Origin of the sequence: Dyadobacter sediminis, from assembly GCF_005860765.1 — a bacterium.
GTDB classification, from domain to species: domain Bacteria; phylum Bacteroidota; class Bacteroidia; order Cytophagales; family Spirosomataceae; genus Dyadobacter; species Dyadobacter sediminis.
The window spans coordinates 461,371-692,056 of sequence record NZ_VCEI01000025.1 but is presented as its reverse complement, the minus strand read 5'-3'; the positions used below and the strand labels follow the sequence as shown (position 1 = coordinate 692,056).

The following is a 230,686-nucleotide window of genomic DNA, read 5'->3' as shown; positions in this document are numbered from 1 at the left end:
GCCAGTCCGGCTTTTTTGAGCACGGTTCCGGGAAGATTGTAGCCCAGCGTAATGTTTTTAAGACGCACATAGGAAGCATCCTCCACAAAGCGCGATGAGAAGACGTTGTCGTTGGCCGTAGCCAGAGCACGGGCGTATTTGTTGCTGCGGTTCTCGGGTGTCCACCGGCCCAGACCGGCTTCGGCAAGTACGTTTTGCTTGCCATTCACATTGGCCAGGTCACCCCGGTTCTGGTTTACCATCTCGTTTCCCTGTGACCCCTGAAAGAAAACAGATAATGTGACTCCTTTGTAGGTGACCGTGTTGTTTAAACCCCAGGTAAAATCGGGTTGTGCCGAGCCGATGATGGTACGGTCAAAATCATTGATTATGCCGTCAGGCGTTCCGGCCGGGCCGCTGATATCCTTGTATTTACGATCACCCGCTGATGGCGTTTGTCCTGCAATGGCCGGACTGTTTTTGGCTTCTTCGTCTGTTTGGTAAATTCCATCGAACACATAGCCGAAGAAAGTACCGATCGGCTCGCCTTCACGGAGAATATTGCCGCCTACGCCCAGGTTTACATCTTCCTTGCGTGCCAGATTGGTGATTTTATTACGGTTTACAGAAACATTCAGCGACGTATTCCACTGTACTTTCCCGTCCAGGTTCACCGAGTTGACGGCCACATCGATACCGCGGTTGCGTACGTTGCCGATGTTCAGCAAAGTATTGTCAAAACCGCTGGTGTACGGAATGGGCGTATCCAGAAGCAGGTCTATCGTATTTTTGTTATATGCCTCGAACGTGAAATCAAGTCTGCCTTTGAACACCGACAGATCGATCGCTGCATTCAGCTGGTCGGTAGTTTCCCATTTCAGTTCCCGGTTGGGATAGGAAACCGGTTCGCGGCCACGGATTATTTCCTGACCGGTTGTCGAGAAAACCCCCTGCCCGATCGCGCCGATCAGTGCCAGCGAACGGTACGGCTGAATGGACTGATTACCCGTACGGCCATAGCTCGCGCGGAATTTCAGGTCCTGAATAAAACGGACCGGTTTCATGAAGTTTTCCTCAGTCACCTTCCAGGCAAATGCCGCTGACGGGAAGAAACCGAACTTGCGGCCTTCGGAGAATTTGGATGAACCGTCACTGCGGCCCGTCAGCGTAAAGAGGTACTTGTTTTTCAATGTATAATTAATTCTTCCGAAATAGGAAAGCATGCTCCATTGCAGCTCTCCGTTTGAGGTAGTTTGCGGGTTTTCGGCCGAGCCGATATCATGCCAGCCGGTACGCGAATCGGGGAAGCCGAACGCGTAGGCATTGACAGATTCATTGCGGAACTTCTGTGTTTCCAGCCCCAGCAGCACATTAAAGTTGTTGTCTTTGTTGATCTGCCTGGTGTAATTGAAAGTGTTGGTATTCAGCCACGTCAGCGCCTGCAAGGTGGTCACCGACGCCTCTCCTTTACTGTTTTCTGTTCTTTTCAAAAAGTTGGGGCCGAACGTGTTGGATTTGGTATTCAAAACATCTATCCCGAAACTCGACCGGAATGAAAGCCCTTTGGCGATCTGGTACTCGGCAAAGACAGAACCCAGCATTCTTGAAGTCGTCGTAATCGCCTGGTATTCCTTGGCCTCGGCAACGGGGTTGGCGATCGCATCCCGGCGGTCGTGCTGGAATGTATAGCCGCCCGGCCTTGATGGATCGTAAACAGGCAGAATCGGGTTGAACATCAATGCGTTGGTCACTACGCCCTGAACCACATTTCCCGGACCTGTCAGAACACCGTTTGTCGACATGCGGTTGTAAGACACATTGGCTCCCACTTTCAGGCGCTTGCTTACATCGGTATCCAGGTTCAGCTTGAATGAGTAGCGGCCAAAATCGGAACCGGTCACGATACCATTCTGCTTGAAGTAACCACCGCCCAACGCGTAGCGCGTCTTTTCATTTCCTCCGGCAACGGATAGCTGGTAATTGGAAATCGATGCTTTGCGGAAAAGCTCGTTCTGCCAGTTGGTACCTTCGCCGTAACTTGCCGGGCTGGCATAAACAGGTGCCAGTTTCGCATTCACCTGCGCCTCGTTCACCAGCTCTGCGTATTGCGTTGCATTGAGCAAATCAAGTGTTTTGGTTACCTGCTGACTGCCGTAGTAAGTTTCGATATGGATGGAAGCCTTACCCGCCTTGCCTTTGCGCGTGGTGATCAGGATCACACCATTGGCAGCCCGCGAGCCGTAAATAGCAGTGGCAGAAGCATCTTTAAGCACTTCAATGGATTCAATATCACTGGGATTGATGGTCGACAAAGGGTTAATGGAAGGACCGCGGCCGCCGGCAGACATTTCATTGGTATTGTTGTTGATCAGCATGCCGTCGATCACATACAACGGCTCGCTGCTGGCACTCACGGAAGTGGTCCCGCGGATCCGAATGTTCGTTCCGCCTCCGGGAACTCCGTTGGATTGCACCACCTGCACCCCAGCGGCGCGCCCCTGCAAAGCCTGGTCAAAGGTGGCGACCGGCACTGCTTTCAGCTCCGTGGAGGAAATGGATGCGACCGAGCCGGTCAAATCCGACTTTTTTACGGTTCCATAACCCACAACGACCAGCTCGTCCAGGTTTTGCAGATCTTCCTGCATGGTTACGTCGATCTTCGACTTTCCGTCTACCGGTACTTCCGCAGGCGAATAGCCGATAAAGGAAAACAGCAGCACGTCATTTCTGCCCGTCACATTCAGCGAATACGTACCATCGGCATTGGTAACCGTTCCGGTGGAGGTGTTTTTTATGATGATGTTGACACCGGGCAAAGGCTCTCCCCGGGGATCTGTGACCTTCCCGGTCAGCTGCGACTGTGCTGCCGCTTTCACCCAAAACAGGATAAAAAAGACACAAAGTGGTAAAAAGCTTTTCATAAATACAGGGAATCAGGTTAGAAATAAAGCAGTCTTCAATACGCTAAATCGATTTATTGTACTAAGTAAATCGATTTAGCATAAATAGAAAAAATATTTATGGAAATATTTATATAAATTTGAAAGGTAGCCCTAATCTCCACTTCCAGGCCCTACTTGACCATAGGCCTGTGACCAGTGCCTTCGGGCGGGAAGCGAGCTTGGATGGTCTGCTGTAACGCTTGTAAAAGTACGGATGAAAACTATTCTCTGACGCTTTCGACCGTGTACACAAAGCTGTCTGCGCGATAGTATCCCAGGTTATATTCAATGGGTCTATTTCCCTGGTCAAAGACAAAGCGCTTTCTGAAGAGAATAGGACTTCCTGTTTCCACTTCCAGCTTGGCAGCGATGAATTTGTTAGCGGCAATTGCGCTAACTTCTTCTTTGGAAAGCGTCGCAATGACGTGATGGTCTTTTTCCAGAATGTCATAAAGCGGCCGCTTGAAATCCTCTTCGCCCGTCAGGCCGACCCTGGGATGAAAGTAGGAAATAAAGTATACAAACGGCCCGTCCATTTTTCCCCGGAGACGTTCCAGTTTCAGAATTTTTTTCCCGGGATCCATGTCAAAGAAAGCAGCTGTTTTCTCATCCGGAGTTACCCAGGTTATGTGCAGCTCAAAGTTTTTAACGTCGATACCACGCGCATTCATTTCCTGCGTAAAACTAAGCCAGTTTTTTGATTTAGAGCTGATAACAGGTTCTGCCACCTTCGTGCCGATTCCTTTTTTCCTGACCAGCAATCCCTCGTATACCAATTTGTTCAAAGCTTGCCGCAACGTCGATCGGGAAATGGCCAGCTGCTTGGCCAGATCCAGCTCATTCGGAAGAAATTTCCCGTTCAGATGCTCGGGATCACTGATCATCGTACGCAACAGGTTTTCTGCCTGAATGTGCAAAGGAACCGGGCTTTTATGATCAATACTGAGCTTCATAATAGACAAATTGAATAAATAAGGACAAAACTAGCAAATTCAGGTTCTTTAAAGCATTTGGACTTTCAAGGTCTGACATAAGCTTTCAGCGTCGCACACTGCATTCCGGCCGATTTGCCTGACGGCTTGATTGTATAAGCCGGTACATGGGCCGGGACAATGAAGGTTTCGGCATAGTGGATGACATACGGCTCAAACAGGTTATCCGGACTTTCTACGGTCACTTCCGCACCTTCCACAAGGTTGACCACATTGAGGTTTCCGTGTGTAAAATGAGTCACTTTGGTGTCAAACCAGTGTCTTCTGGTTTCAATAAACTGGGAATTGTGAAGCCCGGTTGATTCTTCTTTCACGTGGCTGTCCAGCGAAATAGCAGTTATATTGTTCACCAGGTGCTGCTTCACCCAATTCTCATCCCGACTGAAATCAATCACATTTTTACCATGCTCAATGTTGATCGGTCTCGGCTTTCCATCCAGCCCCAGCCGGCCCCAGTCCCACAATTTGAACGTGAAAATGTAAGGAGTAGCCGATATTTCCAGTACAACTGCATTCTTGCCGGAACAATGGATCGTTCCCGCCGGAATCAGGATGTGGTCATGCTTTTTGACCGGCAGTTTGTTTACGTATTTTTCAGCGTCAAAGCCGGTCATTTCCTGCTGCGCCTTTTCAAGATCGGCGATCATGGCGGCGGTGTCCACATCATTGTGCGTACCCAGATAGACGCATGCATCTTTCTCCGCTTCAAGAAAATAGTAACTTTCATCCTGCGTGTAGCTCATGCCGAACTGCTCCTGAATGTAGGTCCGCGTGGGATGTACCTGCAGGCTCAGGTTGCCACCTTCCATGGTATCCAGAAAATCAAAACGGATCGGAAATTCGGCTCCGAATGCGTTGAAAACGGCTTCGCCCAGCAGCTCCTTCGGCCGGGTCAGCACAAGATTGATAGCAGGAAGTTCAAAAAAGTGCTCGCCTATTTTAAACAGCAGGCTGTTTTCTTCGGGTACACAATCAAAACCCCAGGCATAATTGATTTCATCGCGATTCAGGTCGACGACTTCTTTGAGCCACTGCCCGCCCCAGGGTCCCGGATCAAAAAATGGCACTACCCTGAATGGCCGGCCAATGCTTTCGGTCAATCCTTTCTGGTACAGCTCCGCGCCCAGCATCTTAGGCTTATCGCTGTCATTGGCGTCTATAAAGTAGTCGATCTGGTCAAAATGGGCGAGCTTATGCCGGTCGAATACGCGCCAGTCCAGAAAATAGCCCTGCTTGTATTTCAATGCGAAACTCCCGTTCTGATTATCCACTCCAAAATTCCCTGCTTCGTTGCGTTTCATTCTTTTCTGAATTTCCCAACGCGCAAGGTCCGCGTAAATCAGGACATCGGCATCGGCAAAAAGAGCGGCACCTTCTCCGAAAATCACCACCGTTCCCGATTCCATTTCCTTAATCTGTTTTTTCGTTTGATCCAGACGGGATACATTGAAAAAATCAATCATTTCCAGATTGCTGATTTTGCCGAAAATCGGATCGTCCGTTACAAATGGAAATACCATATCCTGAATTTCAGAGGCACTTTTCAGGCATGATGCGGTTAGAAACAAAGCTGCAGTTTGCAGGTTTGCCTGGATTGCGCCGAGCATTTTTGCTGCATCCACACCTTGATAAAGGTCAATGCAAACAACCGTTTTGTTCTGATTCTTTGAATGTATAAAACGCTGTACTTCAGAAATTACAGACGTCCAGCCTGCGAAACACAGTTCTGACGACTGGCTGATTTCGATGTATGGAAACTTGTCGTAGCTTGACTGCATTGTCAATATTTTTTTTGTTTGAGTAATTCGTATACGCCCAATATTCCGGCGTGCTCCGGCTGCGAAGCCGTCACCAGCTCCACATCGGCGGAGCTGATCCAGGAATGCTTATCGAGCATTTGTCTGATGTAAGGCAAGATAATGGAGCTGCTTTTCATAATCCCTCCGCCAAAGATCACCTTTTCGGGATCGTACGCATGGACCAGATTGATGACGCACAGTGACCACACTTTCAGGCAGCGGTCGAGCAGCTTTTCTGCCAGTGCGTCTTTTTCCGCAGCCAGTTCAAAAAGGTTTTTGAAATCAATAAGTTCCAACTGCGCAAGTTTGCTGGTTTGGAACTCCGGAGATTGTGCAGCCATCTGCGTCAGCGCCCAGGTGGAACTTTCACTTTCCACACAACCGACATTGCCGCAATTACAGATCACTCCCTCGAAATGGATGGTCGAATGCCCGCCAAGATTTCCTCCTATAAAGTTTTTTCCCCGCAGCGGCGCTCCATTCACCAATACGCCGGTACCTACGCCGGTACCGAGCGTTACAAGTACCAGATCGGAGCTCCCCACACCCGCTCCATGTTTCCACTCACCGATTAATGCCGCACGGGCATCATTTTCGACGGCAACCGGAACACCAAAGTTAGTCAGTGCCCACTCATTAAGATCTACGTTTTCGGCACCGGGGTACTTTACATATTTTGACAAAATCCTGCCGGAATGAAAGTTTACAATACCGGGAAACGCAAAGCCGATGCCACTCAGTTTGTATGAACCCGCCGAAAGCAAACGCTTCATTTCAAATTTAATATCCGTTAATCTTTGTTCAAAAGTAAGCTCGGAAGCTGCTTCCATGTTGGCGTCGGCAATCCATTTTCCATCAGAGATCAAACCGATTTTTATCCGGGTTCCGCCAAAATCAACTCCTATGAATGTGTCTTGCATGGTGTGATGGCTTTTAGCTGTTAGCTGTTAGCCGGTAAGTTTTTAGCCTTGGTGTTTGCTGTTAAATAGTCCAATTTTCAGTTACCAGCTTTTTTCGATTTCTTCCAGTGTTCTGTTTTTGGTTTCCGGAATTTTTTTAATGGTAAAAATCCAGATCATGACCGCATTGACCATGAAGATCCAGAATGTCGTTGCGCCGCCAAATGTTTCCAGAAAATAGGGCGTCAGCTGCGTGATAGCCACCACACCGATCCATAATACCAGCGTTGCCAGTGACATGGCAATTCCCCGGATCTTGGTCGGAAATATTTCTGACATCAGAACCCACGGGATCGGTCCGAGTGAAACGGCAAAACTGGCGATGTAACCCAGGATAAAAATCAGCAGCCACGGTCCCTGATCAAAATGAAAATGGAAGCAGATACCCGTGGCAAAAAGGCATATAATCATTCCGGCTATGCCCCAGATCAGCAGGCTTCTTCTGCCGGCCCGGTCGATGAGCCAGATCGCCAGTAATGTAAAAAGCAGATTGACTACGCCAATAATGATGGTCTGGGTAAATGCCGATTCCGCACCGAAACCAATGCTTTTGAAAATCTCAGGCGCATAATAAATGACCGCATTAATGCCTGTAATCTGTGAAAACAACGCCAGCACTATACCGATCCAGAGCGGCTTGCGCAGCTTTTGTTCCATCAGGTCGCCCCAATTGCCTTTTTCGCTGCGCAGGCTATCCGTAATCTCCCCGAAAATTTCTTCGGAAACGACCTTTCCATTGATCCGTTCGAGAATTTTTCTGGCTGCCTCACCCTTCGACTGCGCCGCAAGCCACCGCGGACTTTCGGGCACAAAAAACAGCAACACAAAAAATACCGCCGCCGGAATCACTTCTGAACCCAGCATGTAACGCCAGCCGTATGCTACATTCCAGGCCTCGTCGCCAGCCTGGCTGATTTTGAGATTGATTACATAGATGATATTAATTCCCAGCACGATCGCCAGTTGATACAAGGTAACCAGCCGGCCCCGGATCTGCGATGGGGCGATTTCCGAAATGTACATCGGACAGAGCATGGAAGCGGCGCCCACACCGATCCCGCCCAGCAGCCGCATGATGATAAAACTGGTCAGATCGTCCACCACGGCCGAACCGTATGCGGGCAATGCAAAAAGTACCGCCGTACCGATCAGTACCGCTTTGCGGCCATACCGGTCACTGAGGTAACCGGCCGACATCGCACCAAGCACACAGCCCCAGATTGCACTGCTGGCAGCCCATCCCACCATAATAGGCGACAAATCAAACTTGACCTGAAGATACCCGATTGCCCCGGCAATCACAGCGGTATCATATCCGAACAGGAAACCGCCGAATGCGGCAACGCTGGTAATAAGGATGATGTAGGAGGATCTTTTTTGCGCAGGAACTGCGTCGCTTTGCTCGGTCATGATGCTCAGTGGCTTGTTTGGGAAGTTTGTTGATCGAATTTGACTCTCACAAACCTTGGACGGTATAAATCAGGCTTTTTGGGCAAAACTTCGAAAAACCTGAAGCTGTTGACATTATAAGAAATCAGCAATTCGCCCGGCGCTGATAACGCCGGATGCGCTTTGGCATTATAGGTGAACAAATCCGGGTCCTGAATGTCGTTTGTGGTTTTGTAAAGTACGATCCGCTCGCCAAACGGTCCGGCCGGCGAGGGTCCCACCTGCATGCATATTTCCGGCAAAAGACTGCCAAGCTGATAGACCAGTGCGTACTTTCCTGTTGCCAGCCTGCTTACACTCAGTTCATTGGAAACAGAGTCACTCACGGCTTCCGCTGATTTCACATCTTTTGTCCAGCCGTTCCCATTCCAGAATTCCCACCGGTCAAACAAAGCGATCTCAGCAGGATTTACCCGGGCGGCAACCAGTTTTTTGCTTTTCCCTTTTGTCCCGTAAACATACACAAAGCCGTCACCCTCAGCCTCTCCGGCCGATTTACTGTTGTTAAAAACCCCGGCCCCGAAGGAAATGGTTTCGTCTCCGTTTTTGTAATTATTGAACGGAAGCGTCATTTGCTGCTGATCTGCATAGGGAAACTGGTTGCCGGCCGGTATCCGGATCAGCATATTTCCCGTCTCTTTGAACGGAAATGGCGATTTGTCATGCGTATTGGTAATCTGATACGCAAAAATAAACAGGTCTTTATTCGCTTCGGGACTGGCAAATCCGTCTCCTAGCCAGAAATATGTATCCTTGTCCGGTTTGTTTGTTTTCGGGGTAAAAACGGCTTTGTAACTTCCTTTTTCACCCGCCATCCGGAAGGAAATACTGCTTGAATCGGGTGCTGCTCCTTTCAACAAGGCTACTGAATTGTTGACCATCACAAATCCGGGCTGCAGAGTGTCCCCGTGAATTTCGCCGATCATCGTATCACTGAACAGAAAAAGCAGGCTATCGTTTTTTTCGGAATCCTTTCCTGAAAGCGGCAGCGCAAAGATCCCGTCGCCGCCAAACCAGCCTGACTTTCTTAGAAACAGGCTGTTCCAGTCCTGCGCAGGTTCCGCTGTAAATTTCCGCTCATTGATCCCCGCTGTCTGTACATCCTTTTCCTTATCCGACGGACTGCCGCCGCAGGAAGCCAGCGCAAGCAGAAAAAGCAGCAGGACATAACTTTTTATGAAGTGAAATTTCATTTTCGGGTAAGGTAAAAGCATATCCAACAAATATGTACGTATGTATGAACATTTAAATGTATGGAATATACCATAAAACAAAAATAGTTTAGGTAAATTTTGCCCCGAACTCCGGCACCTTTGACCGGACGATGAAAAATACAAAAGCAACCTCCTAAGTTTATATAATGCATTCAAAAGTTCTGATCTTAAATCTAGCTGTATGAAAACCAGATTCAGTTTAATCCTTGCGATATTGGTCGTGCAATGGGCAGGTTTGCGCGTTACCGCTCAGGACCTTCTCCAATATGTGGATCCCGACATTGGCACCGCGCACAGCCGCTGGTTCTTTTACACCCCGGCAGCAGTTCCTTATGGGATGGCTAAGCTGGCACCATCCACAAACGGGCATTACGGCAACCCCTCGGGCTGGGAAGCGGTCGGGTACGATACGCGCCAGCATTCCATCGAGGGATTTGTGCATTTTCATGAATGGCAGATCGGCGGGGTAAGTTACATGCCTACAACGGGAATATTGAAAACCAGACCCGGCGAACTGGAAGGAACCAGTACAGGTTACCGCTCCGGATTTGACCGCAAAAATCAGGTTGCGCAGCCGGGCTACTATAAAGTGCTGCTGGACGATTACAACATTACTGCCGAGCTGACGGCTACCAAAAGAGTGGGATTTCAGCGTTATACCTTTCCTAAAAACGAACAGTCGCACATTATCCTGGACATTGGCAACAAGCAGGGCGAAAGTGACATCGTAACGGATGCAGGCATTAAAATGCTGGACGCAACGCATTTTGAAGGGTATGTGATCACTTATCCGAAGTACGTGAAAACCTATGATCCGGAAGGTAAGATTGCCATGTACTTCTATGGCGAGATCAGCAAAAAGCCGGCTACAGTCACTGCATTTACGGCCGACCAGGTGACGGAAAACCAGAAAAGTGCGAACGGCAAAGGTGCCGGCCTGGTGCTTAACTATCAAACCGCCGACCAGGAAACCATTGAGGTGAAAACCGGCTTGTCCTACACTTCCAATTCCAATGCAAAGCAAAACTTTTTGGCTGAGGCAAACGGATTGTCATTCGAAACGGCCAAAACCCGGGCACAAAAAACGTGGCAGGAACAGCTTGGCAAGCTGGTGGTGGAAGATTCCAGTGAACCTGATAAAATCAAGTTTTACACGGGCCTTTTTCATGCACTCCTCGGCAGAGGAATTGCCAGCGATGTGAATGGCGCCTATCCGAAACACGGCGGCAAAACGGGGCAGCTGCCGGTTCAGAAAGGCAAAGGTCCAAAAGCCGAATTCATCAATACGGATGCGATCTGGGGCGCTTTCTGGAATATTACGCAATTATGGTCGCTTTCGTACCCGGAATGGTACGGCAGCTTTGTGAACACCCATTTACAGATTTTCAAAGATAAAGGCTGGTTTGGTGACGGCATTGCAAACAGTGAATTTGTGTCCGGCGTAGGTACCAACTTTGTCGGCCTCGCCATAGCAGGCGCTTATAATGCGGGCATCCGCAACTATGATCCTGATCTGGCGTACAAAGCGGTAAAAGCAAACGAGCTGAATTACAAAAACCGTCCGGTTGGCTCGGGCAAACTGGATACGAAAGCGTTTGTTGATAACGGTTTTGTGCCTTTTCTGGAGCAGAAAGGCGCCGGCTTTGTCACGGATTCGACGGGCTCAAACTTTGCAGGCTCGCATACGCTGGAATACAGTTTCAGCGCATTTGCTGCTGCACAAATGGCGAAGGCAATGGGCAAAAACGAAGATTACAGCAAGCTGATCAGGTTATCAAACGGCTGGCAGCAAATTTTCAATCCGCAGAACAAGCTGATGCAGCCTAAAACCGCAGCCGGTCATTTTATTGACAAGTTCGACCCTTACCAGCCCTGGCGGGGTTTCCAGGAAGGCAACGCAGTGCAGTATACTTTTTACGTACCGCACAACCCGGCAGGATTGATTGAAGCAATCGGAAAAGATCATTTTAATAACCGGCTGGACAGTATTTTCACCGTTTCGGAAAAGCTAGGCTTCGGCGGAGGAAAAACGATCGATGCTTTTGCGGGCATCCAATCCATTTACAATCATGGAAATCAGCCCAACTTACACACCAGCTGGCTGTTCAACTTTTCCGGAAAACCATGGCTGACCCAGAAATGGACACGGGCTATCGGCAATGACTTTTATGGTACCGAACCGATTCACGGCTACGGCTACGGCCAGGACGAAGACCAGGGCCAGCTTGGTTCCTGGTATGTAATGAATGCACTGGGTTTGTTTGATGTAAAAGGCCTGACCGATCTCCGCCCGATCATTCAGCTGGGCAGCCCGTTATTTGAAAAAGTGACCATTACACTGGGTAACGGAAAAACGCTTGTTATTGAAACAAAAAACAACTCGAAGGACAATGTGTACATCCAATCCGCGACATGGAACGGAGCGGCACTCGACAACTGCTGGCTGTACCGGGATGAGTTGATGAAAGGGGGCAAGATGACGTTTGTCATGGGTGCAGAGCCTGCTACAAACTGGGGCACGAAAACGCCGCCGCCGTCAGCACAGTAAATCATTGGCTCCGGTGCAATGGATTATACCCCTCGCTGCACTTGCAGCTGCCAACCAGCTTCAGTAAACTTTTTGTAACCGCAGTATTTTAACTGACTTAAAAAAACCATTTTCATCAGACGCAATCCTGAAATTATTTTTCAATTCTGAAAAGCCCCATACAACCCTTTCATCTTTTGGCAGCCTCTTTGATCTGAATCCATTGGAATGCGATAGATGATACAACGACCGAGCTTATTTCAGGATGCCTTTACATGACCCTTCTGAAAGGGTCCTGTACACACACGTGCATAGCAAATTCATTCGCATTGCTGACCGGCAGTACCGTACAGGGAAGTAGCTCCGTAAAATTGCCCGTAGTTCTAAATGAAATCCTGAAACAGCCGGTATCAAGGAACCTTTTTCCAGAAATCAGGCAACCCTTGTCCCTGTTGATGCCGAGTTCGGCCATATGAGCCGCTTAACAAAGTTCTTAATATCCATTAGCCATGAAATCATGCCTTGCCACGCTTGCCATTTTATTTTCCAGTCCGTTTTCCAGTGCCCAGGATAGCATTCCGGTCCAATTTCATCAGGAAACCGACACGCTGGTCAAACAACGCTTTATCGACCGGTATGAAAATGTGTTTATGACCAAAGTACCCACAAGGCATATGTTCAAAGCAGCAGCGGTCGGCTCTGAAGTTCAGGGTGCCGGCATTAATCTGGGTTATGAATACAAGCTGATGCCAGCCGTATCTGTTGAAGCGTCCGTTTACGCGCAGCTCAGCCGGTTCAATAGCAGCCTGGCCAATGAATTTATTCATCTGGATACTAAACGAGTGGATATCTGGGGCAGTGCCAAACTACGGTGGTACTACCGTATGAACAAGAGGATAAAAAAGGGATTGAACGCAAATAATTTCAGCGGCGGCTATCTTGCTCTTGCGTATGAACAGCCATTACGCCGTGACAACGTTTTTGGAACTAAAAGAATTGGCGGATTCAGCCTTCTTTATGGTTTCCAGAGTCGTTTTTTTAACCATGGGTTTATTGATTTTGCACTGGGCATTTATTAAAAAGAAGTCAGTAAAAATTTCTTTCTGGATTATAGTCCAAGTTCTTTCGGTATCAATAATTTTGTTTTAGGCACTCAGGCACGGATCGGGATTGCACTGGGAGATTGGAAAAGAAGCCGGACCAGTCCGCTATGTGAGGTAATGATCTGCGATGAGCTGATCCAGGATCAGCTTAAAATTGAAATGCCCAGTATGGCAATCGGCTTTAAACAGCAGACATTCAATCCGGGTTTGGCTTACGAAATCAAACTGGCCAACAGCCCATTTTCGATCCAGGCCAATGCTGCGCTTTTTTACCGCAAAGACGCCATGTCGGGCGCTGGCCTTAAATTCCTTTCCACCGGAGCCGGACTCGAATTCCGGTACTATTACCTGCAGAAATTCATGATGAGGGTTGGCAAGGCAGGCGGCAATTTATCCGGCCTTTATGCCGGGGTCAAAGGAAGTTACGACATTACAACCGTGAAACGAAGGGATGGTTTACTGCGGTATCCAATCGTTACAAAAGCGCGAGATTTCAATACGGCACTGTCGCTTGGCTATCAGCAACGGCTCTTCAGAAGAATCTACATTGACGGGTCTGTGTTCTATAATAAAACATCCCCGACAGCTGAAAAATTTACGGTGTTCCCATTCCCTCTGAGCTATCGGACTTTTGGTATTTCCCGCAACTTTATATCTTCAAAAATGTCTATCGGTTTTACATTCTGACAGCATGAGCCCGGCTAAACCACAGCAATCAGGAATGGCCTGATAACCCTTTTGCTACTGCCGTGTACTATTTACGGCAAAGTAAAGGACAATCTTCTGAAAGCCACAAACCGGCTAGATCAGGAACAATCCATTCTAACACACGTAACAAAAAATCTGATTTGATTTCTCCGAAAATCTTCAGAAGAGTATGTACACGATTTGATTAATACCCGGAAAGTGCTTTCTGCTACCGGGTTAATTTGAAACTCTGGAAAACCCGGTAAGCCCCGTACCTGAAATTACATTGGCGCTGCGGCTGCGGAATGCTGTTCTGGATGGTTACAGCCGGAACAGCGTTCGGCGGGAATTGCGCAGAAGCATGAAGACCGGTGATGTACATTCCTTTTTTTCCAAATCTGCACTACGGGCCTTTTATTCTATTCTGACAAGCTGCCCCATTTTTTCACTGGTTTCAAGATCAAAACCTTCCGATCCGGAGATGGCGTAAGCTTCGTAAGTTCCATTTTCAACAACGGCTGGGATCGGAAAACTGAAAAATTGATTGATGTAGCACATGGAAGTGAAACGGGGCTTCTCTGTAGTCAGTATAAATTCTTTCCGGGTTTGCGCATTCACCAGCTTCATTCTGATCGTAGCGTTAGGATGGTTCTGGTAGTCGGCCGAGATGTACGCAATCAGGTTCTGCTTGCGGGAAAGTGTAGCGACCGGACTGAAATAGTAACAATCGCCCAAAGGCTTGAACTCGGATTCCTGCGACACATATACGAGAGCAGGCTGGTTTGCAGTGCGCTTTACATACAATTCAGGAAGAAAATCAAGCGGATAGTTCTGCGGCTCGTACTCCTTTCCATTTACAAACAATTTGGTGTTGTAATTTCCCGGTGTAATCTCGGCCGGTAATTTCAGGCTGAGCGAGTTATATCCTTTCCTGTCCAGCCTGTATTTTTTAACCGGAAAGAAGCCATTCGAAATTTCCACTTCGTAGGTGTTTTCAGGGTAAATATTATAGCCATTTACCATCAGTTCCGCACTACTGTCGCGCCTTGTCCCCCAAGGTCCATCTGACAGTTCCAGCTTGCCATATTTTACGCTGATCCGGTCGGGTGCCGTTATACTCATGCCGCCGCGATGGACAGTAGCCTGGTAATCTGCCGCCAATATAGTTCCGGGAACATTAAACAGGAGTTTGGACTCTCCGGGAGTATCACTGAAAATACTGGTTTGATCGAAACGGAGGGTATCTCCGGTTTCAAGGTTTTTCAACACCACTGAAACATGCTGGTTTTCCGGGTAACTTCTGGCTGTCCCGAAATTCTGCATGGTCAGCGCCAGTTCTGTATACCGGCTGATGAAGACTTCACTGACGCCTTCCGACTTGACTTTCCATGGTGCTGCGGGTTTTACATAAACCGGAAAATGGACCGGATCATGCGTACTGCTGGCAAAGGAAATGTACACATCCTGGCCCTCAAATGCAATGCCTTTGCTAAGATCGCTGATGAGCCTGAAATCTCCTTTAGGTTCAATAGAGACTCTCAGGTTACTGCCGGACGGATAATCCGCAGGTAGTGTAATCATGATCCTGTCGTTTTTCAGTACTATGTTCTCCTGACTTACACCTTCTATTTTAATGCTCCTGATTACAAGATCAGCAAAACTGAATACAGGAGCCGGTGTAAATTCTTCCTTGCACCCGAGCAGGGTAATCAGTACCAGAGTAAAAAGCTTTTTCATGGAATGGCTGTCAGATGGTGAAAATGCCGGAACATCCGTAACAATCGGTTTAAAGAATTTACCTGAAAAGTACGATAAGCAATATTTTACTTGGTAAAAAGCATAAACTGTTGTCCATGCTGATGGTTACTCCGTAAAGCCGGCACTCCGGAAAAGAAAGGGCAAAGTACATTTTCCCTGGCCTGTAAAACTTTTACAATCCGGCGCTTCCTCTTGTTCCCTGTTCTTTTGCTTCGTCTGAAATCTGTTGCCTGAAGAGGGAATCCGTAAATCTCAGCAACCGCCTTTATCCGGACAAGGATTTGCGGAAGAACTCACAGGCATATGATCGTTTTTCTCCGGTTTGGAACGGTCCGGTTCTGACGAGGAAAATCAGACTTTAAGAAAAATAGTTACCTGTTGGTTTGAAAAAACGGAGCGTACTTCAGGTGCGGCAAAGCTGTTCAGTGACAATGCATACGGCTGATTCATGAAAGCGTATCTGATTGTAACCAATATTTGGTCATCAACGGTTTATAGCTAAATTTTTTATTTTAGTCAGATTTCCCTTTTCATCATAAATATGTAAATTCATATAAAAAAGATAACTATGCAAATAACTCTACCTGTCAGAATGCCATGAAAGCCCTGCTGTCGTTGACTACCCTGTTTGTGTACGCAATGTGCCTTTTGAGAAAAAATTTAAATTAAAATTCACTTCTTAACCCCAGCAGCCGGAACTATCCAGCCGGGCTGGCCTGAACACCTGATCCGCTTGTGCTTAATGTTTTGATGAACAACAGCAATACCATGCAGCATTTTGCCTGATACCCGTTTGTTGATTTCCGGCACAGCGCCGGCAGCAGCAATCTTTTCCAGTCCATTTCCCCACGATACACCAACTTTAATTCACCTTTAAATCCCGAAAACCATGAACAAAATGGTACTCTTTCTGGCCTTTTCACTGATCAGTGCAGAGGCCCTGCTAGCCCAGGAAAGCGGGCTTGTAAAAGATATCAACGTGACTAGATCTGCCAACGGCTTTCTGATACAGGAATCCATCGCAGCAGGTAGTATGTTCTATATGATTGCCGATCATGGACCCGTAAAGCAGGGATTATGGAAAAGCGACGGCACAGCAAAGGGTACGGTGCTGGTCAAAGAGTTCCCGGGCGCCCGGTTTGTAGGCAACCTGAGCTCGTATAACGGTACCGTTTATTTCGTGGTGCTTCCTATCGTCGGAAGCTATGAGCTCAATTTATATAAAAGTGACGGAACCTCGGAAGGCACAGTCCTTTTTCATAATCTGACTTACATGCTGCCGGACAGGACTAACATGCCGTATGCAAATTTGAACGGTACCCTGTATTTTTCCGGTACAACAGGATTAAGGAAAACAGACGGGACTGCTTCCGGAACAGTGTTATTGAAAAGGTTCACATTTCATGAGAAGGAAGTACTGAAGGAAGCAGTTGAAGTGAATGGCACCGTATTTTTTACCACCGTCGAAGACGAAATTCATTACAGGCTCTACAAATCCAGCGGGACGGGAAGCGGGACTGTAGATCTCGGAGATAATCTCGCAGGTCCAGCCTGGACTTATTCGTCGCTTGTAACAATGGGCAGTGATGTATACTTCAGTGCTTCCAATGCCCGGGTAGCAGGCTTGTACAAGGTCAGCAATGCGACCGGAATTACACTGGTCAAAGCATTTTCGTCCGGTGTACAGAATCTTACCAGAATAGGAAACAGCTTGTATTTCACTGCCAGCGATAACGGAGATGGCAATGAGCTTTGGAAATCCGATGGCAGCACGGCCGGTACTGGCCTGGTCAAAGACATCCGTTCAGGCGCTTCTTCTTCCGATCCTTCCATGCTTACTGTAGTGGATGAACAACTTTACTTTGTCGCAAATGACGGAATCCATGGCCGTGAGCTTTGGAAAAGCGGCGGAACGGCTGCAACGACGGAGCTGGTCAGTGACATCAGACCTGGCATGGCAGATTCGGAGATCAGAGAACTTACCGCCGTTGGCAGCAAGGCCACCTTTGTTGCCCAGGACGGCTCAGGCGAAAAGCTATGGCAGATCAACGGCAATGTTTATGGTACCAGGGTACTCGCTGAACTGGCTGCTTCGCACCTTCTGAACGTCAATGGAACCCTGTACTTCAACGGCAACACAGGCCGTGGCCCGGAACTTTTCAAAAGCACCATGGTCACAGGCGGCACGCATGCCGTAACCGAGCTTGCCAGACCCGAATCCATGCCGCTTGGTTTTACCCAGGTCAACGGAGTTTCCTACTTCACTGCGGATGATGGCATCCATGGCCGCGAGCTCTGGAAAACGGATGGCAGCACCGCCGGTACCATACTGGTCAAAGATGTTGTAAACGGAGCGAACAGCTCCTATCCCGAGCAGATCACCGATGTAAACGGTACCGCTTACTTTATAACCGGAAAAGAATCCCAGGTGCACAGCTTGTGGAAAAGCAACGGAACCCCGGCAACAACCATCAAGGTCAAAGACTTTACCAAAGCCGACACGCTGCAAGGGTTAATCAATGTGAACGGCACATTGTTTTTCGGTGTAGTCAACGGAAGCGGCAGCATGCAGCTATGGAAAAGCAATGGCAGTGCAGCGGGCACACAGCTGATCAGGACCTTTGCACAAACGTCCACTTTTTTACCTGTAACCATGAAGGGCCGGTTATTTTTTGGTGCATACGACGGCATCAACAGTGTGGACTTGTGGAAAAGTGACGGCACAGCAGCAGGAACCGTGCTGGTGAAAGATCTGGCAGTCAGCCGGAGTAGAAACGATGTTGAAGGCCTGTATACTTCCATTACCGTAGCAGGTAACCTGGTTTATTACATCATTACAGATTTTGACGGACGCTTCGGGAGAAACCAACTGGTTAAAAGCGACGGCACTTCAGAAGGGACGACGGTCATCACCAGACTCACTTCTTCATTCTCCAAACTCACAACAGTAAACAATCTGGTCTTTTACCTGGCTTTTCACGGCGGGGATGATTACGATGGCGAAGCGTTATGGAGAACGGATGGTACAGAGCAGGGGACCTTTTCCGTAGCAGGTTTTCAATTTTACGATTACGACAGGATTAGCACCATTTTCACACATAATCTGCTGGCAGTGGACGGTAATTTCTATTGTGTACCAAAAAGGCAGGAACAGTTATGGAAAAGTGATGGCACGGTGAAAGGCACAAAGCAGGTGACGCACATCGGTACGCCCGAAAACGGGGCATTTATCCGGCTTACGGCTGCCATAGGAAACACCTTGTATTTCACCATTACGGATGAAAACCACAGGCTTAAACTATGGAAAACCCAGGGTACGGCCGAGTCCACCGGTCCGGCATATGATTTGAACCCGAATGGCTCTACCCTTTTCTACGAGATTGCTGCCCTCAACGACCAGCTTCTGGTATCCGCCGATAACGGCCGCTATGGTGCCGAGCTCTTTAAAGTTCAGCAGGCTCATACCGAAAATACCATGCGGATCAATGCAGGCGGAGCAGCCTTCACGGCTTCCGGTGAAAGGCAGTTCAGCGCCGACCAGTACTATGAAGGTATTGACCGTACCAGCTCGGTTGCGACCGGGGACATTCTCAATACGACCGATGATGTATTGTACCGTTCAGGCCGCTGCTCGCCATCATTCAGCTATACTATTCCGGTACCAGATGGCAGCATGAACGTCATCCTGCACTTTGCCGAAATCTGGTACGGCGTACCGGGCAAAGGTACAGGCGGAGCAGGCAAAAGACAATTTAATGTCACTGTGGAAGGCAGCCGCAAGCTGACCAACTTTGACATCTTTGCCGCTGCGGGCGGGGCCATGCGCGCTGTCCAGATACCCATTCCGGTCACCGTTACGGATGGCGTGCTCAACATTGACTTCACGAGCGGCGCAGCGGATATGCCCAGGGTGTCTGCAATTGAAATCGTCGCGACCAGCCTTGCTCTGAAACCGGTAGCGGATGCTTATGTACGCGATGGCAAAGATTACTACTGGATGCGGTATGGCTATACTTCCAGTCTGGAAATCAAAAACAATACCGACACTGATGATCTTTCAACCAAACGCTCCTCTTACCTTCGGTTCCAGCTGCCGCAAGCAGCCATCACCTCTGCCAGACTTCGGGTCTACGGTCATAATCAGGAAAACAGCAAGGAGATTTCGGTACATGCGTATGGAGTCGATGACAATAGCTGGGTTGAAGAATTTATTACCCGAAGAGATGCACCGGCAGCATCCACGCCGTCTCTGGGCTATGCAGTGGTCAATGCTGTTTACAAATACTATGAAGTAGATGTGTCGAGTTATGTAAAAGCGCGGCAGCAATTCGGTGAAACACAGGTGAGTTTTCTGTTGGCAGATCCGAATAACCGAAATACCCGAGTGGTTTTTAACAGTAAGGAAAACAGCGACAACCTTCCTCAGCTGATCGTTCAGACACCGTCCGGAAACAAGAACCCGGCCCGGTTAAACCAGGAAGCTGTTCCATCGGAAACCGTACAGGACGGGCAGGAATCAGCGGTTTACCCCAACCCGGTCAATGGTCGGTTTACAATAACCTTATCCAGCCGGCACAGCGAAGATGTTTCCTTTGATCTGCTGAATAGTACAGGCCAGAGCTACCCCGTAGCTCCACTTGAAAAAGCAAGAGCAGGCCAGAAAGCAGAGGCAGATATTTCCGGTCTGGCGCTAAATGCCGGCATGTACCTGTTGAAAATACATTCAGCAGCTGCAACGGAAACCATCAAACTGCTGGTGACGGAGTAAGACCGGTTCGCAGAAAAACTAGCCGTAAAATCAAAAACCGAAAGGCCGTTCATAGAAAGTGATGAACGGCTTTTTTTGTCCTGTTCCAGAAGAAATTTATCTGACGGAAGTTAATGGCTGCTCTTCGCTTATCGGTTAGTCTGTCATATCATTGACCTTTGAACAATTTCATGATCACTTTTCCTGATGTCGCTGACAGAATCTCGTGAAACCCAGGCAGATATGAATTACATCTTAACCTGGAAAGTAGCCGGGCTCAATGAACAAAAACACTTTTTTGAAAGTCCACTTCAGAAAGTTTTCAGAAGTGCTTGAAGGTACTCGTAACGGAATAACCAGGCCTTGCAAAGCAGAATAAACGGAAAACCCGCCTGTCCTGATAGAGAGGCGGGTTTTTGAGATGGACAGCATCCTTATGCATACGACACCTGTTTTTTTGACCAGTGCATGCACGAAATTCAGTTACAAAAGAATCAAGTTCACGTCCATAGTAGCTGAAAATTACATTAACTTTTAAGATTAAAATCTGTAAACCTTGTTCAGTAACATATACGTCTGTTCTTTACGAATCGAATCAATCAAAATGTTTTATGAAACCGTATCTTCTTTTAGCACTCTTTTCTATTCTGCCGGCATGCTGCTCCGCACAGATTTTTGTTGGTGATGTTGATATCAACCGTGCCGATAGTATTAAAATTGTCGAGGTATATATCAACCGGCGTGTGCTAAGGAATATGGTTAATGTCTATGTTGATTACGGGCAAAAAGATAATTTCAATGCACAAAGTCTTGGGTACCGAACGGATAATTTGATCATTATGCAGCCGGAAACAAAAAAGAAAATGGTTTTTAAATCCACAGCAGCAGTACTCAATTTCTTTGAGCGCAACCATTGGGAGTATCTGGACGGATTCGCCGAAAACGCTGCCGCTGATTCCGGCTATTATTATTATTTCAAAAAAAGGCAGTAACAACAATGCAAACATGACCCTTTCAGCATACAAACCTGGACTTTTCAACAAACCTGCGCCTGCTGGCCTGAGTTACCTTTGCGATGTAAATAATTAAGCAACTAAAAATTACAGGCAAAATGAAAAAGACCGTATTGGTAACAGGGGCTTCGGCAGGAATCGGAAAAGCAACGGCCATTTATCTCGCGCAAAATGGCTATCAGGTGTATGGTGCAGCGCGCAGGATCGACCAGATGCAAGACTTGAAAACGTACGGCATCAAACCCATCGTGCTTGATGTGACAAAAGAGGAAAGTATAACCGCATGCGTCAGTCAGATTTTCCGGGAAGAAGGAAGTATTGCCATTCTGGTAAACAATGCCGGCTTTGGAATGGAAGGCGCAATTGAAGATATACCGATGCAGGATGCTCGCTATCAACTGGAAGTAAACGTCTTTGGGGCGATGCGGCTGGCACAACTGGTTTTGCCGAAAATGCGGGAAAACGGCTACGGCAAGATTGTGAACATCTCGTCTGTGGGCGGCAAGATTGCATTTCCACTGGGCGGCTGGTACCATGCCAGCAAATTTGCACTGGAAGCATTGAGCGACAGCATGCGAAGTGAAGTAAAGCAGTTCGGCATTGACGTGATCGTTGTGGAACCCGGTGCCACCCGCTCCGAGTGGGGGAATGTGGCAACGGATCTTCTCATGAAAGTATCAGGACATACCGCTTACAAAGACCTGGCGGCCAAAACACACCAATTATTTACCCGGCTCAGCAAGCAGGTGGCCGAACCGGAAGTAATCGCCAGACTCGTCCGAAACGGAATAGAAGCAAAAAGTCCGAAAACGCGCTATACCACTTCGCAAATCGCCTCTTCGCTTTTGTTGTTTTTGAAAAGAGTTCTGTCCGACAAGCAAATGGATAAACTGATCCTCAGCCAGATAAAATAACCGAAATGGAATTGCCGTAATGGAATCGAACCAAATGGAAAATCTCGTTCTTCAGCATAATTTCCTGTATGCGCAAGGGCATCAAAAAACGCAAAGCAGTGAACATTACTTTCCTGACCATGCTCTGGGCATCATGCTGTCCGGCGAATCACACTATTTTTCGAATGAAGGAACATTTGTCATGAAAGAAGGCACGATCTGTTTGATGCGCCGGAATGAGCTGTTCAAAAAGCTGAAAAAAGCAGGCCCGAACGGGGAACCGCCTTCGTTGATCAGCCTGTTTCTGGACCAGAAAACATTACGCCGGTACGCAACCCAAAACGATGTTCCCAGGCAAAGTGCGTACAAGGGCAAGGCCATGACGGACCTGACCGGCAATGTGTTCCTGAAAGGATTTTTTGATTCCCTCCTGCCCTACATCGATCATCCGGAAAAGCTGACAGCCAAAATGGCGGAAATCAAAACCTGTGAAGCCATTGAGCTCTTGCTTCAAAGCGGCAATGTGTATCGAAATCTTTTATTTGATTTTCAGGAACCGCACAAGATCGACCTGGAAACGTACATGAACCACCATTTCAAGTATAACATCCCGCTGTCATCGTTTGCCAAACTTGCCGGACGCAGTCTGTCCACATTCAAACGGGATTTTACAAAGATCTTTGAAACAACGCCGGAAAAATGGCTGCAGCAAAAGCGTCTGGAGCAAGCGCATTACCTGATTTCTAAAAGAGCCATGCGGCCTTCGGAGGTTTATCTGGAAGTCGGCTTTGAAAACCTGTCGCACTTCTCGTTCGCTTTCAAGAAAACATTCGGCCTGACGCCATCCGAGCTGACGGAACAGCACAGGAGTACGAGCCTTTAGGAATACGGACCAGCCGATTTGGCAAGGTGCTGAAAACGGTTCAGGAACCGCAAACACAGATGCGGTTTGTCTTCTTCATCAGCTTGCTAAAAGTACAAATACGGCTTGTGCTTTGTTCTCTGGCTAGTTTATTGTTGCGGTGGCCGTTGGCACTGCAAACGCAGGAAAGAACAAGGTTTTGGAGGTATTTAAGGGCAAAAATGAGTATGAAAAATCATAAAAGTCCTTCGTACTGTATGCATTAACATGAAACAGGATGACGGAATACCAAACTCCCAAGGATCGAAAATACACCGAGACATTGATCCAGTCTGCTCCGAAAGAGGCAGCGGCATTTTTAAATCTGAAGCATACCGCTGAACGAAGTGACGGCGTCATTCCTGTCAAATACAGGGAACTTATTTCCGTAGCAGTGGCACTGACGACACAATGCTCCTATTGTATTGAAGCCCATATGAAAAATGCGGTGGAGGCGGGCGCTACCCGGGAAGAGATCGGAGAAACTGTGTTTATTGCGGCAGCGCTCCGCGCTGGTGGTGCCGTTGGAAACGGCCTCTTCGCCATGCGTATTTATGAAGAAGAAGCCGCTAAGAAAAGTTGATTTTTTTATACAGTCCGTCTGCAGCAGCGCATACCAAGAAATGGCTATGCCTGCGAGACCATATCCGTTGATATTTTTTTACGAAAACCTAACCAGGCGTTATCAGATGGAGATCACGCTTTGGCAAGTTCGAAATAAAAGGTGCTGCCCATGCCGATTTCACTGTTCACGCCGATGCGCCCGCCCTGCGCCTCAATAAACTCCTTGCTGATCGCAAGGCCGAGCCCTGTACCCGTTTTGGAACTGCCGGGCACCTGGAAGTAGCGGTCAAATATTTTGTTTCGGTAACGGCTGTCTATCCCTTTCCCTTCATCCTGCACGTGGAATTTTACGCCTTCTCCGGTACTCGTGAGCTGAATGTGGATTCTGCCTTCCTGCTGCGAGTAGCGCACTGCATTCGTCAGGAAATTGATCAGCACCCAGGCGGTTTTTTCCATGTCGGCTTTCACGTCGGCAAGCTGCTCGTCTGCATGTACAACCAGCTCGATCTGCTTTTGCTCGAGCGGTGTCCTCACCGCTTCAACGGCGTATTTCAGGATGGCGTACGGGCTGCTTGACTGGATATTCAACTGGATATTTCCCGTCTCTACCTGGGACATATTCAGCAGCTCGCCCGTGATTTTCAGCAACCGGTCACTGTCTTCTTTAATGCTTGACATCAACTGCTTTTGCTCCTCGTTCAAGTCTCCTGTCTGCCGGCTTTCCAGCAGCTGCAAGCTCATTTTAATGGAAGCAATCGGTGTTTTCAGCTCATGCGAAACGGTGGCGATGAAGTTGGTTTTGGCAAAATCAAGCTCCTTGAAAGGCGTGATGTTTTTTAAAAGGATCACCTGTCCAATACATTTTTTGAGCCGCTCGCCGGTTGGCACAATCATGATATCCACTATTTCTTTTTCAAAATAGCTTTCCTTGTCATCTGCATAGATTTTTAGCGATGGCGCAGCCGGATTGCCCATACTTCCATGCAGGCCCTCTTTTTCCCGGATCAATGCACGGATCAGATCATTCTGTTCGGCCAGCTCTGTGGCAGACTTGCCAAGCAGGTCGGTAGCCGCAATCCCCGAAATCTTGACAGCCTCTTCGTTGGCAAACAGTATCTTTTTATTTTCATCCAGCCCGATTACCGGCTCATGCATGTTATTGATCAGAGCTTCTATACGTTTTTTTTCAATCAGAATCTGCGACAGGTTGCTGTTGTTATACTCTTCGAGCTTCTCAGCCATGGTATTGAACGAGCTGGCCAGCTCGCCAAATTCGTCCTTCCCGGAAAAATGAAGCCGCTCGGCGTATTTTTTAGCTGCAATTGCCTGGATGCTTTCAGTCAGATCCCGGATCGGGTTGCCTATATTGCCCGGAAGATTGATCAGCAGCGTCAGTGCAATCAGAAAGCAGACAGTCCCCGTCAGCGCAATCCATATGAATGCAGACCGGACCGTAGCCAGCGCCTTGTCACTCTTGGCCCGGATCGCTTCCATGTTAATCCGCGTAAGCTCGGCCAGATCGTTCCGGATCAGAACCGGCAGTTGCGGGTTATCCGTATCTTTTTTCAGCGCATTGTAATGGCCTGCAATTTTACGCGTCACGGCTCCTTCTCCCGGCTCCGTCACATTCAGCTGCTGTTCTTTCAGGTTTCGCTCAAACCCCGTCCATGCTTTGGGTCCTGCGTGTATCTCATCCATGGCCAGAAACATGCTTCTGCTGTAATCCAGGGTCTTGTAGTTGTCCTGCAGGATGTTTTCCGTATCTTCCTTGAGCGCGTAAATGTAGCCGGCCGCAATCAGCGACAATGCAAGAATCATCAAAAAAAGAACCCCGAGTCCAAGCCGCAGTTTGGTTTTTATTTTCATAGAGCAAATCAGAATGGTTATGCTAGGACAAGATAACCAGGTCAATGTCCGAAGATGAAAGTTTTTTTAAAAGATTATTGAAAAGATTGGTGGCCAGGATGATCCTGATCAGGTTGATGTGAGGCTTTCCAAGACAGATGGTTGTAATTTCGCGCTGCTCGGCTACCTGGATGATTGCTTCCGAAATATTGGCATCCTGCACCCGGATGATTTCGGCACCCATTTCGGTGGCAAGTTTAAAGTTGTTGATCAGATGCCGCTGCTTGTCCAGAGCTATTTTGTCCTGTCTCTCATTCGGAGTCTGTACATAAAGCACAAACCATTTGCTGTTGTAATAGCTGGCCAGCCGCGCTGTTTTGCGGATCACATGCCGGGCCGTACTTTCATTGCTGCTGATGCAGGCCAGGAATTTCTCTCTTTTAGGCGCAACCAACTTGGGGATTTCCGTTTCGACTTTTCGTTCGACCTGACTGGCCACTTCTTTAAGGGCAAGTTCGCGGAGCTGCAGGATATGGTCGGGCTTGAAAAAATGGTTGAGTGCAGTCTGGATTTTGTCCGGTTTGTAGATTTTACCCTCTTTCAGCCGGGTAATCAGCTCATCGGCGGTCAGATCAATATTGACTACTTCATCGGCTGTGCCCAGCACACTGTCGGGAATCCGCTCTTTTACTTCCACACCGGTGATCCCTTTTACTTCCTCGTTCAGGGATTCAATGTGCTGGATGTTGACCGCGCTGATTACATTGATGCCCGCTTCCAGGATTTCGAGCACATCCTGCCAGCGCTTGTCGTTTTTGCTGCCTTCAATATTGGTATGCGCCAGTTCGTCCACGATCACGACCTCCGGCCTCAGGCTGATCACGGCCTGCATGTCCAGCTCATCCAGTTCTTTTCCCTTGTAAAAAAGCTTCCGGCGCGGTATAACAGGCAATCCTTCCAGTAAATCATGGGTCTCTTTCCGGTTATGGGTCTCAATGTACCCGATCTTGACATCAATCCCGTTGCGCAACAGTGCATGCGCTTCCTGCAGCATCCGGAAGGTTTTGCCTACGCCGGCGCTCATGCCGATATAGATCTTGAACTTTCCACGTCTGGATCTTTTGATCAGGTCCAGAAAATGCTGCGCACTCGGATTGGTTTCGGCCATCGGTTTGATTGGGGTTAAATAACATGGTCAGCCTTTGTAACACTGCTGCCCTGAACGGATTCAAACAGGGCCGCCGTACACAAGGAATGCCGGTCACCATAGAAATTGCCTGGCGACCGGCAAAAAAAATCAAAATGCAATGGATAGCGAAGAGGTCAAAAAGAAGTTGTCCTTTTGCGACAATCCTTTTGACAGGCTGTCATTTCTTTTGAAAAATATCCGGTCTTTACTGCCTAGATTTCGGGCTTCCACGCGCCAGAGCACACCCGGAAAAACAGCGTAATCCACGTTGGCAGAAATACCGAATGTTTTAAAGCCGTTCCGGGTGCCTGTGGCAATAATGACGCCGTTTTTATCCTGAAAGTATTCGCCCCGGGCTGCAAGATTTACTTTCGGAGATGCCGCGTAGCGAGCGATCAGCACGGGCACAAACCAGTTGTTATAATCGCTGCTGCCCTTTGCTTTCTGCTCTGTACCATAATCAAACCCGGCAGTTATCCCGAATTTTTCTGTCAGCTGGAAAATACCGTAGAAGTTTTGGTGATAACGCATTTGTCTTGCACTGTCAGGCTTGTCGGAGCCCATAAAGGTGCTGTAGTTCAAAGTTACATTTGTTGCCGGTTTGTAGGTAACCTGCGTTCCAAAGGCGGGTGTGGTATTTCCGTCCACCCGCTGGATCCGCTGCCAGCCATTCAGGTACAGGGCTGATAAATAGAGTTTTTCATCTCTGGTAGTAAAGCCAAGCTTCACGCCTGATTCAAAATAAGGCGTATTTTCAGCGACCAGACTTCTTGTCAGCGTCCAGTTCTCCTTTCCGATAGCACTTTCAAAACCGATATGCGAAGGCATGATCCCGGCATCGATCCAGAGATTGGCACTTTTGGAGATTTTGACACCTATACTGGCTTCGAAAACGTTTTTGAGCACGCCCGGCTCGGCCCCATAATTGGCATTAACATAGGTTCCTGCTGCAAGTGCCAGATTGGCCCTGACGTGGTTTGCAGTATAGTTTGCTTTGACAAACCCCAGGTTCAGGTTCACTTCCCCGGCCCGGTTGAAATTGTAAAGAAAGCCCGGCACGGTATTGTCCGACGGCCTGTTGAAATCGTAATTGTAGTATGCTTCCGCATAGCCGCTAATAGTCAGAGGGCGCTTCGTTTCAGTAGAATCCTGGGCCAGAGCCGGTTTCAACATCACGAATCCGAATGCAGCTAATAATAAAATTTTCATTGAAATGGTACTGTAAATGAATGTAGCGGCGCTTAAAAAATCCCCGGCCCCGCGTCGCTGCCTGTAGGTGCCGGGGGCAATGTTAAAGTTTTTCCAATGCCATGTTCAGACTGAGCACATGAACCTTTTCAGGCCCGAACAAGCCTGACAGCGGCTTTTCCGTATGAGCACTGACAAGCTGCATGATTTTTGCTTCGGATACCTTCCGTGCTGCTGCTATCCTTTTGACCTGCAACCATGCCGCCCTGGGAGAAATGTGGGGATCAAGACCGCTGCCGCTGGCCGTTACCAATTCGACTGGAATGTCTTTTTTGTCTGTACCCGGGTTATGTACCAGAAAAGTGTCGATCCTTGCCTGCACTATGGCCAGGTATTCCGGGTTGGAAGGTCCTTTATTGCTGCCTCCGCTTCCGGCTGCATTGTACTCCACCGCCGACGGACGGCTGTTGAAAAACCGGTCTTCGGTAAATTTCTGGCCAATGTTGGCATAGTAGCGTTTACCATTGGCTGTTACTATTTCACCATGTCCGCTGCCCGGGGCCAGCTGTGCAATTGCCCAAACAACGGCAGGATAAATTACACAGAAAAAGATCAGCGTTACAATGGTCAGTTTGATTGCAGGAAACAGGTTCGTTTTCATGTTTTCTCAGCTTTAATGTTTTTAAGTTAAATTCTAAATCCAGAAGCTCACCACCAGGTCGATAACTTTAATTCCGATGAATGGAACCAGTATGCCCCCCAAACCGTAAATAAACAGGTTTCTTCTCAGCAGCGCGCTGGCGCCGATGGGTTTGTAAGCTACGCCTTTCAGAGCAAGCGGGATCAAAAACGGGATGATGACTGCATTAAAGATCACAGCCGACAGGATCGCACTTTCAGGACTGTTGAGCCGCATGATGTTCAGTCCTTGCAGTGCGGGTATACTGGCGATGAACAGGGCCGGGATAATGGCAAAGTATTTGGCCACATCATTGGCAATCGAGAAGGTCGTCAGCGTTCCGCGTGTCATCAGGAGCTGCTTGCCGATTTCAACGATCTCGATCAGCTTGGTGGGATCATTGTCCAGATCGACCATGTTACCTGCTTCCTTGGCTGCCTGCGTTCCGCTGTTCATTGCAACACCCACATCCGCCTGGGCAAGCGCCGGCGCATCATTGGTACCATCTCCCATCATTGCTACGAGCTTACCGCCTTCCTGCTCCTTTTTGATGTAGTTCATTTTGTCTTCGGGCCTGGCTTCGGCAATAAAATCATCCACACCGGCCTTTTCTGCAATAAACCTGGCCGTAAGCGGATTATCGCCGGTCACCATAACAGTTTTGACCCCCATTCTGCGAAGCCGCCCGAATCGCTCGCTGATGCCCGGCTTGATGATATCCTGCAACTCGACAACGCCCAGTACACGCTCGTTTTCAGAAACCACCAGCGGAGTACCTCCGTTGTTTGAAATGGTTTTCACACGTTCTTCGATCTCGGGCGGAAACGGGTTTCCGGCATTGGTAACCAGACTTCGGATCGAATCAAATGCGCCTTTCCGGATGCGGGTAGCTTCAAAGTCGACGCCGGAGCTGCGTGTTTCGGCTGTGAACTTGATAAATTTCGGATTTGAAATCTGGTAAGTCGATGGCGTCGCATTGGCCAGTTCCAGAATTGATTTTCCTTCCGGCGTCTCGTCAGCAATGGAACTAAGTACGGCGGCTTTCACGAAATGGTTGTCCGGGATGCCTTTTGCTGCATGAAATTGCGTTGCCTTTCGGTTGCCAATGGTGATCGTACCTGTTTTGTCCAGTAAAAGCACATCAATATCCCCTGCCGTTTCAACCGCTTTCCCGGATTTGGTAATCACGTTGGCACGTAGCGCCCGGTCCATCCCTGCAATACCGATGGCGGAAAGCAGCCCGCCAATCGTTGTCGGGATCAGGCACACAAACAGTGAGATGAATGCAGCAATCGTAATAGGCGTACCGGAATAATCGGCAAAGGGTTTCAGCGTCACGCAGACAATCACAAATACCAGTGTAAATCCAGCCAAAAGGATCGTCAAAGCAATTTCGTTGGGTGTTTTCTGGCGACTGGCACCTTCCACCAGCGCGATCATCTTATCCAGAAAACTTTCGCCCGGCGCAGTGGTTACCATGACCTTGATCTTGTCGGAAAGCACCCGGGTACCACCTGTTACGCTGCTTTTATCGCCACCCGCTTCACGGATCACCGGAGCGGATTCACCCGTTATGGCACTTTCGTCGATAGTAGCCAGACCTTCAATGATCTCGCCATCCGTGGCGATGTTGTCGCCGGCCTCACAGATAAAAACATCTCCTTTTTTCATCTGGGCCGACATGACATTCCGGGTTGATACAGCAAACCCCGGCTTGTTGTCGGTCACCAGTTTGGCGGGCGTTTCTTCACGGGTTTTACGCAGGCTGTCGGCCTGGGCTTTTCCCCTTGCTTCGGCAATTGCTTCGGCAAAGTTGGCAAACAGCAAGGTTAGCAGAAGGATCAGAAAGATAACAAAGTTGTAGCCAAAACCGCCCTGGGACGTATTGCCTGACAAGATCCACAGACAGACCACAAACATGACAAATGTACCTATTTCGACGGTAAACATGACCGGATTACGAAACAGGATCCGGGGGCTTAATTTAACAAAAGACTGTTTGAGAGCCTGATTGACCAGATCCTTCTGGAATAAGGATGCATTTTGATTCTTCATTTTTTTGGAACTATTGGCCATTAGCCGTCAGCGCTTCGCTTTTTGGCTGCCGGCTGGAATTTGAATTATTCGGTTTGATTAACGTATGCTGAAATATTCGGCAATCGGGCCCAGCGTCAGCGATGGGAAGAACGACAACGCGGTAATGATCACGATCACCGCCATGACCATCATTCCAAAAGTAGCTGAATCCGTCCGTAGCGTACCTGCGCTTTCAGGAATGTACTTTTTGTCGGCTAAAAGCCCTGCAATCGCTATTGGTCCGATGATCGGGATAAACCGGGAAAGGAGCAGCACGAAGCCTGTGGTAATGTTCCACCAGGGATTATTGTCACCCAAACCCTCAAAACCGCTTCCATTATTGGCTGCCGATGAGGTGTACTCATAAAGCATTTCACTGAATCCATGAAAGCCGGGATTGTTCAGGCCGGCCGCTGTGATCTCCGGAAAAGCGGCTGCCAGCGCAGTGCCTGCCAGAATCAAAAGCGGGTGCAAAAGTGCCACGATCATGGCAATCTTCATCTCGCGGCCTTCAATCTTTTTACCCAGAAACTCAGGCGTACGTCCTACCATGAGGCCGCTGATGAAAACAGCGAGAATAATGAAGATAAAGAAGTTCAGGATTCCGACTCCGCAGCCGCCGTAAAAAGCGTTGGTCATCATCGAAAGCAGCTGCATCATTCCGGATAGCGGCATGGTGCTGTCGTGCATGGCATTGACCGATCCCGTCGAGATCACGGTGGTGGCTATACTCCAGAACCCGGAAGCTGCACTTCCAAATCGGACCTCCTTTCCTTCCATAGCACCTGCTCCCATATCAATGCCCATCCGTGCGATGGCCGGGTTACCCTGTACTTCCCAGACAATCGTCGGTACACAGAGCAGCAGAAAGCCAAGAGTCATCACGCCAAAAATCATCCGGGCCATTTTCTTTCTTTTCAGAAAGAAGCCAAGTGCAAAGATCATGGCCAGCGGGATAATCATCTGAGAAAGCATCTCGACCATGTTGGTCATGTAATTCGGGTTTTCCAGCGGATGTGCCGAGTTGGTACCATAGAACCCGCCTCCGTTGGTTCCCAAATGCTTGATGGCAACAAAGGCTGCTACCGGTCCGGTGGATACTCCGACCGTGTCGCCCTGCATGCTGATCATACTGCCTTTGCCTTCAAGAGTCATTGGCGTGCCGTTGAATGCCAGGATGCCGGCCACAACGATGGATACAGGCAATAAAATCCGCGTGCACGAGATCAGCATCAGGTTATAAAAGTTACCGAGCTTACCGGCCGCTTTCTGTTTTAAGGCAATGAATAAAACAACGGCTGCTGCCATCCCTGTTGCTGCGCTTACAAACTGCAGAAACATTAAAAAAAGCTGCGACAGATAGCTTATGCCGCTTTCTCCCGAATAATGCTGCAGGTTACAATTGACAACAAAGGATATACTGGTATTAAAGGCAAGATCAGCGGTTTGCCCCGGGTTACCGTCCGGATTCAGCGGCAGCCATCCCTGATTCATGAGTACAAACATACCCAGTAAAAACCAGACAAAGTTGATCGTCAGCATGGCGGACAGATGTTGTTTCCAGTTCATTTCGGCCTTTCGGTCAATACCGCTGATGCGGAAAAAGCTATTTTCAAGAGGATTGAATACGGGATCCAGCAGCGTCTTTTCGGATGCATAAACGCTGGCAATGTACTTACCGAACGGGACTGCCATCAGGATGGTCGTTGCATACACGGCAATGACGCCTAAAATTTCTGTGTTCATTTTTATTAAGAATTGATAGCGGACCTGTTAGAATTTCTCGGGTTTGATAAGCACGTAGCACATGTAAACAAACACGCCGATGGATATGATAAATAGTGCTGCCATGATTTCAGATCTTTTCAAAAAATGCAATGGATTGATAAAAAAGCGCGAAGCAGGCGCAGCCTGCGACAACTAAGAGGATTGTAAGCATGATATAAGTTAGTTAAGTAAGAACTGGGCAAGTCGGTTTTATCGACCGTGATCATCGGGTAAAAAGCAATAAGCACAGCAAAAGAATCCGTTTGTTTTGTGATGGCCGCCGGCTTTCTTTCTGATGGATTGATACGCTTCATTTGTTTTGACTTTTCCCTGATACAATCCAAAGGCATACCAAATCGGATTAAAATATTTCAACTTGCTGATCACTAACTATTTACTAATATTTATATATTTTCAAACAACTTTCGGCCTTATCATTTTGATAGGGTGCCTTATCAAAAAAGTAGTGTCTCCCGGCAGGCAGCCAGTCACTGACCGGATTTCTGAAGACCGTATTTCCCCTTTTCCGGTAAACGGTGGTTATTCCTGTTTCAGGTAACCGGCCGGTTTCCGCCTTGTCCCCATTGCATTAGTTGAATACTTTCCGGACATGCAGTTTTTCGGCGCCATCCATTGAAAAGCTGAAAGGTGCCGGCTGTTGAAGAAGCTGGATTCGGTTTAACAAAATGTAAAAATGGTTTCAAAAATCAGCCCGTCTGCCACAGAATGGCTGCTTTTTGTTTTAAACCTGTATTGGGAAAAATGATTACCACAGCAATATTTGTTAAATATTTTTTTACATTGTGTTTTCAATCTGACATTCTGACAAGAAGCCGCCTTCATCATTCTGACTGCATGGATGGCTTTTCCCGATCGGAATGAACTTCAATTTACATCCTGAATCTTAATGAAAAGAAGAGATTTTATGCAAATGGCCGGGCTCGGCACGGGCGCTTTGATGCTTGCCTCCGTTCCGGTGACCGGAAACCCTGTGAGCGCAGCACATTTGCTTGAACCGTGGATCGATGTCGCTGCCAAGAAAAAGTTTTCGGAAATTGCGCTGAATGCGGCCAGAAGCAAAGGCGCAACGTACACGGACGTCCGGATCGGGCGCTATTTGCAGCAATATCTTTTCACCCGCGAAAAGCAGGTCCAGAACATCGTGAATACGGAATCTTACGGCGTCGGCATTCGCGTGATTGCAAACGGAACCTGGGGTTTTGCGGCAACCAGCGATGTGACCGCGGAAGGCATTGCCAAATGTGCTGCAACGGCCGTTGAAATTGCCAAAGCAAATTCAAAATTCCAGAAAGAGCCGGTTGTACTGGCCGAGCAAAAAGGAGTTGGCGATAAAACCTGGAAAACGCCTGTAAAGAAAAATGCATTTGAAATTCCCATTCAGGAAAAAATAGACCTTTTAATGCATGTGAACGGAGAGGCGATGAAAAACGGCGCCGGCTTCGTCACATCCAATTTGTTTTTTGTAAACGAACAGAAATATTTTGCCTCATCCGACGGGTCCTTTATAGACCAGGACGTGCACCGGATCTGGCCTACATTCACGGTTACGGTAACGGACAAGGCTGCCGGCAAATTCAAGACGCGCGACGCCATCAGCTCGCCGATGGGCATGGGTTACGAATATCTGGACGGGCTGGCTTCCGAAAAAATTGCCGGCCCGAATGGTCTGGTTGGGTATCGGAACTCGTACGATATGGTGGAAGATGCCATTATGGCGGCAAAGCAGGCAAAGGAAAAAATGACGGCAAAATCGGTTCTGGCCGGCAAATATGACCTTGTTCTGGATCCGAATCACCTCGGACTGACCATCCATGAATCGGTCGGTCACCCTACGGAACTCGATCGCGTCCTGGGTTATGAGGCCAATTATGCCGGGACGAGCTTTGCAACTTTGGATAAGTGGGAATCGAAAAACTTTGCTTACGGAAGCAAGCTGGTGAACATTGTAGCGGATAAAACGCAGGCGAACACGCTTGGGGCCGTCGGGTATGACGACGAAGGCGTTCCCTGCAAGGAATGGGACATCATCAAAGACGGTGTTCTGGTCAATTATCAGGCGATCCGCGATCAGGCGAAGATCATTGGCGAAAAAGAATCGCATGGCTGCTGTTATGCGGACAACTGGAATTCGGTCCAGTTTCAGCGCATGCCCAATATTTCGTTAAAACCGGGCACCGAAAAACGCAGTGTGCTGGATATGATCAAAGGCGTTGAAAAAGGCATTTACATCATTGGCCGGGGCTCCTACTCGATTGATCAGCAGCGTTATAATTTCCAGTTCGGCGGTCAGGTCTTTTATGAGATCAAAAACGGAGAAATTGCGGGCATGCTGGACGATGTGGCGTATCAATCCAACACACAGGAATTCTGGAACTCGTGTTCACAGCTTTGTGACAAAGACGATTACCGCACATTCGGCTCGTTTTTCGATGGAAAAGGCCAGCCTGCGCAAGTGAGCGCGGTTTCTCACGGAAGCGCCACTTCCCGTTTCGACGGCGTCAATGTCATCAACACGGGACGCAAAATCTGATCAAAACGCAACTGGCAGTGGATTTTCTGCTAATCAGCCACATTTTTCAAAAGCAAATCATTTTCAAGAAATGGCCATTTTATCTAAGGAAGAAGCGAAAAAAATCATTGATAAAGTTCTGGCATTTTCAAAGGCCGACGAAATCAGCGTGGGTTTGGAAGGCAACCGGACCGGTAACATCCGTTATGCAAGGAATTCCGTTTCAACAAGCGGAGAAACGACCGATCTGTCCCTTTCGGTAACTTCGATTTTTGGTAAAAAATCCGGAACGTCCACGATCAACGAGTTCGACGACGCTTCTCTGGAAAAAACGGTTCGCAGAGCCGAAGAAATCGCCAAACTGGCTCCTGACAACCCTGAATATGTGCCCATGCTCGGGCCGCAACAGTATTCGGAAACCCATTCTTATGCCGAAGCGACCGCTGCGATCAACCCGGATTTCCGCGCAAAAGCAGCATTTGACAGCATTGATCCCTGCGCAAAGAAAAATCTGACAGCCGCAGGTTACATGGAAGACACCGCCGGGTTTTCGGCCATGGGGAACAACAAAGGTCTTTTTGGTTACAATAAAGCCACATCGGTTGACTTTTCGATCACTGTGCGCACGGCAGACGGCAAAGGTTCCGGTTATGCCGCACGCGATTACAATGATGCCTCCAGATTAAGCACCGCTTCCGCAACAGAAGTGGCCATGCAAAAAGCGCTTGCATCTGCTTCGGCAAAAGCTTTGGAACCGGGAAAATACACCGTAATCCTCGAACCAACGGCTGGTGTGGACCTTTTGCAAAATATGATGCGCAGCATGGACGCACGGAACGCAGACGAAGGACGGAGTTTTCTGGGTAAAAAAGGCGGCGGAACAAGGCTTGGTGAAAAGCTTTTTGACGAACGTGTAAACATTTATTCAGATCCGCAGAATAGTGAAATTCCCGGTTCGCCGTTCAGCGGAGACGGACGCCCGCAGGAAAAAGTGATGTGGGTTGAAAACGGCGTGGTGAAAAACATGTCCTATTCCCGTTTCTGGGCGCAGAAACAAGGCGTTAAGGCAATTCCGGCACCGTCCGGATTTATTTTCCAGGGCGGAACCGAGTCGCTGGCCGATCTGATCAGAGGAACAGAAAAAGGAATTCTGGTAACTCGACTTTGGTATATCCGCGCTGTGGACCCGCAAACATTGCTGTATACCGGACTCACGCGCGACGGCACTTTTTACATTGAAAACGGACAGATCAAATATCCGGTGAAAAATTTCCGGTTCAACGAAAGTCCGGTGATCATGCTCAATAACCTGGAAGCAATCGGCAAGCCGGTGCGTGCAGGCGGCAACCTCGTGCCACCGCTGAAAATCCGTGATTTTACCTTTACAAGCCTTTCGGATGCGGTTTAAATACGATTGCCGCTCAAACCGCGAAACAATCCTCCGGTAAAAAGCGCATTGATTCTGTGGGATTTTTCCGCTAGATTATACCGTATGCTTTTTAAAAAATAATAATTCGTCACGATTAGTAAACCTATATACTTTGAAACGCAGGGACTTTATACAACTGGCCGGACTCGGAACGGGAGCGTTCATGATGCCCGCCTTTGCAATGGGCAGGAATGTTTCACCCGAGGCATTTCTTGAAAAAAGCATCGATACAGCCGTCAAGAAAAGGCTTGCCGACGCCGCGCTGAATGCTGCAAAATCCAAAGGCGCTTCGTATGCCGACGTCCGGATCGGCCGCTACCTCAATCAGTTTGTGATTACACGCGAGGATAAGGTTCAGAATATTGTGAACACCGAATCCTATGGCGTGGGCGTGCGGGTCATTGCGAACGGCTGCTGGGGCTTTGCTGCGGTAGTGGATGTGCACAATGAAACGCAAATGGCAAAAGCCGCCGAAGATGCCGTAGCGATTGCAAAGGCAAATGCCCGGCTGATGAAAGAACCCGTTCAGTTAGCACCTCAAAAGGGTTTTGGCGAAGTAAGCTGGAAAGCACCGATCAGGAAAAATGCATTTGAAGTACCTATCAAAGAAAAGGTTGATTTGCTGCTTTCCGTAAATGATGCCGCATTGAAAAACGGTGCCAACTATGTTAATTCCGTACTTTTTCTGGTGAATGAACAAAAATATTTTGCTTCTACGGACGGCTCTTACATTGATCAGGACGTGCACCGCATCTGGCCGATTTTCAATATCACGGCTATTGACCCGAAAAGCGGCAAATTTGAAACCAGAAACGCATTAAGTGCCCCGATGGGCATGGGTTACGACTATTTGCAATCCAATCCTTCGGACAAAATCACCGGCATAACCACGCGTTACAACAAAGGGTATGACATGCTGGAAGACGCCACTGCGGCGGCAAAGCAAGCCAAAGAAAAGCTCACCGCAAAGTCCGTCGAAGCCGGAAAATACGACTTGATCCTGGATCCGTCGCACCTGTGGCTCACGATCCACGAGTCCGTTGGCCATCCGCTGGAACTGGATCGCGTGCTCGGATACGAGGCCAATTTTGCAGGAACTTCCTTTGCAACGTTGGACAAATGGCAATCCAAAAACTTCCAGTACGGCAGCAAACAAGTGAATTTGGTTGCTGACAAATTGCAGGAAGGATCACTCGGTGCAGTAGGCTGGGATGATGAAGGCGTTAATACAAAAAAATGGGATCTGGTGAAGGACGGCGTGTTGGTGAATTACCAGGCAATCCGCGATCAGGCGCATATCATTGGTGAAAAAGAGTCGCACGGCTGCTGCTATGCCGACAGCTGGTCATCGGTGCAATTCCAGCGAATGCCGAATGTTTCACTGGCTGCCGGGAAAACGCCTTTGTCTGTGGACGAGATGATCAAGGATGTCAAGAAAGGCATTTACATCATTGGCGACGGATCATTCTCCATTGACCAGCAGCGTTACAACTTTCAGTTTGGCGGACAGTTGTTTTACGAAATCAAAGACGGCAAGATCGCGGGAATGTTGAAAGACGTTGCCTATCAGTCCAATACACAGGAATTCTGGAATTCCTGCACACAGGTTTGTGATGAAAAGGATTATCGCCTCGGCGGTTCGTTCTTCGACGGAAAAGGCCAGCCATCCCAGTCCAGCGCCGTGTCGCACGGGAGTTCCACCACGCGTTTCAATGGCGTGAATGTCATCAACACAGCCCGCAAAATCTAATCCGATCAGCCATGTCAATCATACTATCTGAATCCGAAGCGAAAGCATTGTTGCAAAAAGTACTGGCTTACTCCAAAGCGGATGAATGCGAAATTACCCTTGTAGGCGAAGAGCGGGGAAACCTGCGTTATGCACGAAACGAAGTCTCGACAAGCGGATCGCTTGTTAACCAGAATTTATCCGTTCAATCCGCCTTTGGCAAAAAAGTGGGCGTTGCGACCATTGATGAATTTAGCGACGAATCATTGGAAAAAGTGGTGCGGCGTTCCGAAGAACTTGCCAAACTTGCTCCGGAAAACCCGGAATACGTAGGCGTTCTGGGTCCGCAGACGTATCTGAAATCATCCGGTTTCTTTGAATCCACCGCAGGCATTGATGCAGATAAGCGTGCGGATGCCGTTGCCAAAAGTCTGGAATTGTCACGCGGGAAAAACCTGACCGCCGCCGGTTTTCTGGATAATCAGAAAGGCTATACGGCCCTGATGAATTCCAAAGGTTTATTCGCTTACTATCCAAGCACGAGCGTCAATTTTTCACTTACCGTCCGCACGCCGGACGGAACCGGCTCCGGTTACATTGCACGAGGTTATAGTGATGTAAACAAGCTGGATACAGCCGCTGCAACAACAATAGCAATACAAAAAGCCATGGGTTCCATGAATGCAAAAGCACTGGAGCCCGGGAAATACACCGTAATTCTGGAGCCGACTGCGGCAGCGGTTTTGCTGGAAAATATCTATTTCAATTTCGACGCCAGAAGTGCAGATGAAGGTCGTTCCTTTCTGAGCAAACCCGGCGGGAAAACAAAACTGGGCGAGAAAATCGTGGACGAGCGCGTGAACATTTATTCGGACCCCACGCATCCCGACTTGCCCGCATCGCCGTGGTCGGGTGACGGTCAGCCTTTGCAGAAAACGAGCTGGATCGAAAAAGGCGTGGTCAAAAACATGATTTATTCGCGTTACTGGGCACAAAAGAACAATGTGAAGCCCGTTCCACAGCCCAGCAATGTCATTATGGAAGGCGGCACCGCGTCGATGGAAGAATTGATCAAATCTACAAAACAAGGGATTTTGGTCACCAAACTCTGGTATATCCGCGAAGTGGACCCGCAAACTTTGCTGCTCACCGGACTTACGCGCGACGGCACATTTTACATAGAAAACGGCGTCATCAAGCATCCCGTCAAAAATTTCCGTTTCAACGAAAGTCCGGTCATTATGCTGAACAATCTGGAAACACTGGGAAAATCGGAGCGGGTTGTCAGCACGGAATCGGACCGGAATTACCTGGTTCCGCCGATGAAAATCAGGGAATTTACATTTTCATCACTTTCCGACGCGGTTTGAAGCCTTTTTTCTTTACACGAATTCAGTACACGTCCGGAAATTGGGACACTGACCAGCGAATGCCGTCCAATTTGCTGCATTCGCTGGTTGAATACACCACCATTCCCATTGTTGAGCAAGAGAAAGTGGTGCAACTGAACAGCAATGAGATTTTCAAAAGCCCTTTTTGCTATCTGAGCGGGCACAAGCTCGTCGAGTTTTCCACGCAGGAACGGGATCATTTCAAACGGTATGTACAGAATGGCGGCTTCGTTTTTGTGGATGACTGCAACCATGATATCGACGGCCTTTTTGCCAAATCCTTTGAGCAGGAAATGGAGCGCACGTTCGGTCCGCGGGCTTTGCAGAAAATACCGAACAACCACCCGATTTATCACAGCTTTTTCAAATTTGAGGACGGCCCGCCCACAACCTCTTTCGAGCTGAATGGCTGGGGCGATGATCTTGTGCACGATTACCTGAAAGCCGTCACGATCAATGGCCGGATCGGTGTCCTTTACAGCAACAAGGATTACGGGTGTGAGTGGGATTACGATTTCAGGAACAAGCGTTTTCTGGCTGTTGACAATACGCGTTTTGGGGTAAATATTGTGGTTTATGCATTGAATGCGTGAGATGCTTATGAACGCAGCAACTTCAAAAATGACTCTGGACTTTTAACTTTTAACGAACAAAAACTGCATTCTGAGGTTTGGAAAAATTGGAATTAAGCCATTATAAAACGTTGGTAGCCAAGCTGCCGCTTCTTAAAAAGGAAATTGCCAAAGTGATTGTCGGGCAGCAGGAAGCGATTGACGAAATATTGATTTCGCTGCTGGCATCCGGCCATTGCCTGCTGGAAGGCGTGCCCGGTCTGGCCAAGACATTGATGGTGAAAACCATGTCGGAGGCATTGCATATGAGCTTCAAGCGAATCCAGTTTACACCCGATCTGATGCCCGGCGACATTGTAGGAACGGAGATTCTGGAAGAAGACCACGAAACGGGCAGGAAGTTTTTCAAATTCAATCAGGGGCCAATTTTTGCAAATGTGGTTCTGGCCGATGAGATCAACCGGACGCCGCCCAAGACGCAGGCCGCCTTACTGGAAGCCATGCAGGAAAAATCGGTCACGTACGGCGGAACGAATTACGAGCTGCCCGGCCCGTTTCTGATCATTGCCACACAAAATCCCATCGAACAGGCTGGAACATACCCATTGCCCGAAGCCCAGCTTGACCGGTTTTTGCTTTACATCAGGCTGAATTATCCCAGCGAGCAGGAAGAACTGGACGTATTGAAAGGCACAACCGGATCATTCAAAGCACACATTAACCGCGTTTTGGCAGACACTGAAATCATTGAATTGCAAAAGCTGACGAGGCAAGTGCACATCAGCGACGAGTTGCTTCAATGGATCAACAGATTAGTGCGCGCAACGCGGCCAGACGGAAGTCCATCCGATTTTGTAAAAGAATGGTGCGACTGGGGAGCAGGCCCGCGCGCAGGCCAGGCGCTTGTCTTATGCGCAAAAGCCCGCGCCGTTCTGCATGAGCGTTTTGCCGTCATTCCGGAAGATATTCAAACATTGGCTTATCCGGTAATCAGGCACCGGATTGCCATGAATTTCCGTGCCGAAGCCGAAAACATCAGCACGGATCAGGTGATTGGTCAGTTGTTACGGACGGTTAAGGGCTAATCCAAAGACCGCAAGAAACGTTGTAACAATTCCTGAATCGCAAAGCGATATAATATCGGTGGCACATAAAAAAATGATCGTTATAACGATACATGTCGAAGGCATGAAAAAGATGGTTTTTAATTTATAATATGACAAAAAGCACCGGCCTTTTAGCCTCTCAACTGATCAAGCTGAAAAACCTGCAGCTGACTGGCAAGCTGGTGAGCGAAGAGCTGATGTTGGGCATTCATGCCAGCAAGCGGTCGGGAATCGGTGTGGAATTTGAGCAATACCGGCATTATGAACCCGGTGATGATCCGAAACGCATTGACTGGAAACTCTTTGCGCGTACGGACAAACATCTGATCCGGGAATCGTCCACAGAAAGTGACAAACAAGTGCGGTTTGTTCTGGACCTTTCAGGGTCTATGAATTACAGTGAAAATGGCGTTTCGCGACTTCAGTATGCACAGATTTTGCTGGCTTCGCTGAGTTATCTCTCTTACATTCAGAATGACCAGATTAGTTTGTACACCTTGAAAAACAGCGCAATACAAACCATTTCGGCGACCGGAGCTGTTTCTTCCGGCAAGCAGGCGTTCCAGAAAATATTGGTTGGATTGGAAAAAACCGTTGCCGAAGGGCCGTGGCGACTTTCGGATGAGTCAGGTGTCGGGATCAGGTTTCCGGAATTGCAATCGAAGAAAAAGGAGCAGCTGGTTTTCGTCAGTGATTTTTTGCAGGCGCAGAATGAGTGGCTGGACCTGATCAGATCGCTTGCCAGTGCGCACCGTGAAATTGTGGTTTTTCAGATTCTCGGTGATCAGGAAATGGATTTTAATCTGGACGGATTTTACCGGTTCAAAGATCTGGAAACAGGAAAAGAAATCGAGTTGGACGCGGGTTCAGTTCGGGAAAAGTTTCGTGAATCAGCAGATTTGTATCTGCAGCAACTGAAAGAAGCATTGCAGATTCCACATGTACAGTTGATCCGTACGCGCATGAGTGATCCGATCGGAAAGGTATTGAAGACCTTTTTAACTAAAAGAAAAGGATAAATGGAATTTTTGAATCCAAATTTGTTATGGGGAATGCTGGCGGTAATCGGGCCGGTTATCATCCATTTCTGGTATCAAAAAAAGGGCAAAACGATTGCATGGGCGGCTTCGCAATGGCTTACGGAGAAAACATCTTTGCAGCACCGCGGGCTTCGTCTGGACGAGATTCCGTTGCTTTTGATCCGCTGTTTGCTGGTTGTGCTGTTGTCGCTGATTTTAAGCAAGCCCATCGTCAATTGGATGAAAAGTAATGAAGATCGGAAGCAGGTCCATTTGGTTCAAAGCAAGGCAAAAGTGGCCGGCAACTTCCGGTTCGAACTGGAAAATGCGATGAAAAAAGGAGAAGAAGTTTTCTGGATAGCGCCGGGGAACGTGAAAATGACAGATATAAATACAGTTCCCCAAAACAGCGGCGAGCTGCTTTTTTTGCAGCAGACTACAAACGGATTAACGGATAAGAAGGCCGATATACAGCTTTATATCAGCGACATACAGGATGTTAGCCAAATTCCAAAAATTTATATTCCAGGTTCCTATAAAATTCATAGCAGTACGGATTCGGTGCAAAAGCCGGAAAATCCGTTTGCCGGATTGCTGGAAAGAACCGGAAAAGATAGAATTCATGTATTGGCCAATTATAAAAATGCCGGCGAGCAGCTGACCGTTCAGGCCGGGCTTTTGGCTTTGGCGGAAGTGTATAAAATTCCGTTTACAATCGATCTGAAAAAGCAGCCTGAAGCGACCTACGACTGGATTCTGACGGATAAGGCCGTGGCTGAATACAATCCCAAAACGCTCTACGTGATTCCAGCAGGAAAAAGTACGGTTCATGCTGCCGCCAATGTTATCGAAGTACAGGATTCTTTGCGGCTTGCGACATCCGATGTCGTAAGAAACGGGCAATTGCCGGAATGGCTTGGAAATCGGATGATCGCCCATTTCAGGTTAGGCAAGCCTGAGAGCAAGCAAAGTAACAAGCAGTTAGCGGCTCATTTTGAATTGGCAAAGCCGGATAAAAATAAAGAAGAAAGTATTTTCAACCCGTTGATGATGTTCCTTTTTGTGCTGACGCTCCTGATTGAACGCTGGATCGCATTGCGCAAAACGATTCGTACAAACCATGCATGAACTTAGGAAACTGATCGGTTCGGTGACAAGCCAGCTTTACGCCAGCGCGCTTTTGCAGTGTGTGCTGCTGGCCGCTTCGGCTTATCTTTTTGTCTCTGCATTTACGGGTTCTGCGCACACGATCAGCGTGTTGTCAGGCGTTGCCGGTTTTGCAGCCGGCATCGGGTTGACGCGCGTATTTCAAAACAAAAAACGGACAGCTATATCGCTCATTCATCAATTCGTGGACGGCACGGAGCATAGTCTGCATTTGCTGGACAAGGCGGAGCTCAACCTGGCGGAACAACTGCAAATGGAGCGGATTGCAGGAAGGCAGTTTGATTTTCCCTTTTTGCAATTGTATCGCGGATCCGGCGCTTATGCTGGTTTATTGGTGTTTGCGGCGGCATTTCATTTTATTTACCCAACCCTTAATTTTGATAAAAAAGAGAAGAAAGTGAGCGTTAATGAGCACATTAAAACACAAAAGAAAAATTCGCTTGTGGCACCTGAATTTAATTCTGCCAGCGTCATAATCATTCCGCCTGCTTACACAAAACTGCCAAAGCGGGAGTCCGGTGACCTCAATGTGAGCACAATTTCCGGTTCGTCGCTGCAATGGAAAATTGCTTTTACACACGCTGAAAATCTTGAAGTCCGGTTAGCCAACAATCGCGGGGAAGAAATTGCATTCCGTAGAAAACAAGGTTCTTTCATCCATTCCGACCGGCTCACGGGCTCGGGTTTGTATGCCATTAAAGGCTATTGGAAAGATTCGCTTGTTTATCAATCGGAGTTTTATAGGCTGGAAGCCATTCCCGATCTCGCACCAAAAATAGAGCCTGCTTCCAAAGAGCTTTACAAATATCATTTTTTGAAAGACAAGAAAACCATTCGCATTTCGGCCAAAATTTCTGACGATTTTCTGGTGAAGCAAGCATTCATTGTAGCGACTCTGGCGAGAGGTTCCGGTGAAAATGTAAAGTTCCGCGAAGTGAAATTTCCTTTGGCGCCTTCGGATTTCAAACAGGCCCGTTTGCAAAAAGAGATTGACCTGAATGCGTTGAACTTTGCACCCGGCGATGAATTGTATTACTACTGGGCCGCGGTTGACAACAAAACCCCGCAAGCCAATTTCAGTAAATCGGATACGTACTTCCTCGTTTTTAAAGATACAGCACAGATTGAAGAAGCCGAACTGGCAACGATGGCGGTGAACATCATGCCGGAATATTTCCGGAGTCAGCGGCAGATTATTATCGATACGGAAAAGTTGATTACCCGGCGTAAGAAGCTGGCGAAGAAAGAATTTGCTTCGGTATCCAACGAAATCGGCTTTGATCAGAAAGTGCTCAGGCTGCGTTACGGACAGTATCTGGGCGAAGAATTTGAAACCAGCATTGGCGGTGGCGGGGCTCCGCCTCCGGGAACGGACGGCGGAAATATGCTCGATGCCTTCACGCACAAGTCGGACGGGGAAGGCGAAGCGGCCGAGCGGAGAGCATCGGAGCCGGCGCATCAGGACACGCATGAGCACGGAAATGAGCATAGCGACGCAGCTGAAAAAGATCCGATTGCTGCTTTGATGGAACAATATGTGCATGCGCACGACGATGCGGAGACGAATACTTTTTACGAGGAATCGACGCGCAGCTTGTTGAAAATGGCACTGGAACAAATGTGGCAATCCGAGCTGCATCTGCGCATGTATGAGCCTGAGAAAGCATTGCCCTTTGAGCATAAGGCACTTGAATACCTGAAATCTGCACAGCATAAGGCGCGCACGTATGTGAAGAAAAGCGGCTACGATCCGCCGCCCATCAAAGAAAAAGAAAAGCGGCTGAGCGGAGAACTGAAAGAAATCAGCAGCGATTTGAACAGTGTGAAATTCTTTGATGATAAAAGCACAGCGCAGCTGGCAGCCGAAATTTCCGGTTATCTGGAGATGAATATCCGTTCTGAAAAACAGCAGCTTCGCTTACAGCAAATCGGGGCGGCACTCAGCAACCGCCTCATCAGCAGCGGGCCTTTTAACGGTGGACTAAAGCATTGGGAAATAATCGGGGTGCTGCAAAAGCTCGTCAGCGGGAAACCGCTCGCCAGAAAAGAAATGCAGCATTTGAAATCGGATCTTGCCAGATATACGGATCGTTCCGAGCAAAGCAAACGCGGCTATTCAAGCGAAAAGAAACTGGAACAAGCGTTCTGGAAAAAAATGCAATGAACAAACCAAAAGCCGCCCCTTGAAAACCTGCGCATGATTGAATTTGATTTTAACTGGTCTGAACCGTTTAACCTGCTCCTGCTTGCATTCACCGCCGCGCTGCTTCCGTTGCAGTTGGGATTGCTGTTTCGTCAAAAGTCGAATATTCCGGGTCAAAGATTCCGGATCAAGACCGGCTTGAATGTGCTCCTGTGGCTCGTCGTCATGGCGTTTATTGTTCAGCCTTATATAAATGGAAAAGCAAAAACTTCGGTTGGCTTCGTTGCCGGGAAAGATTTGCCTCGTGCGGTTGCCAATGCGTTGCTGGACAGTTTATCCAAGTCGGGAAAAGTTGTTGCGGATGATCCGGAAGCAAGCATGCCCGATACATTGATTCTGGCAGGCCAGGATTTTGATTCAGCACTCTTTCCGAAAATCATGCAATCGCAGCAGCTGCCGGGTTTTATCCAATGGATTCCCTACTTCCAGAAAGATTTGCCTTACGATCTGCATTGGAAAGGACTGGTCCGGAATGGTGAAATGCAGGTTCTGCACGGGCGGATCGAGTCCACCCGAAAGCATTTTGTCAGGCTCAAATACGGCGGCCAAACGCTGGACAGTGTTTCGCTGAATGCCGGGAGCAATTATTTCAGGCTGCAGTTTCCAGGTTTTACTTTGGGAAGAACAGTTGTTGAACTGACGCTCAATGAAAAAGTTGCGGATACGCTGCATTATTTCTCCCGTTCTGCAGCGCCCATGACGGTGCAGTTTATTCTGGACAGTCCGGATTTTGAAAGCCGGGCTTTGGCAAACTGGTTGGGAAAGGCGGGTCATTCCGTGATTTACACGGCTACTTTGTCCAAAGACATCAAAAGCAAACTGACGATTAACAAAGGCAAGGAACCGGATGTAATCATTACGGATGCGGCAAACGCAAGCAATCCACTGGTTAAGAAGTCATTGCTGAACGGAAAAAGTATTTTGTTTCTTAATCTCACCAATCCGCTTCTCGAAGTTCCGGCCATCAATGCTGCATTGGGAAGCAGTTTCCAGGTGCGAAAATCTTCTTCTGAAGAATCCGTTGCAATTCACTCCGGGCTTACGGCATTACCTTATTCTTTTGTGCCATCCAACCGTTATTTTCAAGTTGCCGGTTATCCTTCCGCAGTTCAGAAAACTACGGGAAATGTTGGCGTAAGCCTTTTAAACGAGACTTTCCCCTTGCAATTAGCTGGCGACTCACTTGCATATCAGCAGATCTGGAACACACTTCTGGCACCGATCCGTCCTATACCAAAATCCGGTATCGAAATTACAGCTCCTGTTTTTCAGGGCCTGGGTTCGGAAATTGCTTTGAACAATTTTCCGGAAGCGGTCAGGATGCTTGGAATAGGCACAGACACGATCTTTCCGGTCGCTTCGGCATTGAACCCACAATCCGGAAATGCCATTTTCAAACCGGCTGAGTCCGGCTGGCTTGCTTTTGACGACTCACTTAAAACAGAACTATATGTAGAAAACCGGGCTGCTCAAGCTGGACATTACCATGCTGCGCTTGTCAGAGACTTTGTCAGATCCTACCCTGTTTACAGAGAAAAACTGGCTGATATCATGCCAGGAACGGCTGCAAAAACGAACGGAGTAAATCGTAAACTTTCGGACTGGATGTGGTTTGGCTGCATCATGTGCTGCTTGCTGGCCGTCTGGATGGAAAGTAAATGGTGATTACCGTAACCATCAGCTCTGGCCTTTACTTGATAAAGGCAAAATACTGCGTAATCCAGATTTAAAGCAGATCCCCGAACCGGCTGCGGCTGCGGCAATCCAGTAGTATGAAGCTTGATAAAAGGGCTCTTTATCCCAAGATTCCTTTTCTAATACCATTAAGTAACTAATGCTATGAAAGCTTCCGGAATACCCCTAACATTATAGATTGTAACTACGAATATACCTAACCAACTAGTTAAATGAAAAATACTCTACGTTTAAAACTGTTTGTAAAATCCCTGCTTGCATTGGTTGTCTTTGTACAGGCTAATGTTTATGCCCAGCCTGTCATTCAGTGGGACAAAACGATCGGAGGTACAAACAACGATGCTTTATCCCAGGTGCTGCAGACTGCTGATGGAGGTTATATCCTGGGAGGCAATTCCAATTCGGATGCAGGAGGCGACAAAACCGAAAATTACAGGGGCGGTTATGATCCGGACGGAAATCGAAATGGTGATTACTGGATTGTTAAAATAGCGGCGGATGGAACCAAACAGTGGGATAAGACTTTTGGTACCGTTCATGATGATCAATTAAACAGCATGCAGCAGACGGCAGATGGCGGCTATATCCTTGGTGGAAGTTCAAATTCCGATTACTGGATTATTAAGCTTGACGCTAACGGAACAAAACAGTGGGAAAAAACTTATGACAAAGGAAGTTCGGAAAAGTTGACTGTTGTAAGGCCAACGTATGATGGCGGATTTATTTTAGGAGGGTCTTCCAGAATACCGCCAAAGCCCAACGATTTTCCGCTTGCTGATGCAAGGTACGAATTCTGGATTGTTAAAATTACAGCGGATGGAACCAAACTCTGGGAAAAAGCACTTGCACAAACTTTCACTTTGACATGCCTGAACCTGACTGAAGACGGAGGTTATATTATGGGCGGCTATAGAGGTATTCAACAGAGTTCCGGAGGATATTACCTTGTCAAGCTTGCAGCAAATGGCACGCAACAATGGACCAGAACGGTTGAGGGAACAGGTTATGCTGAAATTCGCGATGTTCAGCAAACGCCGGACAGAGGATTTATCCTGGGTGGATGGTCAGACCAGGATGCAGGCGGAGACCAAAAAGAAGTTTCCCGTGGCGATTACTGGATTGTGAAACTAAATCCGGACAGAGATATAGAGTGGGAAAATGTAATTGCAGTACCCGAAGATGAAAACAGCAATGTAAGAGAAGAATTTCAAAAACTTGCACAATCACCGGATGGAGGTTATCTTCTCTTAGGCAATAGCCGGGAACCTGCAGGCGGTGACAAAACAGAAAACAGCATCAATGGCAGCTTTGACTTCTGGATTGTCAAGATTGACGCTGGCGGAAACGTACTTTGGGACAAAACCATTGGCGGCAGCGAAGGAGAATTTGCTGCTTCAATCTCAACTACTTTCGATGGCGGCTATATCCTCGGCAGCACGTCTAACTCCAATGCAGGCTATAATAAATCGGCAGATTCAAAAGGGGGCATTGATTACTGGATTGTAAAACTCGCCCCCGAAAGTTCTTCACTGCCATCAGCCCCGATCCGCATCAATGCAGGCGGGCAAGCCTTCACAACTGCAACCAAAAAACTATTCAGTGCAGATAAGTACTATTCCGGCATCAATCGTATCAGCTCTGTTGCCAGCGGCGATATCCTTAATACAAGCAATGACGTATTGTATCAATCCGCACGCTGTTCGCCTTCGTTCAGCTATAACGTTCCGGTTCCCAATGGCGAGGTAACCGTATACCTGCATTTTGCAGAAACCTACTTCGGGGCTCCGGGTAAAAAGGGCGGCAAAGGCAGCAGACAGTTTCACGTCAACATGGAAGGTGTCCGCAAGCTGACCAACTACGACATCTTCGACAAAGCCGGCAGAGCCATGCTCGCCACAGCAGAAATCTTCACTGTCAACGTCACAGACGGCATGCTCAACATTGACTTTCTGACCGGAGCTGCCGATCTTCCCCGAATTTCGGCCATCGAAGTACTGCCCATTCCGAAGCTGCGTACACAGACCTTTACTCCTGAGGCCGATGCCATGGTCCGGGGCGGAACTTACCAGGATCAAAATTTTGGTCTGGACCCGCTTATGGATGTTAAAAACGGACACATCGAACTTCAACGCAGAAGTTATTTACGTTTTGCCATTCCCGGTGTTCAGAATATCAAGTCTGCCAAACTACGTGTTTATGGGCATAATCATGAATCGTCCGTAGCATATGTGCTCGCTGCGGGGGGCGTACTGGATGATACATGGACTGAAACCGGTATTACTTACTCCAATGCACCCTCCATACTTAATGCTCCCAAAGAAGCGCGTACAAGTGTGAGAGGCGAATGGGCGTATGCAGAACTGGATGTTACCGAGTTTGTCAAAACACAGGCTGCAGGTGATCAGGTAGCGAGCTTTGCACTTAACGGTGCGGCTCAACGAATGGTTTTCCACACCAAAGAAAACCCGTCCGGCTTTGCGCCACAGCTGGTGATTGTGACGGATATTACAACCAACTCAGTTACCCGGCTAGGGAATGATAATCAGGAAGCATCAAAAACCAAAACAGGCCTCAGCTCAGTCATTTACCCCAACCCTGCCAAAGACCACATCATGCTGGAAGTATCTTCCGGCCACACAAGCGAAGTTGACTTAGAGCTGACAAACGTCGCAGGAAGCCAGTTCCAATTGCAGCGTCCCGTAATTGAAGACAACTCAACCAGACTGAAAGTAGGCCTGCCCGGCCAGTTGCCAGCGGGTATGTATCTTTTGAAAGTCCAGTCCAGCGAATTTTCAGAAGTACTTAAAGTGCTTGTAACGGAATAATCTGGTCTTAAAAAGCAGAGTAAACGAGAAAGCCGCTTGTCCTAACGGGCAGGCGGCTTTCTCGTTTACACGGGCATAATTAATATTATATTATGCGGATATTCATGTAATCTACAAATTGATAAAAAGCTTCATCAGGTGAGCGGAAGAATTTCAAATCTTGTGCGACTCAGACTTGACTCGGTACTACGCCATTTGGCGGCAAAACTGACATCTAGTATTTCCTAGAACCGAAATCATTTCCTTTATCAGGTACCTGGTTCAGCATGATGATGAGAAATCAAAAGGACAAGAATAAGGATCTCTGCCTTGCTGAAAGATTACTTATCCTAACAAACCAGACCGGCAAGGGCTGCACAACATACCGTCTGATTTCTTCTGATCATAAAATGTACAGCTTGCCAGAGACAGGTCACTTTCAGCATTATACCTTTAAGTAACAAATGCTATGAAAGCTTCCGGAATATCCTTAACATTATAGATTGTAACTACGAATATACCTAACCAACTATCTAATGAAAAATACTTTACGTGTTAAGCGTTTTATTAAGTCCCTGCTTGCCTTACTCGTCTTCGCTCAGGCAAGTGTTTACGCGCAGCCTGCTATTCAGTGGGATAAAACGATTGGGGGCCCAGGTATCGGAGTGCTTTTTACCAGCAAGCAAACTGCTGATGGCGGTTATATATTGGGTGGTATTGGATCCTCCGCAACAGGCTTTGATAAAACGGACCCCGGCTTTGGTGGAGGTGATTACTGGATTGTCAAGGTATCCGCTACCGGTGTGAAGGAATGGGACCGTGCTTACGGGGGCACGGGCAACGAATACCTGTACTCCGTGGATCTAACTGCCGACGGAGGCTACATTCTGGGGGGTAGTTCAAATTCAAATAAAGGCGGTGACAAGAGTGAAGATTATAGAGGCGGCGTTGTAGAAGGTGTGAGTAACAACGATTACTGGATCGTAAAAATAGCTGCTGACGGCACCAAGGAATGGGATAAGACTTTGGGAGGCTCAGGTATTGACGACGTACAATCAATAGTCCAAACCTCGGATGGCGGATATGTCATCGGAGGAGTATCTAATTCCGGAATTGGTGTTGATAAATCGCAGGCACAGATTGGACTTTATGATTTCTGGGTCGTTAAACTTGCAGCAAATGGAAGTAAGCAGTGGGATAAGACGCTAGGTAGAAACGATTTTGAAGAAAGCTGCGTGGTAAGGCAAACTGCTGATGGAGGCTATGTTTTAGGAGGTACATCGTTCAACCGGCAATCTGCTAATAACATAGATTACCTGGTAATCAGGCTTGCACCAAACGGCACTCCATTATGGCAAAAGGTTTTTGGTGGCACCGGTACGGAATATTTAACTTCACTGGAAGTTACCAAAGATGGAGGCTATATAGTTGGAGGCTACTCAGATACCAATGCCAATGGCGATAAAAGTGAAGGATCACAGCAGGTACCTAATTCATCCGGAGGATTCAGAGATTACTGGGTATTGAAGCTAACACAAGATGGATCAAAGGAATGGGACAGAACACTTGGAGGCAATAACGGCAGTAGCTTTCTGCATAGTTTATACCAGACCTCTGATGAGGGATACATACTTGGTGGATACTCGGAGGCTAATGCAGGTCGAAGTAAATCAGAAAAAAGCAAAGGCGGTAACGATTTTTGGGCAGTAAAGCTGGATGCAAATGGAAAAAAGAGTTGGGATAAAACCATTGGCGGTAATGCAAATGATCAAATAAGAAGTGTTTTACAAACAGCTGACGGCGGATACTTTCTGGCAGGTTTTTCGTATTCTAATTGGAGTGCTGATAAAACGGAAAACAAGAAAGGAGAAGCCGATTTCTGGGTTGTGAAACTTGCTCCCGAAAACCCAACACTTCCATCAACCCCGATCCGTATCAACGCAGGCGGGCCGGCTTTCACAACCGCCACAAAAAAGCTGTTTATAGCAGATAAATATTACGCCGGCATTGACCGTATCAGCTCCATTGCAACCGGCGATATTCCGAATACAACCAATGACATACTCTATCAATCCGCACGCTGCTCGCCTTCGTTCAGCTATAACATTCCGGTTCCCAATGGCGAGTTCAGCGTATACCTGCACTTCGCCGAAACGTACTTCGGGGCTCCGGGCAAAAAAGGCGGAAAAGGCAGCAGACAGTTTCACGTCAACATGGAAGGTGTCCGCAAGCTGACCAACTACGATATCTTCGCCAAAGCCGGCAGAGCCATGCTCGCCACAGCAGAAATCTTCACTGTCAACGTCACAGATGGCATGCTCAACATTGACTTTCTGACCGGAGCAGCGGATCTGCCCCGGGTTTCTGCCATCGAAGTATTGTCTTCCGGGCTGCGTACACAGACCTTTACTCCTGAGGCTGATGCCATGGTTCGGGGCGGCAGCTACCAGAACCAGAACTTCGGCTCAGACCCGTTTATGGATGTGAAGAACAAGGATGGTGAACTGTTGCGCAAAAGTTATCTGCGGTTTGCCATTCCCGGAGTTCAGAATATCAAGTCAGCCAAACTTCGTGTTTATGGGCATAATCATGAATCCTCGTTAGCGTATATGGTAGATGCAGGAGGTGTACTGGACGATACCTGGACTGAAAACGGTATTACCTTCTCGAACGCACCTGTCGAAATTAGTGATCCTCAGAAGGCGCGTGCACGCGTGAGAGGCGAATGGGCGTATGCAGAACTGGATGTCACGGAGTTTGTCAAAACACAAGCTGCGGGTGATCAGGTGGTGAGCTTTGCGCTTAAAGGCGCTTCTCAAAAAATGGTTTTTCACAGCAAAGAAAACCCGTCCGGCTTTGTGCCGCAGCTGGTGATTGTGACGGATAACACGGCCAATCAGGTTACGCGTTTGGGAAGCCAAAGTGAAGAAGCATCAGAAAGTAACACTGCTGCCAGCTCGGTGATTTACCCTAATCCTGCCAAAGACCACATCATGCTGGAAGTCTCTGCCGGCCACAAAAGCGAAGTTGACTTAGAGCTGACAAACGTCGCAGGAAGCCGGTTCCAATTGCAGCGTCCTGAGACCGAAAACAACTCAACCAGACTGAAAGTAGGCCTGCCCGGACAATTGCCAGCGGGTATGTATCTTTTGAAAGTACAGTCCAGGGAGTTTTCAGAAGTGCTTAAAGTGCTCGTGACGGAGTAGTCAGGCCTAAAAGCAGAATAACCGAGAAAGCCGCTGATCTTGTGCACTGCCCCAAAAAGTTGGACACTTCTTGGGACAGTGCACTTTTCGGGGCTTTTTTATTCTGGCTGGTGTCATGCCCTCTTTTGTACTTTCCAATTCAGTAAAGTCATCGTTCCGGATTATGGTCAATGCGAAATCCGGAATTGATTTTTGCCGAGACTTGATGATTTGCTTTGTCTGAATGCCTCGTCGGCTGGCTATTTTTTAAGAAAGTTGATCTGATTATCAAGGCGAGCTTTTGCTGCTCTCATTTTTGTTGCAGCAAGGTATATCTGATATTCCGAATGGCCACCGGCCCGTGGTCGCCCTGAAACATGAGCGGGCCTGTGGGACGCTCATCTTCAAATGCAGCCGATCGCGTAGGGCCGGTCACTTCCACATTCTCATGGATCACCACATCATTGAGCTGTACTTTGATGAATTTCGCATTCGCCGTTTTTTGGCCTTTTTTGTCAAACCGGGGAGACTGGAATACGATCTTGAAATGCTGCCACGTACCCGGCGCTTTGCAGGCATTTTGCGCAGGGACTTTGCCTTCGAAGCCTTTTTTGGAAACCCGGCTTTCGTTCCAGCGCTGATAAATTCCGCCGCAATCATAAAACGCCGGCGTCGCGACTCCCCAGCTGTCAAAAATCTGTACTTCGTAGCGTCCTTGCAGGTAAACACCTGAATTGGACTGTTTGGCAACGGCGAAGTCAAATTCCAGTTCAATATCGCCATGCTGCATCCTGGTAAACAAATGGCCGGTATCCGGCTTGACGGGCAAAGCGAGTACAATTCCTACGCCTGGCTCAAAGCGTTTTTCATCGGTATCCGGACTGAAAAAGACACTCTTGGCCAGTTTCCAGTTGCTTGTCGCAGGATCAAATTCGCCCAGGTTGTTCAGGGATACCGTGTGGAAACCGGCTTTCTTTTGCGCCGCACTTTCCAGAGAACAGAAAAGTACGACGCAAAACAGGCCTATACCGGATAATTTCATTTTCATCTTATACTTTATATTTTCTGTAAAGTTCTCCCCAGGGTTCGCGCATCACGCGGGAACGTAACTGATTCGCAGCGAAATTTTCTACAAACGTCTCTTTTTCAGGGTTCCATTTCAAATCCTGATTGAGCAGCAAGGCAATGTTCCCCAGATGAGCGATGGTGACGGACCGATGCCCGATCTCTGCCGGTGCAGCTGTGGGTTTTTTCGAGATTACACAGTCTATAAAGTTGCGGTAATGGTTGTCACTCTTATACAACCGGGTTTCCTGATCGCCGATTACAGTGGTGTCGATCTTCTCGGGCGTCACTTTGTAACTGCCCCTTGAAACCCAGATCTGCCCTTCCGAACCGTGAAACGTAATGCCGCGAGGTGCCTGCGCAGCATCCGATCCCACGATTAGCTGAACTCCGTTTTCGTAAATGCATTCAAAATAGAATTCCACCGCCGTATTCCAGACCGGATCTTTAGACCACTTCGCTCTGGCATTTTTTACTTCTACCGGGCCGGTATGGTCCGTACCAATTCCCCATTGGGCAATGTCCAGATGATGCGCGCCCCAGTCTGTGACCATCCCGCCCGAATAGTCCAGGTTCCATCTGAAATTGACATGCGTTCGCGCAGGACAGTACGGTGCTTCGGGTGCCGGGCCCAGCCAGGTCTGGTAGTCAAAATCCTTCGGAACAGCAGTTGGAGCCGTTAACTGGCCCGTTTTCCCAAAATCCGGCGTCCCGCCGGGCAGGCCGCAAACCACCTTTTCCAGCTTGCCGATCCTGCCGTTTCTCACCAGTTCGCAAGTCCGTAGAAATTCCGGTCCGGATCTTTGCTGGCTGCCCGTCTGAAATACGACCCCGTATTTTTTCACGGCATCGCTCATTGCCCTTCCTTCCGAAATGGTCAGCGATAATGGTTTTTGACAATACATATGTTTTCCGGCCTTGGCAGCCATCAGCACCGGTATCGAGTGCCAGTGGTCGGGCGTCAGCACCGCTACTGCGTCGATGTCTTTGCGATCGGTCACTTCCCTGAAATCGAGCGATCCTTTGGTTGCTTTGTAAGTCTTACCGTTTTCCCTGGTATAAAAATCATCGACCAGTTCCATGAGGTACTCGCGGCCACCCATTTTTCCATCCCAGTAGCCGGTGCTTTTCCTGTTGACGTCGCAAATGGTGGTGACCTGTACCCGCTTGTCCGGCAAAAAGCCTTTTACGTCATTTTCCGCCTGGTTCCCGGCTCCGATAAATGCCAGATTGATCCGGTCCGACGGATTGACAAAACCGTTTTTTCCAAGTGCCGAAGCGGGAATCAAGGTGGGGAATGCCATTGCCGAGGTAGCAGTACCGGCGGCGTTTCTGATAAATGCTCTTCTGTTCATATTCATCTGTTAAGTCGGATCCATGATCCCGCTGTATTCAAAAAAACCGTCAGTATCCGGGGTTCTGGCCACTTTTGAGCATTTCCGGATTACTATCCATTTCGGCAATCGGGATCGGCATCAGCAAATGCACCGCGACATCAAATCCCCAAAGCGTTTCATCGTATTGCGGCCCCATGCCGAAATCCGTTTTTTTCCAGCTTCCAAGATGAATGAATCCCGCCTTGTGCCAACGCTTCAGATCATTCCACCGAATGCCCTCTTCCCCTGCCAGCTCGCGCATCCGCTCGTCCATAATATGCTGCATCGTCACGGTCGACAGATTGGCCGGAACGGCAGCCGGCGTTCCGTTTGACGTCGATCTTCTTGCCCTTAACCGGATGTCGTTCACCTGTTCAAGCGCCTTGGTCAGCTGGTTTGTTTGTAGATAAGCCTCAGCCGCCAGTAATTTAACATCCGCCAGACGAAGAATACGTGTATTATTTATTGAATTGATGTTCGCAATCCCCGCATATTTACCCCTTTCGCCATTTATGTATTTCACCATTTGGTAGCCGCCATTGAATGAAAACGCCCCGCTTGTATCTTTTACAAAGGTTTCTGCGATCCTCGGATCACCTGCTTCAAACAAATTGACCAATTTCGAAGTCGGGCCGACGATGGTTCCCTGATTGGTAAAATTATTTTCAAAGTGTTTATAAAAAGCGCCCATCGTGCCCACAGCATCGGTAAAGTCATTGTCGAGCCAGGGGTTCTCGGCCGTTTTCAGACTCGCCTGGAATTCGAATAAGGATTCCTCATTGTTTTCAGAACGGTAATCAAAATTCTCTCCGAAATGGCTGGTCAGCTTTCTTGATCCGGAAATCCGTTCGAAGGCGGCGATTGCCTTTTGATAATCCTGCGCATTTTTTCCATTAAAACAGGCTTTGGTAACGTAGCATTTGACCAGTAATCCATTGGCGGCATCTTTCGTAACCCGGCCTGATTCGGTGAGCGGCCAGGTTGCAGGCAGCAGCTCGGCGGCACTTTCCAGATCGGCAATCGCGCGGTCAAGCATTTCTGTGCCCTGCGAAGGATTGTAATAGATACCGGATAAGCTCCGCACCCGCTCTGTGATCACCGGCGCTTTGCCCCACCAGCTCCATAGCTTGTAAAAACTCCATGACCGCAGAAAAAGCATTTCACCCTTGTTCTGATCGGCCATCGTTTTGTTTTTGTAAACACCGGTATTTTCGTCGATCACTTCCAGCATGGTGTTGGCCCGGGTATTCAGCTGATAAAGACGGTTCCAGATGAAGTTGACATCTGCATCAGAACCATTCAAACCCTTGAAATTGTCCATCTGCCTTGGATTATTCGACATCAGATCGTCGCCCGGCAATAACCAAAGCTTGTGGCTCGGGGTATTGGCATTGTATCCGTACAGGTCTGTTATCTTTGCATACACAGCCAGTACACCCCGCTGCATACGCTCCTCGTCGGAAAAGTACTCCGATTCCAGTTCTCTTGTTGGTTTCACATCCAGATTCCGGTCACAAGCACTGCACATGACCCATGCAATGATGACGGGTTTGATCAATCCAAAAGGTTTCATATACCGTTCGATTTTAGATTAAAATTTTGCACTCAGGCCGAAGTTGAACACCCGCGGCTCGGGATTGTCGTCATTCTCGGGATCAAGTCCGGTCCATTTGGTCAGAATAAATCCGTTATTGACACTGACATACAGCCGAAGCGAGCTCACGCTTTTTAACGGTGTCAAAAGGGTTTTCGGGAACGAATAACCCAACTGGGCATTTCCAAGTTTGAAATAGGCCGCACTTTCCACGTAATAGGATGAAACGCGCAGACTGCCGTTGGGATCATTCACAATTGCTCTGGCAATATCCGTATCAGGATTTTCAGGTGTCCATGCATTGAGGACGGCAACACTCCGGTTGTTACCCCGGGTTGCGGTACCTTCCATGGTTGCCCTCGCATAATTGTATTTTTTGACATCGCCCACACCCAGAAAAAATACGGAGAGGTCAACTCCCTTGTAATTCAGCCCGAGATTAAAACCGTAATAGTAACCCGGAATCGTTTTGCCCAAATACGTGCGGTCATACTGGTTAATCGTGCCGTCCGCTCCGGGTGTATAGAATTCGTAGCCTTTGCTGATGTCCGGTGCGCCATTGAGATCGTTGAAATAACGGTCGCCGGGCTGAAACGTTTGTGTAATGGTAATGTCTTTTGTCTTTCCGGTATATTGGTCTATTTCACTTTGATTTTGAAAAATTCCCGCTGCCTGATAGCCATAGATATAATTCATGGAATAGCCGGGTTCAATACGCATGTCACTGGCATTCAGAGGAATTCCTTTAAAGGTGCTTAGCACGCGGTTTTTGACCGTAGTCAGATTGGCTCCGACACTATATCCCAGATTTCCCGCTGCCCCGTTGTAATTGGCCGAAATCTCAAATCCGGAGTTTCTGACGGAAGCGATATTATCAACCGGGTTTTCCTTGCTTCCTACACTCGGGGGAATATTGGTTTCCTGAAGAATCCCGTCTGTTTTCTTGTCATAATATTCAGCAGAAAAGGAAAGCTTTCCCAGGATTTGGCCGTCAAAACCTACATTGGTGGTGATGATTTTCTCCCATCCGAGGTCCGCATTCGGGAAAGAAAACATGGCGGCTCCTACCCCGTAATTGCCCAGTCCGTTGCCGCCCGGGTTGGAGCCGAATGCATAGGTCGATCTTTTTTCCACCGGCGAGAGATAAGCCAGCGGACGGACTTCCTGATTACCCAGCTTGCCCCACCCCGCACGGAACTTGAGATCCGTCAGCCATTGGTTATTTTCCAGAAACGGCTCTGAAGTAATGCGCCAGGCAACGGAGGCCGACGGGAATGTTCCCCACCGGTTCTGGGGTGCAAAGCGGTTGCTTCCGTCTCTGCGAACCGTAGCGTCGACATAGTATTTGTTTTTGTAATTGTAGCTTACCCTTCCCAGCAAGCCCTGCAGCGCCCAGCGGAACAGCTCCGACTCCACCATGGTGTACTGGTTTTCACCCCCGAGCTTGAACAGGTGTTTTTCAATCGTCGACATGGATTCGGTGGAGGCGGTTACGTATCTGGCCGAGTACCGCTGGTCCATTCCATTTAAAAGCAGATCAAAATTATGGGCTCCAAACGCTTTGTGGTAGTTAACTGTCAGTTCTTTGATGAGGTTAAAATTAGTCGTATACCGCTCTTCGTAGGATCCCAGCGATTTGCCGCCGCCTTTATCGGTCGGACTTCCGGAATAGGTAAAGTATTGTCCCGTATAGTTGTTAAAAGAAAACCGGTCGTGCTTGTACCAGTCAATGCTGACAGAACCCTTGACAGATAATCCGGCAACAGGGGTAATTTCCACAAATGTATTGCCAAGATTCCGGATGGAATTGTAATCCTGTGTGTTGAACTGCGTTTGGGCAATGCTGTTGGCGCGGGTTCCTTCGCCATATAATTTGTCAGTAGACCATACGCCCTGTGCGTTGTACCCTTTTACTACCGGTGCAAAACCCCTCAGAATGGGCAGGCCGTTCGGATCATAAACGGGCTGCCAGGGTGGCGTCTCGGCTGCGCTGGTCAGTCCGCCTTGCAGATCGTCTTTTCCTTCCACGTAGGCCAGGCGGTAGTTAATGCCTGTTTTCAGCCAATCGTTGATCCGCGTATCCAGCTTGACATTGAAGGAATAACGATCCAGACGCTCGGCGATGAGCGTACCCTCTGTTGAGGTGTACCCGGCCGACGCATAATAATTGGTTGCCTGTGTTTTTCCCGATATTCGGACCGAGTAGTCCTGCGTCACAGCGTTTTTGTTGATGGTCGGCGTTTGCCAGTCGTAGGTATTCTGGGTATTGCCCAGGTATGCCGGACTTTGCGGATCGAACCACGCGTCCAACGCGAAGCTGGGGTTTGCGGCGTATGATTTTCTGTAAAAACGGGTATACGACTGCGTATCCATGACATCCCATTTCCTGACAACGTTCTGCACTCCGTAGCGCGTGTTTAATTCAATGACCGGTTTTTCTGTCTGGCCCCGTTTTGTCGTAATCAGGATTACGCCGTTTGCTGCCCGCACGCCATAGATCGCAGCGGCTGAGGCGTCCTTCAAAACCGAAATTGATTCAATGTCATTGGGATCGATCATGGTCATGATGTTGATAGGTCCGCGCACATCCCTGATCCGGGCATCCTGCCCCTCGATTCCGCCTCCCAGCTCCGTAATGGGTATGCCATCCACCACGTACAGCGGATCGGCAACGCCCCAGGTACCTACTCCCCTGATCCGTACTTTGGGCCGGGTCATGGGGCTGCCCGAATTTCCCGAAATGTGTACACCCGTCATCCGGCCCTGCATTGCCAGCTCCGGGGTCATGGAAACGCTTTTTGTTATTTCCTCGGATGCAATGGTCGAGATGGAAGTAGTGACGTCTCTTTTCTGGCGACTTCCATATCCTACTACGACCACCTCTTTCAGGCTCTTTTCGTCCACGGCCAACACCACTTCAATGGCACTTCTGTTCCCGATAACCAGTTCCTGGCTTATATATCCGACAAATGAAAATATGAGTGTGGCCTCATCGTCTGGAACATCGATGAAAAATTCCCCCTTTGAATCCGTTGACATTCCTTGCTGTGTGCCTTTGATGATGATATTCACGCCGGGCAGCCCTGCTCCATTCTTGTCCGTCACTTTTCCGGTCACACCTCTTGCTTTGATCTGGGGCACTTCCGGCTTTGGCGCATCTGCTGGTGACGGAAACGGGTTTTCGCCTGACAGGATAATGTAGTTGTTTTTCTTCTTTATATAACGCAATCCGAGCGGCTTCAGTAATTCAGTCAGACTGGCTTCCATGTTCTTTTGTGTTCGCAGCGCACTGGCGGGCACAAGGAGGTTCTGAAGACTTCTTTCTTCAAAAAGAATATCTACCTGGAACTGCTCTTTCAATCGGTCCAGCGCATGAATCAAACTGAACATGGGTGTCTGAATGGACTTCTGCGGCTTGATGTCCGATTGCGCCATCAGCTGTGCAAATACAGGGAGCTGTGCGAACAGCATCAGCAACATCAGGCACGGGGCCAGGCATCGACTACGAGGTATGCCAAGTAAAATGTACGTCATGATGAACAGGTTAAAGGATTAGGTTATGGAATTGGAATGGGTCATTTATCTGCGTATCTCTAAAACAACAGATACAAAAACGGAAAAGCACCCTAATTGAATTGAACCAATTTTTCACAAAAAAATACAAGTCGGACCAGCAGGGAATAATGACGCTGCCGTTGCCTGCTTTGTTCATCTTGAAAAAAACGCTACTCTGCACGTTGCAGAAGCGTGTAGCCGTCCGCTGTCTCTTTTAGTTCCAGTTTCATCATTTCGGATACGGCCTCCAGTAAATCCGCCGCTGTTTCGGCCTGGAAAGTTCCGGATACCGTCCGGGTCAGAAGTTCAGGCTGCTCAATACGAACGCTTATCCCGTATACGTCATTTAATTGTTCTGCCATTTCTTTCAAGGAGGTATTTTTAAAGAGAAACTTCCTGACATGCCTGTTTTGCTCAACCTGCTGCGGGAAAAACTTCTCTTTCTGTATTCTTTTTTCATCCGTAACGGTCACCAGATCGCCCGGCCGCAACATCAGCGGTTTTGCAGCCATCGGATTGGTCAGCCTGATACTTCCCGTCCTGAGTAAAACCCTGGTGGATTTTTGCCTGCTACGCACCATAAACTCGGTTCCAAGAACCTCGATGGCAGTTTGATCGGGCGTATACACGATAAAACGTTCGGCATTTGCAAGATGGGCCACCTTAAATTCCGCATCGCCTTCCAGCCATACATACCGGGTTGTTTCACCAAAACAGAAACGCGGATACTTCAGAGACGAACTGGCACCTAACAGTACCCTGGAACCATCATTCAGGTGTATGGAAAGCGTCTGTCCGTTCCGGCTTGTTGTTTGTTTGTAGTACCAAATGTCTTTTGCAAGCCACATTCCGGCTACCAGAACCACAGATGCTGCCACTGCCGACAGAAAAATTCCGGCCCGCCTCCAAACCGGTTGTGCGTTTTCATCAACCGGAACAGCCGCTGCCATTTCCTTGCGCTTGAGATCTAAAAAAGGCTTTGCATCCGCTTCGCGGACAAAAAGGGCAAAATCCGCACGGGCGTTTTCCAGATTTGCCTGAAACTGAGGAAACTGTCGTTCCCATTCATCCAGGTAAGTAAAATAAGCTTCTGCACCTTCTTTCGTTTGGAGCCAGCTTTCAATTTGTTGTCGCTCCATAAGCGTCGCCCGATGCACAAAATGGGCAAAGACCATTTCTCTGGTTATCTGAGGCTGAGATTTATTCATGACTTAAAGCTTTACGAAAAACGGTGAGGGCTTTTGTCAGGTGCGCCTCGATTGTTTTTAGTGAGATGTGTAGTTCGTTCGCAATTTCCTGGTTCTTGCGCCCTTCGAACCGGCTTAATAAAAAAACGCGGCGCACCGACGGACTTAAAGTACGAACGAGCCTGTCGATGCGTTCCGCCAGTTCATCAAACTGAATCTGGTCGGAAGGATGCGGCACCTGGGCCCGGATTTCCTCCGACATGTACTGCTCGACCGAAATCGTAGTCTTTGCCTCCCTTTGTAAATAAAGCAGGCAATTGCTGCGCACTGCCCGGTACAAATAAGCACGGTAGGAATAGTCGATCCGTTCAAAAATCCGCTTTTGCCAGAAAGTCTTGAACAGATCCGCTACGATATCCTCCGCTACTGCCCTGTCATACACGAATCGGGCTGCCTGGCTGCAAAGAGGCTGATAATACCGGCGAAAGAGCAGATCACACCCCTGGTAGGCATCGGTCGCGAAGGCTCGGCGGATCAGGATTTCGTCATCCGGTCTGATAACCCCGTCATGATCCAGCGATACAGCGGTCTGTGTTTTTTTGTCGTCTTCGTCAGAACTCGCGGAAATCATATCTTACATCGATTGCGTCAAGTTGTAGATACGCAAAACTTCCGATACCCTAATCCGACTTTGAAATTTTTTAGCCTTCCATTCCGTATGCTACCCAAATTGCTTGGCAGTCAATCCGGCTTTACATTATCCGCAGAATACTGCACGTTTCGAAATAGGCTTATCACCGGGAGTATCATCGTGAAGGAAGAGGTGAGTTCCTGTAATCCGCTTTCAGCCGTAGAAGTTTGTTTTCTTTTTCAAATACGAAAAGCCGTTTACCCAAGGCTTTCAGATAAGAAGCATTTGTTTTCAGCAGCATTCGCCGTGTTATTCCAAACTGGTCCTGTTACTCTGTTATCCATTTTATTGCAGCCGTTACTTTTTTGTCCTTCAGAATGTCATTAAAGTTATCTCCATCTTTGATCGGGATATCAGGTGTAACGCCATGGTTATAAACACGGCCCTTTCCATCCGAGTAATAGCCGGTTGAAATAAAAAGTACGATACCTTTCCCAACGTTGAGCCCACTCAGGGATGACGTGAATCCCTTTGTCGGTTCACCGAAAATTTTACTGTTGTTCAAGCCTCTGAGTGCAACGGCAACGGCCTCTCCGCTACTTGCGGTGACAGGTCCCGTCAGAATGGCGATCTTACCTGGTTTTAGCCGGGCATTGCATTTTATTCCTGACGATGTCTTTTGCTCCTGCTGTTCATAAAAGTCTCCGCCTTTCATAATCCAGCCGCCTGATTCTTTCCCGTCTTTATCTGTAAAGGAACCGATTTTCCCGTCACCAAACAGTTTATTCAAGCCACCAAGCATAGCAAACATGTTACCACCGTAATTCAGCCTTAAATCAACAATCCAGCTACTGACATTTTTATCCATGAGAACACAAACCTGCCTTTGGATTTCTTCGTTATACTTCTTATCCATACCGGGCTGCGAATCAACAAATTTTGGAATTCTCAGGTATGCAACGGAGTCACTGATCCGGACAGATACAATATCCTTGTCATTTCCATAAGCAGCCTGCCTTAATGCCGGACTTATATTTTTGAAGTCATCCGTTTCATAACCCATGCTCTTGCTGTTGAAAAATACAAATCCGTGTTTATCTCTCAGATTTTGAAGAATAAGTTGTAAAACAGGAATAAGCTGGTCTGCACTTGTAACATCCTCAGTCATCCGTAAAGCCATTTTGTTAAGCTTTACCCAATCTACGTCCTTTCTGTTCAGTGCATTTTGCTCGGCAATATGCAACGCATACTCTGCATACAGCTGGAATAACGTTCTTTCCGATTTATTCAGCGTTAACGGAAAGGTATGATCGCCCTGAATCCATTTGCCCGGAATCTGTCCATTGCCCATCCTTGCTTTATACTTTGCGGTCATCCCGTCGGAAAACTCCAGATACAAGCTGTCACCCCTGATCAGGCACTCCGATGCCGGTAATTCAAAAATGTGCTGCTGCGGTATTGAAACGTCACACTTTAATTTTCCAAAGAAAGGCTTTTCGAATCCAAAATGCAGAGTAACGTTCTGGCCAGGAGCACTTACCGTTCCCGCCCAGCGTTTTTGATACAAGTTCTCTTCTGTTTCTGTTATACAACCAGTCAGAAAAACGACGACTAAACACAAGAGAAAATTTTTGTTCATGAAAAATTGATCGTGAAGTAATGATCAATAATCACTATAAATTCTGGTTTTAACAACCTAAGTAAAAGTAAGTCCGCCCGGCCGGGTTCAGCCCGTTGTTATAACCAGGATTCGGGAAATATCCGCCGACAGCATTATTGTGAGACACCTTCTTTTTAGTTGGCTTTGCCATACTAAAAAAGAAGGTGTCAAATGCTGCTGCAACATGTGTTTCTTACGGCGCTCAACAGCGTCGTTCGTCTACACAATCAAGAGCGGGTTTGCAATACGGGATTCAAGTGACGAACTATGCTGTACTTCCATATTGGCATATTGAATGGCCACTTTCTGAGACATAGGCGACCTGTAAACACCAAACTTCCAGTAAGGTCCGGTTGCATCCGGATAGCCCAGTCCGATGTTGGCAATGTTGACCAGTTCTTTTCCGTCTTTCCACCATTGCAGTTGTCCTTTTGTGGGAGAGAAGCGGATACGCATGACATTTTTATGCCATATTCCGCGCGTAAACTGCGTAGTGCCTCTCAATACGGACTTCGGGCTTTTGGTATGCGGGTTCTCCGTTGTCGCACAGGTATAAACGTTGGCCGTGTCCAGGCCATCCAGCCTCAGCCCAAGTACAGGCGGCGAGCTGATGTCGCCCGGGTCTTCACTGGCATGAAACTGACCAATGTAGCAAAATTCGGAGGGTTCCAGGATCAGCGGCACACCGGGTTCGATTTTGATGGCAAATGAAACCCAGACATCTCTGTCGTAGGGCATCTGGTAATTTTTCAGATAAAACTCCGAACGCTCTCTGTACTGGTTGGTATAATCGCCTGTCCAGACTTCTTTTGCATTAACTTCCACACGGTAAAGCGGAGAGGTTTTATTAACGGCTTTCTGCAGGGACCATAATTTGTTAGGCGTTTGGGTGTTGTAGAGCTTGTCGAACATGGTCAGCATGGTTCCGCTGGCTCCCACCGAAACATACTCTTCCGGAAACAGCGTCAGTGCTGTTGCTTCATGCGCATTACTGATTTCACTGGTATCATAAAAACTGATCAGCTGGATTTCGTTTTCAGAAGGTGCCACTTCATAGTCGGCAGTTGTCTGTTTTGCCCAGTCGCCGCCGTTTGTCCTTTGTATAAAAACATCGAACGTACTTTCAGTGCTCGGTCTGGCAAGTCTGACAATGTCCGCCTTACGCGTAGCAGCACCTGCGCCGGTACGGATATAGCTGGTAGGCACTTCGCTTTTTTCCAGTTGTATGCCCCACACCAGCATTCCGCTTGATCCGTCCCCTGCATAGGATTGCTTGCCATTGCTTATTTCAGGCCCGATAACGGTGGAAGTTACCGATTTTGTGGCGATGAAAGTAGCAGAACATCTCAGCCAGCCATTCCCGGCCTGTTCAATGGCTGCGTTAATGAAGACATTGCTTTTGTTACCGACTATGCCCGTAGCGATATCAAAATGGATTGTCGAACCATTTACGTTGAAATAAGCCCATTTACGTTCCGCTGCTTTAAAGAACGCACTTAACGTATAGGTGCCGCCCGGGGCTGTGGCGATCGTGGGGTTCGGGACAATGTAATGGGATGAAGAACTGCTGCTTTCCCTGATCTTGAATCCATTGGTCTTGCCATCCGGTGATTTGGTACCGGTCGCTACAATGGTTGCATACTGCTTGCGCCATCCGGCTGCATCCAGCTGCTGCGAAAAAGGAACCAGGTTTGTGGACTCCGCTTCTATCAACGCACCGGCCAGCGCAGGAGAAGATCCTGCAAGACTGTAATTGTACCTTAAACCCATGTAAGCGGCATTCAGCGTAGGCGTATAAGCGGTCATTGTACTTCCCGGCTCCATTTGGGCTCCCCATGCATAGATGTATTTGTCCGGACTTCCCAGGTAGCTGGTCCTGTTGCTGTCATTGAGCAGATAAATATGAAAACCGGATGCAATACCAAGATCAGGCATGGCCGAAATCTGAAGTCTCCACCAGCCGTTTCCGCTATCTACCGCATTATAACTAACCAGATTAGAGCTTTTGGATATAAAGGTGCCCGTGGCAAGATTGAATTTTACTGTCGGATTGCCGCCTGTATAAGTGGTGGCATTGGAAAAGCTGAACTGAACCCGGCTGCATGTGCCGGCTTTCAGGTAAATGCTGACGGTCACCGGCTGTCCAAGCGGAACATTCAGGTTCCGTGAAATCCTGTGTTCCCCCGTTGCGGAAGTTTCCGATATCTTGTTTGCCGTAGGCGTTCCGTCGGCTGCCATTACTTCACTGGCCACAGAAGGTGTAACCCGTACATTGATCCAGGGATTATTGGCGCAGTTCTGACTTTGCGCCAGCCAGTTTATGCCGGATTGGGCAAAGTGCAGATAGCCGTCAGCGCCGTAATACGATGCTTCACTTTCTCTTGAAAATAAAATGCTGCTGTTGAATGCAGATGGCTCTTGCCTGAAATCGAAGGTTTGTGCAGGTGTTGGCATATTTGGATCAAGAATAGGATAATGTGCAGTAACGGGTATTTACCTTGATTACTATAATCATCCGGGTTAAACAGATTACCAAAATTAGGCAAGCACCTGAACCTGTAATATGACCTTTGTCAGTCTAAAAATTGATATCGATTGATATAAACGGATGTTATGCCAAGGACTTCTGCATAAAGCTGCCTTGTGAATCCGGCAGCAAGTGAAGTGTGGATGCATCCTGATCGATGTGAATAGTCAATGTCGTAAAGCCATCTTCGGCCATATACCTGATTTCACAGGAATGTGACGGTGTTTTAAGCTTTCCCTTTTTAATTGGCCGGGTTTACAATCTGTTTCATACCGTCCACACGAAATTTGTAACTGCCGTTTTTGCAGGACATTTCAACAGACTATGACCTTGTGCAGGAACCTGCAGGCTGTTGCCGGCTTGCAGGCATTTTGAATCCGGTTACGATTGTACCCAATCCTAAAGAAACTGTCTGGATGAAATTCCTGCGTTTAATGTCCACTTTATTTGTTTATACAAAATTGTTAAACAATCAGTAAAGGATCTGTAATTCTGGATTCAAGCGAAGTGTTGGATTGTACTTCCATGTTTGCATATTCTACCGCGACCGTCTGCGGCATGGGTGAACGATAGATTCCAAATTTCCAGTAAGGCCCGATTGCATCCGGATAGCCGATTCCGATTCCGGAAACATTTACGAGTTCCACGCCGTCTTTCCACCATTGAAACTGCCCGTCGGTCGGAGAAAAGCGGATACGCATGACATTTTTGTGCCATATTCCGCGGGTAAACTGGCTGCTTGCTCTCAGAAAAGCTTTCGGGCTTACCGTATGCGGCGTTACCGTGGTGGAGCATGTGAAGATTTTGAAGGTATCCAGCCCTTCCAGCCGAAAGCCCAGAACAGGCGGTGAACTGATATCGCCTTCGTCTTCGCTGGCATGAAACTGGCCAAGGTAACAGAAATCGGAAGGGTCCAGGGTCAGTGCTTCACCCGGCTCAATCTTGATGGCAAACGAAAGCCACACATCCTGATCATAAGGCATCTGCGCGTTTTTCATGTAAAATTCGGAACGCTCACGGTATTTGTTGGTATAATCGCCCGACCAGACTTCACCGGCATTCACCTGTGCACGGTAAAGCGGGCATGATTTGTTGATTGCCTTTTGCAGGGACCATTGCTTGTTTGGCGTCTGTGTCATATACGTCCTGTCGAACATGCTGAGCATGATGCCCGAATTACCGACAGAAACGAAGTTTTCGGGGAACAATGCTACGGCTATATCTTCATGCTCCGTACTGATCACATCGGAGTCATAGAAATGGATGATCTGGATCTCGTTTTCGGATTGTTCGAGCTGATAATTGGTACTGGTCTGTTTGATCCAGTTTCCGCCATTTATCCTTTGTGTAAAAACATCGGATGCAGTGCTGGTGGATGGCCTGTTCAAAACGACGATATCTGCATCCCGGGTTACTGCGTTGGCGTTGGTGCGGATGTAGCTGGTCATAGCCACTGCTTTTTCCAGCTGAATACCCCAGATCAGTGCACCGCTTGTGCCGTCGCCTGCATAGGATTGCTTGCCATTGCTTATTTCACAGCCGATTACCGTGGATGTACTGGATGAAGATGCAATGAAAGTGGCAGCACAACGAAACCAGCCGTTTCCTGCATTTTCAATGGCAGCATCAATAAAGATACTGCTTTTGTTTCCAATGGTTCCGTTTAATATATCGTAGTGGATCGTCAGTCCGCTTACATTGAAATAGGCCCATGTGCGTTCAGCTGCTTTAAAAAACGCACTGAAAGTATAGGTGTTTCCTGCTTCGGTGGCAAGGATCGGATTGGGTACAATGTAGTGCGCTGAACTTGCGGTGCTTTCCTTGATCTTGTAACCAAATGTCACACCGTCCGGCGATTTTATGTTAGTAAACGGTGTGCTGGCTGCCTGCTTGCGCCATGGCGAGCCTTCCAGCTTTTGGGAATAGGGCACCAGGTTGGTGCTTTCCGGTTCTACCAGGGCGCCGGCCAAAACGGGTGCCGCATCCGAAAGCCTGTAATTATAACGCAAACCCAGATACGGATTTTCATCTGTCGGCGTGTAGGCAGTCATATTCATGCCTGGTTCCACCTGAGCGCCCCATGCGTACATATAACTATTTACATTACCTTCATAGCTGATACTGCTGTTTTCATTGAGCATGTAAATGTGAAAACCGGTTGTGGAACCCAGATCGGGAACGGCTGTCAGCTGAACCCTCCACCAGCCATTACCGCTGCTTACCGCCTGATAACTGATCAGATTGGAACTTACGGCCATAAATGTTCCGGTGGCAAGATCAAGTTGTACCGTAGGATTGCCTCCCGTAAAAGAAGCTGATTCGCTGAAACTGACCTGTACTTTGCTGCGTGTTCCTTCTTTCAGGTATATGCTGACAGTAAGAGGCTGGCCCTGCGGAACCTGCATGCTGCGTGAAAGCCTGTGTTCACCAAGTGTATATTCTTCAGAAATCCTGCAGGCTGTGTCCGAACCATCCGGAGCTGTCATGGTGCTGGCGCTCGTTACAAATGCCATCACCTGAACCCAGGGGCTGACGGCCAGGTTCTGGCTCTGCGATAACCAGTTTCTTCCCGGCCGGGCAAAGTGCAGATACCCGTCCGAGCCGTAGTAAGAGGCTTCACATGCTCTGAAAAATGAGATGTTGTTATGATATTCCGAAGTCTCTGCTCTGAAATCAAAGGCTTGTACAGGTGCTAGCATTCTTGAATGGTTGTATTCCGGTAATTATTTAAAACAATCAGGACTGAACCCGATCAAGGTAAATATCCGACCTGGGTTGATCAGCAAAACTATACAGGCACCTGCACCTACAACATGACATTTGTCAGGATAGAAGTTGACATAAGTTGCGTTTTATGAATCTTAAAAGTTTAATAATGTCCAGAAAGACCCCTGAAAGGTCATCGGGATTGCTGATTTAGAAAAATACACCTTTGATTACGGGAAAATTTTTTGAGGCATGCTATGTAACCGGTATACAGTTTATGCATTAACGGCATGCGGATTGTTAAAAAATGCAAGCCGTACAAATCCGGCTGCAACTGCTTTGCGCGCAAAGATTTCACAAACATATAGCCTCAACGGTTAGCAGCCCGGCCAATGGATTGAATGATGCGCTCCTCGTGTGCATTCCATACCGGTTTCCACGGTTATGAGAGACTTTCAAACTGATTTTACATAGGAAAAGTGTGGAAATTATGCCCGGAAATCACAGGTACAATAATATACGTAAAGCATTTAGATTACAAGTCAGACCTCCTGATCCCATTGACCCAAATCAGCAAGTAAATGCAATTAGAAAGTAGCAGTGCAGCGTGCCTTTTTAACAATGAAGAAAATCCCCCGGCCATCTGTCAGGTCTGTGTGGTGGTGCCTGTCCGTAACGAAGCCGGATCTTTATACCAGACCCTGGAAGCGTTGCGCCGGCAGACAGATCAGCAGCAGCAGCCCCTTGACCCGGCCAGCTATGAAGTACTTGTTCTGGTAAACAACAGCACAGACCATTCTTTTCAGATCGCATCAGAATACGCCCGTGATTTTCCGGCTTTTAGATTGATTGTCGAGAACATTCACCTGCCCGCACATCAGGCGCATATCGGTACAGTCAGGCGTCTGCTGATGGACCGGGCATATACCCGGCTCATGCGCAGCAACAACCTCAACGGTATTATTGCCTCGACTGACGGGGATACGATTGTTGATCATCAGTGGGTTCACCACATTATAGCAGAAATTGCCTGTGGCAATGATGCGGTCGGCGGCAGGATACTGACCAGAAAAAAAGCAGGAAGTGCACGTTTATACCATCTCCGCGATGTGACTTACAGATGTCTGCTCTCGCAGGCGGAATCCATTCTGGATCCTCAGGTCCATAATCCCTTTCCATGTCATTTTCAATATTTTGGTGCAAATATGGCTGTGACCTGTAAAATGTACGAGCAGGCCGGAAGGCTCCCCATCCTGCCCTTTCTAGAGGATGCAGCATTTCACAAGGCTTTGCTGCACCAGGATGCACGGATCAGAAAAAGCTTTAAAGTAAAGGTATACACCTCGGCACGTACCAACGGACGTGTCTCTGTCGGCTTTTCAGAACAACTTAAAAAATGGAAAGAAGATCAAAAAAATGGTCAGGCCCAGCTCGTTGAAGCTGTTGCCCCTTTGCTTGTAATGTTTAATGCAAGAAGCCGGTTGCGAAGATGCTGGTATGAATATCACCAGAATCAAATCATCTTGTACAAGGAAATAGATGAGCTGGCCCATTCCCTGCAAGTACAACCCGCCGGGTTACAAAACAGCCTGATCCGTGCTACCTTGTTTGGCGAGTTGTGGGAATCTGTTGTACTTCTGGTTCAATCCGATGTAAACTACACAGTCCGCTTTCAGCCCATCCAGCAAGCGATCATGCAACTTCGGATGTTTGTAAAAAACCCAGGGCTTACCGTTTCTGAAACGAATCCAGACGGTATGTCTTTTCCCTTAGACTGAATAGTAATTCCAGCGGCTGACCAGGACCTGACAGCAGTTGAAAAGCTTCATGTACCTGGTCACCGGTTAATGGATAATCATCTACTTGCGGCGTCCAGTGCACGAGCAGCAACTGGCCGTATTGATCAAGATGCGCCAGGATCTGCCCTTGTAAAATTTCCAAATCAGTCATTGACAAATAATACCCTACCTCCGAGATCAGCACCAGATCGAACCGCTCATCGGGAAACTGCCCCGGAACGGCCATTTGCTGCACCTGGACATGGTTAAACCGTTCCAGCCGCCTGCGTGCCTTGACAAGCGGTGCCTTGGCTGCATCAATACTCAGCAGTCTCTGGCACCGGACTGCCAGCATCTCACTCAACACCCCGATGGAACAGCCAATTTCAAATGCATTCCGATAAGTAGCGCAGGTCAGTGCATCCATGGTTGTTTTGTACTTGTTGAATTCATATTCACTGGTTTCGAAATTCCAGGGATCCTCGTTGTTTTGGTAGACCTTGTCAAAGTAATCCTCGGTCAGGCTTTTTTTATGATCTGACATATCTGTTATTGCTATACGTTTCTATAAATACCTCAAAAGGTTTGTCAAAGTGAGACAGTACTGCTTCAGACAACATGAAACCTTGCGGGTCATCATCGATCAGCCGTGTGGTCTGGGAAACATGGGCTTTGATGGCCTGCCGCTTACGGGCTACTGCCGTTTTGATATCCACGGTCCATACTCTGCATTCAGCCGGTAAGGGTAAATCGCCCGAATCTGCCCGTTCCCAAAGCCATATGAAGTATTCCAGTTTTCTGACAGTCTGCTGTTGTAAAGTCCAGGCATGGTCCACAATCTGCCATGTTGCCCGGTGGTCAGGATGTGGATCGCGCCGCCATGGAACAAACAGCGTTTGCGGCTCAAACCGGCTGATTACCCCGCGTATCAGGTCTGCGGCCGCATCAAAACCCGGCATTTGCATGGCTGGTACTTGACTGTCCTTAAGGCGCAGAAAAGTGATGTGCTCGGCAGGTACACCCAGAATTTCCAGCGCCTTTCTTGATTCCTCTTCTCTGAGACTGATCCGCTTTGCCAGGGGGTATTTTTCAGAGTCTGGATGTGACATGCTGCCATCACTTACAAAAACGACATGGACGGGTGTTCCCAATTGTGTCAGCAGATAGATAATGCCACCACATCCCAGTGATTCGTCGTCCTGGTGCGGCGCAACAATCAGAGTCCTTCCCAACTGCTCAACTGACAACCTGGAAGCGTTTTCATACCATTCCGGTTTCTGCATCAGTCCCATAGTTTAGCTGCATGTTGCTGATCTAAAACATATTGACCTATGGCCATCATTGCTGCATCCGGTGCTGGCTGCCGCAGATAAGTGGTCAGGTCACGGTGCAGGCGTTCCAGCACATTCGGGCGCATGAGGCCCCGGGCTCCTACAGAACGTTCAGCCAGGTGCATGCAGCGCAGACAAATGTCTTCAATTACTGTACGGGCCATGTTCACATAAGCGAGTATTTTTGCGGTTGCATCAGGCTCGTCCAGCCATTGGTCCAGATTTTCTGCCGCCTGATTGATCCACAGGTTTCCAGTTTCCACAAGGTAAGTAATCTGGGCAATCCTTGTTCTTTGAAATGCATCCTCACCGCGGGCCATGCTTTGTAAAAACCGGTGTGTTTCTTCCAGGATAGCCTGTGCCCCGCCCAGCTGCACCGCGGCAAAACGAATGGCGCCGCTGCTGAAATAAGGTTGCCGGTAATAGGCATCCGGCTCTGCAAGCAAATCCGACTCATCGATTTCAACCCCGGTGAAGTCCATTCTGAAACTGGCCGATGCACGCATGCCAAGTGGCTGCCAGAAACTGCTGTCTGACCGGATCGGCTGTACATGTTCAGTCGGAACAACACACATCTGCCATCCGGATCTGCCGGCAGAAACCAGCTCTCCTGTAATTAATGGTCTGGTAATCCAGTCTGCTCCGGAGCAGAAGGTTTTAGAACCTTCCAGTCTGTAGCGGCCATTGCCCAGGTCATGGATCTTTATCCCGGCTTCATCCTGGGTGTTCCATACGCCAAACAAATGGGCATCCGCATCAGCAAACCAGCGTTGTTTCCGGGTACTGTCTCCGAACAAATGGATCAGGTACAATGCGTTGATATGTCCTTCATAGATACGTCCTGCCGGCAGACTGGCTTTCCCCACTTCTTTTAAAATTTGCAGCAGCCGGCCTGTGCGGCCATCCTGAAAAGATAAAGGCTGCCCGGGCAGTGTAACCGATAAAAGCCCGGCTTTTCTGAGCAACTTGAATTCTTCTACCGGGAAGCGTCCATCCTGATCAGAACCTGCTGCATGCAGGGAAATTTCGGCAAATAGTTCCTGTAAAGAGGACGGGTCTTGCAATAGGGAATAATTGTCTATATGGATCATTAATCAGATTTTAGTGGCAAGAGATGCACGGTTGCACACTTGCGTATATTCCTAATTAACAAAAGCATACCAGTACAGTCAGGACAACACTTGCACATGCCCCAGAATGGAAGTCTCTCTATTTGAACTTAAACTTTCCTGCAAAGGGAACAAATCCAAATTTCAGTCTCTGCAAAGGTTGGATCTTGTCAACTTTACGCTCGCAGATGTACGGAATGGAATCGGACCATTCCTGGGAATTTACCGGATATTGGCATTGCAACCTCTGCAGGCTTCAGTATATTTATTTGTAATGGTTTTCCCTTCCAAGAATTCGCAAATTGTCGGGCTTTGTTGATCTATGATCAGATAAGCCTTAATGTGTCATGAGTTCCAACTTTTGCTTGTCTTTTACAAGCTGCATACGCAACAGGGCTTAATCCACAGCCTGTACTGCAGCTTTTGTATATTACCCTTGCTTCTGATTCACTACTTCCAGTATCTGCCTTAATTTGGCAAAACGGGTATTGTCTGGTCTGTTATCAAAATAAATTACCAGTATTACAACGAAACATGATAAATATGGATCTATTCAAGAAACAGAGAACCATGAATAGATTGATACATTTCATCCTGCTCTTATTTGCTTTTACAAATTGCAAAAAAGACGAACGCGACCCGGTTGCTTTGCTCGCTTCTCTTACAGGTATCTGGCGACCAGTAGAACGCACCTCACCTGACTTTGTTACCGTAGCGGTGACCAACGCTGAACCGGATATCCTGGAATTCAGGTTTGATGGTGTCATACTAAACAGAAACGGATTCAGGTCTTGCTGCACTCCGAACTCGTATACGGTCAATGGCGTTTATTTGAATATCACACCTCCACTACCTGCAGAATTGGATCCTCTTTGTATTGCTGCCAGCTGTGTTTCCTGTCAGGATTTACATGTGATCCAGAACAAACCTGACGAACTCACCATGTACTGTAACGGAAATGCAACCAAATTCATCCGGGAAAAATGACATCAGATAAAAGCTTTGTATAAACCCGGCAATAGCTGGCATAACGGCGAATTTTACATCCGACTGTTGTTGTCAACAAAGTATGTATGTTCAGCTGATTATTGATCAAAATATTATAAAAGTCAAGAAGGATCCATACGGCGATGATAGTATAATCCGGCTACAGAGTTCTTCTTTACGGATAATCCAAGAACTATGCGTTGCTCGTTTTTGATTGGCTGGATAACCGTCGTGCTGTTTTTTGGTTTGTCCATGCTTGTTCATGGACAAACGACTGCCGTGTTAACCGGCTACGTAACGGATGCAACAACGGGAAAACCCATGCCTTTTGCCCATGTCTACGTAAATGGATCGACACAAAGTACAAGCACTGACGAGAAGGGTTATTATACCCTGACCGGCGTACCGCTTGGTACCGTTGAAATAGCCATTTCATATGTCGGCTATCAACCTGCTACCCGAAAAATCCGGTTTGAGAACGGCTCTCCGCAAAAAACGGATTTCGGGCTGAAAGAAAGTGAACAAATGCTAGATGCCATTACAGTACGTGGAAATTCAAAGCGTTCGGAACGCCAGTTGCGGCAGTTTAAAAAGCAACTTTTCGGCGAGCCTTTTGGCGGACAGTGCCTGCTGGTAAATAGTGAAGTTCTCAACTTCAAAGAAGATAAGGATCATCTGTATGCAACGGCGAACGAGCCTTTGATTATTGACAATCAGGCACTGGGTTACCGGATGATTTATGACTTGCAGCATTTCGATGCTTCCTCCGCAGGAAAAGTCTATTTTGCAGGCACTACCCGTTTTGAAGAATTACAACCTGACAATGAACGCCAGGCTACCCAATTCCGGCGTAATCGGCTTACTGCCTACAAAGGATCCACCCGGCATCTGATGGCCACGCTGACCGACAATACCTTTGAACAGGCTGGCTTTCTGGTTTACGAGGAAGACGCCACCAAGCCAATCTCTTCTGTAGGCCGGGCCATTACGCTTTCTGCTGCAATCAGCGATTACAAACACTTGGTCCCAATTAAAATTTCTGCGTTGATCCAGCCAGGCCGGTTACCGGCCGAGCGCCAGCTAGTATCAGCCAGGAAACTTGTTATCTTCTATACAAAGGCAACTTCGAACTTTTCGCCCTATCCGGATGCCCGTTATGCATACACCGAAATGAAACTGCCCAGCGGTCGTACACAAATGACTGTCAACGGAGTCATCACCATGCCGGAAGGGATGGAAACAAAAGGCTCTATGGGAAATGACCGGCTATCGACCATGCTGCCTGCCGACTGGAAACCGGAAGGGGATCAAAAAGAGCTGAATAAAGACAGTCCACTGGCTATACAGGGAAAACTTGCTTCTCCTGACACTTGCTCAGGACGTATTGATGCGGATTTCAGAAAAAGGTTCAGGCTGCTGTCACCCATCCTGTACGTGCACATGGACAAACCTCTTTATGCGACCGGGGACCGGATCTGGATGAGCATGTATTTACTTGATGCGGCGAATCACCAGCGACCGGCTGGCGAAACGGCCATGCATGTCGACCTGCTTACATCAACCGGAAAACTTGTGCAGCACCAGTGGATTCATATTGTTGATGGACGCGGTCAAGGTAATTTCCGGCTATCCGATACGCTTATAACCGGAACCTACCGCCTGCGTGCCTATACCGATGAAGACGAAGTACAGCGGCGTCCGGCATTTGAACGGAATGTTGTCATCCATAATCTTTTCCACAGCAGCTCATCAATCCACAATGATTCTGTTTCTCCTGAATTGGACATACAGATCCTGCCGGAAGGTGGCCGCTGGATTTTCGGTTTGCCTGCACGTTTGGGTGTAAAAATCACACAACCCAATGGCCATGGCTTGTTGGTGGAGGGACGCATTGTCGACGATTTGGGAGCTGAGGTCGTTCGCTTTAAAACCAGCCGGTACGGCATGACCAGTATAATAATGCAGCCGAAGATACAACGCACTTACTACGCCGAGGCAGTATATAACGGCAAATTGCAACTCATTCCTTTGCCCAGGCCCGAAACCGAAGGACTGTCGCTTTCAGCTGATGCGGTCAGTGATACGTCCCGACTGGTACTGACCATCAGGAATGTCAGGCAAGCCGGCACTGATTCTGCATATGTACTCATCCAGCAGCGCGGCCGGATAGTCGACCAACATAAAGTTTTTCTGCAAAATGGAATGGCAAAGGTAAGCTTGCCCATGTTCACAGGATTGCCGGGTCTCATGCAGATTACCCTTTACGATGCCCTGGCCAGACCGCAAGCTGAACGGTTGGTCTTTGTACCCGAGTTGATGGAGCCGGTGCATGTCATGCTGAAGTTTGACAAAGTCCAGTATCAACCCCGTGAACAGGTTTTGTTGAACGTTCATTTAAATGATACCGGATTGCCGGCAGTTGCAGCGTTGTCTGCATCGGTTACGGATGCCGAAAAAGTACCCGGTGACACTGCCGAGGCTACTTTGCAGTCACATTTGTTACTTACCGGAGAGTTACGGGGAATGATCGAAAACCCCAACCAGTATGTAGCAAACCATACGGTCGAAACCCGGCAGGCTCTGGACGATCTGTTACTTACACAGGGTTGGCGCCGGGTCAGCGGTTCGCCGGAATCGGACTCCCTTGGCGGTGTATCGCTCAAAGGCCGCATACTGAATGCGAAAAACCAACCTATTCCCGGAGCGAAAATTGTGCTGGCTTTGACGGCACTCGGACAATCGTTCGTAAGGTCAGCAGATGCTGATCATCAGGGGCAGTTTCGACTGGCGGGCATGGCCATTACGGATACCGTTCAACTGGTGGCACAACTTGCTGACAGTCATTCCAAACCATTTTCTACCAAAGAAGCCTTTCTGCTGCAGCAAGAACCAGGCAGGCTTTGGGAATCCGGCAGGCTAACTGTTTTACCGGACTGGCCGGCTTTACAGGCCCAGCTGGATGCTGCCCGGATGCGGCAGGAAGCAAACGCCGATTTGTACCGCGACAAAACAGCAAAAGAGTTAAACGAAGTAACTGTCCGGGCGCGAAAGAACAATGAAAGACCTCAGGATATACAAAGCCGCAGCTTGCACAACGATGCCGACGTCGTAATTACATTTGATTCGAAATCACCGGTTTATTCCAATCTCTATGAAATGATCCAGGGCCGGATTGCAGGCGTAACCGTTTCACGAACAGTACCACCGCCAAACGGACAGGTAACGCCGCCTGGCTACAAGGTAACCATACGAGGCATGAACAGCTTCAATAATGGTACACAGCCGCTGTATTTGATGGATGGCATCCCGGTTAAGGACCCTGACGGAACCGTTTTGATGAACTTCAACCCGGGAGATATAGAACGAATCGAAGTATTGAAAAATGCCGGTACAGTGGGTATATACGGTTTACAGGGAGGAAATGGCGTGATTGCTTTTTACTCCAAAGGCGCACGGTCCATGCAGGCAAACATAAAGTCCAGAGACGTTAGCATCCTGCTTCCATTTATCGGATACCCATCTGTGCAGCGCGAGTTCTATGTACCGGTATACCAGGCAGATGCAACTGCCGCCACCATGTCCGGTCCCGCCGATAACCGGGACGTACTTTACTGGAAACCCCTTATGCAAACAGACCGGCAGGGAAACAGCCAGCTCCGTTTTCCATTGTCGGATACGGTACGAACGCTGCGTATAATGATCCAGGGTATTACCGCCAATGGTCGTCCTGTACTGGGCGTTCAGATCATCCACGTTCAGTAATACAAAGGTGATTTCTCTGCAATGGGCAAGATGTCCTTGATCCGGAATTTTTAAAGCGATTTTTAATCCTGATCCGATTGGCAGATCAGAACTTTTGCCAAAGAAACAGGCACCGGACAAGAGTTAAAACCGGTTAATAAGTTTTTCAAAAACTTTGTGCTGGCAGCGGGCGTCTGGCGTAAGCATATTGGTTGTAAATTACAGCTAACTTACTTTAAACAGAATCTGACCTTAAAAAATGAACCCTGCTTTACGATCCCGACGCAACATCCTGTTCCTGTTTACGTATCTCCTCTTCACCTGCCTGAGTGCCTTTGCGCAGCCTGCAATCGAGTGGGATAAAATCTATGAACCTTACTATTCTTCGAAGGTATCAGTTGTACGTCCTACTTCGGATGGCGGTATCATCGCAGGACGCTCGGACTTTTCAGAAGGCTCGAATTACGTGATAGCCAAATTCGATGCAGCTGGTGTCAAAGAATGGGGTAAAATCTTTGCCGGCAACAAGCGTGACGATCTTACTGCGATCATTCAGACTACTGACGGAGGCTATTTGCTGGGAGGCTCTTCCAGATCCAATAAGTCGGCAGTCAAATCGCAGTCTCCTTACGGGTACCCGATGGACTACTGGATTATCAAAATCAATTCCAATGGTACCAAGCAATGGGACAAGACTTTCGGGGGAACACTCCTGGACGAGCTGACTACGCTGATACAAACCTCGGATGGCGGCTACCTGATTGGCGGATCATCGAGTTCAGACAGCAGCGATACCAAAACCGAGAACAGTATTTCGGGCATGGATTACTGGGTTGTCAAAATTACGTCAGACGGTACCCGGCAGTGGGATAAAACGATTGGCGGGTTGTTAGACGACAGATTGGCATTTATTGATCAGACACCAGCCGGTAACTATATTCTGGCCGGCTACTCGTCATCACCGGTCAGCGGGGATAAAACCGCGGCTTCAAAAGGTGCCGAAGATTTCTGGATTGTGCAACTATCCCAAACCGGCACCAAACAGTGGGACAAAACGATCGGCGGCAGCGGCAGCGACCTGTTGACGGCCATGATCCGCACTCGGGACGGTGGCTACCTGCTGGGAGGGTCTTCGGGTTCTACCGATGCCAGCGGCGATAAATCCGAAAACGGACAGGGGCTCAAAGATTTCTGGGTAATGAAAATGAATGCAAACTGGGACAAGCAGTGGGATAAAACATTTGGAGGCAAAAAAGACGACATCCCCAGATCGCTGGCACAAACCGCTGACGAGGCCTACATCATCGGCGGCGATTCCGAATCGGAAATCAGCGGCAACAAAACCGGCGTGCTGAAAGGCGACTCGGATTATTGGGTGATCAAACTGAATGCATCCGGGGCGAAGATCTGGGAAAAAACGGTTGGCGCAGCAGCGGGCTCGAAAAGCAGCCTTGTCAGTGTAGTTCCTGCCCCGGATGGGACAAACCTTTTATACGGAAGTTCTTATAGCCAGTATCCCGGTAATGATAAAACAAAGGGTTCGGTTGCGACCTTCTGGATCGTAAAACTGCTGGCCGAGTCCAATACCAAAGCGCTTTCATTTTCCGCCGGGACATTAAAATATGTAAACAGCGGAAGTACGACCACGCCAACCCAGTCATTAGGCCTTTCGGCAAATACGGGAACCCCTGTTGTAACCCTGACGAAATCACATGCCAACTGGCTGACGCTGCCAGCTGCCTCGCTGGGATCATTGCCTTTTGCAGTAAATCCGTCAGGTCTTTCTCCCAAGGTATATACCTCGGTAGTGGTAGCGACTGCGCCGGGATATGCACGTGCATTCACGAAAATCAACCTGCATGTCAATGATGTAACCACGCCTCCTACGCTCAATCCGATCGGATATCAGGAAGGAACCGCTGGTAAGACGATCACTTTTCAGGCTGCCGCCAAGATATCAATAGGGCAATCGGCGCGATTTTCGCTGATCGGTGCGCCGAAGGGCGCCACGATCGGCGCCTCAGACGGCGTGTTCAGCTGGGTACTTAATCAGGCGCCGGGTATCTACCAGTTTGTGGTCAGGGTAAGCGTTGCGAATTACCCGCAATTGTTTGACGAGGAAAAAATCACGGTGACAATTCTGAAAAACTACGAGCCGACGGTCATCAGGATCAATGCAGGAGGAGGCGATTACACGACTTCCGACGGGCGCGTTTTCGAGGCTGACAAATATTATGACGGGCTGGACAGGACCAGTTACGTCGCCGACGTGGATATTCTGAATACCGAAGACGATGAGCTATACCGGTCAGGAAGGAGTTCCGAATATTTCAATTACCATATTCCCGTTGCTTATGGAACGGTCAAGGTAACGCTTCATTTTGCCGAAACCTATTGGGGCGTTTACCCCGGACGAACCAGTGGAACAGGCCGGCGCCGTTTTGACGTTTATGCGGAAGACCAGCTGAAACTGGGCAATTACAGCATCATCGCCGAAGCAGGTGCCCCTTTGACAGCAATACAGGAAACCTTTGAAGTGGAAGTGAAAGACGGCGATCTTAACCTCGCGTTCCGGTCCATCACCCAAAACCGCGACCAGCCAAGATTAGCGGCCATTGAAGTGGAATTTACCAGTCCTTCGGCCACCGTGATACTCAATCCGGTTGCTGATTCCTACATTTCGTACGGAGCCAATGCAAATACAAATTATGGAACAGAACCCGAGCTGAATGTCAAACAAAGTGGCAATCTGGAGGAATCCCGGAATGCCTTTCTGAAATTTTCCCTGGCAAACTTCAAAGATGTTGCCAGTGCAAAGTTCCGCATATACGGGTATAATCAACAGGCGAAAACCAATGTGAAGCTGATTCTGGCAGGCCTGAACGACGACAACTGGACAGAAACCGGCATCACGGCCAACAATGCGCCTGCCTTTTCTGCTGCCGTGTTACTGGCACAGCTGAATGTAACCAGAACACCCGAGTATTTTGAAGTCGATATTACCGACTTTGCGAAGGTCCAGTTTGCAGGCGATAAAGTGCTCACCTTACGAATTCATGAGAGTTATGGAGGTAAGAGAATTGTATTAAACAGCCGGGAAAATGCGGTCAACCGACCCGAGCTGATCGTCACCACCAACGAACCCGTCCATGCTGCCACCAGGCTGATGGCAGAGGCAGAAAGTGAAGATCCGCAGCCCGATGGAGCAAGTTCCGTTATTTATCCGAATCCGGTACAAAACCGGTTTACGCTTCAAATTGGAAACCAGCATCGGGAAAACGCATCTTTGGAGCTCTTCAATGAAGCAGGGAATACTTATCCGATCAAAACGCCGCCAGCCCTGCGAGCAGGGTCAAAAACAGAAATCAACATCGCTGATCTGTCACTTACGACTGGTATTTACCTGTTAAAAGTCCAGTCCGTATCGAAGTCGGAGGTATTAAAAGTAGTTGTTACCCAACAGGACTAGATAAAGCAGGTTGCAAAAAAGCCGTTTTGGAAACTCCAAGACGGCTTTTTTTGTGAGAAGACAAGGCAAGTAGAATCCACGGAGGCATTGGCTGTATGGATTTCCTGGTCCAGAGGCGAACACGGCTCGTTTCAGGTTTGACTAGGCTACGGCGTTTTGGCGTCCGTAACGGTCAAGATTCCCTGCATAACCCGCCAGTGTCCGGGAAATGAGCAGATAAACGGATAGTCGCCTGGCCGGGCAGGCGCTTTGAATTCAAGCCGGAAGCTTTTTCCTGAGTTAACGAGCGGCGTTGCAAACAGTACGTCAGGCGTAGACGGGACAAAATTCTTTTCAAAACCATCTTTCAGACTCGCCATCGCATCCGCCGCCTCGCCCACTTTCCCGGTCGTTCCGGGTCTGACGATCACCACATTATGCGGCATCAAATCAGGGTTTTCAAAAACCAATGTTACCGCTCTACCCGCGGGAACCGTTAAAACTTTTTTGTCAAAGGCCATTTTCGCTTCAACCGCTACGAGCCTAATTTCAATGGTTCCCATCTTTTCCAGCAGAGAAAGCACTGCCTTTCTGTCTTTTTCCGGTATGCCATTTACCATGCTTTTCATGGTCGTAATGGCAGCGGCGAATGCGGGTGCGTTCTGAGTATTTTCAGAGATACTGTTTAACGACGCGATAAAATCCATTGTGCTCTGCGTTTTGGATTCGCTTTCCATCGTCATTTTCATTAATAATGGATAGCCGGTTGCTGGCATCTTCGGAGCGAGATCTTTTACTTTTTTATAAAACGAAGCTTTTAGATCCGCATTGGTTAACATGGATATTCCTGTCAGATAAGCCGCCAATTTCTCCGGAATGGCTTCTTGCAAAGATTCGTCCGACTGCTGGGCAGTGATCACGGCTGCAAAACCGGTCGCCTGCATCACTTGACTTGTATCCGCACGGATCAGTTTCGTCAATTCAGCCAGATGGAGTTTCAGCTCCGAAGGCTCAGAAGCCAACAAAAGTTTGATAAGTTCTTGCTGGCCAGAATTTTGCCGGGAAACACCTTGCCTGCTTTTTTCTTCTTCCCGAATCGCATTCAAAAGCACATTAACCTTCCCCGTTTTCTGCTTTTCCGCCAGGCTGCCCATGGCCTCCTGTTTTTCTGCAGCATGGATATCCGGCCGGGTCAGCAAGGCAGTCAGTACGTCAGGCGTTTGTGGTAAGGTGGCGAGTTCCTGTGCATTTGCCAGTTTCAACAGATACGGAATGGCTGATTTTTGATTTGTCCCGAAGCTTTTTCCCTGCTTCATTCCTGCCAGCCAGACGGGTTTTAAAAACCGGAATGTTTCGAGCACAGCATAATCCAAGTAATAATCGGTTGGATAATTAAAGATATCCGTAGCAGCCATCACGGCTTCTTCTGAACTGAAAAAACTCATACCTACAATGGCCTCCATCCTGACCCGCGCCGATTCATCATTGAGCCGGGCGCGCATCAGTTCCAGCGATCCGGGAATGCGGTCGCGCCAGTATAGCAGCAGTTTTGTGGCTGCGGCGCGTGCCTGAGGCTCCTTTGCGTTGAGTACTGTTTTCAGAAGGTTGGGTTCAACCACATTGAAATCCTGATAAAGCCACAAACCTTCCAGCAGATTATGCTCATATTGCGGATCACTTTCATCCAGGGCAGCGATCCACTTTCTGAGTTCAGGCATTACTTCCGCTGCTTTCTTTTCCCGGATCTGCGCCCGCGAACGATAGCGGAAACGGTCTTCGCAGGCCTTCAAGTTATTGAGTAACTCCGAAATGCTTTGTTTTGAAACGTCCGTTACTTTCAGCACTGGCTTGCCTTTGTAAGTGATCCGCCAAACGCGACCGTGCGATTTGTCGCGGGCAAGATCGCGCGGCGGATTTTCGCCATGCGAGATCAGCGGATTGTACCAGTCCACAATGTACAGGCTGCCATCCGGACCGAATTCTATGTCGATCGGATGGAAATTCGGATCTTCGGATTGCAGGATCGCTTCCACTTCCCGGCTGCCGATACCCGAGCCGCGCGGAATGATGCGGTGTTGCTTTGTTCCCTGAAAACCAATGTTATTGTTGACCAGAAAATTACCTTGAACTTCATCGGGAAATTGGCTGCTGGAAACGATCTCGATGCCCGCAGTGGGCCTTACACGCGTTTCCGTGAACATTTCAATGCGCGGATGCTTGTCGGGATAGGTGACATTGCCGGTCATGGGCGGGGCAAAATAATTGGAACCATCGGATGCGTCACCGATCAGATGCATGCCCCATTTATCAAAAACACTGCCCCACGGATTGTAATAAGGATAGGAAATGTAGTGCGTGAGTTTCGCCGTACGCGGCTCGTAGCGATAAGTTGCACCGGCATAGGAGCGGATCGGGCCATAAGGTGTTTCCACTTGTGAATTCAGGAATGTGCCTTCATTGAAATACAGTGCGCCATCCTGCCCGAATGTGAATGCATGCGTGGCGTGATGGCTGTCTTCAGAGCCGAAACCCGTCAAAACCACTTCGCGATGATCGGCCTTGTCGTCACCGTCGGTGTCTTTTAAAAACACAATATCCGGCTCCTGGGACACATAAACGCCGCCATCGCCAAATTCAAAGCCCAGTGGCAGATAAAGGTCGTCTGCAAAAACAGTGTGCTTGTCGGCCTTGCCATCTGCGTCGGTGTCTTCCAGGATCACGATTTTGTCATGAACCGGAATGCCGGGGAAATATTGCGGATACGTGGGCATTGTCGCAACCCAGAGCCTTCCGCGTGCATCAAAGTTCATGGCCACCGGTTTTTCAATCGGAAAATCCTTTTCCGAGGCAAAAAGATTGATCTCGTAACCTTCCGGCAGCTTGAATTGGTCGGTTGTTGCAGGCCACATTTTCTCATGCTGTGCATGCGCCGCTGCTTTCGCGGCTTCGCCTTGCCGTCCTGTCATCGGAATGTCGGGCATGAGCATGGGGTCAACCGGTTTTCCACGCCTGTCCACGATTTCAACCGCATTTTTATACGCTTCGGCATCATTGCTTTTGCCCATTTCCCAAATCACCGAATCCAGTGCAGCCGTCATCTGGTTAATTTTCCTGAGCTCCGGCGGAAATGCAATGACGCCAAACGGCTCCCTTCTGCGGCCATAAATGTATTCGCCATTCACTGCGCGCCAGCGGTAAAAGAAATGATCATCTTTCATTTTGATTACCGCCAGAAGTTTCCTGCTGTTTTCGGTGTTCAAATCGGGCATTTTTCCAAACCCCAACGATTGGCCCATCCATTCGGCAGCCAGCTTGTAACCGGCGCCAGTGAGATGGATGCCATTGATAGTCAGCTTCTCCTGCCCTTTCTGTTTCATCCTGGCCATTGACTTTGTGAAAAGATCGATGAAATAAAGCCCCTTTGTGGAAGCCGCTTTCTGCATGGCTTTGGTATACAATTCCAGATTTTTGTTGTGCTCCGCAGGATTTGGAAAATGAACGCCCCGTTCTTCGTGCGCGATCGGGGAAACAAGCACGAGCGAAGGCGCCGAGCGGCCGTTGTACCGGTTCCTTTGCAGGTTCCGGATGAATGCATGAAGGTCTTTTTCAAATTGCGGCAAGCCGGCGGCACCTTTAAACGATTCATTCATTCCAAAACAAAGGAAGATCATGTCTGCTTTCTGATCATATAAATCCTGATTCAAACCTTCGAAATTAAGCGCCACAGGCATAACGATGCGCTCGCCTTCATGCGTAAAGCCTTGAAATTTCACCTCTTTCTGACCTTCGGTCAGTCTTTTTGTTTTTTCTCCGAAACCTGGAAAATTCAGCGGCCGGGGCTGCAGACCCACTTCATCAGCACTCCATCCCATATTGCGCAGGGTAAGATGCTTGTCTGGAAAGTTTTTCTGAAGTAATGTTTCAAAATAACCGTAGTGGCGCATCCGGTCGGCAAAGGTGTTGCCGAGCAGGATAATATGGTCGCCGTTTTTCGGAACGAAACCGGAGTTAAGCGCTTGTCCGCTGACCGGTTTTGCAAAGGTGACCGACAAAATGATGGCCAGTAGAATAAGCTGAAATTTGGACTTCATAGGCAATGAGCTAAGTCAGTAAATGGCAGATTGTTAGCAGCCGGCATTTTATTTCAGGTCAGGATTCTTCTCGATCTCGCGCTGCGGAATGGGCATGAAATACTTTTCATCCTGAAAACATAAGGTACGCCGTCCAGCACTTGCGACGCTATTTTCCAGCATTTCAAATTCCGATAGCGCCTGCCTTCGAAGCTTCATTCCATAAAGCGTTCATGGCGGATTTTCTTACGCATTTGCACTTTCGAAAGTTCTGCCGTCAAGCTGGTAAGGAAATAGTCCGGCACACTGACGGATGTACACGCCTACCGCATCAGATAGATATTCACCGATTTTTTTACCTCTTCCAAAGTCCGATCCGGCGGCGTCAGACTTGCGGGAACAGGCTGACGGGAAAACGTCTGCAGATATAGAAGCCAGGCATCGCGCCACCAGATCGCTTCACGCCGCTGCACTTTCAACCGCCCCGCAACGTCGGCATACACCCTTGTGTCGAGATCGTTTCTGGCCAGCTCCCATTGCTGCTGCATCCATGATACCGAGTCCGCGCCTGAATACAAGCGATGACAAAGTTCGTCCCAGAGTGTGCGTCCGCTGCCCAGCTTTTTATTCCAGCTTACGTGGTGAAACCACAAGAGGTAAGGCAGCGGGGTTTTGTCAGGATCATTCCATTGCGCCTGCACCTGCGGACGGTACTGGGACAATGCATTGCTGCCCGAAGTTGTGCGGTCGAAGCCTAATCCGGCAGAGTCGGCGCGGTGATAGTACGTGGCCGTCCAGTCTGGGCGGGCACCGCGGCTTTGCCAGGGCTCGGGTGCGAAGTGCACACCCATCCAGGGTCGTGACAAGCCGAGGGGCGTGTTGTAACCGATGTAAATCTCGCGGGACCGGAGCATCATTTTTACAATGTGTTCTCTGGATTTAATCTGGCGTGTCAGCGTAAGCTGCGTCCATTCCGCAGCGATTTGTTCGGCACTGAGCTGGTGATCCCAGGCGAGCCGGCCAAATGCATACCAGTTGGCCTGCGCCAGCGGGTGACCGGTCCAGTTTCGGTCGCTGCCGGTGTTGGCTACGCCAGCTATTAACGTACGCTCATACCCGTGCAAACTACCGTCGATTACTTTGGCGACCGTCGATCCCTGCCCGTTCACCCAGGTATCTGATTCCAGACATTCCTTGAAAAGCGGTGCTTCGTACACGGCATGCGCAGCAAAACCAAGGTATTCCTGCGTAATCTGAAATTCCATCCCCAGCGGTGTTTTGGGCATGTTGCCGAATAAAGGTGAAAATGGCTCGCGAGGCTGAAAATCGATCGGGCCGTTTTTGACTTGTACGATTACCTTGGGATCAAACTGACCATCGAGCGGTACAAATTCCTCGTAAGCGGCCTTGAAACGATCTGCATCCGGATCAGCTTTGTATACAAATGCGCGCCAAACGACAATGCCGTCGTAGGGTTTCAATGCTGCGGCCAGCATATTGGCACCATCCGCATGCGTGCGGCCATAATCCTGCGGGCCGGGCTCTCCCTCTGAATTGGCTTTGACCAGAAAACCGCCAAAATCAGGAATGGTTTTATAAATCTCCGCCACCTTGTCCGCCCACCACGCACGCACGTTGGGATCGAGCGGATCGGAGCCTGCCAGTCCGCCAAGCGTTTTGGGCGCAGCAAAGTAAACCGACAAATACGTTTTAATCCCGTACTTCCGCAGCACATTGGCAATAGCCGCGACCTTGCCGATATATTCCTGCGACATAAAGCGTGCGCTGGCATTTACGTTGTTCAGCACTGTACCATTAATGCCCAGTGAAGCGTTGGCACGGGCGTAATCCTCATACCGCGGGTCCACACGCTCGGGCAGCTCATACCATTTCCAGATCGAACCGCCCGCATAACCGCGCTCGATGGTTCCGTCGGTATTATCCCAATGGTTGAGCATGCGGTAGCGAATCTTCGGAGTGCTGGAAATACGGAGGTTTTTTAACGGCTGCTGCATTTGCATATGCCTCAGCAACGCAAATGTGCCGTACAGAATGCCGCGCTCCGACTGCGCGCTGATCACAATGTTTCCGGATACCGGCTGGATCTGGTAACCTTCCTTCGCCGCGGAGTCGCCAGTGGCAGGTTTAAGCGAGAATACAACGCCGCCGGTGCGGCTTCCAGCCGTAGTTATAGCCGGGACCCTTTTACCAATCAGCTGTTTCAGCCCCGTTTGCAGCTCTTTCAACGCGCTGCCTGTGATTTCACCTTTTTCAGTGTTTGCTATAAACGAAGCATATTTCAGGTATTCCACTTTTATGGCGGCATTGGTCACCGGCTCGTATCGAAGCCACAACCGGTACCCATCATCGTCCTCAGGCGCGGTCGGGTTGCTCGCGAAGGTAGCCATGCAGGTTAGCTGGAAACTGAAAAGCGTCAGCAGTATTTTTTTAAACATCATTTCAGATTAATTATCATTCAAAAAATCGCCATCGGTCCGAAACGGCGAAGCGGGCAGACCGGCCGAATTATAAAAGTTGATCCCCTCCGGATTGTCCTGCCAGGCATAGCGCACGTATTTCGGACTTTTCACCGATTCGCCGGACAGCTCGATCCGGTCTTTGCCAATAATTCTTGTCTTTGCCCATACGAAATGTTTGTCCTCGCCAGCCACTGCAAACCAGCGCAAATCCTCTCCGTCGGCCGACTTTATCCCATCGGCTACATCACTGAATGTAAGTATGATTTTGTCGCCGTCAATGCTATGCGAGGTAAGTCTCGGACCGCTGTAAACTACACTTTTGTCATCATATGCCAGATTTCTGGCTGCAAGCGCAAGTCTTTTCCCGATGTCTTTTTTGTTCAGCGGATGAATGTCATTCCATTCGCCCAGGTCTATCGTAACGGCCACGGCCGTGTGCTTTAACGTGAGTGCCTTGTTCTGCGCCTCGCGGAGTACGGCCCAATCGCTTTCGACGGGACGGTAGCTGATATCCTGGAAATTGGGCAGCTGCACGACCAGAAACGGCAGGTTTTCGGACTTCCAAAGACTGCGCCAGTTCTGAATCAAAGCCGGCATAAAGCGGTTATAATCCTTTGCATTGCCTACATTGGATTCTCCCTGATACCACACAAATCCTTTCAGCTTCATCGGCAATGCAGGGGCAATCATGGCATTATACAAGGCAGCGGGCTGGTTCTGAGCAATCAGCGGCGCTGTTTTGTCCGGCATTTCCAGCGGCTCATCTACCCTGCCGACTTTATACTGCCAGGTTCCTTTCAGATCGATTTGCTCCTCACCCATTTGCATGAAATAAGGTTTATCAGTTACAAATCCGCCTTTGCCTGCCTGATTCGTTACCCGGATCACGAATGTATTTTTACCTGCTTTCAGAACTCCTTCCGGAATCTGATATCTGCGTGGCGGATACTGGTAAGTTGTCCCGCCGATCCTTTTTCCATTGACGTACATTTCATCTGCATCCACAATGCGTCCCATAAAGAGTTTGGCGGGATTTCCGGCCCAGTTCACAGGCACATCAAACTCCCTTCTGAACCAGACCACGCCGTCCAGTTCCTTCAATCCCTGATCTTCCCAATAACCGGGAATGTTGAAATTCCGCCAGCCTTTCGGTTTATAATCCGCACGCTCCCAATGTTCGGACAGTCCGGTATCGGTATTTTCCGGCATGGAAGATTTTGAAAGCACCGGTTTTGAAATGCGGGCATTTACATAGCTCGTATCTTTGTTTTGAATGATTACCTTTTGAATGTCACCGAAATTTCCATACCCCTGCTCACTGATCCAGGCCTCTATGGGCGTTCCTCCTACCGAGCTGTTGATAATGCCGACCGGAACGTGATATTGCTCGTACAAGTCCCGCGCAAAAAAATAGGAAACCGCGCCAAAGCTTAAAATGTCAGCCGTCGTGGCTGCTTTCCATTGTGATGGCGGCAAATCCTTTTCCGGACCGTTCAGATCCGTTCTGGCAGGAATAAAAAAGTTACGGATGTCGGGATAACGGGCCGATGCAATGTCCTCGGGAAACCGCTCCTTGACGCGCTCCATGTTGATCACCATATTGCTCTGCCCGCTGCACAGCCACACATCGCCGAATGCGATATTCCGGATCTGAACCCGATTTTTACCTTTGATAACCATGTCGAATCCTGTCCCGGCAGGCTGTGCGGGCAACTCCGTTTTCCAGCTGCCGTCTGCTTTGGCCACCGCATGGTAATTTTTGTTTTTGAATGTGACAGTTACCTTTTCTTTCGGAGCAGCCCAGCCCCAGATCGCTATCGGCTGGTCGCGCTGCAAGACCATATTATCCGAGACAAGCTTCGGCAAACGGACTTGGGCGAACAGCAAACCTGGCAGTAAAATCAGTCCGAGTATAATGCGTAAAATGCTCATCGATGCATGCGTTGTTATCATTATCTCCCTTTTTGTAAGCGGCAACACGGATTTATAATTTAAAAAAGAACCCGTCATTTCGAAATAACCGAAGTCCGCATAGCCGCCTGCCTCTTTGGCGGAGTAAATGAAAAGAACGGAACGGTTTCCCATAAATTACAGAATCGTGTAGGCCATTTTTAAAGGCGCGCCGACCGGTTTCCAGGCTTTTCCATTGATATTCTTGATTATAATAAGAGCGTAAGCCGCTTTCCCTGCCCGGATTCCAACAGATCCGCAATTTTTCTCCAAAATCCCAGATCCGCCAATTTTCTCTCGTTCCTAAAAGGCAGACGAGTCGCAGTTGGTTATTCGAGCGGCCCTATGAGTTCAACAAAAGTCCCGTCCGGATCCTGCACCAGCACAAAATGCGCATCCTTATTTAACGGCGTCGGCGTACTACCGAGGAAGGTCACGTTGCGCTGTTTCAGCCTTTCGATGATGCCTTTCAATGACTTTACCTGAATGGTAATGTACTGCACACCCGTATCGTCCTGGATAAACTTCGGTTTGGGATGAGCCGCTTTTCTGCCAAAACTCATCAGCTTCCAGTCACTGGCCTGCGGGCTGTTTTCCAGTTTGAGAATGTGGACCTGAACAGAATCACCGCCTGTCAAACCACCTCTTTTTCCAAATTCGGCACCTATTGTAAATTTCCCTGCCTGCACCATACCAATTCCATTGACATAAAAATCCAGTGAGCGTTCCATATCCGAAACAACCACGCCCATTCCGATTTGTTGACTTCTGAAATTCGATTGTGAGAAAGCCACACTACTCACCAACAGGCCGAACCCGATCATCAGGTTTTTAAACACATTCATTTGCATTGCATTTTATTTTAGTTATTTACTCAATAAAACAAAGAGGAAATTTAATGAGACATACTCTTGAACACCGGATCATTACCACTGTATCGGAGGTATTTGAATGACGCAGAATTATCCGCCTGCTCACCCGAAGAAGTGGCATACATGCCAAACAAACAGCCTATAAAACCGCCGGCAACCTGCGTACTCAGAAATTTTGCATCGACTTTATCTTTCAGCAATTCCCACTTGGAACCTGTTGAAAAATAAAAGCTGTATGCATCTCCTGCTGCCGTAATGCGCAACTTAACGGGCCTGGATTGATCCGAAAGCGGTAACTGGGCAAGCACTTCCATGGTTTTTGGATCTGCGCCGGCTTTATAAAGCTGAATGACCGGCTTGCCCTTTTCCATGGATTTGGCAAGGAAATAAAAATGAGATTCGTCTTGCAGAATGGTCAGTCCGGCTTTTTCCTTTTCCGATCTGGCAGAAAAAGCAATTTCCGTTTCAGCGGTGCAATACAGATGCTGCTGGCGCTTTCCGATAAAAGAAGGATTGCCTGTTTCCATTACCGTTTCCGGTTTCAGTTTCATGGTCAGACCTGAACTTCTGGACAATGAAAATGACGAACTATCGATCGTGCGCATGAACAAAAAAGACGGATCGAGGCTTTTTTCAAATGTCAGGGTATAATCAAAATTTCCCGCCTGTGGCAGCGCGTCTTTCTGCTTCGCTTCCGTGTAACGGGCTGTATATTCGTATTTGATTTCCTTGCTGCCGGGATTAATAACCGGCCAGTCGTTTTTCCATTCCACAGGCGCTATAAAGGTCTCGCGGCCAGTGTTATAATAATCCCCTTCATATGGACGGACCGCCAGAAAAATCGCATAAGTCTTCCCATCCGGACCATCCACAAATTGCGCGTGACCAGCGGAAGTAACCGGATTTTTCCGATCTTCCGGCAGTCCCATTTGCGTCAGGACCGGATTGTTTTCGTAAGGCACGAAAGGTCCCCAAACCGACTTGCTCCGGAACACCACCTCCGTGTGGTTCACCGACGTACCGCCTTCCGCTGCATAGAGATAGTACCAGCCATTTCTCTTCATGATATGCGGCGCTTCGATCCAGACGGGCTTTTTGCTCAGATCGACCCCGCCATTTACCAGCTGCTTTTCTTCGCCTACGACCTTTAAAGTTGCCGGGTCCAGTTCATATATACGAATGGTGCGGTGGCCGGAATAAAGCGGCTTCCGGTCAGGAGCATCGCTGTTGTAAACGATGTAAGCTTTGTTGTCATCATCGAAATACAACGAAGGATCAATGCCGCGTACCTGCGGAACACGCACCGGATTGCTCCACGGGCCTGCCGGGTTTTTGGCCGTTACAATAAAATTCCCGTCATGATCAATGTCCGTGCAGGTAACATAAAAGGTTCCGTTGTGGTAACTGATTGCGGGTGCAAACAAACCACGCGTTAACTTCTCTCCCATGAAATCCATCTGCGTGGCACGGTCGATCACATTGCTGATTTGTTTCCAGTTTTTCAAATCCTTGCTGTGAAAAACCGGAATGCCGGGGAAATACGAGAATGTGGAATTGACCAGATAATAATCGGTTCCGACCTGAACCACGCTCGGGTCAGGATAGAATCCGGTCAGAATCGGGTTGGTCAGAGTAATCATCTGCGCTGAGGCGAAAGAGCTGGCAAAAAGCCAAAATGCTGCGATAGCGGTGCATAAGGGATGCTTCATTCTTAGTTGCTAGAGTTCGTAATGATGAGTTGATGGTAAAACTTTTAAAAAAGCTTTGACTTCGCCCAGAATGACAAAAAAGTAACAAAAAGTAATAACAAACGCAAACTGTTGGCAAGTGGGCATGAGCCGGGAAAGTCTGTACAGCAAAATACTGGATACGAGCAGACAAACCTTGATTGAGTTTTTTGTGCGCCATTAAACTTGAAAAAGCGGCAATATTACTGGAAAACACTGATCTCGGCATTTCGCAGTTCTCCGGTATGACCAGTTGCTCGGGCGTTCTGCCGACCAGCTGACTGTAGAAAGCATTAGCCATGGTATAGGTCAGTTCAAACGCATCAATCAAGGCAATTGACACCGGTGATTCCTCGAAAAAGTCCAGTATCTGCTTTTGAGCCGCATCAATTTGGCTTTCCTGGCAGCATAAATTTTTATCAATCTGCTTTTCTGGACACCACTGAACCTTTCCCTTGCTGAAGGATTCCGGGTCAATGTCAGTTCGTATAAATAATGGCAACCCTTGTTCCAATGCTGACCGCTGCAAAATTTCTACTACTTTACCAGCAAGGATGGATTACACATCGGTATTAATCAACTTGTTCCGGATTGCCTGTTATACTGGAATACTGACAGGATCCAGGTTGGGAATGCAATCCAGCGTGCAAGCCTTATACTAACCGGCCCGAACTTATTTGTCATCAGCAACTATTCGGGCTTGTAAGTATCTCCAGAAACCGGACAGTTTAACGCTAAACAATTTCCATTTTCAAAAGAAACACAATACTATTCTCAAGGTATTTTGAAATTTTATTGTTTTGAAAAGCGGTTTATTGAATTTTATTAATATGTTTGCACAATAAATCTACTCCTCTAAAATAGATATTCTGCTGGTTTAACTAGCGATCAGCAACAGTTAAGTCATTCGTTTGCCGATGCTCCTGAATGATTAAATAGTTTGAAGTATCTGTTATCAACAAGTTACATACAATAAATTTTGCAGTAAATTTTCGAATTTGCTGTCAGGCTGTTTCCGTCTTTTCCGGTTCGGTACAACCTAAGTGATTACTGCACCAGACAGGATTATCTCCTTTCCTGCTTGCAGTAAACTCAAAAAATATTAAAAAAATCTTTTAACAGGACACGAGGTTAACCCGAAACGGAAACTTCTGTGTATCAGAAACTTTGTGCCTATTCAATAGATCTACAAGTCGATTTGCTGTTGTTCCGGCTAGCATGCATTATGCAAGTTCAATCATGTATTCAGAAAATTATGATTATTGAAGAAACATCTTCCCCACTAAGCGTATTTGACTTCAGAGTAATGCCGAAGTCTGCGAACACCAATCTTTCCGTCACCCGCAAAAGTGAAGCATCTTTTTTCGGACAGGATGGATACCTGCATTTCGCCCAGCCTGGACAGAACTGGCTTACTTACAGCGAAAATGCTACAAACAGCGCCTGGCTCAAGGTAGGAACCTCGGTCTCGATACCGGGCAGTATAACGGCCATTGATGGTTCAGAAACAGGCAATAAAATCATTGAGAGCAGTTCCTCAGGTGAACACCGTATTACCAGAGAGCTGAATGTCGCACGGAACGTACCCATAACGGTCAGTATTTACCTGAAAGCAGCTACCTGCAGCAGAGTACAGCTTAGCTTTTCAAACGGATCGTCTTTCAAAGGAGGCAACCCGGGTGTAAAATTCAACCTGTCCAACGGCACATTCATTTCTACAAGCTCAAATGTAACCAGTTATCAGGCAATCAATTGCGGAAATGGCTGGTGGAGGCTTAAACTCAGCGGCGTTCCGGACCTGGGCACACAATCCGGATTTCATCTATACATGCTCAATGACAGCAATAACACCAGCTATTCAGGCAGTACTTCCAAATTCCTGTATGCATGGGGTGCGCAGTTTGAACAAGGTACCAATTTATCTACATATACACCTACTACGGTAGCTCCTTACCTGGGGCTTAGATTTAATTATGACCTTGCCAGCTTGTCGCTGACAGGTGCTTTGATAGAACCTGCTACAACTAATTCAGTACGCTACTCCCAGGTATTTGACAACTCCTTCTGGCGGAAAGAGAATGCATCGGCAGTGCGTTCGGGCAGCCGCTCCCCGGATGGGAAAACCTATGCTTTCAAGATCAAAGAGAATTCTAACAGTTCTGTCCACTACATCGCCCCTGCGAGCAATTTGTCCACGAATACGGACAGCGTTTATACATTCAGTGCGTTTCTTAAATACTCTGAACGTAAATGGGCCTACTTCAACATCATCGGACACACGGTCCACTTTGATCTGGCAAACAGAGTAATAGGCAACCGGAGCGATGTCATCACTTCCGCATCTATTAAAAATGCCGGCAATGGATGGGTAAGATGTTCTGCCACTTTCAAAGCAAAATCCTCGGAAAGTTCTGTCAAAATAGGCACCGAGATTTCTAATGGCGCCACCTCTTACCGGGGCGATGGCAGCAGCGGTATACTGATCTGGGGCGCTCAGCTGGAAAAAGGAAGCCAGATGACTTCTTACATCCGCACCAACGGAAGCACAGTTACCCGCAGTGCGGATATTGTCACACTTGCCAAGCCTTCTTCCAGCTCGGAATGTGATATTTTAGTTCAGCGGAAAGATGGAAGGACCTGGGTTAATGATATCTCCGGAAGCTATCAGGTAGCCCCCTCAGGAACCGAAGTACAGTACGTCAACTTCTACGATAGCTCGGAAACAAGTACGGGCGATGGCGATGATCCTACTGCTGTCGAACAGCAACTGGATTATACCAGCATAGGCCCGACGGGAACGATGCTGGACATCCTTTCCAATTCCTACATGTCACAAACGCCAAGCAAATCCTGGTCACTGCAGAAGGCAACGAACACGAGAGCTCCAATCTATCGCATGCAGGTGAACGCCGGTGACAGGTGGTCGGGCGATGCAAACAACCAGAACAGAGAGCGTTCCGAATTTTATTCCAAAAACAACAACCTGCCCTTCAACAAGGATGTCTGGCTTTCTTTTTCCGTCAGGCTTGCGGAGGGTAGCTCGTTAAACCTTTCTTCCGGCGAATTTTGTTACCTTGGCCAGTTTCACGCCAGTGAAGATGACAGAGACATCAGTTCTGCGCCTGTTTTAGGCTTCAAACTGGAAGGTGACGACACCATATCCATCTGCACCTGTTCCACCACATCCAATCCACATACGGTAAGTCCGAAGGCGGTCGTCCGCGGAACTACCCGGTTCAATCGAGGTGTCTGGCAAAAGATCGTTGTACGCGTACGGTTTTCTCCTACAAACGGGCAACTTCAATGGTGGCAGAACGGCAAGCAGCTCCTGAATCTGTCCGGAATAGGAATCGGTTATCCGGATGCATCTGGTCCTTACTGGAAATTCGGCATTTACCGTTCACCGATGTCTTTTACAACAGCAGTAGAATACGCCAATATGGAGCTGGAACACGATTCATCGCTGTACTCCAGAGTTTCTAATCCATTATCGATTTTGTAGGAAAACGTTAATCTGAGAATTAAAATGCGTTTGACGTACAGAAGTGAAATTTGTTGCCGTTTTTGACTTTGCTTCATTCATGTTCTTGAAACGTAATTAGCTCAAATGGATTTCTGCCGCAGCATTATAAAGTTTGTTTCGAACGTTGGCTGAAATGATTCCTCAATCTCCGGTTTGAATTTGTTTCACTTACCATATTATGTGTGTTATGTAACTAACTATTATTTGGCGGGAAACCATTAGACGGTGCAAGCCTGTTTCGATTTGATATGTATGTTTAACAACTAAAACTTCATATCAAATCTTCCTTCCGTAATTTTCAGAATTGGATCACAGTCTTCGGAAACCGTCGATTTTATTAATGTAAATTCAAATGTTCCAGCAAGTATTCCCTTATCCATATCAAGCTTAGTAATTGTCAGGGTTCCCTTGCGTTTGTCTCTAATTTCATCATAATAACATCTTTTTATAACAGTCAAGGGAATGTTCTCGTCTTGAACCCTGATTGAATAAGCGCCTAAGGCCAGAGAGTCTTCATTATCAAAAGAGTATGTACCGGGTTTAGATAATTCTCCCAATGAAATATCGATATGTTCCACAGTTGCTACCTTCTCATTCCGGCTATTCCTAAACCAGTATTTTGCCTGGTAATGCTGGCAATCCTATCTTTGAAACAAAATACCAAGTATTCAGAGGTTGCGAAAGTACGTTAAGGATGATTTCATTTATTCGATCGAATTTTGCGGTTTATCGAATATCATAGATAAAAATCAAGAGACATCTTCTTGAATCAGGCTTTGAAGAAAACAAGTAATTAGTCATGCGAAGCGCTGACATGAGGTAAGGACGTTGTCATATATAGTGAATCAAAATTACAAGTCCGCATTTCAAAAAATCCCTTGAATTAATCGAAGGGGTATGACATACTGCTGTCACTTCACCAAAGGAGCTTTGTGGAAACAAAAACAAACCATGTTATCACAAGCAAAAATGGAAAAGAACACAATCGATCCCTGGGAATGGGGCAAGTACAGCAATTCAGTACAGGCAGTCGAAATCAAGCAACCGGCCGGAACACTTTATTGTTCCGGGCAAGTTGCCATAGCTGCCAATGGCCAGCCTGTTGCCGCTGATATGCTTACGCAGTTTGAGCTGACGATCCGGAACTTGGAGCATCTGATAAGCGAAGCTGGATACGAGCCTGGCGGTATTGTAAGATTAAATGTCTACACCACTTCCACACAAGAGTTTTTCACAAGCTGCGTGCAGACATATCAAAGCTGGATTGCAAAGCATGGCATCCAGCAAGCGACTACCTTGCTTGAAGTGAAGGGTTTGTTTGGCGGGCTTACCATCGAACTGGAAGCAACGGTGATAAAGTAGTTTATTTGTCTGAAAAGGATTGCAAAAGAGCCCGGCTCCGGGCTCTTTTGCATCGTTGTTTAATCAAAACTCAAATCCAAGATGGATTCAGAAGCGACCCGGCTGTCCCGACTTGTGGCCTTGCTTACACTACTACAAACAAAACGGAACGTAACCGCTACGGAGCTGGCAGTACGTTTTTCAGTGAGCACGCGTACCATTTACAGGGACATCAGGACCCTTGAAAGTGCAGGGATCCCGATCGTGACACAGGAAGGAAAAGGGTACGCAATGCTGGAAGGATACCGTCTGCCGCCTGTCATGTTCACACGTGAGGAAGCCATCGCATTGCTGACTGCTGAAAAACTGGCTTCAAGGCTCACCGATACAGCTACAGGCAAGCTGAGCGGCGCAGCCATGGACAAGGTTCGGGCAGCACTCAGGTATTCAGACCGCGACCATCTGGAAACCGTAGAACCTTACATCCATGTGATGGAGCCGCCGAGTGCATCCGAGCGGCCAGATACCTACCAGCAACTCGTTTCTGCTGTTACATCGCACCGTGTCGTACACATTCGTTATCAAGCCGCAGAATCAGGAGAAGCCACCATGCGCGAGATTGAGCCGATCGGCCTCTATCTAAGTGAGCACTGGCATGTAGTGGCATTTTGTCGCCTGCGGCAGGCATTCCGGAACTTTCGACTTGACCGTATCTGTAACTTGTCCGTATCCGGGGAATCGTTCCCTCCACGTCCGGAAACATTGCAGCAATACTGGGCCAACGAAGCCAAAAGCAGGAACCAGGAAAAGGTGGTGATCCATTTCAATTCTTCGAAGGTATCACCTGCCCGGGTTCAGCATCTTCATGATACCAAGCACAAATATGGATGGACGCATGAACAAACCCTGCCAGACGGAAGCCTGGAAATCTTGTTTTTAGTTGGATCACTTACTTATTTGTCCACCTGGTTGTTACCTTTTGCAGGCGCTGTTAAAATCATGGAGCCGGCTTCATTGACTGAACATCTATCCGGCCTTGCAAAGCAGGCATATGATTCATTTTATACCGGATAAATTGCAAGCCTCACGATCCATACCATTTTACCAAGGTCAAGCTGACCATCATCACTTATCCGAATTCATTTTGTCCGTATAACGCTATACAGTTGCCGCCGCGAAACATTGTCAAGCATAAGTCGGAGTCTTCATACAGACAGTCGTATAGCTGTGCACAAAATGCAATAGGACACGTTCAGAAATAACTTCCGTATTCTGGAACCAGCATGCTAAGATATGAATCGTTGAAACGTAAAGCCGGGTTGACGAATTTCCAGCTCGTTCTTGCTGGATGCGCTCTGCGCTTCTGACGCATAGGCAAACATCTTATGCTCATAATCTTCAATGGCAGCTTGTACGGATTGATAATTACCGCTGGTCAGATTATCTGCTAACAATAAAGCGTCCATCAAGCCGGTATTTACACCTTGGCCAGCAAAAGGCGGCATTAAATGCGCAGCATCGCCGATCAGCGTAATGGGTAAGGGCCGGTCTGCTTTCCAAGGATGATCAAAAGACAATTTTCGGGTTGGTAAACCAACAAAGAACGATGTGGCCTTGAATAATTCATGATAGCGCCGGTTCCAATCGGTAAATCTTTCGGAAAGGTAGGTGCGGATGCAAGCCGGACTTTCAAAATCAAGTCCATAGCCATTTGACCATTCTTCTGGTCTCCGGAATGTTATTCCGTAAGCCAACGCCCCGCCATTACTTGGGTTTGCTACCAGCAAGTTACCTTGATACGAACTCATCAATATATTGCCGCCACACAAGTGGTAAAAGGATGGGCATTTCCGTATCGGGTCATGCACTTCGCCCTGGATAATAAAGGTGCCGGTGTCTTCGACCTGTGCATCTGTCACGTAAGGTCTTACCCTGGACATCCCACCGTTTGCGCCGATTACCAGATCAGCGACATCATCTGGTTTTTCGTCGAAATACAGACGCCATCTTCCATTGTCCTGGGAAAGCCCTGTACATTTTCTGTCCCAAACCACAGTGTTGGCAGACAAGCTCTCCATTAGTAAAGACCGTAAATCATTTCTGCTGATTTCGGGTTGATCATACCGGTTTTCAGCGGCTGGCTTCTTAGAAAAAATCACATTACCGAGCTGATCGGCCAAGGTTCTTCCCATTGGTTTAGCCAGCGTAAAATAGCGGTCCAGTAAACCTGCTTTTTTCAAAGCGGCTTGCCCGGACTCTTTATGAAGGTCAAGGGTACCACCCCAGATTCTGGCCTGTGCATCTTTGTCCCGCTCGTAGACCTTTACATGAACTCCTTGCTGTTGTAATAAGCTGGCTAAGGTAAGACCTACGGGCCCAGCTCCAATGATGGCCACTTGTTTATTATGAAGGATCATGAGTTTGTGTTGTTTAACCTCAACGCAAACGTAATAAGTCCGTTATAGACTAAATAGCTATATTGGACGCAAAATCAGTCATAAAAGACATCATGGAGGAAAACAAACAATCAATGATACCTAAAGTGCTGATCGGGCTGGCTCATCAACTCGGGACAGAGGTGAAAAACGGGCGACTGGACATTCCGGAGCAATTCGGCAGTGGTTACTGCACCGGGTTCGTATTTAACGAGTTTATCCGGCTGATGATTTTCGATTACCAACTCCGGGAAGACATCGTCATCGACAATCCGGATGCAGCTATTGCGGAAAGAATGATCTTGTTTAAGTTTCAGCATGTCCTGACTAAATCAGTCCATGTACCACCGGATCAGCAAACCCCGTCCGTTTTGATTGTAACCAGTCGCCTGAACTCCAGCCTGGTTATTCCGATCCAACGCAGCCGGGCAATGATCAATATTGAAGTGGATGCCACATATCTGAAAGGACTCTTCCATTCATCTCAAAAATCACCGGTCTTGCAAGGCCTGCTGGAAAACACGCAGCCTTTGTTTTTTGAAGAAATGATCTTTCCTGCTTTGCAAACCATTGTTGATCAACTGGTAAGCGAAACGATTGATGACACATTCGCCTTGTTTTACCGGCGTGTAAAGTCCGAAGAACTGATTTGCCGATTGTTAATGGCCCTGGAAAAGCGGGATGAAAATCAGCTGTACGCATTGAATGGACAGGATATCCAGACCATTTACAGAATTAAGGGACAAATGCTGGAACACCTGGAAGTCCCGCCGGTGATCAGCGAATTAGCCAGAAGCGCCCGAATGAGTCCGACCAAGTTAAAAAGGTTGTTCAGACAAATATTTGGTAACAGCGTATTCAGCTACTATCAGGCGTTCCGCATCAATGAGGCGGCCCGTCTGTTGAAAGCAGAAGGGTTGTCAGTTTCGGAGGTAGGTTATCAACTCGGCTTTGCCAACCTGAGCCACTTTTCCAGAGTATTCGAAAAGCATATGGGTGTCAAGCCAAAGAAATTTTCAACTGCTCAAAGGTAATCATGCATCGCGACGCATGTATGTGTACAACGCAGCTTACAACAGTACACTTTAACGTAGTGCAAGATGGATTTACCTGATATAATCAGACTGTCAGACGATTAAGAATGTGGTTTTCACAAGGAACAGAAAGTACGTTTTGAGCACCGAATATTTCAACATCAAACTCTTATTCGCGCGTTGATCCGCAATTGTGCGTACTGCTCAATAAATGAGTCAATCCTGGACAGATCACGAAAGGAAGATCATCATTTACGCTGACATAATTCCTGCGGAAAAGGCAATTTCATACAATGTACTGAATTTGGCACCTTCTCAATTTCAGGGTAGGACCGCCAAACCTTAGTCGTAATCCTAGCCACATTTAACCAAATCACAGTGGCTCTGTTTTAATCCTAACCATTTTCTTATGAAAGAAAGATTATTTACCCGACGGCTTTTTCCTTTTTATAAGCTTTTCGGAATGGTACAGTTTATATCGGCCACATTCTTATACGGGGTTACATTTGACAGCCGCTTGCAGGCAGGCATAATATCAAAAATTGATCGAAATATTTCAGGAACTGTAAAAGATGACAAAGGAGAAGTACTCCCAGGCGTAAGCGTGGTGGTCAAAGGATCACAGAGCGGGACATCCACGAATGTGGACGGATCGTACCAACTAAGCATTCCGGATGGCGCAAACACCTTGATTTTCAGTTTTGTGGGCTATATTCCCCAGGAAATAGCAGTGACTGACCAGACTGTACTGGACGTTACTCTTCAAACTGATACAAAATCCCTGGAAGAGGTGGTTGTGGTGGGTTACGGCACGCAAAAAAGAGCGGATGTTACGGCAGCTATCTCTTCGGTTCCCATGAGTGAGGTCAAAGACATGCCGGTATCCAACGTTGCGACAGCACTCCAGGGTAAAATTCCAGGAGTAGTTATTCAGCAAAACAGTGGAACGCCCGGCAGTACGCCAGCAATCAAAGTACGTGGTTTTGGATCGATTAGTGCCGGAAATGCCCCATTGATCGTTGTAGATGGCAACATCGTCAATGCCAGTATTTTCAGTAATCTGAGCACCAATGATATCGAGAGCATTGATGTGTTGAAAGATGCATCTTCCACAGCCATTTATGGTTCAAAGGGTTCCAACGGTGTGATACTGGTTACAACCAAAAGGGGGAAAAGCGGAAAGCCAAGCGTAAATCTGGATGTTTTTACCGGTTTTCAGCAGGTAAGCAAAAAAATCGACCTGATCAATTCGCAGCAGTTTGCAGAGTTTGGTAAAGATGCTTCCAATAATGCTTATCTGGGTAACATTCCAGGTGCTAACATCACGGACCCGAACAGCGCCAGACCTACGGATTACTTGCGCTACCGCTACCCGAGAGGCGAGGTATTTGACTGGCTGGATTTTGATGATCCTGCCAAGGTTGCTGCCCTCCCCTATACCGATTATCAGGATAAGATTTTCAGGACGGCTAAAATGAACAGCTACCAGCTCTCTGCTTCCGGCGGAAGCGAAAAGGCGCGGTACAGCATCAGCGGCGGCTACCTGCAGCAGGACGGGATCATTCGCCGGTCTTCCCTGGACCGTTATACGTTACGCGCCAATGTGGAAGTTGATGTTTTGCCGATCCTTAAAATCGGATTGAACCTGAACCCTACTTACAGAATCCAGCAGGAAGTAAGAGATGCGGGCCACTGGGCGGACAACGCAGTGATTAATTCTGCTTTGTCGGTGATGCCTATGATACCGATCTATGCCGCAGATGGCTCCTACACGTCACAAGCGGCTTTTGCAGCGCCCTACAATTACCCGGGCATCACCAATCCGGTTGCCAATATCACCGAGTACAACAGCCAGTATTTAACGACCAATTTACTGGGCAACACGTATGCCGAGCTCAAAATCCTTAAAGACCTCAATTACCGTGTGTCAGGAAACATCAATTTCACTGGCAACCGGCGGAATGCATACCGTACTTCCAGGATGCCGCTCAACCAGATCCTGCCCCCTACGGTATCCACCGGAACAGCCTACTCCGATCAAAGTCTGAGCTGGCTTTTCAACCAAACGCTGAATTACAGCAAATCGCTGAACGATATCCATAATTTCGACATTCTGATCGGGATGGAATCCACCAAATTCCAATTTCAGGATAGCCAGGGAACCGGCAGCTCCTACCCCAACGACGTCGTGGAAACCCTGAACGGAAGTGCCAGTGGCACGACGACAACCGCTGTTTCTTCCAAACTGGAAAATGCCTCGGCCTCCTATTTTGCAAGGGCGAATTACAATTACAGGGGAAAATACCTGATTAATGTTTCTGTCCGCCGTGACGGTTCTTCCATCTTTGGGGCGGATAACCGCTGGGGAACATTTCCTGCAGGATCGCTGGGCTGGCGCATCAGTGAGGAGGGATTTATGAAAAGCATGGCAGCTGTAACCGAGGCCAAGTTGCGGGTAAGCTATGGCTTGGCCGGAAACAATGCGTTCACTAATAATTACCCTTATGTTGCTACGCTCAGATCGGATAATTACAGCTTTAACAACAATCTGGTAAATGGGCTGGCACCATCGTCTCTTGCCAACCCGCAACTTGGCTGGGAACGCAGCCAGCAGCTGGATGCCGGCATTGACCTGGGACTTTTCAGCAATCGTGTTTTCCTTATTGTTGATTATTACCAGCGTACGACCAAAGACCTGCTGCTTTCTGTGAATGTGCCAACCGTGACGGGTTTTAGCACCGCAGTAAAGAATATTGGTAAAATGCAGAATAAAGGATGGGAATTTGCAGTAACTACCCGGAACCTGACCAAAGCCCTGACCTGGAACACCAACCTGAACCTGTCTTTTAACCGCAACAAAGTTGTTGCACTGGGGCCAACCGGCGATCCGATCCGCAGTGGGAGCGGAATCGGCGAAACAAACATTACACAGATCGGCTCACCAATCGGCAGCTTTTACGGGTACAGACAACTGGGTGTTTTCAAAGATCAGGCCGACCTGGACAGCTATCCGCATGATCCTACCTCCAAGCCCGGAGACGTAAAATACGAAGATGTAAATGGTGACAATAAAATAGATGCCAATGACCGTACGATCATTGGGAACAACCAGCCGGACTTTATTTACGGAATGACAAATACATTGAGCTACAAAGGCTTTGACCTGAGTATTGCCATACAGGGATCCCAGGGAGGAGAAATCCTGAACCTGAGCCGGCGGTTTTTTGAAAACCTGGAAGGAAATGCCAATCAGCTGACCACGGTTCTGAACAGGTGGCGCTCACCGGCAGATCCGGGTGACGGTGTAACGCCCCGCGCCAATGCCCGTACAACCGGCAACAACAATGCTGTTTCAACTCGCTGGGTAGAAGACGGTTCTTACCTGCGAATCCAGAATGTCAGTCTGGGCTATCAGCTCCCGGCATCTTTGATCAATAAAGCCAGATTGTCACAGGTAAGGATCTACGCGTCGGCACAGAACCTGTTTACTTTTACCAAATACCTCAATTTCAATCCGGAGGTAAGCAATTATGAGGGCCCGCTCACCGGTGGGGTCGATTATGGTGTATATCCATTGGCCAAGACTTTTACAATCGGGATCAACATTGGCCTGTAAACAAAGCCCGGGCAACTATTTACAATTTTAAAGATAAATACCGCAATGAAAATCATTAAGCCATATACAGTTCTCTTAATTACTGTTTTACTTAGTTCCTGTAGCGAGGAGTTTCTGGATTTAAAACCGATTTCAACAGCAACCAGTGACATTTTTTATAAAACTGCTGATGATTTCAAAAATGCATTGAACGGAGGCTATGCAGGTCTGCAGGCAGGCGGACTGGCAGGAAACAGTTACGTTTTTGGAGAAATCGCCTCGGATAATACCGTTGCCGTTGCTTCCGGATCGGTTACGGATCAGGATGAATTTGACCGTTTTTATATTAAAACGACCAATCCGTTTATTGCCGGCCGCTGGAATGACGCTTACAATGTAATTGCACGCTACAATACCATTCTGGACAAAATCGGCGGAGTGACAATGGACGAAGCCCTCAAAACCAGATACATTGCCGAGACCAAATTCCTGCGGGCAGTAGTTTACTTTACGTTGGTACAAACTTTCGGGGATGTTCCGCTGATCCTCAAACCCGTGTCGACACCCGATGAAGGCTATTCTTTCGGACGCACTCCCAAAGCAGAGGTTTATGCACAGATTGAAAAAGACCTTACCGATGCTGAAAATGTCCTGCCGGTTACCTATGCTGCCGCTGACATTGGAAGAGCTACAAAAGGCGCCGCAAAAGCATACCTGGGCAAAGTATATTTAACTCAAAAGAAATATGCTGATGCTGCCGCCAAGCTTAAAGAAGTTGTTGACCTGGGTGTTTATGAATTGCTGCCCTCCTATGCAGATGTTTTCAAGGTTGCCAATAAAAACAACAAAGAATCCGTATTTGATATCCAGTATAAATCAGGCGGTGCCGGGGAGGGAAATGCATGGCCCAATTCCTTTGCGCCTCAGAATTCCGGCAATGCGGTGATCGCCTTTGGAGGTGACGGCAATAACCAGCCTACCAACGACATCATCAATGCGTATGAAGCCGGTGATCTGCGTAAAGAGGCCTCTGTTGCTACTTCTTATACCAACGCCGCGGGACAGGTTATTCCCGATAAGTTTATCAAAAAGTATTACGACGTTCCGGTTGCAAAAAATGACAATGGCAATAACATTCCGCTGATCCGTTATGCAGATGTTCTATTAATGTACGCCGAGGCTTTGAACGAAGTAGGTTATCAGGCTAACGCAGATGCATTCACGTACCTGAACATGGTCCGTACAAGAGCCGGCCTGGCAAAGAAAACGGCAGCAGATTTACCCACGCAGCAGGCTTTCCGCCTGGCGATCGAACAGGAAAGGCGCGTTGAACTGGCATTTGAAGGCCACCGCTGGTTCGACCTGGTTCGTACTGGCCGGGCAATCCCCGTATTAAACAGCAAAAAAGAGGAGATCAGGCTGGTTTCCGATCTGACAGAAAACAACCTCGTTTTTCCTGTTCCTCAAAGCCAGATTGATATCAACAAAGATAAGATTAAACAAAATCCCGGATATTAGTAGCAGATACCCAACCGGAATGGTGTAAGAAAATACAATACCTTTCCGGTTGGGTAAACCACGTGATTAAACAGGCATGCAGCATTTCTCTGACTATAATTTTCACAAAATATACCATGCTGGCTACTCACCTGCCTAAATTTGGTTCAATCCTATCTGTCTCCTTTTTACATCAACCGAGTTGCCGAATATCAGATATCAGCAAGTAAAATGCATGATGCTTTCGAACACTGATTCAAATGTCGCGTATCCGATTGGATGATCCCCGAACGACTAATTCAGTTTTAAGTATTTTCTGAGTTGGCATTGCAATCTCTGTTTCCGAATCCACCATTTGTAAAATCCATTCCGCAGTGGTTGTTCCCATTTCCAGGGTAGGCTGGCGGACTGTCGTTAGGCCAGGTCCGATATAAGCTGATTCCGGATTATCGCTAAACCCTACTACACCAAGCTCTTCGGGAATTCTGATGCCTTTTTCCATGGCCAATAACATGATTTCTATAGCCGCAGAATCATTGACGGCAAAGATTGCATCCGGCCGGTTTTCAAGTTCCAGTAAATATTTTCCGTAAATCCGGGCTTTCTGCTGAGAGAACATCCCTTGGATGATCATATTTTCCTCGATGCTCTTGCCATGCTTTTCCATTGCGGCCCTGTAGCCGCGCAAGCGTTCCCGGCTGACAAGCAACGTGAGCGGCCCTCCCAGATGAGCAATGCGTTCATAACCATTCAAAATCAAGTGTTCGACCGCCGAAAACGATGCGTCAAAATCATTGACTACTACTTTGGGAACTTCTACATGATCGCAAACCCGGTTAAAAAGAATCAGCGGGATCCCTCTTTTTTCAAAGACTTTCAGATGATCGAAATTATTGGTTTCCTGCGTCAGGGATATAAGCAAGCCATCAATCCGGTTTGCCAGCATGGCCTTCGTATTCGACACTTCTACCGGGTAGGATTCATTGGACTGCATAATGGTGAGATTGTAACCCGCCTCTGTCAGCACATGATGCGCTCCGATGATCACATTCGGAAAAAATGGATTATGAAACTCGGGCACGATCATTCCGATGGTGTTCGTCCTGCTTTTTACCAGATTATATGCCAGCTGATTGGGCTGGTAATCCATTTGAGAGGCCATGTTCAGTACAGCCTGCCGCGTTTCCGGACTAATATCTGCATGCCCGTGCAAAGCTCTGGAAACCGTTGAGTTTGATACGCCGATGGAACGGGCGATGTCAATAATCGTCGTTTGGTGCCGCCTTGCCTTTTTCCCGGGAACCGGACTTTCCGGATTGGCGAGTGTGAAAAAATAGTTACAATCCTTGCAAACATACCGCTGTTTATTGCGGACGTACCCGGCTTTCATGATCGATCCTACCTCGGAACATTTTGGACAGCTTATCATTGTACTTTTTTAATATTTATTACCTATTTTCAAAAACAGGATTACAAAACTAGCGATAATCAGGATAAAAATATTTTCATATTTAAAATAATCATAACCATATATCGGTAACGTATTCGCAAACGTTACCGATACTTTTTGTTTTAATTCTACACTTAATTGGCTTTATTCACCCTTGATAGCTTATCCCGGTACCTGTATCTTCAACATAGTTATCTGTTAAAGCAGCTAACCAGCCCATTTTTCAACTTTGGTTACTATTTGAAATCTAGGGCAAACATTAGAAAATATTGGTACTATTTCAATAACAAATCCTTTTACCCTTACTATTTATGCAAAAAAAAATACTCGGTTTATTTCTACTGATGTTCCTGCAGTGGAACTTGATAAATAAAGGTCTGGCGCAGAACAGCACGGTTACGGGCAAAGTTACAGACGAAAAAGGCGAAGGGATTCCCGGCGCAAGTGTTGCCGTGAAAGGAACCCAGCAAGGGACGCTTACGAATGTTGAAGGTGTTTATACACTGGAGGTTTCACCTTCCGCTACGCTGGTCATTTCGTTTGTAGGGTATTTACGCGAAGAAACCGGCATCAACAATCGCTCTGAGGTAAATGTTACATTGAAAGCAGATACCAAAGCGCTGGAAGAAGTGGTGGTGGTAGGTTACGGCACACAGCGGAAAATTGAGACGACCGGATCCATTGCTTCTGTAAAGTCAGATGAACTTACCCAGTTACCGATCACGAATGTGGCGCAGGGATTGCAATCGCGCGTTTCGGGTGTGCAGATCAGCCAGAACTCCGGCTCGCCGGGCGGTAACATCAGTGTCAGAATCCGGGGCACGAACTCCATCAACGGAAATGCGGAGCCTCTGTATGTAATCGATGGAATCCAGATCTCAAACAGCGGCGGAATCAATGACGTAAGCCCTCTTTCAACCATTAACCCCAATGATATTGAATCGGTAGAAGTATTGAAGGATGCCTCTGCTTCTGCCATTTACGGGGCACGGGCCGCCAATGGCGTGATCCTGATCACGACCAAACGCGGAAAGGCAGGCAAGACGAACGTGTCGCTGGAAAGCTATTACGGCGTGCAGCAGGTTACCAAAAAGCTGGACGTCCTGAATGCCGCCGAATTTGCCCAGCTTGAAAATGAAACCTTCAAAAACAACGCGTATCCGGATCCGGCCAGCCTTGGAGAAGGTGTGGACTGGCAGGACCTGATTTTCCAGAAAGCGCCGATCCAGAATCATCAGCTTACGATCAGCGGTGGTTCTGATAAAACGCAGCTTTCGCTCTCCGCCAATTACTTTGACCAGGATGGCGTGATCATTAATTCGGACTTCAAACGTTTTACATACCGCCTCAATATTGACCATACTATCAGCAAGCGGCTCCGGGTAGGCACGAGTGTAATGGGCAGCTTTTCCAATAACAACGGAATAGAAGCCGCAAGTACCACGATAGGCGATGCCGCAGTTGTTACCGGCAGTGTGCTGGGTGCGGCGATTGGCGCTCCGCCGACTTTGCAGCCTTATAAAGAAGACGGCTCCATTTTCCCGTTTGCAGAACAGGGCAACGGCCAGTACCGCGAGGTCATTAACCCGCTGAACTACACCTCCATCATGCGAAAACGGAATATCAAACGGGCGCTGATCAACCTTTACGGAGATTATACGATCCTGCCCGGCCTCACTTACCGTGCTTCCTTTAACGCAGACGTGGATTCCAGACTTTACGATACGTATCTGCCGATTTCGATCATTGCACTGAAAGACCGCAACGATAATTCGGGAACTGCCGCAAAATTCAATTCCAATTTCCTTGGCCTGCTGCATGAGAGTGTGCTTTCATACAGTACCAGAATTGCTGCCAATCATAGCTTGAAATTCACAGGTCTGTTCGCAACGCAGACGGAGAAATACAACAGCAATCAGATCAATGCAACGGGCTTCCCAAATGATGCGACCAGAAACGAAGCACTCCAGTTGGCATTGAACCGTACTATTTCGAGCAGCCGGAACATGCAGCGGCTTGACTCGTACATGGGCAGGATCAACTATGGTTTTAAAGACCGTTATTTTATTGATGTTACTGCCCGCGTCGATGGTTCGAGCAAGTTTGGGGCAAACCACAAGTATGGATTTTTTCCGGCCGTTTCGGCAGCATGGCGCATCATTGAAGAACCGTTTATGAAAGATGTATCGTGGCTGTCGGATATGAAAGTGCGTGGAAGTTACGGAATTACCGGAAATGCCGGCGGCATTGATCCTTATCAGTCTCTGGCAACGGTGGAATCGGGCGGCGGTTACAACATCAACCATACGTATTTCACAGCCATCCGTCCTTCGGGCATTTCAAACCCGGACCTTCGCTGGGAAAAGTCAACGCAGACCAACATCGGTATCGATGCCAGCTTGCTCAGTAACCGATTCTCATTGATTGTTGATTATTACATCAAAAAAACCGAAGATCTTCTGTATATCAAGACGCTGCCGCTTTCATCGGGTTACAGCAGCATAACCGGAAATTATGGTTCTCTTGAAAATAAAGGACTTGAAATCGCGGTCAATGCAAACCTGCTAAACGGCCCTTTGAAATGGAGCATCAATGGCAACCTTACGCTGAACCGCAACAAAGTACTTGATCTGGACGGAGGCACCACCAACGAAAGATTCATCACCAATTATACCATCCTTAAAGTCGGTGAGCCGCTTGGCGTTTTCAAAACGTATGTTTTCGACGGCATCAACCAGACCGGCGAAACGATTGTGCCGGGCTATGACGGAAGACTGGGCGGACACAAGGTTAAAGATATCAACAGCGATGGCGTCATCAACTCGGCTGATCAGGTGATTACCGGAAATCCCAATCCAAAGTTTATTTACGGTTTTTCTACCAATGTCACTTTTAAAAATTTTGACCTGAGCGCGTTTTTCTCGGGAACACAGGGCAACGACATTTACAACATCAGCAGGCTTTCGTTTGAAAATCCGCTGGGCCAGCGCAATCTGTTGCAAGGTGTTGAAAACCGCTGGACTCCGGAAAACCCGAGCAACCAATACGTAAGTCCTGCCGTTGCAGGCCGCCTTCCGATTTCGTCCTACGCGGTTGAAGACGGCTCCTATCTGCGCTTCAAGAACCTGATGCTCGGCTACACGCTTCCAACGATCAAAGGAATAAGCAGGCTGCGAATTTATGTAAGCGGCAATAACCTGTTTACGTTTACGAAATACTCCGGTTTTGATCCTGAGGTCAATACATATGCCGGTTCCAACACGACAATCGGCATTGACAACCTGGTTTATCCGCAGTCGAAATCATTTCTGGGAGGCATTCAGCTGACTTTCTAAATGCCCTAAACAATTTGAAACATGAAACTTCTGAAAAATACATTCAAGAAAATAATTCCGCTTGCGGCATTAACACTGGGACTGGGTTCCTGTCAGCTTGATGAAGAAATTTATTCTTCCATCTTTGTTGAATCTTTCTATAAAACAGCTTCGGATGCTGAAAAAGGCCTGCTGGCCGTATACGATGCGTTGGGCGGATTATACGGCGGTCCGGCAGCAACCATGGTGCCCGATTACAGCGCGGATCAGGTTTATCCGAGAGGTGTTGTAGGCCGCAATTCATTGACATTGTTTACAGTAGAGCCGACTTATACCGTTCAGAAAAGTGCCGGCCGGACAAACGAGTCGCCTCAGCAGCTCTGGATTTCCTCGTACAGCGGCATTGAAAAGGCCAACTGGATTATTGCCAAAGTTCCGGATGCGGCCATGGATGAAACGCGCAAGAAGCAGATCATCGGAGAAGCTTATTTTCTGAGGGCATTTTACCTGTGGACACTGGCAAAAAACTTTGGAGACGTGGTGATTAAAACCGAACCGAGTGTAACGGAAGCGAAAGCCTACTTCCCGAAAAGTCCGAAAGCGGATGTTTACAGGCAGATTTACAGCGATCTGGATGCAGCTTCACAGGCAGGATTGCCTTCCTATCCGGCCAATGAAAAAGGACGCCCGTCGAAAGAAGCCGTGGATGCGCTTTATGCCAAAGCCGCACTTTACAATGAAGACTGGGCCAAGGCACTGGAAAAAGCACAGGGCGTGATGGCATCCGGGAAGTATGCGCTCATGCCCAATGTGATGGATGTATACAGTTACCTGAAAGAAGATGAGGCACGCTTGGAAAATATCTGGGCCTTCGAGGCAGATCCCATTACGCCCGGCAACAGTCACCAGCTCGTGGGACTGACCGGCCCGGTTGGAAGCGCCGGCGTGGAATATGCCAAAACCTCGTACGGCTCCATGTTTGCGTTCATGTCATTTTTCAATTCCTTTGATCCCAAAGACAAGCGCAGACAATTGCTGGATACCACATTTCTTGACAAAGCGGGTAAATGGGTTCCGCAGAAAAGCATTACGCCCATTACAACGGACGCTGTTTTGATCAAAAAATACCAGGACCCGGTATCCAGCACCGGTTTGATCCCGAACATTCCTATTTTCCGGATGGCCGATATGTACCTCATTGCAGCAGAAGCGGAAGCACGTTTGAACGGTGCGTCTGCAAAAGCTTACGAGTACATCAATATCGTTCGCACAAGGGCAGGCCTTCCGGAGCTAACCAAAGGGCTGGGCAAAGATGCATTTCTGGATGCGGTGATCCAGGAACGTTCGTGGGAATTTTTTGCAGAAGGCGACCGCTGGTATGACCTCACCAGGACAAACAAATACCTTACCGTGATTCCCAAAGCCGTAAACTCGGTTTATCCCAGCCGTCCGGTTCAGGCCAAACACAAGTATTTTCCCATTCCGCAGGACGAGATCAATGCCAATCCGCAACTGGAACAAAATCCCGACTGGAAGTAGCCAGAACAAAAGCTGAAACTTAAAAGGTAGCCGTTGAAGTCGCTTCATGTATTTATCTTTTACACCGGTGAAGCGGGCAAACTGAATACGTATGTTACGGATGGAATTAAAGATCTGATTTTATGAAATGTTTTCTTACCCTGTTACTAAGCATTATTTTTCTGTCGAACGTTGCCGCACAGCGCCGCCCGTCCGCCCGCCTGATGAATGATCACATTCATGTAAGCTGGGCAAGCGCCAATAAACTGGATTGGAACGTGGATCAGCTTCAGGTAAAAAAAGACGGAAAGTGGATCAACGTGGCGGCTCCCTCCGGAGCCTATACGTTGCTTTTTAGCCAGACGAAACCTTCATCTGAACCCAGGGAAACCTTTGAAAAAAGTACGGGCGGCAAGTTTCCCGAAGATAATTATCACTATCAGGAGGCGCAATGGAAGGAAAGCACTAACGAAGTTTCCCTGAATACGGCCGGTACCGCATTTCATTTTTTTCCCTCGGCGGTTTTGATCAAAAAGAATGAGCTGGAATTCAAAAAGGAAACCGAGGCAGCAACGGTAATCGCCAACTGGAAACTGGATCCGAAATTCCCGACTGATATTCAGGTTACATTGACTTTAATCCCGAAAAAGAAAGGTTTTTTTTCACTGGCTACTCCTACCCTTGCCGCTGTCTCTCCTGAAAACATGGCCTGGGCTTCGGTTCCGGGCTATTTTCAGGGAAATTTTATGCAGGAAAATTTTGCACTGGCTTATGCGTACGGCCACGGCATTCCAAGTCGGCCGGTGATTTACAGAGAACGCTGCGCTTCTACACTGAGTCCGTTGATAAGTACGAAAACCGGTATTACGGTTTCGGTGATTCCTGAACCGGGGTTGGCGCGCGATCCGTGGGAATCGGATAAAATCACGCAGACGGACTGGCACCTGGGCTTGTCGCACATGAACCGGAAAGCGGAGCTTTCGCCTACGCTGTATTATCCGGTTTTGGGAGAAGAAAACTCGGAAAGGAACATCGGGGATAAAATCAGTTATTCGTTCCGTTACAGCCTTATTGCAGGCGACTGGTTTGCAGCAATCAAGCATGCGGCCTATGACATTTACAAGTTTAACGAAACACTTGCGCTGCGCCAGAGCAAGCAGTCATTGACGGACCGCATCGAAAAAATGCATCATTATCTGACCGATCCTAAAACTTCACTCTGGAACATGGAGGAGTTCAAGGGCAAGCAGATCGGCGCACAATCTTACCTCGGCGGCGTAGTGGGATCCAATAAGGATGCAATGAAAAATTCGGATTACGGCGCCATGTGGATGCTTGCAAACGCTACAAATGATCCTGAACTGACCCAAAAAGTGCTTCCGCCGGCAGAAAACTTCAAGCTTGTTCAGCAGCAGACTGAAAACGGCTTTTTTAAAGGAGCTGTGGAAGGACAGTATTATCTGGCAAAAAGCAAAAAGTTTGTTGAAGAATGGGGCGAGCTCGTCGAGCCGATCGCATTGACTTACTATGTGATGCTCGACATCGGCAACATGCTCTTGTTTGATCCGGCCAACATGGAATTGAAAGAACGCCTGAAACTCGGGGCTGAAAAATTGCTGAGCTGGCAAAATGCGGATGGAAGCTGGGCAGTGGCTTACGACCGCAAAACCGAGCAGGAACTATTCAGGGATATCAAAGATGTGCGTCCGACTTTTTACGGCATGATCGTCGCCTACCGGATGCTGAAAGACGAAAAATACCTGAAAGCTGCTCAGAAAGGAGCTGACTGGATGATTAAAAATGCCGTCGAAACCGGCGCTTTCCTTGGAGTTTGCGGCGATGCCCGTTATGCTCCGGACTTTGCTACGGGACAATCGGCTCAGGCGTTTCTGGATCTTTATGATTTAACAAAAGACAAAAAATACCAGGATGCAGCTATCACCTGTGCGAAAATCTACACGGCTTCCATCTACACGCATCCGATTGCAGATACGAAAGTCAAAAATGTGAATGGCACCGAAAGGCAGGACTGGGAAATCAGCCAGACGGGGCTCAGCTTCGAACACGGCGGCATTTTCGGCTCGGCCACGCGTCACGGGCCTATTCAGCTGGCGAGCCATGCGGGCATGTTCATCCGGATGTTTCAGCTAACGGGCGAGCCTGTGTTCGCCGATATGGCCCGTTCTGCCGCCATTGGCAGAGATGCATTTGTAGACAGCAAGACAAGCGTGGCTTCCTATTACTGGAACGCGATGAACAAAGGCGCCGGCCCTTATCCGCATCACGCCTGGTGGCAGGTCGGCTGGATCACAGATTATTTACTGGCCGAAGCCGAATTCAGATCCAATGGCAAAGTAACATTCCCGAGAGGATTTGTAACGCCAAAAGTCGGCCCGCACCAGACCTACGGATTTGCAGACGGAACCATTTACGGCCAAAAAGCAAAGCTGGTGATCAAGGAAGGTTTTGCATCGGGAAACCCGCCTGTAACAGACATGATCCTGGCAGAAAGTGCAGGCAGCAAAGAGGCTTTTGTAACAATCCTGAACAACCGGGTTCAGCCAACAGAAGGCAAAATCACCTTTGATCCCGAAAAATGGGCAGCAGGAAAAAAGATCAAATCCATCATCCATACAGAAACCGGCAAATCGCTTGCAAATGCTAATCAGCCGGTTTCTTTTCATTTGAAAGGATTTGGAATAGAAACCTACAAAATCATTTTCAACTGAAACGCAAAACAATCCAAAGCCAACAGCCAACAGCTAACAGCCTAACCCCGTATGAATACTACTGTTGATACCATTGTAATTGTTGTTTTTTCCGCTTTTGTACTGGCCATCGGGCTGCTTTTTGCCCGTACCGGACGAAACCTTAAGTCGTTTTTCGCAGGCGGCGAGGCCGTTCCGTGGTTTATCGGCGGGTTGTCTTTATTTATGAGTTTCTTTTCGGCCGGCACATTTGTGGCGTGGGGTTCCATTGCCTATAAGCATGGCTGGGTAGCCATTACGATTCAATGGACTATGTGCATCGGTGCGCTCGTCACGGGTCTGTATCTGGCTCCGCGCTGGAAGCGGACCGGCGCGCTTACCGCCGCCGAGTTCATTCGTGAAAGGCTGGGTTTGCCCGTTCAGAAAACGTACATTTTCATTTTTACGCTCGTTTCGGTTTTTATAAAAGGCTCGGTGCTTTATCCGGTTGCAAGATTGGTCAGCGCCTCGCTGGATTTGCCGCTTGTGCCCTGCACCATCGGATTGGGTTTGTTTATGATCGCCTACACGGCAGTTGGCGGACTTTGGGCTGTAATGGTCACAGACATACTGCAATTTGTGGTGCTGTGCGCAGCCGTTTTCATTTTATTACCGCTGTCATTCGACCGGGTTGGCGGCTGGAAAGGCTTCACGCAGAATGTTCCGGACGACTTTTTCAATCTGCTCAATGGGGAGTACACCTTTGGATTTGTGCTGGCTTTTATCATTTATCACATTTGTTACATTGGCGGAAACTGGACCATGGTGCAGCGTTACACCAGTGTCGACAGCGAAAAATCGGCAAAAAAAGTCGCTTACCTGTTTGCAGGATTGTATCTGATCAGTCCGGTGATCTGGATGTTTCCGCCGATGATCTATAAAGCCATCAATCCTGCACTGACCGGCCTTGATACGGAGAATGCTTACCTGATGATCTGCAAACTGGTGCTTCCTCCGGGTTTACTGGGCCTGATGCTGACAGGCATGTATTTTTCCACTTCTGCCAGTGCCAACACGGCGCTGAATGTTGTTTCGGCTGTTTTCACCAATGACATTTACAAAGGCATGATCAATCCGGCGGCTTCCGACAAGCAGTTGATTACAGTTGCGCGCACGTCATCCTGGTTTTTCGGCTTGGGAATGATCGGCATTGCATTAATGGTGCCGGCAGCAGGCGGGATTGTGGAAGTGGTGCTCAGCATTTCTGCCATTTCCGGCGGACCGTTGCTGGCTCCGCCACTCTGGGCATTGTTTTCCAAAAGGCTGAACAGTAAAGTAACGCTTTGGGTAACCTGCACCGGACTTGCCGTAAATCTGTTTTTTAAGGTATTAGCCCCGCTTTTGCTCGACTTCAAACTGTCCCGGGGAATGGAAACCATTGTGGGCGTTGGCCTTCCATTGCTGCTGCTGCTGGCTTATGAACTGTGGGCACGCTCCAAAGGAACTATTGCCGAGGAATATCAAGCTTATCTGATTTCCCGTGAACAAAAAAGAATAGATAATCTGATCGAAGCAAGCGTGGAAGAAGCAACAGAAATACGACGACAAAACCGTTTCGGGTTACGCGTGATTGCTGCTGCACTGCTGTTCACAGCCGTAATGCTTTATATCCTGAGCACTTTCGCAACTTCCGGTGCCATGGTAACGGCCATGATCGCGACCGTTGTCCTGATCGCAACCCTTATTCCCTATCATGCTTCCCGGAAGATCAAAGTAGAACCGGAAGTGATCAACGCCTGACAATTTTTCATTTGAGCCAAACATACATGAAACGAACTCCTTTATTCCTGATTTTTATTCTGACATTTTGCATCTCAAAACCTGCATCTTCCCAATACACCATCAAGCAGCCAAATGCCATTCCATTGCATGGAGAATGGTCATTTGCACTGGATCCTGCCGAGATGGGCATCACTGGACAGTGGTTTACGGATAAGGTTGCGCAAGGCAGCCGGTTTGACAAAGTAACCGTTCCGCATTGCTTTTCGGCAGATCCGCGCTATGGATTTTACACGGGAACGGTTTGGTACCGCAAACCTTTTTCCTGGAAAGTGACCAGTGGAAAGCGTGTGATCCTGCATTTTGATGCGGCTTATTATAAAACCCGCATTTGGCTCAACAATCAGAAAGTGGGTGATCACGAAGGCGGCTATACGCCGTTCAGTTTTGATGTTACGGACTTTCTGAAAGATGGCGATAACTTGCTGGCAGTTTCGGTGAACAACAATACATGGAAGCCTGGCACCATTCCCGGTGCAAAGGATAACAATGATGTCAATGATGCTTTCATGGGCTGGCTCAATTACGGCGGACTTGTACGTCCGGTTTACCTGACGATTGAACCCGAAGTTTATGCCGAAAACATCAAAATCGAAGCAACGCCTGATCTTGAAAAAGGAACAGCCGTTTTAAAGACCAGACTACGGATCCGAAATGCATCGAAACAAGCTTATTCCGCCAAATCCAGCTACATTGTTTTGTTTCAGAACAAACCGGTTTCTTTAAACTGGAAAAGCAAATCAGCAAGCATTCCGGCGGGGCAAACGGGTTTTCTGGAATCGGAAACCACGCTTTCTGCAGCGCAGGTGAAGCTCTGGAACCTGGATGATCCCAATCTGTATCAGTTGAAAGCTTCGGCAGGAACAGACACCATTGCATCCAGCTTTGGCATCAGAAAAATAGAGATCAGGAACACGCAGCTGCTTCTGAACGGAAAGTCGCTGAAACTGGCGGGCGGAAACCGGGTAGTGGATTATCCCGGCCTGGGTTCGCTCGAACCGGACTGGCTTGTAGAGAAAGATTTCAGGCTGATGAAAGAAGCCGGAATGGAATTTCAAAGGCTGACACATTACACACCTTCCGAGTATTTCTATGAACTGGCCGACCGGTACGGCATGCTGATCATCAGCGAAGCCGGCAACTGGCAGCTCACGCCAAACCAGATGGACAATGATTCGATGCGGACCAAATTCCGCTCGCAGTTCCGGGAAATGGCCGAACGTGACTGGAACCATCCAAGCATTATCGCGTACAGTGTAGGAAACGAATATCTATCCGAACAGCCTGCCGGTCAGCGCTGGACAAAAGACATGATCGCTTATGCACGCGAGCTGGATGCCACGCGGCTCTACACTTTTGCTACCATGCGCCTGAATATTTTACCCAAAAAGCCGGAAGACGAAGCAAGCCAGTATGTCGATTTTGTTTCGACCAACACCTACGGAAATCACGCAAAAGCGCTGGATCACATTCACGCACTGTATCCGGAAAAACCAATCCTGATCAGCGAATGGGGTATTCGAGCCGACAACAAATCAGAAAACTGGCTGGACAATACTGCCTTAAAAGCACATCATTTTGGCGAAAGTGAAATAAATCAGGCAAAGCACATTTCCGACATTGCAGCGGAGATCCGCAAACGGGATTACGTGATCGGGGCTTCCTGGTGGACCTACAATGATTATCAGAGCCGCTTTCACGGCACAAACCCCAATGGTTACCGGCCCTGGGGAATTGTGCGCCCGGACCGGGAGCTGCGGCCTGCCTACAAAACGCATCAGCATGAAATGGCTCCGGTGACGCTCGAAAAAGCAAGCTTTCAATCCGGCGAACAAGGCGAGCAGCAACTTACGATCCGTATTACCGCGCGAAAAGATTTTCCTTCTTATGCCATTAGCGGATATTATTTAATGGCCAATGGTAAAAAAATCCCGATTGCAAATCTGAATCCGGGGGAAAGCAAAGAGATAACCATTCCAGTTACAGGTTTTGATAAAAACCTTTCCATAAGCATTTACAAACCAACCGGATTTAAGATCGTTGACGAGATTCTAGAATTGAAGTAATCATGATAACAGAAAAATACACTTATAAAAGAACACCAAAAACCATTGCGCTTTCTGCTGATCTGGTTATCGTCGGCGGTGGGTTGACGGGAACGTGCTCGGCCATTACGGCCGCCAGAGCCGGGATGAAAGTAATTCTGGTGCAGGACCGGCCGGTTTTAGGCGGAAACTGTTCGAGCGAAGTCCGGTTATGGATTTTGGGAGCGACTTCGCACATGGGCAATAACAACCGCTGGGCACGTGAAAGCGGCGTGATCGATGAGATCATGCTGGAAAATATCTACCGCAATCCAGACGGAAATCCGCTGATTTTTGATACGGTATTACTGGAAAAAATGGTAGAGGAAAAGAACATTACGCTCTTGCTGAATACCAGCGTTTATGATCTGGACAAGAATCCTGCCGGCAGTCCGGACGAGGACATTATTACAGCGGTACATGCATTTTGCAGCCAGAACAGCACGCAATACAACTTGTCTGCTCCTCTTTTTTGTGATGCTTCCGGTGACGGCATTATTGGGTTTCTTTCGGGTGCAGCCTTTCGGATGGGCGCTGAATCGGCTGAAGAATTTGGGGAAAAATTTGCTCCGGAAAAATCGTACGGCGAGCTGCTGGGACATTCCATGTACTTCTACTCCAAAGACATAGGAAGACCCGTAAAGTTTGTGCCGCCCTCTTTTGCATTGCAGGACATCACCGAGATTCCGCGTTATAAAACCTTTAATCCAAAAGATTTCGGTTGCCGGCTATGGTGGCTGGAATATGGCGGAAGGCTTGATACCGTGCACGATACCGAGAAAATAAAATGGGAATTATGGAAAGTTGTTTACGGCGCCTGGAACTATATCAAAAATTCCGGCTCGTTTCCAGAGGCTGAAAACATGACACTCGAATGGGTGGGCACCATTCCCGGCAAGCGGGAAAGCCGCCGTTTTGAAGGCGACTACATGCTGAAGCAACAGGACATTGTAGAGCAAAGAACATTTGATGACACAGTGGCATTTGGCGGCTGGAGCATAGACCTGCATCCGGCAGATGGCGTTTACAGCGACCAGTCGGGTTGCAATCAGTGGCATAGCAAAGGCGTTTACCCGGTTCCTTACCGTTGTTATTACAGCAAAAACATCGGCAACCTCTTTATTGCAGGCCGCATTATCAGTGCTACGCACGTTGCCTTTGCATCCACCCGCGTAATGGCGACGTCTGCTGCCGGCGGGCAGGCTGTTGGCATCGCGGCTGCTTTATGCAAAAAATACAACTGTTCACCTCGCGAAGTGGGCCAATTGCATTTGCAGGAACTTCAACTGGAACTCTGGCGATCGGGACAATACCTGCCACAAACCGCTATTTCGGATCCAGAGAATCTGGTTAACCACGCTGTGCAGATCACGGCCTCGTCCACATTGCAATTGAAAGAGCTCGCACCTTCCGGTTTCTGGGCACCGATCAAAGATTCGGTGGCGCAAATGCTTCCTGTTACTCTGGGAAAAATGCCTGCCGTTTCATTTTGGATAGAAGCAGACAAGGAAACCGATTTCGAGGTGGAACTACGGAAAAGCAGCAAGTCGTTCAATCACACGCCGGATGTGATTCTGGAGAGAAAAAGCTTTCATCTGGCAAAAGGAAAACAGGAAATCACAGCGGCATGGGACGTAACTTTTGAGGAGCCCTGTTATGCTTTTGTCTGTTTTATGAAAAATGAAGATGTGAAGATTCAATACTCCGAAATACGGATTTCGGGCGTTGTTTCGCTTTTCAATGCGACCAATCCTGCCGTTTCAAATTACGGAAAACAGGAACCAACTGAGGATATTGGCGTGGATACATTTGAATTCTGGTGTCCGCAACGTCGTCCAGAAGGCCGCAATATAGCTATGAAACTGAGTGAGCCATTAGATGCTTTTACTGTAAGAAATCTTGTAAACAACTATCACCGGCCTGTTTCACAAACGAATGCGTGGGCTGCCGATCTGAGCGACCGTAATCCAATGCTCACCATCAGCTGGGCACAGCCTGAGCTTGTTTCCCGCATCGATCTGGTGTTTGATACCGATTACGATCATCCGATGGAAAACGTGATATATGTTCACCCGGAAACAGTTATGCCATTTTGTATAACGAATGTGGAAGTTACCAGCTCCAATGAACAGGTTATCGGAAGAATTATCGACAATCACCTGAGCCGAAGAACAATCTTGCTGGAAAAACCGATTTCAACCCAGCATTTAAAATTACGGCTTTCAGGATCAAATCCGAATGTTCCTGTATCGTTGATGGAAGTAAGGTGTTATCGTTAGAAGGAACTGTGTTTTGATTTTAACTCCTGAGGACTTTCCAAATTCCGGACAATCAAAGCTGGAAAATCAGGCTTTTGTTTTCTTCTTTTTTCACCTGCAATCCGACTTCATCCGGAGCCGTCCGCGGCTGCGGATGGATTTCCAAGTGAACTGTACGGACAGAAGCTGTTACACTCTTATCGCCAGCTTTTAATTTTTTCCTGTGCATCTTCCAAGGATAAGAACCAGTGTGCATTCAAACATCCATCCGTAAATTCTAACTTGGCCGGTTTCTTTAATCCTTTGCCGAATTGCTGTATCAGCACGTCGATGCGGTTTATAGTACGGGGCCGGCTGTGCTTCCGTGAATTTCATTGTTTTCATAAGCGATTTTCTGATGGTTAAGTGATCAAATCGCCTGATTTTCTCTAATCATGAATTGTCCGGCTTTACGGGGGAGGGTCAAACCCAGCCTAGAAAGTATTATTCAATCAAGAAGGACTAAGACAATAATTATTTTTATAAAATAGAACTTTTGCAAAATACCGGAAACATAAAAAATCTGTGATCCTGTTGTAGAATAGGTTTCAAAATAAATAATTTTAGTAAATTTAGTTCTACAATTCGTTTCATATGTTAAGAATACAATTCATCTGTGTATTTACATGGGTGTTCCTGTTGGGTTGCTCTGAAACCACCAAAAAACTGCCATATCGTAACGTGCAGATCATCAAGACTCAGGGAAAATACATCTTGTACAGAAACAACAAGCCTTTTGTTGTCCGTGGTGCCAGTGGTTCAACCAACCTTCGTTTGTTAAGTGAATCCGGTGGTAATACCATCCGGATCTGGGACACTACCCATCTGGGAACGATTCTGGATAGCGCACATGCCAACAAAATAGCAGTCATTATCGGCCTGCCTGTTTCCAACAGCAAAAATCAGGCATTATACGCTAACCCGGCAAGTGTTGCTGCACAGCATCAGTCCTTTAAAAGCTTGGTCGACCGGTATAAATCCCATCCGGCTATCTTGATGTGGTGTGTAGGCAATGAGCTTGACTTTTCCGACAATTGGTCAGATTACGCCTTTTACAAAGCGTTCAATGCACTTACGGACATGATCCACAGCCAGGATCCGGATCATCCGGTAACCACAACAGTGTTAAACTTTAACAAAAAGTATATTGCCAACCTGCTGTTACGCTGTGATATTGATCTTATTTCTTTTAACATTTTCAGCATGCTTCCTTTCATGCGGCAGGACTTGGAAAACTTTTCCTGGTTTTGGCATGGGCCGTTTATGGTTCTTGAATGGGGCATAGACGGCCCCTGGACGGGAACGGATCAAACCGCATGGTCGGCGTTTATTGAAGATTCCAGCTGGAAAAAAGCGCAGATTTACCTAAGTCGTTACCTAGCCAGTATGCCAGTTGAAAACAGCCGCTTTCTGGGATCATGCGTTTTCTTTTGGGGCTATAAACAGGAAACTACGCATACCTGGTTCAGTATTTTCGATCGGTACGGAGGCAAATCACAACCAATAAGCATCATGAAATACATCTGGACCGGCAAAAAGCCCGATGAAACCTATCCGGCAGTCAACTTTATGCTGGTTAACAACCAAGGTGCAAAAGACAATATCATCTTGAATGAAGGAGACAATGCAACAGCTGAAATTGTCCTGTTTAATAATAAAGACAGTATCAGAACGATCCAGTGGGAAATATACAAGGAAGATTGGTACAAGATAAATTATTATGAGAACAGTATGAATTTCCTGCATCCACTAAAAGGTCTTTTGCCTGAATCCCAAGGCTTAAAGGTAGGGTTTAAAACACCTGTTGAGGAAGGCCCCTACCGGATTTTTGCTACCGTTTATGATCACAAGGGCAATTTTTCAACATGTAATACGCCATTTTACGTACTGGGTCTAAATTGATCCTTGTTACGGTCAGCAATCCAAGTTACATCTGAACTTGACTTGCACCTTTACACCATCTCCTCTTTTAAGCCAGGAATATAAAGGCCCAAATGGTACCATTACCTTAAAACACATTCCCCGAGAATTCCTTTGTTTATCAGCTTCAACTATAAATTATAAAAGAGAATGTTGTGGCCAGCATTATGATACCCACTATTAATAACCCATTATTTCCCCGCGATGAGGAACTTCAACTTTGTTAATCAATAATCACCTTATGAAAAATAGCAAGATATTTTATTTGGCTGCTTTGCTGATCGGTACTGCCGTTATATGGATTGGCATAATTAAACCAAGGCTTTTTGTTAGCAATGCACATGTTGAAAAAGAAAACGAATACAAATGGAATGAACATGTTATCGGGGTATACGAGCGGGGACAAAAAACCGGCATTACAGAATTTGATTCCTTACAGCTCATTGCCATAAAACTGGACAAAAGCCCTGATCAAAACGGTTTTCAAGGTTTGTTACAGGATATAAACCCGAAGTATCCGGTATTGCTGACAATTGAAACGCTACCCTCCTCGGGCGACAATATTCTTGAGAATTGTATTAACGGAGAATACGATTCCAAGATCAAGGCATTATGCAATGCTATAAGTTCGAAAAACACGGTTTTTTATCTAAGGTGGAATCCGGAAATGGAAGTGCCTGTAACATTATATCCCTGGCAGTACCAGTCTTCTGAAACATACATCCAGGCTTTTCGTCATTTTACCGCACTATGCCGGTCAATAGCTCCTGAAATTAAGATAGTATGGGGAACGGCCGGATACCCGGGAGCTGATGAATACTGGCCGGGCAGGGATGTTGTGGACCTGATCAGTATTACATTAAACACCAAATCAGAGGGACTTACATCCGCTTACTCGCATGAGAAAGATATGACAGAAGTCATCAGGCGGAAAATACTTCGCATGAGGTTTATGAATAAACCGGTACTTGTTCTGCAAGCACCCGATGCTGAAACCGATCCGCTTCCTACAGGCAAGCTGGCAGCTTCTATCCGTGAGATAAAAGAAGAGGATTCAACCATTTATTCATTTATAAATACTGAGAATAACATTCGCCCATACATTCCTGCAACAGCCCGCATGCCGCTGATTGGTGTTTACGACCCTAAACTGTTGCTGGCCTTGTCCCCTTCCGTCGGTGTAGAGCACTTGTTTATAGACCTGAACAATTTCAGGGATGGTACATTCGAAAAGTTATTCAATGAAGTTATATCCCGAAAGCATGACGTAATTATCACCTTTGAACCATGGAAAGACGAAAAATATGATGAATCCGCCGTGTTGTCCAATACGATTCAGGGCGTTTATGACAATCAGTTCAGAGAATTATACCGTATCATTTCAAATGTGAAGCAAACCGTTTACCTGAGGTTTTTACATGAGATGGAAATTCCGATTCACCGCTATCCGTGGCAGAGCCAGGATCCGGTTTCTTACATTAAAGCTTTTCGTTACTTTATGAATTTCAATAAGATAAAGGCTGAAAATATCAAAAAGGTTTGGGGACCTGCAGGTGACCGCGGCTCCATGGAATGGTGGCCTGGCGATGATGTGGTCGATTATGTAAGTATGGCCATTTACGGATTACCGGATAAGAATATCACTGATCCCAACCAGCAGGAGCAGTTTGGCACCATCTACAAGAGGAAATACCATCGGATGCGCTTTACGAACAAACCGGTTTTTATAACGGAATTCGGAGTTACAGGGCCGGAGGAATTTCAAAAAAAATGGCTTGAAGATGCTGCCGCTGTTATTAACAGCCACAGGGAAATATATGGAATCAATTACTTTAATCTGGCAGATAATCCAAAAGTATGGGGTGACATTCCCACTCCGGTATGGAGTATCAGTAAAGAAACCTTTGACCATTTTGTGCTGATCCTATCGAAAAGAAAGTAACCATCAACTTTCCTGTACCATTGGGTTACGTTTTTAGTTTACGAATCCTTCATGATGATAGTTGAAAAATAACAATACAATGCATCACTATGATCTTCGTAGCAGAAGAGATGTACTGAAATAACTAAGCGATTCATAAATGACTTAGGATTCGACAGGTTGCGCAAGGGGCCCGACTCTTGATCAAATGCCGGGCGGCACCCTGCTGGTCATGTTGTTTGCTTTCTTATGGATCGGGTCACAGACCATTAAGGCAGCAAGAAGTACCCGGCGGCCGCAAAGCATCCTATTGGTACAGGCCAGGAAAAAGTCATCATGCGGACAAAAAACAGAACCGGCCAAAAAATACAATCCAGCTGCTTTCGCCTTTCCAGTCAGGTACTGGATTACCAATTTTGAACGTTCAGGCATTGTTCCATTTACCACATACAACTCTTATCCCATTGTTATTACCTGCTATAATACTGTTGCTCTACACGTTTTTGCAACATGATCCGCCTGTACAAAAGCTGCGTGTGATTCGATATCATAAGCTGCCGGCATTTTGGAGCGGCGACACGCTGCGTTTTTCGTCGGCTGATCTTCAAGTGTCTCTCATTGATGCGAAGGAGAAAGGAATTAAAGTAATGACTAAGGCCACAACGGGCAGCATACAGCAATTCAGTGAGCCGACAGTTAGCATGGAAAGTTGCCGGGATACTGCATTCGCTGCGGATCTCAATCACGACGGCCGGCTGGATTTCAAGATATTCTTTGACTTTCAAGGAGCGTCGCCGCTAGCGTCCAAAGTGAAACGAAAAATGTACTTGTTCAGCGAGCCCGATGGTTCGTATTCAAAAGTTTCCTTTTTTGATTTTTCCATGGAGCCTGAAACGGATTTCAACGCTGATCACCGGTATGAAATCGTAGCAAAAGATTTGATGCAATTCAAAAACCATAGCTACTGGAAATACGAAATTTTTGAATATTCTGGTAAAAAGCTGCGTAATGTGAGCCTGAGGCATGGCTATCCAAAGCTTGTCCCCTACCGCAACAAGCCTGCCCGTAAGCCGTTGTCTGACCTTGCAGATACAGACCGGCGCAAGCTGCTGTCGAAACAGCCCAGAGAATTTGATCAGCAGTAACAGGCAGCAATGCTTGTTTTCAATGCGTCACCCGGGCAGTTATCGCCTGCGAAACGGCCCGGGATATCGGTTTAATGCTCGTTTTACAAGGACTAATTCGAAAGCACTTTCTGCATCCGGAAATTTGTAATCCAGACCCCGCGTATGCAATTCCGGTTCTCAGCCGATACTGCAAAGCCCTGTCGTTCAAAGAATGGCCTTGCAGTCTTACTTACATCAGCGGTTAAGATTTCTGCACCCGTTTTAGCGGCCTTTTCTTCCAATCGGTCATAGATGGTCTGGGCGATGCCTTGACGGAGGTAATGCTTGCTGGTGAACATAAAATCAATGTAATCATTGTCTTTCAGCGAGCCAAAGCCGGCTTGATTTCCGTCCACTTCGGCAATGATAAAATATTGCGTATCGATAGCAGCCGCCCAGCGTTCCAGGTTTTCAGTGCCCTGCTTCCATGCATCGCGCTGCTCCGGATCATAGTCATGGGCGCAAGTGTGATCTATTGTTTCTTTATAAATGGCCTGCAGGCATTCCAGGTCAGTGCGCGTTGCCTGTCGCAATGTAATTGCTGTTAATTGGTCGCCGTTGTTCATACGCACGAAATAATCAATTTTCAAAATGAAATGAAAACACCAGGAGTGAAAATTGATTGCATCAGCGGCCGATTTCAAATTCATTTATAACCAAACGACCTTTTGCTCCGAAATGTGCGGCTGACCGATGATGTCGCTGTACAAAGCGGGCTTGCGGGCGTTGATATATCTGGCTCCTCCCGCGGCTTTCAGCTTTTCCGGCGTCAATGTGGCAATGGCAATGTCATTGTCAAGTTTGCGGCACTCTGCAATGATATCGCCAAACGGGTCCAGAATCATCGAACAGCCGTTTTTGAGCTGATCATCGTCCATACCGATCGGATTGGAAAACACGGCATAAACCGCATTGTCATAAGCCCGTGCAGGCAGCCATTTCATCAGCCAGCCACGTCCTTTAAGCCCGTCAAATTCCTGACGGAGTGTGGTCGGATCGTTTTGCCTGTTCAGCCACAGATCCGGATCAACAAAGCCGGCGCCGGGGCGGGATGAAGGGGTACACATGGTCACATGCGGCATAAAAATAATATCGGCACCAAGCAATTTGGTTGCCCTCACGTTTTCAATGACATTGTTATCGTAACAGATCAATATTCCACATTTCCAGCCCATCAAATCAAAAACCACATATTCGTTCCCGGGCGTCAGATGCGGGTTGATGAATGGATGAAGCTTGCGGAACCTGGCGACCAATCCGCGCTCATTGACGCAGACATAGGCTTTGTACATATTTCCGTGGGCGTCTTTTTCAAACAACCCTGCCAGGATTGTAATGTTGTTCGCCCGGGAAATCTCAGTTAGTCTGCCGATGCTGGGACCTTCCGGAATCAGTTCGGAAACTTCCAGCAGTTGTTCTCTGGATAAATTTCGAGCGAATGTGTAACCCGTCACCGAGCATTCGTGGAATGCAATTACCTGGGCGCCTTCCTTTGCTGCCTGGGCGGAAAGCGAATCGATCATTCCAAGGTTGTAACTTTTGTCCCCGCTGCGGTTCTCAAATTGTGCGGTGGCAACTTTCAGATTTTCCATACTTTCTTTAATTTTTTTGAATGGCTCAAAGCTAGCGGAATGCAAATTTTCTGGATTGTACAAATCCGACAATGGCCAGAAATCACAAAGAAATTTCCAGAAAGTTAGCGGCCAGTAAGTGCGGTTGTCCTAAATATTCGCCGGGCGTGATGCCGGAAATACTTCTCATGGTTCTGATCAGATGCGCCTGATCGTAAAAACCGGCATCGTATACCAGGCCGGTATAGTTCGAGGGGCGGTTTTGGCGAAGCAATCTTAGGAAATACTGGATCTTGGTAATGCCCGCAAAGCGCTTGGGTGAGTAGCCCACATGATCCTGAAAAATACGTTCCAACTTCCGTTCACTGATTTGCAGGGACGATAAAAGTACGTTTACCGGCAAGTCGCCATGATGTTGCTGGATCAACCGTACGGCATGAAAAGCATTGTTATTCGCTGGCTTGAAACCAGAAAGCTTTTGCAAGAGGAATTTTTCAACCACGGCGATTTTTGCATAACTGTCCTGAGCGAGGCGGATTTGCGCGGTAAGATCATTTGCTTCCTGATCATAGACCGCTTCCAGGTTGATTACCTGATCGATCAGGTGATTTGCCTGCACTTTCAGCATGGACGAAAGGGCGAAAGGGTGAAAAACGGCTACCAGCAAACCAATCCTTCCGGTGGCTTTCAAGTCCTGATAATGGTGAAACGATCCATATAAAAAGCTGGGAGGAAGAAAGTTGACCGATGTTTCATCTTGCCCCAAAAGAATAGGGTCTTTATAGTTGAAAACCATTCCCGTATTTCCGTCAGAAAACATCCTCAGGTTCCGGTTGGGGATCTCATCCATATCAATGACAAGGTAATGTTTGATGAGATGTGCCAGTGCGGCTGTGGGACAAAGTTGCATAATCAGTTCGTCTCAATTCATCAATTCAGAGGGCAATACTTACAATTCACCATTTTATTCAGGCATTTGGAATGTTTCGTGATTCCTGATCCTGATCTCATCGGCCACCTTTGTGCCACTGAAAACAAAATGGCGATGAGCGTTGCCCTACGGCATTTCGAATACAAGCTTACCAATAAATAAAGTAATTAGCCATGATTTTATGAAATGCAAATTTTTATGGTTCGTACTTTTTTGTACGGGCCCACAATTCCTCTATGCCCAATCCCTGCGGCTGGGATATTTTGGCGAAACGGTCTCCCATTACGGCCTTCGTGTGGCTTATGAAAAACCTGTAGCGGTTTCCGTATCCGCACGCCATGCAAAACGGATGCTTTACGGTTCGCTGGGGGTGGCCGGATACCAACATCCGCAGAATCACATCGGCCTGATCGTATCGCCCGAAATTGGTTTTCGGCGGACGGGAAAGAAAGGTGCGCTTTTTGAACTCTCACTTTCCCCGGCCTACTTCCGCTATTTCCTCGATGGTAAAACCTACGAAGCCACTACGGACGGTGATTTCGACCGGGTACGTTTTGCAGGCGGAAATGCATTTATGCCCACCCTATCGCTTGGTGTCGGCCATGATTTATCGGTCCGCAGAAAAGTGCCGCTAGCCTGGTACGTCAGACTGGATCTGATGCAGCAGCGGCCTTACAACACGTCTAACCTGATCCGCTTCGCCCTGGAAGCCGGCACATTAATTCCTCTGAAAAAACAATGAGACTGCTTACAAGACTATCGATGTTCTGCCTGCTCTTCGGGCTGATCTGCTGCAAAGAAAAAGATACGCAGCCGCGTGAGGACGCTACATTTTTCCTGCGGCACAAAGGCGCTGACATGCCGATCTGGGTCAAAGGAAACAGGCAGCCTGATAAGATCGTGCTTTTTGTCCATGGCGGCCCGGGCGATTGTGCGATGTGTTACCGGTATTACCTCAAAGACCTGGAAAGCGATGTGATGATGGCGTATTGGGACCAGCGTGTAGCCGGTGCATCTTCGGGCAAAGTCGATCCTGCGACACTGCGTTACGCGCAGTTTGAAGAAGATATGGAACTGGTCGTTAGCTTGTTGAAAAAGCAATATCCCGGCGCGCAGATATACCTGCTCGCACATAGCTTTGGTGTGGAGCTTGCCTGGCAATATCTGACGAAAGGGGACAATCAAAGGCACATTGCCGGCGCGATGATGGTCAATGGCATGTTCTCTTATTACCGCTGGCTCTACCAGGTGCGGGAATGGGCATTGAAACGGGCCAGGGAAAAAGGCAATAAAGAGGCCGAAGATTTTCTGACTGCAAATCCGGTCACGCCGCAAAACACCGGGACCGTAGATTGGGAAGGCATTTACCGCTGGATGCACAAACTGGACGGAAATCCCGTTTCGGTATATTCGGATAAAAAGTATGTGATCAATTACGCGTTAGGATCGCCAAATACGGCGCTTGCACAGTTTACCCACAGCAAAGCGTACGGCTACTACGGTGACATCGAAAGCCGAACATTTGAAAAGGGCAATCTGCTGCAACATGTGCGGATTCCGGTGGGCCTTTTCTGGGGTAAAAAAGACGGGATTGTGCCCTGTGAAATCGGACAGGAAAGTAAGGATTTACTTAAAAATGCCATCGTAACACAGGTTATATTTGAGCAATCCTGGCATGAGCCGTTTATTACGGAAACTGCTGAATTTGTAAATGCGGTGCGGACTTTTGTCGGGCAACAGTTATGATTACAGGGAATTTGAAATATTAAACATCGCATTGATGATGAAAACGATCGGGCTACTTGGCGGAATGAGCTGGGAATCAACAGCCACTTACTATAAATGGATCAACGAGATGATCCGCCGGCGGCTCGGCGGACTACACTCAGCAAAGCTGCTGCTTTATTCCTTTGACTTTGAAGAAATTGCCAGGCTGCAAACCAATGGTGACTGGCAACAAGCAGCAGAAATGCTTTCCGACGCGGCTTTGAAACTGGAAAATGCAGGCGCTGATGCATTGATGATTTGTACGAACACCATGCATCTGGTGTATGCCCGGGTAGCCGACGCGGTGAAAATACCCGTGATTCACATCGCTGATCCGACAGCCGCAGCCATACAGCAGTTAGAACTGAAAAAAGTAGGTATGCTGGCCACCCGCTTTACCATGGAGCAGGATTTTTATATCCGAAGATTCCGTGAGCAGCATCAGATTGAAGTCATCGTTCCGGGCCATGACGATCGACAGCTCGTTCATGATATTATTTATGATGAGCTATGTAAAGGCATCATAAATGATTCTTCGCGGCACCAGTATATTCATGTCATTCAAAATCTGATTGACTCCGGCGCCGGCGCGATTGTCCTCGGATGTACGGAAATCGGTATGCTGATCAACCAGACCGACGTTGCTGTTCCTGTTTTTGACACAACTTACCTGCATGCACAAGCAGCCGTGAAATTTTGTCTTAGCTGATTTTTAAAACTATTTGCCATGAAACTTGCGCTTTATCATGCCCCTTCTGCTGAGTGGCTGGGCACTTACTGCCTGTCAGCAAAATCAGTCAGAACCGCAGCCAGACCCCATAGTCCCAACGCAAAGGAGGCCGGCTGATATGGAGAAACCCTTTTGTGCGCCCATCAAAAAGACCAGGAAAATGAAAGCGGCTCGCCCCGCTTACAATGCCTGCATAACTGAAAAGAGGCTGCAACAAGCACTTATACATACAAATTTTTAAAGGTTATGAACACGCAGTATCAGATTATACCACTATCCAAAGAAGACTTTTCCGAAGTCACCTCTTTATGGGAAGCTTCGGTGCGCACCAGCCATCACTTTCTGTCAGAAGCTGACATACAATTTTACAAACCACTGGTTCTTAATGCGTACTTGCCCAGTCTTAGTCTTTTTGGGATTCGCCGTGCATCCGGCGAGATTTCAGGCTTTATCGGGGTTGCAGAAGGGAAGATTGAAATGCTTTTCGTGCGACCGGACGATTTTGGAAAAGGCATCGGCCAGGCATTGTGCCGATTCGCAGTTCAGCAGCTGCAGGCCTGGGAAGTTGATGTCAATGAGGACAATCAGGAAGCACTGAAATTTTATATAAAAACAGGATTTAAGGTTGTCGGCCGTTCACCGCTTGATTTCAGCGGAAAGCCGTTTCCCATATTGCATTTGAAAACAAACATCCGATGAGTTTTTATTTTTTAAACTTAGGGATATAATACCAGAACATATTCTATGAACAATCTCCTCATTTACACAGACATTGTGGCGACCTGATTTAATACCTACAAAGTTTAATTTCATTTCGCCCAGCCATGTATCATCAGGTTTGAAATTGTCGAATTCACCAAAATATAGCCTGATTTCACTCCTGAGCTTTCGAATTTCATATCGTATCCTGATGGATGAGACAATAAACGAATTTTGAATGTCCGAACCGTTCATACCTGCTTTCCAGGCAATTGTGCCCTGTATATTAAATGCTAACACGTCAACTTTTTCTGTTTCAGCATTTCGTATGGATTTTACTGCAAGGTCAATTTAAGATCATCATTTGACTCCTACCTCTGTTTTTTTTATATGAATTGATAAGAAGTTTCTCATGAAAATGTAAGCAGTAAATACCAGCTCTACCGCTGCGCTGGCCTTGGAAGATCGGCTTCACCAGCCGTTCACGAACTTCACAGCAATCTTCTACCCATTCCGATAGCTCACGACTTGATTTTGATTAATTTTGCTCAAATAAGATCATTTTTGATCAACATTAATAAGAGCGTTGAAATAATAATTAATCTTTTTAGCCATGAAAAAATTTGCATGTTTAGTTGTTGCCTTCTTGGCGTTGGTGGGTTGGTCACACGGCCAGGATTCCGTGCGATACCAGCTTCGCCTTTCGGTACCCGTCATTGATCTTCCCCAGAACACGGACCTCCCCTACCGCTATCCTTCGATGACCCAGGCACTGGAATTCTCTGCCGACTTCTATGAGCTTGGCTATATGGGCATCGATAAGCTTGGAAACGGGCTTTTTAAGCCAAAAAAGCAACCGTACACATCTGGCAGAAAGGTGTTAAATGCAGGATTCAAGTATCTGTTGAGTGCAGGGTTTGTTAAGTACGGAAGTGAGCTCCCTATTCCGCTGGGCGTTTGGGCGCATGAAGAATTCCACCGGTCGGTTCTGGGTATCAACAATATGGATTCCAAAAACGGGAACTGGTTTCTGCACCGATGGGACGGAACAGTGTATGGCATCAGTGATCAGGATCTGGCCTCACTTAAAAGCAGTAATCCTGATCAGCTTCTTTACGCGTATGTTGCAGGCGTACAGTCAGAAGTGCTGTTGAACAGAAAAATATCCGTTCAGGATTTTTACAAAAGAAGGACGTTATCAAAAAACGCGCTCATTCTGTACAATGCGTGGTATGTATGGGATTATTTCAAATTTTCAGCCAGTCCGATGACGGATTCAGTGAAAGTCTGGGGCGCAAAAAGTGAAAGTCCGGATCCTAAGCAGCGTGATTTTGCAGGTGCCGATCTCACCGCCTGGGCCTACGATATGTTCAGTCCTGAAAAGCCCTACACAGACAGGGATAAATTCCCTAATGGTGAGGGTGTCAACCGAAGGATCGGCTACTCGGACTTGTCCTTGGAGGCGCAGCGGTATTTGTTAAAACAAAAGAAGTTATCCCTGCTTAATTTCGTGAACCCGGCTATATTCTTCATCAACCGCATTCCCCTGGGCAGGCATTCCTCATTTAACTTTTTGATGCAATATACTCCTACGCACTTTGGAAATGATATTTCGTTAACCCTTCCGGTTCAATTTCGGAACAGAAATATTTTGTTTGGAATCCACAAATTCAGCAATTACAAATCCGAAGGTTACGGGCTTGATTTGGGTACTTATAACAAAGAAATCACAAAGCGCCTGGAAGCAGACCTGATCCTACGGATGTGGGACCAGCCAAAAGATTTCTTGTCTGATTCAAAAGTAACAGGCGGAGCGCTCCAAGTTGACGCCCGGTACCGGATCACAAGAAACGTAGCGCTTGCGGTTGGCCTAAGCGGCAAAACAAGCGGCTGGCAACTAGGTTCTGCCTACCTCAGATCAAATTTCTCATTTAGTTTCGGATTGAGCTGCAATTTATAGTAATGCATATAGCAGCTTCAAACATTAGCCACTGCCGAATGATTCAAACCAGTAATCCATAGTGATGCAGCAATACCAACTGGCTCAAATTAATGTGGCTAAAATGAAGGGAGTTGATATCTATGACCCTGTGATGAAAGAATTCGTAGATGCAAGACGTATGCTGGTTTAGGTGTATCTGAATTGCGGAAACTTCGGCAACTCGTGAAGGAAAACCAAAAATTAAAACAGCTGGTAGTCGATTCTTATTGACACAATTAGACCATTCACCTTCATAAAATTACAGCGTTAGTGCAAGGCTATTTCAGCGTAATACACTTTATATATTTCACATTGCAGCATACAAATGGAAACCTTTGCGCATAAGATGGACCATGGCTAACAGTATCTTGAATAAACTGATAAAAAATCCGGATCAATAAACCAGAGCGAGATAGTGCCCGTGATGACTTACGCAGGCCGGATTTTTTGAAGCATATGCCGGCAGTTCGCCAGAGTAATGAATAATTTCAATCCTGATTTTGGCCAGCTGATCTGACTGAAGGCCAGCAATTGTGTGAATATAGTTTTCAGTCATTTCAGTACAGGTATAAAATTTCAAATCATCAATCTGTACGGTCCCAAAAGTGTGCTCACCCAGTGTACAGCAAAGTTTTACCGGAGCAAAACTTCTGATCCCGGTCATGCGGGAATATATTTTATAGGCTGCTTCTTTCATCGTCCAGTATTTCCAAACCAGCAGAAAGGGGTTTTCACCGGAACGGATCTGTGTTTTTTCAGACGTTGTAAATAGTTTATCCAGAAACCCTTTTCTTTTCCAGTTGCTTTCGATTGAAGCACAGTAGAGATCGACTAGGTCATTGCCGATCATTTTTCGCTAAGCTTAGCCTCAATAACGGCTATGGAAGCTTTTACAGTAAGCATCTTTTCCATGGCATCGTTATCGATCACAATGTCGAATTCTTCTTCAACGTCGAGAATCACATCCACCAGATTTGCTGAATTTATTTTCAGGTCATTGATAAAGTCCGTTTCTTCATTAATGGAATTCAGCGCTTCCTTGTTTTGAGCATACGTACTTACAATAGCTTTAAGGCGGTTTATTAAATTTTCGTTAGGCATCAGATTCAGAGTATTTTTTTAAAACGATACAAGCATTGATATCACCAAAACCAAAGCTGGCTTTGATCAGAATTCGGGATTGCCGGTTCAGCGTTTCCCGCGGGATCTTTTCACTGTCCACCAACTTCAGGATTTCAGGATGCTGCACTTCACAATTAATATTTGGAAATATAAAATTGTTATGTAACTGCAAAACCGAAGCTACACACTCTATGCTTCCTGCCGCCGTCAGACAATGTCCTGTCATTCCCTTTAACGTATTAATGTACGGAAAATCCGTCCCAGATCTGTCCAGTGCCTCCACCCAGTTCTGGATTTCCGTAGCGTCCATAGCTGTTGCAGTAAGGTGTCCATTGATCAAATCCACCTCATTTGCCGTAACACCTGCATGAAGGAGTGCCTCCCGGATGCACCGTTGAACAGCTATGGAATTGGGAGCAGTCATAGAACCCTTGCCGCGCTGCCCGCCGGAATTTACATGGCCGCCCAGTACTTCTGCATAAATTCGAGCTCCTCTTGCCCTTGCGTGATCCAGTGATTCTACCACAAGCGCGCCGGCGCCGCTGCCGGGTACAAAACCGCTGGCATTGCTGCTCATTGGCCTGGATCCCTGTTCAGGCTCCTGGTTATATTTATACGTACACACTTTCATCGCATCAAATCCGCCCCAGATATAAGGACCGCTGTCACTGGTTGCGCCGGAAAGGACCACGCTGGCTTTTCCGCTGCGGATGCGTTCATAGGCCATCAACAGACTCTCGGTTCCTGTGCTGCATGCTGAGGAATTGGTAATAACCTGATTGCCCAGTCCAAGTTTGCCGGAAAGATATGCAGACACTCCACTATTCATGGTCTGGAGTACAACGGTACTTCCCAGTCGTCTGACATTCAGTGCATCGATGTCGTATATGGCTTCCCGAAACCTGTCGATTCCGGATGTTCCGGAGCCAAAAACCAGTCCGTAGTCCCAGAATGGCTCCTCATTGTCAGAAAGCGGCAATCCGGCATCTTTCCAGGAGTCCATTCCGGCAATTACACCGTACATGATACCTTTGCTGTTGAAATTACGGAGCTCCAGTGGACTGAAATACGGTGCAATGTCAGCTTCACCGAGCTGGGGCTTACCGGAAATCTGACATGAAAATTTCAGTTCTTCCAGTTCCCTGTCAAAGCGGATTCCTGACCGGCCTGCGCGCAGCGCCGATTCAAATGCTTCCAGTCCGACACCATTTGGCGCCACGACACCCAGTCCGGTAATGACAACTCTGTTATCCATTTAGCTTTAAAGTGACCATTCCAGAAAGTTTGCCATTGCATACGGTTTCTCCCGCAGCATTGGTCATGCTCACTGTACAATGTAGTTTTTTAAATCTAAAATACACCTTTTTAGAAACAACAGTTACTTTTTCGCCCGGGAAAACAGGTTTCAGGAAATCGATAGCTGCCGAAGTTAACACGACATGGCCAGTTTCCTGCTCTTCAACATTCCCCAAAAGATAAATTCCCAGACAAACCAGCCCGATTTGTGCCATTGTCTCGATCAGGATCACACCCGGCGTTACCGGTTTATCTTTGAAATGGCCTTTGTAAATTTCCAGTTCCGGGTTAAATGTATACGTTCCGTATGCTCCATTTTCATCAATTTCTACTAATTCGTCTACAAACAGGAACGGATAGGAATAAGGTAATGCTTCAAGTATTTCTTGTTTGTTCATATCAATGTATCTTTTCGCCTCCGTCCACCGGGATCACGGCACCGTTTATCCAGGCAGCTTCGTCTTTGCACAAAAGATAAACCACATCGGCAACATCTTGCGGCGTAGTCAGGCGCTTAAAGGGATTTCTTTCCTGTGTGTGCTTGATCAGCTCCTCATTCCCGGGAATTCTACGCAAAGACGGCGTATCGGTTACACCCGCCTGAATGCAGTTGGCACGGATTCCAAACGGTGCATATTCCAGCGCAATTTGCCGGCTGATTGCTTCAAGCGCCGCCTTTGCTGCAGACACGGCCCCGTAATACTGCCATGTGCGGGAAGAACCATCGCTCGTAAAGGAAATAACTCTGGAATCCTGCGCAAATAAACCTGCTTTATGAATATCGGCCACCCAGTCAACTAAACTAAAAGCCATATTCTGGAGCGTAATCGTCATGTCTTCGGAAGATAGGAATGGTTCCGTAACCATTGATTTCAGATTTCCTTTGGCAATGCTGTGCACAAGGCAACGCAGCTTTTCCTTTGTGCCAAGTCGTTCCCGGAGCGCCGACAAGACCGTAGCCCTGTTTTCTGACTTCACCACATCCAGATTAAATGTGATCAGTTCAGTGCCGGCGGCTTGTACTAACCTAAACTGCTGATCAAGTTCTGGAATGTCTGTTCTTGGATTCCGGTGTAAAATACAGATATGCATTCCTTTCTGCGCAAGTGTGCGTGCTGTCGCAAATCCAAGACCGCTGCTGCCGCCCAGAATCAATGCCCAATATCCTTTTCCTTCAAACTCTTTTACCATTTTAATAGGATCTGCCGAGCAGAAAACACCGGTCGAAATTTCATGTTAATTCCTTATTATTAATAAAGAATAAGACAATAATCATTCCATTACGGATGCAACAGATATGGTCTGGATCAATATTTATAGGATCTTGCACATATTCCTGTCTGTAATCTGACTTTTCAGCCGGTTTGATTTATTCCTGTTGAAGCAACAAAATAAACAGGAATGCCTAGAAAACCATTTTCATAAGCATCTTAAATGATCATCAATACAACCAAAAGAAGCGGTAAAGCAGAAATAATGGATGACTTCTCTATGAAAGGTGAAGTCCTGAAAGATGCGCTGGACAAGATTGCCCATATCAATCGACTTTTAGGTGGAAACAAAGTAACCTTGCAAGGTGTCAGGCTGTTAACAAAAAACCTGGACGCAAATCAAGTATTAACCGTTGCGGATTTTGGCTGCGGCAATGGGGACATGCTGAGGGCGCTTGCAGATTATGGTCAGAAACAAGGATTAAAAATGAAGCTGATTGGAATAGACGCTAATCAATTTACAGTTAATTACGCACGATCACTTTCCACAGGTTACGACAACATCAGTTATCAATGCACAGACATATTTTCAGAACATAGCCAGAAAAATAATTATGACATTATTCTTTGCACACTGACATTGCACCATTTTAACGATCATGACATTGATAAATTGATTTCCGATACTTTGTCAAAGGCAGGAATTGGATTTGTAGTGAATGATTTACACAGAAGTGCAATCGCTTACTATCTTTTCAAGGGACTTTGCCTGCTGTTTGGTTTGAACGAAATGTCTGAAAAAGATGGTTTAGTCTCTATATTGAGAGGATTTAAAAAAGAAGATCTTGAGCGTTTTTCAATGAAGTTCAAGTTTAAGAAATATAGCATCAAATGGAAGTGGGCATTTCGGTATCAATGGATCGTAAAGACAGTATGAGCGTAAAAGTCAAAGCAGTAAGCAAAGCAGTACCTGAATATTCAAAATCCACTCCGGAAATCATCAAGTTTCTCGATATTTGGCTGGCAGGAAAGGATGAGCGTTTTATCCGGAAGGTTAAAAAGATTTTTGAAAATGCTGCCGTAGACAAGCGCTATTCCATTATGTCTCCCGAAGAAGTTTTCACTTCGACATCATTTGAAGATAAAAATAACATCTACATTAAGGAAGGGATCAAGCTCGGGACTCAATGCCTCAGCAGCGCCTTGCAGAAAGCGGACTGGGAACCAAAAGATATTGATTATCTGATCACGGTGAGCTGTACGGGCATTATGATACCTTCTCTGGATGCTTTTCTGATCAATAAACTGGGGATGCGGCAGGATGTAGTTCGTTTGCCTGTTACCGAAATGGGCTGTGCGGCAGGCATATCGGGAATGATCTATGCAAAAAATTTCCTGAAATCAAATCCTGGTAAAAGAGCGGCCGTTGTCGCCGTTGAATCGCCAAGTGCAACCTTTCAGCTCAATGATTTTTCCATGGCAAACATTGTAAGTGCCGCCATTTTTGGAGACGGAGCTGCGTGCGTGCTGCTTTCTTCCTGTGAAGAAGACAAAGGTCCGGAGATAATTGACGAGGAAATGTATCATTTTTTCGATGCTGAACATATGATGGGCTTCAATTTGACCAATACAGGATTGCAGATGGTGCTGGATATTGAAGTTCCAAATACCATTGCGTCCCATTTTCCGGACATTATTCATCCGTTTCTGGCCAAAAACAATCTGGACATTTCCGATATTGATCACCTGATTTTTCATCCGGGAGGGAAAAAAATCATTCAGGTTGTAGAAGAATTGTTTGGTGAGTCGGGAAAAGACATAAACGAGACCAAGGAAGTATTGAAACAATATGGCAATATGTCCAGCGCCACTGTTTTGTATGTGCTTGAAAGATTCATGAATACGGCAAGAAAGAAGGGTGAAACAGGACTCATGTTAAGCTTCGGACCTGGTTTTTCAGCACAGAAAATTTTATTGCAATGGTAAATTCAGTCTTTAGATGAAGGTCAGAATAGATAAGAAATAGACTTCAGCAGGATATAATTGTCTGGTGCGGCTGATGGTCGAGTGCCATGGCAGTTGCTCATCAATATCATATCCTAAAAAGTAAAGAATATCCATTCGCATGAAGCAATGCTCAACAAGTTTCCTGTCCGAGGTAATATTTTCTAAATAACCTGTAAGCATTAGCTTAAACCGGGCCGCCAGGCGGAAAACAACTGGGTCGATGGACGGGTTTCTGTAGTTCCATACAATTTACAGGCATCATTATAAAAAGCCTTCAAATCAATTATTTCCATGAGCATCCGGTAAAAGTTATTCTTGGGAACACGGTCTGAAAGTTGGAAGCTGACGACAACTTTTCTGAGTAATTTTTCTTTCCTTGCATTCCTGAGGTTACTAAATTTTAATAGCATTTAGGAGTTTTATTCACTACTTCTAGTCAATATGTATAAATATTTTCATTGATGCCCAACTAAGGTTGGTTAGATCACTTGGATGCAAACTCTATCTATTAATTACATCCTGGCTGTTCCTTTCAAATTGTTCATCACCTGAGTACCGGCAAGATTCCACTTTAACGGATAGGAATGGCATACCTGTTAATTCATCTATATTGTTTGTGCCAGATTCTATGATAACTGACGGAGGGATAGTTCCCTCAAATTTAAACGAGGATCGGTATTTATACTCGGCAGTCCTTTCAGCTGCCAAACAACCAATTTTATTTAACTACTTTGTAAATGAAACAGTTACTACCTATTTACATTTTTTTACTCCACATTCCGAGTTCCTTCAAATTGCCTAGTTGTGCAACAGCTACGTACGTTTTTTGCGACAGGTAAAACTGAGATTATTCTTGAACGTGTCAGCATTTATTCTCATTGATCATAGTATTTTATTGAGTAGAATTACTTTTGTATTATATCTACATAATTGCATTTAAAATATCAGTCAGACTCAATGAAGTACATACGTCTATTTACCCTTTTCATAATCGTTAGTAGCTTTACCTCTTGCAAGAAGAAAAATGTTCCGGAACCTGAACCCGGTCTCATTGAAACTGTTTACGTGGGTTGTGATGACAGTAAGCTATACGCAATCAATGCTGTAACTGGCTTAAAAAGGTGGACTTTTGCAACAAGTGGCAGTATTTTTTCTAGCCCATCTGTAAATAACGGATTAGTATACGTAGGGAGTTCTGATCAGAAGTTGTATGCAGTAAACGCTACCACAGGAGTAAAAAAATGGGAGTTTGCTACGGATGGAAGTATCAGTTCCAGCCCATTTGTGGTGAATGGGGTGGTGTACATAGGAAGTATAGACCAAAAGCTATACGCACTGGATGCGGCTACAGGTGAAAAAAAATGGGAATTCATGGCAGATGGAAAAGTGGATTCTAGTCCAATGGTGGTGAATGGAGTGGTGTATTTTGGGAGTGAAGGTAAAAAGGTATATGCACTTGATGCTGTAACAGGCGCGAAAAACTGGGAGTTTGCGATGAGTGGTGTGAGTGCGGGCACCCTGTCCAGCCCTACATTTGCCAACGGGGTGGTATACGCATGTGACTTTAAAGGGACAATTTTTGCCATTGATGCAGCTACCGGATCCAAAAAATGGGAATTTAAAGCAGGCGCAACCATCGACTCGAGCCCGACAGTTGCAAATGGTGTGGTTTATATAACCAGCTTTGATTTTAAGTTATACGCTCTTGATGCGGTCATGGGAACAAAAAAATGGGAATTTGTTGTCGGCATTACAGGAATGTCCAGCCCTACGGTCAGCGATGGCATCGTATACGTAGGAAGTATCTTTGGAAGAATGTATGCAGTCGACGCAGTCACCGGCCTAAAAAAATGGCAATTTATTACGGATGACCATAATACCCCCGCCATGTACTCTAGCCTAACTGCCGCAGAAGGAAAAATATACGCCGGTACCGGTGAGAAAAAACTTTATTCACTTGATGCTGTTACTGGCGCCAGTAATTGGGTCTTTCAAACCGAGGGTGTGATTAGTTCCTCGCCCTGCGTGATAACGGCAAGCGGTAAGGTCTACCACTCCGGAGTAAGCGGCGCACAGGAATAATTTGATTTGAGCTATATAGAGCAATTACAATAAAAAATGATACCGAGGAATCGACTCAGATTGTTTCGATCCCCTATTATTCGGACTGTTTTGGCAAATCAGTTTAGAAGACTTTGCGTCTTATTTACCAATGCGAAGTTAGCCTTCGCTCCATGATTATCAAGGGCTTCGCAAGTTCCTCCTGCGTCGGAACCCTTGACAATCATTCCGCTGTCAGCTTGTTTTGCATGGTTCAAAATTGTTACGGCTATACATTTGAAAGATTTTTTTTTGCAAATTCCATATCCTGGTATCCGTGGGTCTAAGAAAACAATCCCCTTTACCTGTTCCGGATGCCGTGCTGTGAATACTCGGTTATAAAATACACCTAATGAATGCCTGACCAAAGAAATTTCGCATTTGGGTAGCCAAATCTTTCATCTCGTAATCTACTCACTTTTCAGCACCTTCGCCGGATTACCCCTGGCAGCTATCACTGTCTGGCTTCCAATCATTACGAAAGCGATGAACAGGACCACCAAAACTCCTGCCAACATTACACTAAGACTGATTGGAGCGTGATACGCAAAATTGGTCAGCACTATTTTATCAAAGAATAAATAGGTTGCAGGAAGTGCAAGCAGCGTGGCAATTACAAGCAGAAATAAAAATCCTTTGCTTAGCAAAAAGACCAGTCCGCCTTCACTCGCTCCAAGCACTTTTCGGATACTTATTTCCCTGAGCCGGGTTTCAGTTGTAAACACTACCATGCCGAACAAACCCATGGAAGCAATGCAAATGGCCAGAAAGGTAATGAACCCAATAACTTTGATCATCACTAAAAACTGACTATAAGCGAGCTCTATTTGCTCGGTATAGAATTTAGCATCCAAGGGATGAACCTTGTCAATCTTTCGCCAGGCATGTTCTATACGAGTACGGGTTTCACTCCAGTCCGCAGACTTAACGGCTACATTCAGGTAACCTCCGGTGGACTCGTCATCGTAGTAACGGAAAGCAGTAGGTTCAATTTCTTTTTCCACAGTCCCGTAATGAAAATCCTTCAGTACGCCTACAATGGTTAATTTTCTATCATCCATTTGCAACACTTCTCCCAATGCTTTTTGCGGATTTCGGTCTGCAATATTAAAACGTTTCAACACCTGTTCATTCACAATGATCTGTGTTTCATTTCCTTTTACCGGCTTTGTAGTAAAGTTTCCTCCGGCCAGGAACTTATGTCTGTGCATGGGAAGGTAATTTGCATCGACAGCATTCTGATAAAGTCTGGCCGAATCTCCGGGATCTTTATACTTCATCGATGTACCGTATAAACTGCCAAGGCTGGTAATCATGTTCGATCTGGCTATCATTCCAACTTCCGGGATTTCTGCCAGTTCTTTTTTCAATAGTTCGCTTTTGTTGCCCTGCATTTTAATGTTCAGAATATTTTCGGTATTAAAACCCAGATCAAAAGCCAGAAATCCTTTGTATTGATGATACCCGATCAGAGTGGCCGTAATAAACATGAGCGAAAAGGTATACTGGACTAATATCAAGACTTTACGCAAATTGACCTGGCGAAAAACTTTAAGTCCGGAAGCATCTTTCAGCACTTGTATTGCCTTCATGCGGGAAAAGAATATTGCGGGCAAAAAACCGGCAGAAATGCCTGTCACAACAGCCAGCATTATAAAATAAAGAACGATCCTGGGAGAAAGTTCAAGCGCTACCAGGTTTTCAGGGAATTGATCCAGTGACATAAATTGCTTGCGGAGCACCAGAAAAAGCGGAAAGGAAAATACCAGTGCCAAAAGTGCAATAATGACAGATTCTGTAACAAACTGGCCCAGAACATGACCTCTGAGCGCACCTACAATTTTGCGGATTCCTACTTCTTTCGAACGCCTCAGCGAACGTGCAATAGACAAATTGGTGTAATTAAAACACGCCGAAAGGATAACGACAAATGCAAGTCCGGCCAAAATCCATGCAACCGCTACTGAAAAACTGTGACCGATCTCATTGGAATAATGCTTCCCCAGCGTAATTGTTGAAATGGGCTGAATGGATAAACTGATCTTCCTGTTTTGCAATCCTTTGTTTTCACTTGCTGACAGCCGGTCCAGGTTTGTTTGCAAGGCTTTGGTGCTGCCATTTTCAGGCATCGTAAAATAAGCGTAGTTGGAATAAATATGGTCCCAGCTTTCCTTTTCACCTGTTACCAACCACTTTTCATTTTCCACACTGGCAAATGAAACCAGCGCTTCAAACCGCAGGTGCGAAAGATTTGGAATGTCTTTGATAATCCCTGTGACGGTATAATTCAGCGTATCAAACTGCACGGTTCTGCCCAATGCATCCGATTCTCCGAATAGTTTTTTAGCTGTTTTTTCAGTCAATACCAGGGAATAAGGTTCACGCAATGCGGTAGAAGAATCACCTTCCAGCATGGGAAAAGTAAAAACCCTGAAAAAAGAATCATCCGCCCACCAGGCAGAAACAGGCAGAACCGTTTCTTTACTGACCCTTGCGTCAGCGGAAAATCCGGGTCGTAGCAGTGTAATGTCCTCAAATCCTGTAAAAGACTCCTTGATTTTTTTGCCGGCTTTCAATGACATGGAGGCAAAATCCATAGAAGGCTGTCCATCGGCTTCGTTTTTGGTGACCACCCGGTAAATACGGTCTTTTTTCACATGAAAATGGTCGTAGGAAACAAGGTCCGTTAAAAACGCAATGACCAGAAGTCCTACGGACATGCTGATTGCCAAGCCAATAATATTGATAAAAGAAAATAGTTTGTTACGTACCAGACTGCGCCGGGAAGTTTTGAGATAGCTGCCGATCATCATGTAGTGTATAAACAGGTTGAGAAAATCAGGTTTTTTCACCGTGTACAATCTGAAAAATTTAAGAACATCGAGTATATAGATCAGGCGTGCATAGCTGGCACCTTTCGATTGCAAATTTCTCTCAAAGTATTCATTCAAATCTCCCTGAAGATCTTCCAGTATCCCGGGACGGCAATACCAGGCCAAGAAGTTCTCAGCCCAACGTGGCGGCTGTGCTTTTTCTTTACTGGTTTTAGTTGAAGCTGTTTTCATCAGGCAGGCTCAATATTAAATCCTGGAATAATTTTCCATAAACCATCACGTACTTCTTTCGACCGCATCAGCCCGATCTTGCCAGCCTGTGTCACTTCATAATACCGTTTGCGCTTACCGCCTCTTGCGCTTGTGGCCTCTCCCAGTCTGCTTTTAACAAGGCCTTTTTCTTCCAGCCGGTTTAGTACGGCATGCACCACACCAAGTTTGGAAACCCTGCCTGTATGCTTTTCCAGTTCATCGCAAATGGCAACACTATAGGCATCCTGCACCAATGCCGCAATGGTCAGCAACACCAGTTCTTCAAATTCTCCCAGATTTGTCCCTTTCATCAGGTCATTTTTTTGGGTAACAAATATTAACTATGTAAATGTATGTATTATAAATTTATTTATTCCTGTTTTGTATGTAAAACTATAAAAAGCTAAACTTATTACCGTTGTACTTAAAATAAGCTACGTATAAAATTTCAGGGTTATTTTAAAAGTCAGTTGCAATTCAGAGTTTAGATAAATAGCTCACTTTAAGCAATTTATAAAAAATGAGTGGATAACAATTTTTCCTGATAGCTTCCATCATGTTAATCAACTCCTGAACAAGCATGATGGAATAAGTTGAATGCCACAGAAAATTATAACAAGGAAAGACTATAACACACTTTTGATTAGCAGAGAATTTGAATCATTGAACTCATGCTTTCCATAATAAAGAAATCCCCGGAACAGGTTCACTAGGCTACTGATGGTGAGCTGAATTTGCAGAACGTGGCAGGTTTCAGCTGCTTCCAGTACTGGACATAGCACACCAGGATTTCACTGCGCTCGGGAAAAGGAAGCATAGAGTCTCCGGTTGTCGGAAACATCCGGAAGATGCCCGAGGGCAGGCCCGGGATATTGAACTTGGGCAGTTCGGCCAGATACTGCGGATCGGCATACCTCAAAAACGCAAGAAACCCGTTTAAATGCTTTAAACGGGTTTTTGAATGTTTTGACATCATATCCAGCAGAGAGAGGGAGTTAAAATCGCCTCCTATCCTAGTAAAATCAACAGCTTACAATATAATAAAAAACCTGCTCACCGAATTGCTCACCAGAATATTTAACTGAAATCAGATATAAATTTAACATTGAAACTTTAAAAAAAGTAATTTTAACTGCCCGCCTAATCGTTTAAAGTTAATATTAGCAGGGCGAAAAGTTTAACATCCGAAGTACATATTGTTATTGAATCAACTAGTTCTGAATTGTCTGTTACATTGGGATTCTTACACGATTAATGCTATTTTCCCTAAGCGATGGAAGTTTTGGAAATAGAGTCCTTCGGAAATCTCAATTACGAAAATCAATCAAAGTAACTCATGACAATGTATGGATTGAATGCCTTAAACGGTTTAGCCAATGCTTATTTACTTCTTCTTTATTGGGGATTTTCGGCTGGTCCCACAAATTACTTACCTTATGTAGTACTTACTGCCAGTCTGCTCTTGCACTTTGTTTGTACGGTGATTTCACTTTTTCGGCCAAAGATAAACGCATTGATCTCGACAGTATGTTCGTTAGTTATTTTGTTCTGGCAATCGCATCTTATAACAGATGCATTAAATGGCGGTAAAATTGGGATATTAATGTTTTTGCTTTTAGTGGGTTCGTGTTGGACGTTAATTTTTAAAGCAATCAAAATTTTAATAGATAAGGAAATTTCTTGGGCATCCCCTAATGTAAGCGTCAAAGAAAGATGGAAGCCTGTTTTTTTAATGTTACCATTCTCCGTGTTACTACTTTACCTTTTGTGATACTTGTCGAGCTCATTTTATTATGATCGGTGCTAATAAGTACAAAGTTGTGAAACAGCCACCTGTGTTTTGTTGAAAATCAAAAATCGGAGTTAAAAATCCCAATTAAACTTTACACAGCTTTTAGAATATTTTCTTCTTAATATTTCTCAGCCATACAACAGCTCCATCAACTTCCTTACTTCGGCAAACCTTGAACTGGCACAATATAACATGCAGATTGTAAATTTACGTATATAGCAATGCGTAAATTTTGCTATTGTATGGATCAGTTTTAGCATGCAAATTGCTTCTGATTACTACGGTATTTAATACATGAGAAAGCAGTCCTGTTTTCTTTCGGTATACTCGTCTTTTTACCATTAAATAGGAACGCTCTCAAAACCTGTCATAAAATTTGTTATTACATCAAAATGTATTTAATTTAAACGCATGCCATGACTGATAAACAATTAATTACTATTTAAAGTACTTAAATCTTTGTTTAAACAATTATGGCTGACCTCTTCCACAAAATCTATAAAGAATAAACTGATAATATCTTCAGTTTGGCATGCTTTCCCTGATTACTTACCTAAAATTAGAACTTACAGGTATGGACGATCAATCTTATTCTATACTCAATGAAAAAGTTGATAAACAGGTTTTATTAACTAAACGAAAGCAGGATGGGAAAATGTTGATTGCAAAAGTACTTAGACAAGAGTTTCCTGATGAAATTAAGTTGCATCAGCTTGAAAATGAGTACAAAATCACAAATTCCCTAGACACTACGTTTGTAAGAAAAGCAATCAGCCGGGAAATGATACAAAACCGGCATGCACTCATCCTGGAATATTTTGAAGGGACTACATTATTTGACGCATTTGTTGTCAGAAAACAGCCTCTGGAATCCTTTCTGAAAGTTGCCATGCAAATTACACAGGCGCTAGCCTATTTGCATCAACAAAAAATTATTCATAAAGACATTAACAGCTCGAACATTCTGGTAAACCTGTCAAAACCAGAGATCAAGATTATTGACTTTGAAATGAGTTCGCGTGCAGATTCAAAGAAAAGCTTTACCGGCAATGTTGAACTGCTTGAAGGGTCATTAGCCTACATGTCACCGGAGCAAACCGGAAGAATGAACCGGAAAGTGGATTATCGCTCGGATCTGTATTCTCTGGGAATCACTTTTTATGAATTGCTGACTGGCACACTTCCTTTTAGTTCTATGGATGCCCTGGAAATGGTTCATATGCACATAGCCAAGCGCCCTGTTTTGCCTCAAGAAATAAACCCCCTTGTTCCTACAGTAATTGGCAACATCGTGTTAAAGCTTTTAAGTAAAAATGCAGAAGACCGGTATCAGTCAGCACTAGGCGTTTATAAAGATCTGGAAAGATGTTTGCGTCACCTTTCCAGTCAGGGCGTAATTCCGGATTTTTCGATAGCAGCAGGTGATTTCTCGGGAGCTTTGCATTTATCACAAAAGCTATATGGCCGGGAGCAGGATGTAAATACCATAATCGACTCCTTTTCGAGAATCAGTAATGGAAATACAGAGATCATCCTTGTCGAAGGAAGTCCCGGAATAGGGAAATCGGCTCTTGTTCACGAATTGCATAGGCCGGTTACAGAAAAGCACGGATTTTTTATTGAAGGGAAATTTGAACAGTACCAAAGGAACATACCTTTTTTCGCTTTTATACAGGCTTTTGAGGAATTGGTGACCATGCTGCTGACCGAAAGTGAAAGCAAGCTGGCTTACTGGAAAAATAAAATACAGGAAGCAGTCGGATCATTAGGGAAAGTAATTACAGATCTTGTCCCTTCACTTGAATTGATTATAGATAAACAGGCTGATGTTCCCGAACTGGGTGCAACAGAGTCGCAGAACAGGTTGATTTATGTCATTCTGAACTTTATAAATGTATTTTGCAAACAGGATCATCCCTTTGTATTATTTATTGATGATCTTCAATGGGCAGACTCCGGCTCACTGCTGCTCTTGTCAAGGATGAGGAACAACCGGGAAAAAGGATTTTTCCTGTTAATCGGGGCATATCGTGACAACGAACTGCATTCGGCCCATCCACTGGTACATACGCTGGAAAGCATACGCAGTACCGAAATGATACAGACTACGATCAAACTGAAAAATCTGTCCCAGAAAGATATACTCTGTCTTATAACCGACACACTTAAGTCTGCTAACGAGGATATTGAAAAACTGGCCTTTTTAATCAGCAGTAAAACCCAGGGTAACCCCTTTTTTATCGGCCAGTTTTTGAAATTATTATATGAAGATGATTTGCTGAATTTTGACTTTGCTACAAGCCGTTGGAACTGGAACGAAAAAGCAACCCGGGAACTGGACAGTACAAACAACGTCATCGATCTTCTGGTATCAAGGATACAGAAACTGCCTGTTCCTGCCCGGGAAACCTTAATGTGTGCCGCATGTATTGGTACCAGATTTGATCTTGACACGCTGTCAGTGTTGCTGAACAAGTCAGCGGCAGAGGTAGGCAAGGACATTTTACCTTGCTTGCTGGATGGCCTTATTGTTGCAGCGGATCATGAACTTCTAATTTCTGATATATCCGATTATCATTTTTTACAGCAACTTAAACATTTGCGTTTTGTCCATGACAGGATTCAGCAGGCCGCCTACTCATTGATCGCTCAGGATCAGCGGGAGCAGGTTCATTTTGAAATCGGCAAATTGCTCTTAAAACACCTGGACAGTGAACAGCTTGATGAAAAGATCTTCGATGTCGTTTATCATTTAAACAAAGGAAATAAGCTAATTGAAAATGAGGATGAACGGATAAATTACGCTGTGCTTAACGCTCAGGCAGCTGCGAAAGCCAAAAAAAGTTCGGCATTTAAACCTGCTTTCGAATTTTATACCATTGCGATCAAGCTGGCAGGAAAAAACGACTGGGATACCAGCTATCAGCTGTTACTGGATTTATATACCGAGGGTGCAGAAACGGCTTACCTGATTGGCGAATTCGACACCATGAATGACTGGTTGTCACAGGTATTCCGACATGCCGCTTCAGTACTGGATACGGTCAAAGCCTATAATGTAAAAATTGATGCGGAAACTTCTGTAAATGAATTGCCCAAAGCACTTGAAACAGGACTGGAAATACTTGAGAAATTAGGCGTCAATTTCCCCAGAAACCCCAAGTTGCCATATATCTTTTACTCTCTTATTCTTACCCAGACCAAACTCAACAATCAAAAAATAGAAAAACTGATTGATCTCCAGACGATGACAAATGCGGAAAAACTGGAAGCAATGTTCATTTTACAGCGATTGATACCTGCTGCATTCATGTCCGGCAGCCAGCTCTTTCCTTTGATTGTTTTTAAAATGGTCCGGTTATCCCTTCAGTTTGGAAACTCGGAGCCTTCCGCTCTTGGCTATGCATCTTTTGCCATCACCCAGACCGGTATTTTGGGAAATTTCGAGATTGGAGCCCGGCTGGGAAAAGCAAGCCTGCAGGTACTTGACAAATTCTCTTCAGACAAATACAGGGTAAAGGTGTTATTTACCTTGAATAATTTTATCAGGCACTGGAAAGAGCATCTAAGGCTTACTGTCGATCCTTTGCTCGAATCATTTCAACTGGGCCTGAAGGTTGGCGACCTGGTTGGAGGAACCTGGTCTGCATATTACCGTTTGCTGAATATGTTTTTTTATGGAAAGGAATTGCCCTTATTGCAGGCAAAAGTGGTGAAATACAGCGGCATTTTCGAACAGTACAAGCAGGAAGCCGCGCTTAAGAGGACCAATATGTTGCATCAGGTAATCTTGAATCTGATGGGCAGGAATACAAGTACAATGCTGCTTACCGGCAGTATATATAATGAAAATGACATTCTCAGGATTATTGAAGAGGGAAATGATCAAACATCCGTTTTCTGCTTTTATCAGAATAAAGCATTTCTTTCCTATTTATTTGGTGATTATCTGGAAGCCAGGGAATTTTCGCAAAAAGCAATGCCCTTTATCTCCTCCGTCACGGGATTGCCCGAATTAACAACGTTTATCTTTTACGATACGCTGATCTCAATTTCGGCATACAATCTGTTGTCCTCTGCTGAACAAGGCGCCGCACTTTCCAGGATTAAAAAGAACAGAAACAAATTATCTAAGTGGGCCAAATCCGGAGCAGAAAATTACCTTCATAAATTATTGCTTGTTGATGCAGCATATTGCCTTTTAAAAAAAGAGGCACCTCACGCAAGTGTATTGTTTGACAAAGCAGGAATGACAGCGCGAAAAAATGAGTATATTCAGGAAGAAGCGCTGGTATATGAACGCGCCGGCGAGTTTTATTTTGAACAGGAAAACAGCAATCTGGGCGAATATTATCTTATAAAGTCCTATGATGCATACAGGCACTGGGGCGCTTCCGCCAAAATGCGTCAGCTTGAAAATAAATACCCGTTCATTCTCTTTACAGAGTCTCGCGAGACAGAGCTGGGCATCCAGTTTTCACATTCAGGAAAAACAGATAACCTGGACCTTGCATCTGTACTTAAAGCCTCTACGGCTATTTCCTCAGAAATCGTATTTGACAGATTCGTGGAAAAGTTAATGCGTATCGCTATAGAAAATGCCGGTGCACAGCGAGGTGTATTATTGCTTAATTATAGCGGTTCATTAAAAGCTGAAGTGGAAGGGCTGATTTACAACAATGAAATCATCTGTAAAAAGGCTGATAAGACAGAAACCGGTTTGTATCTTCCTCAATCTCTGGTGCAATATGTAAGCAGAAGCCGGGAAAGTATTGTGATTGAAGATATTTCATCTGATTCCCGGTTCTTGCATGATCCTGTCATTATAAAAAATAAAACCGGATCTGTCCTTTGCTTTCCGATTATCAATCTTGGAAACCTGATCGGGGTACTGTATCTGGAAAACAATCTGGTCAAAGGCGCATTTACTTCTTTGCGGATTGAGGTACTAAAACTTTTGTCCGGCCAGATGTCGGTTTCCATTCAGAATTCACTCCTTTTTGAGAACCTTGAAGAAAAAGTTAAAGAGAGAACAAAGGTAATTGCGGATCAAAAAGATGAGATTGAAAAAGAAAGGCAAAAGTCCGAAAATCTGCTGCTTGAAATTCTGCCTTTGAAGACGGCACAGGAATTAAAACTGTTTGGCCACGCTCAGCCCCGCCTGTATAATCAGGTGACTGTAATGTTTGCAGATTTTGTCGGTTTCTCTAAAATCAGTAAAACGATCAGTCCTGAGAAACTGGTAAAAGCAATAGATTATTACTACCGGAATTTTGATCGCATCATTCTGGAAAACAATCTGGAAAAGATCAAGACCATTGGGGACTGCTACATGTGTGCAGGCGGCTTACCCGAAGAAAATCATACACATGCCTATAACATGATCCAGGCAGCAAAGGCCATTCAGGAATTTGTCCGGAAAGAAAAGGCAGAAAGGCTGCTGACCAATGAACCTTTTTTTGAAAACAGGATTGGAATACATACCGGCCCGGTAGTAGCAGGAATTGTGGGCCTGAGAAAATTTGCATACGATGTATGGGGTGATACTGTAAATATTGCAGCAAGGCTTGAAGAAACTTCCCAGATCGGGCGCATCAATGTCTCTACTTCGACCTATGAACTCCTGAAAGCTGAATTTGTCTTTAATTACAGAGGGAAAATCGAAGTGAAAAACCTGGGTGAAATTGATATGTATTTCCTGGAAGATGCAATACCGGAAGTTTCAATGGCACTGTTAACTTAAACACTCGGTATGGATCAAGCATTGTTTGCCAAATTGGAAGATCAGGCCCGGTTAATCTGTATACCTGCCCAGGACTTCCCGGAAGAAAGATATAAGCTCCGGGAAGGCTTTTACAGGAAATTCGGATACTGCAAAAAAGGTACATTCGGGTATGGCAATTCAGAACTGGCATTTATCCGATGGGAAATCAAGCGCGGTGTTTTGAATCCGGTGTCGGATCCAGAACAACCTGGCAGTGCGTGGTGGCGGGCTATAAACGGACATTTTATATACCATGGGGTATTGGCGGAGCTTTTATATGAGAACAATGTAAAGCCACAGGAAGTCAAAACCGTATCTTCTTTATGGCTTGAATATATGTACAAGCCATCTGCTCAAGCCTGGTATGCGGCCCATAACGCATCAATAACCTGCGGTTATCTGCAATTCAGTGAACTGGCGGCAAAGGAATCTGTTTATGAACAGTCGTTTATCAAAGAGGTTCTGATCCGGTTGTATTATGCACAAGTGCTGATTATGGGCAAGTTCCTTGGCTCGGTAAAGGTCAAGAATATTTTTTCCAATTTTGCTCGCGTACTGGTCAAAGACATGATTCTTGATTTAGAAAAGATTGAAGAATTCCTGGCTGATCCGAAATATAACTCAGTGGACTTGCTGGTGCAGCTACCTGACTTTTATCCGGATCATTATCCGCTTTTCAAATCCGATATCGACAATATCTTATTTAAAAACAAAGACTCCTGTATCATGGATTGGATGGCCTGGTTCTTTGATGAAGATATGATAGGCTGGCATCTTACACCCGTTTTTGATTATGTATCACAATGGATTTTATTTCCGGAAGTGAAAAATATGATTGTTGATAACAAAGTAAACTATCCGCACGCAGGGAACCCTTATACAATTAACTGTTGCTGTTATGAATGAAAAGAAAAAAATCATCATTATGGGTGGCGGCCCAAGTGCATTGGCTGCGGCTTACGAATTAACGGATTACACCGGATGGCAGGACAAATACCAGATTTCCCTGTATCAGCTTGGCTGGCGGCTGGGTGGGAAAACAGCAACCGGCAGAGGTGTAAACAACAGGATTGAAGAAAGAGGGATCCATATTTTTCAGGGATGGTACGATAATGCATTCAGGCTTATCAAGGATGTTTACAGAATACAAAAAGAAAAAGGGCTGGCTCCAGATAGTCCCTTGCAAAGTTGGACAGATGCATTTCAGCCGGATTATTCGACTTTTCTGACCGAGTTTATTCCCAAAGAAGCAGGTTGGCGCAACTGGCCGGTCGTTTTTCCTGCGAATGATAAAGTTCCCGGGGAGGACATTGCCCCGTCGTTGGGCAATGTGATCAAAGAAGTGGTAAGTATGGCTCTGGAAATGCTCCTGGGAAATGCTTATAAAGTCGTGGAGCCTGTATATCCGGCACCTGTAGTTGATTCAGAAAACACACATCACGATCTATGGCACAACATGCTGCATAAACTAGAAGAGGAAGTGACCGGTTTCATTAAAAAAGAAGAATTGAAATTTTTACCGGAAGCCTACAAGCTGGCAACTGAACTGGAAACTGCCCAACACGAAGAGAAAATAGGCAAGCTCCGTGAAATTGTTAATTTACTGACTAATTTCCGGAAATGGTTTTTGAAGGAGGAAAGTTCTTATTTGTATGAGCACGATACCATTCGACGTATTCATTGTTTAATTGAATGGATGGAAATAAATCTTACAGGCATGCTATCGGATGTATATGACCCGGTGGCAAAGTGTTTTGATTTCAAAAGAATTAATGATTATGATTATTGCAATTGGCTCAGCAAGCACGGAGGATCTGAAATGTTACTTAATTCAGCACCGGTGCGCTTTATATACTATGGCAGCTTTGCTAACTTAAACGATCAGGTTTCAGGTACGATTGCAGCTGATATTGCTCTGAGAATGGTCATGCTTTCCATCAGTTACAAGGAGTCGCTTGTTTGGAAAATGAAAGCAGGAACTGCCGATACCTTGATTACTCCTATTTATCATGTACTTAGAGACCGGGGCGTAAATTTTAAGTTTTTTCATAAAATTAAAAAAATTCACTACTCCGAAACAGGAGAAATAGAACAGGTCACAGTAGGCAAGCAAGTTACCCTGAAAAATGAAGACCTGGATTATCAGCCTACTATAAAAGTAAACGGGCTTGATGCATGGCCAAGCAAGCCATTGTACGGGCAAATAGCAGAAGAAGAGGCCATTGAATTACAGAACAATGAAATAGACCTGGAATCATCCTGGTCTCCGTGGAAGGAAGTTGAAACCATTGTTCTGAAAAAGGGAATGGATTTTCATCAGATCATTTTAGGAATACCTGCCGCCGCGCTTAAAGATATCTGTTCTGAAATTATAGAGAAGGATCAAAAATGGAAAGATATGGTGGATCATGTGAAAATGGTACCCACCTTTGGAATATCGCTATGGGTCAGGAAAAACCCGCAAGAACTTGGCATGGATGTTACCAAATGGGGAATTGAGTCGGGAATGGAACCCAATACTTTAATTTATGCCAATCCATTGTATTCATGGACAAGCATGAATCTTATTCTTCCGCAGGAAAACTGGAATCCCGACAACATGCCGAAACAGCTTAGTTACTTCTGCGGCACCTACCAGGTCCCATCAAAGCTTCCCCCTTTTACCGATCACCATTACCCTGAACGAGAGAAAGCCAGACTGATAGGCCTTACTGAACAATGGCTGCATGATCAGATGGGCTGGTTTTGGCCAAAAGCTACAACAGCAGGTTATCCTACCGGATTTGATCTTAATCTGCTGATTGATCCCGACGGGCCGGCGGAGCAGTCAAATGGGATAGATAAGCTTATGAAACAGCATTTTAGCCTGAATATAGATCCAACCAATTACTATGCTCTTGCCAGGCCCGGAACTGACAAATACCGTTTTAAAACGAATGAATCAGGCTTTTCCAACCTTTTCCTTACCGGAGACTGGATCAATTTCGGCTTGAATGTAGGACATATGGAAGGTGCCATAGTAAGTGGGTTGAGAGCCGGACAGTCAGTTCTAGCATTGTATGGTTTTAATTCATTAAAAAAAATAATGGGACATGCCGAAAATATTCAATAGATATATCCAAAGATAAACCTTAAAAGCTTGTAATAACTTGATTAAGTAAGATGATAATCCTGAACTATGATCTGACAAATGTTAAAGCCAGTAGCTTGTTAACTATCAGAAATAATTTCCATTTTGATAAGGTTATTATGGGAATTTCAATTTGAATACCATATTTAAATCCTTAAAGTAGTTTGAAAAGTTATTTTATTCCCTTTTAAACCGTTTGTGGATTAAGGCTACTTACATTGCTGGTGGGAGATCAACATCCTAGATATTAAATCAATCTAGCATGGACTTTGCCGTTTCGGACTAATCTTTCCTTTTTTCTTTTACCACACCAAATGTAAAAACCTGTAATAGGTAATGTGGAGCATGCCAGGGCTGAAAAGAAGGAGAGAATTTTTCCAAACAGCCCCATGTATGCGCCAGTATGTAGATCAAAATTGAGCTGATAGGCCTTATCGCCATTATTTAGATCTTGAAAGGAAGTATTGGAAAGCATTTTTCCGGAATATCTGTCAAATACGATCAGCAGGCGGTCGAAGCGGTTCCAGTCTTTCTTGTAGACCAATGTATTGATCGTAGAAGTGGCTTTGGCCGGCAATAATACCAAATAAGCATACGCATCCGGGTAGCCAGTTGCCGTTGTTGTGAATGCCTGATCCAACCCGGAAACAGCTTGCGGCTGCAAGGTGTCCGAAACTAACAGAGCCGGCTTTTGTATATTTTTGCCGCCATTTGCTACAAAACGTACGGAATCCTGCATCCAGTCAAATGCCCAGACCAAGCCCGTCAGGGAAGTTAGTAACAAAATAAAAAATGCATAAAGTCCAAGGATCTGGTGCAGGTCGTAGTTGAGTCTTTTCCATTTTGCGCGCCATTTAACAGTGAAATGATTCTTGATGCTTTTGGCTGTCCATTTCTTGGGAAACCAGAGAATCACGCCGGAGATCAATATAATGATGAAGCTCAGCACCGAATACCCGACTACGTAATGCCCTACTTTTTCTCCAAAAAGCATTCGCATGTGCAATGCGAGTACAAGCTGAAAAAACTCGTTTTTCGAGTCTTCTACATAAATTACTTTCCCCGTATATGGATTGATGTATACCCGGTAGTAATATTCAAAATAGTCCCAGTGCGTCAATCCGTCTGGGTTATTCTTTTGCGACCGGAACGTTACCGACCGGTCCGGCGCATTGGCCATTTCGATCCTTGTGATGATTTTATCTTTCCCGAGTGTGTTTTGAGCAATGCTCAGCAATTGGGTCAAAGGGAGCTTTTCCTTGTTTTCCGGCGCAACAAAAAGACGTTCGTGGTAAACGATGGGTTTGAGCTCGTCGACAAAAACATAGAGGCAGCCGCTGATGGCAATCAAAAACACAGAAAGCCCGGACACAAGTCCGAGCCAAAGGTGTAAAAAGCTGACCACTTTTTTAAATTTCATATTCGCTAGAACCGGTAGCCTACAGTAAGGTTAAATCTGCGCCCGTTTCCTCTCCGGTAATCAATGGCTGTTCCGTAAAACTGGGCAATAGCCGGGTAATAAACAGTATTAAGCAAGTTTTCAATACCCAGATCAGCTTTCAGGCTTTCCGTAATTTTATATCCCAAAGACAAATTGAATGTATTGTAGGATTCGATAGGCCCTTCCCCGATCGGATAAATGCCTTTTTCGTTGGGTGCAAACCGGTCGCGCTTGCCTACATACAACCAGTTCAGGTCTGCATTGAAACGGGCTTTGTTGTACCTGGCATAAGCCGCGATTTTCACCGGCGTAATGCGGTTCGAGTTCAGATATTTATCGGTTGGGCCGTTGAAATTACCGTCGCCATCCTTGTCTCCTTTGCCTTCCACGAAAGCATAATTACCTCCCAAAACGAAGTTGTTCGTGACCTGATAATCCACCTGGAATTCGTAACCCCAAACCCGCTCGGGCAACCGTTCCGCCACGTATTTACCATCCACGAGCAATAAATTGGAACCCAGTTTCGATGTGCTGTAATAATAGGCTGCCGACACATTCAATGGCCCCAGTGCACTGCTGAAACCCACTTCATAATTGTTTACAATGATCGGCTCGGTTTGCAAACCGGCCACCGTGTTCTCGTTTGCAGCCCTTAATATCCTTCCCAGATCGAAAATCGAGAACGATTGCGAATAGCTGACGAACGGATTGAACCGTTTATATTTTGAATACCGAAGCCCGGCATTGAACACAAACGCGTTGTAATCCAGCTTCCCGCCTGTTACATTGATGCTTCCTGCGCCGTCGGGACCCGTGGCCAGCGTGGCGTAATCGGCAATGTCCATTTTAATATTTTCAGCACGCAGGCCGGTTTTAAGGTTAAGGTAATCAAACCATTGGGTTGTAAGCTGGGCGTAGGGCGCCAGGTTGTTCATATTAATGCGCGGCACCCAGGAGCGGCCGTCGACCAGGTTTTGTTCCGTCTTATCGTTCAATATATCTACACCATAAGTGACGTCGCCCGATAGTTTGGACGAAACAGTGAAGGGTGTGTTTAGATTAAGTCTGAAACCTCTCTTTGTAGAAATGATCGCTGATTGCCCGCTGCCAAAAAATGATTCCGAATTGGAATAGACCGTCCAGAAATCCTGCAAATACACATTGGCAGTCAGAGAAGTCCGGCCAACCATATTTTTATTGGTATACTGAATATTAGCATTGTGGTTGTAACGGGTTCCCTCGTCAATTCCTTTCCGGTTTCCCCATACGCCGATCGCGGGAGACTCTCCGTAAATGCCGGCTTTGGCAACATAAGCCGAATGCTGATTGGAACTGTAATAATTATACATCGCCTCAATGCGCTGGGAAGCATTGAAATTGTAACCCACCTTCGCGAATGCATTGTATATTTTGGTTTCGCCCAGCCCGTAATCAGGAGATATCACCAGCCCTTTCGGATCCCTGTATACGCCGGTTTTTTCGTACATTCCACTTACTATGTAATCGAACTTGGCCACGCGTCCGTACAGCTGCTGCAAGGCACGGAAACCCAGCGTGCTATCTCCACGGGTGTTGCCCGTAATGGTCAACTGGCTGTATCCACCGATTTTCCGGTCAGTCTTTGGCATTTTTGTGATGTAGTTCATCAGCCCGCCATCGGCACCGTTTCCGTAAATAGCCGTGGCACCTTTGATCACCTCGACACGCTCAATCACCGAAGGGTCAATTGAGCGGATATCCCGACCTCCTGCCCTGAGAGGAGTGGATTGCGGTATGCCATCAATAAGCACCAGCAGGTTACGACCGCGCAATGTTTGTCCCGAGTTCCCGGTTTGATTGGTAGAAGCGCCCAAACCCGGAACCGAAAACGCCAGAATGTTGGCAATGTTGGGGCTTATGGTAGAAAGTGCACCAATTTCCTTCGCATTGACGACCGTTACAGATGACGGCGTTTCTGCCAGCGACTCCACCCGGCGTCCTGCAGAAACAATCACTTCATCGAGTTGGGAAGAACTTTCTTTCAGTTCAAAATCGAGGCTTTGTTCTGATCCCGAATCAAGTGTAGTATTCTTATCCTGAATCGCATACCCAATAAAAGAAGCTCTGATTGAAACGTTTCCTTTGGGCAAATTACCAAGCCGGTAACTTCCGTCACCGCCTGCGGTGGTGCCCATATTGGTTCCCTTCACAATAACAGAAGCGAACGGGATAGGTTGTTTATTATTATCCATCACGATCCCCCAAATTACTCCTGAATCAGATTGGGCATAAGCGAGCTGGATGGAACAGATGGAGGCGACAAAGAATAGTAGGGAGTGTAATCTTACTTTCATCAAGCGATTGTTTAATTTCCGCAAAAGTAATATTATTTATACTAAATAAAAATAATGTTTTACTTGTGTCTTACGCCATGGATGCGCTGTCAAAATCTGAGACGTGGAAGAACCTTCCATTTCAACATTGTTTTACGAAAATTATTAGGTTGGCTAATGACTGAAATTGGCTAATTAAATAGAAAATGGTCCAATGGCATAGAATAAAGAAATGAAAAACTTATTTATTCAGTCGATCGTTTTCGCGAACAAGCAAGTAATTTTATTCTGAGAAGAAATCAATGCCAGATTGTTTATAAGGATAATCCCTTTTATCATCGGCATTGGGAATTTCAGTTTACCTTAGAGATCGATATTTCGAAAAAATACCATGATTTTTGATTGCTCTCAATTAATTCGGCAGCCTTATAATACATACCTTTATTTCTAAGTAATTTTAATCCGGACCGGCCCCTTAATATTCTTGACATCGACAGGCATTCCCTTTTGTGTTATTACTATGCTGCCTTTGTTATGCAAATCAATTGCTACCTTAAGTACATCTTTCATGTGTTTACGCCAATCGTCGGGAAACAGCATGCGTGCAATTTCCGAAGGACAGGTACTTTTTTCAGCGCCACGATGAATGGCAGTTGATAGGACAGTTGCTTCAATTTTCTCGTAGAGTTCCATGTTTTTTCTACTGGAATAGGTTGTCGGGAATACTACATCAAAGATCCAGATCTGCTGCTAATTTGACCGCTGAAATCTTACTCCTCTCCTACTTTTCTCCCGTACAGTTTAATGGTTGTCTTCAAGCCAATGGTATTCAATTACCTAGTAAGGTTTTTTAAGTAACAAAACATTATTTGGCTCATATTCTAGAATAGGCTTAATTCTAATATGCAGCTATTTTGTTCTGGTAACCTTCATTATAATAAATAGGTATTCTTTCAACATTTGAAAATTTACACCTATTTCCACTTTATATGATTAGGCAAGTTTAGGATTGAATACAATCTAACTTAATCTAACATCTAAAATAATACAAATTGTTCTAGTTGAAAGTGAAATTATTACAAATAATTATAGAATTAGTTTGTATTACATATAATCACCGTTATATTGATGCCGAAATCCTTATATCAATTAAACATTAGATTAAATGAAAAACTTTCTATCTGTAGCTTTGGCTATTTTCCTTTATCAGAGTGCCCATTCCCAGCAAAATGTAGGCATTAATACCGTTCCGGATGCTTCGGCAGCACTGGATGTAAGCAGTACTACACAAGGTATGCTGGTACCACGTATGAACATGAGCCAGCGTGATGGGATAAATGCACCTGCCAGTGGATTACTGATTTATCAGACTGACAATACACCGGGTTTTTACTATTACAACGGTACTGAATGGGTAACACTTAATAAATCCGGTGAAGGTAATGTGCTTGCCAACGGCACAGCAGCAGGACAGGTGTACCTTACAGGTGCAACTGCTCCTTACGCCCCGCAAAATCCGGCTACGCTTACAGGGGATGTTACCATCAGCAGTTCTGCAGAAACAACCATTGCTGATCATGTAGTAACCAGTGAAAAGATTCATGATGCCGCAGTAACTACTGAGAAACTGGCGGATAAATCAGTGACCGCGGCAAAGATTTCTGCAACAGGAACCGCAAATGAAAACACTTTTCTTCGTGGTGACGGTAGCTGGGCCACGCCTTCGGGCAGTAATACATCTGTATTTGCAGCAAGAAAATCAGCAGGAATAAGCCTTCTTAGTTTGGGCCTGTTTCCGACAGGGTTCCGGGCTGTAAACTTCCTGGCGGCCGAGAGGACGGTTGGAGAAACTTCCCTTTTTTCTGATTCTGATTATACTTACATAGTTCCGGCGGACGGCGTATATAATATTGATTATACATTTAAGTACGGTAATGGATTACAAGCGGCAATGTTAGCAAACAGCCCGGGGATCGGCATTGTAAGAACCCGTGCAGGAGTTTCAACGCTAATTGACAACCGTTCGTTTAGTGGTGCTAATCTGGTATTACTGTCATTAACCATTTCAGAGACAAGCATCAGCTCTCTTTATAACCTAAGGGCTGGTGACAGATTATCTTTTGGCTTGACGGGTTCAACAGCACTGGATGCAGGGCTTTTGGGTGTCAGTAGGGCCAATTTCTCAATCTATAAAGTCAATTAGAAATGGATGGTTATGTAACCATAATCTGAACTGTACCATCATGAAAAAATATTGGATCACAATGCTGTCAATGGGTTTGAGCCTTGGCACCTATGCTCAAACTCCTGCTCTGTATAACAACGGTGCGGGCTTGTATATTTCACCCGGCGCCAAAGTCCGTGTTAATGGGGACTTTCTTAACCAGGAAGGAAGTAATTTAGAAAACGAGGGTATGATTGCAGCCTCGGGCAATGTAACCAACTTTGTGCCTATGAACCAGGCTGATGCCGGTGAATTGCTTTTAGAGGGCAGCAGTCCGCAAAAGATCACCGGATCACCCGTATATGCAACTAACGTTACGGTTGATAACGCCGCAGGAGTCGTATTTTCAACCCCGGTTAAAATAAGTGGCAGCCTTTCCTTTGTTGCAGGGATACTGACGAATGAGGTGCCTGAAAACGCTTTTACTTTTGGGCCTGATGCCAGTGTGAGTACGATCAACCCGCCGACAAACACCAGCCACATCAACGGCTTTGTAGCCAAACAGGGAGAAGGTGCATTTGTTTTTCCGGTTGGCAATGGATTGTCTTACCAGCCAGTGGGTGTAGATCTGTCTGATAATCCGGATGGTTTGTTGGCAAAGTATGAAGAAGGAGATGCCGGAAACGGGGCATTTACTAACGCTGGCAGCATGCCCCTTGTTGCACGCAATGCACAGGAGTACTGGACACTGACCCCGGTTAGCACTGCCGAAGGTACTGTTTCAATTTACTGGGACCAGTACAATAACACTGGCATTACCAACATTAAAGACCTTGCAGTGGCGCATCTGGTGAATGGTAGCTGGATTAATGAAGGTGACAGTGACATTTCAGGAAATGTTGAGGGCGGCTTTGTAACCAGCAACATAATCAGTAAATGGAGCCCGTTTACATTAGGAAGTACGGAAACTACTTCTCCCCTGCCCGTCCGTCTTACCGATTTCACCGCACGATGGGCAGAAGGCACCGTAGCCCTGGATTGGAAGGTGTCAGATGCAGTTGGTTTTGAACGGTTTGAAATTGAACGCAGCATCAATGCGGTACACTATGAGCGTATTGGTCAGCTTGCTTACAATGGGCAGTCTACCTTTCAGTTTTCAGACTCTAATCCCCTGACGACATTTAGCTTTGCAGGCAAGCGGTACTACAGGCTGAAAATGGTTGACACGAATGGAAGTTTTGCATACAGCAGAGTGCGGAGCGTTGATGCTGACGGTAATCAGAATGGCTTGTTTGCCTTTCCAAATCCATCCCGGGACGTGCTTCACCTGAATCTGGATCCAGCAAGTCAGGACAGTGCCGAAGCAACCATTATCTCGGTTGATGGCAAAGCCGAGCTAAGAAGAACTGTCAGGATCATACATGGAACTGCTTCCATAGATACCAGCAGCCTGGCTGGGGGTGTATATCTTTTATCTCTACGGGTAAACGGCCGTGAAAAGCTTCTCAGGTTTGTGAAGCAATAATTAAAGATTGAAATAAGTACATGTTACATAGCTTTCAATGTCCATTAGAAAAACTATCGCATGGACTCTGTAAACCTTTCAACCGGGCAAGGCCTTAAGCCTGAACCCGGTTGAAAATGACAGGTAAACATTGTAGTACTTCCTATTTTTTGGACACTAGTGTAAGCAAAATCGGGAATTTTTAAAAATGCAGAAAACAATTACTTTATCAGTATTAAGGTTATTTGCAACAAGTCAGATAAATGAATGGTGTTAGACAGAATATATCACGCCCCACTATGTGTTCGCAATATATTCGATTAAGCCAAGGACATAAGTATTATCGTATAATTCGTACGAATCTACAATCAGACTGATTAATCTTTGCCTGTAGCTGTCTCAATTTTATCAATAATATGTATAACTATAGAAAGCCCCAGGCAATTCAAAAGTACCCTCAGTTCGAGAAATCGTGCTGCTACTCACATGGTTTTTATTATCCAACTTATAATCAAAATTAAGCGTAACTATAATACTCCCAAAAATCTGGACAGCTACTTAAATTTCTAATTTAGTAGTTGACTATGAAAAAAGAACGTAGAAAATTCAGCGCGAGCTTCAAAGCCAAGGTGGCCATTGAAGCGATCAACGAGGTTCAAACCGTCCAGGAACTGGCCTCTAAGTATGAGATTCATCCAACGCAGATAACGGCCTGGAAGAGAGAGTTTTTGGAAAAGGCAGAGCTAGTGTTCAGTAAGGAATCTCCACCGACTGGGCATGACGCTGAAAATACAAAGGAGAAAGAATTATATTCCAAAATCGGAGAGCTGCAAGTCCGAGTGGATTTTTTAAAAAAGGTCTTGGGGAAATGAGCGTGAGGGAGAAACGCGGCCTTATTTCCCCTGAATATACCTCATTAAGCATTTCGCAACAATGCAAGTTAATTGGCATACAGCACAGTAGCTACTATTTAAAACCCAGAGGGCAGTCACTATTGAATCAGCGCTTGATGAAAGTTATTGATCGTCAATTTCTGGATTGCCCCTTTTATGGAGTAGAGCGGATGCGTGATTACCTGACTGGCTTAGGGTATCCTGTTGGCGTGAAGCGAGTGAGAAGGCTTTACAGACTTATGAATTTGCGCACAATTTACCGGCACGGGCCGCCCCGCTAAGCCTAATCTGAGCAGAGCCAATCCTGCTGACTACAAGTATCCATACTTATTGAAGGGACTGAAAATAGAACGTCCCAACCAGGTCTGACAGGCCGATATATCGTACATTCCAATGTTCAGAGGGTTTGTGTATATGTTTGCCATCATTGATGTTTACAGCCGTCGAATTGTGGGATGGAGTATTTCTAATACGATGAGTATGGAGTGGTGCCGGGAAACACTTTCAGATACCATGCGTACCGAAGGGCAACCGGAAATATTTAATACCGATCAAGGTAGTCAATTTACAAGCCCGGGCTTTGTTAACCCTTTGTTGGAGAAGGGAATTCAGATTTCCATGGACGAAAAAGGAAGGGCTCTTGACAATGTTTTCATCAAACGATTTTGGAGGTCGCTTAAACAGGAGTATATATATATCTAAACCCTCCCAATGGCGGGATGGATTTGTATCGCGGAGTAAAGACGTATGTGGAATTTTACAACCGCCGACGCAAACACACAGGTACTGGCTACATTCCTGATGATCTTTTTTTCGAGAACAATGCGAAAGCATCTTAATTAAAATTAATTTCATCCTTACGCTGTCCGGTGAAAGGGGAGTATTTTAATACCCCAGAAGAAAACTCCTATATTGAAGCATTTCACAGTATTCTGGAACGTGAAGTGATTGAACGTAACGAATTTGCCAGTTACTATGAGGCTAAAGAAACAATTCAGCGCTTCATCACGCACTATAACCAAAGTAGGTTACACCGTTCAATTGGCTTCATAATACCTCAACAAAAATGGGAAGAAGCAATGGTTTGTAACACAACCAAATTAAAAAAATTGTCCAACTAAAAAGGGGCTAAGACAATACATAGAAGAGAGATCTTCTTGAAGTTTGACAGGTACTTCATTGTCGTATTATGACTGCATTTGCGAACCGCTTTCATCCAGAATTCATAATCGGCGATGAAGTCGTAATCAAGCTTCTCAATTTCAAGATCGGCTGTCTTATACTTGTACCTTATAAACTCTTTGGTATGCTCAAACGAGGTCTTATAACGTTCCAAGGTACCGGGAGCAAAGTCTGTACCTACCAATCTCGACATCTTGTCATTATGATCCTGAAAAATCTCGAGAATCATTTTAGGCTTTCCCGCACTTCCAACGAGAACATTCTTTACAGATTCAGCTGTAACGGTTCGACCGGCTTCGATCATCTGTCTATGAACATCATAAACTTTGGATTGAAGGGTGTCCAGATACGCATTGAGAAGCTTTACATCTTCTTTGACACCATTCTTCCTGCCAGCTGATGAATTCCACTTTTCCGGCTCGCACTCCCTTTTGGTGCTAATTTCAATCCGTTGGCTGTCAACTGTCAATCTCATGTAGATTGGCAATTTACCTTTGACATAATTGTTGCGTTTTTTGAGATAAAAAAGCAACGTGAAGCTTTTCGTTAACATAGCAATTAAATTTTAAGTGATTAAAATTATGATTGCAGCCTATTAAAATCAAGATGTTTACGCCGTAAACATATTCATAAACAGTACGTTACGGATAGTTCGGTGAGCAATTTTTTCTGCGTTCAACTGCTCATTAACATATTGAGAATTTTTGAACATTTTAGCATAGTGTTGAAAGAAAAAAAGCCTTCAAATGGTTGATTTGAAGGCTTTTGTTATGTTTTGATATTGATTATTGCAGAGAGAGAGGGATTCTGAGAACCAGAACCCCCACCCTGCTAATACACTGATAGTTACGATATCTTTTATTTGTCCCGTACTTAATTTGATCATTTTTGAATAGGTTTTGTCCCGCTATTTGTCCCGGCTTTTAAGGATTTCCACCAGTTCCATCAATAACTTATTCTCATTTTTTAGATACTCAATCAGTTGTTGAGATTCGTCATTTTTTACTTTGTAGTGTACTGTTCCGCTGCCGGCAATGTTCGCGTTTCCTTTTTGAATAATGTTGGTAATGCTGATCTTAATTTGCCTTTTTTCATAGCATGGAAGTTTTTCATAAAAGATGCATTTGCAACTTCTAACATTTTCACCATCAGTAATGTGTGTAAATGGACATTGTGCGTGTGTGTTTAGCATTGAGTGATGTATTTAGGTTTAAGATTGATTCAGGTCTTTCCTCGTAATACTTCTACCATTTGTTCAAGCAGCTGAATCTGCTTTTTAAGATGCTGGTTTTCATTTTCGAGTATGTGTAATTTGTTGGTATCGGAATTCATTGCATTGTTGCTGCCTTTATATTGTACATTCCCATCCCCGGCAATATTTGCTTTTCCCTTTTGACTAATATTCTTGGATAAAAAATAATCCATCTCAACATCCAAGGCATCACATACCTTCTTTAAAACTTCCGTATTCACATCCTTTTTTTTCAATATTTTACCGAAACCCTGCTGGGTATAACCAATTCGGCTCGAAACGTCTTCTAATGAAACATTATGTTTCTTTATTAACTCTTTGATTAACAGACCAAAATCAATATCATAAACCATTAACTGAAAAAATTTAAAATAAATGAAACATTATGTTTGCTTTTATGAACCAAAACGTATTATTATTGCACAGCGAATCATTATCAAATTACAAAAACTAACCATTAAAAAACAAAATGGATTTACAAAATGGAACCGTAATGGAAAAGCCATCCTCATTTTGGAAGATGTGGCGTGAGGATTTACCAGGTTCTTTTCCCAAAATGAAGCTTACTAAAGACCTGGAAGAACGTTGGGGATTAACATTTACAAATGTTTACTCCAGATTGAAGAAGGAAGACTTCATGCATTTACAATCCGACTTGCTATTTCTTTTCAACCATTATGGAATTGCCTTCGATTACAAAACAAAAGGTTTCTTCCTGGACAAAAGACAATATGACTTGATCCGGCAAAATGAAGAAATGGAAGCAGCGCAGTTGTTCGGGCTGTCCAAATAAGTAAGTCCGCATGACTACCTTGGAACTGCTCCGGAAGAAACTGCAGATACATAACCGGGATTGTCACGAAATACCCACCGAAGATCCGAAAGAATTAAAGCGAAGGTTATACATCAAAAGAATGTACTGGCTGCAAATCGAATGTGAGGAGTTCAGGAACGCCATAAACCTTGCCTTTCGCCTTTGCTCACAGGAACCCGTCAAGGAAATAGTTGACGATCTGGAGATTGTAAAAATGCGAACCGTATTCAAATGGGAAGAATGGAAAGATGCACAGATCTTGGCCATTAACGAAAAAGAAGCAACAGGTTTAGAATTCTTCAAAACGAAAATTTTGGAATTGCCCAATGACAAACAAGCAAAAGTTTGAGGCCGGCCACAGGTTTACAATTCCCAGAAGCAGTATCATTTATAAGCAAGTAGCAGATCATTATGGTAATGATTACATCGCTTACCTGAATTGTGGAAGGTGGGAATTTGGGATGCTGATTTTACAAGTGACAAAATCCTGTCTGGTATATCTGGACGGTGAAAGACAGAAAAAAATCCCGTTTGAATCTATGTCTTTTATCCAATGAAAAAAGATGAACTGAAAATGCAAATCAGCCTGATTAATGAAGGCGACTTACAGGAACGTAGCATGCAACTTTTTGAATGGCTGCATCCGGGTAAAATGAAGAATACAGTTCAGGAAATGTTTGATCTGATCAATTATCAAACTGAGCTTATTTCTGTTTTACAAAAAGAACTTATTGATTTACGTATACAGCAAAGCGACAGCAAGCCGGTTTTCTATCCCATGTCATACACTCCTCACAAAAGACATTGAAATGAATTTACTCAAAGCTTTTCTTTTTTATGCCTGGAACATGACATTGATGTTCTTTGATTCTGCCTCAAATACGCGTAAGTAAATAATTATGCTTTGTAAAACTATAAACAGAGTTTAAAACCTTAACAGTTCCGAACCCATGTCATTACGATCTTTTATTGAATGGCGGATTCCAGAGCCAATACAAGCAAAGTATAGCTTTCAAATACTCGAAGCTGATCACAAATTCACATATTGGAACCTGTGCCCGTACTGCGGACATCATTTAACCTACATAGCAAGCGGATGGGAAGAATGCGAAGATACTGGTTTATGGATCGTTGAATTTTTGGATAATGATTGTTGGTCAGAGCCTGATCACGATGCGCAGCGCGCGGAATGGGTAAAGTGGATGGATGAACATTGTCCTTTTCCCTACGTATATCAATTGTCTGTTGATGAGCGTGTGCGGATTGAATTAAAAGAGAAATATAGATTCTACTTTAAAAAATAATTTAACAGAGTTTAACTCGAAGAATTTAGACAGCGTAGAATCCATATGGTGTATTGGTTGTATTTGATTCCAATTCAATGTTTATGAATCGTAATAAAAGTCATGGTGTTGAACTTCAATATGATGTTAGTTATTCGGTGATATTTCAAAAACTATTTGACCCAATTGATCTTCGAAATAGATTATACCAGTACGTGGATTTAAAGAAATAGCCATACTCATACTCTCACTTATATTATGGTACCCCTTAGCTCTCAAATGAGCAATGATTTGATTCTTTACGTTTGTCATTTCATTGTCTATCTTATTTACACCTACAAAAGTTATTTGTTTTGTTGTATCTGGATAACTAGTAACAAAATAATTAATATCTGCAGAAGTTATTGTACGAGGCTGTGGACCATAGTTGTTAGTGGTTTGATTGACAGTAAGATCATTTGCCATAATGCCATTGTTAATGCCTTTATTAACATTGGCCTGATTAGACCCAACATTGTTTTGTTGATTGATCGACTCGTCACTTGTATTTGTTGTTTTTTTCTTAATCGACTTTTTCCTTTTAATATCTCCTTCAGTTTTCTTTTTAGTAACCTTTTGAGGCTGTTGGGTGGAAACTGGCTTTTGAACTTGAGAATTTTTTTCAGGCAATGGTTTAGTAAACAGAGCTATTACCACTGCTATAAACATAAGAAATGCACCTACGACGAATGGAACCTTCACCCAATTCGAATAAGGAATCATACGATCTATCAATTCAAACATTTGACTTATCAGATAGGTTTTTTCTAGAAAGAACAAATGTATAGTCCTTTTACTCTTACGTCCAGGCTGAGACCTTTTTTAATGGGTTTATCAAAGCGTCGACTCCACCCGTAAAGTGCTCATACGTTCCAAAATCGAACTCCGAAAGTTTAAAAACTCCCTTTTAATCACTATTACCGGCATTTTTAATCATGTCAGCAGCCGATATTCTCCGCCCTTTGGAAAACCGTATTACAGAATTTGACTTTCAGAAGTACGCCAAGTTCAAACCGCACTCTGTAATCATTCAGAAGAAGTTCATTAATTACTCGTATGATGAATTCGGAAACCAGATTATTGTAAAACCGGACTTATCACAAAAGAATCTGAACAGCCTCATGAATCTGGAAAAAGGTGCATCCGGACAATGGAACGGCTACATGTCGCCAGGTACGCGCAGAAAAGTAAAAGGCATTATTGAAAATTACCTGACGGCTATTCAGTTGAACACATCCATGGCTTTTCCCAAGTCTTTTCCATCACAGGAAATTTATCCTTCATTTCTCACGCTTACGCTGCCGGCAAAACAGATTCATTGTGATAATGATATCAAAAAAGAATGTTTTCTCAGGTTCATTGAATGGCTTACAGGCGATAAAGAAAAAGGTGCTTCCGGGTGGGGAGTAAAAAATTACATTTGGGTTGCTGAAACCCAGAAAAACGGAAACATTCACTTTCACCTGATCATTGACCGCGGCTTGCCTGCGGACCGGATCAACAGAAAATGGAACCAGTTCATTGAGCGGCTTGGCTATGTAACCCGGTTCCGGAACCGGCAGAACTACATTTATAAAAATGGCTGGTACGTTCGTAAAGATATGCTTTATGAAAGGATTGAGCAAAAAAGGAAGGCTTGCCGGGCCATGTCCCAGAAATTCAATAAAGCCGATGCCGTAAATGAAGAAAAGAAAAGGCAGCTGAAAGCATTCAACAGCGGAATTGCCTGCAACTGGAACAATCCGCCATCCACTAAAATCCATGCAATCCAGAACATTAAAAAGCTGACTGCCTATGTCAGCAAATACATGACAAAGGCACCTGAAATCAACATCCGGTTGCAGGAAGGTGAAAAGCTGATAGAAGAAAATGGAAGGTACTTTATCCAGACTGAAATAGTTGAAAAATCAGAATCCATTGAAGGCCATCAGATTGAAACTGTTTTATCGGAACGCAAGGAAGTACAGGTAAAATTCCGGAACCGTTACATTCGCGGCCGTATCTGGGGAGCGTCGAAAATCCTTCATTCGGACAATCTCAATCCATATACTGTAGCACTGGAAACTTTCTCGATGGTCACGACTACAACGTTTGATTACCGGACTGTAAAAATTTCACAGCCAGTTTATACCACGGACATTTTCGGAAACAGAATGTTTTCCCACATGCAGAAAGTGGAAAAAGAAAATGTAATCAAAAATTCAAAGCGTGACATTGATCCGCCCAATGTTAACTATGATTCATCCAGGTACGTGCAGTTTCTTACAGAAATGTATGTACCTCAGAAGGATATTGACAAAGCCACATCCAAGGCCGGCGAACATTTCCGACATTATGGCGGCATTATCATACCGTTGGAAAACCCTCAAAAAGATATTCTGAAAATGTATTCGCCCAATATGTATGCAAGGTATGCGGATCATTACCAGCAAATGTTCGCCATGCTTTACCCGGACAATAATGCTAAATGAAAGTTACCAGAAAGGAAGTTCCCTATGCTGTTTTCGGTACATGGGAAGTTTGGAAGGATGGGACTTTGAGAAGTATCTATGTCAATCCATCAGGCCGGGAAAGTACAATCAATATTTACCCTGAAATGCTGGCAGAACCGGACCTTTTCTTAAATCTCTATGCCGACGGAACTGTAAAAGACTGGAACGACTTCATTGAGGCCTTTTTTACTGCCTGTGAAATCACAAAAATCAAGAACATTAAAAACTTTCAAACCGGATTCGAATAATGGAAAAGCTGCCCGCACTTACATACTCACACAACTGGAACAACAAGCTGAATTCACATGTACATACCACTTTAAGGCTTTGGAACCCGGCAAAGTATTACAAAGGTGCCAAGTTTGAAGAATTTCTGAAAGGTGAATCAATAGGGACTGTTTTGGTTGTAGAGGTAAAAAAGCTGAAACTGGCTCAGGTTAACGATTACATAGCCGGACTCGATACCGGCTACCTGGCTGCATCCTGTCATGAAATGATTAAAAGTATGTATAAAAATATTGTCAATGACTGGAAGGTACAGGAATTAGCCTTTGTCCTTTTAATCCGTATCGATTAAGATCATTTATAGACAATGTTAATTGTGGAGTAATAATACTTATAAAGTTAAAAAAGGTGACATATTAATTATGAAAGTACTAGATTTTTTATTTTCACACCGTTAAATAAATCTTTATAATACCAAATACTATAATTAAATCTAGTAACTAAATTTAGTAGAACCTTACATATTATTTCTATGATCTACTCTATACAACATCGTTTAGTCTGTATTTTCAAACAAGCCCTCTTTTTGTTATTCGTCATATCGTTCAATCTCCATGCACAAGAGGACAGGCGAGTATACAAAAGTTTTCAGAAAGCAGGTAAACTAGAAAATAATGGTGAACGAACTTTAATTAGTAATTTAAAATTTTCTACAAATCAATTATTTAATTTTAAATCAGAACTACTGACATCTGATAAACCTACTACATCAAGAATGGTATCTGATTATGGTTTCAATCACATAATTAAAAAGGATATGGAATTAGTACTTGTAGGTGAACAATCCCCACAAGCAGGTTTTAGTATTGATGTAAGTAGTAAAACAAGTGTAAAATTAAGTGGGCGAATTCCTACAAATAGAGGTATATCCACTTTAGAATTGGAGGCTGGTCAAAAAGAAAACAATGTACCAATAGTAGAAGCAGGTAAATACAACGGCACTGTAGACTTGGCGTTTAACAGGCATATAATTGTAAAATCTAATACATATACCTATTTGAATGATTCTCCCAAATTATATCAGCCAGTTTTTGAAAAAAAGAAATTGCATTTGGATAAAGAAATGATTGATTCTGCGTCAGTTTTAGCAAATTTTTTAGAAGAAATTGACATCAATGCATATAGAGTAATTGAGAATAGAGCATTTTTCAAGATAGAAGATGCAGATAGCATAATGATTAATAATTATGATGGCATCGAAGCACTTAGTATTCTTCGAAAACAGATTGTTCCCATAATATTCGAACTTGATTTTTACATTTCTTTGGCAAAAAAATATTCAACAAATAAGTTATTGGATTCCGCCAAAACTGTTACTGAAGTGAATGAAATTATTCAAAGTGATACAAAATTAAAGTTAGATTTACTTGTTGATGATTTAAAAAAAATTCTTACACGTCTATCTGTACGTCACGAATTACTTAAAGATGCCGAAAGAGATTTAGCAAGTCCACTATGGATAAGCAAGCATTTGCAATGGTTTTCTATTTCTCCAACTATTGGTATTAAAGCTTATAAAGTTTATGGAAAAGATGATAATGATGTAATTTTAGAAAAACCAGAAAACAAAGTTTTTTGGACTCCAAAAGTAAATTTTTGGTATTCCTTTTATGACGTTTATAAAAAAGGAGCAAACTTATACCGCCTTGGCTTGGAACCTATTTATGGTAATAATCTAGAAGATTATACTGAAATTAAGTATCATGAAAATGACACTTTACAATTTGAGCCAAATGGCAATTTGGTAATTAAAGAGAAAACGACATCCGGTTTATATCGAAAGAAAGATAGTAAATCAAAATACAAAGTTTATGTAAACTACAGGTTGGAATTTTATAGACTTCCTAGAAAAAATTTTGTACCGGGATACTCAATGAAATTTGGTTATGTTAAAGATGGCATATTAGCTGAACATAAGCGTAAATTAAGATTTCAGGCTGGCCTAGTGCTTAATTTATTAAATCAGGAGAAAAGCAAGCCGATAATAACATTACAGCCTTATCTATTGTATGACAATCTCTTAAAGGAAACTGTTTTAGATAAAGGTGACACTTACCGTAACAAGACAGCTCTTGAAAAACTTGGTGCTGGAATTTTAATTGGCCTTCCTATTAAAGGATTACTATCTATTGGTGACTAAGTATGTATGACAAAATTTAAATTATACGTGGTAATAAGAAGTATAACCAACCTTTTAATAGATAAAAAGCTTATCAATTAATTTTGTGATACCACTATTCAGAAAACTTAAAACAGGTGACATTCTGATCACTACAACCCAATATCCGCTTATTCAGCATTTTGGAGTAGTGATCATTGAAGGAAATAAAACTTTTGTATATCACTGCATCCCCAGCCGGAACGTTACTCATGATACGTTGATTGATTTCCTTTCCAATCGGGAGTTGGTAGCTGTACGCACTACAAATACGCCGGCGTTCAAAATTCAGAAACGATTCAAGTCAATTCAGCATAAAAGATACAATGCTGTTAACTTTAACTGCATTCACGTTGCTGAATTCCTGACCAGTCCGGATTTATCATTGAATTAAAAATTGTCTGGTTACATTGCCTTTTTTGGATTCGATTTTCAGAAAGTAAATTCCCGGCTTTTGATCCACATACATAAGGCTCGGCGAATTGCCGTTAACATGCCTGCTCTGGCGAATCTGCTTTCCGTTTATGTCAAACATAATGAAGTTTAGTTCACCTTTCAAAGGCGTCTTGACCTGAATAAACTTGGTCGCCGGATTCGGATAAATAACCGTTGCGGCGGCTAAATCCGGATCTTCCAAACCGGTAATTGTAAATGCATCCGATTCTGACGTGCAGCCGTTTTCTGTAACTTTCACCGAGTACGAAGCGGAACCGGTACTTGTTAATTTCTGTCCATTTTCACCCGTTAAGGCAGTACCGTTTGCAAACCATTGATTACCCTTTTCAGAACTGGAAACAAGCGCATTATCCTGTATGGTAATGACCGGCTTTTCAGGCTTTGGCTTGACTTGAAGTACAATTTCATTTACTGACTTTTCACTTACTCCGCATTTCCGGCCTTGTACAGAATATGTTCCCGGACTATTCACTGTTACAGATAAACCGGTTCCCACATTTATACCGTCTTTGTACCAGGTATAAGAATCATATCCAGCGTTTTCCAGTTTCAATGTAACTTTTTCACCATCACAGATGGATGCATTGCCTTCGGTAACTATTGCTGGCAGCTGAGGCAAAGGACAAAATTCCGTTGCAAACTCGTATGGGACAAAGTGTAAAGGATAACCGCTGGCAGCTCCGGTTGCACCATATATGCCGATTGAGTAAGAACCGGCATCAATCATTACGCGGCTTTCTCTTTGCAGTTCTTTAATTTCAATACCTTGCCAATTGAATAATTGAATACCGCCATACTTGTCTTTGTTGGTTTTGAAATCCAGAATTCCCCTCTGATCAAAATTGATCTTGAAACGGTCATAATCCAGATCATTTCCTTTGGGATCAGGTGTAAAGAAAGCCTGATAAGTTTTGTTCGGCTTTATTTCATACGCCAGTTCCAGTTCTGCCGGTTCATCCAGTGCATACTGGTTCAGGAAAGTTTGTGTCGGCAACTTGGTATGCCAGGTGGCTTCCAATGTATTGCCAGACTGTTGATTAGAGTTGTCCACTACAAATAAATCTCCTTTCATCGGCTTGTCATACGTGAGATTAAATATATTGGCACTATACGATTTTACTACATCATCATCGTCGGTTCCAAGCCAACCAAAAATATTAATTCCACCGGTACCGACAATACATGCAAAATGCAGGTTCAAATACATTGGTTTGTGATTCAGACCAGTTATGTAATTTAAGTTACCATTGCAGTCAATGTCCTTGGATTTGAAGGAATCCGGAACATTGCCTTCAAATCCACCATATAGATAATTTCCAGCTAAACTGTTGACTCTCATATCCCTGACGGCATCTGAGTTTTCATCTTTGCCGAATAATAATTTGACCAGATTACCGGTAGTTATGTCACTTCCCTGGTGCGGCGTTCCGGAAGTAATCAGTTTGGCAACATGGTGCTTGTTATCCTTTGTCAGCCAGTTTTCAGGATTTTGTAAATACTCCCGAATAGCCAGACCGCCCATACTGTGGCCGAACAAAACAACCTTATCAGCGCCGGTTGCCTGAAGAATTTTCCTTACTGCAAGCCCGACTGCAAAACCCTGTTTAACAATGGCAGCCTGATTACTTTGGACAGTTGGAAAAGAATTATCAAAGTTGATTACAAATACATCGTTGTCGGGATTGACATAAGACATCAAATCTAAGACATCACCATATTGCGGGCCAATGGCATTTCTGTTCAGGGTTGTTGAACTCAGATCATAATTTAACTGGAAATTTATTTGACTTCCGGTGCCAGCCCGTTTTTCGATTTGGTTAATGTCCAGGTTACATCCCTGTTCTTTTAATTGTACAAGCATTTCATACCAGGTCGCGTCCGAGCCAGTCCAGCCGTGTACAAACAAAATGGGATAGGGAATATGTTTTTTCGATTGGCCGAACAGCAAAGAATGTGAAAAAACAATGGAAAGCAGAAGCAGAAAGCGTGTGTAATTTTTAAGCATGTAGTGCGTGTTTATAGTTATAACGGAAGCCAAAATAAAGAAAATTAATGTTTTTTGGCCAGCTATAATACAAACAACATGTCTGTGGCTGAAAAATATCCTTACAAATAGGGATTGAAATACCCGGAGTAGCTATCGGAAAATACCTTGCAAATACCCAGGTAGTAAAGACCCGTTCTGTAATCAGCCGTATTTTTCTTCTCTTTTCAGCGGTTCGCCTATCAATTCCCTGAGTTGCCTGACCTGTTTGGGCGTGAATCGCTGCTGGCCGGCTTTCCAGTTCAGTATCTTTTTGCCCTCTTTTCCTATTAACCTTTCAAACGTGCGGCGTGTAGATACGTTGTACTGCCCGATCAAGTCAGATTTTGAAAGAAAATCCATTTTGGTAAAAGTGTGGGTTGCTAAAAGGTGCTGAAAGTTGCCATATGTTGCTACAAGATAACACCTATTTGCTACTATGGCAAGCGTACACCTATAATTGTGCTATCAAGTTGAAAGCAGAAAAAAGAGGGTTTTCAAGCACAAGAAAAGGCATTATGAAACATGGGTCAATTAACCTTACCGCCCGATTATTTCAGAACGGCGGCAGAGCTGTACCAGCAAAATCCAAGCGACAGAAAAGCGTGGTTGCAGGATCAGATCGCAAAGGCTAATTCATCCCTGTTGCAGTACCAGGCCGAGTTGAATGAAATCACTGCGGCACTTGTAAAGCTGGGAGCGATGCCGGGAAGCGGCGGTATCATTACTACTGCCGGAGGCGTATTAGCAGCATTGCCAACCGGGTACACAAAGATCATTGGCGGAATCCTGATTGTGGCCGGTGCCTTTTTCTCAAAAGTTGAAAACAAGCAAAAGGCCAAACAGATTGAACAATTAAAGCAAGTGGGACTTGCCCGGTATAACGAAGCGGTCCAGGTAGGAGAATACAAAACCAGGTATGAAAAGGAGCTGGCAGGATTACGCATGATCCCTGTTGCTTTAACAGCGGTTATACTTTGGCTTATCATAAAATAAACTATGGCATCAGAACCAAAGAAAGGAGACAGATTAATTGCCAAGGTAAGGTTGACGTTTTACATGAACGATCAATGCACCGTCCCTTTCCCTCCTGTTCCGCCCGGTATTGGTTACCAAAAAACTTACCAGGTTATGGAAAGAACAAAAAATCAGGAAGTGGGAACATATACCGGCAAATCGTCTAACATTGGCTTTGAAGTAGATTGGGTACAACAGTATAGACATGTTCCCAAATTTCCAAAAGATCCAACCAATGTTGTAATCCCGCGTACTTCCTGGGTAAAGAGAGATCAAGTCACAGGATTCTGGGATATGGGTGTGGATAGTCCGATAAACGATCCGGATGTTAATGTTCCAACTACTACGCCGGCCCCTGTTGAACCGGATCAAACCAATACGTACCTGTTCATCGCATTAGGAGCCGCTGTTTTCTGGAAGTTCCTTTTACCTAAGATTAACAAACAGTAGCATGGCATTATTACCACCATCAGTACCCAGTGGAACAGGAAAAGGCGTTAACGAGCTTTTCACCCTGCTTAATCCAGCAATCGGAAGTTTTGATGCATCAGGAATCTTTTTTGTGTCAGCAGGCAACATTCCGCCTATCTCGCAAATGAAAGTTATATGGCTGAATTCGATTGCTAAAACGTTTAACGACAATCCTGACAGTGCCAATAACCTTTACAAGATTGTCAACAACAGTGCCAATGAAGTCAAGTTTCACTGGACAGATATTTATGCCCTGAGCATGATTGCTGATACGGTGAACGGTGCTGCACTGGATTACAAATACCGCTCTTACAAAGCCGGAAGCCGGCTGTTCGGAGAAGCCGATCTGTTGAAAATTTACAAGAATATTCTGGCTGCACCCGGCGCACGTGATTACAACAGTGAAGTTGCCGGACTGATCATTCAGGAAGCCAATGACACAGAACCCGTTCAAAACGGCGGTCAGCAAAACGGCGGCACCCAGAATGGCGGCTCACAAAACGGAGGTATACCAAGTGGTCCCGACACTACGGGTACGAGCCAGGAAAAGAAACAAAAGCAGTGGGTTACGTATGCGCTTATTGGATTGATACTCTTTGTCATCTTCAAGAAAAGGTTTAAAAATGGCAGTAAAGGCAAGCGTTAGCGGAACAGGCGAAGGAGTGACCGAAGTTGCTAATTACGAGGACATGGATGTGCATGGCAGTTTCAGTCCGGAAGGTTTTATCATAATCAGGGGCCACTACATCTACAATCCCGACCTGTACAAAGCACACCAGGCTAACATTGTATTAAGGCCTTTACTGGGTGATTACATAGCCAGTAATTACACAAAATTGCATTGGTCAGACATTATAGCCTTTGCTTTGGTAACCAAAAATCTCGAAGTAGAGAAAGACACGAAAACGGTTGTTTGCAGAGCCGGAAAGCTAACATTTGACAATGCAACGCTTCGTGTCATGGTCAAAGATATAGCAGAAAGCGGCGGTAAAAAAGACTGGAATACGATCATTAAAGCAAAAAGCATTGCTGATGCAGCTTCCAATAATAATGCCATTGACCCTAAAAGCCCTTTTAACCCGAAAAGCATTTATTACAGTCCGTCCAAACCGGTTTTCATCTATGATCCCACTTATGGTTACATCATTTATAATTCCGGGGAAATAATCTGGACGGTAACAGACGGAAGATATTACGACAAAGCCAACGGCGATGCTGTCAGCTACGACAAAACCAACCATACCGTTACGTTTACGACAGGGAACATCCTGAACCTGGAAACACTGGAACTTAAAACACCGGACAATAAAGTATCGAAGATCAAAAATACCGTTTCGCTGTTTTTTCAACTATTCAGAAAGCTTTTGTCCGACACCAATACGCAGTTGATATTTCTAGGCACACTGGTCATCGTCATATTATTAATCATCAAGAGAAAACGAAATGCAAAGTAAGTGGCTGATAGTAATTGCAATCCTGATCTGGTACTTTACCCGTAAAATCCAGGCGGCAAATGCCTTGCTGGTACGTTACATGCTGCCTTCCAATATCCGGATCAGCAAAGGTGCCATCATGTGGGATCAGCCTGTCATTATCACCAATCCAACAGGTACACCCATTAACCTGAACCGGTATTATATTCAGATTGCACTGGAAGATACGCCGATCGGAACGGCCTATGATAGTCTTTTTACAACGCTGCAGGCTGCCAGCGATACCACGATAACAGCCAATGTAGTGGTACCAATAGATGCCCTGCTGACCAGTATTCCCACCCTGGTGAATGCAGGCGCGCAGCTGGATTTCAAGTTAACAGGGAACATCATTGCCGAAGGCTTAACGGTTCCCGTGAATACGGTCATACGGGTTCCAATACCCAAACTTTTCAAATAAATGGATATTGTAGATTACACCTATCATCCGGATGGTTCGGTAACTGTGGAGTATGCCGATGGCAGCATTGAGACAGTCAAACAATCAGACTCTGGAACCGGATCAAGCTCAGGAAGCAGTTCTGGCTCCGGCTCAATACCTGGCTGGCTCAGTGCATTGCTGGGTGCACTGCCCGGATTGATTGCAGGCGTGGGCAGCCTGTTTGGAAAAGGCGGAAGCGAGCCACAAAGCCCGGTTGTGACCACCACGCCCGGAACCCCAACAACGGTAAACCTGGGCGGCAGCAACACAAACAGCATTCTTCTCATTGCCCTGGTGGTAATGTTTGCATACATAGTTTTCACAGGTAAACAGCCTAAAAAATGAAGGTCGAAAAGCAGGTTGGTTGGATTAAAGGACTTAACGGCATTGGTAACGTATTTGAGCTTTCGCACAATGGCAAATATTTACTGGCCTGCATCTGGCAGGACAACAAATTCCATTTCCTTGATGCCGGTTCTCTGATTGAGGAAATAAACCAAGGCACAGCATCACTTGCCGAAATACGGGAATCTTACCTGCACGGAAGTGCTGTTCCGATAAATGCAGATGGTTCTTTGACCGTATCCAATCCGGATGGCTGGCAAAGGCTATACCAGCCGGCGACAGGTAACAGCACAGAAGCAACTGAGAATCTGGCCGATGAACTTAATTTCCCGGTTTCCATATCCTTTACCGGATCAGTCAAAGTCAAGCTGGAAGGATTATCACAAATTTTAAAATTCATTGAGTAATGGCTACAACAAAATCAACAGCAGTTAAGAAAACTGCAACTGCACCAATTCCTGTGAGTACAGAACCGGCATTCAGTTCCTTCACAATACAGGATTTGACCGAAGGGCATCCGGAAACCCCGGTACGATCCGGTTCCCGAATTCAGCAATGGGAATTTACCCTGGACGACATGCACCGGAACACGCCGGGTGAAATGGTGAAAGTATTCCTTTCCGCCCTGGAAATCCCGGTTTACAAACACCTGCAACGCCTGAGATACGCAGCCCAATGGGGCCTTGATCCCGGCTATGTATTAGTTCAGTAACAAGCCCATGGGCTTCAAAGATTATACGAATTACACTTCATCAATAAACCATTAAGTATCATGTCAAAAGTACAGTATAACATAGGGACCTTTAAAGGTCTTCTGGGAACGGCCATCCTTTACCTGGCCAAAACAAACTCCGGAACCGAGTTTATAACCCACAAGGTTCTGGAAGGCAGTGACGAATTCTGGGCATATATATCCCGTACCGCATTGCAAGGCTACATGCTTTCAAATGATATTGTCATTTCAAGCAACATTGATGTTTCCAAGCTTGCAGATACCGCGCCGGACGGTGTTCTGGATGCCAACGGCCATGTAGCAATTGATAATGGAAACAGCTTGCCACGCTTGACAGCTGGTGAAGCATACTATTCTCTAAAAGGAGATGGGATAGCTGATTATACAGATGATCCTGGAACGCCAACTTCTGGCAACTCCAATTCTTCGGGTACCGTAGTCATTGCCAACAAATCCAAAACCATCAGTGAAACCCTTTCGGAAGCTGTTACCTGGGTTACAAAGAATCCATTGATTCTGATCGTCATCCTTTTTGCGCTTTCAGAACTTTTGGGACTGACCAATCTGCTGGGATTAAGAAAGAAAAAGCCGGCCAAGAAACGCCGCTAAGACCAGGCCGTATATGGCACTCCGTCCGGGCAATTCGTATGAGAATCCCGGATAAAATTATTCTTCATTTTCACAATTAAACTCCAAAATAGTTATGGCTACTAAATCAACATTAACAAGCCTTAAGAAAAAGAAAAACAAAAAGAAACCGGGCTTGAAAGCATCCGCAAGGGCAATAGATGCTTATGTAAAAGGCCAGAAAGAGGTTGACGATCATAACAAGCGTGTAGATGCCGAACTGGCCAGACGTAAAAAGCTTTTGGGTAAGAATTAGCCAGCAGTGTAGTGGTCATCAGATCACTACACGATTTAAATCTTCGAGATTATGAACGCAGACAATGCAATCCAATGGATACAGGCTGAAAGGTTTAATCAATGGCGGCTGAATCGTGGCGAAGACGAGAAGGTTTCCGAGTACGATTCCGACAATGAATCCGAAGAAGAAGCAGTCGAAAGGCTTACCAACATTCTCCGGTTGCAGCAGCCCGGCAAGTATGTACTGAAAGCGTACAAAGGAAAAGGCAGGCAGGCGGCCCAGAGTACATACCGATTTGAAATTACACGGCCCGCACTGTCGCAGCCTGGTTCAGCTTCTCACCAGAACTTCGATTACCAGGAAATTTTCGAAAAAGCAAAGGCGTTGGCACGTGCAGAATTTGAGGAACAGGCATTCAAAAAAGAAGTCCTGCAAAGACTGGATAGCCTGGAATTGGAAGTTGAAAAAATCAGGAAATCCATTCTGGAACTCAATGACGAAGACGAAGAAAATGACGAAGATGCACTGGAACGCCTGAGTTCCGTTGCACAAAAACTGCCCGGCCTTGCCAAAGGCTTTGATTCGATGAAAGGACTTTTTAAACCAGCATAAACACAACTACGATGGCTAACAGAAGCAATAAAGAATTGACGGTAATCCCGATTGAAAAGGAAAGAACCGAAGAAGAAATCATTGAAGCCATGCGCGAATTTGCCATGGCTTCTTATGAAAGCGTAGGCGTTAATAACACCTACAATACCCTGAAATTCATGACACAGATTGTCAAAGATTCCCCGGAAACCTACCGGAAAATTTTCCATCCCAAAACAATGGAAAAACTCAAACAAATCACGGAAAGCAGAAGCACCGGCGGCAAAATGTCCACCATGGAAATGCTGGGCTTAGTGGGTGATATTACATCCATTCTGACGTAAAAGTTACCAGTGTGATGCAGCATAAGTAAACGGTCTGTATTTGATCAAAATTGATATGGCAAACATTAATATTTCTCCCAAAATCCCGGTCAGTCCTGAAAACATCAAGATTGCGCAGTATTTTATCATTGGCCTGGTGCTCTGGCTGATCATATCCGGACAGCTCCGGAAATACAGGCAGGCCAACCAGTACCAGCAGGCCGGAAATGATGCAAATACTTCCCTGGCCATTCAGGTACGACAGGCGTGCAATCCATCCGGCATCAAACTCCTGGTGGAACTGGACGGTACCTGGGAAAGTGATTTGATGCTTGTTGCCGATCAGATCAGCAATGTGGATGCCGTAAATGCCGCATATGTGAACTTGTACAATGAAAACATGTACGAACGCCTTGAAAAGGAACTGAGCAGTACCAAGTTTCAGGAATGGCTGAAACGCGCCAAAGCCGCACCGACAGCAACGGCAGCCGCTGGCACCAACAAGGAAGTAAAGCTGGAAGCCATCAAAGATACCGTCATACTGAGCGACACGGACAGCACCAAAGTTGCCCGTACCGTAAAGGCCGGCGAAAAAATAGGTACCCGGTTGAAAACTTATAGTATCACCAACAAACAAGGCGTAAAGAACACGTATTACCTGGTAAGCTGGACTTCCTTCCTGTTTCTTACCAATCAGGGTTTGGTACTGGCAGCAGATACAAAAGAGGTATGAACGAGGAGCAAAAAAAGGGATTGGGCTTGTTCGGCATGTTTGGTGCGGTCATTTACTTTCTGACCAGGCCACGGCAGGTTGCACGCTATTCGCAGGGTGTAGGCACCATGACCGCAGTACAGCTGGCTGAGAGTTACCGTGAGCTGATCAGTTCTCCTTTGCGCGTCTTCATCAATCCGGTAAGCGAAGCCGAACCTGATACGGGCACGCCCTGGGCGGTGGACCTGGCCAAGTATACCAAAAATTACGAGGCGGTAAAAAAGGAGTACCTGAAATATTACGGCGGCGATCTGTCCCAGGATCTGATTGCCTGGTTCCGGCCCGCCGAATTGTCGGAGTATGTCGCAGCTCTTTGGGATAGTAACAAACAAGCAATGTCATGAATATGCAGATCAGTTCCGAAGGATTAGAGGTATTGAAGAACCGTGAAAAATTGCGGTTGACGGCTTACAAGGATTCCGGCGGCGTATGGACAATCGGTTACGGCTGTACTACTTACGAAAACGGCAACAAAGTAAAAGCCGGTGATGTCATTACAGAAGCAAAGGCATTGCAGCTTCTGGCTTTTCATGTCGGGAAAGCGGCTGCGGCTGTGAATGCCGGCATCAAGTCTGTCATTAATCAGGGCCAGTTCGATGCACTCACATCCTTTACTTACAACGTAGGTACCGGCGCATTTGCAAAATCCCACCTTCGGGTATTGGTCAACACCAATCCGAATGACTTTGACAGCATAGAAGCCGAGTTTTTACGCTGGGTTTATGATGAAAATGAAAACGGCGTGAAAGTCGTGGTTGCCGGTTTGGTGAACCGCAGGAAGGAAGAAATTGAAATGTACCGGAACGGTTCAGTAAAAAAAAAGCTCAATGGTTCTGGATTGCGGCAGCGGCTGCCATCCTGATTATCCGAAGCAAGTATGCAAAACGTTGAAAACAAAATCATAGCCGGTGCCATGGTGGTTTTCTGTGCTTTGATGGCCGTCATGGTATTTCTTACCAATCGTATCCTGGACAAAGCCTGCAACTGCAGAGAAATCATTCCAATCGGGATTACTGAAATAAACAAGCTGCTTTATGAAAACAGTCAGGAAATGGATTCCGTATCTGTTCATTCCGATACTACTGCTGCCGGCTCTTTCCGGGAATTGCAGCAGCGTTACGGCAGCAGACACCATCCGGAACAAATATCCGGAGCTGGAAAAGATGCTGCCCAGGATAAACCGGGACCTGAAAGTATGTGATCTGGTAAAAAAGGAAAATGCATTGCTCGGCATCAAAAACCGGGTTCTGGAAAACGAAGTAAAGCAGCAGCGGCAGCATACCAGGCGGGCCACTCTGGAAAACAGAAATCAGAAGCGTAAACACCTGCTTGCCAACATTGTCCGGACCATGCTTGAAATCACTGCCGTAGTCGTAATTATCATAATCTGTTAACCAGTTGGGAAGTATACTTGATATTGTTCTGGGCGCTCTGGGCGGTGGCGTAAGCATGAAGATCATTGACCACTTTGTAAAATTCAAACGCTATGCCATCGACAATGACGGAGTGGTTTCCAAGCAATGGAAAGATTTATACGACGAACTCAGAAAGGTTCAGAAGGAACAGGCCCTGAAAATCGATCAGCTGGAAATTGAGTGTGAAAAGCTGCGGTTGACCAACATTGATTTACAACATCAGATCCGCTTTAACCCAAAACTATAATGTACTTCCTGTTCGCAAAATTCGAGATTTTCCAGATCGTTTACCTGGCCGTTTTACTGGATACGGTATTGGGCGTGACGCAGGCGAAAATTGCCGGCATGTTCAACTGGAAATTCCTGCCGGAGTTTATCAATACCATGATCCGGTACACCATATACCTGCTTTTCGGGAACCTGGTTGATCATTTCTCCAAAGTAGCCGGCTACAAGATCGACGGGATCGGATTGTACTTCATTGCTGCCGTTCTGATCCGGGTAGAAGCCGCCAGCATGATCCAAAGCATTCAATCATTTTCAAAATCCAAATAGCTATGAGAGTATTCGCACTTTTTATGATTCTGTACGTCCTTTTTGATATTAGAAGGCGGCTCTGGGAAAAGGATAAGTTTGTCACTCAAAAAGAGTTTGAAGAATACAAAGCCCTGCAAGCTGCATCCAATACACAGGTAGGCAAAAGGCTTGATTCCATGGAATCATCTGCATTCAGCTGATTTGAATTTCTGTTTAATCGTTCAATTACACTTCATCCCTATTTTATGAAAAGATTCATTTTAAGCTTGCTATTCGCAAGTTTCTGTACTTTGATTTTTGCACAGGTACCCGATACCACTACACTGGAAAAGAAAGCCCGGTATCATACCGAGCAATTAAAGGATAACAAAACCCGGGCAATTACACCTTTACATTTAAGAAAAGCTTTCAATGCTGTTACCAATCTGGCACTTGCCAATGTAATCCCTGACCTTACCACACACCCGAAATCATACGCAGCTTCATCTACCTATCCAGATGGCATCAGTATGTTTCAAATCACCAAGGTAGATGGCTGGCCCTTTGATGGTACTTTACTGGTTGAAAAAAGTAAAGACGGCCAAACTATGCAGACAATTACTGCATCTACTAACAGCACCTTTATTGACCAAAGGAAGCGTACAAACTTCATCAACGTAAATTCAGTTGACTGGACACCCTGGGATATTATTTCGACTACTTCCGGGCTTAATCCACCGGTTTTGAAGCCTGGTGAAAGTTTTTCACATAATGTGTTCTTCTCTGGCCTTACTGCTCAACATCGTATAAAGCGGATTTACTTCAGTAGTAATCAAACTGGTATTATCCTGCAATCAGGGAAAGTAGAATTTAATTCAGCAACTGTAATATTTACAAATAGCTCACTGGCCGACATTGACCTGTTCAGCGGCTTGCTGACAGTTTACGCCGAGTACTAACCTTTCTATGAACATGGAACTGAAAAAGAAAATAGAAGTATCCCGTAAAAAGGTACAGAAGTTTGTAAAAAAGCCTGAGAACAAGAAATATCTGGTCCTTGCAGTTGTACTTACTGCCGTATTCGTCATTTACAAAAAATATGGCAATGGTAAAAAAGCAGCATCAGGAACAGGTACCAATAATGGTTCAACAGGAACAACCACTTTCCCCGATAACAGTGCCAATGCAGATGGCGCACTTGGCAGTTACAAAAAAGTAGTTGCCGGCAGGGAATATTCCTATTCCCGCACGCCGGAACTGGAACTGGAATTCAACGAGGATGGAACCATTTCCGACATTACTCCGGGATTGAGCTTCGACGGAATTTCAAATCGAATTGGTAACAAGCGGATTTACTACATGCTTGGTTACAGTGTATTTCAGAATGCAAATAATTCCTACAACCAGTTCCGCAATGTATTTCTGCCGGATGGCATTTATACCATCCGCCAATTTGTATGTGATGAAAACGTGGTTCCCAACCTTGCTGCATTCAAACAAAAACTTACTGGCTGGAACAACGGTGTCAACATGACCAACAGCCGCCTTTCAGAAGTTTTCCTTGCCATAAAGACATTGAATGCAACCGGGAACTCGGTTGTACCGCGCTGGCTGAAAGTTTCCCGGCATCTGGTATTTCCTTCGGTTGTGCCGCAGAAGGATTGGGCTGCATACAACAAGTTCTTCTGTATCGTTTACCAGAACCAGGGCAGCAGCGCGGAAGATTATCAAAAGTTTGGGATCAATACCGATCTGGATTATAATGTTCAGGCAGCGCAGCCTAAAACCTGGAACACGGTCAGAAAAGGAGATCCAAGCATTCAGGACAACAACTGGTATTATCAGCAGGGCCGCAGCTGGATCGAAAAGTCCGGCGTTTCAAAACGGTTTGTTTTAACGGATCAATATCCGGAAGATGCCCAGAACACAGATCCAGACATTGATACCAAGATGTACCACTTCTACAAAGGTGCCTTGGACAGGATTTCAGAAGTCCACGGCCCTACAAACAAAAAGAACACCGGGCTTTACGGCTCTTACGGGATTGATGATTTTTCAAAGCTGATTGTTGCGGACCATCTTAAATTTGACCGGCAGACTTTTGAACAATCCCTTACCAGCCATGTGCATAAGGTATACGATCCTGCTTCCAGCAGCTGGGCAGGTGATGCCAGTTATTATGCCACCGGAGCAATCAATGTGCGGAACGTGAACCATTCATTTTACATGTACAACAATATTGAAATGATCCCTTACCGGATCATTTACGTGAATGAGCGCATCAAAGTAGGCACAAAGACTTATCAGGGACAGGACAGGGAATCCAATATTCTTGGTTTCGGCTGGGCCAAAGCACAAAGCCTTGTTACTCCTTTTGGTATCGGCATCGAGTACGCATCTACCGGCGAGATCATCCCCTTTCCGGGCGGTGAAATCAAAAGCGTTCAAAATCTGGAAATCCCGATGCCCTGGGAAGAAAACTTTACCTGTGGCTTCTGGTGTACGCTGATCTTTTCTGGGTTAGGAATGTGGAATGCTCCGGGTTCCCGGTTCGGAAAAGATGCATCCAAACTGCACTGGTGGACAGATCAGCAAGTACAATGGAAAAAGAACGGCGGCAACTGGGAACCCTATGTTTCCGGCCAGAACGGTGCACCTGTAAACGACAGTTCCGGATTGATGCACCGGCTTTGGGCACCGCCGACAGATGCCGCCTATGCCGGCTCTGACGCCGTATGGAAAATCCGTGATCGCATCCAGGTACTTGAACATGTATCGTACACATCTTCAAAGGGCAACTTTACCGCCGTACCCGGAACATCCGGATTGCACCTGAATGGATTCGGCAGCTTAAACAAGAACCTGTTTGTCATTAAGGATGCTTATGATGGCCAAAAAGGAGTTGCACTTCGTGGCTCCGGCCAGGGCGGGAAAGTACTGATCTATTACAACGGCTTTCTTTCCCCGCATGAATATGAAGACAATGTAATAATGGACGGCGTGAACCTGGGCCGGGTTTATGGAAGACAAACAGTAATACGGACGATATAAAATAGTATTTGTCTGTTAGTGAGTAGTGTGTAGCTTAAACAGCAAGCCGGTTGGCTTGCTGTTTTTTTTTTGCAAATCAATTTGCAACTGAAAAAAGCTATGAATATAATCCGCTTTTTAACCGTGATTTTGTTTGAAATCTGACTGATTAGATGAAAAGGTGTGTTCTAGCTCTTATTTGTAACAATTACTACTCTTTAATTAGTGCATTTCATAATGCTATAATAGTACATAAAAGGTTCGAATTTGCAGTAATGTTTTTACATTGCTTAGCTTCTTCCTGAGCAAAGCTTACCTTATTCGATTTAAATCAACCACAAAAAAGCTAGAAGGAAATTATGAATAGAATAGTTATTGTTGGAAATGGATTTGACTTAGGTCATAGGCTCTTAACAGGATACAACCACTTTATTGATCATTTAAAAGTAGAATTCATGAACTTAGTAAATGATCGCAACTATATAGGTGTGCTTAATCATAAATTATTTCGTTTTGAGCCAATAGAAAGAATTAACTATGACTCAGTAAATAACATGTACCTAATGATAGAAGCGGATAAAAAATTTACTAATTGGAATGAATTAATACGGATAAAGGAAGCTTATTATGATTTTCAAATTGGCTACAAATCCATGCAGCTTATCAGATCGTCATCTATAGTATATAAAAATAAGTTTCTTGGATACGTATTCAATCAGGCTTTAACCGATTCTTGGGGTGGATTTGAAGAAGATTATAAAAATGTACTCATTGCTATTCTGCAAGATCGTGTAAAAGAACTTGATGAAAATTTTAGAATTTACTCAGTCCGTCACTTAAATAATGATTTAGCTCAGATCATTGACTTGCTATATAATTATCTTAAAAATATAAACCCTATTGAAAAAGCGAGTCCAGAGATTGTAGGAAGATTATATGCACCACCTCTTTTAAATTGGAAACAGCACAATGATTTTAATGATATACTTGGAACAGTACCAGATGGTAAAGATGAAGATTTCACTAAAACGCTAAAACATGTACTGTTTCTAAGTTTTAATTATACAAAGACAATTCAAAATTATCTTATTAAAAATTTGCAAAAGGATAATCTTGAACATGCAATTCCATTTGATATATCTGATGAAAATACACAATCTTCTCTTAGATATATCCACGGCGACTTAGAATATGGTGGACGTTCCTCCATGATTTTTGGTTATGGTGATGAACTTAATCAACTTCAATCAGATTTGGAAATGCAAAAAGATGATTTTTTAAAGCATATGAAATCAGTATTATATACCAGAAGCCCGTCATATAGAGAGGTTATTGACTATGCTGATGCAGATAAGTTTGACATAATAATTTATGGGCATTCATGCTCTAATACTGATAGGACATTATTAAATACACTGTTTGAACATAAAAACTGCGTTTCAATTCAGCCTTTTTTACATAATGTAAATGATACATCCATCTATTTCAATATTTACAGATGTTTTAAAAATAAACAACTAATGCGAAGTCGCGTAGTAGATGAAACTAACACGGTAAGAGATGGAGTATAATTTAAAAGCTCAGGTATATGTTAATTCTAATATATGCAAGTAAGATTTGGAATATATCTTATTGATATATAATAAAAATGAGTAAATAATTGGATTTTCTCTGCTTTATTGGAAATAATCCAATTTTAATTGGTTTTTGTGAATCGTAAAATTCATATTTGCCAAAAACTCACGTTATTATGAAAACACCCACGCTTTACAGTACGCAAAATCTTGACATCCTTTCCTACTGCATCTTAGATGTCGTTTTACCCTTAATTCCCGGCATCAGTGCCGGTTTCCCTTCTCCTGCTGCTGATTTCATAGATACCAATATCGACCTTGGCAAAGAGCTTATCCGTAATCCTTCTTCCACATTTCTTGGCAGGGTGAAAGGAGACAGCATGAAGGATGCCGGCATCCATGACAAAGATTTACTGATCATTGACAAGAGCCTGGATTGTAAAGATGGCAAGATTGCTGTTTGTTTTCTGGATGGCGAATTCACTGTAAAGCGGGTACGGATTGAAAAGGACATTTGCTGGCTGGTTGCCGAAAACCCGCATTACAAACCCATCAAAGTAACTGCCGAGAATGACTTTCTTATCTGGGGTATCGTAATACATATCATCAAACCTGTCTGATTATGTTCGCACTAGTAGACTGTAACAACTTTTATGCAAGTTGCGAACGTGTATTCCGGCCAGAGCTTAACGGTGTTCCCATCGTGGTATTGAGCAACAATGACGGATGCGTTATTGCGCGTTCAAACGAAGCCAAAATGCTGGGCATTGAAATGGGTGCGCCGGCATACCAGTACGAAAAAGACTTTGAGGATAAAGGCATAAAGGTGTTTTCTTCCAACTATGCCCTGTACGGCGACATGTCAAACCGGGTAATGACCATGCTTTCTGCTTACACACCGGACATTGAAGTGTACAGTATTGATGAAGCATTTTTAAAGTTTGATGGTTTTGATTACTTCGATATACAGGAACTGGTAGAACGCATACGCCGGGAAGTAACCAAAGGGACCGGAATCCCGGTAACGATTGGCGTTGCACCTACAAAGGCACTGGCCAAAGTAGCCAACAAAATAGCTAAAAAGTTCATGCACCCATCTGTTGGTGTATATGTAATGACGCATCCCAAAAGGATTGAAATGGGCACCAAATGGCTGGATATTGAAGATGTGTGGGGAATAGGAAAACAACACGCGTTACGGCTCCGGGCATTGGGCGTCAGAAAAGCCTATGATTTCACGCAGCTTCCGGATGCCTGGGTAAAGCAGCACATGTCCATTGTAGGGCTTCGGCTCAAAAAGGAGCTTTCCGGATTTCGGGCACTTGACCTGGAAGAAGACAAGAAAAAGAAAAACATAGCTACTACGCGCTCTTTCAATGTAAATTATGACACCTACGATCAGGTAAAAGAACGTGTTGTGACCTTCGCCGTGATCTGTGCCGAAAAACTCAGAAAACAAGATTCCTGCTGCAATGTCATTCAGGTTTTCGTACTCACAAACCGCTTCCGTGCCGACCAGCCGCAACACTCTCAAAGTGTCATCATACATCTTCCATATCCCACCAATTCAGGCATTGAACTGGCCCGATTCGCAGAACAAGGATTAAAGCAGATTTACAAGGAAGGCTATCAGTACAAAAAAGCCGGTGTAATCGTGATGGAGATTTCACCGGCAGATTGCGGACAACAAATGATTTTCCAAAACTCTGATCCGAAGCACAATCAGTTGTTTGCAGTAATTGACAAACTCAATAAGGCATATGGACAGCAGAAGGTGAAACTTGCAGCTCAGGACCTTGGCAGAACCTGGAAGATGAAGCAAGAACGGCTTTCTCCGAGATATACAACTCAATTGAAGGATATTATTATTATTAATGCATAAATCATAGCAGCTTCAACATCACTGTTTTGATTTATGCACTCAAACTTTTTGTTAATTCCATTTTATATGCATCTGCCAGCAAATCTTCAATATCAACTTTAGTATTTTTTTTTCCTTTTAAGCTAAATACCAATATATCACAAGATGCACCTTTGATTATCTTATAAAAGTCTTTACGAGGTACTTCAAGTGTAAAAGTAAGGCAAGTAATAAATTCATTAGGAAATATTGGTACCATTCTTGTTGTTGAAAACTTTAATCCTTGATTTTGATCAATCGTTATATCATATCCATTAGTAAGTGGATAGATATAATCAATAAGATTTGACAGTTTTAGCCAACAGGCTACTTTATATCTTTCAGCTACATATCTACCCTCATTGCTAATTTGAATATGAAAGTCTACTCGAAATATATCATATTTTATAAAGGGCTTCATTAACTGAATGTTTGAAAAAATCACCTTACTTTCATGATCTTTCAAATATGAACCCCTTACTTCATATTCTTCCATCGGAACAGATTGAAAATTATACCTTTTATAATATTTCTTATCTGAATTCATGTGAGGACTGTCTGGTGATCTTCCTATTATAACTACATATATGGACCTTTCTAAATCATTACCAAATCTTACTGGAATAATTCTTAAATCATCGATTTTTGGCTGAATGTTTGAAGTTAAGACATTTTCGATCCACTCTTTTGTTATTTCCCGACCGTTTATAAAAGACAATTGTGAAGCTACATGATCTATTTCTTTAATTCCATAAAATATAATTCCACCATCTGAATTAGCCATTGCAGCTACATCTTTAGACATTTCTTTTTTTGATATTGAATCAAAACTTAAAGATCCCGAACTCTTAAATTCTATATTTATAGATTCTTCTAATTTTGAATCTATAACAGATAAAATATCTTGTTCAGTAAACCGCTTCTTTTTTGTAATCTTCACTATATAGATATTTATGCTATCAATTAAAAGAATTTACTTTTAGGTAAATAAGGTGCCTTAAATATTTGAAATTAGTCATAATTTAAACTAACTTATAGAGGTTTGAGAATAGGATTGATTTGGTCTAATAATGTTTACTACTCCTCTTTAAAGAATAATTCTGGATCGGGAATCTCTTTATTTCCAACAATTATTCTTGTATTTTTTAGTGCAAGAACAGCTCCGTAAGCTGGCTCGGATTCGAAAGTCTGAATAGTAGTATAAAAACCATTTTCCCACATAACGTCACATGCATAACTAACCTTATATGTCCAAGTTTCATAATTGCCTTTGAAAACCAATTCTGATTGATCCTTGGCGAGTGTCATAGGTCCTACTTCGACAAATCCCGTTTTAGTTTTGATAGGATTAGGATATGCAGCTATATCACGATTTCCTTCTTCATTAAACTCAAATCCTAATGAACCTGATATTCTTATTTTAACATTCCTCAGTGGAACTGTGCCATTGTTCGACAAGAAAATTTCTATCGGTTTATACTTTTCTTGGCGTTCTCTCGGTCGCTTTTCATGTCCAGGATATACATACATAGGTAATGGGCGTATAAAAACTACTGGTTTATTTCCTCCACCAGTTACATATCTATTTAAATGCAATTGAAGCTCAATGGCTTTTGCTTGCTTTTCAGCTAGATCCTCACTTTTTGCCAATGCTTTTTCTTGCATTTGGCCCAAAGCATCAGATTTCCTTTTAAGCTCTTCATTTGTACTATCAAGCTTAGCTTCTCTATCACTTGTTTCTTTTTGATCTTTTATTTCTTTTACACATTGAGTAATAGCAATTGCAATTGCTAGAACCACAACAACAATGCTATAACTGTATTTCATGAAAAAATCTTCAAACATTAGTTTCTTAATCGTTACAAAATACGTTGAAAAATGATTTTCAAATAAAGAACCAAAGAGCTGAATTACTTATTTTACTATTTTGCAATTATCCGCTCCAATCGGCTCATCATCTCATCCTTCTCCTTCAACATCCGCTCATACAAAGCAATCTTATCTTCATGCAGTTGCATTAACTTATCTATGGGATAATTATTAGTTTGGTATATAGCTGACCCATTATCAAAGGTGTTGGAAATTATATTGATAGCTTGCTGTTCATCAAAATTCCGAATTGCCTCGGCTGGAATTTTCAGAATTGCTGCAACTTGCTCCAAAATGTCGGAATCCATTTTTTCTTTTTGTTCGAGTATGGAAATTTTCTGCTGATTCCAATCTTCGCCAAGTTCAAATGCGAGGAAATCTTGCTTTATTCCGAGCATTTCTCGGAATCGCTTCAAATTACGGCCTTCGTGGATCTTTGGGTTAGAGGTAGTATGTGCCATGTGACTAAAAGTGGTTAGAAAAGCAATTTATGTAAATCTGCCGGCAAGTGCTTGAATAACTCACCGTTAAAATATAATTGGTAGTATTGGCCTGTGAAGTTATAATTTATCACCATTTGTAAGTATGCAAATTTGGATCAGTTCTCAGGCCTAATGATTTCAGATAAATGTCTGTAATCTGCACAGAAGAATGGCGTAAAAAGTTTTGAAGCTCCTTTAATCCGATACCTGCCAAGTAAGCATTTACAGCACCGGTATGCTTCCAGGAATAAAGCGTATATCCTTTATTATCTAATCCCAATTCCCTCAAAGCTTTTTCATGTCTTCTGAATGGCACCTGCTTTCCTGAAACTTTTACACCTGGTTTCAAACCGGATGAGAACAGCAATAAATCCGGTTTCCTTCCTTTAAGAACTCCGGAATCATCAATGTGTTTCATAAGTGGCGGAATGATCGGGACCGTTTCAGTTTTACCATTTTTGCTTATCATACCTTTTATGGTAATATACTTGTTTGTTGTGTTTACATCTTCAATCCGGATATTGAGAAGTTCGCCAGGCCTTATAAAAGCATAGTACATAAAGCGTGTAAAAAGGTATACTTCCGGCTCGTGCTCCTGAAGGTAAGCTTCTATTTTATGCCGGTCTTCATCTGTAATAGCAATATTCCTGTTGGTGGCTTGCTGTTTCAGCTTGTTGATCTTGAAAGGACTTTCTTTCAAGGCTGTCCGGCTTTTCATATGACCATATACCGTGTTCAGATGAACCAAGGTGTTATTGGCTGTACGTGGGGAGTTCTTCAACGTAATAATCAAATGATCCCTAAACCGGATTGCATCCTGTGTAGTGTAGGCTGAAACTTCTACCGGATCAACCAGAAACTCTTTCAGTTTGGCAATTGCGGAATTATAAGTAACAACTGACTTTGGCCGCAAAGTCGGACTGATTGTGGAAAGTGTAGCCTCCAGACTTATAATCAGATCATTTTTTAATTCCGTTACAAGGTCGGCTGCTGGTGAAGGCTTCCTGGGTGCAAAGTGGAATCCTTGTTCCAGAAGTTTGTTGGCTTTTGCTATAAGTTTGTTGGCATGTTCTACCCTGCCCTTTTTGTCCCGGAATGACATTGGAATCTTGATCCGCTTGCGGACCAGCTTTCCTTCCAGCTCCGACCAAGCGTAAAATTCAACAAACCATTCTTTGGAAAGATCTCCTTTCCTGTCCCGGAGAACGGCCCTTTTATAAGGTAAGTGTGTGTTGTGATTCTTAACCATATCGTTCAGTACATTTGTCCCGATATTTGTCCCGAAAACTAAAAATGCCCCTCCTGACGCCAGGAAGGGCATTAAGCAGAGAGAGAGGGATTCGAACCCCCGGACCTGTTACAGTCAACGGTTTTCAAGACCGTCGCAATCGACCACTCTGCCATCTCTCTAAATCCGTTTCGCCAAATACGAAACGTGGTGCAAAGGTAAAAACAAATTTTATAAGTGCAACTAGTAATCCTAATTTTTTAACTACTCAACCCTAATTTGTATATATAAACTCTCTGGTTTTACTCATTTTGATTTAATGAAATTACCATAATTTGTCTTGTAAAATCCTGAATCCGATAACGTTCATCCAATCTTACGTCCACAACCCAGATGATTTCGCCATTTCCATTTTCCAGTAAATAAATATTCTCTTTTTGGAATAAATCAAATTTGAGATCAATCAACAGATCACTGACTTTCTTCTTTTTTCCTTTCATCCCAAAGGGCATAAGATAATCGCCCGTTAACCATTTTCTGATCGTCAATGGAAAAATAAGCTTGTCAGCATCTATGTATGCACTGTGCTTTTCTTTATTGATTGTTACTTCATCAACATTGAAGATTTTGCTGAAAATGAGCGAATAATGGGACAAAACAATTTTGGTATCCGGATTTGTAACCGGTATATTGTTTTTATTTCCTGCATCCTGTTTCGGTTTAATAATCAGCTCACTCCTATCCATCAGCAGGCTGTGCGATGAAGATGAAAAAAGTCTTCCTGAGATACCATTCAAATGGCTGCCTACTTGCCGGGATTGACTATACGTAAATCCAAAATCCTGCAAAATGGACCATAATCTGTAAACGGGTTCACTTGCGGCGGCTATTTTGATGATGGGTATACGTACGAGTCCATTTTCGATTTGCATCACTTCTTTTTTCCAGTCTTCAAGGTACAATCTGAGCAGATTATCAGCAGATTTTAATCGTTCAGAACTTGAAACAAATGTGGATTCCAATGACGGATTCATTTCCTTGAACACCGGAACTACTTTATGCCTGATCAAATTGCGCTTGTAATCATCGGAATCATTGGACTCGTCTTCCCGCCATTGAAGATGATGTTCTGTTGCATAATCAAGTATCTGCTCACGGCTCGCAAAAAGCAATGGCCGAATGACAAAGTTATTTCTGGCAGAAATTCCGTATAAACCGGAAATACCTGTTCCTCTTACAAGATTTAACACACTGGTTTCTAAAGAATCATTGATATGATGCGCTGTCGCAATCCATGGCAGGCTGTAAGATTTCCTGACCTCTTCAAACCAAGTGTACCTCAGCTCCCGCGCCGCCATCTGTGTGGACACAGATTGCTCCGTTGCAAACATTTTGGTATCAAATTTTTTAGAAACAAATTCAAATCCGTACGATTCAGCAAGTTGATTTACAAAGGTTTCATCTCCATCGGACTCCGCTCCTCTCAAACTAAAATTACAATGTGCGATAACTGCGGAATATCCCATTTTGTAGAATAAATGCGTCATAACAATAGAATCGACCCCACCGCTGACGGCAAGCAAACACGATTGATCCCGAAGATTAAATCCCTGCTGGTTAATAAAAGTTAAAAAAGAATCCAACATGAACCTGGAAGATGTATTTGATGTAATTTTGCGTATATAAGTAAACTTTATCTTTTACAGAGCCATCTTGCAACGGGTACATATCAAAGGTAAAAGAAAGAACAGCAACATGAACAAAAATATATATATAACAAACTGCAACCCTTTAAAACTTTTGTGCGTCTTCGGTATGAAAGGGAATTTATCCTTTGCAGCGTTCTTTGTCATCATGATTGCCTCTCCTTTTCTGATCGTTAAACAGGCTTCAGCGCAAGTAAAGCCGGTACAAAGTGAAGATCTGGTGGAAATACTCAAATCCGATGAACTGGAACTTATCAACGAAAACGGTATAGATTCCAGGCGTGTGACCAACGGCGTTTTCAAGCACAAAGGCGCTCTTTTGTACAGCAATCTGGCGATCCAGAATATCAGCACCAACGTGATTGAGGCTTTTGGAAATGTAAGAATTGTTCAGGGCGATACGGTTACAGTTACAGGCGATACGCTTTATTATTACGGAAATACGCGCCTTGCGATTGTCAGCGGACGAAAAACAGTACTCAAAGACCGCAAACGTACGCTTACCACGCAGAAAATCGAATACAATATGGCTCAGGGCATAGCCAATTACAAAGTTCCCGGCCGCACAGTGGATGAAGAAAATGTTCTGACCAGCAAAGAAGGTTTTTACAATACAGCAACAAAGGAATTTACTTATTATAAAAACGTAAAACTGGTCAATAAAAAATATACGCTTACAACAGACACGCTGCTCTATAATTCGCTGACAAAATGGTCCTATTTTAATGGAGATACCAAAATCACGAACAAGGACGGCACGGTAAAAGGTACAAAAGGACGCTATAATACCGAATCTGCAGAGTCTGCATTTCAGAACAGAACCACGGTTGACAATGAAACGTATACACTAACCGCAGATTCGCTGGAAGTGGACGGAAAAAGCAACAATGGAAAAGGAAAGGGAAATGTTGTAATCGTTGCAAAAAAGGACAAAACCATCCTGAACGGTGACGAAGGATATTACTGGAAAACAGCAGGTTATTCAAAAATATTTGGCCATGCTTATGTCAGAAATGTAGTTGCCCAGGACACCCTTTACATTCGTGCCGACACCTTGTATTCTTACGAAAACAGCAGAGACAGTACAAGAAAGCTGATCGGCAACAAAAATGTCTTTATCTACAAATCTGATTTCCAGGGCAAATGCGACTCCATAAGCTATAACACGGCAGACTCCGTGATTCGGTTTTTCCAAAAACCCATACTATGGAGCGAGCAGCAGTATCAGATGGAAGCGGATTCAATTACTGCTTTTCTTGTAAATAACCAGATTAACCGGATGCTGCTGAAAGGAAAATCTTTTGTAATTACCGAAGATACGCTTGTAAAACAGTTCAATCAGGTTAAAGGCCGTACAATCAATGCTTATTTTCAGACCGGCAACAAGCTGAAACAGGTTCTGGTGGATGGAAATGGCGAAAGTGCCTATTATGCAGTTGACGATAAGGAAAAGAGTATCGGGCTTAACCGGGTGGAGTGCGGAAGGATGAACCTCTTGTTTGAAGATAATCGGGTTCAGCGGATTTCCTTTATCGGAAAGCCGGACGGAAGGCTGATTCCGCCGTCTAAAATAAAGCTGGCAGAGAGACAATTAGAAGGATTCAACTGGCGGATCACAGAAAAACCAACCCGGGAAAAAACGATTTGGGCCGAGTTATAAAAAACATTTAAAAATATTATAAAAAATTTTCAAACGGCATGGTTTTTTATCTGAAAAAATAAAGATAGGCGTTCACACAATATATTTTGAAGATACAATTATTTCTCTATATTTTTGTAGTGTACTTTAACTATGTTGATGAAAATATTAGTCAAAAGTATCCTGATTATCAGCTATGAAAAAAACTATACTTTATTTGATCATATTAATTGCATTAACCTGGCAAGGACTTAATGCACAAACGGTTTCGAATGGAAGCCGACTGAATATGGTCGGCAAAAAAAAACCGAACACAAGTGAAAACATGAAATTCGCAGATCTTGCATCGGGTCTGACTTACAAGCCGTTGTCCTTGCAAAATCCAAAGGCACTTAACAGTTTTTACCGATCTTTTCTTTTTTCAACTTCGAGCGCTTCCGAAAGCACAAGCATCCAGACTACTGAAATCGTTGAGAAAAACATTGAAAAAAGAAGCCCGGCAATAGATGCACCTATAAAAATAGATGAGCAGCTGTTTGTGAATGATAAAATTTCTGTTTCCAATATGTATCCGAATCCGGCCAGTGAATACGCTGATCTTGATTTCAACATTTCCTCGGGTATCAGAGATGCAAAAGTGATTATTTACAATGTTCTTGGCTCTCAAATGGTTGAACTACCTTTGAACAAGAACGACAGAAAATTAAGGGTGAATACCAAAGACATGCCGACCGGACTTTATTTCTATCAGCTGTCACTGGATGGCAAAAAAGTTGCGACAAAAAAAATGCTTGTACGCCATCAGCAATAAGCTTATTCTAACACTATATTAAGCTACTCATTCGTTATGAATGGTGTAGCTTTTTTTATTACCTTTGCAGTTAATATGCGAAAAAACAGTCTAGCAAGTTATTTCTTGCTTTTTATCACGTTTCTTGTTTTTACTTCCTGCAGTAAATTTTCGAAATTACAGAAAACCGGTACGGATCAGGAAAAGTATGACGCTGCCATGTCATATTACAAAAAAGGGGATTTCTACAAATCCGGCCTGTTGTTCGAAGAGCTGATCCCGCTGCTTAAAGGAAGTACCGAATCGGAGCTGGCGCAATTCTATTATGCTTATACGCAATACCAGCAAGGTCAGTATAATACGAGTCAGTTCCTGTTTAAAAAATTCTACGACACGTATGCGCGAAGTGATTATGCACAGGAAGCATTATACATGCATGCATTTTCCCTCTACAAGGATTCTTCGCCTTACAATCTGGATCAGACCAGTACCTTTACGGCTATTTCTGCCATGCAGGACTTTATCAATACTTATCCTGAAAGCGCATTTCGTGAAGAATGTACCAAGTATATCCTGGAACTGCGGTCGAAGCTGGAAAGAAAAGCTTACGAGAGAGCCAAGCTTTATCATAAAGTCAGTGATTTTAACATGATGTCATTGAAGTCAGCCGTTATTTCCATTGAGAATTTCCGCAAGGATTTTCCGGATTCCCAGTATAATGAAGAGCTTGCATTTTTGAAAGTCGAATCGCAGTACAATCTGGCTTCCAACAGTTTTACTACTAAGCAAAAGGATCGTTATCAGGACGTTATCAAATTTTATCAGGAACTCATCGATAAATATCCGACCGGCAAATTCAACAGGGACGCGGAGAGAATGTTTGAAGACAGCCAGAAACAAATAGAAGTTATTGCAAAGGCCGATCTGGAAAGACAGAAACTGCTGCAGACCGAGCCGGAACCTGAAAACAAACCGACGAAAGTAACGGCTCCGGCTACTCCGGAAGCAAAAGCGCAGTAAACCGGATTTAATCACTACATTAGAAAATTCAATTATATAAAATCAATTATGGCAACGAATCCATCAATTATCACACGGGATACGGACAAAATAGCGGACGTAACCGGAAATTTATATGAGTCGGTATCTGTAATTTCAAAGAGAGCACGTCAGATATCCAGCAAAATGAAAGAAGAGCTGAATAACAAACTGGCAGAATTTGCATCCGGTGTTGACAACCTTGAAGAAGTTTTTGAAAACAGAGAGCAAATTGAAATTTCCAAATTTTACGAGCGCATGCCGAAAGCAGGAAGCATTTCAATTGATGAATTTATAGAAGGCAAAACGTACCACAGCTACCGCGAGAATTCGGAAGAATAATCAGAAACATAAAAAAGCAGCCGCAAAAGTACTTTTGCGGCTGCTTTTTTATGTCTGAACCAAAATAAATCTGAATGTAAAAGGTAACTTTATACCTTCATAATCCGTTCCACTTCAATAATCAGAATACGAGTTGAGTCTTAAAGGAAAGAAAATACTGCTGGGTGTTTCGGGAAGCATTGCTGCATACAAGGCCGCACTGATTGTCAGACTTCTGATTAAGCAGCAAGCGGAAGTTAAAGTAGTTATGACCGAGTCGGCAAAAGACTTCATTACGCCACTTACTTTATCCGTATTATCCAAAAATCCGGTTTTCAGTTCATTTTTCAATGATTCGGACGGTACATGGAATAATCATGTCGAACTTGGGCTCTGGGCCGATGCAATTATTGTTGCACCTGCAACAGCAAAAACATTGTCCAAATGTGCAACCGGAAATTGCGATGATTTGCTTACAGCTGTTTACTTGTCTGCAAGATGCCCGGTTTTCTTTGCACCCGCCATGGATGCGGATATGTTTCAGCATGGAACGACCAAACAGAATATCAATACTTTAATTTCATTTGGAAACCATTTTATAGATCCGGATCATGGCGAACTGGCCAGCGGACTCACCGGCGAAGGGCGACTTGCGGAGCCGGAAAAGATCATTCACGAACTTTCCTTATTTTTTTCCAGAGTTCCGGTTGCCGCCCGGAAAAAAGTACTGATTACCGCCGGTCCGACGCTGGAAGCAATTGATCCGGTGCGCTATATCGGCAATCGTTCTTCCGGAAAAATGGGTTATGCCATTGCTTCGGCTTTTGCAGCTGCCGGCGCATCTGTAACGCTGATCAGCGGCCCTACCAACCTGAAACCTGCGGATCAATCCATCAAGCTGCATTCGGTGCAGAGTGCGAAAGAAATGTTTGAGGCTGCAAGTGCGGAATTTGAACAGCATGATGTTGTCATTTTTGCCGCCGCAGTTGCCGATTACACACCCAAATACGTTGCCGAACAAAAGATCAAGAAACAGGGTCTCGGAATGAGCCTCGAACTGACGCGTACGCCGGACATTGCCGGAACACTCGGAAAGCTGAAAAAAGAAAATCAGCTGCTCATCGGTTTTGCGCTGGAAACAGAAAATGAGCTGCAGTATGCCATGGACAAGCTGGACCGGAAAAACTTTGACTACATTATTTTAAACTCGCTGAACGATCCTGGTGCCGGCTTTGCACACGATACGAACAAAATTACCGTTATTGACAAAGACAAAAATGTGAGCCGTTTCAACCTTAAATCAAAGGAAGATGTTGCCCGTGATATTTTACATATTGTTTTAGCCAAATGGATGGAGGCATGAAAAAGATCCTTTTTTTACTGTTGCTGTTTTTCTTTTTAAAAGCTCCTGAAAGTTTATACGCGCAGGAATTTCAGTTTACGGTTAACCTGAATTATGAGCAGCTTGTTGCCCAGCAAAAAACAGATCCGCAGTCGATGAGCCAGCTGCAGACTTACATGAACGATTTTCTTAACAACACGCGCTGGACAAACGACGAGTTTAACAAAGAAGAAAAAATCAAATGCAAGCTCAACGTGAACCTTACGCGTTCCCTGAATCAGGGAAGTTATGAAGGAAATGCACAGCTTGTGGTTTCAAGGCCGGTTTACAATTCCAGTTATGAAACGGTACTTTTTACTTATGTAGACAAGAATTTTACATTCTCCTATCTGCCGAGTACGCAGCTGTATTTCAATGAGAACAGCTATACCGAGGAATTGCCGTATATCCTGGCATTTTATGCAAATGTCGCGCTTGTCTTTGATTATGATTCTTTCAGCAGAATGGGCGGCTCGCCTTATGTTCAGAAAGCCTTCAACCTTGTAAATCAGGCACGAAATTCTTCCCCGAACAAAAGAGGCTGGGATTCAAACGGCGATACGCGGAACCGTTACTGGCTGATTGAAAATCTGATGAGCCAGCAATTCACGCCTTTCCGGGAAGGAATGTACAAATATTACCGCGAAGGTCTTGACGTTGCCGTTCAGAACCCGGCGGGAACACGTGCAAGTGTACTGGAATTTCTGGATATCCTGAGCAGTGTAAATCAGCTCAGACCGGCAAGCGTGGTGATCAATTCGTTTTTTGATGCAAAATCAGATGAATTGTATAAAATCCTGATCGAAGGCTTACCTGAAGAAAGAGCGCAGGCCTACAACATCCTCGTAAGCCTTGATCCTTCCAAAACACAGCTTTATCAAAGGCTTACGCTTTAACCGACAACAAGCACTTTCCAGATCGTTTTATGAGTAAAAGATTGATGCGCATCCGTGCGGGTAAGATTCACCCTTTATCCGAAAAACTGCTTGGCTACGACATTCATGCCGTCATGCAAAATGGAAATACACATTTCGGAAAACTGGAATCCCTGACAGAAAATCATCTTTTGATCCGTGATCCGCGCAATCATCCGCACAATCTGGCTGTAACCGATCTGTATGAAATTGTTTACGATACCGTGCAGCTTAAACAATAAAATTACTTTTACGAACAGGATTGATTTTCTATTTGTTGATATCGTAACTATATTCGTATCGGAGACATTATTATGACTTTCCTTCTTGAAGGCATGATTGCACGATCTCCGGTAATCTGCCTGAAATAGTCATGCTTTCTAATTTACTGATAAAAAATTACGCACTTATCAAGCAACTGGAGATGTCACCTGATCCGGGGCTTAATATTATAACCGGTGAAACCGGTGCTGGAAAATCGATCATGCTTGGTGCAATCGGCTTGCTTCTGGGTAACCGTGCCGATGTAAAATCACTTTACGATGCCAGCCATAAATGCATTATAGAAGGAAGTTTCAACCTTTCCGGCTATGATCTGGCTCCGAACTTCGAGGATGAAAATCTGGACTTTTCGGATGAATGTATCATCCGAAGGGAAATTTCGGTTGCCGGAAAATCACGTGCTTTTATTAATGATACGCCTGTCAATCTGGATGCTTTGCGTCGGATTGGCGGCCAGTTGCTGGATATTCATTCGCAGCACGATTCCGTTATGCTCGGGAACAATGAATTTCAGCTGAAAGTAGTCGATTCATATGCAGATAATTCAGGTTTGCTGAAAACGTATACGACACACTATCAGGCTTACCGCGAGGCTGTAAAATCTTTGGAAGACCTGCGGAAAAGAGCACTTCAGCTTCGCAAGGAATTTGATTACGACCAGTTTTTGTTTCAGGAATTAAGCAATGCAAATCTGGAAGCAGACGAACAGGACAGACTGGAACAGGAACTGACGATTCTTGAAAATGCCGTTGAAATCCGGGAAAGACTTCAGCTTGCACATGCCTATTTTGATAATCCTGAAAATTCAATCCTGGAATTGTTGAAAAGTGCAATCGGTGTACTCGGGCAAGCTGCAAAGCTGGTTCCGTCCTATGATTCGCTCAGACAAAGAGCGCAAAGTTCATTGATCGAACTGCGTGATCTTGCCGATGAAATTGACCAGGTCAACAGTTCCGTGGAAGTGGACCGCAGCCGGAGCGAAATTGTACAGGAAAGGCTGGATCTGATTTATTCCCTGTCCAAAAAGCATCAGGCATCTTCGGTAAGTCAGTTGCTGCAAATACAGGAAGAACTGCAAAACAAGCTGAGCCTGGTGATGAACCTCGACGACGAATTGATAAAAGCGGAAAAAGCGGCTTTGCAGACGAAAGAAAAAATGCTGAAAAGTGCAGGCACGCTTTCTGCCAAACGACATAAAGTAACGGCCGCCATTGAGTCGCTGATTCTGAACCGGCTCGCGGAACTTGGAATCCCCAATGCTACTTTGTCCATTCAGATTTCCGAAATACCGCCATCCGTTAACGGCATAGATTCTGTTGTTTTTATGTTTTCCGGCAACAAGGGAATTGTCCCGCAGGAGCTTAAAAACGTGGCTTCCGGCGGAGAATTCAGCCGGCTGATGATGGTGATCAAATACATTCTGGCGGACAAGCGGAAACTTCCGACAATTATTTTTGACGAAATTGATACGGGTGTTTCCGGAGAAACGGCCAAAAAGATGGGAAAAATGATGCTGAAAATGTCCCATAATCACCAGATTATTGCCATTACGCATTTGCATCAGATCGCCAGCAGCGGAAATGCGCACTACTTTGTCTATAAAGATCATTCTTCCGACAAAACGGTGAGCAGGATCAAAAAGCTTTCTGTTGACGAGCGCGTTCAGGAAATAGCGCAAATGATCGGCGGGCACAACCCTTCGGAAGCCGTTCTGATCAATGCAAGGGAAATGATTTCAAAGGAATAGAATTTTCAGTATAACCCTCAGTTTAACAGAATAAACCTCATAGAATGAAAAAGTATTTACTGGCTGCTGCTGCTTTGTTTCTTGTTTACGGATGTAACAGCGATGCAGAAAAAGACAAAATTACAGGCCTTGAAACCGAAGTGCTGACTTTGCACGATGAAGTAATGCCCAAAATGGATCAGATTATGACTTTAAAGTCACAACTTTCCAGAAAAATCCAGCATATGGACAGCCTTCAGAACGAAGGAATCAGCAGCATTACATTTGCCGAAGAGAGAATAAAAGCCGTTGACCTGAATCAGAAACTGAATGAATCGGATAAGCTGATGATGAAATGGATGCATGAATACCGCGGTGATTCTGCAAAAAAGCTGAAATCAGACCAGGCATTGGCCTACTTCGAAAAAGAGAAGGAAAAGATACTGAACGTAAAACAAACAACATTAAAATCAATACAGGAAGCTGAAACATTCCTGAAATAAGTTATGGCGTACAACTCAAGGTTCCATTTAATTCATCTATTTATTCTGACCGTTTTAGTTGCAGGATTCTCGGCATGTTCCGACAACGAAAGGAAACTTCCGATTTATGGGGAAAGAGACACCGTTATCAAAACGGTTGACGGGAAAGAAGTTACTGATACCATTTACAACACCATTCCGCCCTTTTCTTTTATTAATCAGGAAGGCGATACCGTTTCCGAAAAACTGGTGGAAGGAAAAATTTATATAACGGATTTTTTCTTCACTACCTGCCCGACGATCTGTCCGGTAATGAAACGTCAGATGATCAAGGTTTTCAATGATATTAAAGGAAAACCTGACGTCATGATCCTCTCCCACTCCATTGATCCTGAACACGATACGCCGCAAGTGCTTAAAAAATATGCGCAGGATCTCGGCGTTGAAGGTCCGCAATGGCAATTTCTGACGGGTGAGAAAGAGAAAATCTATGAAATTGGTCAGAAAAGTTATCTATCCACAGCAAAAGAAGATAAATCTGCCGAAGGCGGTTACATTCACAGCGGCGCATTTATTCTTGTTGACAAGGAAAAGCATGTAAGAGGCATGTATGACGGAACAACGGAAGAAGGCACACAAAAGCTGATTGCCGATATCAAAACATTGCAGGAAGAATACAACACCAAGTAAACGTTCCGATTTGCAATGATAAAACCAGCAGCTGCTTTCATAGCTTTGTGCGTACTTGCCTCCTGCCAGAATGCCGAGGAATTAAAAAGCGGGCAATACTTTGCCGAAGGTTATCAGTTGTATACGGCCAACTGTTCTAATTGTCATCAGCCGGACGGTAAAGGAATGTCCAATCTTTACCCGCCGCTTGCAGGCTCCAAAAAACTGGCTGACCGATCAGGTGTTGCGTGTATCATCAGAAACGGAATGAAAGGAACCATTCTGGTCAACGGAAAAGAATTCAACCGTCCGATGCCTGCGAATGCAAAGCTGACGGAAATTGAGATTGCAGAAATTGTCAGCTATGTAAGTATGAAATGGGGAAAAGACAGCCTGTATACGCCGATTACTTACGTGCAGAATGCGTTGCAAAACTGCAAGCCGGATTAAGGTCCTGTAAACTTGTAAATACCCGTTGCCTTCCTGAATTTTATCCGCGTAAAATCCTGCTCGGCGTCCATCCCGATTGCATTGGTTATCTCTGAAGTTCTGGTATTTTTAACAGCAAGCGGCTTGTCTGTAAAAACCTTTCTTGTTCTCGGACTCCAGTTTAATTCCGTTGTGGTCAGTGTTTCCTGCGTTTCGGATTTCACAACGCGGACATTTCCTTTCACAATGTAAACGTCCGCATTCTGATCGTATCTTCCCGAATCGGAACGAAGGCGCGTTACGACTGTTCCCAGAGAATCATAAAAACTGATATTGATGGTATCCGGAAAAATTTTGGTTTCATTCTGATAACGAAATGACTTCGGCGTTTTCATCAGCACTTTAAGCCTTCCCTGCTCGCTGTACTTTACTTCCACATTGTTGACAATTTCCAGCGGGCCGGTATAAAGCGCGCCGACTTTGTTTTTCTTACTTTCACAGGCAGTTACAAGCAGGAAGCTGCACAGTAATACACAAAAAGGAGATAAAAACGTATCTCCTTTTTTCCAACTTTTATATTTAAGCCTGCTGATCATAAAGTCCGGCTTAATCAATTTTCTGTTTTACAAACCATCTTTCAAGCAAAGTAATGCCAAGAACGGCTCTTCCATACCTTTCGCGGATCATGCCGTTGCCGGTATTTCCTCTTTGTCCTGCCACAAGGGCAATAGAAAGAAAATTCTGGTAACCACGGCCCATCGGAAAAGTAAAGCCAAGACTCACATTAGTGTCATTTACATCGCGGTTATTGATAGAATAAGGCGTTTTGCCATGACTGAAACCGATGCGGTATCTTACCAGATCAAAATAATTCAGTGAAGTAAAACGCGGTAAATATTCGAGGCCGACATTAAAACGGCCTACATCTTTAAGGCCGTCATTGGTTCCGGCAATGCTTCTGTATTTTGACCACGATTGCCGATTGTAATCCGCAGAAATCACAAGCTTGAACGGCCATTCAAGGCTTGCACCAACCTGATACTGCTCCGGGGTTTTCAGTCCGCCGCCGGCATTATTGATCAATGTGTCCGGGTCTACGATATTAAATGTTCTTTGCGTAACTTCAAATGAGGTTGTCTGGCTTGCATTGATACTGGTACTTAAACTGTAAGCGCCGCCCAGATTCAGGTTCAGCTTATTGTTCTTTTTGATCGGAATCCGCAAAGCTGCACCGCCGCGAAAAGAAATGTCCGAATAAGTAGTACGTTCATTCAAGCTTACGAGATAATCATTGTCCAGATTAACTTGTGTTGCCTGGGGAAGAACCACTTCAGAAGCTTTACGCACGTTTCCGAAAACATAGGAACTCTCCAGACCGATACTCAGGTATTTGCCAATCTGAAATGAATTGGTAAGAGAAGCTTTATTGATACCGCCTTTTCCGCTGGTACTGTAATATGCAACAGCCGGCGTTCCGGGAACCGCGCGCGTGGAAGTGTTTTCGTAATCCACAAAAGTGTAAGGTTTAAGGCTTACACCTATTGCCCATCGCGGGCCAACCGGAAATGACAAGGATACATAACCAAGATTGCCGCCCGTATTACGCTGGTTTCTGCTTCCCGAAACAATATCCTTATACTGACCGATCAAGCCGATATCCAGTGTTGTAAACCGGTTTCGGACCCATAATGCAGGATTCAGGTTATTAACCTGGAAACCGGAGCTGGTACTTACGCCGGACTGGCCCATTCCTGTATGATCAGAATATGACTCACCGTAAAATTCGCCCATGCCCAATGAAGAATAAGGGGAATTGCCCAAACCTTGGGCCTGAAGCGCCGAAGTCAGGAAAGTACAGCTGCAGGTGAGTGTAATTGCAAATGTGAGTATTCTGAATCTACTGTAAAGAGACATTATATGTTAAAATTCTGTTCAATCCTATTAAAACCAATTCCGGCACAAAGATGGCTTGTTTCATGCTACTTTCAAAAAAAGCAGCATCCCCGCCACATAGTACTACGCGTAAAGATGGTGATTTGTGCCGGTACCTTTCAATTATTCCGTTCATTTCTGCTAAAATGCCATTCATTACGCCGCTTTGAAGCGACGATACCGTACTTTTCCCGATCAGTTCCGGATTGTGTTCGGGCTGCACCAGCGGAAGCCTTTTAGTAAACGTATGCATGGCCTCGAATCGCATCTTTACACCGGGAGAAATCAGCCCGCCCTGAAAAGTTCCGGTGCGGTCAATCAGGTCATAAGTAATGCAGGTTCCCATATCCACAACCACGACATCTTCATGGGGGTAAAGAAAACCGGCACCGGCCGAAGCGGCAATCCGGTCTGCACCCAATGTATGCGGTGTATCGTAGTTTTTTACAATCGGCAGAGGAGTTTCAGGCGAAAGATTATAAATCCGAACCTGCAATCCGAGCGCTTCTCTGAACTCTTCCACGGAACGGTTTACAGACGAATAAAAAATGTTGTCCGGAACGTTTGAGCGTACAGTCCGGATCATTTCTTCAAAATTTAAGCCTTTCGTATAGCGTATCAGTTTTTCTTCCTGAAACCAGCCGATCTTCGAATACGTATTACCTGAATCAATTACAACATTCATATTGCATGCAAAAATCAGATATTCTGTCAATAAATACTAATCGTGTGTTGCCGGCACTTTTCAGCCAATATTCATTTATAAGGCTCCTGTAATGGCTTTTTTTCCTGTATCAGAGGCAAAATTGCTTGTTGTATTTTTTTTCAATTCGGAAATTTGGAATTGCAATTTTGTTTAATTACCTTCGTCACACTGAGTCCAGTATCGACTTGTAAATCCAAATTCCATCTCGCGATAATCTTCAACGTTATCGAGGTTATAAAAATCTTGCCGATTTATTGTCTTTACTTCCTGTATTATTTTGCAAACTTTTCATAGTTGATCCAACAAAGTTTTTCATTTTGTAAAGCCTTATACCCTAGCTTTCACAAAAAAATTCTTATTCTGATATCAATGACCAACACGTGACCCTCGAGACAGACTTCTCGCATTTGTCCAACCAAATACACAAACTTATCATCCATTTGGTAAAGCGCTTGCTTTACTTTCCATTTTATGTATGCCTACAATTGATGAATTAAACATTAAGCTTCTATCAGAGCTTAGAGAAATAGCAGGTAACCTGGGAATACCCGATCACACGAAACTTCCTAAAAAAGAAATAATCAACAGAATTCTGACACAACAGGAAGCTACTCAGGCTGCCGGTACAACGCCTCCGGGCCAGACTGCAGGCAATTCAGATGGCGTCCAGGTTGATGGTGTTTCGGTGGCTGCGGTTGCTGACACTTCCGTGGAAGAACCCAAGAAAAAAAGAATACGCCGGCCGTCCGATGTTGCCGAGCCCGCAGCGAAGCCGGGTAATAACCGTCCTGCACGTAATAAAAAAGACCAGGCTGCTACGTCATCCGCTCCGTTGTTCGATGCGCCTGCCAAAACAGAACTTCCGGCCCAGAATGATGAAAGGCCTCAAAACATAGATATTGCCGGAGAAAACGATTCGGATAGTGACACATTGAATGACTTGGGCAAAGAAGAAGCCGACAGTCAGTCAGAAAACAGACAAACTCCGGTTTCTGAAAACAACCAGGAAAAAACCAGTGAAAATGTGCAGGAAAATCCGCCTGCTCCAAAAGCAGAAAGAGAATCCCGCCAGAACAATGAAAATGCGGAACGTACGCCTCAACAGCAAAATCACCGCGATGATCCGTCTTCAAAAATAAAGCGCAACTATAACAATTACGTAAGAGAATTTGACGGCTTGATCGTCAATGAAGGCGTACTTGAAATTATGCAGGATGGCGGATATGGTTTTCTTCGCTCGGCAGATTACAATTACCTTGCCAGTCCGGATGATATATACGTATCACCGTCACAAATAAAATTGTTTGGCCTTAAAACAGGCGATACTGTAAAAGGCCAGATCCGTCCGCCGAAAGAAGGCGAAAAATATTTTGCCCTACTTCGGGTTGAAACCGTTAATGGCAAAACAACTGAAGAAATCAGGGACCGCATTCCTTTTGAATACCTTACCCCACTTTTCCCGGACGAATGCCTTAAATTAAGCTCCCGCCCGGATCAGTATTCTACAAGGATTCTGGATCTTTTTGCACCGATCGGAAAGGGACAGCGCGGTATGATTGTGGCGCAGCCTAAAACCGGTAAAACCGTTTTGCTGAAAGAAATCGCCAATGCAATCACACGTAACCACCCGGAAGTTTTCCTGCTTATACTGCTGATTGACGAACGTCCGGAAGAAGTTACAGACATGCAGCGCAGCGTGCGTGCCGAAGTAATCGCTTCCACGTTTGATGAACAGGCTGACCGTCACGTTAAGGTTGCCAGCATTGTTCTGGAAAAAGCAAAAAGAATGGTTGAATGCGGTCACGATGTCGTGATTCTGCTCGATTCCATAACCCGTCTGGCACGTGCGTACAATACGGTTGTTCCGTCTTCCGGTAAAATTCTTTCCGGTGGTGTGGATGCCAACGCGCTGCATAAGCCGAAACGTTTTTTCGGCGCAGCCAGAAATGTAGAACACGGCGGATCTTTAACCATTATCGCAACGGCCCTGATTGATACAGGTTCCAAAATGGACGAGGTTATCTTTGAAGAATTTAAAGGTACCGGTAACATGGAACTGCAGCTTGACCGCAAACTTTCAAACAAACGCGTATTCCCGGCCATTGATGTAATGGCATCCGGAACACGCCGTGAAGATTTGCTTCTGGATAAGGAAACACTTAAGAAAGTCTGGATTCTCCGAAAACACATGTCGGATATGAATGCCATGGAATCCATGGATTTCCTGCTCGAACATATGAAAGGAACCCGGAACAATGAAGAGTTTCTGATTTCCATGAACCGATAAGTAAAGAAGCCCGGGTATATATCCGGGCTTTTTTGCTTTATAGTATGTACGGTTGCAAGTTACAGGCAGGAAGGTTATTTTTAGAAAACGATCATAACTTTCTGGCTACATAAAATTTACTTTCAGGAAAAATGTTTAAAAGCAGGGCGTTCTGGTGGATACTTCTGGTTGTCTGGATGACCGGGGCAACTTACTGGCATGTCTGCAAAATAAAACAGCTTTGCGGCATTATGCCTTACTATCGCTCCACAACTGTAGATGAATCCTCGCTCAACATTACGGACGGAAACAAACTGAACCTGGAATCTACCGGCAACATTACCTTTGCAAGATCGGAGGCAGCTGCCAATTATAATGCTGCCAAACCGGAACTTGATTCGATGGTAAGATATCTTAAAGCAAATCCGGCCAAATACGTAATGATAAAAGGAGCTTATCTGCCGGACGAAAAGAACTACACTACTTTTTCCAACCTCGGACTGGCCCGCGCTTCCAATATTAAAAAATACCTGATCATTCAGGGCCTGCCCGATTCCATTTTTACTATTTCAAGTCAGGTTCGACTGAATAATGGGAACCAGAAAGATGCTGTGGTCGGAGGAATCGAATTTCAGTTTTCCAGCCGCCGCTTACCCTCGCTCGTTCAATAATGTATTTTAAATTTCTGATACCATGTTTGATCTTAATCCATACGGAAATTCCAACGCTCCCTGGCAACACATCATTATGATTGGCGTAACGGCCTGCCTGGGATTTCTGGCTGCCTATATGCCCGGCAAAAAGAAAGTGAGTGAAATGGAACATAAACTCAAACGCATCAGCAGCGAACTGGAAGGCTATCAATAAACAGCAATATCTTTTACAATGGAATTAAATCCTCAGAGCTTGTCGGGAGCAATTGCAGAAATACTGATCTTACTTTTCATTGCGGCAAGTACCGGATGGCTGTGCGCCAGAGCCATTATCAACAAACAGCTTTACAAGATCAATCTGGAAATCACGCAGAAAAAGGCGGAACTTGCTCATTACAAAATCACGCATAATGAGCACACGTTCGAACCAACCATAGCCAAAGTTTCCAAAACCGTTTATCCCGATCATATCAAAACGATTGCCGAACCGGATAATTTTTTGCTCATTGAAGGCATTGGCCCAAAAACAGTCGAACTGCTGAACAAGGAAGGAATACTCACTTTTGAACAGCTTGCAGGAACTTCGGCCATTATGCTTTCCGGAATCTTGAAAAAGGCCGGTCCCAGGTTTCAGATTCAGGACCCGACGTACTGGCCGCAGCAGGCGAGTTTTGCAAAAGACGGACAATGGGAACAGCTGAAAGAATATCAAACGTATCTGACAGCAGGAAAAAGCAACTGACCAGCATAAAAAAAGGCCTGCACGCATGCAGGCCTTTTTTGCTGATACCAATTCAGAACTTACAAACTGGTTACGGTTCTCTGGATAAACTTCGTCAGATCATTACCTGTCAGCAATCCTTGCGAGAGCAATGCAAGATCGTAAACCTGTTTTGCAAGTGATTTCTGATCTTCTTCGCCTTCTGTCTGGAGAATACGGCTGATCACCGGATGATTGGAGTTCAGCGAAACGGTATACATCAGCGGCATGTCGCCGAACATGGACCGCTGTCCGGAACTTGCCTGCATATCCGTCATGCGGCGCATGAATTCAGGAAAGGTAATGACAACCGGCAGCTCGTCAACCGGCATGGCTTCCACCTGAACGTGCGCGCTTTTACTTCCGGCTACTTCCTCAAACACTTTTTTCACTTTTTCCTGATCGTCACTTGAAAGGATGCTTTCCAGCTTGACATCCTTTTCAACCAGTTTGTCGAGCGTATCGGCATCCACACGTTTGATGCTGATTTTTTCCAGTTTCTGTTCAAGTGCGTTGATAAAGTGCGAATCAATGACGCTGTTCAGTATCAGTACGTCATAACTTCTTTTCTTGGCCGACTGGATAAATGCATCCTGCTTGTTTTCGTCCGTAGTATAAAGGAATATCTGCGTATCGTTCTTGTCCGTCTGATTTTCCCTGATATGCTCGCGGTATTCTTCAAAGGTGAAAAACTGGCCGTCCGTATTTTTCAGCAAACAGAAATCCTTGGCTTTTTCGTAGAATTTGTCATCGCTGATAATTCCGTATTTTACAAACAAACCGATATCATCAAACTTCTTCTCAAAACCCTCACGGTCATTTTTGAAAATCTCGGATAACTTGTCAGCTACTTTACGCGTGATGTAGCCGTTGATTTTCTTCACATTTCCATCGGCCTGCAGGTAACTTCTGGAAACGTTCAATGGAATATCCGGAGAATCGATTACGCCATGCAGCAACTGCAGAAAATCGGGAACAATGTCTTTAACTTCGTCTGTAATAAATACCTGACGGCTGTAAAGCTGAATTTTTTCACGCTGTCCCTGAAAATCGTTTTTCAGTTTCGGGAAGTACAGCACGCCGGTCAGATTGAAAGGATAATCCACATTCAGGTGAATCCAGAAAAGCGGGTCTTCGCTGAACGGATAAAGTTCTTTATAGAAAGCCAGATAATCTTCATCGCTCAGATCGGAAGGATTTTTGGTCCAGATCGGGCTCGGATTGTTGATTACCTTGTCTTCAAATTCAATTTCAACAGGCAGGAATTTGCCGTATTTTTCAAGAATGCCGCGCAGACGGTGTTCATCCAGGAACTCTTCCGAATCCGCAGCGATGTGCAGGATGATATCCGAACCGCGTTCTGCTTTCTCGGCTGCAGACAGTTCAAATTCGGTGGAACCGTCGCATTGCCAGCGAACTGCTTCGGTATCTTCTTTATAGGATTTGGTGATGATTTCAACATTTTCCGCAACCATATAGGCCGAATAGAAACCCAGACCGAAATGGCCGATAATGCCTTTGTCCCCTTTTCCGTCTTCGCCTTTGTCCTTGTATTTTTCAACGAACTCGGTAGCACCGGAAAAAGCAATCTGATTAATATATTTCTTGATCTCGTCCGCCGTCATACCGATCCCGTTGTCGCTGATGGTGATCGTTTTGGCTTCTTTGTCCAGTTTCACAACAACTTTAAGATCGCCCAGTTCGCCGTTGAATTCGCCATAAGAAGCCAGTTTTTTGATTTTCTGCGTAGCGTCAACAGCGTTGGAAACCAATTCTCTTAAAAAAATTTCGTGGTCCGAATAAAGGAATTTTTTAATAATCGGAAATATGTTCTCGGTATGAATGCTTAGGTTCCCTTTTTCCTGAATCACTGATTCCATAGTTATTCTGTTTTGGTTTTATATTTTAGAATTGCTTTCTGCGTTGCAATACTGCATAAAAATATGCGTTCCAATTACAATTATATTTCCGGCAAGCTGACACATTGTCAGTCATGCACCATTATAAGCAGTGACGGACAACAAACTGGCAAGTGACCTGCTTTTTTCTTAATATTGCGGCGAGGATATAACTCAACCAAATTTTCAAACCAGTTCTCAAGAACACGAAACACAAGTATGAACCTGATTAAAAAACTTATTGCCGGCGTGCTATTGTTAAGCGGGATATCTGCATGTACTACAATGAATTCCGTTCCTTTGTCCAATTACACTGTTTTTACAGAAGATCTGCGGAGAGACCTGGAAGCCGCCAATATTCCCATCAGCAAGGTTCAGTTTTTCAATGACAAAGCCATCAACATCCGCCGCGAAGTTTCCGACCCGAACGATATCAAGGTCAATCCGGAAGGACAGATTACCATGAGCAACGGAAAAAGCATTCAGACGATCAATGTGCTTCCTTTTACGCCCGGCGTTGCACTAAGTTCGGACAACGGCGTTATCAACGTTTCCTGGGACGATACGCAGCAGGATACCAAAGGAATGAAGTTCAATCTCAGCGGCCAGCATTATTTTCTGGACATTCTGCCGAATAACAAGTTTCAATACAAAGAACGCACATTTGATTTGCAGGGCGGAAGCGGAACGCGTCTCTTCGTAAAAAAGGACCTTTTGAAACAGGTCAAGAATGAAAGGGAAACGCTGAAAGGAAGAAAAGTAAATCAGTAATTTATAAAAGTCGTAACGAAAAAAGGCCGGAGCAAGTCCGGCCTTTTTTCGTTAACAGGAGTAAAATACAATTATTTCTGTGCATCACCGCCTCCGACAACATCCGTATTGTCTACTGATTTTGTTTTCTTTTTCGGCGCATTGAAGTTCATTTTCCCGATTGAATAATTGAAAGTAATTTTAAAGTTACGGTTGTAAAGCTGCGTTTGTCCGGTTTGTATGAATTGTGCCGAATTCAGGTCAGAAGTAAAACGTACGCCTTTTGTAGCGAAGTTTTCAGCAGCAAATCCGATGCTTCCCTTTTTATTTGCGAAATCCTTCTTGAAGCCCATCGAATACATGTAAAAACCCGTCCGCGTTCCTTGCAGCTGGATTTCCTTTCCGCGGTAAAAGCCAAATGCCTGCAAACCCCAGCCCTGCGGCAGTGAAAGTTGTGACATCAGTCTTCCGCCATAATTAAAACCTGAATTGCTGATCCGTTCCGAAGTGCCGGATTCCGTAACAGCCTGTCCTTCCAGGTACGAATGCAGGATGTCGACACTTCCGTTCAGAGTCCATTTCGGTGTCAGATAAACGTTTGCAAAAACGTTCATCCCGTATGCCTGCTGCTTTCCGATGTTTTCAAAAGTGGTTACAATGGCACCCTGCAACGTATCCACGGCCATTCTGACCTGCGTAATGGAATTGTTGGTCTGCCGCATGAAAACGGACGCATTTACATATGTTTTCTTGATATTCGTACTCATTGCCAGCTCGAAATTATCCGTCAGTTCCGGACTTAAAGCCGGATTTCCCGTACTGATGCTTTGCGGATTGGAAAGGTTCACATTCGGGTTCAGCTGCTGAATTCCGGGGCGTTGGATCCGGCGGTTATAGGCTGCTTTAAGCGTTGTACTTTCGGAAATGCTTTTGGATACGTTGATGCTCGGAACGATATTTCCGTAGTTCGGAATGGCGACACTGCCTTTTTCACCCAGATCGGCCGTTATTCCTGTAAATTCGTATCTTGTTCCTACCTTGAAAGTATACTTGTTTCTGGTCGAAAGCGAGTAGGAAGCATAACCCGCCGCTACATTCTGGTTGTAGTTCAAAACGCCCGACGGATTGTCTGTACTCAGTGAAAAATCGCCGGCTTCGGTTGCTGTCAGATATTTAAAGTTGCTGTTTACAGTGCGGAAAATGCCTTTTACACCAAATTCCACAAGCTGGTTTTTACCAATCGGCGTTTGATAATCCGTTTGTAACGTAAATTCGGTGTTGTAATTCTTGTTGTCATTTTTCAGTCTGCCGCTGATCGCACCGGATTCGTTCAGCAAGTCTGTGTTGAAATTGTTGGTTAAATTCGTTCTGCTGTAAAGCGTTGAAATGCTCCACTCCTGCTGCGGCTTGAACGTCCGGATGTAATCCACATTCATATCCACGGTTCCGGACAAATCCTTGCGGTCTACTTTCCGCTGCGAGTTCTGGTCCAGAATACTGTTTTCAAACTGGCTGATGTAAAGATTCTGCTTCTGAATAAAATTTCTGGTTCCGTAACGCAGCCCGGCGGACAATGCCTGATTTTTGCCCAGATCATAATCCCAGCCCAGCGTATACTGTCCGAACAAACCTCTGTCTTTGGCATCCGAAGTTTGTTTGGTCAAATAGGAATTACCCTTTGAAAAAGTAGTTTGATCCAGCAACGATTCTGCTTTATTATAAAATGCACGGCCAAATCCGCCAAGTGTAAAGCCCATTTTACCTTTGCGGTAACTGCCGTTCAGCCCCAGGTTCGTACCGCGGTTGCCGACGCCGGAATCAATGTTCAGCGTAAGTCCCTGCAGATTGTTTTTCTTGGTTACAATGTTGATGATCCCGCCTGAACCTTCTGCATCGTATTTGGCCGAAGGCGAAGTAATGACTTCAACCGACTTGATCATATCGGCCGGAATCTGCTTTAATGCATCCGCAACGTTACTGGCGATGATGGTTGAAGGCTTGTTATTGATCAGCACGCGGATATTGGAGCTTCCTCTCAATGAAACATTTCCGTCCAGATCTACCGAAAGCATCGGAACTTTTCTCAACAGATCGGACGCATCGCCGCCTTTGGAAGTAATGTCTTTTTCAGCATTGAAAACCAGCCGGTCCACTTTTTCCTCGATCAGCGATTTCTCGCCCGTAATCGTAACTTCTTTCAGATTCTGAATGCTCGATGACAGCTGAATGGAGCCAAGTTCAACGTCTTTGCCTTTTTCCACTCTGATGTTGCCGATGGTTTTATCTTTAAAACCGATAAAGGAAACAAGCAGCTTGTAATTACCGGGAGCAACTTTCGAAATGGAGAATTTACCGGTCTCGTCAGCCGTATTTCCGTCAATGGCTTTGTTGTCAGCAGCACTGAATAATGCAACGCTTGCAAACTCGACGCCTTTGGCAGCTGCTGAGTCCAGTACAATTCCCGAGATTCTGGAATTGCCTTTTACGGTCTGCTCGCTTGTTTCCTGCGCGGGAGCCTGCGCCATTGTTTTACTTGTGCCGGCTGCCAGCGCAACTGCCAGCAAAGCAATCCGGAATTTTAATAAAAATGTTCTTTTCATAATACAAACTGGAAGGAAAGAGGGCTTATTTGTTGTCTCCTGTTTAAATACAATTTTCATTACAAAGAAATAACAACTTTGAAACTTCAAATTTTATAATAGACAGAGAAGACGTTTTTGTCTGCGAAAAGGCATTTTCAGTATCCCGGTTTCGGATCAGTCGAACGAACTTTGCGTAATTATTTGAATATTTGTAAACTGGTATAATTTTATTGCAGCTCATTGCAGCCACCGATTTGTTCACTTCTTACTCAAAAAAACGCCTCAGTACATGAATGATGTTGCCATTGATTTCAGCAAGGTTCATCAGATCCAGGTTTTCGGAATTACTATTTTAGAACCTTCGACTGTTATCTCAAGCCTGATGATGACCGTCATTTGTATCTATGCGTTTGTTCAGCTTGGCAAGCTGCATCGTACGCACCGCATGTACAGGCAGCTTCAGTACTTTTTTCTTTTTATGGGAATTGCAACGGCCATCGGCGGTGTTTTGGGGCATGGCTTTTTGTATATGACAGGAATGCGGGGCAAAATCCCGGGCTGGTTTGCCAGTATGATCGCTGTTGCACTGATGGAACGTGCCGCTATCTGGCATGTAAAACCACTGCTGCAACGAAGAGGCGGACTGATCCTCGGCTGGCTTAATTATGTAGAACTGTCCATTTTCTTTGTACTGACTTTTGTTACGCTCAACTTTCTCATTGTTGAGATACATGCATTCTACGGACTGTTCCTAATGCTTTTCATGATTGAGATCTATGTTTACAGACAAAAGAAAGATCCGGGCAGCAAAGATGTATTCATCGCCACCTTTTTAGGGGCTGCATCCGCCGGCCTGCACGCGCTGAAATTCAGTTTCGGACCGTGGTTCAATTATAATGACATCAGCCATATTACCATGGGCGCTTCCATCTGGTTTTATTATCAGGCAGCCAGACATATGATTTATTATGGTGAAGAAGTTACCAAGCCGGCAGAAGTAATTGAAAGCTGATTTTCCGTATAGCAGTAAACAGAAATGAGGATGTTCAAAACGGGCATCCTCATTTCTGTTTACTGCTTTTCAGCAGAATTATTTGTTAGGCTGAGGCGTGTAACGCAGATATGGTTTAACGATATTCAAACCTTTTGTAAATTTCTTTTCAGCATCTTCGGTACTTACCGCAGGCACAACAATCACATCGTCACCGTCATTCCAGTCTGCCGGTGTGGCAACGGAATAGTTGGCAGTCAGCTGAAGAGAATCAATGACACGCAGGATTTCTGTGAAATTACGTCCTGTAGATGCCGGGTATGTCAGCGTAAGTTTGATCTTTTTGTCCGGCCCGATGATAAACACCGAACGTACGGTAGCTCTTTCACTGGCATTCGGATGGATCATATCGTAAAGCTCAGCCACTGTACGGTTTTCGTCCGCTATAATCGGATAATTGACTTCTGTATTGTTAACTTCATTGATATCCGGAATCCATCGATTATGCGAATCAATATCATCCACACTTACCGCAAGGACTTTCACATTGCGTTTTTCGAACTCACCGGTCAAAAGAGCTGTTCTTCCCAGTTCGGTGGTACAAACCGGCGTAAAATCGCCCGGATGCGAAAACAGCAATCCCCAGCTGTTACCTAACCATTCATGAAACTTAATAGGCCCTTGTGTGGTGTTTGCCTCAAAATCCGGTGCAATATCTCCTAGTCGAAGTGACATAATCTTAATATTTAAATGAAAAAATTAATCTACTAACCTTGTAGGGTTTAACACAAAAATAACTAATAAGTTTCAATTTAGGTATCAATTTATTAAACCATTCCTGCATGGCGGGAAGTATGGGTGCTTTTTTTCTGTCCTGGCCGGGAAAGTTGAGTCTTCTCAACTTTAACCGCATTTTAAGTCGCATTTAATTGCGTTTTAATTGCCTGTAAGCTCCTTTGGATAGGAATTGAAAATCAGGTAAATTCTGGTTTTCGGTTACAAAAACCGGATTGTTTCGGCATCGTTCAAGGCATTAAATAGCATAACAAACGTGTTTGCTATTATTCTGATTAATACCAACCAATACCATGTTAAATCGTAAGCTGGTTCAGTGAATGAAATGGCTTGAAGATCTTCATAATTGTAGTTAACCTGTTCGTTTTAGTTTCAGAAACCATCTCATGCATAAAATGGGATGGTTTTTTGTTTATATTGAACTATAAATAATGTTTTTGTTTTCTTGAATCAGAACAACATTGCAACTGAATGGCTCTGAAACTGCCCGTATATCTTGACAATAATGCAACAACGCCGATGGACCCGAGGGTTCTGGAGGAAATGCTGCCTTATTTTACAGAGAAGTTCGGCAACGCCGCCAGCCGTACGCATTCGTATGGCTGGGAAGCAGAAGAAGCCGTTGATATCGCACGTGAAAATGTGGCCGCGCTCATCGGCGCGCATCCGCATGAAATCGTGTTTACTTCAGGCGCTACGGAAGCGGTCAATTTGGCCATCAAAGGCGTTCTGGAAAATTTTCCCGGTCAGAACAAACACATCATCACGGTTGCCACGGAGCATAAAGCCGTTCTGGATACGTGCAGGCATCTTGAAAAAACAGGAACCCGCGTTACTTATCTGCCGGTTTCCGGACAGGGCACCATCGATCTTGTTGAACTTGAAAAGGAAATTACGGATCAAACCGTTCTCATTTCGGTGATGTATGCCAACAATGAGACCGGCGTCATCCAGCCCGTTCAGGAAATCGGAAATATAGCCAGACAATACCGAATTCCGTTTATGACCGATGCAACGCAGGCTGTGGGCAAAATTCCTGTTAATGTAAATTCAGACAACATTGATCTGCTGACGTTCAGCGCTCATAAAATATACGGCCCGAAAGGAACAGGCGCGCTTTTTGTCAGGAAAAAACATCCGGCAGTTTCCATTATATCCCAGATTGATGGCGGAGGCCATGAACGCAACATGCGCAGCGGTACGCTCAATGTACCCGGAATTGTGGGTCTCGGCAAAGCCTGTGAATTATGCAATGAGGAAATGGATGCTGAAAACGAAAGGTTAACGCTGCTCCGTAATACTCTTGAAAACCAGTTATTTGAATTAGGCGACGTTCACATCAACGGAAAAGACAGCCTGCGGCTTCCGCATGCGACGAACATTTCATTCCGGTATATAGACGGTGAAAAACTGATTTTTGAAGCCGGAAACAACATGGCTTTTTCAAGAAGTTCTGCATGTACGTCTGCAACGCTCGAACCCAGTTATGTACTGAAAGCAATGGGCCTGTCGGATGAAATGATCCATAATTCCTTTCGTTTCAGCTTCGGCAGGTTTTCAACTGATGACGAGCTTTCGCATGCCGTTCAAATCATTTCCAAAATAGTTAAAGAACATCGTAATGAAAGAAATTACGGACATCATAAAATCCTATGAACGTGCCGTAACCGCCGGAAAGAAAATGGCGCTTGCAACCGTTGTACATGTAGAAGGCTCCTCTTACCGCCGCCCCGGCGCACGCATGCTGGTGACAGACGACGGGCAGCTTACCGGTGCGATCAGCGGCGGATGCCTGGAAGGCGATGCGCTGCGGAAAGCATTGCTTGCCATTTCGCAGCAAAAAAACAAACTGGTTACTTACGATACAACCGACGAAACGGACACAACACTCGGCGTTCAACTTGGCTGTAACGGCATCGTACATATTCTCTTCGAACCCATTCTTCCCGATCAGCCGAATCATCCGGTCGCCTTGCTGAAAAGAGTTGCCGAAAAAAGGCAGAACGCGGTACTGATCACTTTGTTTTCGCTTCATTCCAGAAACGCAAATCAGCCGGGAACCTGTTATCTGGACCTTGAGACGGATCAGATTACTGTCAGCAATTTAGCTGAAACCGATTTCAATACGATTTTACAGGACGAATCGGATCTGGCTAAAGAAAGACAGGAATCGGCTTTCAGGACATTCAGTTTCAAGAACCAGAAACTCACCGGATTTGTAGAATACCTGAAAATTCCGCCGTTACTTGTGATTGCCGGAGCCGGGAACGACACCATTCCATTGATGGAAATGGCTTCTGTACTGGGCTGGGAAATTACCATTGTGGACGGCCGCGCCGGACATGCAACCATACAGCGTTTTCCAAAAGCCAAACATGTCTTTGTAACCAAATCGTCAGGCGTTCTGAACTTGATCAGCGTGGACTCACGGACTTTTTTCGTATTGATGACACATAATTACAACTACGATCTGGCTTTGCTCAAAGAACTGATTGCGTTGGAAGAATGCATTTACATAGGTTCTCTGGGACCAAGAAAAAAGCTGGAAAGGATGTTTGATGAACTGGAAAATAACGGAATGACAATCTCCGAACAGCAGAAGTCAAAAGTATTCGGGCCGGTCGGGCTGGATATCGGGGCTGAAACTTCCGAAGAAATTGCCTTGTCCGTACTGGCCGAAATCAAGGCGGTTTTGAACGGGAGAACCGGTATTTCGTTACGCGAAAAATCCGAACCTATTCACAGCCGTACGGATCAGAAAGTAGATTATGCAAAAACGGCACGCGAAGATTTCCTTTGTGCGATACAAACCTCGGAATCCTGAAAATGCAGTCAAACTCCAAATACGGCATCGTTATTCTTGCAGCCGGCAATTCGTCCCGCCTCGGTGAGCCTAAACAATTGCTGAAATACCAGGATAAAACCCTGATCCGACATATTGTGGAAGCTGCGATTGAAGCTGCCGGCCTGGAAGTTGTTGTCGTAACGGGTTCCGGCGCAACTTCAATCGAAAAAGAGCTTGAACCATTATCATTTCATCAGGCCTTTAACGCAAACTGGGAAACGGGCATGGGTTCATCCGTAGCAGCAGGAATTGCAAAGCTGCTGGAAGTAAATCCTTTGGTCAAAGGCGCCATTATTGCGGTCAGCGATCAGCCGTTTGTTACTTTAGATATTTTCAATGCATTGTTTCAAAAATCGGAAGAAACCGGTGCCGGCATTGCGGCCTGCGCTTATGACGATACCATCGGAACGCCTGTTTTTTTCAGTAAAAAATATTTTGATATACTGCTGAAATTGAACGGTGCAGACGGGGCCAAAAAGCTTTTGAAAAAATATGAAAACGATGTTACAACGCTTCCTTTTCCAGCCGGAAGCATCGATATTGATACCGCTGCGGATTATCAGAACCTTCTGAAAAGCTGAAAGCAATTTCTGATAATCCAATGACAGTTGATTATTTGTAGATTTCTTAAATCATTTAATTCCAAGCATCAGACTTGCACCGCCACCCGCATTTGTAGTTGGCAGCACGCCGTTCCATTTTGCAACCCATTCCTGCTGAATCAGTAAGGGTGTCAATGTTTTCTGACGAAGTTGGTTTGCTTCTGCTTCTGCCCTCGCCTTGATTAAAGTTGCTTTCGCTTGACCTTCCGCACGGGCAATAATTACTTTGGCTTCCGCTTCGGCCTGCTTTGCCATGTTTTCAGCTTTCAACCTGGCTTGTATGGATGTATTTTTTTCATCAATCATTTGTCGCAGCGATGGCGGCGGCGTAATGGCGGAAGTCAGCTGATCATAAACGAAACCATCTCTTCCCAGCGTTTTGGTAAGTACATTCTGAACCCTGTCTTCGAATACTTCCCGGTTCGACATCACGCTATCCGACGTAAAAGAGTTGGCTACAATCCTATAAGCGTCATAAATCGTATTTTTCATAAATCCTTGCTGAATTTCACCTAACGGACGACGGTACTGACGATAAATCTGCGGCACTTTTTCAGGATTGATGTGATAATTTAGCTTTGGATCAACCTTGAATTCGGCAGCATCTTTCGTTGTAATGACAAAAGAATCGTAATCTACACTTTGCGTATAAGTCGGAAATTCAATGATTTTTGTTGTCCATGCGTTATACCACACCCGCCCTGTTACCAATGTAATATTATCGACTCCTTTATCAGATCCGTACAGATTGATCCGGATGCCGACATTTCCGGCGTCGATGTTTTCAAATGTAAAAGGCTGTGCAATAAGGACAATGATAATTAAGATAAAACCTGTAATTCCTATGGTAATGTTTCTTGTCATTTTGGCTTAAAGTTTTGATTTTAAAAGCATTAAGATGTCATTCAACTGTTGAACAAGATAATAAAGTGCAACGCCGATAATGGCAAGTCCACCAAAAACAAGCAAATCGGACTGCGCATTAACAAGCTTCAATGAATAAGTAATTGCAATAAGAACTGCAATGATTTTTAGAATGTGTATCATATTTCTTTGAGATTTTTTATAAAGTTCTGTATTACGATATAAAAAGCGAATGGTTTTTTTACCAGTGGCTGCGGGAATTTACAAGCTCATGCTGGGCATGATGAAATAAAAAAGCGCGCCTGAAACAAGCGCGCCCGATTTACTGATATGATTAACGCAATCGCCGGATCTACAAACTCATTTTCCAGATTGGTACAAACTTGCAGCAGCTTCATCGACAAACCAATGAAGCTGTCCGTTTTCAGGATTTATAATTTGTGACGGATAAAGATCCATGTTTCTTTCTCCCTGAAGTACGTTTTTTAAAGTTTCCGCTTTCCCGGAACCTGCTGCAAGAAAAACCACACATGCCGATTGATTGACCGGCGGAGCCGTCAGCGTAATCCGGTACATGTCCTGTGCAGGCAGAAAAAACGAAGTCGCCCACGCATTTTGCTCATGAATTACATCTGTTCCCGGAAATAACGATAACGTATGACCGTCGTCGCCCATTCCGAGCAGCACCAAATCAAAAGTTGTTTCAGAATCCTGAAAATACGTTTTCAAAATACTTTCATATGCCTCTGCCGACGAGTCCGGATCAATATCCGTACGCATGACATGGATGTTTTCTGCAACCACAGGCACTTTTTCCAGCAATTCCTCGAAACACATTCTGGCGTTGTTCCGCGAATCCTCAAAAGGCACTGCGCGTTCATCGCCCCAGAAAAAATGTATTCTGTTCCAGGGAATAGATTCTTTATAAGGCATTTCGGCCAGTTTGGAATACAGCAGTTTCGGTGTGCCGCCGCCGGACAGCACAAAGGTAAAGCGTTCCTTTTTCTCCAGTACTTGCTGAATGTAATGGCTTATCCATTCGGCCAGTTCATTACTCAGCTGTTCTGTATCTTTTGAAATGTGAATTTCCATAAATCAGGGAACTGGCGGTAAATTAATCCACGTATGTCCGTCGCGTGCAATCAATGCATCGGCATCGTCAGGGCCCCATGAATCCGGCGCATAGTTCGGAAAATCCTGAGGTGTCCTGCTTTCCCACGTTTCCAGAATCGGCATGATCACTTTCCATGCCGCATCCACCTGATCATTCCGCATGAACAAAGTTGCATCGCCTTCCATTACGTCCAGCAGCAAGGTTTCATACGCTTCAGGTGCGTGGTCTCCGGCAATGGCGTCATAATCAAAAGTCATGTCAACGGGATCGAGCGTCATGGTCTGGCCGGGACGCTTGGACTGAAAACGGATGCTGATGTCCATATTCGGCTGGATACTGATTGTCAGCCGGTTCGAACGCCAGGTTTCAGCTGCTTCTGCCGGAAATGCATAATGCGGCGCCGGTTTGAACTGCAACGTTATATGCGTTGCTTTCTGGTTCAGGTATTTTCCGGTACGTACATAAAAAGGCACGCCCTGCCAGCGCCAGTTGTCAATGTAGAATTTGGCAGCAGCAAAAGTATCAATGTTGGATTGCGGGTTCACGCCTTCTTCCTGACGGTATCCGACTACTTTCTCCCCTTTTTTCCAGCCGCCTGAATATTGTCCGCGAACGGCAAAGTCATGCACCTGATCCTTGGTAATACGGCGGATAGCGTTCAGTACGTCCACTTTTTTGTTACGTATTTCATTGGCATCAAAGGAAACCGGCGGTTCCATGGCAATCATGCAAAGGATCTGCAGAATATGATTTTGAACCATATCCCTCAATGCGCCGGCATGCTCAAAGTAACCGCCCCGCCCTTCCAGACCGACACTTTCGGCGGCTGTAATCTGGATATGATCAATGTAATTACGGTTCCATAACGGTTCAAAAAGTGCATTTGCAAAGCGCAGGGCCAGGATGTTCTGAACTGTTTCCTTTCCCAGATAATGATCAATTCTGAAAATCTGCTCTTCGGCAAACATGCTGGAAAGCAAGGTATTCAGTTCATGCGCACTTTCGAGATCATGGCCAAAAGGCTTTTCCACGACAATCCGCGTCGTACTTTTTTCCGAACAGATTTTCAATGCGCCCAGTTTCTGCGCGATGGAAGGAACAAGCTGCGGTGCAACGGCCAGATAAAAAATCACATTGGGATGTACGCCCCACTCCTCTTCCTTCTGTTTGACCAGATCCGTAATCAAATGATAAGCCTCGGCATTGTCGGCATCCATCTGCAGATAAGTTACATGCTGGCTGAATTCCTGCCAGTGGCCGTTCTGCTGTCCTTTTCTGCGCGAAAAACGCGTGACGCCGTCCAGCAAATGTTCATAATACGCTTCATTGGTATAAGGACTTCTTCCAATGCCGGCAATGGCAAATTGTTCCGGCATCCAGTTGTCCAGAAACAGGTTATAAAGTGCAGGTGTTAACTTTCTGAAATTAAGGTCTCCGCTTCCGCCAAAAATAAAAAGGATGGAAGCAGGCGGACGTTTATTGATTTGCATAGGATATCTGATTTATTGTGGACCCCACTCTGTATGAAAAATACCGGGGACATCGATACGTTGATAAGTATGCGCTCCGAAGTAGTCGCGCTGCGCCTGAATCAGATTGGTTGGCATGCTTTCCGTACGGAATGCGTCAAAATAGGAAAGTGACGACATCAGTCCGGCAGCCGGAATCCCTGATTTTGCAGCAAACGCAACCAGCGAACGCGTATTCTCTTCTACTGACTTAACGAGTGCGGCCACTTCTTGGTTCAGCAGAATATTGGACAATTCCGCCTCTTCCCTGTAAGCTTTGGCAAATGTTTCCAGTAAAGAAGAACGGATGATACAACCGCCGCGCCATACACTGACCACTTCCGGCATAGGAATGTCCATGCTCAGATATTTGGAAGCCTGAAACAACATTGCCAGACCTTGTGCATAACTCAATATGGTCGCAAAATACAGTGCATCGTGAACCTGCTGAATAAATTCTTCGGTTGCAGCCGGCACTTCGGTGTTGTTTTCAGCATATAACTGAGAGGCTTTTACTCTTTCGTCCTTGTAGCCGGACAACGTACGCATCGCAACTGCCGTATCAATAACAGGCACAGCCACAGGCAATTCCATGGAATCCTGCGATGTCCATTTACCCGTACCTTTGGAACCTGCCTTGTCCGAAATTACATCCACAAGATCGGCAGCCGACTGATCATCTTTCTGCAGGAAAATATCAGCCGTAATTTCGACCAGAAAAGACTGCAGCTTGCCTTCATTCCAGCTTTTGAATACTTCATGCAATTGCTGGTTACTCAATCCGGCGTGTTTCAGAATGGAGTACGTTTCACTGATCAGCTGCATAATGGCATATTCAATGCCGTTGTGGACCATTTTCACATAATGACCGGCGCCGGACCTGCCGAGGTAGGCCACGCACGGCGTTCCGTCCACTTTGGCGGCAATGGCTTCCAGCATCGGTTTTACGTTTTTATATGCAGTCTGATCGCCGCCGGGCATGATACTCGGTCCTGAACGTGCGCCCTGCTCACCGCCGGATACGCCCATTCCCATAAAGTGAATTCCCTTTTCGCCAAGGTACTGCACCCGGCGCAATGTATCGGTATAATGAGAATTTCCCCCGTCAATAATGATATCATCCTTTTCAACGAGCGGCAGCAGCGAATCGATCACATCATCAACCGGTTTTCCGGCAGGAACAAGCATCATTATTTTGCGGGGAGGCTGTAAAAGCTGAACCATCTGCGCAAGTTCGGGCACTCCTTTTACCGTGGTTCCCGGAGTAGCTGCCGATTCCAGCGCAGCGTTCTTGACTGCATCCTTATCAAAGCCGATGACAGAAAAGCCATGATCGGCCATATTGAGCAACAGGTTCCTACCCATTACACCAAGCCCGATCATTCCAAAATCGAATAGGTTATTTGACATAATTGAAGCGTCTTAAAAGAATAAAGAAGTTGCAATAATAAAGGAATTTACGCTACGGATTCGTTTTCAGCGCAATTTGTTGGGCTTTATCCTGAAATAAAGTAACATCCGACTTTTTGCACCGTTGCGTATTAAAAACCGGAGGAAGCAAATAACAAATGCCTTTCGTTTTCAGTACTGCGATCACGAAAGGCATTTTCAGTAGGTAAATATCCCGTAAAAAATAACGGGCGATTATCCGCGGCTTAAATCAAAGCCATGGGACCGGATCAGATCCACAAATTTGAATGGATTGGGCAAATCCCAGATTGCGCCGTCGGCTTCAAAAAATGTTTTTCCGCTATTATAGATAACAAGCTTGCGGTTATCGTTGAAAATGACGACACCTTCGCCGTCATCGGTTGATTTTGTATTGTAATTTGTTCCTTCTTTTTCACAGACAAAGTCAAAAACTTCCTGACAAGCTTCTTTATTCTCGGCAAGTGCTATCAATGGTTTACTTTCTGATGTGTTCATACAAATGATTGTTGGTATATGCTGCTTTTATAAAAAAGCCGTACCTGTACGGACATGTCTATGTTTTTTATGCGTATGAAAACCATTCAGGATGCTGGAATTTTGTTAAAATCCCGTTGCCAGACTACTGATTTCGTAAAAACTCTGTTTTCACCAGCGCATTCATTCCTTATTCCAGACATTGCTTTTCAGGTGTTCCCGCAGGTAAAATCCTTTTTCAGTCAATTCGCAATCCATGGGGTACGTCTGGTTTTGTTCCCAAGCACAGGCAATTGTGTTATCCTGTTCAAGTCTTTTCAATGCCGAAATGATATTCGGCTGCAGTTTTTTATCGGACAAAAATGAGTAACGGTCTTCATCCTTGAAAAACTTCATAGCTTCCAATTCGTCTTCTTCCATCGCTTTTGCTTTATTGTTACAGGTTCTTGTTTAGCTTACCAATTAGTGCATTTCTTTGCAGAAATCCACATTCGGCCAAAATATTCCGGTAAAAAAGCAGGCCATTTATAAATATTTCAACGTGGCTGTAATCCGATAATGAGTACTTCATTTTCCGATCAGAACCTTCCTTACCAAAGAACTTCCGTCAGCCGGCGTAATCCGGACAAAGTAAATCCCGGTCGGCAGCTCCTTAACATGCACGCTCTGAACCGGCTTGTCACCAGAATCATAAACCACATCAGAACGACTGTTCAGCAGCTCCACGGTTTTAACCTTGTGCCAGTCGGCCATTTCAATGTTCAGGATCTCGGATGCCGGGTTCGGGAAGATATTCACCTCAATAGCTTCTTTCACTGCAATGATTTCTTCCATACCTTCACGTGTATTGCTGACAGTAACAGGCGCAGTCTGAACGATCAATTGAGGCGGATTTGCACCGTTTTCCTTGCTGTTAAATACCAGCCTAGTATTCCGGTTATTCGGATCTTGCAAAAGAAGAGTCACAACCTGATCGCCGGGTTGCTGCTGAGACTTCACATAACTGGTCACATCAATTTCGTAGTACTTGTAAACGTTGTTGACCGATACATATCCTAATGATGCCGTGGATGCAGCTGGTGCATTTGTTTTGTTAATAATGTTTTCAGTCCAACTGTCATTATTGACCCCGTAAGCATGCACAGAGATATTATTGCTGTTCTCATGATTATGGCCATAGATTCGAAGCTTGGCAGATGTGATGCCGGAAGCTACCGGAAGCTGAAATTTCAGATAAGCTGATCTGTTTGCTGAAAGGTTGCTGGAAGATTTTTTCACATCCAGAAAGTCCGTGGCTCCGAAGTTTGCTTTGTTATAAGTGCCATCCTGAACGTATGCGTCTGCAAGCAGCTTTGATGTGAAGGTCGTAACGGCAACAACTTCAATCGCTGATACTCTTGGCAGGTCCGCAGCTCCACTTAGAAAGTCAATGTTCAGTACGCCGTCTGTAACAGTAACCGGGAATGTTCTTTGATAAGCACGTAATGCTCCACCAGCTGCTGTAAATATGTCGAAGTTGGTAAGTTTCCGGCTGCCTTCAATGTTGACGTTAAATTGTCTGCTTCCTGCCCCACCCTTTTTGCCGGGAGCGCCGTAATACGTTTCTGCAAAGTGAAGTGTCACATCTACTTTGCCATTGGCAACCGGGATATTGTAACTGAATGCTGGTGAGCTTCGGCCAGATCTGTAAAGTACGTCATTGGTTGTGTTCAGGATATCACCGGAAGCAATCGAGCTTGTCCGATCAATGCCGGCATAGTACTTGTCAGCAATGAATGTCTTTTTTGTAGCTGTGGTGAAATCTGGACCTCCTGCGTTGATTCGGATTGTGGATGGAGGCGGTATGACATCAGGTTCAAGCTTAATAACCCAAAAATCAAAATAGCCTCCCTTCATGTCTTCGCTTTTATCATACTCTTTATCTGAGTTGGAGCTACCTGCTAAAATATATCCTCCATCAAACGTTATTTGAAACGAGTTAAGAAAATCTTGATCTCTTCCGAAGTATGATTTGTCCCAAATTTTTGTTCCGTTTTTGTCAAGCTTAAAAAGCCAAAAGTCCTGCTGACCACGAGAATTTTCACTTTTGTCT

Annotated in this window: 185 protein-coding genes, 1 tRNA gene and 1 pseudogene (2 of these 187 running past the window's edge); 110 read left to right on the top strand and 77 right to left on the bottom strand. The window is 45.4% G+C overall.

Annotated features, from left to right (window positions below; genetic code table 11):
- The 6 genes from FEM55_RS15270 to FEM55_RS15245 form a co-directional block, all read right to left on the bottom strand.
- Window positions 1-2,900: the 5' portion of a SusC/RagA family TonB-linked outer membrane protein gene (locus FEM55_RS15270; RefSeq protein ID WP_138282217.1), read on the bottom strand. The gene continues 169 nt to the left of window position 1, outside the view; the window shows 2,900 of its 3,069 coding nt (coding positions 1-2,900); its start codon is at window positions 2,898-2,900; its stop codon lies beyond the left edge, outside the window.
- A gap of 242 nt (window positions 2,901-3,142) precedes the next feature.
- On the bottom strand, window positions 3,143-3,874 hold the full coding sequence (locus FEM55_RS15265) for a GntR family transcriptional regulator (protein WP_138282216.1): 732 nt from the start codon (window positions 3,872-3,874) through the stop codon (window positions 3,143-3,145).
- A gap of 65 nt (window positions 3,875-3,939) precedes the next feature.
- A complete protein-coding gene (locus FEM55_RS15260) occupies window positions 3,940-5,691 on the bottom strand; it encodes a class I mannose-6-phosphate isomerase (RefSeq protein WP_138282215.1) in 1,752 nt (583 codons plus the stop codon).
- A gap of 2 nt (window positions 5,692-5,693) precedes the next feature.
- Window positions 5,694-6,632 (bottom strand): ROK family protein, encoded by a 939-nt coding sequence (locus FEM55_RS15255; RefSeq protein ID WP_138282214.1) that lies wholly within the window; start codon window positions 6,630-6,632, stop codon window positions 5,694-5,696.
- A gap of 81 nt (window positions 6,633-6,713) precedes the next feature.
- On the bottom strand, window positions 6,714-8,081 hold the full coding sequence (locus FEM55_RS15250) for a sugar porter family MFS transporter (protein ID WP_138282213.1): 1,368 nt from the start codon (window positions 8,079-8,081) through the stop codon (window positions 6,714-6,716).
- A 5-nt stretch (window positions 8,082-8,086) separates the two neighbouring features.
- On the bottom strand, window positions 8,087-9,313 hold the full coding sequence (locus FEM55_RS15245) for a DUF5005 domain-containing protein (RefSeq protein ID WP_171036563.1): 1,227 nt from the start codon (window positions 9,311-9,313) through the stop codon (window positions 8,087-8,089).
- 202 nt (window positions 9,314-9,515) lie between these two features.
- On the opposite strand from FEM55_RS15245, the gene FEM55_RS15240 reads away from it, so the two are divergent.
- The 3 genes from FEM55_RS15240 (at window position 9,516) to FEM55_RS15230 (ending at window position 13,651) form a co-directional block, all read left to right on the top strand.
- The gene (locus FEM55_RS15240; RefSeq protein WP_138282211.1) at window positions 9,516-11,882 is read left to right on the top strand and encodes a GH92 family glycosyl hydrolase; all 2,367 of its coding nucleotides are present in this window, start codon (window positions 9,516-9,518) and stop codon (window positions 11,880-11,882) included.
- A gap of 488 nt (window positions 11,883-12,370) precedes the next feature.
- Window positions 12,371-12,940, top strand: a complete 570-nt coding sequence (locus FEM55_RS15235) for a hypothetical protein (RefSeq protein WP_138282210.1) — start codon at window positions 12,371-12,373, stop codon at window positions 12,938-12,940.
- 192 nt (window positions 12,941-13,132) lie between these two features.
- Window positions 13,133-13,651 carry a hypothetical protein gene (locus tag FEM55_RS15230; protein WP_138282209.1) on the top strand — a complete coding sequence of 173 codons (519 nt, stop codon included), beginning with the start codon at window positions 13,133-13,135 and terminating at the stop codon, window positions 13,649-13,651.
- Between the two features lie 414 nt (window positions 13,652-14,065).
- On the opposite strand, the gene FEM55_RS15225 is transcribed toward FEM55_RS15230, so the two are convergent.
- Entirely contained in the window at window positions 14,066-15,388 is a 1,323-nt protein-coding gene (locus FEM55_RS15225; RefSeq protein WP_138282208.1) for a hypothetical protein, read from the bottom strand.
- Window positions 15,389-16,307: 919 nt separating this feature from the next.
- Here FEM55_RS15225 and FEM55_RS15220 point away from each other — a divergent pair.
- The 5 genes from FEM55_RS15220 (at window position 16,308) to FEM55_RS15200 (ending at window position 23,546) form a co-directional block, all read left to right on the top strand.
- Window positions 16,308-20,177 (top strand): ELWxxDGT repeat protein, encoded by a 3,870-nt coding sequence (locus FEM55_RS15220; RefSeq protein ID WP_171036562.1) that lies wholly within the window; start codon window positions 16,308-16,310, stop codon window positions 20,175-20,177.
- Between the two features lie 590 nt (window positions 20,178-20,767).
- Window positions 20,768-21,148: a hypothetical protein gene (locus FEM55_RS15215; RefSeq protein ID WP_138282206.1), complete on the top strand. Its 381-nt coding sequence runs from the start codon at window positions 20,768-20,770 to the stop codon at window positions 21,146-21,148.
- Window positions 21,149-21,267: 119 nt separating this feature from the next.
- Window positions 21,268-22,083 (top strand): oxidoreductase, encoded by an 816-nt coding sequence (locus tag FEM55_RS15210; protein WP_138282205.1) that lies wholly within the window; start codon window positions 21,268-21,270, stop codon window positions 22,081-22,083.
- Window positions 22,084-22,102: 19 nt separating this feature from the next.
- Window positions 22,103-22,945 (top strand): helix-turn-helix domain-containing protein, encoded by an 843-nt coding sequence (locus tag FEM55_RS15205; RefSeq protein WP_138282204.1) that lies wholly within the window; start codon window positions 22,103-22,105, stop codon window positions 22,943-22,945.
- Between the two features lie 256 nt (window positions 22,946-23,201).
- On the top strand, window positions 23,202-23,546 hold the full coding sequence (locus FEM55_RS15200) for a carboxymuconolactone decarboxylase family protein (RefSeq protein ID WP_138282203.1): 345 nt from the start codon (window positions 23,202-23,204) through the stop codon (window positions 23,544-23,546).
- A 113-nt stretch (window positions 23,547-23,659) separates the two neighbouring features.
- Here the strand turns inward: FEM55_RS15200 and FEM55_RS15195 are convergent, their stop codons facing one another.
- The 7 genes from FEM55_RS15195 to kdpF all read right to left on the bottom strand — a co-directional run bounded on the left by FEM55_RS15195 (window position 23,660) and on the right by kdpF (window position 32,355).
- Window positions 23,660-25,393: an ATP-binding protein gene (locus FEM55_RS15195; protein ID WP_138282202.1), complete on the bottom strand. Its 1,734-nt coding sequence runs from the start codon at window positions 25,391-25,393 to the stop codon at window positions 23,660-23,662.
- A 22-nt stretch (window positions 25,394-25,415) separates the two neighbouring features.
- Window positions 25,416-26,540 carry a sensor protein KdpD gene (locus FEM55_RS15190; RefSeq protein WP_138282201.1) on the bottom strand — a complete coding sequence of 375 codons (1,125 nt, stop codon included), beginning with the start codon at window positions 26,538-26,540 and terminating at the stop codon, window positions 25,416-25,418.
- A gap of 129 nt (window positions 26,541-26,669) precedes the next feature.
- Complete coding sequence (locus FEM55_RS15185) at window positions 26,670-27,770, bottom strand: porin (protein WP_138282200.1); 1,101 nt, start codon at window positions 27,768-27,770, stop codon at window positions 26,670-26,672.
- Between the two features lie 82 nt (window positions 27,771-27,852).
- Entirely contained in the window at window positions 27,853-28,410 is a 558-nt protein-coding gene (locus FEM55_RS15180) for a K(+)-transporting ATPase subunit C (RefSeq protein WP_138282199.1), read from the bottom strand.
- 33 nt (window positions 28,411-28,443) lie between these two features.
- Window positions 28,444-30,483 (bottom strand): potassium-transporting ATPase subunit KdpB, encoded by a 2,040-nt coding sequence (kdpB, locus tag FEM55_RS15175; RefSeq protein WP_138282198.1) that lies wholly within the window; start codon window positions 30,481-30,483, stop codon window positions 28,444-28,446.
- Window positions 30,484-30,561: 78 nt separating this feature from the next.
- On the bottom strand, window positions 30,562-32,250 hold the full coding sequence (gene kdpA / locus FEM55_RS15170; RefSeq protein WP_138282197.1) for a potassium-transporting ATPase subunit KdpA: 1,689 nt from the start codon (window positions 32,248-32,250) through the stop codon (window positions 30,562-30,564).
- Window positions 32,251-32,277: 27 nt separating this feature from the next.
- Complete coding sequence (gene kdpF / locus FEM55_RS25405; RefSeq protein ID WP_194460598.1) at window positions 32,278-32,355, bottom strand: K(+)-transporting ATPase subunit F; 78 nt, start codon at window positions 32,353-32,355, stop codon at window positions 32,278-32,280.
- Between the two features lie 823 nt (window positions 32,356-33,178).
- Between kdpF and FEM55_RS15160 the strand changes: the two genes are divergently transcribed.
- The 12 genes from FEM55_RS15160 to FEM55_RS15105 all read left to right on the top strand — a co-directional run bounded on the left by FEM55_RS15160 (window position 33,179) and on the right by FEM55_RS15105 (window position 53,122).
- Window positions 33,179-34,822: a TldD/PmbA family protein gene (locus tag FEM55_RS15160; protein WP_138282196.1), complete on the top strand. Its 1,644-nt coding sequence runs from the start codon at window positions 33,179-33,181 to the stop codon at window positions 34,820-34,822.
- A gap of 70 nt (window positions 34,823-34,892) precedes the next feature.
- Complete coding sequence (locus FEM55_RS15155; RefSeq protein WP_138282195.1) at window positions 34,893-36,209, top strand: TldD/PmbA family protein; 1,317 nt, start codon at window positions 34,893-34,895, stop codon at window positions 36,207-36,209.
- Window positions 36,210-36,342: 133 nt separating this feature from the next.
- Window positions 36,343-37,980, top strand: coding sequence for a TldD/PmbA family protein (locus tag FEM55_RS15150; protein WP_138282194.1), 1,638 nt, complete (start codon window positions 36,343-36,345; stop codon window positions 37,978-37,980).
- Between the two features lie 11 nt (window positions 37,981-37,991).
- Window positions 37,992-39,329 carry a TldD/PmbA family protein gene (locus FEM55_RS15145; RefSeq protein WP_138282193.1) on the top strand — a complete coding sequence of 446 codons (1,338 nt, stop codon included), beginning with the start codon at window positions 37,992-37,994 and terminating at the stop codon, window positions 39,327-39,329.
- Window positions 39,326-39,943, top strand: coding sequence for a DUF4159 domain-containing protein (locus tag FEM55_RS15140; protein ID WP_138282192.1), 618 nt, complete (start codon window positions 39,326-39,328; stop codon window positions 39,941-39,943). Before FEM55_RS15145 ends, FEM55_RS15140 begins: the two co-directional genes overlap by 4 nt.
- A 77-nt stretch (window positions 39,944-40,020) precedes the next feature.
- Window positions 40,021-41,007 carry an AAA family ATPase gene (locus tag FEM55_RS15135; RefSeq protein WP_138282191.1) on the top strand — a complete coding sequence of 329 codons (987 nt, stop codon included), beginning with the start codon at window positions 40,021-40,023 and terminating at the stop codon, window positions 41,005-41,007.
- Window positions 41,008-41,138: 131 nt separating this feature from the next.
- Window positions 41,139-42,047, top strand: a complete 909-nt coding sequence (locus FEM55_RS15130) for a DUF58 domain-containing protein (RefSeq protein WP_138282190.1) — start codon at window positions 41,139-41,141, stop codon at window positions 42,045-42,047.
- Complete coding sequence (locus FEM55_RS15125; RefSeq protein ID WP_138282189.1) at window positions 42,048-43,175, top strand: BatA domain-containing protein; 1,128 nt, start codon at window positions 42,048-42,050, stop codon at window positions 43,173-43,175. It abuts the gene before it with no gap.
- A complete protein-coding gene (locus FEM55_RS15120) occupies window positions 43,168-45,378 on the top strand; it encodes a hypothetical protein (RefSeq protein WP_138282188.1) in 2,211 nt (736 codons plus the stop codon). The genes FEM55_RS15125 and FEM55_RS15120 overlap by 8 nt, the downstream gene beginning before the upstream one ends.
- A gap of 33 nt (window positions 45,379-45,411) precedes the next feature.
- Entirely contained in the window at window positions 45,412-47,082 is a 1,671-nt protein-coding gene (locus FEM55_RS15115; protein ID WP_138282187.1) for a hypothetical protein, read from the top strand.
- Between the two features lie 242 nt (window positions 47,083-47,324).
- Window positions 47,325-49,937 (top strand): CBM96 family carbohydrate-binding protein, encoded by a 2,613-nt coding sequence (locus FEM55_RS15110; RefSeq protein WP_138282186.1) that lies wholly within the window; start codon window positions 47,325-47,327, stop codon window positions 49,935-49,937.
- Between the two features lie 515 nt (window positions 49,938-50,452).
- Window positions 50,453-53,122 (top strand): CBM96 family carbohydrate-binding protein, encoded by a 2,670-nt coding sequence (locus tag FEM55_RS15105; RefSeq protein WP_138282185.1) that lies wholly within the window; start codon window positions 50,453-50,455, stop codon window positions 53,120-53,122.
- 289 nt (window positions 53,123-53,411) lie between these two features.
- Here FEM55_RS15105 and FEM55_RS15100 read toward each other — a convergent pair whose 3' ends face one another.
- The 9 genes from FEM55_RS15100 to FEM55_RS15060 all read right to left on the bottom strand — a co-directional run bounded on the left by FEM55_RS15100 (window position 53,412) and on the right by FEM55_RS15060 (window position 69,395).
- Window positions 53,412-54,149 carry a 3-keto-disaccharide hydrolase gene (locus FEM55_RS15100; protein WP_138282184.1) on the bottom strand — a complete coding sequence of 246 codons (738 nt, stop codon included), beginning with the start codon at window positions 54,147-54,149 and terminating at the stop codon, window positions 53,412-53,414.
- A 1-nt stretch (window position 54,150) separates the two neighbouring features.
- Window positions 54,151-55,521: a Gfo/Idh/MocA family protein gene (locus FEM55_RS15095; protein ID WP_229209279.1), complete on the bottom strand. Its 1,371-nt coding sequence runs from the start codon at window positions 55,519-55,521 to the stop codon at window positions 54,151-54,153.
- A 49-nt stretch (window positions 55,522-55,570) separates the two neighbouring features.
- Window positions 55,571-57,115 carry a RagB/SusD family nutrient uptake outer membrane protein gene (locus FEM55_RS15090; RefSeq protein WP_138282182.1) on the bottom strand — a complete coding sequence of 515 codons (1,545 nt, stop codon included), beginning with the start codon at window positions 57,113-57,115 and terminating at the stop codon, window positions 55,571-55,573.
- Between the two features lie 18 nt (window positions 57,116-57,133).
- Window positions 57,134-60,670: a SusC/RagA family TonB-linked outer membrane protein gene (locus tag FEM55_RS15085; protein ID WP_138282181.1), complete on the bottom strand. Its 3,537-nt coding sequence runs from the start codon at window positions 60,668-60,670 to the stop codon at window positions 57,134-57,136.
- A 191-nt stretch (window positions 60,671-60,861) separates the two neighbouring features.
- Complete coding sequence (locus tag FEM55_RS15080) at window positions 60,862-61,899, bottom strand: FecR family protein (protein WP_138282180.1); 1,038 nt, start codon at window positions 61,897-61,899, stop codon at window positions 60,862-60,864.
- The gene (locus FEM55_RS15075) at window positions 61,892-62,509 is read right to left on the bottom strand and encodes an RNA polymerase sigma-70 factor (protein ID WP_138282179.1); all 618 of its coding nucleotides are present in this window, start codon (window positions 62,507-62,509) and stop codon (window positions 61,892-61,894) included. Before FEM55_RS15075 ends, FEM55_RS15080 begins: the two co-directional genes overlap by 8 nt.
- Window positions 62,510-62,837: 328 nt before the next feature.
- Window positions 62,838-64,076 carry a S41 family peptidase gene (locus FEM55_RS15070; protein WP_171036561.1) on the bottom strand — a complete coding sequence of 413 codons (1,239 nt, stop codon included), beginning with the start codon at window positions 64,074-64,076 and terminating at the stop codon, window positions 62,838-62,840.
- 312 nt (window positions 64,077-64,388) lie between these two features.
- Window positions 64,389-66,623: a phage head spike fiber domain-containing protein gene (locus FEM55_RS15065; RefSeq protein ID WP_138282177.1), complete on the bottom strand. Its 2,235-nt coding sequence runs from the start codon at window positions 66,621-66,623 to the stop codon at window positions 64,389-64,391.
- A gap of 537 nt (window positions 66,624-67,160) precedes the next feature.
- Window positions 67,161-69,395 carry a phage head spike fiber domain-containing protein gene (locus FEM55_RS15060; RefSeq protein ID WP_138282176.1) on the bottom strand — a complete coding sequence of 745 codons (2,235 nt, stop codon included), beginning with the start codon at window positions 69,393-69,395 and terminating at the stop codon, window positions 67,161-67,163.
- A gap of 588 nt (window positions 69,396-69,983) precedes the next feature.
- Between FEM55_RS15060 and FEM55_RS15055 the strand changes: the two genes are divergently transcribed.
- Entirely contained in the window at window positions 69,984-71,180 is a 1,197-nt protein-coding gene (locus tag FEM55_RS15055; protein WP_138282175.1) for a glycosyltransferase family 2 protein, read from the top strand.
- On the opposite strand, the gene FEM55_RS15050 is transcribed toward FEM55_RS15055, so the two are convergent.
- Genes FEM55_RS15050 through FEM55_RS15040 form a run of 3 tightly spaced genes read right to left on the bottom strand, consistent with a single transcriptional unit; the run spans window position 71,131 to window position 73,602 of the window.
- On the bottom strand, window positions 71,131-71,724 hold the full coding sequence (locus FEM55_RS15050) for an SAM-dependent methyltransferase (RefSeq protein ID WP_138282174.1): 594 nt from the start codon (window positions 71,722-71,724) through the stop codon (window positions 71,131-71,133). The two genes, FEM55_RS15055 and FEM55_RS15050, sit on opposite strands and share 50 nt — an antisense overlap.
- Entirely contained in the window at window positions 71,711-72,472 is a 762-nt protein-coding gene (locus FEM55_RS15045) for a PIG-L deacetylase family protein (protein ID WP_138282173.1), read from the bottom strand. Before FEM55_RS15045 ends, FEM55_RS15050 begins: the two co-directional genes overlap by 14 nt.
- Window positions 72,463-73,602 carry an acyl-CoA dehydrogenase family protein gene (locus tag FEM55_RS15040; RefSeq protein WP_138282172.1) on the bottom strand — a complete coding sequence of 380 codons (1,140 nt, stop codon included), beginning with the start codon at window positions 73,600-73,602 and terminating at the stop codon, window positions 72,463-72,465. Before FEM55_RS15040 ends, FEM55_RS15045 begins: the two co-directional genes overlap by 10 nt.
- Before the next feature lie 588 nt (window positions 73,603-74,190).
- On the opposite strand from FEM55_RS15040, the gene FEM55_RS15030 reads away from it, so the two are divergent.
- The 3 genes from FEM55_RS15030 (at window position 74,191) to FEM55_RS15020 (ending at window position 81,817) form a co-directional block, all read left to right on the top strand.
- Complete coding sequence (locus tag FEM55_RS15030) at window positions 74,191-74,607, top strand: hypothetical protein (RefSeq protein WP_138282170.1); 417 nt, start codon at window positions 74,191-74,193, stop codon at window positions 74,605-74,607.
- Between the two features lie 195 nt (window positions 74,608-74,802).
- Window positions 74,803-78,369 carry a carboxypeptidase regulatory-like domain-containing protein gene (locus tag FEM55_RS15025; protein WP_138282169.1) on the top strand — a complete coding sequence of 1,189 codons (3,567 nt, stop codon included), beginning with the start codon at window positions 74,803-74,805 and terminating at the stop codon, window positions 78,367-78,369.
- Between the two features lie 238 nt (window positions 78,370-78,607).
- Window positions 78,608-81,817: a CBM96 family carbohydrate-binding protein gene (locus FEM55_RS15020; RefSeq protein WP_138282168.1), complete on the top strand. Its 3,210-nt coding sequence runs from the start codon at window positions 78,608-78,610 to the stop codon at window positions 81,815-81,817.
- 146 nt (window positions 81,818-81,963) lie between these two features.
- On the opposite strand, the gene FEM55_RS15015 is transcribed toward FEM55_RS15020, so the two are convergent.
- The 7 genes from FEM55_RS15015 to FEM55_RS14985 all read right to left on the bottom strand — a co-directional run bounded on the left by FEM55_RS15015 (window position 81,964) and on the right by FEM55_RS14985 (window position 93,424).
- On the bottom strand, window positions 81,964-85,887 hold the full coding sequence (locus FEM55_RS15015; RefSeq protein ID WP_138282167.1) for a PVC-type heme-binding CxxCH protein: 3,924 nt from the start codon (window positions 85,885-85,887) through the stop codon (window positions 81,964-81,966).
- Between the two features lie 48 nt (window positions 85,888-85,935).
- Complete coding sequence (locus tag FEM55_RS15010) at window positions 85,936-86,085, bottom strand: RagB/SusD family nutrient uptake outer membrane protein (RefSeq protein WP_138282166.1); 150 nt, start codon at window positions 86,083-86,085, stop codon at window positions 85,936-85,938.
- 104 nt (window positions 86,086-86,189) lie between these two features.
- Window positions 86,190-88,274: an alpha-glucuronidase family glycosyl hydrolase gene (locus FEM55_RS15005; RefSeq protein WP_229209278.1), complete on the bottom strand. Its 2,085-nt coding sequence runs from the start codon at window positions 88,272-88,274 to the stop codon at window positions 86,190-86,192.
- Window positions 88,275-88,331: 57 nt separating this feature from the next.
- Complete coding sequence (locus FEM55_RS15000) at window positions 88,332-90,431, bottom strand: sialate O-acetylesterase (RefSeq protein ID WP_229209277.1); 2,100 nt, start codon at window positions 90,429-90,431, stop codon at window positions 88,332-88,334.
- Window positions 90,432-90,625: 194 nt separating this feature from the next.
- On the bottom strand, window positions 90,626-91,141 hold the full coding sequence (locus FEM55_RS14995) for a VOC family protein (RefSeq protein WP_138282165.1): 516 nt from the start codon (window positions 91,139-91,141) through the stop codon (window positions 90,626-90,628).
- 50 nt (window positions 91,142-91,191) lie between these two features.
- A complete protein-coding gene (locus FEM55_RS14990; protein ID WP_229209276.1) occupies window positions 91,192-92,808 on the bottom strand; it encodes a glycoside hydrolase family 43 protein in 1,617 nt (538 codons plus the stop codon).
- Window positions 92,765-93,424, bottom strand: a complete 660-nt coding sequence (locus FEM55_RS14985) for a hypothetical protein (RefSeq protein WP_138282163.1) — start codon at window positions 93,422-93,424, stop codon at window positions 92,765-92,767. Before FEM55_RS14985 ends, FEM55_RS14990 begins: the two co-directional genes overlap by 44 nt.
- 726 nt (window positions 93,425-94,150) lie before the next feature.
- On the opposite strand from FEM55_RS14985, the gene FEM55_RS14980 reads away from it, so the two are divergent.
- A complete protein-coding gene (locus tag FEM55_RS14980; protein ID WP_171036559.1) occupies window positions 94,151-96,397 on the top strand; it encodes a phage head spike fiber domain-containing protein in 2,247 nt (748 codons plus the stop codon).
- 284 nt (window positions 96,398-96,681) lie between these two features.
- On the opposite strand, the pseudogene FEM55_RS14975 reads toward FEM55_RS14980, so the two are convergent.
- A pseudogene (locus FEM55_RS14975) lies at window positions 96,682-97,008 on the bottom strand (Riean_0653 family protein); the annotation flags it as partial.
- Window positions 97,009-97,387: 379 nt separating this feature from the next.
- Here FEM55_RS14975 and FEM55_RS14970 point away from each other — a divergent pair.
- A complete protein-coding gene (locus FEM55_RS14970) occupies window positions 97,388-97,780 on the top strand; it encodes a RidA family protein (RefSeq protein WP_138282160.1) in 393 nt (130 codons plus the stop codon).
- 81 nt (window positions 97,781-97,861) lie between these two features.
- On the top strand, window positions 97,862-98,833 hold the full coding sequence (locus FEM55_RS14965; protein ID WP_138282159.1) for a helix-turn-helix transcriptional regulator: 972 nt from the start codon (window positions 97,862-97,864) through the stop codon (window positions 98,831-98,833).
- 212 nt (window positions 98,834-99,045) lie between these two features.
- Here the strand turns inward: FEM55_RS14965 and FEM55_RS14960 are convergent, their stop codons facing one another.
- Entirely contained in the window at window positions 99,046-100,176 is a 1,131-nt protein-coding gene (locus FEM55_RS14960) for an FAD-dependent oxidoreductase (protein WP_138282158.1), read from the bottom strand.
- A 113-nt stretch (window positions 100,177-100,289) separates the two neighbouring features.
- Between FEM55_RS14960 and FEM55_RS14955 the strand changes: the two genes are divergently transcribed.
- The 3 genes from FEM55_RS14955 (at window position 100,290) to FEM55_RS14945 (ending at window position 106,341) form a co-directional block, all read left to right on the top strand.
- Window positions 100,290-101,228 carry a helix-turn-helix transcriptional regulator gene (locus FEM55_RS14955; protein WP_212748309.1) on the top strand — a complete coding sequence of 313 codons (939 nt, stop codon included), beginning with the start codon at window positions 100,290-100,292 and terminating at the stop codon, window positions 101,226-101,228.
- A gap of 409 nt (window positions 101,229-101,637) precedes the next feature.
- Window positions 101,638-104,844, top strand: a complete 3,207-nt coding sequence (locus FEM55_RS14950; protein ID WP_229209275.1) for a SusC/RagA family TonB-linked outer membrane protein — start codon at window positions 101,638-101,640, stop codon at window positions 104,842-104,844.
- 45 nt (window positions 104,845-104,889) lie between these two features.
- A complete protein-coding gene (locus FEM55_RS14945; protein WP_171036558.1) occupies window positions 104,890-106,341 on the top strand; it encodes a RagB/SusD family nutrient uptake outer membrane protein in 1,452 nt (483 codons plus the stop codon).
- A gap of 235 nt (window positions 106,342-106,576) precedes the next feature.
- Here the strand turns inward: FEM55_RS14945 and FEM55_RS14940 are convergent, their stop codons facing one another.
- Window positions 106,577-107,749, bottom strand: a complete 1,173-nt coding sequence (locus FEM55_RS14940; protein WP_138282156.1) for a LacI family DNA-binding transcriptional regulator — start codon at window positions 107,747-107,749, stop codon at window positions 106,577-106,579.
- A 332-nt stretch (window positions 107,750-108,081) separates the two neighbouring features.
- Between FEM55_RS14940 and FEM55_RS14935 the strand changes: the two genes are divergently transcribed.
- From FEM55_RS14935 to FEM55_RS14910, 6 genes are all read left to right on the top strand, one after another.
- Entirely contained in the window at window positions 108,082-111,105 is a 3,024-nt protein-coding gene (locus tag FEM55_RS14935) for a SusC/RagA family TonB-linked outer membrane protein (RefSeq protein ID WP_138282155.1), read from the top strand.
- 21 nt (window positions 111,106-111,126) lie between these two features.
- Window positions 111,127-112,623, top strand: coding sequence for a RagB/SusD family nutrient uptake outer membrane protein (locus tag FEM55_RS14930; RefSeq protein ID WP_138282154.1), 1,497 nt, complete (start codon window positions 111,127-111,129; stop codon window positions 112,621-112,623).
- 122 nt (window positions 112,624-112,745) lie between these two features.
- The gene (locus FEM55_RS14925) at window positions 112,746-115,331 is read left to right on the top strand and encodes a glycoside hydrolase family protein (protein ID WP_229209274.1); all 2,586 of its coding nucleotides are present in this window, start codon (window positions 112,746-112,748) and stop codon (window positions 115,329-115,331) included.
- Window positions 115,332-115,382: 51 nt separating this feature from the next.
- Complete coding sequence (locus FEM55_RS14920; RefSeq protein ID WP_138282153.1) at window positions 115,383-117,089, top strand: sodium:solute symporter family protein; 1,707 nt, start codon at window positions 115,383-115,385, stop codon at window positions 117,087-117,089.
- A gap of 26 nt (window positions 117,090-117,115) precedes the next feature.
- Entirely contained in the window at window positions 117,116-119,194 is a 2,079-nt protein-coding gene (locus tag FEM55_RS14915; protein WP_138282152.1) for a glycoside hydrolase family 2 protein, read from the top strand.
- A gap of 2 nt (window positions 119,195-119,196) precedes the next feature.
- Window positions 119,197-121,491 (top strand): FAD-dependent oxidoreductase, encoded by a 2,295-nt coding sequence (locus FEM55_RS14910; protein WP_138282151.1) that lies wholly within the window; start codon window positions 119,197-119,199, stop codon window positions 121,489-121,491.
- Window positions 121,492-121,543: 52 nt separating this feature from the next.
- Here FEM55_RS14910 and FEM55_RS24990 read toward each other — a convergent pair whose 3' ends face one another.
- On the bottom strand, window positions 121,544-121,699 hold the full coding sequence (locus tag FEM55_RS24990; RefSeq protein WP_171036542.1) for a hypothetical protein: 156 nt from the start codon (window positions 121,697-121,699) through the stop codon (window positions 121,544-121,546).
- Window positions 121,700-122,103: 404 nt separating this feature from the next.
- Between FEM55_RS24990 and FEM55_RS14900 the strand changes: the two genes are divergently transcribed.
- The 3 genes from FEM55_RS14900 to FEM55_RS14890 all read left to right on the top strand — a co-directional run bounded on the left by FEM55_RS14900 (window position 122,104) and on the right by FEM55_RS14890 (window position 126,495).
- Complete coding sequence (locus FEM55_RS14900) at window positions 122,104-123,411, top strand: glycoside hydrolase family 2 TIM barrel-domain containing protein (RefSeq protein WP_138282150.1); 1,308 nt, start codon at window positions 122,104-122,106, stop codon at window positions 123,409-123,411.
- A gap of 259 nt (window positions 123,412-123,670) precedes the next feature.
- Window positions 123,671-125,371 carry a glycoside hydrolase family 26 protein gene (locus tag FEM55_RS14895; protein WP_138282149.1) on the top strand — a complete coding sequence of 567 codons (1,701 nt, stop codon included), beginning with the start codon at window positions 123,671-123,673 and terminating at the stop codon, window positions 125,369-125,371.
- Window positions 125,372-125,766: 395 nt separating this feature from the next.
- Entirely contained in the window at window positions 125,767-126,495 is a 729-nt protein-coding gene (locus FEM55_RS14890; protein ID WP_138282148.1) for a hypothetical protein, read from the top strand.
- Between the two features lie 92 nt (window positions 126,496-126,587).
- Here FEM55_RS14890 and FEM55_RS14885 read toward each other — a convergent pair whose 3' ends face one another.
- The 3 genes from FEM55_RS14885 to FEM55_RS14875 form a co-directional block, all read right to left on the bottom strand.
- On the bottom strand, window positions 126,588-127,166 hold the full coding sequence (locus tag FEM55_RS14885) for a GNAT family N-acetyltransferase (protein ID WP_138282147.1): 579 nt from the start codon (window positions 127,164-127,166) through the stop codon (window positions 126,588-126,590).
- Window positions 127,167-128,108 (bottom strand): nitrilase family protein, encoded by a 942-nt coding sequence (locus FEM55_RS14880; protein WP_138282146.1) that lies wholly within the window; start codon window positions 128,106-128,108, stop codon window positions 127,167-127,169.
- A gap of 82 nt (window positions 128,109-128,190) precedes the next feature.
- Window positions 128,191-128,997 carry an AraC family transcriptional regulator gene (locus FEM55_RS14875; protein WP_138282145.1) on the bottom strand — a complete coding sequence of 269 codons (807 nt, stop codon included), beginning with the start codon at window positions 128,995-128,997 and terminating at the stop codon, window positions 128,191-128,193.
- A gap of 391 nt (window positions 128,998-129,388) precedes the next feature.
- Between FEM55_RS14875 and FEM55_RS14870 the strand changes: the two genes are divergently transcribed.
- The 5 genes from FEM55_RS14870 to FEM55_RS14850 all read left to right on the top strand — a co-directional run bounded on the left by FEM55_RS14870 (window position 129,389) and on the right by FEM55_RS14850 (window position 134,174).
- On the top strand, window positions 129,389-129,760 hold the full coding sequence (locus FEM55_RS14870; protein ID WP_229209273.1) for a hypothetical protein: 372 nt from the start codon (window positions 129,389-129,391) through the stop codon (window positions 129,758-129,760).
- The gene (locus FEM55_RS14865; RefSeq protein ID WP_138282143.1) at window positions 129,757-130,764 is read left to right on the top strand and encodes an alpha/beta fold hydrolase; all 1,008 of its coding nucleotides are present in this window, start codon (window positions 129,757-129,759) and stop codon (window positions 130,762-130,764) included. Before FEM55_RS14870 ends, FEM55_RS14865 begins: the two co-directional genes overlap by 4 nt.
- Window positions 130,730-131,494, top strand: a complete 765-nt coding sequence (locus tag FEM55_RS14860; protein ID WP_212748308.1) for an aspartate/glutamate racemase family protein — start codon at window positions 130,730-130,732, stop codon at window positions 131,492-131,494. The genes FEM55_RS14865 and FEM55_RS14860 overlap by 35 nt, the downstream gene beginning before the upstream one ends.
- 267 nt (window positions 131,495-131,761) lie before the next feature.
- On the top strand, window positions 131,762-132,214 hold the full coding sequence (locus FEM55_RS14855) for a GNAT family N-acetyltransferase (RefSeq protein WP_138282142.1): 453 nt from the start codon (window positions 131,762-131,764) through the stop codon (window positions 132,212-132,214).
- A gap of 613 nt (window positions 132,215-132,827) precedes the next feature.
- Window positions 132,828-134,174 (top strand): hypothetical protein, encoded by a 1,347-nt coding sequence (locus FEM55_RS14850; protein ID WP_138282141.1) that lies wholly within the window; start codon window positions 132,828-132,830, stop codon window positions 134,172-134,174.
- A 415-nt stretch (window positions 134,175-134,589) separates the two neighbouring features.
- On the opposite strand, the gene FEM55_RS14840 is transcribed toward FEM55_RS14850, so the two are convergent.
- From FEM55_RS14840 to FEM55_RS14820, 5 genes are read right to left on the bottom strand one after another with little or no spacing between them, the layout of a single operon-like run.
- A complete protein-coding gene (locus FEM55_RS14840; RefSeq protein WP_138282140.1) occupies window positions 134,590-135,045 on the bottom strand; it encodes a 4'-phosphopantetheinyl transferase family protein in 456 nt (151 codons plus the stop codon).
- Window positions 135,042-135,296: an acyl carrier protein gene (locus FEM55_RS14835; protein ID WP_138282139.1), complete on the bottom strand. Its 255-nt coding sequence runs from the start codon at window positions 135,294-135,296 to the stop codon at window positions 135,042-135,044. The genes FEM55_RS14840 and FEM55_RS14835 overlap by 4 nt, the downstream gene beginning before the upstream one ends.
- The gene (locus tag FEM55_RS14830; RefSeq protein ID WP_138282138.1) at window positions 135,289-136,572 is read right to left on the bottom strand and encodes a beta-ketoacyl-[acyl-carrier-protein] synthase family protein; all 1,284 of its coding nucleotides are present in this window, start codon (window positions 136,570-136,572) and stop codon (window positions 135,289-135,291) included. The genes FEM55_RS14835 and FEM55_RS14830 overlap by 8 nt, the downstream gene beginning before the upstream one ends.
- Entirely contained in the window at window positions 136,565-137,011 is a 447-nt protein-coding gene (locus tag FEM55_RS14825) for a 3-hydroxyacyl-ACP dehydratase FabZ family protein (protein WP_138282137.1), read from the bottom strand. The genes FEM55_RS14830 and FEM55_RS14825 overlap by 8 nt, the downstream gene beginning before the upstream one ends.
- A 1-nt stretch (window position 137,012) precedes the next feature.
- Complete coding sequence (locus FEM55_RS14820; protein WP_138282136.1) at window positions 137,013-137,804, bottom strand: enoyl-ACP reductase FabI; 792 nt, start codon at window positions 137,802-137,804, stop codon at window positions 137,013-137,015.
- Window positions 137,805-138,047: 243 nt separating this feature from the next.
- Between FEM55_RS14820 and FEM55_RS14815 the strand changes: the two genes are divergently transcribed.
- Window positions 138,048-138,761: a methyltransferase domain-containing protein gene (locus FEM55_RS14815; RefSeq protein ID WP_138282135.1), complete on the top strand. Its 714-nt coding sequence runs from the start codon at window positions 138,048-138,050 to the stop codon at window positions 138,759-138,761.
- Complete coding sequence (locus FEM55_RS14810; protein ID WP_229209272.1) at window positions 138,716-139,810, top strand: type III polyketide synthase; 1,095 nt, start codon at window positions 138,716-138,718, stop codon at window positions 139,808-139,810. Before FEM55_RS14815 ends, FEM55_RS14810 begins: the two co-directional genes overlap by 46 nt.
- Window positions 139,811-139,819: 9 nt before the next feature.
- Here the strand turns inward: FEM55_RS14810 and FEM55_RS25125 are convergent, their stop codons facing one another.
- Complete coding sequence (locus tag FEM55_RS25125; RefSeq protein ID WP_212748307.1) at window positions 139,820-140,011, bottom strand: transposase; 192 nt, start codon at window positions 140,009-140,011, stop codon at window positions 139,820-139,822.
- Between the two features lie 777 nt (window positions 140,012-140,788).
- Here FEM55_RS25125 and FEM55_RS14800 point away from each other — a divergent pair.
- Window positions 140,789-141,913 (top strand): outer membrane protein assembly factor BamB family protein, encoded by a 1,125-nt coding sequence (locus FEM55_RS14800; RefSeq protein WP_138282134.1) that lies wholly within the window; start codon window positions 140,789-140,791, stop codon window positions 141,911-141,913.
- 428 nt (window positions 141,914-142,341) lie between these two features.
- On the opposite strand, the gene FEM55_RS14795 is transcribed toward FEM55_RS14800, so the two are convergent.
- The 3 genes from FEM55_RS14795 to FEM55_RS14785 form a co-directional block, all read right to left on the bottom strand.
- Window positions 142,342-144,996: an ABC transporter permease gene (locus tag FEM55_RS14795; RefSeq protein WP_229209271.1), complete on the bottom strand. Its 2,655-nt coding sequence runs from the start codon at window positions 144,994-144,996 to the stop codon at window positions 142,342-142,344.
- Window positions 144,996-145,328 (bottom strand): PadR family transcriptional regulator, encoded by a 333-nt coding sequence (locus FEM55_RS14790; protein ID WP_138282133.1) that lies wholly within the window; start codon window positions 145,326-145,328, stop codon window positions 144,996-144,998. The genes FEM55_RS14795 and FEM55_RS14790 overlap by 1 nt, the downstream gene beginning before the upstream one ends.
- Before the next feature lie 398 nt (window positions 145,329-145,726).
- Window positions 145,727-145,993 (bottom strand): hypothetical protein, encoded by a 267-nt coding sequence (locus FEM55_RS14785; protein WP_138282132.1) that lies wholly within the window; start codon window positions 145,991-145,993, stop codon window positions 145,727-145,729.
- Window positions 145,994-146,353: 360 nt separating this feature from the next.
- Between FEM55_RS14785 and FEM55_RS14780 the strand changes: the two genes are divergently transcribed.
- The 4 genes from FEM55_RS14780 to FEM55_RS14765 all read left to right on the top strand — a co-directional run bounded on the left by FEM55_RS14780 (window position 146,354) and on the right by FEM55_RS14765 (window position 155,685).
- Complete coding sequence (locus FEM55_RS14780; RefSeq protein ID WP_138282131.1) at window positions 146,354-146,788, top strand: hypothetical protein; 435 nt, start codon at window positions 146,354-146,356, stop codon at window positions 146,786-146,788.
- A gap of 553 nt (window positions 146,789-147,341) precedes the next feature.
- Window positions 147,342-152,552 (top strand): adenylate/guanylate cyclase domain-containing protein, encoded by a 5,211-nt coding sequence (locus FEM55_RS14775; RefSeq protein WP_138282130.1) that lies wholly within the window; start codon window positions 147,342-147,344, stop codon window positions 152,550-152,552.
- A 201-nt stretch (window positions 152,553-152,753) separates the two neighbouring features.
- Window positions 152,754-153,479 carry a hypothetical protein gene (locus tag FEM55_RS14770; RefSeq protein ID WP_138282129.1) on the top strand — a complete coding sequence of 242 codons (726 nt, stop codon included), beginning with the start codon at window positions 152,754-152,756 and terminating at the stop codon, window positions 153,477-153,479.
- Window positions 153,472-155,685, top strand: coding sequence for an NAD(P)-binding protein (locus FEM55_RS14765; RefSeq protein WP_138282128.1), 2,214 nt, complete (start codon window positions 153,472-153,474; stop codon window positions 155,683-155,685). The genes FEM55_RS14770 and FEM55_RS14765 overlap by 8 nt, the downstream gene beginning before the upstream one ends.
- 265 nt (window positions 155,686-155,950) lie before the next feature.
- Here the strand turns inward: FEM55_RS14765 and FEM55_RS14760 are convergent, their stop codons facing one another.
- From FEM55_RS14760 to FEM55_RS14750, 3 genes are all read right to left on the bottom strand, one after another.
- Complete coding sequence (locus FEM55_RS14760) at window positions 155,951-157,123, bottom strand: PepSY-associated TM helix domain-containing protein (RefSeq protein WP_138282127.1); 1,173 nt, start codon at window positions 157,121-157,123, stop codon at window positions 155,951-155,953.
- Window positions 157,124-157,128: 5 nt separating this feature from the next.
- Window positions 157,129-159,477, bottom strand: a complete 2,349-nt coding sequence (locus FEM55_RS14755) for a TonB-dependent receptor (RefSeq protein ID WP_138282126.1) — start codon at window positions 159,475-159,477, stop codon at window positions 157,129-157,131.
- A gap of 426 nt (window positions 159,478-159,903) precedes the next feature.
- A complete protein-coding gene (locus tag FEM55_RS14750; protein ID WP_138282125.1) occupies window positions 159,904-160,149 on the bottom strand; it encodes a DUF3253 domain-containing protein in 246 nt (81 codons plus the stop codon).
- Between the two features lie 472 nt (window positions 160,150-160,621).
- Here FEM55_RS14750 and FEM55_RS25120 point away from each other — a divergent pair, with 472 nt between their 5' ends.
- The 6 genes from FEM55_RS25120 (at window position 160,622) to FEM55_RS14720 (ending at window position 165,138) form a co-directional block, all read left to right on the top strand.
- A complete protein-coding gene (locus tag FEM55_RS25120) occupies window positions 160,622-161,659 on the top strand; it encodes a phage tail-like protein (protein WP_188584506.1) in 1,038 nt (345 codons plus the stop codon).
- Between the two features lie 40 nt (window positions 161,660-161,699).
- Complete coding sequence (locus tag FEM55_RS14740) at window positions 161,700-163,145, top strand: T9SS type A sorting domain-containing protein (RefSeq protein ID WP_171036556.1); 1,446 nt, start codon at window positions 161,700-161,702, stop codon at window positions 163,143-163,145.
- Between the two features lie 563 nt (window positions 163,146-163,708).
- Window positions 163,709-163,996, top strand: a complete 288-nt coding sequence (locus tag FEM55_RS14735; RefSeq protein ID WP_138282123.1) for a transposase — start codon at window positions 163,709-163,711, stop codon at window positions 163,994-163,996.
- Window positions 163,993-164,298: an IS3 family transposase gene (locus tag FEM55_RS25400; RefSeq protein ID WP_138282122.1), complete on the top strand. Its 306-nt coding sequence runs from the start codon at window positions 163,993-163,995 to the stop codon at window positions 164,296-164,298. The genes FEM55_RS14735 and FEM55_RS25400 overlap by 4 nt, the downstream gene beginning before the upstream one ends.
- A 97-nt stretch (window positions 164,299-164,395) precedes the next feature.
- Window positions 164,396-164,719, top strand: coding sequence for a DDE-type integrase/transposase/recombinase (locus FEM55_RS14725; protein ID WP_308420225.1), 324 nt, complete (start codon window positions 164,396-164,398; stop codon window positions 164,717-164,719).
- 167 nt (window positions 164,720-164,886) lie between these two features.
- Window positions 164,887-165,138, top strand: a complete 252-nt coding sequence (locus FEM55_RS14720; protein WP_171036554.1) for an integrase core domain-containing protein — start codon at window positions 164,887-164,889, stop codon at window positions 165,136-165,138.
- Here FEM55_RS14720 and FEM55_RS14715 read toward each other — a convergent pair.
- Window positions 165,135-165,752 carry a phage integrase SAM-like domain and Arm DNA-binding domain-containing protein gene (locus tag FEM55_RS14715; RefSeq protein ID WP_138282119.1) on the bottom strand — a complete coding sequence of 206 codons (618 nt, stop codon included), beginning with the start codon at window positions 165,750-165,752 and terminating at the stop codon, window positions 165,135-165,137. The two genes, FEM55_RS14720 and FEM55_RS14715, sit on opposite strands and share 4 nt — an antisense overlap.
- 668 nt (window positions 165,753-166,420) lie before the next feature.
- Window positions 166,421-166,804 carry a helix-turn-helix domain-containing protein gene (locus FEM55_RS14710; RefSeq protein ID WP_138282118.1) on the bottom strand — a complete coding sequence of 128 codons (384 nt, stop codon included), beginning with the start codon at window positions 166,802-166,804 and terminating at the stop codon, window positions 166,421-166,423.
- A 203-nt stretch (window positions 166,805-167,007) separates the two neighbouring features.
- Between FEM55_RS14710 and FEM55_RS14705 the strand changes: the two genes are divergently transcribed.
- From FEM55_RS14705 to FEM55_RS14690, 4 genes are all read left to right on the top strand, one after another.
- Window positions 167,008-167,244, top strand: a complete 237-nt coding sequence (locus tag FEM55_RS14705; RefSeq protein WP_138282117.1) for a hypothetical protein — start codon at window positions 167,008-167,010, stop codon at window positions 167,242-167,244.
- Window positions 167,245-167,254: 10 nt separating this feature from the next.
- Window positions 167,255-167,614, top strand: a complete 360-nt coding sequence (locus tag FEM55_RS14700) for a hypothetical protein (RefSeq protein WP_138282116.1) — start codon at window positions 167,255-167,257, stop codon at window positions 167,612-167,614.
- Between the two features lie 204 nt (window positions 167,615-167,818).
- The gene (locus FEM55_RS14695; protein ID WP_138282115.1) at window positions 167,819-168,073 is read left to right on the top strand and encodes a hypothetical protein; all 255 of its coding nucleotides are present in this window, start codon (window positions 167,819-167,821) and stop codon (window positions 168,071-168,073) included.
- Between the two features lie 142 nt (window positions 168,074-168,215).
- A complete protein-coding gene (locus tag FEM55_RS14690) occupies window positions 168,216-168,569 on the top strand; it encodes a hypothetical protein (protein ID WP_138282114.1) in 354 nt (117 codons plus the stop codon).
- Between the two features lie 126 nt (window positions 168,570-168,695).
- Here the strand turns inward: FEM55_RS14690 and FEM55_RS14685 are convergent, their stop codons facing one another.
- Window positions 168,696-169,331, bottom strand: coding sequence for a hypothetical protein (locus tag FEM55_RS14685; RefSeq protein WP_138282113.1), 636 nt, complete (start codon window positions 169,329-169,331; stop codon window positions 168,696-168,698).
- Window positions 169,332-169,522: 191 nt separating this feature from the next.
- Here FEM55_RS14685 and FEM55_RS14680 point away from each other — a divergent pair, with 191 nt between their 5' ends.
- The 4 genes from FEM55_RS14680 (at window position 169,523) to FEM55_RS14665 (ending at window position 173,504) form a co-directional block, all read left to right on the top strand.
- Window positions 169,523-171,058, top strand: a complete 1,536-nt coding sequence (locus FEM55_RS14680; protein ID WP_138282112.1) for a rolling circle replication-associated protein — start codon at window positions 169,523-169,525, stop codon at window positions 171,056-171,058.
- The gene (locus FEM55_RS14675; protein WP_138282111.1) at window positions 171,055-171,327 is read left to right on the top strand and encodes a hypothetical protein; all 273 of its coding nucleotides are present in this window, start codon (window positions 171,055-171,057) and stop codon (window positions 171,325-171,327) included. Before FEM55_RS14680 ends, FEM55_RS14675 begins: the two co-directional genes overlap by 4 nt.
- A complete protein-coding gene (locus FEM55_RS14670) occupies window positions 171,327-171,656 on the top strand; it encodes a hypothetical protein (RefSeq protein ID WP_138282110.1) in 330 nt (109 codons plus the stop codon). The genes FEM55_RS14675 and FEM55_RS14670 overlap by 1 nt, the downstream gene beginning before the upstream one ends.
- 180 nt (window positions 171,657-171,836) lie before the next feature.
- Window positions 171,837-173,504 carry a hypothetical protein gene (locus FEM55_RS14665; RefSeq protein WP_138282109.1) on the top strand — a complete coding sequence of 556 codons (1,668 nt, stop codon included), beginning with the start codon at window positions 171,837-171,839 and terminating at the stop codon, window positions 173,502-173,504.
- Window positions 173,505-173,904: 400 nt separating this feature from the next.
- Here FEM55_RS14665 and FEM55_RS14660 read toward each other — a convergent pair whose 3' ends face one another.
- Together FEM55_RS14660 and FEM55_RS14655 are read right to left on the bottom strand one after the other, a co-directional pair.
- Window positions 173,905-175,983, bottom strand: a complete 2,079-nt coding sequence (locus FEM55_RS14660) for an alpha/beta fold hydrolase (RefSeq protein ID WP_138282108.1) — start codon at window positions 175,981-175,983, stop codon at window positions 173,905-173,907.
- Between the two features lie 183 nt (window positions 175,984-176,166).
- Entirely contained in the window at window positions 176,167-176,364 is a 198-nt protein-coding gene (locus FEM55_RS14655; RefSeq protein WP_138282107.1) for a hypothetical protein, read from the bottom strand.
- Window positions 176,365-176,526: 162 nt separating this feature from the next.
- Between FEM55_RS14655 and FEM55_RS14650 the strand changes: the two genes are divergently transcribed.
- The 25 genes from FEM55_RS14650 to FEM55_RS14530 all read left to right on the top strand — a co-directional run bounded on the left by FEM55_RS14650 (window position 176,527) and on the right by FEM55_RS14530 (window position 191,449).
- Entirely contained in the window at window positions 176,527-176,997 is a 471-nt protein-coding gene (locus FEM55_RS14650) for a hypothetical protein (protein WP_138282106.1), read from the top strand.
- Window positions 176,998-177,132: 135 nt separating this feature from the next.
- Entirely contained in the window at window positions 177,133-177,468 is a 336-nt protein-coding gene (locus FEM55_RS14645; protein WP_138282105.1) for a hypothetical protein, read from the top strand.
- Window position 177,469: 1 nt separating this feature from the next.
- On the top strand, window positions 177,470-178,135 hold the full coding sequence (locus tag FEM55_RS14640; RefSeq protein ID WP_138282104.1) for a hypothetical protein: 666 nt from the start codon (window positions 177,470-177,472) through the stop codon (window positions 178,133-178,135).
- Complete coding sequence (locus FEM55_RS14635) at window positions 178,113-178,943, top strand: hypothetical protein (protein ID WP_138282103.1); 831 nt, start codon at window positions 178,113-178,115, stop codon at window positions 178,941-178,943. The genes FEM55_RS14640 and FEM55_RS14635 overlap by 23 nt, the downstream gene beginning before the upstream one ends.
- The gene (locus FEM55_RS14630; protein WP_138282102.1) at window positions 178,933-179,382 is read left to right on the top strand and encodes an LEA/WHy family protein; all 450 of its coding nucleotides are present in this window, start codon (window positions 178,933-178,935) and stop codon (window positions 179,380-179,382) included. Before FEM55_RS14635 ends, FEM55_RS14630 begins: the two co-directional genes overlap by 11 nt.
- Window positions 179,383-179,748, top strand: coding sequence for a hypothetical protein (locus FEM55_RS14625; RefSeq protein WP_138282101.1), 366 nt, complete (start codon window positions 179,383-179,385; stop codon window positions 179,746-179,748).
- Window positions 179,745-180,155: a hypothetical protein gene (locus tag FEM55_RS14620; protein ID WP_138282100.1), complete on the top strand. Its 411-nt coding sequence runs from the start codon at window positions 179,745-179,747 to the stop codon at window positions 180,153-180,155. Before FEM55_RS14625 ends, FEM55_RS14620 begins: the two co-directional genes overlap by 4 nt.
- Window positions 180,155-180,460, top strand: coding sequence for a hypothetical protein (locus FEM55_RS14615; RefSeq protein ID WP_138282099.1), 306 nt, complete (start codon window positions 180,155-180,157; stop codon window positions 180,458-180,460). Before FEM55_RS14620 ends, FEM55_RS14615 begins: the two co-directional genes overlap by 1 nt.
- A gap of 60 nt (window positions 180,461-180,520) precedes the next feature.
- Window positions 180,521-181,090 (top strand): hypothetical protein, encoded by a 570-nt coding sequence (locus tag FEM55_RS25190; RefSeq protein ID WP_229209270.1) that lies wholly within the window; start codon window positions 180,521-180,523, stop codon window positions 181,088-181,090.
- 94 nt (window positions 181,091-181,184) lie between these two features.
- Window positions 181,185-181,364, top strand: coding sequence for a hypothetical protein (locus FEM55_RS14605; protein ID WP_138282098.1), 180 nt, complete (start codon window positions 181,185-181,187; stop codon window positions 181,362-181,364).
- 51 nt (window positions 181,365-181,415) lie between these two features.
- Window positions 181,416-181,958 carry a hypothetical protein gene (locus FEM55_RS14600; protein WP_138282097.1) on the top strand — a complete coding sequence of 181 codons (543 nt, stop codon included), beginning with the start codon at window positions 181,416-181,418 and terminating at the stop codon, window positions 181,956-181,958.
- An 11-nt stretch (window positions 181,959-181,969) separates the two neighbouring features.
- Complete coding sequence (locus FEM55_RS14595; protein WP_138282096.1) at window positions 181,970-182,281, top strand: hypothetical protein; 312 nt, start codon at window positions 181,970-181,972, stop codon at window positions 182,279-182,281.
- Between the two features lie 55 nt (window positions 182,282-182,336).
- Window positions 182,337-182,993, top strand: a complete 657-nt coding sequence (locus FEM55_RS14590; protein WP_138282095.1) for a hypothetical protein — start codon at window positions 182,337-182,339, stop codon at window positions 182,991-182,993.
- On the top strand, window positions 182,990-183,376 hold the full coding sequence (locus tag FEM55_RS14585) for a hypothetical protein (RefSeq protein ID WP_138282094.1): 387 nt from the start codon (window positions 182,990-182,992) through the stop codon (window positions 183,374-183,376). The genes FEM55_RS14590 and FEM55_RS14585 overlap by 4 nt, the downstream gene beginning before the upstream one ends.
- A complete protein-coding gene (locus FEM55_RS14580; protein WP_138282093.1) occupies window positions 183,373-183,894 on the top strand; it encodes a lysozyme in 522 nt (173 codons plus the stop codon). The genes FEM55_RS14585 and FEM55_RS14580 overlap by 4 nt, the downstream gene beginning before the upstream one ends.
- A gap of 15 nt (window positions 183,895-183,909) precedes the next feature.
- A complete protein-coding gene (locus FEM55_RS14575; RefSeq protein ID WP_138282092.1) occupies window positions 183,910-184,233 on the top strand; it encodes a hypothetical protein in 324 nt (107 codons plus the stop codon).
- Complete coding sequence (locus FEM55_RS14570; RefSeq protein ID WP_138282091.1) at window positions 184,196-184,426, top strand: hypothetical protein; 231 nt, start codon at window positions 184,196-184,198, stop codon at window positions 184,424-184,426. Before FEM55_RS14575 ends, FEM55_RS14570 begins: the two co-directional genes overlap by 38 nt.
- Window positions 184,427-184,430: 4 nt before the next feature.
- Window positions 184,431-184,694 carry a hypothetical protein gene (locus FEM55_RS14565; protein WP_138282090.1) on the top strand — a complete coding sequence of 88 codons (264 nt, stop codon included), beginning with the start codon at window positions 184,431-184,433 and terminating at the stop codon, window positions 184,692-184,694.
- A complete protein-coding gene (locus tag FEM55_RS14560; protein ID WP_138282089.1) occupies window positions 184,694-185,002 on the top strand; it encodes a hypothetical protein in 309 nt (102 codons plus the stop codon). The genes FEM55_RS14565 and FEM55_RS14560 overlap by 1 nt, the downstream gene beginning before the upstream one ends.
- A gap of 2 nt (window positions 185,003-185,004) precedes the next feature.
- On the top strand, window positions 185,005-185,184 hold the full coding sequence (locus FEM55_RS14555) for a hypothetical protein (protein ID WP_138282088.1): 180 nt from the start codon (window positions 185,005-185,007) through the stop codon (window positions 185,182-185,184).
- Window positions 185,185-185,229: 45 nt separating this feature from the next.
- Window positions 185,230-185,922, top strand: coding sequence for a hypothetical protein (locus FEM55_RS14550; protein WP_138282087.1), 693 nt, complete (start codon window positions 185,230-185,232; stop codon window positions 185,920-185,922).
- Window positions 185,923-185,929: 7 nt separating this feature from the next.
- Entirely contained in the window at window positions 185,930-188,014 is a 2,085-nt protein-coding gene (locus FEM55_RS14545) for a hypothetical protein (RefSeq protein WP_138282086.1), read from the top strand.
- 338 nt (window positions 188,015-188,352) lie between these two features.
- On the top strand, window positions 188,353-189,564 hold the full coding sequence (locus tag FEM55_RS14540) for an AbiH family protein (protein ID WP_138282085.1): 1,212 nt from the start codon (window positions 188,353-188,355) through the stop codon (window positions 189,562-189,564).
- A gap of 179 nt (window positions 189,565-189,743) precedes the next feature.
- Window positions 189,744-190,187, top strand: coding sequence for a LexA family protein (locus FEM55_RS14535; protein ID WP_138282084.1), 444 nt, complete (start codon window positions 189,744-189,746; stop codon window positions 190,185-190,187).
- Between the two features lie 2 nt (window positions 190,188-190,189).
- Window positions 190,190-191,449, top strand: a complete 1,260-nt coding sequence (locus FEM55_RS14530) for a Y-family DNA polymerase (protein ID WP_138282083.1) — start codon at window positions 190,190-190,192, stop codon at window positions 191,447-191,449.
- Between the two features lie 31 nt (window positions 191,450-191,480).
- On the opposite strand, the gene FEM55_RS14525 is transcribed toward FEM55_RS14530, so the two are convergent.
- The 6 genes from FEM55_RS14525 to tilS all read right to left on the bottom strand — a co-directional run bounded on the left by FEM55_RS14525 (window position 191,481) and on the right by tilS (window position 196,692).
- Window positions 191,481-192,407, bottom strand: coding sequence for an AlbA family DNA-binding domain-containing protein (locus tag FEM55_RS14525; protein WP_171036553.1), 927 nt, complete (start codon window positions 192,405-192,407; stop codon window positions 191,481-191,483).
- A gap of 137 nt (window positions 192,408-192,544) precedes the next feature.
- Entirely contained in the window at window positions 192,545-193,312 is a 768-nt protein-coding gene (locus FEM55_RS14520; RefSeq protein ID WP_138282081.1) for a hypothetical protein, read from the bottom strand.
- A 77-nt stretch (window positions 193,313-193,389) separates the two neighbouring features.
- Complete coding sequence (locus FEM55_RS14515; protein ID WP_138282080.1) at window positions 193,390-193,797, bottom strand: helix-turn-helix domain-containing protein; 408 nt, start codon at window positions 193,795-193,797, stop codon at window positions 193,390-193,392.
- A gap of 109 nt (window positions 193,798-193,906) precedes the next feature.
- Window positions 193,907-195,139, bottom strand: a complete 1,233-nt coding sequence (locus FEM55_RS14510) for a tyrosine-type recombinase/integrase (protein ID WP_138282079.1) — start codon at window positions 195,137-195,139, stop codon at window positions 193,907-193,909.
- A gap of 4 nt (window positions 195,140-195,143) precedes the next feature.
- Window positions 195,144-195,228 (bottom strand) — tRNA-Ser (locus FEM55_RS14505).
- A gap of 120 nt (window positions 195,229-195,348) precedes the next feature.
- Window positions 195,349-196,692 (bottom strand): tRNA lysidine(34) synthetase TilS, encoded by a 1,344-nt coding sequence (gene tilS, locus FEM55_RS14500; protein ID WP_138282078.1) that lies wholly within the window; start codon window positions 196,690-196,692, stop codon window positions 195,349-195,351.
- A gap of 169 nt (window positions 196,693-196,861) precedes the next feature.
- Here tilS and FEM55_RS14495 point away from each other — a divergent pair, with 169 nt between their 5' ends.
- The 11 genes from FEM55_RS14495 (at window position 196,862) to FEM55_RS14445 (ending at window position 206,444) form a co-directional block, all read left to right on the top strand.
- The gene (locus tag FEM55_RS14495) at window positions 196,862-198,412 is read left to right on the top strand and encodes an OstA-like protein (RefSeq protein ID WP_229209268.1); all 1,551 of its coding nucleotides are present in this window, start codon (window positions 196,862-196,864) and stop codon (window positions 198,410-198,412) included.
- Between the two features lie 175 nt (window positions 198,413-198,587).
- Window positions 198,588-199,202: a T9SS type A sorting domain-containing protein gene (locus FEM55_RS14490; protein WP_138282076.1), complete on the top strand. Its 615-nt coding sequence runs from the start codon at window positions 198,588-198,590 to the stop codon at window positions 199,200-199,202.
- Between the two features lie 75 nt (window positions 199,203-199,277).
- A complete protein-coding gene (locus FEM55_RS14485) occupies window positions 199,278-200,201 on the top strand; it encodes an outer membrane protein assembly factor BamD (protein ID WP_138282075.1) in 924 nt (307 codons plus the stop codon).
- Between the two features lie 48 nt (window positions 200,202-200,249).
- Entirely contained in the window at window positions 200,250-200,561 is a 312-nt protein-coding gene (locus FEM55_RS14480) for a DNA-directed RNA polymerase subunit omega (protein WP_138282074.1), read from the top strand.
- Between the two features lie 133 nt (window positions 200,562-200,694).
- Window positions 200,695-201,903 (top strand): bifunctional phosphopantothenoylcysteine decarboxylase/phosphopantothenate--cysteine ligase CoaBC, encoded by a 1,209-nt coding sequence (gene coaBC / locus FEM55_RS14475; protein WP_138282073.1) that lies wholly within the window; start codon window positions 200,695-200,697, stop codon window positions 201,901-201,903.
- Window positions 201,900-202,817: a type IX secretion system protein PorD gene (gene porD / locus FEM55_RS14470; RefSeq protein ID WP_229209267.1), complete on the top strand. Its 918-nt coding sequence runs from the start codon at window positions 201,900-201,902 to the stop codon at window positions 202,815-202,817. The genes coaBC and porD overlap by 4 nt, the downstream gene beginning before the upstream one ends.
- Before the next feature lie 29 nt (window positions 202,818-202,846).
- Window positions 202,847-203,077 (top strand): hypothetical protein, encoded by a 231-nt coding sequence (locus tag FEM55_RS14465; protein WP_138282071.1) that lies wholly within the window; start codon window positions 202,847-202,849, stop codon window positions 203,075-203,077.
- A 131-nt stretch (window positions 203,078-203,208) separates the two neighbouring features.
- Window positions 203,209-204,864, top strand: coding sequence for a DNA repair protein RecN (recN, locus tag FEM55_RS14460; RefSeq protein ID WP_138282070.1), 1,656 nt, complete (start codon window positions 203,209-203,211; stop codon window positions 204,862-204,864).
- A gap of 44 nt (window positions 204,865-204,908) precedes the next feature.
- A complete protein-coding gene (locus FEM55_RS14455) occupies window positions 204,909-205,346 on the top strand; it encodes a viral A-type inclusion protein (RefSeq protein ID WP_138282069.1) in 438 nt (145 codons plus the stop codon).
- A 3-nt stretch (window positions 205,347-205,349) separates the two neighbouring features.
- Window positions 205,350-206,015 carry an SCO family protein gene (locus tag FEM55_RS14450; RefSeq protein WP_138282068.1) on the top strand — a complete coding sequence of 222 codons (666 nt, stop codon included), beginning with the start codon at window positions 205,350-205,352 and terminating at the stop codon, window positions 206,013-206,015.
- Window positions 206,016-206,030: 15 nt separating this feature from the next.
- Window positions 206,031-206,444, top strand: a complete 414-nt coding sequence (locus FEM55_RS14445) for a c-type cytochrome (protein ID WP_138282067.1) — start codon at window positions 206,031-206,033, stop codon at window positions 206,442-206,444.
- On the opposite strand, the gene lptC is transcribed toward FEM55_RS14445, so the two are convergent.
- The 3 genes from lptC to FEM55_RS14430 are packed head-to-tail and all read right to left on the bottom strand — an operon-like array spanning window position 206,441 to window position 209,040.
- Entirely contained in the window at window positions 206,441-207,019 is a 579-nt protein-coding gene (gene lptC, locus FEM55_RS14440; RefSeq protein ID WP_229209266.1) for an LPS export ABC transporter periplasmic protein LptC, read from the bottom strand. The genes FEM55_RS14445 and lptC overlap by 4 nt on opposite strands.
- A 10-nt stretch (window positions 207,020-207,029) precedes the next feature.
- Entirely contained in the window at window positions 207,030-208,337 is a 1,308-nt protein-coding gene (bamG, locus tag FEM55_RS14435) for a BamG family beta-barrel-assembly machinery protein (protein ID WP_229209265.1), read from the bottom strand.
- Complete coding sequence (locus FEM55_RS14430; RefSeq protein WP_138282066.1) at window positions 208,321-209,040, bottom strand: type III pantothenate kinase; 720 nt, start codon at window positions 209,038-209,040, stop codon at window positions 208,321-208,323. The genes bamG and FEM55_RS14430 overlap by 17 nt, the downstream gene beginning before the upstream one ends.
- A gap of 496 nt (window positions 209,041-209,536) precedes the next feature.
- On the opposite strand from FEM55_RS14430, the gene rho reads away from it, so the two are divergent.
- The 4 genes from rho to FEM55_RS14415 all read left to right on the top strand — a co-directional run bounded on the left by rho (window position 209,537) and on the right by FEM55_RS14415 (window position 212,722).
- Window positions 209,537-211,348 (top strand): transcription termination factor Rho, encoded by a 1,812-nt coding sequence (gene rho, locus FEM55_RS14425; protein ID WP_138282065.1) that lies wholly within the window; start codon window positions 209,537-209,539, stop codon window positions 211,346-211,348.
- Between the two features lie 131 nt (window positions 211,349-211,479).
- A complete protein-coding gene (locus FEM55_RS14420; protein WP_138282064.1) occupies window positions 211,480-211,998 on the top strand; it encodes an OmpA family protein in 519 nt (172 codons plus the stop codon).
- A 22-nt stretch (window positions 211,999-212,020) separates the two neighbouring features.
- Complete coding sequence (locus FEM55_RS24985; protein WP_171036552.1) at window positions 212,021-212,194, top strand: hypothetical protein; 174 nt, start codon at window positions 212,021-212,023, stop codon at window positions 212,192-212,194.
- An 18-nt stretch (window positions 212,195-212,212) separates the two neighbouring features.
- On the top strand, window positions 212,213-212,722 hold the full coding sequence (locus FEM55_RS14415) for a helix-hairpin-helix domain-containing protein (RefSeq protein ID WP_138282063.1): 510 nt from the start codon (window positions 212,213-212,215) through the stop codon (window positions 212,720-212,722).
- A gap of 59 nt (window positions 212,723-212,781) precedes the next feature.
- On the opposite strand, the gene htpG is transcribed toward FEM55_RS14415, so the two are convergent.
- Entirely contained in the window at window positions 212,782-214,620 is a 1,839-nt protein-coding gene (gene htpG, locus FEM55_RS14410; RefSeq protein ID WP_138282062.1) for a molecular chaperone HtpG, read from the bottom strand.
- A gap of 237 nt (window positions 214,621-214,857) precedes the next feature.
- Between htpG and FEM55_RS14405 the strand changes: the two genes are divergently transcribed.
- Window positions 214,858-215,409 (top strand): hypothetical protein, encoded by a 552-nt coding sequence (locus tag FEM55_RS14405; RefSeq protein ID WP_138282061.1) that lies wholly within the window; start codon window positions 214,858-214,860, stop codon window positions 215,407-215,409.
- A 71-nt stretch (window positions 215,410-215,480) separates the two neighbouring features.
- Here the strand turns inward: FEM55_RS14405 and FEM55_RS14400 are convergent, their stop codons facing one another.
- Complete coding sequence (locus tag FEM55_RS14400) at window positions 215,481-217,913, bottom strand: TonB-dependent receptor (protein ID WP_138282578.1); 2,433 nt, start codon at window positions 217,911-217,913, stop codon at window positions 215,481-215,483.
- 346 nt (window positions 217,914-218,259) lie between these two features.
- Between FEM55_RS14400 and FEM55_RS14395 the strand changes: the two genes are divergently transcribed.
- Entirely contained in the window at window positions 218,260-218,982 is a 723-nt protein-coding gene (locus FEM55_RS14395; RefSeq protein ID WP_138282060.1) for a DUF6962 family protein, read from the top strand.
- A gap of 78 nt (window positions 218,983-219,060) precedes the next feature.
- On the opposite strand, the gene FEM55_RS14390 is transcribed toward FEM55_RS14395, so the two are convergent.
- The gene (locus tag FEM55_RS14390; protein ID WP_138282059.1) at window positions 219,061-219,696 is read right to left on the bottom strand and encodes a peroxiredoxin; all 636 of its coding nucleotides are present in this window, start codon (window positions 219,694-219,696) and stop codon (window positions 219,061-219,063) included.
- A gap of 537 nt (window positions 219,697-220,233) precedes the next feature.
- Here FEM55_RS14390 and FEM55_RS14385 point away from each other — a divergent pair.
- Genes FEM55_RS14385 through FEM55_RS14375 form a run of 3 tightly spaced genes read left to right on the top strand, consistent with a single transcriptional unit; the run spans window position 220,234 to window position 223,182 of the window.
- On the top strand, window positions 220,234-221,412 hold the full coding sequence (locus FEM55_RS14385) for a cysteine desulfurase family protein (RefSeq protein ID WP_138282577.1): 1,179 nt from the start codon (window positions 220,234-220,236) through the stop codon (window positions 221,410-221,412).
- Window positions 221,378-222,580 (top strand): XdhC family protein, encoded by a 1,203-nt coding sequence (locus FEM55_RS14380; RefSeq protein WP_138282058.1) that lies wholly within the window; start codon window positions 221,378-221,380, stop codon window positions 222,578-222,580. Before FEM55_RS14385 ends, FEM55_RS14380 begins: the two co-directional genes overlap by 35 nt.
- A gap of 2 nt (window positions 222,581-222,582) precedes the next feature.
- On the top strand, window positions 222,583-223,182 hold the full coding sequence (locus FEM55_RS14375; protein WP_138282057.1) for a nucleotidyltransferase family protein: 600 nt from the start codon (window positions 222,583-222,585) through the stop codon (window positions 223,180-223,182).
- Window positions 223,183-223,233: 51 nt separating this feature from the next.
- Here the strand turns inward: FEM55_RS14375 and FEM55_RS14370 are convergent, their stop codons facing one another.
- From FEM55_RS14370 to FEM55_RS14340, 8 genes are all read right to left on the bottom strand, one after another.
- A complete protein-coding gene (locus FEM55_RS14370; RefSeq protein WP_138282056.1) occupies window positions 223,234-224,067 on the bottom strand; it encodes an SPFH domain-containing protein in 834 nt (277 codons plus the stop codon).
- Window positions 224,068-224,073: 6 nt separating this feature from the next.
- A complete protein-coding gene (locus tag FEM55_RS24980) occupies window positions 224,074-224,250 on the bottom strand; it encodes a hypothetical protein (RefSeq protein WP_171036550.1) in 177 nt (58 codons plus the stop codon).
- A 177-nt stretch (window positions 224,251-224,427) separates the two neighbouring features.
- A complete protein-coding gene (pgl, locus tag FEM55_RS14365; protein ID WP_138282055.1) occupies window positions 224,428-225,159 on the bottom strand; it encodes a 6-phosphogluconolactonase in 732 nt (243 codons plus the stop codon).
- A 3-nt stretch (window positions 225,160-225,162) separates the two neighbouring features.
- Window positions 225,163-226,671, bottom strand: a complete 1,509-nt coding sequence (gene zwf, locus FEM55_RS14360) for a glucose-6-phosphate dehydrogenase (protein WP_138282054.1) — start codon at window positions 226,669-226,671, stop codon at window positions 225,163-225,165.
- 12 nt (window positions 226,672-226,683) lie between these two features.
- Window positions 226,684-228,099 carry an NADP-dependent phosphogluconate dehydrogenase gene (gene gnd / locus FEM55_RS14355; RefSeq protein WP_138282053.1) on the bottom strand — a complete coding sequence of 472 codons (1,416 nt, stop codon included), beginning with the start codon at window positions 228,097-228,099 and terminating at the stop codon, window positions 226,684-226,686.
- Between the two features lie 234 nt (window positions 228,100-228,333).
- The gene (locus FEM55_RS14350; protein ID WP_138282052.1) at window positions 228,334-228,615 is read right to left on the bottom strand and encodes a hypothetical protein; all 282 of its coding nucleotides are present in this window, start codon (window positions 228,613-228,615) and stop codon (window positions 228,334-228,336) included.
- A 162-nt stretch (window positions 228,616-228,777) separates the two neighbouring features.
- Window positions 228,778-229,014, bottom strand: a complete 237-nt coding sequence (locus FEM55_RS14345; protein ID WP_138282051.1) for a hypothetical protein — start codon at window positions 229,012-229,014, stop codon at window positions 228,778-228,780.
- 147 nt (window positions 229,015-229,161) lie between these two features.
- Window positions 229,162-230,686: the 3' portion of a CBM96 family carbohydrate-binding protein gene (locus FEM55_RS14340; protein WP_138282050.1), read on the bottom strand. Its footprint extends 1,121 nt past the window's final position; only the last 1,525 of its 2,646 coding nucleotides appear in the window; the start codon falls outside the window, past its right edge; it ends in the stop codon at window positions 229,162-229,164.

Excerpts from the sequence above, each read along its gene's own strand:
- FEM55_RS14575 (WP_138282092.1), top strand. The coding sequence starts at position 183,910 with ATGCAAAACGTTGAAAACAAAATCATAGCCGGTGCCATGGTGGTTTTC.
- FEM55_RS14495 (WP_229209268.1), top strand. The coding sequence starts at position 196,862 with ATGAAAGGGAATTTATCCTTTGCAGCGTTCTTTGTCATCATGATTGCC.
- FEM55_RS15230 (WP_138282209.1), top strand. The coding sequence starts at position 13,133 with ATGGCAATCGGCTTTAAACAGCAGACATTCAATCCGGGTTTGGCTTAC.
- FEM55_RS15200 (WP_138282203.1), top strand. The coding sequence starts at position 23,202 with ATGACGGAATACCAAACTCCCAAGGATCGAAAATACACCGAGACATTG.
- FEM55_RS14705 (WP_138282117.1), top strand. The coding sequence starts at position 167,008 with ATGAAGCTTACTAAAGACCTGGAAGAACGTTGGGGATTAACATTTACA.
- FEM55_RS15100 (WP_138282184.1), bottom strand. The coding sequence starts at position 54,149 with ATGAAAATGAAATTATCCGGTATAGGCCTGTTTTGCGTCGTACTTTTC.
- FEM55_RS14595 (WP_138282096.1), top strand. The coding sequence starts at position 181,970 with ATGGCTAACAGAAGCAATAAAGAATTGACGGTAATCCCGATTGAAAAG.
- FEM55_RS14670 (WP_138282110.1), top strand. The coding sequence starts at position 171,327 with ATGGAAAAGCTGCCCGCACTTACATACTCACACAACTGGAACAACAAG.
- FEM55_RS15050 (WP_138282174.1), bottom strand. The coding sequence starts at position 71,724 with ATGTCAGATCATAAAAAAAGCCTGACCGAGGATTACTTTGACAAGGTC.
- FEM55_RS14980 (WP_171036559.1), top strand. The coding sequence starts at position 94,151 with ATGATTATTGAAGAAACATCTTCCCCACTAAGCGTATTTGACTTCAGA.
- FEM55_RS15015 (WP_138282167.1), bottom strand. The coding sequence starts at position 85,887 with ATGAAGTCCAAATTTCAGCTTATTCTACTGGCCATCATTTTGTCGGTC.
- FEM55_RS14530 (WP_138282083.1), top strand. The coding sequence starts at position 190,190 with ATGTTCGCACTAGTAGACTGTAACAACTTTTATGCAAGTTGCGAACGT.
- FEM55_RS15245 (WP_171036563.1), bottom strand. The coding sequence starts at position 9,313 with ATGAAATTTCACTTCATAAAAAGTTATGTCCTGCTGCTTTTTCTGCTT.
- FEM55_RS14710 (WP_138282118.1), bottom strand. The coding sequence starts at position 166,804 with ATGGTTTATGATATTGATTTTGGTCTGTTAATCAAAGAGTTAATAAAG.
- FEM55_RS14535 (WP_138282084.1), top strand. The coding sequence starts at position 189,744 with ATGAAAACACCCACGCTTTACAGTACGCAAAATCTTGACATCCTTTCC.
- FEM55_RS14810 (WP_229209272.1), top strand. The coding sequence starts at position 138,716 with ATGGAAGTGGGCATTTCGGTATCAATGGATCGTAAAGACAGTATGAGC.
- FEM55_RS14485 (WP_138282075.1), top strand. The coding sequence starts at position 199,278 with ATGCGAAAAAACAGTCTAGCAAGTTATTTCTTGCTTTTTATCACGTTT.
- FEM55_RS15005 (WP_229209278.1), bottom strand. The coding sequence starts at position 88,274 with ATGGCTACCTTCGCGAGCAACCCGACCGCGCCTGAGGACGATGATGGG.
- FEM55_RS15040 (WP_138282172.1), bottom strand. The coding sequence starts at position 73,602 with ATGATCCATATAGACAATTATTCCCTATTGCAAGACCCGTCCTCTTTA.
- FEM55_RS15080 (WP_138282180.1), bottom strand. The coding sequence starts at position 61,899 with ATGAATAAATCTCAGCCTCAGATAACCAGAGAAATGGTCTTTGCCCAT.
- recN (WP_138282070.1), top strand. The coding sequence starts at position 203,209 with ATGCTTTCTAATTTACTGATAAAAAATTACGCACTTATCAAGCAACTG.
- htpG (WP_138282062.1), bottom strand. The coding sequence starts at position 214,620 with ATGGAATCAGTGATTCAGGAAAAAGGGAACCTAAGCATTCATACCGAG.
- FEM55_RS14690 (WP_138282114.1), top strand. The coding sequence starts at position 168,216 with ATGTCATTACGATCTTTTATTGAATGGCGGATTCCAGAGCCAATACAA.
- FEM55_RS15065 (WP_138282177.1), bottom strand. The coding sequence starts at position 66,623 with ATGCCAACACCTGCACAAACCTTCGATTTCAGGCAAGAGCCATCTGCA.
- FEM55_RS14840 (WP_138282140.1), bottom strand. The coding sequence starts at position 135,045 with ATGATCGGCAATGACCTAGTCGATCTCTACTGTGCTTCAATCGAAAGC.
- FEM55_RS14390 (WP_138282059.1), bottom strand. The coding sequence starts at position 219,696 with ATGTCACTTCGACTAGGAGATATTGCACCGGATTTTGAGGCAAACACC.
- FEM55_RS15205 (WP_138282204.1), top strand. The coding sequence starts at position 22,103 with ATGGAATCGAACCAAATGGAAAATCTCGTTCTTCAGCATAATTTCCTG.
- FEM55_RS14900 (WP_138282150.1), top strand. The coding sequence starts at position 122,104 with ATGTTAAGAATACAATTCATCTGTGTATTTACATGGGTGTTCCTGTTG.
- FEM55_RS14665 (WP_138282109.1), top strand. The coding sequence starts at position 171,837 with ATGATCTACTCTATACAACATCGTTTAGTCTGTATTTTCAAACAAGCC.
- FEM55_RS15115 (WP_138282187.1), top strand. The coding sequence starts at position 45,412 with ATGATTGAATTTGATTTTAACTGGTCTGAACCGTTTAACCTGCTCCTG.
- FEM55_RS24980 (WP_171036550.1), bottom strand. The coding sequence starts at position 224,250 with ATGATACACATTCTAAAAATCATTGCAGTTCTTATTGCAATTACTTAT.
- FEM55_RS15240 (WP_138282211.1), top strand. The coding sequence starts at position 9,516 with ATGAAAACCAGATTCAGTTTAATCCTTGCGATATTGGTCGTGCAATGG.
- FEM55_RS15225 (WP_138282208.1), bottom strand. The coding sequence starts at position 15,388 with ATGAAAAAGCTTTTTACTCTGGTACTGATTACCCTGCTCGGGTGCAAG.
- FEM55_RS25125 (WP_212748307.1), bottom strand. The coding sequence starts at position 140,011 with ATGCTTACAGGTTATTTAGAAAATATTACCTCGGACAGGAAACTTGTT.
- FEM55_RS14680 (WP_138282112.1), top strand. The coding sequence starts at position 169,523 with ATGTCAGCAGCCGATATTCTCCGCCCTTTGGAAAACCGTATTACAGAA.
- FEM55_RS14510 (WP_138282079.1), bottom strand. The coding sequence starts at position 195,139 with ATGCCCTTCCTGGCGTCAGGAGGGGCATTTTTAGTTTTCGGGACAAAT.
- FEM55_RS14415 (WP_138282063.1), top strand. The coding sequence starts at position 212,213 with ATGGAATTAAATCCTCAGAGCTTGTCGGGAGCAATTGCAGAAATACTG.
- FEM55_RS14515 (WP_138282080.1), bottom strand. The coding sequence starts at position 193,797 with ATGGCACATACTACCTCTAACCCAAAGATCCACGAAGGCCGTAATTTG.
- FEM55_RS14925 (WP_229209274.1), top strand. The coding sequence starts at position 112,746 with ATGAAATGTTTTCTTACCCTGTTACTAAGCATTATTTTTCTGTCGAAC.
- FEM55_RS14660 (WP_138282108.1), bottom strand. The coding sequence starts at position 175,983 with ATGCTTAAAAATTACACACGCTTTCTGCTTCTGCTTTCCATTGTTTTT.
- FEM55_RS14995 (WP_138282165.1), bottom strand. The coding sequence starts at position 91,141 with ATGAATGTGTTTAAAAACCTGATGATCGGGTTCGGCCTGTTGGTGAGT.
- FEM55_RS14930 (WP_138282154.1), top strand. The coding sequence starts at position 111,127 with ATGAAACTTCTGAAAAATACATTCAAGAAAATAATTCCGCTTGCGGCA.
- kdpB (WP_138282198.1), bottom strand. The coding sequence starts at position 30,483 with ATGAAGAATCAAAATGCATCCTTATTCCAGAAGGATCTGGTCAATCAG.
- FEM55_RS14875 (WP_138282145.1), bottom strand. The coding sequence starts at position 128,997 with ATGCAACTTTGTCCCACAGCCGCACTGGCACATCTCATCAAACATTAC.
- FEM55_RS14910 (WP_138282151.1), top strand. The coding sequence starts at position 119,197 with ATGATAACAGAAAAATACACTTATAAAAGAACACCAAAAACCATTGCG.
- lptC (WP_229209266.1), bottom strand. The coding sequence starts at position 207,019 with ATGATCAGCAGGCTTAAATATAAAAGTTGGAAAAAAGGAGATACGTTT.
- FEM55_RS14545 (WP_138282086.1), top strand. The coding sequence starts at position 185,930 with ATGAACATGGAACTGAAAAAGAAAATAGAAGTATCCCGTAAAAAGGTA.
- FEM55_RS14605 (WP_138282098.1), top strand. The coding sequence starts at position 181,185 with ATGGCTACTAAATCAACATTAACAAGCCTTAAGAAAAAGAAAAACAAA.
- kdpA (WP_138282197.1), bottom strand. The coding sequence starts at position 32,250 with ATGAACACAGAAATTTTAGGCGTCATTGCCGTGTATGCAACGACCATC.
- FEM55_RS15020 (WP_138282168.1), top strand. The coding sequence starts at position 78,608 with ATGAACCCTGCTTTACGATCCCGACGCAACATCCTGTTCCTGTTTACG.
- rho (WP_138282065.1), top strand. The coding sequence starts at position 209,537 with ATGCCTACAATTGATGAATTAAACATTAAGCTTCTATCAGAGCTTAGA.
- pgl (WP_138282055.1), bottom strand. The coding sequence starts at position 225,159 with ATGGAAATTCACATTTCAAAAGATACAGAACAGCTGAGTAATGAACTG.
- FEM55_RS14915 (WP_138282152.1), top strand. The coding sequence starts at position 117,116 with ATGAAACGAACTCCTTTATTCCTGATTTTTATTCTGACATTTTGCATC.
- FEM55_RS15195 (WP_138282202.1), bottom strand. The coding sequence starts at position 25,393 with ATGAAAATAAAAACCAAACTGCGGCTTGGACTCGGGGTTCTTTTTTTG.
- FEM55_RS14935 (WP_138282155.1), top strand. The coding sequence starts at position 108,082 with ATGCAAAAAAAAATACTCGGTTTATTTCTACTGATGTTCCTGCAGTGG.
- FEM55_RS14965 (WP_138282159.1), top strand. The coding sequence starts at position 97,862 with ATGGATTCAGAAGCGACCCGGCTGTCCCGACTTGTGGCCTTGCTTACA.
- kdpF (WP_194460598.1), bottom strand. The coding sequence starts at position 32,355 with ATGGCAGCACTATTTATCATATCCATCGGCGTGTTTGTTTACATGTGC.
- FEM55_RS14755 (WP_138282126.1), bottom strand. The coding sequence starts at position 159,477 with ATGAAAGTAAGATTACACTCCCTACTATTCTTTGTCGCCTCCATCTGT.
- FEM55_RS15255 (WP_138282214.1), bottom strand. The coding sequence starts at position 6,632 with ATGCAAGACACATTCATAGGAGTTGATTTTGGCGGAACCCGGATAAAA.
- FEM55_RS15155 (WP_138282195.1), top strand. The coding sequence starts at position 34,893 with ATGGCCATTTTATCTAAGGAAGAAGCGAAAAAAATCATTGATAAAGTT.
- FEM55_RS14580 (WP_138282093.1), top strand. The coding sequence starts at position 183,373 with ATGAATATGCAGATCAGTTCCGAAGGATTAGAGGTATTGAAGAACCGT.
- FEM55_RS14920 (WP_138282153.1), top strand. The coding sequence starts at position 115,383 with ATGAATACTACTGTTGATACCATTGTAATTGTTGTTTTTTCCGCTTTT.
- FEM55_RS14550 (WP_138282087.1), top strand. The coding sequence starts at position 185,230 with ATGAAAAGATTCATTTTAAGCTTGCTATTCGCAAGTTTCTGTACTTTG.
- FEM55_RS15160 (WP_138282196.1), top strand. The coding sequence starts at position 33,179 with ATGAAAAGAAGAGATTTTATGCAAATGGCCGGGCTCGGCACGGGCGCT.
- FEM55_RS14630 (WP_138282102.1), top strand. The coding sequence starts at position 178,933 with ATGCAAAGTAAGTGGCTGATAGTAATTGCAATCCTGATCTGGTACTTT.
- FEM55_RS15085 (WP_138282181.1), bottom strand. The coding sequence starts at position 60,670 with ATGACGTACATTTTACTTGGCATACCTCGTAGTCGATGCCTGGCCCCG.
- FEM55_RS15120 (WP_138282188.1), top strand. The coding sequence starts at position 43,168 with ATGCATGAACTTAGGAAACTGATCGGTTCGGTGACAAGCCAGCTTTAC.
- FEM55_RS15010 (WP_138282166.1), bottom strand. The coding sequence starts at position 86,085 with ATGAAGCTTCGAAGGCAGGCGCTATCGGAATTTGAAATGCTGGAAAAT.
- FEM55_RS14650 (WP_138282106.1), top strand. The coding sequence starts at position 176,527 with ATGGGTCAATTAACCTTACCGCCCGATTATTTCAGAACGGCGGCAGAG.
- FEM55_RS14675 (WP_138282111.1), top strand. The coding sequence starts at position 171,055 with ATGAAAGTTACCAGAAAGGAAGTTCCCTATGCTGTTTTCGGTACATGG.
- FEM55_RS15055 (WP_138282175.1), top strand. The coding sequence starts at position 69,984 with ATGCAATTAGAAAGTAGCAGTGCAGCGTGCCTTTTTAACAATGAAGAA.
- FEM55_RS14685 (WP_138282113.1), bottom strand. The coding sequence starts at position 169,331 with ATGTTTGAATTGATAGATCGTATGATTCCTTATTCGAATTGGGTGAAG.
- FEM55_RS14955 (WP_212748309.1), top strand. The coding sequence starts at position 100,290 with ATGATACCTAAAGTGCTGATCGGGCTGGCTCATCAACTCGGGACAGAG.
- FEM55_RS15110 (WP_138282186.1), top strand. The coding sequence starts at position 47,325 with ATGAAAAATACTCTACGTTTAAAACTGTTTGTAAAATCCCTGCTTGCA.
- FEM55_RS14640 (WP_138282104.1), top strand. The coding sequence starts at position 177,470 with ATGGCATTATTACCACCATCAGTACCCAGTGGAACAGGAAAAGGCGTT.
- FEM55_RS14850 (WP_138282141.1), top strand. The coding sequence starts at position 132,828 with ATGAAAAAATTTGCATGTTTAGTTGTTGCCTTCTTGGCGTTGGTGGGT.
- FEM55_RS14735 (WP_138282123.1), top strand. The coding sequence starts at position 163,709 with ATGAAAAAAGAACGTAGAAAATTCAGCGCGAGCTTCAAAGCCAAGGTG.
- FEM55_RS14970 (WP_138282160.1), top strand. The coding sequence starts at position 97,388 with ATGGAAAAGAACACAATCGATCCCTGGGAATGGGGCAAGTACAGCAAT.
- FEM55_RS14700 (WP_138282116.1), top strand. The coding sequence starts at position 167,255 with ATGACTACCTTGGAACTGCTCCGGAAGAAACTGCAGATACATAACCGG.
- FEM55_RS14830 (WP_138282138.1), bottom strand. The coding sequence starts at position 136,572 with ATGGATAACAGAGTTGTCATTACCGGACTGGGTGTCGTGGCGCCAAAT.
- FEM55_RS15000 (WP_229209277.1), bottom strand. The coding sequence starts at position 90,431 with ATGGGAAACCGTTCCGTTCTTTTCATTTACTCCGCCAAAGAGGCAGGC.
- FEM55_RS14855 (WP_138282142.1), top strand. The coding sequence starts at position 131,762 with ATGAACACGCAGTATCAGATTATACCACTATCCAAAGAAGACTTTTCC.
- FEM55_RS14585 (WP_138282094.1), top strand. The coding sequence starts at position 182,990 with ATGAACGAGGAGCAAAAAAAGGGATTGGGCTTGTTCGGCATGTTTGGT.
- FEM55_RS15125 (WP_138282189.1), top strand. The coding sequence starts at position 42,048 with ATGGAATTTTTGAATCCAAATTTGTTATGGGGAATGCTGGCGGTAATC.
- FEM55_RS15180 (WP_138282199.1), bottom strand. The coding sequence starts at position 28,410 with ATGAAAACGAACCTGTTTCCTGCAATCAAACTGACCATTGTAACGCTG.
- FEM55_RS14885 (WP_138282147.1), bottom strand. The coding sequence starts at position 127,166 with ATGAATTTGAAATCGGCCGCTGATGCAATCAATTTTCACTCCTGGTGT.
- FEM55_RS14465 (WP_138282071.1), top strand. The coding sequence starts at position 202,847 with ATGAGTAAAAGATTGATGCGCATCCGTGCGGGTAAGATTCACCCTTTA.
- FEM55_RS14775 (WP_138282130.1), top strand. The coding sequence starts at position 147,342 with ATGCTTTCCCTGATTACTTACCTAAAATTAGAACTTACAGGTATGGAC.
- FEM55_RS15075 (WP_138282179.1), bottom strand. The coding sequence starts at position 62,509 with ATGATTTCCGCGAGTTCTGACGAAGACGACAAAAAAACACAGACCGCT.
- FEM55_RS15095 (WP_229209279.1), bottom strand. The coding sequence starts at position 55,521 with ATGAACAGAAGAGCATTTATCAGAAACGCCGCCGGTACTGCTACCTCG.
- FEM55_RS15105 (WP_138282185.1), top strand. The coding sequence starts at position 50,453 with ATGAAAAATACTTTACGTGTTAAGCGTTTTATTAAGTCCCTGCTTGCC.
- FEM55_RS14950 (WP_229209275.1), top strand. The coding sequence starts at position 101,638 with ATGAAAGAAAGATTATTTACCCGACGGCTTTTTCCTTTTTATAAGCTT.
- FEM55_RS14655 (WP_138282107.1), bottom strand. The coding sequence starts at position 176,364 with ATGGATTTTCTTTCAAAATCTGACTTGATCGGGCAGTACAACGTATCT.
- FEM55_RS14740 (WP_171036556.1), top strand. The coding sequence starts at position 161,700 with ATGAAAAAATATTGGATCACAATGCTGTCAATGGGTTTGAGCCTTGGC.
- FEM55_RS14625 (WP_138282101.1), top strand. The coding sequence starts at position 179,383 with ATGGATATTGTAGATTACACCTATCATCCGGATGGTTCGGTAACTGTG.
- FEM55_RS14715 (WP_138282119.1), bottom strand. The coding sequence starts at position 165,752 with ATGTTAACGAAAAGCTTCACGTTGCTTTTTTATCTCAAAAAACGCAAC.
- FEM55_RS15210 (WP_138282205.1), top strand. The coding sequence starts at position 21,268 with ATGAAAAAGACCGTATTGGTAACAGGGGCTTCGGCAGGAATCGGAAAA.
- FEM55_RS14780 (WP_138282131.1), top strand. The coding sequence starts at position 146,354 with ATGACAATGTATGGATTGAATGCCTTAAACGGTTTAGCCAATGCTTAT.
- FEM55_RS14420 (WP_138282064.1), top strand. The coding sequence starts at position 211,480 with ATGTTTAAAAGCAGGGCGTTCTGGTGGATACTTCTGGTTGTCTGGATG.
- FEM55_RS15130 (WP_138282190.1), top strand. The coding sequence starts at position 41,139 with ATGACAAAAAGCACCGGCCTTTTAGCCTCTCAACTGATCAAGCTGAAA.
- FEM55_RS14815 (WP_138282135.1), top strand. The coding sequence starts at position 138,048 with ATGATCATCAATACAACCAAAAGAAGCGGTAAAGCAGAAATAATGGAT.
- FEM55_RS14370 (WP_138282056.1), bottom strand. The coding sequence starts at position 224,067 with ATGACAAGAAACATTACCATAGGAATTACAGGTTTTATCTTAATTATC.
- FEM55_RS15060 (WP_138282176.1), bottom strand. The coding sequence starts at position 69,395 with ATGCTAGCACCTGTACAAGCCTTTGATTTCAGAGCAGAGACTTCGGAA.
- FEM55_RS14790 (WP_138282133.1), bottom strand. The coding sequence starts at position 145,328 with ATGAAAGGGACAAATCTGGGAGAATTTGAAGAACTGGTGTTGCTGACC.
- FEM55_RS15235 (WP_138282210.1), top strand. The coding sequence starts at position 12,371 with ATGAAATCATGCCTTGCCACGCTTGCCATTTTATTTTCCAGTCCGTTT.
- FEM55_RS15185 (WP_138282200.1), bottom strand. The coding sequence starts at position 27,770 with ATGAAAATTTTATTATTAGCTGCATTCGGATTCGTGATGTTGAAACCG.
- FEM55_RS14450 (WP_138282068.1), top strand. The coding sequence starts at position 205,350 with ATGGCGTACAACTCAAGGTTCCATTTAATTCATCTATTTATTCTGACC.
- FEM55_RS24985 (WP_171036552.1), top strand. The coding sequence starts at position 212,021 with ATGTTTGATCTTAATCCATACGGAAATTCCAACGCTCCCTGGCAACAC.
- FEM55_RS14750 (WP_138282125.1), bottom strand. The coding sequence starts at position 160,149 with ATGGAACTCTACGAGAAAATTGAAGCAACTGTCCTATCAACTGCCATT.
- FEM55_RS14350 (WP_138282052.1), bottom strand. The coding sequence starts at position 228,615 with ATGAACACATCAGAAAGTAAACCATTGATAGCACTTGCCGAGAATAAA.
- FEM55_RS14960 (WP_138282158.1), bottom strand. The coding sequence starts at position 100,176 with ATGATCCTTCATAATAAACAAGTGGCCATCATTGGAGCTGGGCCCGTA.
- FEM55_RS14455 (WP_138282069.1), top strand. The coding sequence starts at position 204,909 with ATGAAAAAGTATTTACTGGCTGCTGCTGCTTTGTTTCTTGTTTACGGA.
- FEM55_RS14865 (WP_138282143.1), top strand. The coding sequence starts at position 129,757 with ATGAGACTGCTTACAAGACTATCGATGTTCTGCCTGCTCTTCGGGCTG.
- FEM55_RS24990 (WP_171036542.1), bottom strand. The coding sequence starts at position 121,699 with ATGCACAGGAAAAAATTAAAAGCTGGCGATAAGAGTGTAACAGCTTCT.
- FEM55_RS14760 (WP_138282127.1), bottom strand. The coding sequence starts at position 157,123 with ATGAAATTTAAAAAAGTGGTCAGCTTTTTACACCTTTGGCTCGGACTT.
- FEM55_RS14540 (WP_138282085.1), top strand. The coding sequence starts at position 188,353 with ATGAATAGAATAGTTATTGTTGGAAATGGATTTGACTTAGGTCATAGG.
- FEM55_RS14380 (WP_138282058.1), top strand. The coding sequence starts at position 221,378 with ATGAAAGAAATTACGGACATCATAAAATCCTATGAACGTGCCGTAACC.
- FEM55_RS14990 (WP_229209276.1), bottom strand. The coding sequence starts at position 92,808 with ATGATTACTCTGACCAACCCGATTCTGACCGGATTCTATCCTGACCCG.
- FEM55_RS14765 (WP_138282128.1), top strand. The coding sequence starts at position 153,472 with ATGAATGAAAAGAAAAAAATCATCATTATGGGTGGCGGCCCAAGTGCA.
- bamG (WP_229209265.1), bottom strand. The coding sequence starts at position 208,337 with ATGTCTCTTTACAGTAGATTCAGAATACTCACATTTGCAATTACACTC.
- FEM55_RS14860 (WP_212748308.1), top strand. The coding sequence starts at position 130,730 with ATGCGGTGCGGACTTTTGTCGGGCAACAGTTATGATTACAGGGAATTT.
- FEM55_RS14635 (WP_138282103.1), top strand. The coding sequence starts at position 178,113 with ATGGCAGTAAAGGCAAGCGTTAGCGGAACAGGCGAAGGAGTGACCGAA.
- FEM55_RS14785 (WP_138282132.1), bottom strand. The coding sequence starts at position 145,993 with ATGATGTCAAAACATTCAAAAACCCGTTTAAAGCATTTAAACGGGTTT.
- FEM55_RS14800 (WP_138282134.1), top strand. The coding sequence starts at position 140,789 with ATGAAGTACATACGTCTATTTACCCTTTTCATAATCGTTAGTAGCTTT.
- FEM55_RS14820 (WP_138282136.1), bottom strand. The coding sequence starts at position 137,804 with ATGGTAAAAGAGTTTGAAGGAAAAGGATATTGGGCATTGATTCTGGGC.
- FEM55_RS14615 (WP_138282099.1), top strand. The coding sequence starts at position 180,155 with ATGGCTACAACAAAATCAACAGCAGTTAAGAAAACTGCAACTGCACCA.
- FEM55_RS15090 (WP_138282182.1), bottom strand. The coding sequence starts at position 57,115 with ATGAAACCTTTTGGATTGATCAAACCCGTCATCATTGCATGGGTCATG.
- FEM55_RS14880 (WP_138282146.1), bottom strand. The coding sequence starts at position 128,108 with ATGGAAAATCTGAAAGTTGCCACCGCACAATTTGAGAACCGCAGCGGG.
- FEM55_RS14345 (WP_138282051.1), bottom strand. The coding sequence starts at position 229,014 with ATGGAAGAAGACGAATTGGAAGCTATGAAGTTTTTCAAGGATGAAGAC.
- FEM55_RS14490 (WP_138282076.1), top strand. The coding sequence starts at position 198,588 with ATGAAAAAAACTATACTTTATTTGATCATATTAATTGCATTAACCTGG.
- FEM55_RS14590 (WP_138282095.1), top strand. The coding sequence starts at position 182,337 with ATGGCAAACATTAATATTTCTCCCAAAATCCCGGTCAGTCCTGAAAAC.
- FEM55_RS14600 (WP_138282097.1), top strand. The coding sequence starts at position 181,416 with ATGAACGCAGACAATGCAATCCAATGGATACAGGCTGAAAGGTTTAAT.
- FEM55_RS14560 (WP_138282089.1), top strand. The coding sequence starts at position 184,694 with ATGTACTTCCTGTTCGCAAAATTCGAGATTTTCCAGATCGTTTACCTG.
- gnd (WP_138282053.1), bottom strand. The coding sequence starts at position 228,099 with ATGTCAAATAACCTATTCGATTTTGGAATGATCGGGCTTGGTGTAATG.
- FEM55_RS15215 (WP_138282206.1), top strand. The coding sequence starts at position 20,768 with ATGAAACCGTATCTTCTTTTAGCACTCTTTTCTATTCTGCCGGCATGC.
- FEM55_RS14480 (WP_138282074.1), top strand. The coding sequence starts at position 200,250 with ATGGCAACGAATCCATCAATTATCACACGGGATACGGACAAAATAGCG.
- FEM55_RS14895 (WP_138282149.1), top strand. The coding sequence starts at position 123,671 with ATGAAAAATAGCAAGATATTTTATTTGGCTGCTTTGCTGATCGGTACT.
- FEM55_RS15145 (WP_138282193.1), top strand. The coding sequence starts at position 37,992 with ATGTCAATCATACTATCTGAATCCGAAGCGAAAGCATTGTTGCAAAAA.
- FEM55_RS14645 (WP_138282105.1), top strand. The coding sequence starts at position 177,133 with ATGGAAAGAACAAAAAATCAGGAAGTGGGAACATATACCGGCAAATCG.
- FEM55_RS15260 (WP_138282215.1), bottom strand. The coding sequence starts at position 5,691 with ATGCAGTCAAGCTACGACAAGTTTCCATACATCGAAATCAGCCAGTCG.
- FEM55_RS15025 (WP_138282169.1), top strand. The coding sequence starts at position 74,803 with ATGCGTTGCTCGTTTTTGATTGGCTGGATAACCGTCGTGCTGTTTTTT.
- FEM55_RS25190 (WP_229209270.1), top strand. The coding sequence starts at position 180,521 with ATGTCAAAAGTACAGTATAACATAGGGACCTTTAAAGGTCTTCTGGGA.
- FEM55_RS15045 (WP_138282173.1), bottom strand. The coding sequence starts at position 72,472 with ATGGGACTGATGCAGAAACCGGAATGGTATGAAAACGCTTCCAGGTTG.
- FEM55_RS14570 (WP_138282091.1), top strand. The coding sequence starts at position 184,196 with ATGCTGCCCAGGATAAACCGGGACCTGAAAGTATGTGATCTGGTAAAA.
- FEM55_RS15190 (WP_138282201.1), bottom strand. The coding sequence starts at position 26,540 with ATGGCCGAAACCAATCCGAGTGCGCAGCATTTTCTGGACCTGATCAAA.
- FEM55_RS14520 (WP_138282081.1), bottom strand. The coding sequence starts at position 193,312 with ATGTTTGAAGATTTTTTCATGAAATACAGTTATAGCATTGTTGTTGTG.
- FEM55_RS14375 (WP_138282057.1), top strand. The coding sequence starts at position 222,583 with ATGCAGTCAAACTCCAAATACGGCATCGTTATTCTTGCAGCCGGCAAT.
- FEM55_RS14395 (WP_138282060.1), top strand. The coding sequence starts at position 218,260 with ATGAATGATGTTGCCATTGATTTCAGCAAGGTTCATCAGATCCAGGTT.
- FEM55_RS15030 (WP_138282170.1), top strand. The coding sequence starts at position 74,191 with ATGAATAGATTGATACATTTCATCCTGCTCTTATTTGCTTTTACAAAT.
- FEM55_RS15220 (WP_171036562.1), top strand. The coding sequence starts at position 16,308 with ATGGTACTCTTTCTGGCCTTTTCACTGATCAGTGCAGAGGCCCTGCTA.
- FEM55_RS15250 (WP_138282213.1), bottom strand. The coding sequence starts at position 8,081 with ATGACCGAGCAAAGCGACGCAGTTCCTGCGCAAAAAAGATCCTCCTAC.
- FEM55_RS14940 (WP_138282156.1), bottom strand. The coding sequence starts at position 107,749 with ATGATAAGCTGTCCAAAATGTTCCGAGGTAGGATCGATCATGAAAGCC.
- FEM55_RS14795 (WP_229209271.1), bottom strand. The coding sequence starts at position 144,996 with ATGAAAACAGCTTCAACTAAAACCAGTAAAGAAAAAGCACAGCCGCCA.
- tilS (WP_138282078.1), bottom strand. The coding sequence starts at position 196,692 with ATGTTGGATTCTTTTTTAACTTTTATTAACCAGCAGGGATTTAATCTT.
- FEM55_RS14695 (WP_138282115.1), top strand. The coding sequence starts at position 167,819 with ATGAAAAAAGATGAACTGAAAATGCAAATCAGCCTGATTAATGAAGGC.
- FEM55_RS25400 (WP_138282122.1), top strand. The coding sequence starts at position 163,993 with ATGAGCGTGAGGGAGAAACGCGGCCTTATTTCCCCTGAATATACCTCA.
- FEM55_RS14400 (WP_138282578.1), bottom strand. The coding sequence starts at position 217,913 with ATGGCGCAGGCTCCCGCGCAGGAAACAAGCGAGCAGACCGTAAAAGGC.
- FEM55_RS14555 (WP_138282088.1), top strand. The coding sequence starts at position 185,005 with ATGAGAGTATTCGCACTTTTTATGATTCTGTACGTCCTTTTTGATATT.
- porD (WP_229209267.1), top strand. The coding sequence starts at position 201,900 with ATGAAAAAGATCCTTTTTTTACTGTTGCTGTTTTTCTTTTTAAAAGCT.
- FEM55_RS14835 (WP_138282139.1), bottom strand. The coding sequence starts at position 135,296 with ATGCCTAACGAAAATTTAATAAACCGCCTTAAAGCTATTGTAAGTACG.
- FEM55_RS14430 (WP_138282066.1), bottom strand. The coding sequence starts at position 209,040 with ATGAATGTTGTAATTGATTCAGGTAATACGTATTCGAAGATCGGCTGG.
- FEM55_RS14405 (WP_138282061.1), top strand. The coding sequence starts at position 214,858 with ATGAACCTGATTAAAAAACTTATTGCCGGCGTGCTATTGTTAAGCGGG.
- FEM55_RS14945 (WP_171036558.1), top strand. The coding sequence starts at position 104,890 with ATGAAAATCATTAAGCCATATACAGTTCTCTTAATTACTGTTTTACTT.
- FEM55_RS14445 (WP_138282067.1), top strand. The coding sequence starts at position 206,031 with ATGATAAAACCAGCAGCTGCTTTCATAGCTTTGTGCGTACTTGCCTCC.
- zwf (WP_138282054.1), bottom strand. The coding sequence starts at position 226,671 with ATGCAAATCAATAAACGTCCGCCTGCTTCCATCCTTTTTATTTTTGGC.
- FEM55_RS14825 (WP_138282137.1), bottom strand. The coding sequence starts at position 137,011 with ATGAACAAACAAGAAATACTTGAAGCATTACCTTATTCCTATCCGTTC.
- FEM55_RS25120 (WP_188584506.1), top strand. The coding sequence starts at position 160,622 with ATGAAAAACTTTCTATCTGTAGCTTTGGCTATTTTCCTTTATCAGAGT.
- FEM55_RS15265 (WP_138282216.1), bottom strand. The coding sequence starts at position 3,874 with ATGAAGCTCAGTATTGATCATAAAAGCCCGGTTCCTTTGCACATTCAG.
- FEM55_RS14620 (WP_138282100.1), top strand. The coding sequence starts at position 179,745 with ATGAAGGTCGAAAAGCAGGTTGGTTGGATTAAAGGACTTAACGGCATT.